The organism is Flavobacterium sp. EDS (assembly GCF_020991525.1).
GTDB lineage: Bacteria > Bacteroidota > Bacteroidia > Flavobacteriales > Flavobacteriaceae > Flavobacterium.
Genome location: NZ_JAJMOZ010000001.1, coordinates 57,672 through 288,357 on the forward strand (window position 1 = coordinate 57,672; position 230,686 = coordinate 288,357).

Here is a 230,686-nt window from a genome sequence, read left to right on the forward strand (position 1 = left end):
ATGTAGTTTATTTACAATAATGTCAGGCTGAGCGGAGTCGAAGGATATACGGGGCTTCGACTCCGCTCAGCCTGACAAAATCGCGTAAACAAGTAGGATGTTTACGCTAACCCTAGAAATTAAACAAAAAAACCTCGATTTTTTAAAATCGAGGTTTAATAAAAATATGCGAATTAAAACTTATTCTACATTCAAATAAGGATTTAAAGCTTCGGCTAATTCATTGAGCCAATAAAAGCTGTTTTCGAAGTTGATCATTTCGTTCTGAAGGCATTGATTTTCCCTAATAGCACTTATAGCAAGAAGATAATTTGCTTGCCTAATTACCTTAGCCATATCTTTTGGTTCTATCATATGGCTGAAAAAATTCATAAGCCTTGTTTTGGCTTCTTCTGAAAGGTTGTTTGTGTTTGTAATCATAACTCTGTAATTTTAGGAAATATAAAACCCGTGTAGCTAAGGTGTCCTACACTTACAGAAGTGTTACGGTTGTTTCCAATACCGCCACCATACCGCACGGGCAAAAGTTTTTTAGATGTCATGATTCTGTAATTTAGGAAAAGCAAATATAGCAAAAAACCCTTGTAATCAAAGGACTTTCCCTTTCAATAAAAAAGTAGTTAATTTTGATTTTTCCTCAGTTAGCACGAGCGTCTCGCTCGTGAACACAAAGAATGGAACTTTATAATTTTATTAAAATGATTATTTTTTTTGAAGATTATAATTTAGATTGTATGCACGAGCGGGACGCTCGCGCCAGCAATAGGATTTTTTATCTTTTTACTATAATTTGTCCAGTTAGAAAGATTGAGTGCCAAGTTGCAAACGATAAAATGAACTTATCTGTCTGTAATTGATTTTTATTCCAGTCAAAACTTGTGTTCATTTCAATTTTATAAAGTTGATTAGAAGGAATTAAATTAGTTTTCCAGCCTTCAATAATTTTATGTGCAACTTCTCTTGGTTGTAAGTTTTTGTTGATGAGCTTACATTTTATCAATATCATACACTCTAAATTGCCTGTTATTTCAAACTCAATATTTTTAATTATTGATGTGTTAGTTAACCAACTTTCAAGGTCAGTACGAATCTTAAGAAAATCATTAGTATCAGAATATGGCTTAATGTTTTTATCAAGTGTCTTTAGAAAGGTAGAACCATTCCAGTAATTGAAGTCTGGTCTTATTATACGAGTGATTTTTCCTTTGCCAACTATTTTTGAACCTTCTCTGGTTTCAAATTCCTGTCCAACAAAAAAATGTCCAATATGAAAGTCAGGACTTAATGTTTGTAAATAAACTTTTACTGTCTCGCCTAGATTACAAGTTTCTTTGTCTATGAATTGCTGTGGAGCATCCCAGTCTTTCCCATTATAGTGAAATTGCCCGCGATAACCATTGTTAACAGCAGTTTTACGTCCTCCTTCTTGTTCAGTCAAGTAATAAATTTCAGCTTCGAGTTGAGGTTCTCTAAGTTTATATTTGTTTGAATTGCTCATTACATCGCCTTCAACTGCTCCAAATAATCTCTTTGGTTTGAAAGTCTAGGTATTTTATGCTGACCGCCTAATTTGTCTTTTTCTTTTAACCAATCATAAAATAAATTCTCTCTGGCAACATTAATCACCAAAGGATTTAGCGTCATATTATTATAACGTTTGGCTTCGTAATCGGAGTTTAGGGATTGTAGTGTTTCGTCAAGTGCTTTTTGGAAAAGTCCTACATCAGCAGGTTTTTTCTTAAACTCAATCATCCATTCGTGAGCACCTTTTTCTTTGTCTTGCATAAATATCGGAGCTACAGTGTAATCTATAACTTCAGTATTTGTTAACTGACATGCTTTGGCAATAGCCTGATCCGTATTTTCAACCATAAGCTCTTCACCAAAAACATTAATATGATGTTTTGTTCTTCCAGTAACTCGAATTCGGTATGGATTTAAAGAAGTAAAACGAACCGTATCACCAATTAAATAACGCCATAAACCAGAATTGGTAGTAATAACGATAGCATAATTTTTATTCAATTCCACATCTGCCAAACGGATTACTTTTTGTTCCGGTTTCCCGAAAGTCTCCATCGGAATAAATTCGTAGAAAATTCCGTAATCTAACATTAGTAATAGATCACTAGAATTATTTAAATCCTGAATGGCAAAGAAACCTTCAGAAGCATTGTATATTTCGTAGTATTTAAAATCTTTTTTAGGCAATATGTTTTTGTATTGTTCTCTGTAAGGAGAAAAACTCACGCCACCATGAAAATAAACTTCGAGGTTGGGCCATATTTCAAATAAATTCCCTTTTCCAGAATCTTCAAGAACACGATTCATTAAAACCAACATCCACGAAGGCACACCAGCAAAACTGGTTACATTTTCATTTTTTGTTTCATTTATAATAGCAGCAATTTTCGTTTCCCATTCGCTCATAAGCGAAGTTTTATTACTTGGCGTACTACTAAATTCAGCCCAGATAGGCATGTTTTCAATTAATATAGCCGATAAATCTCCGAAGAACGTATTGTTGTTTTCATAAATCTGAGAACTTCCGCCTAAGCGAAGGCTCTTACCCAGAAACAATTCTGAATCTTCATTATTATTCAGATACAAACACAATAAGTCTTTACTTCCTTTATAATGACAATCTTCTAAAGCTTCATTACTTACAGGAATAAATTTACTTTTAGCGTTGGTAGTTCCGCTAGATTTTGCAAACCATTTTATCGGAGTTTCCCAAAAAACATTTTGCTCGCCTTGGCGTGTACGCTCAATCAAAGGTTGCAATTCTTCGTAAGTAGCAATAGGTAATCTTTCAGAAAAAGTCTTATAAGAATTTATCGAGGCAAAATCGTATTGCTTTCCAACAATAGTATTTTCGGCAGCCAATATTAAATTATGAAGAAGCTCTTCCTGAACTTCATTTGGATATTTAAGAAAAAGCTCTATTTGATGAATTCTTTGTTTGAGAACCCAAGAGGCAAATGAATTGATTATTGATAGAGGCATGAATGAATTTAGATTTTAGATTACTGATTTTCTTACTAACATAAAAAGTCAGGAATTTAAGATTTGAATATCGATAGACAAATACTAACTTTGTCGTTGTATCAAAAATAGTGTTTTTTTATAAATGACAATTCTATTTATGGCAAAGATTCCAATTCAAAAATAGAGTTTTAACAGTATCGAGACTTAAAATCTTAAGAACGAATCTAAAATCTAAAAAAATAAAATCAGCTTCCGATAGCTATCGGGACTAAAAAATAAAATCTAATGCAATATCAAGGCGTACTTACAAAGATGCAAACCGAAATAGGGAATCCAATTCAATATTATTTGGTTTTTGAAGACAGTTTTATAAATGTCAATCAATTATTGAATAAAGAAATTGAGCTTAATTTTGTAGGGTATCAATGTTTGAATTGTGGTAAAAAGAAAAAAATATTCCGTCAGGGATTTTGCTATGATTGTTTTTACTCAAGTCCAGCTGTTGGAGATTGGATTATGAAACCAGAATTAAGTACGGCACATTTAGGAATTCAGGATCGAGATTTGGTATATGAAGAAAAAGTTCAATTACAACCACATATAGTATATCTGGCTTTATCCAGCGAAGTAAAAGTAGGGGTGACCAGAAAGACACAAGTACCTACACGTTGGATAGATCAAGGAGCAACACAAGCATTGGCAATCGTAGAAGTTCCGAATCGTTATTTGGCAGGAATTACCGAGGTGGCATTAAAGAGCCATTATGCTGACAAAACAAATTGGAGAAAAATGCTTCAGAATAATATCGAAAGTGTTGATTTGATTCTAGAGAAAGCTAAAGTCGAGAACTTGATTCCAGATGAAGTTCGTGATTATTTCTATCCTGAGAAAAATGATTTGTACGAACTGCATTATCCTGTTCTTGAATATCCAAAGAAAGTAGCAAGTTTAAGTCTAGATAAAACGCCAACTTTTCAAGGAAAGCTTACAGGAATAAAAGGACAGTATTTATTGTTCGAAGATGGAACAGTTTTTAATATCCGTGGTTCCGAAGGTTATGTAGTAACAATAAATGTATAAGAAATATTAATTTCTTATCGTTGATTCCCTTTCTATAATGAGTGTTGGGAGTTCGATAGTTTGATGAATAACCGGAAGATGTTCTTTAATTTGAGCAATTTCATTTATTAATATAGAAGCAGCACGTTGACCAATATCATAACCAGGTTGGTCAATCGTGGTAAGCTTTGGCGAAATTACGGTAGACATAAACCAATTGCTAAAACCAAAAACGGCAATTTGCTCTGGAATCTTAATATTCATATCGTTGAGGTATTTTATAATGCCAATAGCTACCAAATCGGTGATGGCAAAAACAGCATCAACGTCTTTATGCTCAGCAACTAGTTTTTGTGCATTGGCATAACCATCTTCAAAATCGGAGTTGTGATCACATAAATAAACCAGTGTAGGATCATAAGGAATATTATGATCTTCCAGCGCTTTTTTATATCCAAGAAAACGATCAATAGAATTTTGAGGAGTATAAGAACCTCTAAAATGAGCAATCTTTTTATATCCCTTATTTATTAAATACGTGACAGCATCATAAGCTGCTTTTCGGTCATTGATAACAACTTTAGAGCAATCTACCAATTTGGCAATTTTGTCAAACAATACTACAGGAGTATTCTTTTTTATGGCATCATTTATATGAGAGAAATCATCCGTTTCATTGGATAATGAAATCAAAATTCCATCTACTCTTTTTTGCTGTAACAAAGCAATCTGCTTTTTCTCCAGCTCATACTTTTCATTAGATTGCAAAATGATTACGAGGTACCCTCTATTTTCGGCTTCGTCTATAATTCCGTTTAAAACACTTGAAAAGAAGTGATGTACCATTGTGGGAATAACAACGCCAAGAGTTTTGGTTTCGTTAGTTCTTAGATTTACTGCATTGGCATTGGGTTTGTAATTCATAGTAGCGACCATTTCAAGAACTCTTGCTCTGGTAGTATCGCTAATATCAGTGTACCCTTTTAATGCTTTTGAAACTGTAGTAACAGAAATTCCTAAAGCAACGGCAATGTCTATAAGTCTGGTATCATTCATAGAATAAATGTAATAAAACTAATTGATAATTAATTAAATTTATTGAATCGAAAACGTTTTCGGTTAAATCGAAAACGTTTTCGATAAAATTCTTCATTGATATAAATAAATAGGCAATAGTTTTACCCTAACTAATAACCTAACCAAATAATAAATCATGAAAAAGTTTAATTCTAGCACAATAACCTCATTCTGGATGTTATTGCTATTCATTCTTCCAGCAATGGTTTTTTCACAAGAAAAAAGCAGTATTTCTGGACAAGTATTCGATGAAAACGGGCAAACAGCACCGGGAGCAAATATTGTTATTCAAGGAACTTCACAAGGAGTGAGCACAGATGCAGATGGAGGATATACATTTCTTAATCTTTCAGGAGGAACTTACATTATTCTAGTTACAAACGTAGGATATAAATCAACTCAAAAAAGTATTACGATTAAGGACGGAGAAAATTCAAAAAACGACTTTCATTTAGAAGCCGAATCACAAAGTTTGAAAGAGGTAGTTGTTACAGGATCGTCAAATCCAAGGTCAAAACTAGAATCGAGTATTGCAATTACGACATTAGGAGCAAAAGCAATCGAAAATAGAGCGCCAATAAGTACAGCAGATATTCTGCAGACTATTCCGGGATTTGTTGTAGAAACATCGGGAGGAGAAGTAGGGAATAACCTTTTTGCAAGAGGGATTCCGTCGGCAGGAGCCTATGAATATGTACAAATACAGGAAGATGGTTTAGCCGTTTTTGAAGATGGAGCTTTGCAATTTGCCAATGCAGATAACTGGTACAGACTAGATGAAACAGTAAGCAAAATGGAAGCCGTTCGAGGAGGTTCAGCATCGATTTTTGCATCGAATGCACCAGGAGGAATTGTCAATTTTATTTCGAAAACAGGACAAAATGAATTTCAGGGAAGAGCTAAACTCACTGTAGGAGATTATGGATTGTTTCGTACCGATCTTAATTTAGGAGGTGCATTGGTAAAAGATAAATTGTTTTTTAATGTTGGAGGGTTTTATAGAGCCGATGACGGAATAAGAAAAACGGGTTTTACTGCAAACAAAGGAGGACAAGTAAAAATGAACCTTACCTATAAGTTTGATGACGGAGGTTATTTGAGATTAAATTACAAAAAACTAGATGACAGAAATACGTTCTATTTACCAATTCCATTAAAAAGCAATAACGGAAAAGTAGAAGGTGTAGCTGGATTTAATCCAAATTATGGAACGTTGACTTCAGCAAATTTTTCACATTTAAGTGTACCGCAATATGGAGGAGGAACTTTTAAAGCTGATTTAGAAGATGGAGTTCATCCAGTTGTAGACGCTATTGGAGCGGAATTTAAAAAGAAAATAGCCGACAAAGTCACTTTAAAAAATGCATTCAGAAATACTAAAATCGATTTGAATTATAATGCGATTTATAGTAGTGGAGGGCCTTGGACACAGGATGGTTATGCAACAGATGTACAAAAATTAGCTTCAGCAAATACGGGAGATTTAAGTTATACATACGTAGATAATAATACAGCATTAGATCCAAATGCATTAATAATGAGAGCAGATCATTGGTATATTCACAAACAAATGGAAAATTTCGCCAATAACCTGTCTTTTAATTTCGATTTAAAACCTGTTAATCTTACAGTTGGATATTATTATTCAAATTGGAAATCTAAGCAATACTGGAACTGGAGTAATTACCTAGTAGATGTTACTGATAACCCAAGATTGGTAAATGTAAATAATACTGGAAGCGGAATTGCGCATACCTGGAACGGAATTGAAAGAATTACTTGGCTTGAAAGAGATGCAGAAACAAAAGGAAAATTAAATGATTTTTATGTTGATGCCGAAATTCAAGCTACAGAGAACCTAACATTTAATGCTGGCGTGAGATACGATAAAAATGTATATTCTGGATATAGAGATAATGCACGTTTTGGAGCCGAAAACCTAGGAGTTTTGGATAATAATACAGCAGATGATGCAGTAACTACAATACAAGGCAATCCATATACGTATTGGAGATATGATGTGAGTGAGCTCTCTTATACAGCAGCAGGAAATTATAAGTTTAACGAAAACATGGCTTCTTATATAAGATACAGCCACGGTTTTAGATCACCAATCGAAGAGTCATTTTATGACAATGCCAAAGATTTGAGCAAACTAGAAAATACTTTTGTAAACCAATTAGAGTTGGGGTATAAATATGCGAATTCATTCCTTTCGGTAAACGCCAATTTATTTCATATGAATTTAAAAAACGTTGCCTTTACAGATATATTGGCTGACGGAACATCTGAAAATAAATTTGCTGATGTAAACAATTTAGGGTTAGAAGTAGAAACTAATCTAAGATATAGTATTGCTAGGTTGAATTTTAATTTTACAGTTCAAAATCCAGAATATGATAATTTTACTGGTAAAAATGCGGATGGAAGTACATTTAACTTTAACGGAAACACAGCTCGTAGAATCCCTAAATTTTTCTGTGTTATCAGACCAGAAGTAGATATAACTAAAAGATTATCAGGATATGTTCAGTATTCTTATTTTGATAAAAAATATACAAATCAGGATAACAAACAAGTTTTACCAGCCTTTAAAGAAGTTGGAGCTGGTTTAAGCTACACTGTTAATAATTTACGATTTGCTGTAGATGGAACTAATTTGTTCAATGAGATTGGTTTAACAGAAGGTAATCCTAGACAATCAACATCAGATACAGATGTGTTTTTGGCAAGACCGATTTTAGGACGCGCTTTCAGATTTTCTGTAGCAATTAACTTTTAGATTTTTATATTAATTAGTTCAGCCAAATGCTGTTTAAATAACGGCATTTGGTTTTTTGTTACATTCGTTAGTAAATCAATATGTTAAGATGAAAAAAGCAGGAATAACAGCAGTATTATATCTCAATTACTTTGTATTTGCAATATTACTGAACAGCGTTGGGATAGTAATTTTAAAAGCGCAAAAAAATTATGGCGTAAACGAATTACAAGCTAGTATTCTAGAAGCTTTTAAGGATTTACCAATCGCAATTGTTTCATTTTTAATAGCTTCATTTTTACCAAGAATAGGCTATAAAAAAGCAATGCTTATTGGATTAGGATTGGTAACTTTTGCCTGTATTGCGATGTATTATGGCAACTCTTTTAATTATGCCAAATTGCTTTTTGCAACCGTTGGAGTTTCTTTTGCCTTGATAAAAGTATCTGTTTACTCCCTTATTGGTACAGTAACTAATAATCAGAAAGAACACAATGCTTTGATGAGTAGTGTCGAAGGCGTTTTTATGATAGGAATTGCGCTGGCCTATTTTTTATTTCCAGCTTTTAATACTGATACTAATCCCGATTCATGGCTTAATGTATATTGGTTTTTAGCTTTATTGACCTTATTATCATTTGGGTTTTTGTTTTTTATAAAAATAGAAAAACCCGTAGAAATTCCGGGAGCCAACCTTGCTGATGATTTTGTGCAAATGATAAAACTGATGGGAAAGTTGCTTGTAATAGTTTTTGTAATAAGTGCCTTTTTGTTTGTAATGATTGAGCAAGGAATCATGTCTTGGTTACCAACATTTAATGATAAAGTACTTCATCTATCAGAAAACAATAGTATAATGATGGCAAGTATTCTGGCTGTTTCATTGGCAATAGGAAGAATTTTGGCGGGAGAAATTACCAAAAAGATAAACTGGATTTGGGTATTGAGTTGCTGTATTATATGCGCTATGCTTATTGTGATTTTTGTATTGCCAAAAGCAGTAGGGCTAGAGGTAAAAACGATCCATTCCTTTAGTGAAATTCCATTAATAGGTTTTGCATTCCCGCTAGTAGGATTATTTATTGCACCTATTTATCCGTTGCTCAATTCGGTTATATTAAGTGCTTTGCCTAAAAAACTGCATAGCTCCATGACAGGATTAATCGTAGTATTTTCGGCACTGGGAGGAACAATAGGCTCAAGAATAATTGGATGGTTATTCCAAAATCAAGGGCCACAAAATGCATTTTATTACACATTGATTCCGATGTCATTATTATTGGTGTCATTCTTTATATTAAAAAAAATAACGACTAAAAATGAAATTTAAACTAAACATAAATCAGACGCTACAACGGTTATTGGCACAAGAAGATACAGATGGAGATAAAAAAATTACGATAGACGATAAAGGGCCTAAAAGTTTTTTATTGGAAGACGAAAAAGGAAATTCTCTAAATGTTGAAGGAACTTATTATCTGTCTAATTTATTACAGGAATTGGCATTGTCTAAGAAAAGCAATTCAGAATTTGCAGAAATAAATAGTTCCGAAATAATAGAGAATCCTGTAAGCCGTATTTCGAGAAAAATAAAAGATTTGTATTGGAATGGATTAACGAGAACTATTGATGCAAAAGGCGTGGCAAAAATTGTAGAAGATGAAAAGATAGAAAACGCAATTTCGTATTTATATGTTCCCGCAACAGATGCTGTAGCTTTTGAATATTTTAAAGAGTTAGAGAAGACGATTCCTAAATTAAAAGTGGTTCAGCTAGCCGAGGATATTTCATCAGAATACGTATTGACTTTAAATAAAAAACCGGGGATCTTGGCTCTGGCATTGCAACAAGATAATAACGAGATAAAAGGGATTCCGTTTGTAGTTCCGGGCGGTAGGTTTAACGAGATGTACGGCTGGGATAGTTACTTTATCGCTATAGGACTTTTACTAGATAATAAACCAGAGCTTGCTGTAGGGATTGCAGAGAATTTTAAATATCAAATCGACCATTATGGCAAGATACTTAATGCAAACAGAAGTTATTATTTAACACGAACACAACCCCCATTATATACTTCTTTAATTGTTGCCATTACCGAAAATTCTAAGCCAGAAAAAGACTGGATTGCAAAACATCTTCATACGGCGATAAAAGAATATCAAACTGTTTGGATGCAAGAAGGGAAGAGGCTTACACCAAATGGACTAAACCGATATAAAGCAGAAGGAATTGGACTTCCGTTTGAAGTTGAGGTAGGGCATTTTGATGATGTTTTGGAGAAGTACGCGTTGTTGTATAATTTACCTTTAAGAGAATTTGAGAAAAAATATCTTGATAGAGAAATCACAGATGCTAGCCTAGACGCTTATTTTGTTCACGATCGCAGTATGCGAGAAAGTGGCCATGATACGACAAATCGATTTGTAGATGTTTGTGCCGATTTAAACACGATAGATTTAAATAGTTTGCTCTATAAGTATGAAATTGATATTGCTTTCTTGATTGAAACAGAGTTTGATAATCATTTTGTAGATGAAAAACACACAACATATTCTAGTGAATATTGGAAAGAAAAAGCAGCTTTAAGAAAAGAAAAAATTAATGAATTGCTTTGGGATAAGGATGCAGGGATTTATTACGATTATAATTTTATAAAGAATGAACCACACCAATTTGATGCAGCAGCAACATTTTATCCGCTTTGGGCAAAATTATGCAACAAAGAACAAGCAGAAGTTTTAGTTAAAAATGCATTGCCGAAATTTAAATTAAAAGGAGGAATTGCAGGAAGTACCAAAGAAGCAATAGATGATCTAGATGTAAACTCGCCGCAACGACAATGGGATTACCCTTTTGGATGGGCGCCACATCAAATGTTTTTATGGGAAGGATTACTGAACTATAATTATGTAAATGAAGCTCAGGAAATGATTTATCGATGGTTATGGCTTATTACTCGCAATGCAGTAGATTATAACGGGACTATTCCGGAGAAATTTAATTTAGAAACCAGTTCCCTAAAAATATTTGCTGAATACGGAAATGTAGGTACAGCATTCGATTATATTACTGAAGAAGGTTTTGGTTGGATGAATGCTTCCTACCAGGTTGGATTGAGTATTTTAAAAGCAGAACTAAAAGCAGAATTAGAAAAACTAACAGATCCTGATACATTGTTTTAGAAAGAAAAATTTAATAGCCATCAATAAAAAAGCCTAAGAATATTAATTCTTAGGCTTTTTTTAAACGTAATGGTGAAATTTTATGGAGTCGTTGCAGGCTCTTCTTTTTTCTTTTTCTTAAACAAACCGTTTAATAATTCATTCGCTTTATTAGTTACTTCCTGAGTGGTTTTTTCTTTATTTGCAGCACCTGCTTTAGTCGTATCTTTTGATTTGGTGTTTTTATTAATCAAATCGGTTAAAGCACTTGTTCCTTGTTTAGTAAGTTTATCTTTTTGCTGATTAACCAATTGTGTGGTTAAACTTGTAACAGCACTTTTCATATCTGTAGAAATTTTTGGGTTAGAGAAATTTCCAGTGATTAATGCATTAATCGGAATATTATCTAATTTGGCAGCATCTGCAGGAGATAATTTAGCAATAAAAGCATTGGCTTCAGATCCAAGATATTTAGCAGGAACATCAAGTTTTAGGTTGTAGTTCATCGTTTGGTCAAAACCATGTGTTCCGCCAACAGTAATTTTAATGTCTTGATATTTAATATCAAACGGTTTTACGTTAACCTTTCCGTTGTCAAAAGTTAAGGCTGCTTTAATATCGTTCAAATTTACTTTATTCATATCAATGAATTTAATGTTTGAAGTCAAAGCATTTAATACCGTCGAATTTTTAGCATTTACAGTAGTCGAAAGTAATTGCCCTATCAAATCTCCTGAAATTGATTTTAAATCAGGAGTTAGTTCAGTAGCATTTAGATTTCCGTTAAGTTTTATAGTCGAATTTAATTTACCATTGATGATTCCCGCAATAGGAGCAATTTTTTTCATCATGTCTAATTGCGTAAAAGTTTGCGCAATATCAACCTGATTAAAACCTAAATTCATATTAAAAGTAGGAACTTTTTCTTTTGTAGAAACAGCCCCATTTAGCCCAATAGTTCCACCAAAAATAGATGTTTTAAAGTTCTCTAAAGTTGCTTTTTCATCTTTTACAATTATCTTTCCAGCAACATTGGTTAGTTTTAAATTGTCATACAAAACTGTATTTGCTTTTGCAGTCAAAGTACAATTTAGGAAAGCAGGAATTTTCATTGCTTCAGCAGGTTTAGCTTTGGCTTTACTATCTGTTTCGGTTTTAGCAGGAGCAGGTTCTCCTGTAGTCATAAAGTCATCAACAGCCAATTGGTTTGAACTCATATTGAAATTACCTCTTAACTCTTGTTTTTTAAACATGAAACCGTAGAAGTTTTCAAGAACACCATTGATGCTAATATCACTTTTTCCGGTTGTAGCATCAAATTGTTTTAAGTTGATTGTACTTGGATTAAATTGAACCAAAGCAGTACTAATATTCATTGATTTATTGTTCTCATCTGTATATTTAAATCCAGATAAGCTCATTGTACCAGCATTTTTTATGTTTTGATATTGACTTTTTTCAACCGAAGCCATATCAAAATTAGTCGTTACATCTGCTTTTAAAATTCCTGCCAAGGGTTTGTCCATTTTTATTGGATATGCTTTAGAAAGATTAGCTAAGTTAATCGTTCCTTTTAAGGCTGCATCTATAATCGGGTTAACAGTAATGTTTTTGATATTTGCTTTAGCATTAAAAACATCTTGATCAATCTTGAACGAAAGTTTATCTAAATTTACATAAGTGTCATTTAAAATTCCAGTTTCGTTTATGATTTTAGTATCGATTACAATGTTCTGAACTGATTTAGGTAAGTTTGGATATTTAAATGAAGCATTGTTAGATGCAATTTCAATATTAAATTTAGGAACAGTAGTATCCGAAAATAAACCTTTGGCAAATCCAGCAACAGAAAAATCTCCTGTAGTTTTTACACCATCCAATCCAGAAGAATAGGCAGATGGAATTAATCCCAAAAAGTTAGTAAACGATGAGGTAGGTGTTTTAAACTTTAAATCATATTGTTGACCACCTTCAACCATTTGGATAAAACCATCAAATTCTAATGGCAACTGATTGATCAACGCTTTGTTTTCTTTAAAGGTGTATTTACTTTTTTCTAAATCAATACCTAAAACAGCATCAAGAGTTAGTGATACATTTTTCATGTAATTCATTTTGTCCATGTCCAAAGATACTTTGGCAGTCGATTTTGTAGTTAAGTCCAGCTTCGAAGCTGTAAAATCACCTTTTCCTTCATGGTTCAAGCTATCAATAACCATTTTTATTTTGGAACCTTGGTCAAAATATCTAAAAGTAAAATTTTCAATTTTGTACCCTTGGATTTTTAAAGAAAGTGGTTTGCTAGCAGTTTCGTCTTTTTTAGATTCGTCTTTTTTTAGTGCAATGTCAAAATTTCCAACACCATTTTTATCGAATATAATATTGATTAATCCATTTTTAGTATCAATTCCTTGAATGCTCAGAGGTTCATCTTTTCCTTTGAAAAGTTCTTTAATACTCATTTTTAAATTCAATTCTCCTAATGAAACTAAAGTATCACCTTCAAAAGGAGCTTTGTTTATAATCACTAGTTTTTCTATAGAAACATTGGCATTCGGGAAGTTTTTAAATAAACTCAAATCGGCATCGACAAAACTAACTTTGGCATCAACGCTCTCATTGATGGCTTCGGATATTTTGGTTTTAATTTGGTCTTTAAAAAAAAACGGAATGGCAAATAAAGAAGCAATCAGTAAAACGATTACTATTCCTGCGATTTTCAGAACTTTCTTTAGCATATGTATAGTTGTTTGAATTCAGTTATTACAAGCAATTTTTATGCCTGCTTATTGCAAAAATAAACTTTTATGAGTTATTCTTTTTGAATTTCCCTCATAAAAAGAAATTCAAGTATGCTCTTTTGTAAGTCTTGTATTAAGTTTAATCAAAAAAAAAATAGCCTACAACATATCGAGGGGATGATATGAGTAAGCTATCCAAAAAAATAAACAGGGTTATTATCGTTATGAATTCTACTAGCTTAAAATGTCTTAAATGCTTGTATAACCTCCCTTGTAATATTTTGCTAAAGTAGCTACAAGATGCACTTATATGTGTTATCGCTAAATTAAACCTGAGTTAACTTTAATGAATTTTATAAGTTAGGATTGTTGTTGGTATATGTTGAAAACTTTCCATCGCATATTTCGAATCTCAAAGCAGGGTTCATAAATTAATTAATGGGAATCCGCATAATTCGTGGTGAAAAAACTTCTATTGTTGCATAAAACAAAAAATCCGTTTAAGTCTGACTTAAACGGATTGTGATTGTAATGAAGTTATATTTATTGAATATTAATTTCGAATGGCATCATGGCTTGTACGCCTTTTTTATTTTGTAATCTTTTTACCTGTTCGATAATAAAATAATTTTCTTCACCTATTTCTTCTTTAATAAAATTCTCTTTTGATTTTGCAAAAGGCAAGTTTTGCAACATATCATTGAATTTCTTTTCGTATTCTGGATAGTTTTGTGTGCTGTAGTCTTTTATTTTGGCAAGAGTTGCAGCTTCAGCTATAGCGTCATTTAATCCACCAATTTTATCTACAAGACCAATTTTAAGGGCTTCAGAACCAGTCCAAACTCTTCCTTGTGCAATTGCATCAACTTGCTCAAAAGTCATTTTTCTTCCTTCGGCAACATGAGTTACAAAAGTTCTGTAAATATGTTCGACACTTTCTAAAGTTACAGCTTTGAAGTTCTCATCCAAAGGTACGAATGGACTATAGTTGGCAGCATTTGTATGAGTTTTTACTTGCTCAGTATTAATTCCTAGTTTGTTTGCTAAAGGAGTGAAATTTGGTAATACTCCAAAAACTCCAATAGAACCAGTTATTGTATTGCTTTCAGCAAATATTTTATTAGCATTACAAGCAATATAATATCCTCCAGATGCTGCATAATTCCCCATAGAAACAACAACAGGTTTTACTTTTTTAGTTAACTCTACTTCTCTCCAAATCAAATCTGAAGTTAAAGCACTTCCTCCAGGGCTATTAATTCGTAGTACAATTGCTTTTACATCTTTATTTTTGCGAGCTTCCTGTAAAGAACGACGCATAGATCCTTCACCAATAACTGTAACGTCACCTTCGCCACTTTGAATTTCTCCTTGAGCATAAATAATAGCTATTTGGTCACCCGAAGTGCTAGAACTAGTAGCAGTAGTAATGAAGTTTTGAGTGTAATCAGAAATAGAAATTTTATTATAGTCATCATCACCAGTTACCTTCAGGACTTTTTTAATAGCATCATGATATACATCTTCGTAAGCTATAACATCTACAAGGCGTTCTGCTTTTGCCATTTCAGGTGTTCTAGCTAAAAGACCGTTGGCGATTTCATTTAATCGATCAACAGGAATGTTACGACTTTTAGAAATGTCGGCAACAACAGTATTCCAGATTGAGCTTAATAAAGCGCCAGTTTGTTCTCTGTTGGCATCACTCATTTTGTTTTCAAGAAATGGTTCAACAGCACTTTTATATTTTCCATGACGGATTACTTCCATATGAATACCTGACTTATCTTGAAAATCTTTGAAAAACATAATTTCAGAAGACAATCCTTTAAAATCTAAATCACCGACAGGATTTAAGTAAATTGTATTTGCAACAGAATTTAAATAATATTCTTTTTGAGAATACCCATTAGAATACGCCATTACAAACTTTCCTGATTTTTTAAAACTTTCAAGAGCATTTCGTAAATCTTTACTTTGAGCCATTCCTAAAGAAGAGGCATCATTAAGAATAGAAATCCCTTTGATGTTATCATCAGTTTTTGCAACATCTATGGCATTAATGATATCTGTTAGCCCAATACCTTTTTGCTCAGAAAAAATAGTTACCCAAGGGTCTTTATATTTTCCAGCATAATCATTTTGTATTTTTCTTAAATCAAGTTCAATTACAGAGTCACTTTTTACGGTAACAGCATTACTATCGCCTCCAAAAAGCGCTGCTAATAACATCATTCCAAAAAAGGACAGCATGAAAAAAACAAAAATACCGATTACGGTAGCTATTACATTTCCTAAAAATTTCATAATTACATTTTTTTAATAAGTAGCTTAAAGTGCTGAATTGTTACAAATCTTAAGATGAAATAGCCAATAATTGCATAGCTCTAGCTTGATTAAGATGATTTATTGTTGTTTTGTTTTAAAAATAAAATAAGATCCTCTTTGTCTTTAAGACGGGATTCATATTGTTCTTTTACAAAGATAATTTTTTCTTTTAAAGTACTTACATGTTCTTTGAGTTCTAATACTAATTGTTCAGAATAATGTAGTGTCTGTGAAGATTGGATACTAATTTCTTCGTTGTAATCATTAAAAGTTAATGTTGTATTTTTATTTCTTAGTTGGTTTTTATCGACCTCTAATACTTTCGCAAGAATATCCCATTCATGCTCTTGTATTTTACTACTTCCTCTTTCTTTTCGATAATATTGAGGTTGAGAGATCTCCAAATATTCTGCCATTTGTTCTTGAGAGAAGCCTCTGCTTTCTCTAATCTGTCTTAATTTAATTCTCATACCCATTTTCTTTTAATATTAAATTTATTTATTATGCAGTTATTATGCGATTTTTAATAAGAAAGAATAAAATTATAAAATAAGTTTGAAAAATAGAACTATTCTTACTTTATTTTTAAAATCTTAACGTATAAGGATTATAATTAAGGAGGTGGTTTTTGTAGATTAGTTATTAATTAAAAATTTAAAACCAATTTTTAAGAATGTAGAAAATCAATTACCAGAAGGGTTTTTAGAAAAAGAAAACCAATTGCTTGAAAAATTTCAAGTTGAAGAATTAGAGAAGAGATACGAATTTGCTTGGATTGATGAAGTTGTTATAGGGCCATCAGAATCGGGAGCGACATTCTAGCATTTAGTGATTAATCACTTCAAATTTTGAAAGAAGCACATATTTTGAGTGCTTCTTTCTTTTTAGAATTTATAAAAAAGATTAAATATGAAGCAGATTTTTAAACTTTTATTTTTTTTATTCTTGCTATCTTTTCCATTGCAAGGCCAGGAAATAGTGCTTAACAAAGTTGTTGCAGATATCGATACAAAATTACCTTTGAAATCTGTAACTGTTTTTAATGACAAAGACAATTCGATAACAAACGAAGAAGGAGTGTTTGTTTTTGTTTCAAGTAAGAATGAAATAAATTTTAGTGCAATAGGGTATAATGATATAAAAACCACATTTGATTTGCTTATAAGTAAGGACACAGTTTTTATGGAAAGAAAAGCAATTGTGTTGGATGAAGTTATAGTGAACAATGCCAGTGCTTATATGAGAAAAGTGTATGATAATATCAATGTAAATTATCCTATAGAGCCTTATGGAGAGAATTTTTTTCTGAGATGTCTGTTAAAAAAGAATGAAGCAATTGTAAGATTACAGGATATTTCGGGGAAAGCATATAGAGAAAGACTGTTTAGAACTAAAGAAAAGAAGAATAGTGTTTATACGATTGAAATTGTAAATATGAGAAAAACAGGTATTTCGGAAACGAATGATGCTACGAATTTTCAATTCCAAAGTTTTAAACAAACACTCGATAGAACATCTGCGATATTGTTAAATGTAGAAGATAAATATTCTTTTACGGAAGTTATATCGACTGACTCAGACTATAGAAAAATTAATTTTATCGCAAAAGAGAAAACTGAAAAAGGACAGGTTGCTGATGGGTATTTCATTATAAATAGGAGAGACTATGCTATAAAAGAGGTATTTATAGATGAATATTCCGATGCAAATAGTGTTCCATATGTGGAGAAAGGTATTTATAAATGGAGAACTACATTTTTTCAATCCTTAGTGCAATATGCTAAAAATAATGAGAATAATAAATATTATGTAAGTAATGCTAAGATAAATGGGAATGTAGAGGTTTTAAAAAATAATTTAGAAGTAATAATTTATGATTTTACTACAGATTTATTTATCACGAATAGCTTTATAGCTGAAAAAGTAAAATCTAATTTTTCTGAAGATAAAGATATTTTTAAGGCAAAGTCTTCTTATTCCAAAGAATTTTGGGATAATCAAAATCAGTTGCCATTGACCAGTGAGTTAAATGCATTTTTAAAAAAAGTATCTGAGGATAAGAATAAGAAAGAATTTGAGGTTGTAGGGAATTTTTAAAATAGATACGAGATGAGATTAAAATTTAATAATTACATACAAAACTTGTCTATTTTAGACAATTTTAAATTGGTAATTTTGGACACTATTTCTTAGCAACCAACCCTGAATATTATCAAAAGTATCCAGAGCTTTTTGCAAAAGTATTTGTTATTGTTTTATGGTTTAGTTTGTTATGGCTTTATATTGTTTTTTTTATACTTTGTTTTAATCAAAAATCCAGATTCAATTCTATATTTCCCACAAAATTCCTGGAATTTTATCAGGACTCTTTTAAAAACTAATTCAGAATTTTCATTAGCTGAATTGGGGGAATTATTTATACCAATATTGTTTTTTTTCCTAGTTTTTAAGTGGTTTAAAATGATTTTAATTAAAAACAAATAAAGAAGAACAGTCCTAAAGATTCTTATTTTCTAAAATACTTTTAGTTAATTTGCATCTAATTATGAAATCACAATATCAGGTCGTTTTATCCCTAGGAAGTAACCAAGGAAATAGGTTAGGAAATATAGAAAACTGTATTAATTTGATACATCAGGAAATTGGTACTGTTGTTCAAGTTTCGAAGTTATATGAGACGCCAGCTTGGGGTTTTGAAAGTGATGCATTTTATAATTGTGCCTTGGTTTTGCATACCAATGCATCGGCACAAAAAATATTAAGTCAAGTTTTAAAAGTAGAAAAGCAATTAGGACGTATTCGTTCAGAACAACAAGGATATCAATCTCGACTTATAGATGTTGATGTGATTATTTATGAAGATGAAATTATCAATACCGATAAACTTCAGATTCCACATCCTTTGATGCAAAATCGAAATTTTGTCTTGATGCCCATTCAAGATCTAAATTTGAATTGGAAGCATCCAATTTTTCAAAAAACAATTCCAGAATTAATTGCAATAACACCCGACGATAGTATTTGTACGGTTGTTCAGGATTTGAAAAGTCCGTTGCAGGAAATTCCAATGCAACGATTTAATTATATTGCTTTTGAAGGAAATATTGGAGCTGGAAAAACAACTTTGGTTCATAAAATAGCCGATGATTTTAATGCTAAAACAGTATTAGAACGTTTTGCAGATAATCCTTTTTTACCTAAATTCTATAAAGATCAAAATCGATATGCTTTTCCGCTAGAAATGTCTTTTTTGGCAGATCGTTATCAGCAATTATCAGATGATTTAGCGCAATTTGATTTATTTAAAGATTTTATCGTAGCCGATTATCACATCTTTAAATCATTAATATTTGCCAAAATAACACTTGCTGAAGATGAATATCGCTTGTATCGAAACTTGTTCGATATTATCTATAAGGAAATGCCAAAGCCAGATTTGTATGTTTATTTATATCAAAATACAGAACGTTTATTACAGAACATAAAAAAGCGAGGCAGAAGCTACGAGCAGAACATTGAGGCTGAGTATTTGGATAAAATCAATAATGGATATTTAGAATACATTAAATCACAATCTGATCTGAATGTTCTAATTATTGATGTTTCAGATCGTGATTTTGTGAAAAAGCATGAAGACTATCTTTTTGTTTTAGAGGAAATTAAGAAAAAAATAGGATAACTATTCTTTTCTTAACCAGCCCAAAATTCGGTCATTGCCAATTATCCATTTGCCTTCTTTTTCAATTAAAGAAAAAACCTCTCTGGATTTGCTAAATGGACCAGGATTTTGCTGGATTATTTCAATCTCTTTATCAGTAACATTTGAAACAATGGCAACATGTCCAAATCGATTAAAAATAGTTCCACTATAAATTAAAAGATCATCAGCTTTTGGTTTGCTTTTGCTCGGATTCGTATATTGTACCAAATCTCTTTTTTCGTTTCTCTGGCCATCTTTAAGATTTGAGTTAAAAAAGTCTTTGGCGTGACCATAACTGTCAGGCATTTTATGATTAAAATGTTCATAATAATATCTCTTTACAAATTCTACACATTGGTATTTTAATCCAAGATTATAATTGTCTGCAGTAAGATTTCTATCGGTAACATTATTAACTCCGCCATTGTAATAAACACTAACCCCATTTAAACTGTCTAGCGGTTGTCCTATGGAGTGTTCAGTATTAAAATTGAATTTTTTAAAGGCCCATATTCCTGAGAAAAGAAATATTGATAAACCAATTAAGAGATAAGTCCAACGCTTGAATTTCATTATGATAGAGCTAAAGTTGTTTTATTTTGGCCAATTCATTTTTTGGAATAAATCCCAAACAACAATTCCAGCACTTACAGATATATTAAGAGAATGTTTGGTCCCTAATTGTGGAATTTCGATGCAACCATCGCAAATCGCAACAGCTTCCTGAGCAACACCATATACTTCATTTCCAAATACTAGAGCATATTTTTTGTCCTTCTCTACTTCAAAATCTTGTAGAAAAACAGCGCTTTCTACCTGTTCGATAGCTAGAGTTGTAATGTTTTCTTTTTTAAGATTTTCAATTACTTCTAATACGTTCTCGTGATGTTCCCAAGTAACAGTTTCAGTGGCACCAAGTGCGGTTTTATGAATCTCTTTGTTCGGTGGAGTAGCAGTGATACCGCATAAAATTATTTTTTCTATCAAAAAAGCATCTGCAGTTCGAAACACAGAGCCTATATTATGTAAGCTGCGAATGTCGTCTAAGACTAATATAAGAGGTGTTTTTTCTGATTTTTTAAAATCAGTAATAGATTTTCTTTCGAGTTCGCTGTTTTCGAGTTTTCTCATAAATATTTAAATTCTAGTAATAAAAAAAGCTTCCAAATAGTAAGGAAGCTTTTCGTTTATTTTTGTGGTTGTTTTACGATTTAGCTTTTTGGAGCTTCATTTGCCGCTAAAACAGTACCTTTAATAGTAAGTATTTTTGTAGGTTGTCCAGCTGCATTAGATGTAACTGTTACAGTTTTAGTAAAAGCACCTACTCTGTCAGTAGCGTATTTTACACCAATAATACCTTTTCCACCTGGAGCGATAGGCTCTTTTGGAGAAGTTGGTACTGTACATCCACAAGATCCTTGTGTGTTAGTAATGATTAATGGTTTGTTTCCGTTGTTAGTAAATACAAATTCACGTTTTCCATCTGCATTTTGTGCAATTGTTCCGTAATCGATAACTTCATTAACAAAAACCATCCCAGCACCATCAACTTTAGCAGTTTTAGCTTTAGCTTGTGCATTAGATGTAGCAACGCTTAATACTGTAAACATTACAAGTAGAATTATTTTTTTCATTTTCAGTTTAATTTTTAATTATTAACAAATTTATGGAAAATAATGAAAGTGTAACTTAAAATTGCCTTAAAAATATTTTAATTTTTTCAGAGATTCTTTATTCGCTTTAAAATTTATAAATTCGCTGTCATAATTTTTCATTTAAAAAACACAGTAATTTGGCAGCGAAAGAGAAAGTGGTGAAAGAAACACCGTTAATGAAACAGTACAATGAAATCAAGAGAAAATATCCAGATGCATGTTTGCTATTTAGAGTTGGTGATTTTTACGAAACCTTTGGAGAAGATGCTGTTAGGGCTTCTAAAATCCTTGGTATAACATTAACAAAACGTGGAGCAGGTTCAGAAACAGAAACGGCTTTGGCAGGATTTCCGCATCATTCTATTAATACGTATTTGCCAAAATTAGTAAAAGCGGGACTTCGTGTAGCAATCTGCGATCAGTTAGAAGACCCTAAAATGACTAAAACAATTGTTAAGAGAGGTGTTACTGAGCTGGTAACTCCAGGTGTTTCTCTTAATGATGAGGTGTTGCAGTCTAAAACCAATAATTTTCTTGCGTCAATCTATTTTGCTAATAAAAATATAGGAGTTTCATTTTTGGATGTTTCTACTGGAGAATTTCTACTGGCTCAAGGAAACGCTGAATACATTGATAAGTTATTACAGAATTTTAGGCCAAGTGAGGTTCTGGTTCCAAAACATAATAAAAATGATTTCAAAGAAGCTTTTGGAGAGGATTTCCATAGTTTTTATTTAGAAGATTGGATTTACAAAGAGGATTATGCTTTAGAGATTTTAACGAAGCATTTTCAAACTGCTTCTTTAAAAGGTTTTGGAGTAGAAGAATTAAAAGAAGGAATTATTGCTTCGGGGGCTATTTTATATTATCTGTCCGAAACACAACATAATAGAGTGCAGCATATAACAGCGATTCAGCGAATAGCCGAAGATGCTTATGTGTGGATGGATCGATTTACGATTCGAAATCTGGAATTGTATCACAGTTATAATCCAAATGCAGTTACACTTTTAGATGTTATAGATAGAACGCTTTCGCCAATGGGAGGACGTTTGTTAAAGCGTTGGCTGGCATTGCCTCTTAAAGATAGCGATAAGATTAAGAGTCGTCACGAAGTGGTGTCTTACTTAAAGGAAAATCAAGAGGTACTGCATGATATTCAGTATCAAATTAAGCAAATATCAGATTTAGAGCGTTTGATTTCTAAAATTGCTGCAGGTAAAGTTTCTCCACGTGAGATAGTTTATCTGAAAGAATCGCTAGATGCAATTATTCCTATAAAAGATCTTGCACTTAAAAGTTCACAAAAAGCAGTAAAAACAATAGGTGATAATTTACATAGTTGTGATTTATTGCGTGAAAAGATTAAAACAACTTTAAATCAAGATTCAGCACCAGTATCTATTAATAAAGGTAATGCTATTGCAAAAGGTATTAGCGAAGAGTTAGATGATTTACGAGCAATTTCTACTTCAGGGAAAGAATTTTTAGAGGGGATTGAAAAAAGAGAGTCGGAGCGAACTGGAATTACTTCTCTAAAAATTTCTTTTAATAATGTTTTTGGATATTATATCGAAGTTAGGAATACACATAAAGATAAAGTACCGTCAGAATGGATTCGTAAGCAAACTTTGGTAAATGCGGAACGTTATATTACCGAAGAGCTAAAAGAGTATGAAACTAAAATTTTAGGAGCCGAAGAAAAAATTCATAAAATAGAATTAGAGCTTTTCGAGGGATTGGTTTCTTGGATAACAACATATATTAAGCCAGTGCAAATGAATGCAAGCCTGGTAGCGCAACTAGATTGTTTGTGTTCGTTTACACAATTGGCAATCGAGAATAAATATGTTTGTCCGCAAATTGATGATACTTTCGAATTAGAAATTAAGAATGGAAGACATCCTGTTATCGAGAAACAATTACCAGTTGGTGTGCCGTATATTGCTAATGATGTTTTCTTGGATAGAGAAACGCAGCAGTTAATTATGATTACAGGACCCAACATGTCTGGTAAGTCGGCTATTTTGCGTCAAACTGCTTTAATAGTACTACTGGCTCAAATGGGAAGTTTTGTTCCTGCAGATAGTGTTAGAATGGGGATGGTAGATAAAATATTCACTAGAGTAGGTGCTTCAGATAATATTTCGATGGGAGAATCGACTTTTATGGTCGAGATGAACGAAACGGCTTCAATCTTGAATAATATTTCAGACAGAAGTTTGGTTTTACTAGATGAGATAGGAAGAGGGACTAGTACGTATGATGGAATATCGATTGCATGGGCTATTGCTGAATTCTTGCATGAACATCCGTCGAGACCAAAGACATTATTTGCTACGCATTATCACGAGTTAAATGAAATGACAGATTCGTTGCCTAGAATTCAGAATTATAATGTTGCAGTAAAAGAATTAAAGGATACGGTTCTTTTTGTTAGAAAGCTTGTAAAAGGAGGTAGTGCACATAGTTTTGGAATTCATGTTGCAAAAATGGCTGGAATGCCTCAGATTGTGATTTTGAAAGCACAAAAGCTTTTGAAGAAATTAGAGAAAGATCATTCAAGTGATGCGTTAAATGGGATAAAGTCGGATAGTGATGAAATGCAGATGAGTTTCTTTAATCTAGACGATCCATTGTTGGAAGAGATTAAAGAAGAGATTTTAAATCTTGATATTAATGCGATAACGCCAGTGGAGGCGCTTATGAAGCTTAATGAGATTAAAAGAATGATTACAAGAAAATAATTTCATATTTAAAGTTTAGGATATCAGTTGATTATAAAATAAGTGAAATTTTTTTTAAAAAAATGCTTGTGTAACTCAATAAATGTCTTAAATTTGCACTCGCAATACGGCACAATTCAAGTATTGTAGTTCTTAATTAGAATTTGAAAGGCGAAAATAGCTCAGTTGGTAGAGCGCGACCTTGCCAAGGTCGAGGTCGCGGGTTCGAGCCCCGTTTTTCGCTCAACACCATATAATGCTCGGATGGTGAAATTGGTAGACACGCTGGACTTAAAATCCAGTGAACAGCAATGTTCGTGCGGGTTCAAGTCCCGCTCTGAGTACAAGAAACCTCTTCTTTTTGAAGGGGTTTTTTTATTTTACAAAAGTCTGTAATTGTAGATGAGCTTGTAGTACTTGATCTTGGACTTTGAAAAAATCTTTAGTTGATTCTAGAATCGGCAATCTAAAAAAAAATCTAAAAAAATAAATGGGGGCTTTCGTAATAAGTAAGAGGTTTAATGATGAGTATAAATTTGTATTTACTTCCAGAAAGGGGAAGATCATCTTTACAAGTCTTAGTTATGAGCTTAAATTTGAGTGTGAAGAAGAGATTGAGAAATTTAAGGGTAGTATAGACTCGGCTAAATTTTTGAAGTTTAAATCGTCTGGAGGAAAGTATTTTTTTAAGTTGGTTTTTAATGATAATCATTTTGCAACAAGTAGAAAATATACGACCGAGTTGCTTCTTCAAAAAGGAATAAAAGAAATTGTTACTTATGGTTCTAAAGCTGAGGTTTTGGATTTCTCTGTAAATGATTTTGTTTTTGAAGATTAGGTGGTGGGGTTGAAATGAAAAAAAAAAAGAGAGCGCATTTTGACTTGTCAAAATGCGCTCTCTTTTTTTGCTTAAAATATAAGTTAGAGTTTGATTCAATAAAAAAGCCATCTCGCTATGCGGATGGCTTTAAAAATTTTAGAATTTAAGTTCTAATTATTTTTTTGCAGCTTCAGTTGCAGTTTTTGCAGCTTCAGTAGCAGTAGCAGCAGCAGAATCAACTACAACAGCAGCAGAATCAACTACAGCAGCAGCAGAATCAACAACAACAGCAGCAGAATCAACTACAGCAGCAGCGTCGTCAGCAGGTGCAGCGTCAGCTTTTTTACAAGATACAACAGTTAAAACAGCAACAACAGCTAAACTTAAAAATACTTTTTTCATCTTACTTTATTATAAAAGGTTAATTATTAATTCGTGGCAAAGATATAAATTTTTTAATATGTAAAATATTTTTTTATTTTTTTTTTAAAATATTCTTCAATGCCTACGTTTATCTTATTATCAATTAACGTGCCAAAAACGTTAAAAGGCTTTTTTGTGTGGTAAATTAATGTTTAATTAAATGTTTTTTTGAGAGGAGTGCTTGGTAATGCTAGTAAACACGGTGTTTTTGAATTTTTTTATTGAATCTACCGTATTAAAAAAGAGTTGGAGTTAGTTGTGTGAAATTAAAATTATAAATCGATTTTCATTGCTGAACAATAAAAAATTATGATTTGGATAACATATTTTATGGTAAATTAGGGAGTGAGATTAAATTGCACTCATAATTGTGTCTGTTGCTCCCTTTTTATTTTGGACATAAGACTTGCAAATTAAGCCTTTTTCATTGAGGTAATTTTGATTCGAAATGAGGCTGTTAAATGCAGTTTCTAATTCTGTTGCATTGGCAATAGAAATACAACCTCCTAATTGAACAAGTTCAGTAGCTTCGGCAAAATGAGAGTAATTTGGACCGATTACAATAGGAAGGCCAAAAGTTGCTGGTTCAAGAATATTGTGAACGCCAGGGTTTCCAAAACCACCACCTACATATGCAATTGTTGCATAACTGTATATCTTGGTTAATATTCCAACAGTATCAATGATGAATACGTCATAATCTGCTAAGTTTTTGCCTTCTTTTTCAGAAAATAAGATTGTTTTTTTAGTAATAGATTGCTGTAGCGTAGTAATTTGTTCTGGTTTGATATTATGAGGAGCAATAATAAATTTCACATGCTCTTGGGTGGTATTGATATATTCGGTTAATAAAACTTCATCCTTTGGCCATGAGCTACCAATAACAATAGTAGTCGAGCTGTTTTTAAATTCAGCGATAAAATCTAGAGTATTGTTGCGTTCTAAAATAGCAACCACACGGTCAAATCTAGTATCGCCTGAGATAATTACATTTTTGTAACCAATAGATTCGATTTTATTTTTGGAGCTTTCGTTTTGAACAAAAAAGAAAGTAAATGCATCAAGTGCTTTTTTGTAAAAACTACCGTACCATTTAAAGAATATTTGATTGTCTCTGAATATTCCAGAAACTAAATAGGTAGGCGTGTTGTTCTTTTTTAATTCGTTAAGGTAGTTTAGCCAGAATTCATATTTAATAAAGAAAACCATTTCTGGATGTGCTAATTTTAAAAACTGTTTGGCATTTTGTTTTGTATCTAATGGTAAATAAAGAGTTACATCAGCAACAGTATTGTTTTTTCGTACTTCAAAGCCAGAGGGAGAAAAAAAAGTAACAATGATTTTATGTGAAGGGTATTTTTCTTTAATTTTTTCAATAACAGGTAAGCCTTGTTCGTATTCGCCTAGTGAAGCAGCGTGAAACCAAATTGTTTTATCAGTGGGCTTTATCTTTTCATGTAGGGTTGTGAAAACGCTTTTTCTGCCATCTACAAAAAGTTTGATTTTACGGCTAAAAAGAGCTACTATTTTTAATAAAAAGCTTACAATAATTACGATTAGATTGTATAAGAAAAGCATAGTTGGATATTTGGGGCTAAAATACGTTTCTTTCAATTATTTTCATTGGTTTAAACTCATTAAATAACTATTTTTGTTCCTCGTTTTCGGAAGTATTATTTTGAAAGTCAATTAAAATTGAACTTTCTTTATTCGAGAATGCAAACTTTAAATTAGAATATCACAATGAAAAAAATTCAAATGGTTGACTTAAAAAGTCAATATGATAAAATAAAAGTAGCTGTAAATGCTTCAATTCAAGACGTTTTAGATACGAATACATATATTAATGGACCATTGGTTCATCAGTTTCAAAAAAATCTCGAAACGTATTTAGGAGTAAAACATGTTATTCCTTGTGCAAACGGTACTGATGCATTGCAAATTGCAATGATGGGATTAGATTTAAAACCAGGAGATGAGGTTATTACTGCCGACTTTACCTTTGCAGCTACTGTAGAAGTGATTGCTTTGTTGCAATTAACACCGGTTTTAGTAGATGTTGAAATGGATAGTATGAATATTTCTATCGATGCAATTAAAAAAGCTATAACTCCAAAAACTAAAGCAATTGTTCCGGTACATTTGTTTGGTCGTGCTGCTAATATGGATGCAATTATGGAACTTGCAGCAGCGCACAATTTGTATGTGATCGAAGATAATGCACAAGCAATAGGAGCTGATTATATTTCTAAATCTGGAGCAAAAACTAAAGTAGGAGTGATGGGGCATGTAGCTGCAACTTCATTTTTCCCATCTAAAAACTTAGGTTGTTATGGAGATGGTGGTGCTATTTTTACCAATGATGATGCTTTGGCACATACGATTCGTGGAATTGTAAATCACGGAATGTATGAGCGTTATCATCATGATGTTGTGGGGGTAAACTCACGTTTAGATAGTATTCAGGCAGGGGTTTTAAATGTGAAACTTCCGTTATTAAATGAGTATAATAAAGCACGTCGTGAAGCGGCGGCTAAATATAATGTTGCGTTAGCAGGACATGCTAATATTATTACACCTTCATTTAATCCTGACGAAAATGATCACGTTTTTCATCAATATACATTGCGAATTATAAATGCAGATAGAAACGGATTGTTACAACACTTACAGGACAAAGGAATTCCTTGTGCAATTTATTATCCAATTCCGTTGCATTCGCAAAAAGCATATGTTGATGTTCGTTATAAAGAAGAATATTTCCCAGTAACCAATCAATTGGTGCAGGAAGTGCTTTCATTGCCAATGCATACAGAGCTTGATGATGAGCAAATTAAATTTATTACGGATAGTGTAATTGAGTTTTTGAAATAAACCAAATCAAATAAATAGCCAAAAAACAACCAAGAAATGAAAGTATTAGTAACAGGAGGATTAGGATTTATCGGATCACATACCGTAGTCGAATTGCAAAATGAAGGCTTTGAAGTGGTGATAATCGATAACCTTTCTAATTCCTCAGAAGATGTTTTAAAAGGAATCGTAGCCATCACAGGTAAAACTCCATTATTCGAGAAATTAGATTTAAGAGAAAAAACGGCAGTACAAAATTTCTTTAAAAAATATAATGATGTTACTGGAGTAATTCATTTTGCGGCTTCAAAAGCTGTGGGTGAAAGTGTCGAAAATCCACTTCTGTACTACGAAAATAATATCAGCAGTTTGGTGTATCTTTTACAAGAACTACAGCAAAAACCAGAAGCTAGTTTTATATTTAGTTCTTCTTGTACAGTTTACGGTCAAGCCGAAAATATGCCAATTACAGAAGATGCTCCTGTGCAACAGCCGATGTCTCCATACGGGAATACCAAAAAAATAGGAGAAGAAATTATTAGAGATACTGCGAAAGCAACTAATATTAATGCTATTTTATTGCGTTATTTTAATCCAGTTGGAGCACATCCGTCAACAGAAATAGGAGAATTGCCAATTGGGGTTCCTCAAAATTTAGTTCCTTTTATTACACAAACTGGAATTGGATTGCGTAAGGAATTATCTGTTTATGGAGATGATTATCCTACAGCCGATGGAACTTGTGTACGGGATTATATTCATGTGGTCGATTTAGCAAAAGCGCATGTCGTAGCACTGCAAAGATTATTGAATAAAAAAAATCTGGAAAAAGTAGAAACATTTAATCTGGGTACAGGAAAAGGAAGTTCTGTTCTTGAGGTGATTACGAGTTTTGAAAAGGTAAGTGATAAAAAATTACCATATAAAATTGTAGCACGAAGAGAAGGTGATATTACCGAGGCCTATGCAAATACAACTAAAGCTAATGATGTGCTGGGGTGGAAAGCCCAATCAACGCTTGATGAAGCGATGAAGAGCGCTTGGAAATGGGAAGAAAAGATAAGAAACAAAGTTTCTTAGTTTAAAATAGATAGTATTTTAAAAATCCCAAATTATAGCATTATAATTTGGGATTTTTTTATTTAAAATGGATAGTATTAGCGATGCAACAAAAGCCAGATTATAAATTATACCTCTGCATGGCGACAGTAGGGATTGTGTGGGGAACGACTTTTTTAGGAATCAGGGTTGCGGTAGAAACTATTCCGCCGTGGTTTGTAACTTCTATTCGTCAGGGTTTAGCAGGATTAATAGCGATGACTATTTTACTGTTTAAAAAAGAATTAAAATGGATTGGTTGGGAGAATTTTAAACACCAATTAATTCCAGCTTTATTAATGATTGTTATTGCAAATGGTTTTACTACTGTCGCCGAACAAACTTTACCAAGTGGGTTAGCATCTATAATGAGTGCTTTGTCGCCTGTACTAATCTTTATAGGTAGTGTTTTGTTTGGATTGCAAAAACCAAGTTTAAAAGGTATTATAGGAGTTATAATTGGTTTCACAGGAGTTGTTTTTATTTTTAAAGATGGATTGGGTTCATTTTTAGATTCTAATTATCAACACGGACTTATATTTATGAGTTTAGCAATTTCAGGTTGGGCAGCAGGAACAATTTATACAAAGACCCATACTCATAAGTCGAATAATATTACACTGAATTTATTTTATCAGTTTACAATTGCTACTTTGGTTCAGTTGGTTTTAGCATTTATTTTTTCTCCAAATCCAGATGTAAGTTTATGGAGCGCGAGAAGTATTTTTGCGTCTTTATATTTATCTGTTTTTGGGTCGATACTTGCTTTTTTCTCTTATCATTATGCTTTAAAACGAGTAACGGCTATACAGGTTTCTATTTTGTCTTACTTCAACACTATAATTGCGGTTTTTCTGGGTTGGTTGCTGTTAGACGAAGTAATTACTGTCGATTTTATTATTGCAACAGCACTTATTATATCAGGAGTTTTTATTATCAATTATAAAAAGAAAGAAAAAAAGATTGCGTAAAATCTTATTTCTAATTGTATGGAAATCTCAAATTATCATCTTGATAGTTTGAGATTTTTTGTTTGCTGTAAAATGTTGTAAATTCGGTTGTTGAATAAATTCATCATGAATGCAAAAAAGAAAATCCTAAAATAAATAAAGTAGAAGAAACTTCGGTTACTTATGAAGCTTCCCCAGCTAAATTTAAGGGAATTGATAGGGCTACTTTTGATTTTGATGAAGAGATGAAAAAGGGATTTATGCCTGAAGAGGCAAAAGCCCAGTCTATTAAACGAATACGTCAATGGTGAGGAATAATTTTGAATATTTTGATAGTTTTTTTTAAGTAAAAAAGCATAACTGATGCTTAACTCAGTACTAATATAAATTGATGTAAAATTGTATTTATTTGCTAAAAATATAAACTATGAATTCATTTCAAATTTTTAAAAGTACAATTTTCTTAAGCGGTGTAATTTTGTTATTGGCTTGTAATATGAATGATGGTAATCAAATCCCCGAAAAAGGAAAATATCCTACTTTAATTGGAGCAAATCCCATTGTAATTGCTCATCGTGGTGCATCAGGTTATTTACCAGAACATACTATTGAGGGATATACTAAAGCTATTGAAATGGGAGCTGATTTTATAGAGCCAGATTTAGTAATGACGAAAGATGGGCAACTTGTAGTGCGCCATGAACCCATGTTGTCTGGAACAACAAACGTATCAGAAGTTCCGGCTTTTGCTTCTAAAAAAACGACTAAGAATATTGATGGCGCAATGATAACCGATTGGTTTGTTTCTGATTTTACTTTAGCAGAAATTAAACAATTAAAAGCAAAACAAGCTTTTGCGGAGCGTTCACAAGAATATAATAATAAATATGCGATTCCAACATTTGTAGAAGTAATTGCTTTGGCAAAACAAAAATCGAAACAACTAGGTCGTGTAGTCGGGATTTATCCAGAAACAAAACATCCTTCTTTTCATGAGGCTTTAGGTTTAAAAATTACCGATAAATTACTAGAAATGTTAGCTGTCGAGGGATGGAATAATGCTTCTTCTCCAGTTTATATTCAGTCATTTGAAGTTTCTAATTTGCAATACATAAGAACTAAATCAAGTGTGAAAACAATTCAGTTGTTAGGTTGTTACGATGTAGCTCTAAATGGAGATTTAGTTTTTGCAGTTCCGGACGGAGGAATGATTTCTGATGGGAAACCATATGATTGGCACTTAAAAGGCGATACTAGAGATTACGGATTTTTTAGAACTCAGGAAGGTTTAGATTTTGTTAAAACCTATGCAACAGGAATTGGTCCGTGGAAGCCATTTATTATTCCGTATAAAGGAGTAGATGCTAATAATGATGGAAAAGCAGACGATATTAATGGAGACGGAAAAGTTGATGATGCCGATAAAGTAGCGTTGCCACCAACGACTTTAATCTCAGACGCACATAAAAAAGGATTACAAGTGCATGCTTATACGTTCAGAAATGAAGGAAAGCGATTGTTGAGTGACTATAAAAATAATCCAACTTTAGAATATCAGGCTTTTTATAAATTAGGGCTGGATGGCGTGTTTTCCGATTTTACAGATACAGCGGTTCAAGCAAGATAATTTTGCTTTAAGTAATAGAAATCCCATACTATCAAATTTGATGGTTTGGGATTTTTTTTTGTTTTACAGCTTTTTTTACTGTGGATCGAAAGTTTGAGGGATTTTCCTGTCCTCTTTTTCTTTGTCAAAAGTCCAAGATGTAATCCACCATCTACCTTCGTTGTAATAAAGTTGTATGCTATTAATTCCTCTTCGGGCAACAGGACCATTTTTTGCTAATCTAGTTTCATAAGTGCTCCAAACGTGGGCGATATTCCCAAATACGCGAACTTCTCTATTTACTTCATTTTCATAAAAGGCAGTTTTTGCAACCATAGTATCGGTTTCTTTATGAAAATCTTTAAGAGACATTGTGGTTTGTTGCGTTTTGCCAGCAGTATTTTCTAGCGGAAAAGAATAAATCGCATTTGGGTCATGAAGTGAAAGGTCACGTTCCCATTGTCGTTTTTCTCCAGCTTCTCCCGAAACGGCTTCGTAAGTTGCTTTTATAATTCCGTTAATAGTAACTACATCTTCCTTTAAAGGATATTTTTGTGCATTTGAAATTTGTGTAGACATAATAATAGTTAATATGATTTTTAAAATTACTTTCATCATTACTGAATTGTTTAATATTCAGGCAAATGAAAACAAAGTATAAAGCACATGAAACTATTTTATACAAACGTGTGTAAATACTACACACACTGCTTGTTTTTTTATGTGGGCAGTTATAACATAAATTTATCCAGAGCGATAGTAAGGCATTCTTTGTAGGTTTTGCCAATGGTAATTTTATTTCCTTTGGCCATAATATGATTGTCTTCGATACTATCAATATTGGTTAAATTAACTATCGAAGAATTGTGAACTCTCATAAATTCATTGGGTAATACATCTATTAAATCTTTCAGGGATTTGTAATAAGTGTATTTTGTATTATCTACAGTTATTATTTGTACATAATTACCTAAACCAGTAATGACAGCAATAGTATCAAAGTATAATTTGATTATCTTTTTATCGGTTTTAATGAAGGTAAATTTTTCAGATGTCATTGTTAGTTTTTGGTTTTTACGGTTTTAAAATTTAAAACTGTTTAAACATGGACTTACATCGAAATAAAATCCTTTTATTTTATATTGATTCTCTTTTAAGGTAAGAAAATCATAATGTTCAATTAGACTTTGGTTTCCTCCATACTCAAAGCCCAATGCATTTAGTAGGGCGTATTCATTAGATGTGTTGATAACATAGAAAGCTGTTTCTTTAGTTACGCCGTCTCCAGAGCTTAAAATGGTTTCAAATATAATGTTAGTTTTTATGATGTTATTTTCAAGCTCTTTTTTACGTTCTAATTTGTCTAAGCAATAAGATTTATAATTTCTTGTTCTTATGTCAAATGGATTTTCTGATAAAATTAAATTACAAAGTTCAGTTGCTTTTTCGTATTCTTTTTGGGTAAGGTTCTCTTTTTTCTGAAAGTCTTCTAGTTTTTCGGAATGTTTAGACTTAGAATATGGAGCATATTCTTTTTGAAAAGTATAGCCATAATAGTAATGTCTTTTTTCTTCAAGGGTCATTGTCGAGTCTGCAGCTTCAAACTTTAATTGTAATTTTGGATAATATAAAGTTGATTTTTTGTCTTTAATAGTGTTCTCAATTTTTTTATAATCAGGAGCTTCAAATTTAAATTCTTGAGAAAAAATAGTAAAGCAATTAAAAAGTAGAACTAATAGAATTATTCTTTTCATCGGGAGAGGGTTCAATGTGTGAAACAAAAATATTAAAAAAATCCCCACAAGCATATGCTTGTGAGGATTCTATTTGTATTGACAATTTTTAGACTGAAAAATTGAAAAACTGTGATTGATCTTGAAAGCTATCAAGATAAAAAATTATGCATTTGCAGTAACAGCTTCTTTATCAATTTTACCGATTAATCCAGCTAAAACTTTTCCTGGGCCTACTTCTGTGAATAAAGTAGCGCCATCAGCAATCATTTGCTGTACAGATTGAGTCCATTTTACAGGAGCTGTAAGCTGAATGATTAAATTCTTTCTTATTTCGTTTGCATCAGAAACGGCACTTGCAGTTACGTTTTGATATACTGGACAAATAGGAGTAGAGAAAGTTGTTGCTTCAATCGCAGCGGCTAATTCCTCTCTTGCAGGCTCCATCATTGGTGAGTGAAAAGCACCACCAACAGGAAGTATTAAAGCACGTTTAGCGCCAGCGGCTTTCATTGCTTCACAAGCTTTTTCAACAGCAGTTGTTTCACCAGAAATGACTAATTGTCCAGGACAGTTATAATTTGCAGCAACTACAATTCCGTCTATTGAAGCGCAAACTTCTTCAACAACATTATCTGCTAATCCTAAAACTGCAGCCATTGTAGATGGAGTGATTTCGCATGCTTTTTGCATTGCCAAAGCACGTTGAGAAACTAATTTTAATCCATCTTCAAAAGATAGAGTTCCATTTGCAACCAAAGCAGAAAATTCTCCTAATGAGTGTCCTGCTACCATTTCTGGTTTGAAATCTTCTCCCAAAGTTTTAGCTAAAATAACCGAATGTAAAAACACTGCAGGTTGAGTTACTTTGGTTTCTTTTAGTTCCTCGGCAGTACCTTCGAACATGATATCTGTAATTCTAAAACCTAATATTTCGTTAGCTTTCTCGAATAATTCTTTGGCTAAAGCCGAATTCTCATATAAGTCTTTACCCATTCCTGTAAACTGTGCTCCTTGACCTGGAAATACGTATGCTTTCATTTGTTTTAATTTAAAAATTTAGTGATTCTAAAATTGAAAAATTAGTTTCAATTGAAACCCACATTAGAAAAATTTTTTCCGATAAAATAAAAAGTGGGTTCCTGACCGTCAAAATTAAAACACTTTTTTGGAAGAAAGGCAAAAATAGTATTTTTTTAGCTTGAATAATTCTTAAACATATAAATCCATAGCAATCTCGAAAGTCGGATATTAAAAAAAGAAAAAGCAATGATTACTACAGCAATAATTGGAATAATTCTTAAATCGAAATTTTTTTCAAAGAAAAACTGAGCAATGCAGTAAGTAGCAATACCTTGTGCAACGGTTAGTCCATAACTCATGTACATGGCGCCAAAAAAGAAACCAGGTTCTTTCTCGAATTTAAAGCCGCATTCACTACATTCTTTGTGCATTTTTGGAAATTTGAAGGTGAAAAATATATTTTTCTCATCAAGAATTTTTCCTTTGTGACAATTAGGACATTCATTTCGTAAAACATGGGTGATCATATATGACATAATTGATTCATTTTTTATTATATACAAAGATACTTTGCTAGTTTTCAATTCAATTTTTATATCTTCGCTTATTATAGCACAATAAAGACATTTGTAACCGTGAAAAAATACCCAATTTATAGTGTTGCCAATTTTAGTTGTAATGATACTAGAAGTGATTTTTATGTAAATTCTTTTACTGAACATTTAAAAACACATAGTTTTGTCGAAAAACCACATCGCCATGACTCTTATTTAATGGTTTTTTTTACAGCTGGTTCAGGAATTCATGAGATTGATTTTGATAGATTTGATATAAAAGAGGGAAGTTTGTTTTTGCTTCAGCCTGGGCAGATTCATTTTTGGAGTCTGTCACAAGACGTAGAAGGATTTGTGGTAATCTTTTCTCAGGAAATGTACAATCTGTATTTTGGTCAAAAGAAAATCAATGATTATGCTTTTTACAGTTCAATAAATAATAAGCCACAAGTTTATTTCGATATGAAAGCGGCAAAAGGAATTACGCCTTATTTTGAATTGTTAATGCGAGAAAGTAAGCAAAAAAATAAATATCAATTGGATAAGATGCTCAATCTATTAGACTCCATCCATATTGAAATCGCAAGAAAGTATAATGATTCTGAGATCCATGAGGTTCATTCGTATAATGTAAAAATAAAAAAGTTTGAAGCGCTTTTGGAATTGCATTACAAGACAAATAAATCGCCTTCATTTTATGCACAACAATTGTATATTACTTTAAAGCATCTCAATAGAATATGTAATGATATCTTGAAAAAAACTGCAACAGAAGTAATTACAGATCGTGTTGTTTTGGAAATAAAAAGAATGTTAATCGATAAGCAACTAGCTGTAAATGAAATTGCAGAAGAAGTTGGCTATGATGATTATTCTTATTTCTCTCGAGTTTTCAAAAAATACACTAATATGTCACCAACAGAGTTTAGGAATTTGAAGAAATGAGTTTTTGTGAGAGGTGAGAAGCAAGATGAGAGAAGTAAGATTGGAATTGAAAACTAATTGCCCGGCTGTGGTGAGTCGAAGCCTTGTAATAGGAGTAGCTGACCGAATTGCAATCGTAAATCTCATGGTAAATAGAACGCAGATTAAACAAATTGACAAAAGTAAAGACACAGATAAAAACAGATTTTTTAACAATAATAAGTAATGGTTGTTAGTGTCATGTTTGTAGAGGTGCACAGTAATGCGTCTTCATAATATAATTCCACAACTTTGGGAGGCAAAAAAAAACAAAACCCCATACTTCTTTCAAAGTACAGGGCTTCTAACCAAATTAAAAGCTAAATTTATGATAGGATAATTATTGTTTTGCAAATTGTAGTTCAATGTTCAAGCGAACATCATCGCTTACTAATACGCCACCAGCTTCTATAGCAGAATTCCAGTTTAATCCCCAATCTTTACGATTGATTTTTCCTGTAATATTCATACCGATTTTTGTGTTTCCCCAAGGATCAGTCATGATTCCACTAAATTCTACTGGAAATTTTACTTCTTTTTCAACACCTCTAATGTTTAATTTACCAGTAAGTTCATAGTTTCCATCATCTATTTTTGTAAAAGAACTTGATTTGAAAGTCATTTTTGGGCTGTTTTCAATGTCAAAGAAATCGGCACTTCTTAAGTGATTGTCTCTGTCTGTGTTTCCAGTATCGATAGATTTGATATCTGCAGAAAAATTAATCGTTGCATTCTCGAAGTTATTCTCGTCGCTAATAATAGTTGCTTCGTATTCGTTAAATTTACCTGAAACATTAGTAAACATCATGTGTTTAACTTTAAAACCAATTTCTGAGTGAGTTGGGTCAATTGACCATTTTGTAGTTGCCATAATTTTTTTGTTTTTATTTAAATAATAATAATTTCATTTTGATAGTACAAAGTTACTTCGGGAGTATCGTAATTGCACTTAACCTAGATTAAGAAATGACTTTTGTTATTTAGCTTTTGTTATTTAAGTAAAATGTCAAAGCTCCTGAAGGGCATTTTTTTACTGTCTCTATAATTTTGTCAGTATTCGAATTTTCAGGCTGTATCCATGGTTTTTCTTTGGGATGAAAGACATCAGGATTGTTTTTGACGCAATTTGCAGAATGAATGCATTTTCCAGATTGCCATACTATGGTTACTTCACCATTGGTATATTCTTTTATTAGGTCGTTTGGATTCATTATAGGAAGTTTTTGCGGTTTATTTTGTTTCTGATAGATCAATTAGCCCCATCGGGAAGATTTGTTTATTATGGTTTGAATTAATAATTCATCGGAATTTCCATTAATAGAAACTCAGTGTCTGTGTTTGCTTTGATACTTACAGTTTTAAAATCTGTAATTCCAATAGCATCACGAGTGTTTAATTCTTGATCATTTATTGTTACATTTCCTTTTAAGATAAATGCATACAAGCCATTTCCTTCTTTTTTGATTGAATACTCTGTTGTAGTACCTGCATCAAAATTCCCCATGTGAAACCAAGCATCCTGATGAATCCAAACACCAGCATCATCTGGATTTGGAGATAGTACTTGTTGTAATTTATTATGTCTATCTTCTGTGTTTAAAGAAATTTGCTGGTAGCGAGGGGTAACATTACGTTTGTTTGGAAACAACCAAATTTGTAATAATTTAGTTTGTTTATCTGCATTTGGATTAAATTCGCTATGTTGAATTCCTGTTCCTGCACTCATTACCTGAATATCTCCATGTTTGATGATTTCGGTATTCCCCATACTGTCCTTATGTGCTAAATCACCTTCAAGTGGGATGGTAATAATTTCCATATTATCGTGAGGATGTGTACCAAAGCCCATTCCTGCTGCAATAGTATCATCGTTTAAAACACGAAGAGCTCCAAATTGTATGCGTTCTGAATCGTAATAAGCAGCAAAACTAAAACTGTGGTAAGCATTTAGCCAGCCGTGATTAGCATTTCCTCTTGTTTCTGCTTTGTGAATTACTATATTTTCCATGATTGTGTGTTTTAATTGTTATTTGATAGTGCAAATTTACAACCAAAGGAAAGGGAAAGCACTTAACCTAGATTAAGAAGTGATTTTTTAAGGTTCTTGTTTTTTAGGTTAAAAGTTGCAAAGGTTAAAAGTTGCAAAGGTTAAAAGTTGCAAAGGTTCAGAGGAAAATAGGCTCTGAGTTGCTGAGGTTCTAAGTTACTAAGGTTGTGTTTGAGATAATTATAACGTAGCTATAATCTTGTCATCCTGAGCGGGGTCGAAGAATTATTGCTATTTAGAAATGTATTGTGTTCGTTTCTCGTGGAGGTTCTTCGTGCCTCAGAAAGACAAGATTGACTACAAAGCTTGTCTAATGATCTAAAATCTAACAATCTAGAAAACTAGCTATACTTTGCAATATATTGCTGTACAATTAAATCAGTGTTTTCATGGCGTTTTTTACTTTCTAATTGTTTAGGAGGTGAAGCTCGCTCCATGCAATTTTTAACAGCACAGGTTTCGCAAGTAACGCCAACAATTTGTTTTATGATTGGTTTAGCTTCTATAAACTTGAATTTCTTTTTCATGGTTGGAGTAATTAAAATTCCAACCGAAATACTTCGCATACAATTTTCTACAAAGGGGTCTTTGGTGGCCGATGAAAAAACCAAATATTCGTTTCCGCTATTTTCATAACTTGAAATTTGAGCGTCAAAAAAATGAGCTTTGTTTTGTTTGATAGCTTCGTCAATTGTCTTAATAGAAACCCATCGGCGGCAATAATGCTCATTCATCTCATTGGCATGAGGTTCTTGTTGATTGGTAATATGGAGTTCTTTTTTTATCTGATATGTGCCAGAGCCTATTTGGTGTGACATTCTCAGAAAGAATAAGTTCTTTAGATGAAAATCTTTTGGTAAAAGATTGGTTAATCTTTGGTAAAAAGATTCAGGAGAAACATTAAATTTTTCGATTAATGCAACAAACTCTTCCGGTTTTGGATTCTCTTTGGTTAAAAAAAGATTGATATCATCTATTAATAGTTTTCTTGGTAATAGAAGGGCACCGGCAAAATAAGAAGCGTAAAAATTATGCAAGACCTGATCAAAATTGTCAAATTTTATCCAGCTGAATGTTAATAATCTATCGGTTATTTCTAAATAGTTGTATGCTATTTCTTTGGCTAATATAAAGGCTCTTTGAGGATCATCTATTTCTTTGGAAAGTAATAGTGTTTTGCTTTTTGGAACATAAATAGATCGTAAATCACCCAAAGCTTCCTGGTCCTTAAAGAGAAGATCCTTAATAGTGTAGCCATATTCTTCTTTTAGGATGGCACTCAATTCTAGTGTCGAAATTTGATTTTCAAGATTAATCTGAAATGATTTAGAGAAAGCAATTACTTTATTTTCTAGATCTTCAAAGTAATTGATGTGTGCTTCCTGATAAGAACGCAATGATGCTAAGAAAAAACTCTCTCGGCTTAAATTATAATGTTGGGCAATTTCTATTATGGTACTAATAAAGGCATTGACTTTTGCAGGAGCATTAGCAATAATATCAATTAAATCATTTTCATGGATGCCAAAAAGTTCTAACGGAATTTCTTTTAGAATACCAGATTTTAAAATTTCGCCTATCGGTGCCAAGTTGTTATCTAGTTTCAAAGATACCATTTGATCGTAACTAATGTCAAGATTTTCGCACAAGAGTAAAATCTTATCAGTCTTTGGATATTTCTTTCCTTTTTCTATTTCGTTCAAATAGGATTTGGAAAGATTCGTGAGTTTGGCTAAGCCAAATAACGAAAGGTTTTTTTGAGTTCGGACTTGCTTGAGTTTTAGCCCAAAAATAAGCTTGATGTAGTCTTTTTCGATATCCATAATATCAAATGTAACCAATAAAAAAATAATCGCCAAAAAAATATTTTTAATATTTAGCGAACGTTCGCTTGTTTTGTGTTAAACTTTTTTATAACATTGTAGTGTAAAACGAATTAGCTATGAAAAATCAATTAGAAACTACAGAGTCGGCAATGGAATTTTTAGCCAAAAAAAACAATTCTTATGCTGCTATTTGGACAGATGAGGCGATTGCATTTATTACAGAATTGCATTTAAAATTTGATTCTGAACGAAAATTATTGTTGGCGCAAAGAGGACAACAACAAGTTTTATTTGATAAAGGTGTCATGCCAGTTTTTCCATCCGAAACGAAATTGGTCAGAGAAGATACTTGGACGGCTGGAGCAATTCCGAAAGATTTATTAGACAGAAGAGTAGAAATTACGGGACCAGTGGATAGAAAAATGATTATCAACGCCTTGAATTCTGGAGCAAAGACTTTTATGGCTGATTTTGAAGACAGTACATCACCAACTTGGGCTAATCTAATGAGTGGACAGGTGAATTTAATTGATGCTGTTAATAAAACAATCAGTTTAACAGATGCTGTCAAAAATAAGACGTATCAGTTAAATGAAAATATAGCAACCTTAATTGTTCGCCCAAGAGGATTACATCTTACAGAAAAGCATGTTTTGGTAGAAGGTCAGGTAGTTTCGGGATCATTGGTTGATTTTGGCTTATATGTTTTTCATAATCATAAAAAATTACTTGAAAACGGAACAGCTCCATATTTCTATATTCCAAAATTAGAGCATTATTTAGAAGCGCGCTGGTGGAACAATGTTATCGAGTTTACTCAGAATTATTTAAGAATACCTCAGGGAACGATTAAAGTTACCGTGCTCATTGAAACAATAACTGCAAGTTTTCAGTTGGATGAAATTATATTCGAACTAAAAGAGCACATCGTTGGATTGAATTGTGGCAGATGGGATTATATATTTTCATACATAAAAAAATTCCACAAACATCCTTCGTTTTTGGTTCCAGACAGAGATCAGGTAAATATGACTTCGCCTTTTATGAAAGCGTATTCTAATTTGGTAATTCAGAGATGTCACAAAAGAGGAATCCATGCGATTGGCGGAATGGCTGCACAAATTCCGATAAAGAATAATGATGAGGCTAATGCTATCGCTTTCGCGAAAGTAAAAACGGATAAAGAGCGTGAAGTACGTAATGGTCACGACGGAACTTGGGTAGCGCATCCAGATTTGGTTTCATTAGCAAAAGCTGTATTTGATGCAGCAATGCCAACACCAAACCAGATTCATGTAGCAAGACCGCATCTTACTATTACTGAACAAGATTTGCTTGAAGTACCGATTGGGACTATAACTGAAGAAGGAGTTCGAAAAAATATTAATGTAGGAGTTTTGTATTTAGCTTCATGGCTTAACGGGCAAGGTGCGGCGGCGATACATAATTTAATGGAAGATGCGGCTACAGCAGAGATATCGAGATCGCAATTGTGGCAATGGTTATATAATAAAGTGGTTTTGGATAATGGGAAACAGTTGAATCTGGCATATTATCACAAATTAGCTTTAGATGAATTCAGTAAAATTAAAAAGGAATTGGGCGAAGAAGATTATGAAAAACGCTGGTTTCCTTTGGCTGAAAAAGTACTGGAAAGATTAGTTGTAACGCTCGACTTTGAAAACTTTCTTACCATTCCGTGTTATAAATATTTATAAAAATTGCTTACTAACAACCCAAATAACGATACGATGAAAACAACAGAAGACAGAATTCAGGAATTGATCAACGATTGGTTAACAAACCCAAGATGGGCAGGAGTAGAACGACCTTACACAGCAACTGAAGTGGTTACTTTACAAGGTTCTTACGAAATAGAACATTCTATTGCCAAAATGGGAGCTCAAAAATTATGGAAAAAGCTTAAAAATCAGGATTTTGTAGCAGGATTAGGAGCCTTAACAGGTAATCAGGCAATACAAGAAGTTGATGCGGGTTTAGAAGCTATTTATTTGAGTGGATGGCAAGTCGCTGCTGATGCGAATTTGGCTGGCGAAATGTATCCTGATCAATCTCTTTATCCTGTAAATAGTGTGCCTATGGTGGTTAAGAAGATAAATAATGCTTTATTAAGAGCAGATCAGATTCAGGTTGTTAATGGAGTTGAAGATAAAAAAGATTATTTAGTACCTATTGTTGCCGATGCCGAAGCTGGTTTTGGAGGAAACCTAAATGCATTCGAACTAATGAAATCTATGATTGAGTCTGGAGCTTCTGGAGTTCATTTTGAAGATCAATTGAGTTCTGCTAAAAAGTGCGGACATCTTGGAGGGAAAGTTTTAGTGCCAACTCAAGAAGCTATTAATAAATTGGTAGCGGCAAGATTAGCAGCAGATGTTATGGGAACACCAACGCTTATTGTAGCAAGAACAGATGCTGATGCAGCAAATTTATTAACAAGTGATGTAGATCCTAGAGATGCGCCGTTTATTACAGGCGAAAAAACGAATGAAGGTTTCTTTTATGTAAATAGCGGTATCGATCAAGGAATTGCTAGGGGATTGAGTTATGCGCCTTATGCTGATTTAATCTGGATGGAAACTAGCAATCCAGATTTGGTATATGCTAAAAAGTTTGCTGATGCTATGCGTGAACAATTTCCCGATAAAATGTTGGCTTATAACTGTTCTCCATCATTTAATTGGGCAGCTAAATTATCTGTTGCTGAGATGGAAACTTTTAGGGAAGACCTAGCTGCAATGGGGTATAAATTCCAATTCATCACTTTAGCTGGTTTCCACGCTTTAAATACAAGTATGTTTGAGTTGTCTAAAGCATATAAAGAAAGAGGAATGGCTGGATATTCTGAATTGCAAGAGAAAGAATTTGCTTTGCAAAGTAGCGGATTTAGAGCTGTAAAACATCAGGCTTTTGTAGGAACTTCTTATTTCGATGCAGTACAAAATACAGTAACGATAGGAAAATCAACTACCACAGCAATGAAACATTCTACTGAAGTAGAACAGTTTTAATTCAGTAAAATCAGTTTAACATTGAACGGATTTTAAAATTTAAACCATTAAGATATTAAGAAAAATTAAGCTTTGGACTTAATAAAACTTAATGTCTTAATGGTTAAGTAAAAACTATTTCTTTAAAAGTCTTGCTTTCATTTTGCTAAAAAACTCGGGTGTAACTCCGATGAAAGAAGCTATTTGTTTTTGAGGTACTTTCTGGATTAGTGTTGGATATTTGGTACAGAATTTTTCAAAGCGTTCTTCGGCAGATAAACTTAAGTTATCCATTAAACGTTGCTGATTAGCAACTAATGAATTCTCGGTTAAAATCCTGAAAAAGCGTTCTAATTTTGGAATATCAAAATATAATTGTTCTTGGTTTTCTTTGCTAAGTACTACTACTTCAGAATCTTCTATAGTTTCGATAAATAGCTGACCTGGTTTTTGTGTAATCAAGCTATACATATCGCTAATCCACCAGCCTTCACACGAAAAACTTAGTACATGTTCAACAATATTGTCATTGATGTTAAAGCTTCGAATAATTCCTGAGTTTATAAAATAAGATTCTTTGCAAACATCTCCTGCATTCAGCAAAATAGTTTTGGCTTTATAAAAGCGAGTTTCTGTTTTTGATAAAAAATGTGCCTCTTCTTCAGGTGTTAGCGAAACGTGTTTGGCAATGTTCTCTAGAATTAAAGCCATTATTTTTCTTTTATCAATGTAAATGAAGTCACTTTGTAACGGTTGTTTTCTATTTTTCCAGTAACAGCTGCTTTACGGATTGCATTACAAAAACCATCTTTTGCATGAGCATCTCCATGTTCGTCAATTTTAGTTCCGTCTACAAAATAGGGTTTTCCATCAATACGAATAGCTAAATCACAACTGTTACCTTTCATTCCAAATTGGCATTCACCACAGGCTGCTTCTACAATTTGAGGTTTTTCGGTAGTTTTTTTGTCTTGTGCATTGATTGTAATGCTCATGAATAGAAATGCTAAGAATACTATTTTTTTCATCTTTATAAATTTACGGTTATTAATTGTGCAGTTTTTTTTGCTCTTTCTACCACTTCTTCAATAGGAGTTTCTAATAGGTCATGTGATAAAATGACTCCCATACGGCGATAAGGTCTTGAAGTTGGTTTCCCAAAGATACGGAAGTCGGTTTTAGGTAATGCAGCTACTTTTTCTATTCCGGTATAAGTTGGGCTGTTTGACTCTCCTGAGGCTAGAATTACAGCACTTGCAGCTGCTTTTTCTAATGTGATTTCAAAAATTGGTAAACTTAAGATCGCTCGTAAATGCAATTCAAATTCGTTGAAGTTTTGTGTTCCTGCTAAAGTTACCATTCCGGTATCGTGTGGACGAGGAGAAAGTTCGGAGAAATAAACACCTTCATTAGTTAGAAAAAATTCTACTCCAAAAAGACCTGCTCCTCCTAAAGCTTCTGTGATTTTTTCTGCCATGTCTTGAGCTTCGTACAAATCTTTATCAGAAATTCTAGCAGGTTGCCAGCTTTCTTGATAATCGCCACGTTCTTGGCGGTGGCCAATTGGAGCACAAAAAAGTGTTGGATTGTTATTTTGTGTAATCGTTAAAAGGGTAATTTCTGAATTGAAATTTACAAAAGCTTCCACAATTACTTCGATAACGTCTCCACGAGAGCCTGCTACAGCATAATCCCAAGATTTCAGGATGTCATCTTGATTTTTTATGGTTGATTGTCCTTTTCCAGAAGATGACATTAGTGGTTTTACTACACACGGCATTCCTACTTCCTGTACGGCTTTTTGTAGTTCTTCGGCTGAGGTTGCGTATTGGTATTTGGCGGTTTTAAGTCCGAGTTCTTTAGCAGCCAAATCTCGAATTGCTTTACGATTCATAGTGAAGTTTGCTGCTTTTGCAGAAGGAACAACCGTGATACCTTGTTTCTCGTAATCGTAAAAACGTTCGGTACGAATGGCTTCTATTTCGGGAACTATAAAATCTGGTTTGTGTTTTGCAACAATGCGATCAAGTGCTTCGCCATCGAGCATATTAATGACTTCAAAGCCATGAGCAACTTGCATTGCTGGTGCATTCTCGTAATTATCAACAGCAATTATGGTTTGTCCGATTCGTTGTGCAGCGATGGTAAATTCTTTGCCTAATTCGCCTGAACCTAGAAGTAGTATTTTCATTGTGTTTAATTTAATGTTTGAGGGTCTTGACTTAGTTTTACAATTATCAAACTACTAATAAAAGTCATTATCATTAATAAAAAGGATAAAAATAATATCATTAGTATCGAAAAAACAATTTGATCGTAGATCTGAGAATGTAATACAACTGAAATTCCATTAACAAATTGTCCGATTATATAAAGTGTAAAAAGTGCTATAATGATTTTTAAGCATACAGCAAATGAGAATTGTGAACAAGCCTGAAAGTATGTTATTTGATTTAATGAATGACTTATTTTTTTACCAGAACTCCAGAATAGAAAGATTAGGTATAATGGAAATAGTACGCCCCAAAAGATAGGATTCCAAAAAACACCAAAATCAGATATTTTGATGCAAAGGTCAACAAAATAGCTTTCTGAAAATATTAATAACGGAAATATAGCACACACACAAAAGCCAGCAATAATCGAATGTTTTGTTATGCTATTGTTTAATGCCATTTGGATTTAGTTTTGAGAGTAAAGATAAAAAAATGGAATTTATTCTCACGTAGATTTTGCAGATTCGATAGATTTAATTGTTGGCTGTAGGTGATACTGTGTAGAGATAGATTTGTTTTGTATGTGTTTTAATTATTGACAATCAATGAGTGTATAGGCGCACCGCAGAGCGTCTACGTAATCAGAATCTAATAATTTATTTTTGGGATTGTGTTGATTTGCCCGTAAAGATTTCATGTGGATTTTGTAGATTCGATTATTGGTTGTATTGATTTAACCGCAAAGTTCGCAAAGATTTACACGAAGGATATAAAATTTTTATGGTGTAATTTTTTGTTAATAATTATACTTATAACTGATTTAAAACTTGTTTTAAAGCGATACTATATTTATATATTTGCCAGCTTATAAATAAAACCCCCAAAAATGAAATTTAAATTTTTTTTAGTGATGAGTGTCTTACTCATTACAGCTGTTGCAAATTGTCAGATCGTTATTTATAGATTTGGACTGGGCCAGCAGAAAGCTGAAGCTGTAATTTTTAAAAAAGACAAGCAAACAGTTAGTGGTATACTTCATTTTCCTGATTTTGAAGATAAGAAAGTGAAAATTAAAGTAGGAGATACTAATGAAAAATATACGGCTAGTGAAATAGATTCAATTCAGATTTTTGATGCAGAGAAAAAGTTGTCGTATACTTTCTTATGGACGAAAACAAAAGAATATAAAAAGAAAGGTACAGATTTTAAGGTTATTAAAGAAAGATGGTTGTGTAAAACGATTAGTGGAAAAGTATCTTTGTATTTAGGTGGTGAAGAATATGGAATAAAAGAAGTTAAGGTAAAGGATGAAGAGACAAAAGAAAAGATAAAAGAATCTAAAATGGAAGTGGTTAGCAAACAGGTTAATCATTATATGAAAAGGAATAATGAGGATTATCCTATATTGGTTTCTGTAAGTTCGAATGGAGCTTCTATTGGTTATAATGCTTTTTTTAGGCAGTTTGGTGTTTATTATTTTAGTGATAATCCGGATATAGCTAAAAAAATCGAAGAGAAGGAATATAAATATGATGACATTGAAAAAGTTGTCAATTTGTATAATGCGAAACATGCGAAGAAACGTGAACCGAAAACAGAACAAAAAGCGGATCAAAAAAACACGAAACCAAAGGCGGTAACAAAGCCAGTACCAAAAAACACGAAGAAAAAATAAATAAAAAAAAGCGATACTTGGTAAAAGTATCGCTTTTTTTAGTTTTAATGAAAATGATCTTCTTCGATTTCAAATTCGGCATCTTTCTCCCAAATTTCCATTTCGCAAGGTTTGCAGTTGAATTTCAGTTTGTATTCAAGTTCACCTTGTTTTAATACCAATGGTTCTTTTACTTTAACACCCATTATGTCTTTTTGGTGTATTGGGCATTTTTTTAATTCGTATTTAATACAATATTTGGTTGTCATTACGCGTGATTTTCCTGGATCCCATTGCAATTCAAATGCTTTTTCGATTTCGGTTACACCATGACGTTCGTAAAATTTACGTGCCGTTTTGTTTGAAACATTGTACATAAAGTCCAATTTGGTTTCTGGGTATGGATGTGATGTTTTTACCAATTGGTGTTCTTCACGCTTATAATTTGCTAAACGAATTTCAGTTAATTGATCGTAAACTGTTCTTCTCATTTCGTTGATTTTTGAAATAGGAAGGAACCAGTTTTGGGTAAACATTACATTGATTTCATCGGCTGTATAAGGTGTAAAACCTGTTTTTGCCAATTGTGTTTTGATGTTTTCTTCTATTGATTCGCCAGTTTTAGTTTGTTCTTTTGAATGTTCTAAAGTAACAACGCTTACATTTCCGTCTTCGTCGGTTGCGATTAATTCAAAACCAGTTTCGTTTTCAGTAAGTAGTAAAGTGGTGCTTAGTTTACGAACAGCACTGTCTTCTCTTTCTACAATTTTGATGAAAGCAGCGTCGTTATTACGGTAAATAAAAGTTCCGTCTTTTACTTCTTTTAAAACGTTTGGATATATTTTTCCGTTTTCGGCTTTGTTTACATAAATTCCATCGGCTTCATTGTTTTCGTTGATGAAACAAAGTCCATCACCGTTGTTTAACAATTCGCCATTTTCGATTTCGTAAGCGTTTCCGACAGTTCGGATTAGTTTACCAATATATTGTCCTTTTGATTTTGGGCTTTCCCAAGATCCAATACTATGATTTCTATCGTTTACAAAATAATCGGTGTAACCACGATTAAACGTTCTGTTTAAAGAAGAATCAAAAGTATAGGTACACTTTCCTGAAGAAGCTTTGATGTATTTGTCATTTCCTTCTGCTTCTAGAAAACTGTCTAGTTTTTGACGTAAAAAAGACACATTGTTTTTTACGTAAACTACATCTTTTAATCTTCCTTCGATTTTAAAAGAAACGATTCCTGCTTCAATTAAGTTCGGAATTTGATCTGATATATCTAAATCTTTAATCGATAGTAAGTGACTATTTTTGATTAATGTTTCTCCGTTTCCGTCGATTAAGTTATAAGGCAAACGACAGTTTTGAGCGCAAGATCCACGATTGGCACTACGTTCTCCGTTTGCCACACTCATATAGCAGTTTCCGCTAAATGATACACATAGAGCTCCAGTTACGAAAAACTCTAGTTCAACATCAGCTTCGTCATATATCGTTTTGATTTGATGTAAGTTTAATTCGCGGGCTAATACCACACGTTTTATTCCTGCATCTTTTAAGAATTTAATTTTATCAGCATCACGATTGTTAGCTTGTGTACTAGCATGAAGTACGATAGGAGGTAGCTCCATCTCCATGATAGCCATATCCTGAATGATTAATGCATCTACACCAATATCGTATAACTCATAGATCATTTGGCGACAAGTCTCAAGTTCATTATCGTACAAAATGGTATTCATTACCACAAAAACCTGAGCGTTAAATAAGTGGGCGTATTTTACTAAAGCAGCAACATCTTCAAGAGAGTTATTTGCATTAGAACGTGCTCCAAATTGTGGTGCACCAATATAAACTGCATCGGCTCCACTATTTATAGCTGCCATTCCTCCAATTAAATCTTTAGCCGGAGCTAATATTTCGATTTTCTTCTTCATTTTTAAGACTTTAACATTCTATGGTATTCACGGAAAAAAGTTTGCAAATGTCTTATAAATTATTTGAGATTGCTAGTGCTGAGGTGACTTTTTTTCGAAATAGTTAAGTAATAGCGGTTGATGATGGTTTATGTTTTTAATTTATTGATGTAAATTCTTGAAAATGTCTCTTTCCTTTTCATAAAAATAAAATTTAACTCCAGTTTGTCTTACTTCTATGTCAAAATCTCGTTTGATTGAAAAACTTGGTTCAAAAGCTACTGCAAATAAAATTTCAATAGCTAATAATGCCCCTGTAATTATGTAAATGAATATTAGTAAACTTCTTTTTATTTTAATTTCAGATATAAATCTATTTATCAAAAATAATATTGCTGATAAGACGGTAAAATAAAAAAGAAAATCAATTAAAAATTCCATTATAAAATATTGTTCTGCTAAAGAAGTATGAAATGCAGGTGATTTATAGATTAAAGGGAATCCATACATAACAGCATCTGATCCATCGACAATATCAACTATCCACCATTTTGTAAAAAGAATAAATGTGATGATTGTTAATGGTAATGTTAGATTTAATATTGCTTTTTTGTTTACCATTTTTTTAATTCAAATTTTTATTTGAGATTATCTTTCTATTAATCTATTGGAAAAGTATATCCTACAGCAAATACCCCTGTAGATTGTTTAGCCGTTGGGTGAAAGTAGCCAGAAATACCGATTTCTAGACTTTTATGTCTGCCTACAGCTAATCCGATACTAAATGGGATATGTAATAAAACAGTACTTTTATTAAAATTAACGTTGGGTGTAAACGTTTCGAATTTACCTATTGAAGCTCCAATACCACCTTCAATGAATGGGGCTACCCAAGGTATAGGTGCACAAATACGGACTTTTCCTCCCATTAAAAAGGCATTCGTCGTAACTTTATATAGCGGTTGATTTTGCACGTTTTGATTTTTATCAACAGATTCAAAAATTGCACCCGCGTATGCTCGTAAACTATACCATGATTTTATTCCTACAACATATTCACCTTGAAGGTATAGTCCTCCTCCCATAACATCTAATTCATCTTGACTTCCATAGTTCTCGATGTAATAAGAGCTGCTTGATCCATAGCCGATTGACGCTTTGATGTAATTGCCAGTTGTTTGCGATTTTGCCCGATTTGATGAAAATGTTATAAAAATGATAATGATAAATGTTTTTCGGAATAGAGAGGTCATGATTGGATAATTTTTGGTTTGCAATGTTTTGTTAAGACTAATGTCTGTAACTAATTACTATTGAGTTTTTTTAAGTGCTATAAAAGCTTTTTTTTGGCTAAAATACTAATAAAATAATCTAAAAGGCAATGCTTGCTTGAAAAGGGATGTTAGAAATTTAGAATTCATGATTTTAGATATGTTATGTTTTATGCTTTTTGTTTTGTAACCTAATGAGTTATAATGTCGTCAGAATAAGCATCAATCATTAAATTAACAATCAAATGAAATTAGTTCTTAGAATTTTTACAGTGATATTTTTAATATCTCATTCTGTTGTTTTTTCTCAAACTTTAGAGAATCGAATAGATAAATTGTTGAACGAAAACTTTAAGTTAGAAGCGCCTGGTGGAGTTTTTTTAGTTGCGAAAGGGGGTAAAGCAATATATAGGAAAGCTTTTGGTATGGCTAACTTAGAATTGAATGTTAAAATGCAACCAGATTTTGTTTTTGAAATTGGTTCAATGACTAAGCAATTTACAGCTGTTTCAATTTTGATGTTAGTTGAAAAGGGTAAGCTTAAATTGGATGATGAAATCACAAAGTTTATTCCTGATTATCCAACTAACGGGAATGGTATTACAATACATCATTTACTAACACATACTTCAGGAATTAAGGATTTTACAAGTATGAAATCAATTAAAAATATCGCTCGAAGTGATTTATCACCTAAAGAATTAGTTGATTTTTTTAAGAATGAACCAGTAGATTTTAAACCTGGGGAACAATTTAAATATTGCAATTCAGGTTACGTTTTGTTAGGATATATTATTGAGATTGCATCGGGTCAGACGTATCAAGAGTTTGTTAATCATAATATCTTTGAGAAGTTAGGAATGACTGATACTTATTATGCAAGCCATGAGAGAATAATAAAAAACAGAGTTTTTGGTTATCGAGATAAAGAGGGGTATGTAAATGCTACTTATATCAGTTTTTCTATTCCTTATGCTTCAGGTTCGATAATGTCAAATGTAGATGATATGTTAAAATGGCAAAATGCCATTGATGCTAATGTGCTACTTAATCCTATTTCTACTAAAAAAGTGTTCACCAATTATAAATTAAATAATGGTGCTAATATTGATTACGGATATGGATGGCATATAAAAGAGTTGAATGGAAAACTTGTGCGTGAGCATGGAGGTAGTATTTTTGGTTTTAAAGCTATGGGAGTTTATGAGCCAACTGAGCAGATTTATGTAATAGGTTTGAGTAATTGTGATTGCAATTCCCCAACCGCATTTACAAGAAACATAGCATCCTTATTGATTAATTAGAAGAATAAAAAAAGCCTCAAGAAAATTTCCTTGAGGCTTTAATTTGTATAATTTGAATCTTGATTAAGCTGTTAAAGCTTCTTTGATTCTGCGTAAAGCTTCTTTTAATATGTCTTCGCTTGTTGCGTAAGAAAAACGTATGCAGTTTGGATTTCCAAAAGCGTCACCTGTTACAGTTGCTACGTTAGCTTCTCCTAAAAGATACATTGATAAATCGTTTGCATCTTTAATTTCTGTTCCTCTAAGAGTTTTTCCGAAGAAAGAAGAAACGTCTGGAAATACATAAAATGCTCCTTCTGGAACGTTGATTTTTACACCTGGAATTTCTTTTAATAATCCAACTACTAAATCTCTACGTGTATGGAAAGCTTGTACCATGTGGTTTAATACACTTGGGTCAGCATCTACAGCAGTAATTGTAGCGCGTTGTGCTACAGAATTTGCTCCAGAAGTAACTTGTCCTTGAATTTTGGTACATGCTTTTGCAATGAATTCAGGGGCTCCGATGTAACCAATTCTATATCCTGTCATAGCGAATGCTTTTGCAACTCCATTTACAGTGATTGTTTTTTCTAACATTCCAGGAATTGAACCGATGCTACAGAAAGTTCCAGAAAAATTAATGTGCTCATAAATTTCGTCAGCAACAACGTATATGTTTGGATATTTTTCTAAAACTTTTGCTAGAGCTGTTAATTCCTCTCTGCTATAAACCGATCCAGAAGGATTACAAGGAGAGCTGAACCACATCATTTTTGTTTTTGGTGTGATGGCAGCCTCTAATTGCTCAGGTGTAATTTTAAAATCAGTATCTACAGATGTTGGAACTTCAACAGGAACTCCTCCAGAAAGTTTTACGATTTCAAAATAAGAAACCCAGTAAGGTGCAGGTAAAATAACCTCGTCACCATCATTAAGCATTACTTGTGCAATATTGTATAAAGATTGTTTTGCTCCTGTAGAAACTACAATTTGTGAAGGTTTATAGTCTAATCCGTTATCTCTTTTGAATTTTTTGCAGATAGCTTCTCTCAATTCTAAGTATCCTTCTACTGGAGAGTATGTGCTATAATTTTCGTCAACAGCTTTTTTAACTGCTTCTTTAATGAAATCAGGTGTATTAAAATCAGGCTCCCCTAAACTTAAACTGATAATGTCTTTTCCTTGGGCTTTTAATTCGCGTGCCAAAGCAGCCATTGCTAAAGTTTGTGATGTCGCAAGGTTGTTGATTCTGTCTGAAAGAATATGGTTCATTATAAAATTTTTGAATGTCCTTAATTTTAACTTTAATTAAGGAGGGTTAATTATTAATAGTTTTTTTTAGTTTAAGCAGATAATCCAGGTTTCATTCCTAAGTCGCGTAAATGTTTAAAGTGAGCAACAATAGCACTTCCCATTGTTTTGTATTCGTAATAAGGTAAGTTGCACTCATTTGCAGTCTCTTTTACAATTTTTGCAATTTTCCCATAATGAATGTGACATATGTTTGGGAAAATATGATGCTCGATTTGGTGATTTAATCCACCAGTGTACCAATTTACAATAGCATTTTTAGGAGCAAAATTGGTTGTAGTAAATAATTGGTGTATTGCCCAAGTGTTGTCCATTTCTCCTAATTCATTTGGAGATGGATTTGTAGTTTCTTCCACAACGTGTGCCAATTGAAACACGATGCTTAAAATTAATCCAGCTGTATAATGCATTACAAAGAATCCGATAAGTACTTTCCACCATGTAATTCCAATCAAGATTGGTAAAACAATCCAAATTGATACATATATGATTTTAGTTATAATTAGTGTTGTCCAAAGAATTTTTGGGTTTTTTGGTTCACCATAAGATAATTTTCTTTTTAAGTAGTTACGCATTTGCTTAAAATCAGTCGTAATGGCCCAATTAAATGTCAATAAGCCATATAAGAAAACGGAATAATAATGTTGAAAACGGTGAAACTTATGCCATTCTGCGTGTTTTGTAAAACGTATAATTCTTCCAGCATCAAGATCCTCATCATGTCCAGGGATATTTGTATAAGTATGGTGTAAAACATTATGTTGTACTTGCCAGTTGTAAACGTTTCCTGCCAGAACATAAATTGTTCCTCCCATGAATTTATTAATCCAGTTTTTATTAGAAAAAGAACCATGATTTCCATCATGCATTACATTCATTCCAATACCTGCCATTCCGATACCAATTACAATTGATAAAAGGAGCATTACCCAAAACGGCATGTCAAGTGTAAGGATTAAAAAATAAGGAGTTAAAAAAACAGCAAAAAGAATAACAGCTTTTAAGTGTAATTTCCAGTTTCCAGTTTTCTGAATGTTATTCTCTTTAAAGTAATTGTTTACCCGAGAGTTAAGTGTTCTGAAAAACTTCAGATTGTCTTGTCTTGCAAATGTAGGAGCAGTGTTATTCATAATGAAATTAAATAGTTTTCAAAGATAATTATTATAAATTTTCAATTTACAAAATTGAGTTAAATATTTCAATCGTAAAGTAGTACTTTTGTTAAAAAAATAGAACAATGGATGAGATATTGAAATATTTTCCTGATTTGACCGATCTTCAAATCGAACAATTTCAAAAATTAGACTTTTTATATCACGATTGGAATGAAAAAATCAATGTTATTTCTAGGAAAGACATAGATTCATTATACACAAAACATATTTTACATTCGTTAGGGATTGCAAAAATCATGAAATTTGAACCAGGAACTTATGTTCTTGATGTGGGTACTGGTGGTGGATTTCCGGGAATTCCTTTAGCGATACTTTTTCCTGAAACTCGTTTTTATTTGATTGATGTTATCGCAAAAAAAATAAAAGTGGTTCAAGGAGTTGTTGATGCTCTAGATTTAAAGAATGTTAAAGCTGAACAGCTTCGTGCTGAAAATGTGAAAGGCGATTTCGATTTTATTGTAAGTCGTGCTGTAACTAACATGCCTGATTTTGTTTCTTGGATTAAAGATAAAATCAAGAAAAAACACAAACACGAACTTAAAAACGGAATTTTATACCTTAAAGGTGGAGATTTAACTGAAGAGTTGAAAGATTTTCCTAAAGCAACAGAATATAATTTAACCGATTTCTTTGAAGATGAATTCTTTGAAACAAAAAAAGTAGTTCACCTGCCTTTGAAGTTTACAGTTTAAGATTTATCAAAATGCGATTTATAAAACCCTGTCTAGATTAGATGGGGTTTTTGCTTTTTAGATTGTTTTACTAAGTTTTGAATACAAGTATAAAGTACAAACACGAATCATACCAATCTTAATAGGTTGACTTTGTTAGAGGAATTAATTTTACATATGAATTAGTGTGAATTGGCGTCATTCGTGTTTAAATGGATTTAGAAAATTTATGATTAGGCGACAAGTTCGGTATGATAACAGAAAGATAATTTTGTTAGTTGGTGTATTTTTTTATCTTTGAAATACTTACATAAACAAAGTAATGATGGATAGAAGGAAGTTTTTTAGAAATGGCTCTTTATTTACAATTGGAGCAGCAGTTATGAGTCCTTTTCAGGGTTCGGCTAATATTTTAGATTTAGAATCGGTTAATAAAAATAAGAAAGCAAAAAATATTATTCTCTTAGTTAGTGATGGGATGAGTACTGGGACATTAAATATGGCCGATTTGTATTTGAACAGAAAAACTGGAAAAGGATCCAATTGGATACAGTTATATAAAGACAATCGAGTTTCGAGAGCATTGATGGATACTGCTTCGGCTAGTTCTATTGTAACCGATTCATCGGCAGCCAGCTCTTCATGGGGTGGTGGTTTTAGAGTAAATAATGGAGTCCTTAATGTTAGCCCTCAAGGAGAACCACATTTGCCTATTTGGCAAAAGTTCAAGAAGGCAGGAAAAATGGCTGGTTGCGTAACTACAGTTCCAATAACTCATGCTACTCCTGCTGGTTTTTGTGTTAATAGTAAAAGCAGAAATGCTCAGGATGATATTGCAGAACAATATTTAGATCTTGGTTTTGATGTTATGATGGGTGGAGGTTCAAACTATTTTAACTCTAGTGTAAGAAAAGATAAAAAGGATATGTATGCTGCTTTTAGCGCAAAAGGATATCAGGTGGTAAAAACGCGTTCTGAAATGGAAGCAGCTTCTAACGCTAAGCCTATTTTAGGGGTGTTTTCAGAAGATGGTCTTCCGTATTATGTAGATAGAAATAGCGATAAAACCTTGAAAGAAACGGTTCCGAGTTTAGCCGAAATGGCTCAGAAAGCTATTAATAGAATGAAAGACCATAAAAATGGTTTTGTTTTGCAAATAGAAAGCGGAAAGGTTGATTGGGCTGCACACGGAAATGATATTGCAGGTTTGATTAATGATCAAATTGAATTTGATGAAGCAGTGAAAATTGCAATTGATTTTGCTGAAAAAGACAAGGAAACGTTGGTTATTATTACTACTGATCATGGGAATGCCAATCCGGGAATTATTTATGGCAAGTATGCCAATGAGAATTTTGATAGTATTCAGAAATACACTCAGACAAATGAATGGATTTTAAATCAGATTAAACCTGATTCTTCAATTTCACAAGTAAAAGAAATTATTGAAAAGGCAAATGGACATTCGGTATCAGATGATGATGCAAAAACGGTTTTGAGTTATTATGATGGCTTACATAAAGAAGACGGATTGTATAACTACAAAAAATTACCATATAAAGCTTTTGCAGAAATGCAGGGTAAAATAAACTCTGTTGGTTGGATTAGTATGGATCACTCTGCTGATTATGTTGAGTTGGCCATGTTTGGTCCAGGAAGTGAACTTTTAAAACCTTTTGTAAAAAATACGGATTTGCATTATTTAATGTTGCAAGCGGCAGAAGTAGAAAATAAGTTTTAATTCACTTCATAAAGAAACAAGCCCCACAAGTTTCAGGATTATCTGAAGTTTGTGGGGGTTTATATTATTTGATTGTTTTTAAATAAGTTAGCCAGTTTTCTTTATAACTGCTTCCTATTGGGATTTCTACATTATTTATTTCGACTTCATTTTTAGAATAAGCTGTTAGTTTTTTTGTTTGAATAATAAAAGAACGATGAACTCGGACAAAATTTGAATCTAATAATTTTTCGAAGGCAGAGATGTTCTGTTTAAGATGATGTGATTTATCGTTTTCAAGATGTATTGTGATATAATCTTTTAGACTTTCGATATATAAGATTTCTCCAAGAATTATTTTGATATTCTTACTTCCACTAGATACAAAAATATGATTTTCAGGAATTGATTTTTCTTCTTTTTTGGGCGTTTGTAATTGTTTGAATTTTTCTATTGAAACAAAAAAGCGATCAAAAGTTATTGGTTTTAAAAGATAATCTATAACATTGAGTTCGTATCCTTCGATAGCGTATTCTCGGTAAGCGGTTGTGAAAATTACTTTAGGTGGATTTTTTAGTTTCTTCAAAAAATCGTTCCCTTTTAATAAAGGCATTTCGATATCCAGAAATAGTAAATCGACTGTATTTGTTTCTAGAAAAGTATAGGCTTTTAATGCGTTTTCAAATGAATCGATTAGTTCGAAATTCTCAAAATTAGCTAGATGCGATGCGATTAACTCTCTGGCCAATGGTTCATCGTCGACGATAATGCATTTATATTTCATTTGAAAAAGTTTTTTTTGTTTTTCTTTATATGTTAAAACCGCAGTAAGATGTTCGTTTTTTATAAACGGTTAATTTTAGTTCACTTTTTGTGCAACCACTTCACTTCCCATATTTAATGTAAGACTATCAATTTCTCCGTTTGCATTTTTATTAAATGTAAATTGAGCTGTTATTATTTTACTGTAAAATCTATTTTCTGATATAGGAAATACTGTTGTTATAGCTTCTCCAGTTCCCTGAATAAACAGTTGTTCCTCTTTTGAAGTAACAGTGAAGAAATAATTTTTATTCAACTGATATTTGCCTTCATAAGTTTTAAGAATTCCTGACGGAACTGTGATTTCTCGAGTCAGTTTATCAGTAGCAATTCCTAATTTAGTTAGAACTTTAATGGCATTAGAATTATTTGGATCCAGTTCGGCTGATTTTTTATAATTTTCTACAGCTTTTATTGTATCGTTTATAGCCAGGTAAACTTCACCTAAACTATCGTACGTATTTGAAGATTTTGGATTTAATTCGAGATTAAATTTAAAAAGAGATAATGCATCGTTTGTTTTCTTCTCCCTTAAATATTTATATCCTAATTCATTAATACCATCACCGTTAAGAGCAAATTCATTTGGTTTTTCTTTTATAGCTTTTCTTGTGATTTCTATAGCTGTTTCGACAGAATTATTATCGATGGCTTCTTTAAGTTTAGAAAAAACTGGAATTTTTGGAAGCATATAGGGACTTGAAGATAGGATGTTATCGATAGCAAGATTTATTTCATTAAATGCAATCGCATCACCATAATTAGTTAGTAAAATATAAGAATTATTTTTAGTTAAATCTCTCTTTATAAAAGTACGGTATCCAAACTGCCTTCCTGAATGTTCTACTGATTTTTGTTGTTTGTCTTTGCTTATTCGCCATCCAAACCCATAATTTGATACAGAACCATTCTTTATAGTTGCTGGGGTAAAAGCCTCGTCTATTGTTTTCTTTGATACAAGCTTTTCAGTATACAGTGATTGTTCCCACAAAAATAAATCATCTACATTTGAAAATATACTAGTAGAACCTGTGTGCGAAATTTTATAATCATCTATTTCTCCAATCCTGTTATAACCAATGGCTCTATTTTTTATTTTAAATCCTGGATCATTACAGACAGATGTATTTTTCATCTTCAACGGATCAAAGATGTTTTTTTTCATAAATGCAGTTAATGATACACCTGAAACTTTTTCTATAATTAATGCCAATATTACATAACCTCCGTTATTGTAAGCATATTTTTCGCCTGGCTTAAAACTTAATTGATTTCTATTTATTAATATTTTAAATATCTCAAAATTTGTCAAATTGTCTTTGTCAGAGAACTCATAATAGTTTAGTAAACCCGATGTGTGATTTAATAAATTTCGTATAGTAATATCATTTGCATAAGCAGGAAATTCTGGAAAATACTTTATGAGTTTATCATCATAAGAAAGTTTGTTCTTCTCTTTTAAAATCATAATTCCCATTGCAGTAAATTGCTTAGAAACCGAAGCAAGATCAAAACATGACTCGGGTGTTAATAGCTGTTTGGTTTCATTATTTGCGTAACCAAAAGCGTTGCGATAAATTACTTTTCCGTTTTCAGAAACTAGAATAGTTCCGTTAAAAATACCATTTGCATGGTAATGTTTCATTAACTTGTCTAGTGCGTCCGATTTAGTTTGTGCACTACCATAGAAAGGGAGCACTTGTATAATAAAACTTAAAATGATTACTTTTAATAAAGAATGATTTGATTTTTTTTTCATGTTATTCTAATGTTGATTTTTTTAAGTAATCTAGTCTATTTCTTTTGCTAAACGTTCTAAAACTTCTTTTCCGTTTTTATTCTCAGGATTGAGAGCAATAGATTTTTTATACATTGCAATAGCTTCTTCTTTTTTGTTCATTTTCAACAAAGCTTCACCATAGCTATCATAAGCGTTTGAGCTTGTAGGATTCAATAATACATTAAGTTTAAATACTTCGGATGCTTTTTCATTTTCATTTTTGTGTAATAATTCATATCCCCAATTATTTAAATCATCTTCTGAATTATTGTATGCTAATTGCTCTTTCTTCCCTTCGTTAAAAGATTGAATTGCGTATTGTAAAGTGCGCTCTTGAATTTCAGTTTTTTGTTTAGAACCATTGGCATACATTTTAGCAATTGTAGTTATTACTAATTGAGGATTGTCTATCCAGATCGCGTGGCCACAACCATAAGCAGTTATACTGGTAACATTAGAATTCTTTGTTGCATATTTTTTATGACACTCTTTCCAACGTTCAATTTCTTCAGGTATCTTTAAGAAAGGAATTTCGTTGACAAAATCAATAACAGGGATGTTTTTAGGAATAGAGAACTTACTCATTGTCTTTACAGTTTCTACGATAGTTGCTGACATATAATAAATCCCTTTGTTGTTTTTTTTCCATTGAGGTATAAGCTTGTCTTGAGTAGCAAGTACTTTTTGAATGTAGCCATCTTCATAATAGTTGTGATTAACGTCAATTAAAACAACCCCTTTAACTAGTTTAGGATGTCTTGCTGCATAAAGAGTAGAGAGATAACCACCATATGAATGCGAGACCAACATGATTTCTTTGTCATAGCCAAGTTTTTTTAAGCCAATTTCTAAGTCTTCTACACTGCTTATAATTCCGTGTTTCAAATCATCGGTTTGTAGAGTATCAATAGTACTTGTACCAAAACCAGCTCTGTCATATGTTATTAAAGTTGCATCTGTTAATTCGGAAATAGGTTTTAGAATCGAATTCCAAACAGAACCATCGTTCCCGCCACCTGCATCAAAAAGAATAGGTGTACCTTTTCCTTTCACTATTTTAAAATGAATACGGTGCTTACCGACATCAACCAAAGTATCAATTGTTTTAGATTGGCTATTTGCAGTAATAAAATAGAGAATAAAAAAAAGACTAACAATGAAGGACTGTTTTTTCATAAAATTTGTAATGATTAGTTTTTGGTGATAAGTTGATTCAAGAATGTTAAAGAGTAAGAAAAAGTTTAACGGTATATATGTTTTGTGTTTCTTCTATTTCTAATTGATGTTTTTTTGGATACAATAAATCCAATTGTTTTCGAACGTTTTTTAATCCAATTTTTGATTTGTCTGAAATTACTGCAGTATCATTTTGAGGTTTTGTGTTCTCAATACTAAAAATTATTTGTCCTTTTTTACTCTCTAAATTCAGTTTAATATTAGCTTTTTCAGTCTCATTAATAACACCATGTTTAAATGCATTTTCTATAAATGTCAATATAATAAGTGGTGAAATTTTATTGCTTTCCTGGATGTATTTGGTAAACGAAATATTTAATCTGTTTTCGTTATAACGTAGTTTTTCTAAGGCAATATAGTTATCGATTAAAGCAATTTCTTTTTCAATAGAAACATAATCTTCGTTGCATCGATACAATACAAAGTCTAAAATTTCAGATAATTTAGCAATTACTTCGGGTGCTTTATCATCTTTTTTCAGCGTTAGTGTATATAAATTATTTAGGGTATTGAAAAGGAAATGAGGATTCAGTTGATTCTTCAATACTTTTAATTCCATTGATTTTTTTTCTTCCTCCAACTTTAAAAGGCGTTGCTGCTTGCGATTAAAACTTATAAAACCCAAAATAATAATAGGATAAGTGATGAAAGAAAATTCTCTAAAGATTAATTTAAAAGAAGTTAATCTTTCGGGAACCGACATTTTATGCCCAAGCCAATCATCAAAGAATCCAGGGAATTTAGGTTCTAAATAATAGTATTTAAAGATCATTAAAAGAGCAAAAACAAAATAGAGCCAACTTGTAGCAAAAAGTATAAAAAGTAAATATTTTTTTTTGTTAAGGGTTTGTGGGATAATCCAATAAATTAATCCGTAAGCAGCGGTTGCTTGTGCTATAACTTTCCAGATATAAATAAAAGTAAAGTCGTAAGTACTAGTATCATTAGACTTGCTGGAGAGATATAATAATAAGAAGGAAATCCAATAGATGCAATGGAAGAGAATTCTTTTTAGGTCGATATTTTTTAAAAAATGCATTATAATGTTTTAAGAGGGAACAAGATAATAAAATATAGAAGTTTGCTTTGTTCTTAGCTTTAAATAAAGCGTTATCACTCCTAAAAACAGTGTTTGAGCATACGAATGAGATATTTTTTCAGTATCGATTATTTGAATGCTAAAACTGGGTTTTCAATTGCGCACTAAATAACAAATTGGCGCTGTAATTATATTCGCTTTAAATATATAAATCATGATAAAACTGATTCTTTTATTCGCATTATTTTTAGTAAATGAGCTAAAAAGTATACTTTTTTAAACAATCCAAAAATACTTAAACTTAAACAAAATGAAGACAATGATTAAAAATGCAATTGGTATTCTGATTCTTATGAATGCCGTAAATTTATTTTCACAAGAAGACAAGCAAGAAATAACTTATAGCGAAGTTTCGAAAATGATTAAACCAACTTTGTTTGCCGATTTAGGTGAAACGTGTCAAACTCCCGATGGGATGGCTCTGGATAAAAAAGGTAATCTGTATTTATCTATTACTAATCCGGAAACTTTTGAAAAGCATGGAAGTAAAATTTTGACTTTTGATAAAAATGACAAACCTGTAACATGGTTTGATAAACTCCCCGTGCATCCTGTAACAAAGAAGGTACATCCTATGGGAATGGAATTTGGTCCCGATGGGAATTTATATATAATGGATAATCAGTTTTTTGCTGATAAAGAAAATTTCTCTAGATTGTTAAGGGTTGTAGTTGAGAATGGAAAACCTAAATATGCTGAGGTATTAGCAGAGGGTTTCAATTTTGGTGAAGCAGTAAGATGGTATAAAGATAGAGTTTATATAACCGATGCTCTTTTTGAGAATAGGAGAGAAAGTGGGATTTATAGCTTCTCTCTGAAAGAATTAAATTCGGGTAAAATAACTTTAGATAAAAATACAAAACCTAATTATTTAGTAACAACATTTACTCTTAAACCCGAAGTAACAAAACGAACCATTGGTATTGACGGTATTGCTTTTGATAAAAAAGGGAATCTGTATGCGGGAAATTTTGGAGATGGTGTAATTACGAAACTTGAATTTACAAAAGAGGGTAAGCTTAAATCTAAAAAAGTAGTTTTTGACTCGGATAAATTAAAATGTTGTGATGGATTTTTTTATGATGAAAAAAGGAATTCTATTTTTATTGCCAATTACGATAATAATAGCGTTCATCAGTTAGATTTAAATACAAATACAATTCATCTAATTTGGGAAAATGGTAATGCTGATGGTTCTGATGGACAATTAGATAACCCTTGTGAAACGATAATTTATAAAGGGAAATTGTTGGTTGTAAACTACGATACTTTTAAAGGAGAGAAGAATACTGAAATAGATTCTTTTCACACGATTTCTAGTTTTGAATTAGGAAAATAGACTTGATTCATTATCATAAGTAAAACACAAGTTTCAAATTATTAGAAACTTGTGTTTTCTTATATAAAATGTTGATTTTAGTTGTTTTCGCTTGGAAAACATAAGAAAGGATTTATTTCGTAATCCAGCCTTGCAACAAAAGTCTTAATTGCAATCTCTGAAGATTTTATGGTGTATTTGTAAAATGGATCAAAGAAAAAATCACGGCATATTACAGGTTCAGCAGAAGGATTATATACATCGTTATTACTATCCAAATCATCATAAGCATATCGACAAGGGAATAAAAGGTTTAGCTCTTTTAAGGTGCTTTTAAGCCATTTGTTAAATATTTTTTTCTTAGGTGAGATGTGACGAGCAAGTAGAGCTAGACCAACAATTTCACTTTGAAGGTAATACGATCCTTTGCGACGTAGTACATCTATCATTCTCACATTCATAAGTGCAACCCATAGCGGGCCGTCTATAGGTCCAGATGCAGGCACATTCATATTGAGGTCAAATACTAATGGCTTTGTGTATTCAGGATTTGATACTGCACACCACAGTGCTTCAATACGTTGTTTCATTTCTTGTGATGCTTCGGTGTGGTTTTTATAACGCCAGTATATCCATTCGAGTAAAGCAGCTGTTAGTCCTAAAGAAGCTTTATGACTAATGCCTGTTAAGGCGAGTTCTAGTTTGTCGTGATTTTCAGCAGGATCGATAAGTTTTTCCATTATTTTTCCATTCCATTTAAAATCAATTGGATGATTGATGCTTTTGGCTTCGCGAATTATTTTTGGCGCTTTTTCTATACTTTTCATAATTACTTTATTTAATTTTTACATACGAATATTTGTTTTTTATTTCTCAAGGCTATGTTACTTGATCAAGAATATTCAAATTTACATTTGTACTTAATTTTAACTATGTCATGATAAGTTTTAAAAATAGCATAATAGGGTATTTTATCGCTTGTATGTTTTTGAAAATCAATAAAAAGCGAAAAATATTACAAATAAAAATGAATTTGTGAAAAAAACTTTATAAAAGAAAGCCCCACAAGTTTCAAAAATATTTGAAGCTTGTGGGGTTTTATGTTCTTAAACTTTGGAGACTATTCTCCTAAAAAAGGATATCTATAATCTTCTGGAGTTACAAACGTTTCTTTTATTGTTCTTGGTGAAGCCCAACGCAATAAGTTTAATGCAGAACCTGCTTTGTCATTTGTTCCTGATGCTCTTGCACCACCAAATGGTTGCATTCCTACAACAGCTCCTGTTGGTTTGTCATTAATATAGAAGTTACCTGCTGCATTTTGTAATTTTGTAGTAGCTACTTCAATAGCGTAACGATCTTGACTAAATACAGCTCCAGTAAGAGCATATTCAGAAGTAGTATCAACTAATTCTAAAGTCTCTTCCCATTTTGCATCTTCATAAACATAAATAGTAATTACTGGTCCGAATAATTCGGTTTCCATTGTAGTATATTTAGGGTTTGTAGTTACAATAATAGTTGGTTCAATAAAGTATCCAACAGATTTGTCGTAATTTCCACCAACGATTATTTCTGCATCAGCGTCTTTTTTAGCTTGGTCAATAAAACTTGCTAACTTGTCAAAAGATCCTTCGTGAATAACAGCAGTAATAAAATTACCAAAATCTTCTGGTGAACCCATTTTCATAGATTTCACGTCAGTAATTAATTGTTCTTTTATTGTTGGCCATAAACTTTGTGGGATGTAAGCTCTTGAAGCTGCAGAACATTTTTGTCCTTGAAATTCAAATGCTCCACGTACAATTCCAGTTGATACTTGTTTAGCATTAGCACTTGGATGTGCAATGATAAAATCTTTACCACCTGTTTCACCTACGATTCTTGGGTAAGTTTTGTAATTGTGAATGTTTGCACCAATTTTTGCCCAAATATCTTTAAATACATGAGTTGAACCTGTAAAGTGAACTCCTGCAAAATCACGACTTGCTAATACTGTATCAGTAATCATTAATGCATCACCAAAAACAACATTTATTACACCGTCTGGAACTCCAGCTTCTTTAAATACGTCGATGATAATTTTAGTTGAGAACACTTGGCTATCACTTGGTTTCCAGATAACAACATTCCCCATCATTGCAGCACTTGCAGGAAGATTTGCAGCAATAGCAGTAAAGTTAAAAGGAGTAATTGCATATACAAAACCTTCTAGAGGTCTGTATTCAAGACGGTTCCAAGTTGTAGAATCAGATTTTGGCTGATCTGCATAAATTTGGGTCATGAACTCAACATTGTAACGTAAGAAATCAATTAATTCACATGAAGCATCAATTTCAGCTTGGTGAATGTTTTTTGATTGTCCGATCATTGTAGCAGCATTTATTCTAGCTCTGTAAGGGCCAGCAATAAGTTCAGCAGCTTTTAAGAAAATAGCAGCACGTTGTTCCCATGCCATATTAGCCCATGCGTCTTTTGCTTCAAGCGCATTAGCAATTGCTTTTTCGATATGTGTTTTTTCGGCTAAGTGGTAGGTACCTACTACATGTTTGTGATCATGAGGAGCCGTAATATTTCTAGTGTTTCCAGTTTTAATTTCTTCACTTCCAATATATAACGGAACATCAATTTTAGAGTTCCACATTGTAGTGTAAGCTGCTTGTACTGCTGCTTTTTCTGGTGAGTTTGGAGCATATCCTTTTACGGGTTCGTTTACCGCTTTAGGTACATGAAAAAATCCTTTTAGCATATTGTTTAAAATTAGATAATTAGACAAATTAACAGTTGGATAATTCATTTTATACGAATTATCTAACGCTCTACAAAAGTACGAAGGTTAAATTAATAATCTGATAATTTTGTTATAAGTTAACTATAAAATATTTAGATGCAATAAGAATTTAGTTCAAAGCAAAAGGAGCACACATTCTAAAATTAGGTACTATAACTTTGAAAATTTTTGTAGTAGTAAAATTTACCATATTAAAATATCCTTTCATCGCTCCATAAGGAGATGATAAAAGACATCCTGAACTATAGGTATGAAATTCACCAGGCTTTAAAACTGGTTTTTTTCCAATTACGCCTTCACCATCAACTATTTCGATATCGTTAAGCGAATCGAAAATTTCCCAATGGCGAGAAGTAAGTTGTACCGAATCTTTGCTATGGTTCTCAATAGTAACTACATAGCTAAAGGCAAAATGAATCTTGTAGTTCTTGAAGTAAGTACCTTCAAAACTAGTTAAAACGGATATTTTTATGCCTCTTGTTATTTGAGAAACCATACTAAAGTGTTATATATGTGCGTAATAGAAGCAAATTTACAAAAAAAAATGATTTAAAAGAATCATTTGCTAAATGTTTTTTAGTTAATGATATTCAGTGAGTTAGCGGATCCTTTTCCGATTACATGATCATAACGGTCACTATTCTCACGATAATAAACCAGTATGGTGTATTCATTCTCGGTTTGATAAAAATTACCATCAATTGCATTTTCAAAATCGATTACCCCTTTTTTATCAGCTATTTGATATTGATAATTAGTAAATCCTTGTTTTATCATTATTGCTTTTTCATAGACTCCTTTTTCTGTATTGTAGTCCATTTTATTCTCAGGAGTTAAGCTGTAATTATCAAACATTCCATTAACATAAATGTCTTTATTGAGTCGGAAAGCAGGTGCCGAAAGGGTGAAGTAAACCCAAGCATAATCAGCTTCGATCTCATTATTTGTTGCGTTTATATTTTTTACAAGAAAGTTACCATTTATGTCTGGATAGTTGGTGTAAGGAAAGTTTCCTCGCGCTTGGTTAGTATATAGATAAGAATTGTATATGTCTTTGCTTGAATCAACTCTTCCCACATTGTTACCTGCGTTGCGAATGTCTTTATTTTCAAAATATAGAAATTCGTTTCCTGCCCAAAATTGAGTTTCATCATTGTATTTATATATTAAGTCATTCCCGATGGTATATTGTGGCGGAATGTTTTTTATTGCAGTATTGAAATTGCCATTTTGCAATAAAAGAACTTTTACATTTTGTAAAGGTGTTTGAAAGTTAAGAGAGCTAGATTTTATAGAAAAATCTAAATTATGCTTATGTTCAATATTGTTTACTGTTCGGCTTCTTTTTACCTGAGCAGGAACTGTGACTAGATTTTCGTACACAATAAACTTTCTAGAAAAAACCACTTCTTTATCTTCATTCAGAATTTTGAGAATGTAATTACCTGTAATCAATATATGAGTGAATTGATTAGGGAAAGAGAGTTTATAGTGTGAGTATATTTGTAGTGTGTTGAATGAGTTAATGTAATTAGTGATCCTCTGGCCATCAAATCCTTGTAGATATTCTGTTTTTGGAATATTTGAAGGAATCCAATTATAGTCACAGTGCGTTATTTCGTAGTAATAATCGGCTTCATTACCAAAAAGGTCATCAAATTGCAATTGAATTTCACTTCCTAATTCGAATATTGGAACAATATTTTGTCCGCTTTGTACAAAAGAAACAGTCTTTATATTATAGGGAGGGGCAATTTCAGATTGTACTTGGGCTTTTGCCGAAGTAAAAATAAGAAGGAGAACTAATTTTCGGAAGATAGATTTTAGCATAATATATTACGTTGCAAAAATGTAAATATAGGAATTTTATATAACGAAAAATGGGCCTATTTGTTAAGAACCTAATATATATTCTAAATTAATTTCGATTTCGTCGTTAATATAGCTTTCTTCTAATAGTGAATCTGATAGTAGTTTTTTGTTTTCTTGCAGTTTAATTATTTTTTCTTCAACCGTATTTTTTGAAATAAATCGAATGACATTTACTTTATTTAATTGTCCAATTCTATGAGCTCTACCTACTCCTTGTTTTTCAGCAAAAGGATTCCACCATGGATCTAAGAATAAAACATAAGAAGCTTTGGTGATATTTAAACCAACGCCACCTGCTTTGAGTGAAATAAAAAATAACAAAGGATTTTCATTTTCCTGAAACAGATTTACTTGCTGTTCTCTTTTCTTAGCAGGAGTTTCACCTGTTATCTCGCAAAAATCTATTTTGTTCTCTTTACACCAAGTTGTATAAAAACTCAAATTGGTAACAAATGAACTAAAAATGATGGTTTTTTGTTTCCCTTTTACTAAAGTTTCTAGATAGTTTGTAACTGCATTATATTTCCCAGAATCAATTTCTGATTCCTGATCTACCATTTTAGGATGATTACTCAGTTGTCTTAACTTCATCAACGTATTGATGATGCTAATTTTGTCTGGACCGGAGCCATCTGTTTTTAGTAAAAAATTACGAGCTTTTGATTTTTCTTTTTCATATAATTTCTCCTGTTCAGGATCCATGTCGCAATAATAAATCTGCTCTGTTAATTCTGGTAAGTCTTTTAATACCTGTTCTTTGGTTCTTCTTAAAATGTAAGGTTGAATAAGATTTTTTAGCTCTGTTAAACTATCTTCATCTTGCTTTTTCTCAATCGGGATTTTGAAGTTTTCTGCAAAGAAATTATAACTACCCAAAATATCAGGATTTATAAATTGCATTTGCGACCATAAATCGTCTAATGAGTTTTCGATAGGAGTACCACTTAAAGCTATTTTATGTTCTGTGTTTATTTTATTAATCGCTTTAAAAATTTTAGAATTTTTATTTTTGATGTATTGACTTTCGTCCAAAATTAAATAGCGAAAATTATACTTTTCTAAAATTGCAATATCACGGTGAATGATGCTGTAGCTGGTAAAAATCAAATCGGATGATTCTAATCTACTCGCTAATAGTTTTCTGTCGTTACCAACATACTGCATTTTTGAAAAATGCGGTGTGAATTTCTGAGATTCATTATACCAGTTAAAAACCAATGAAGAAGGTAGAACAATCAAGGTTTTTAAAGGATCTCTTTCAATAACGGTTTCGTTTTGAAACAAATCAAAATTGGTGGTTTTGGTTGTAAATCCTAGCTGTTCCTGAACGGCAACTAATACAGCCAAAGTTTGTAACGTTTTTCCAAGTCCCATATCGTCAGCCAGACAAGCCCCTAAATTGGAGTTAAAATGACTCAAAAGCCATTTAACGCCATCAATTTGATAGGGTCTTAAAGTAGCTTTTAACAAATCAGAAGAGGCGTATTCAGCTTTAAGAATAGGGTTTACATCGTTTTTGATTTCCGGAATTGCATCCAAAGCCGCAAAATTACTTTTACGCAAAAGAAGATTTCCATTTTCTGTTCTGGCTAATTTTGCCAGCGAGCTATATTTACTGAGCCATTCTAATGGAATCAAAAAATAGTTTCCGTCAGGCAATAAAAAGAGCCTTTCTTTGCTTTTTATATTCGGAATAATTTCACTAAAATTGATAGTGAAATTTCCAATTGTAAGGATTATTTTGATGTCAAACCAATCTTCTTTTGTTTCTCCTTTTGAAGCCGAAATGGTATGACTTTCTGTGATGATTTCTTTGCTTTCCAGTTGAAGTTTTTCAATTGTAAAACCTAAACTTTCTAGCTCTTCTTTCCGATTAATAACCAATTGAATATTAGTATAAGGATCATGAGCTTCAGTGTCAGTGTTCCATCCAAACAATTCATTTTTAATTTTTATGAAACCAATTTCAAGTAGTTTTTCGGTATATAAAACTTCGTCAGGACTTCGTTTAAACTGAATTATTTTTGGTTCATTAGCAATGCTGAAATCAACAAATGTATGTGTGTTTTTAGTTTTATTGGCATCAAATAAATAGCCATTATAGTCGAAATAAAGGTTGAGATAGTAGCAGTTTTTAAAGAAATCATAAACGGGTTGAATCGTACAAGAAATAATTTTATCACGAAGTTCAATTTCAAAACCAGTTGCTCCAATGTCAGTTTTTTTAGCTATTTCAGGAATGAAATTTTTAAAATAATCATCAACTAATCTTGAAGGGATTTCGATTGATTTTTTCTTTAAAAAAGGGGTGAGCTTTTTAGAATTCAACTCCTTTAGTTGCCCTAGTTTTTTATCAATAATTAACCAGCTTGGTTCGTCTAATAGTATGTCGACACTACTATTCATGGGTGAAAAAGTAGTGTTGTTTTCTTTTAAAGATAGGGTATATGTAATTCCTTCTGAGTGTTTGTCAAATTGAATTTGAGGTTCAAAATCTAGAGGTTCGATACTAATTCGGGAGCGATAAAAATCCTTTTCAACTCCCATGTTAATTGATAAAGGAAATTGTTCTTTTACAATTAGCGTGTAAAAGGTGTTTAGATTTAGTTGTAAATGCTGGCGAATTGCAAAATCAATTTTGGAATCTTTTTGTAAATCCGTAATTATTTTTGCTGATTTGATTTTTGCACTAAATTTCTTGAAAATAAATTCAGGCTTTAATACTTCACAAGCAGTTAGTATTTTTTGTGTATTCGAGTCTAAATCTTCGAAAACAATTCCGAAACTTTCTAGAACGCCTGTTGTTGCTTTTTTGTTTAAATATCTAATTTCATTGGTGTTTTCAATGATATAAGCGGTTGGGATATAAGTATTCAGATTTTTTTCAAAACTGATGTCAAAACAAAATTGAAATAATTTAGAAGGTTGCAAGATTGTAGGTTTGGTTTGGTTGTAATTTGAGGACTTGTATAAAATTAAAAAGTTTTCAAATTATTGCTATTTTGAAAACTTTTTAAATGTGATTGTATCACTTGAAGAAAAGACTATTTAGTTTTCCTGTTTAAAGCAAAGCGGGATAATTTCTCCTTTGGCTAAACAATATTTTTCGACTAGCTCTGGAGCTATTTTATTGGTGTAATCCTCTTCGATTACGATAAAGCCAATGCTTCTTAATTTATCAAAATAATCACGGCCATAAATACGTACATGATCATATTGTCCGAATATCTTAGCACGTTCTTTTTGGTCTGTAATAGTGTCATCTGCAAAAGTAACTGCTCTAGATAAATCTTGTGGGATTTGTAAAACTGCCATTCCTCCAGGTTTTAAAACACGAAACAATTCCTGCATCGCTTTGGTGTCATCCGGAATGTGTTCTAAAACATGATTACATAAGATAACGTCATATTCATTATCCTTAAAAGGTAAATTGCATATATCTGCTTTAACATCTGCTAAAGGTGAAAATAAGTCAGTTGTTGTGTAATCAAGATTTTTTTGCTTGCGAAATAGTTTGTAAAAAGCTTGTTCGGGAGCAAAGTGCAATACTTTTTTTGGTGCTGTAAAGAAATCAGTTTGATCGTTCAGGTATAGCCATAACAAACGGTGTCTTTCTAAAGATAGAGTACTTGGTGAAAGTACATTGTTACGTTGTTTTCCGTATCCGTAAGGCAAAAAACTTTTAAAACTTCTCCCATCAATAGGATCAGTAAATTTATCTCCTTTTAATGAAAAGGCTAAAATAGGACGTGCCACATAACTCAAACGAATTAATAATGGACGTGGAATGGTATTAAGAACTAGTTTGAAAAGTTTCTTCATGGGTTGTTTCACAGAGATTCACGAAGGAGGCACAGAGCTTCACAAAGTGTTTATAAATCTTTTTATGTTGTTTTTTAAAATTTTTGAGTCAAAATTAATAAGTAATCCTAAAGGATAATTTCCTAGTTTTAGATAAGTAAGAATCTGCGCAAAATGTACATCAGTAAAAGCTTCAACAGTTTTTAATTCAATTACAATTTTATTTTCTATTAGCAAATCTATTCTATATCCGTGATCTAATTTTATGTCTTTATAAATTATCGGTAATGCTTTTTGTTTTTCAACAATTAAACCAGAATTGATAAGCTCATAATATAAACATTCCTGATAAGCTGATTCTAATAAACCAGGACCTAATTGTTTGTGAACTTCGATTGCTAAACCAATAATTTTATATGAAATTGCATTTAGTTCATCTTGCGAGACTAAGTTTTCTGAATGCATTTTAAATTATGATTTTTGTGAATCTTTGCGCATATCTTTGTGAATCTTTGTGTAATAACTATAATATCAAAGGCACTTTTCTAAATTCATCTTCTTCGTTGCTCTCGATTCCTAGTGCTTTATAGATGTACTGGAAAGTGGATAAGATTTCTGGTTTACCATCGATTAAAGCTACATCATGTTCAAAATGCGCACTTGGTTTACCGTCAGCTGTTGTAATTGTCCAGCCATCTTTATGTTGTTTTATGTTTCTTGTTCCCAGGTTAATCATTGGTTCAATAGCAACAACCATTCCTTCTACAAAAAGTTTTCCTCTTCCTTTTTTACCATAATTTGGCATTTCAGGATCTTCGTGCATTTTTTGCCCAAGTCCATGTCCAACAAGTTCACGAACAACTCCGTATCCATGTGCTTCGGTATATTTTTGTATTGCACTTCCAACATCTTCTACACGGTTTCCTGCTTTAAATTCACGGATTCCAACATATAAAGATTCTTTGGTAACTTGTAGTAATTTTTTAACTTCTGGAGCAACTTCTCCTATTTCAAAGCTATAGGCATGATCTCCATGATAGCCGTTTTTGTATGCACCACAGTCTACCGAGATAACATCACCGCTTTTTAAAGGAGTGTTATTTGGAATACCGTGAACAACTTGTGAATTTGGACTCATACAAAGTGAGTTTGGGAAGTCATATAAACCTAAAAAGCTTGGAACTGCACCGTGATCACGAATGAATTCTTCGGCTAGTTTATCAAGATATAATGTGGTAACTCCTTCTTTTATCTCAGAAGCAATCATTCCTAATGTTTTTGATACGATTAAGGCACTTTCGCGCATTAATTCTATTTCTTCACGTGATTTTACAATAATCATAATTTCGGATTTTCAGTTGGCAAAAGTACAATTTTAATATTATTTTCTTTAAATAGCTTTTGTATTTAATTATATCATTTATAATTAGATTTAATAGCAGCCTATAAATATATAGAAAGTTTGTAAAATTATCTTATTAAAATGAAAACAGTTGTTGAAACAATTGAATAAATTAGCTTATTAATTAATCCTTCCTATTATGAAAAGCATTAATAATCAAGATGGAATAAGCAAAGCGGTTGGTTTGATGAAGATGAAAAGATTTGCGTTGGGTGTATTGGGTCTAGCTGTAGTTCTTTTTCTAATTTCAATTTACTTTAAAATAGGATGGCTCAAAGCTTTTAGCGAAGCGGCTATGGTTGGTGGAATTGCAGATTGGTTTGCGATAGTAGCCTTATTCAGGCATCCTTTGGGTTTGCCAATTCCACATACGGCTTTGATACCTAATAATAAAGATACTATTGGTCAAAATTTAGGAACTTTTGTTTCTGATGAGTTTCTGATTAAAGAGAAATTAGAGGTTAAAATTGAACAGTTTAATTTTGCAGGAAAAGCTGCAAACTGGTTGTCTGATAAATCCAATGCAAATACAATTGCTTGTTTGATTATTGAAGATGTAATTCCTGGTATTTTAAAAACGATTGTAGATGAGGATGTTCAGAAGTTTATTCAAGTAAAATTTGAAGCTAAATTACAAGAAATAAATTTTGGAGAATGGATTGCGATTGGATTGGAGTCTTTGAGTAAAAGTGAAAAGCAAGAGCAATTAATTTCTAATGTGCTAAAAATACTTACTGAAGAATTGCAGAATAATAGAGATGTGATTCGTGAAAAAGTAAATGAATCTACACCTTGGTATACGCTCGGAGTAGCAGATAAAAAAATTGCAGACGGTATTTTTAATGGGCTCTATGAGTTTATAGATGAAGCAAAACATACGGACAGTGGTATTCGGAGAAAAATAAATACTTATGTTCTTAATTTTATTTCTGAATTGAATAATTCACCAGAGTTGCAACAAAAAGTAAATGATTTAGTGATTGAGTTTGCTCATAAAAAAGAAGTGATAGAATATATTAGCGCTATATGGAGTCAGATAAAAGATGCAATTGCTACCGATTTAGAAAAGAAAGATGATTCTAAAATAAAAAATAGGATTATTAGTATGATTCAGAATTTCGGAATCAGTATAAAAAGTGATCCGGTAATGTTGGGCAAAATAAATGATTTTGTAAAAATAGATTTGCTAGGTATTCTTCTGAAAAATAAACAGATGATTGGTGATCTGATAGCTTCGTCAGTAAAGAGCTGGGATAAGGAAGAAATTTCTAATAAGCTAGAATTAGAAATAGGCAAAGACCTTCAATTTATACGTATTAATGGAACTGTGGTAGGAGGGTTTGTAGGTCTTTTAATTTATTTTGTAGAGCATATTATTACTTAAAAAAAAAGAGACAAGTTGTAAGACTTGTCTCTTTTTAGAATATTTTGAGTTTTGTTTTAATCTGGGTTTGCCATGATTTTAAAGAGCTCCGAATTTGAGATGTAAAATCGATTTTCTAAAGCGATAGCGGCAAGCTTAGCACTCACTAAATTATTTTCTCGTGTATTAATCAAGAATAAAGAGCTCTCTCCAAATGAAAATAATCGTTCTTCTGAGTTGAGCATTGTAATGTTATTTTCGACCAAATCTTTGGCAAGTTTCTTCTGTTTTTGCAGTGAAGTGATTTCTACTTTTTGCGCATTTATTTTATTGGTCAATTGCACTTTTTCTAAAGCCAGAGCAAATTCATTTTCTTGAACTTTGTATTTGGCTAATTTCAAGCTCCCGCGTTCTTTTCTTAAAAACAGAGGAAAATAAAACTCCACACCAAATTTGTAATCTTGAAAACGATAATTGTCAATATAACTGGGTTCCGATAGATAGGAGTAACCCAAATTTATTTTTGGTAACAGCATATTTTGCTTTAGATCTTTCTCAACATTCAGGATATCTATTTTATTTTGTAGTGCATTTATTTTTGGATGTGCATCCAAGCTAAAGTCTTTCTGTAATAGATCATTAGTTTTTAGCGTTTCTTGTAAGGTGTTTTCTAGCGCTGTTTCTGGTATAAGATTTTCTGAAACCTCTAATGGGATATTGTTTTCTAGCCAAAGAAAATTAGATAGTTCCAATTTAGATTTGGTTAGTTTTAGTTTAGAATCCTCATAGCTTAATTGTCTGTTTTTTAAACTTATTCCTGCTTCAATACTGTCAATTGCTGGTTTATCTCCGCGACTTATTAAGGATTTAATTCCTGATAAGCGTATTTGTGCATTGTTATTGTACATCTCATATAACCTCATCTCGTCGAAATTCTTCTTCCAATTAAAATAAGCAATCGAAGCATCGTATAAAATACTAATGGCTTGTAGTTTTCTCTCAGACTCGCTTAGTTTCATTTGAATTTTGGCTTTTCGAACATCTGCCATTCTTTGATTAATGAATAACCCTTGCCCGATAGGCACATTGATTCGAAAAGAAGTTAGTCCTTGATTTGGAGTAGAATTTTCGGGATTGAGATAAATACCCTCGCTATTATCGAATCCTGCTTTTAACTCAATTCCATACCAAGTGGGAATTTTAAAACTGCTATTTAAAATAGAATAGTATTCTTTGTCTTTAAATTCTTTTTTACTAAAATCGACTTCAATTTTTGGGTCAAAACCACCTCGAGCCATCATTAAATTAGCTTGAGCCTTGCTAACTTCTAAATTAGCATTTTTAACCAAAGGATGGTATTTTTTTACATATCCAAGAAATTCATTATAGGTGAATTCTTTAGAGATTGGTTCTTGGCCAAAAAGCGTAAAACCAATAAATAGAAAGACTGAATATATCGGTTTCATTATTTTTTTTCTTTAGTGGTTTTTGTCTCGCTTTTATAATAATTTGGAGGGAATCCGTTTAGGGTTCTCCATATTTCAAACCAAATGGGTACAGTATCTAATAAAGCAAGCGTTTGAGCACCAGAGCCAATACTAAGTTGTTTTGGCCATTTTGCCTCAGATGGATCTGGAGCAATAAGGACTCTGTATTTGCCATTGGGGCTAATAAAGTTTTCAATAGCTACCACTTTTCCTCCAAATGTTCCATATGAAATATCTGGCCATCCAGAAAACACAATCGTCGGCCAGCCATCAAACCAAATACGTACTTTTTCGCCTTTTGACATCAGCGGTAAATCGATTGGACTTATGTAAGTTTCAACAGCAATATCGTACTCAGATGGCATTATGGTTACAATTGGTGTTCCTTCTTTTATGGTTTCTCCTATTCCAGCTAGCAATGCTCTATTGATGTACCCATTTTGAGCGGCTTTGATGTAATACATGCCATTTCGAACGCTATAATTTACGTATTGATTTTCTAATTTATTGACTTGTGCTTCCGTGTCGAATTTATTACTTAAAGTTGTAAATTGATCACTTTTTGCTTTAGCTGTCTTCTCAGAATATTCAGCAGTAATTCTATTGATTTCTACTTTAGAATTAATGTATTCATTTTTGCTTGTTAGATACTTGTTTTCCTGAGTTACAATCTTAGCATCAACATCCTGTAATTTTAAACGTTTTTCTTCTACATCGGTTAAGGGTTTTAATCCTTCTTTGTTTAGTTGTACGGAACGATCATATTGCGTGTTTGCGATTTTTAATTGCGTTTTAACAGCGATAAGATCGATGCTGTCGCTTTTTATTTTTAAAAGAGATTGTTTTGCTTTATTTTTTGCTTGTTCTAATTTTAATTTCTGTTCATTCTCTATGAATTCAATTTGCTTAGACAGCGTATTCACTTTTGAGTCATATGATTCTAGAGAATGCTTTTTTGCAGTTACTTGATTTTTAGTATTCTCTACCAAATTTGGATCCATGTAGTCTTCTTTTACTTCAGATATGTACATGATTGTATCTCCCTTTTTTACAAAATCACCTTCTTGAACATACCATTTTTCAATTCTTCCAGAAATAACACTCTGGATAGATTGCGGTCTTTGGTTAGGCTTTAGAGTCGTTACAGCTCCTGATCCAGAAATGTTTTGTGTCCAAGGAAAGAAAAGAGCAATTATACCAAAGATAGAAGTGCCTATAATGATTTTGTTCAGAATTCTGTAATGAGGCCTATTGCTTAGGTTTTTTACAGTTTCATACTTGTCAAGGGGCTGTATTTTTGTTTTGTTGTCAGAAATGTTTAGCATAACTCTTATTTTTTTTGATCAAGTATGATATGTCCTCTTTGCATCGTTATTTTTCGAGTAGATTTTGTTTCCCAATATGGATTTTTAGAAGAAACAATAATGGTCCATTTGTTTTTGTCTGAAGTTATAAAGTCAATAATTTCATTAGCAACATTATCATCCATAGTGTCAGTTGGATCTTCATAAAAAAGAATTTTTGGCCTATGAATAATACTTCTCGCCAATAGTAATTTTTGAGCATTTGATGAAGATAGTTGTTGCCCTTCGGGGAAAATATGTGTGTCTAAACCTTTTGGTAATTGTTTGATAAATGAGCCAAGTTGAACACCTTCGATAGCCCATTTTAAATCTTCAGAGCTTACAGTAGGGTCATTAAAGGTTAGGTTTTCTAGAATAGTCCCTTCAAATGGAGTTTCATTGTAATTTATGTAGCTAATTTGTGAGCGGTATTGTTTTATATTTATTTTTTTATAGGTGTCATCATTGATGTAAAGAGAACCTGAGTTCTGTTTTAGAACTCTTGATAATAATCGAATCAGTGTTGTTTTTCCAGAGCCGTTCGTGCCATCAATTACTACTTTTTCTCCTTGTTCTATTTTAAGATTAATATTTTCTAAAATAAAATTTTCTGAATCTGGAAATTTAAAATTCAAATTTTCAGTCTCTAACGTTATGTTATTGTAGTAATTATCGTCTTTAGAGTCTGTGTATTCTTCTAATTCTAAGTCATTTATTTGTCCTATTTTCTCAACAGAACTTAAAACATCATAGAAGGTTTGAAGTCCCAAGATAATTTTCTCAACAGAGTTTATCACTAGTAAGATTATGATTTCTGCGGCTACAAACTGGCCAATGTTCATTTCTTGACCTAGTACTAGAAATCCCCCAATAGATAATAGACCAGCGGTTATTATTATTTTAAAGATAATTAATTGAGTAAATTGTTTTTTAATGACGCTAAAATGCTTCTCGCGATAAGTAACATATTCGGTTACTAAAGTATCGTTTTTTTGAAGCGCAAAATCATGAGTGAGTTCATTGATAAAACTAAAACTGTTGCGTGCTATTTCTTGTAACCAGCTTACAACGCTGTATTTAGCTTTTGATTCTTTTAGGCTGGTTTCTATTCCAGGGCTATAAGAGAATTTGAAAATAAAGAATAAAAGCAAAAGAAGGAGAACCCCGAAAATAATAAAATAAGGATGATATAAGGATAATAAAATAATCCCAAAGATGATTTGAAGTAAGGCAGCTGAGAAGTCAATTAATAATTTAGAAGTTCCTTTTTGAATAGTTAGCGTATCAAAAAAACGATTTGTTAACTCTGGCAAATAATGTCCATATATCTGATTTGATGTGATTTTAGGTAAGCGTGCTGCAAACTCAAAGGAGAATCGGACAAATATTTTTTGTTGTAAATTTTCAGTAATACGCAGCTGCATCAAAGATAAAATACCTACTAACGCTACACCAATCACTACCAGTATGATAAGTACAATCCATGAAACACTTACTCTACCTGATTGTATAAAGTTTATTATCGCCTGAATGCCCAGTGGGAGTGATAAACTGACTAATCCTGCAAAAATAGCATAAAAGAAAATTTGATAAATGTCTTTTTTATCTAGTTCGAGTAGATTGTAAAATCGTTTTATTGGAGTCATATTTTTTTCTTTTTAGCGCAAAACGTTTTCTGCAAGGTTTAAATAAAATTGAGTGGTTGTAACAGTTTCATTGCAATCTGTGATAGTCTTTAAATGATCTGTTAGAAAATGTTGGTGTAAGCTACCTTCTACAATAGAAGATACTAAAGATTTTGCAAAAGGATATTCTGGATTTACTTCTTTTACTATAGCAACAATTCGGTTAATAACTCTTTTGTATATTAAAAAAAAACCCTCTTTGTTTTCTTGATCTACTTCTTTAGTATGAAGAGTTTTGGTGAATTCAGCAATAATGATTTTATTCAATACCGCTTCATTGATATGATCTGTATTTGTGTCGTCTGTTACTTTTTCGGTAACAATTGTTATAGCTTTATTAAGTTTTTCTTTTTTGTCCGTAATGTTAGTAGTGCTAAAAACAAGTTTGTATTCCATCCAACTCCAGTACCAAGAAGACAGATAGACTAATAATTTGTGTTTGTTTTCGAAATAACGATAAATAGAACTTTCGTTTGAACCTATTTTATCACCTAATTTTTTAAATGTAAAATTATCAAAACCAATAGCATCAATGAGAAGTATACTATGTTCAATGATTTTTTTTCCTAATACAGATGTTTCAGGATCTTTTACGTAGATCTTTTCATTGACTTGGATTTTTAAATTTGATAGTATAATTTCCATATAAGTTATTTTAAATGCAAATATAATAGTATTACTTTTAACTTTGATGATTTAACTTTTATTTGTGTAAAAAAAAAGCTGCTCTTATGGTTAAGAGCAGCTTTTAGTTTTTTGTTTCAAATTACTTTATAGTAATGAATGACAAGTCATTGCAGCAGGTTGTGGTATTCCCATTAATTCAAGTATAGTAGGAGCGATGTCTCCTAAAACACCATCATGAATTGTTTTTAATTCTTTGTCAACCAAAATAATTGGTACAGGATTAGTTGTGTGTGCTGTATTAGGGCTTCCGTCAGGATTAATCATAGTTTCGCAATTTCCGTGATCAGCAATTACAATAGTGGTGTAATCATTTGCTAGAGCAGCTTCGATAACTTCTTTTACACAAGCATCTACAGCTTCACAGGCTAATATAGCGGCACTCATAATTCCTGTATGACCTACCATGTCTCCATTGGCAAAATTTAAACATACAAAATCTACTTCACCTTTATTTAATTCAGGGACAAGTGCATCTTTTAATTCAAAGGCGCTCATTTCTGGTTTTAAATCATAAGTAGCTACTTTTGGAGAATTTCTTAAGATTCTAGTTTCTCCTTCAAAAGGGACTTCTCTTCCTCCTGAGAAGAAAAAGGTTACGTGAGGATATTTCTCAGTTTCGGCAATACGAATCTGTTTTTTATTTGCTTTTTCTAAAACTTCACCTAAGGTTTCTGTGATATTGTCTTTATTGTAAACAACTTTTACGTTTTTATACGTTTCGTCATAATTGGTAAGCGTAACGTAGTATAAGTTTAGTTTGTGCATGTTTTGCTCATGAAAATCTTCTTGCGAAAGGGCTTCAGTAAGCTCACGACCTCTATCAGTTCTAAAATTGAAGAAAATAACAACATCATCTTCTTCAATAGTTGCCAAAGGTTTGTCGTTTGCGTCAACCATAGTGATTGGAGCAATAAACTCATCAGTAACATCATTTTTATAACTTTCTTTAATAGAAGCTACAGCATCTTTAGAATGTGTACCTAACCCGTTTACAATCAAATCGTAAGCAAGTTTTACACGTTCCCAACGTTTGTCACGATCCATTGCGTAATAACGACCTATAACTGATGCTATTTTAACTGGAGTATTTGCAATGTGGTTCTCTAAGTCTTGAATATAAGTTGCTCCAGATTTTGGATCTACATCACGACCATCTGTAAAAGCGTGAATGAATACTTTGTCTAGGCCATATTCTTGAGTAGCATCTATTAATCCTCTTAGGTGAGAAGTGTGTGAGTGGACACCACCATCTGAAACCAAACCTAAAAAGTGAACTTTTTTGTTGTTTTCTTTTGCGTATGTAAAAGCATCTACAAGCACTTGCTCTTTTGCTAAAGTATTGTTAGCTACTGCAAGGTTGATTTTTGCTAAATCTTGGTAAACGATTCTTCCTGCACCAAGGTTCATATGACCAACTTCACTATTTCCCATTTGACCTTCAGGTAAACCTACATTTAAACCATCGGTACGAAGTTGTGCGCTTGGGTAGTTTTTGTAAAGACTATTTATAAAAGGAACATTTGCATTGTCTATTGCAGATACTTTAGGGTCAGGAGATTTTCCCCAACCATCTAAAATCATAAGGATTACTTTTTTGTTCATCAGAATTTATTTTGTACAAAGATAAGCCATTTATAAAATGTTTAAGAGCGACTCAGTTACAATTATGCTTTATAAAGGGAACCGTATCAAAAAATAATAATTTAATTATAGAAGCTTATTTTTTTTAAAATATATGCAGATTAGATTTATTTTTGATTGCGTCCTAGTTGATGAAATAGGAAATGTTTGTTAAAAAAATGGGCGTTTAAGTATAGTAAGGGTAAGTGAGCTGTTTTTCTATATCGGAAAGATCTTTTTTTAGTAATGCATTATAAACGTTTCAGGTTGTAATAAAAATTCATAGAATAAATTATTGAATTTAAAATCAAGTAGTTAGTTTGGTGTTTGTGGGTTGGTAATTAGTTTTTAAACCGTAAGGTTTTGTTTGTATTTTATTGTTTATCAGTACTTTTAATTGTGATTTTGTTAAGAGAATGCAATAATAATTAGGTTAGATTCGTTAAAAATTGATTAAAAAGCACTTTGTTTTCTTTTCAAAATTTTGAAAACTGTAATTTTTTTATACATTTGCGAACCCAGAAATAATTTATAACCTAAACATATTCAATGATTTATAAGATTTATCCCGCACTGCTTTTCTTGTTTTTGTCATTTACCACGGATACAAAAACAACAACGGAAGTTAAAAAAGTTGAAAAGAAAAACATTGCCAGTACAGTAATTACAAACTTAGATTTAAGAGTTAAGGCCGTTTATAGTACGCTTAACGCAAATAACTTTGAGTTACCAGATGTTAAAAGTTTTACAGAAGCCTTAAAAGGTTTTTATTTATTAAAAGATAAAGGAGTTATACAAAAAGATCTGTTGACTCTAATTGATTTTAGTTTGTCTTCTAATATAAAGCGTCTTTGGGTTATTGATCTTTCTACTAATACAATTTTGTTTCAATCTTTAGTTGCTCACGGAAAAAATACTGGGGATGAATTTGCATCTAATTTCTCAAATACAAATTCTTCTTTTAAAAGTAGTCTTGGATTTTATGCAACTGCAGAGGTATACAAAGGAAAACATGGAATTTCATTGCGCTTAGATGGTTTAGAAAAAGGAGTTAATGATAATGCTCGTGAAAGAGCAGTTGTAATTCATGGAGCCAATTATGTTTCTGAATCATTTATAAGAGGCAATAAGAGGTTGGGACGTAGTCTAGGTTGTCCTGCTATTCCAGTAGAATTAACAAATGCGATCATTGAAGCAATTAAAGATAAATCATGTTTGTATATCTATCATCCGTCAAGAACTTTTACGATGGAAGAAAGGCTAATTTCTTAATTTAGCATATAAATCAGCATCTAGATTGTAAATATCGTCTCTAAATTCTAAAGAGTTATCATTGCTCCAAGCAGTCCAGTACCATTGGTAGATAGCATATTTTTTAGCAATTCTTGCGTTGGTAGTCTTTTTGGTTACAATAATAGAATCTATTTTTTCTTTAGACCATTTGTTAGAGTCTAATATATGTTGTGCTAATTCCAGTGGATTTTCAACACGAATACAGCCAGAACTTAAAGAGCGGTTGCTTCTGCCAAATAAGCCACGATGATTCGTATCATGTAAATAAACACTATGGTTGTTTGGGAATAAAATCTTCATTAATCCTAAAGAATTGTGATTTCCTGGACTTTGTACATAGCGATACCTGCCAGGGGAATTTTCGTTCCAATCACTTGGATCTACAATTGAATTGTCTTTGTCGTAAATTGTGATGTTTTTATTCTTTAAATAATTTCGATTTCGTTTCATTGCAGGAACAATATCTTCTTTTAGGATAGTTGGAGGAACGGTCCATGTAGGGTTTAAAACTACAGTTGTAAGCGTTGAGGTAAGTATTGGTGTTTTTCGACTAATAGTTCCAACAACAATTTTTCGAACTATAGTAGTGTCTTTATTCTCAACAACATTTAAGCTGTAATCAGGAATGTTTATTATAAAATAGTTTTCTGCCAATGTATCTGCGTACCATCTCCAACGCTCAATGTTAGCGATAATTTGATTTTTTCTTTTGGTTTTGGAAAAATTTAAAGCATTAACTGTTCCTTTACCTATAACACCATCGGCAGCTAAGCCATGACGCATTTGGAATTTTTTAATAGCTTCAAATGTTTTACCATCGTATATAGAGGTTAAGCTATCTCTTCCGGTTAAGTCTTTCCAGTATAGAAGTCGTTTTTTTATCGTAATCATTGCGTTATTTGTATCGTGTAAGACAACTTTGTCTTTAACATCGATTGCCTTGATATTGTCATCTGGAAATTTACTTAGTAACACAAGTGCTTTTAAGAGTCTTTTATAGGTATATGTTTTTGGTTGACATTGTTCAATTGTGAGTGCTAAATCATTATCGTTAAAAGCTTTTATAAGAATTGTATTTACATCAAATGGTTTTTCGTTTAAATCCCAATCGTTATATAATTTCTTTGGATTTAGTTTTCCTTTATATAAATGTGTTAAGTATTTCTGGAAATTATAGGTAAGTAAAACATCATAAAGCGCTAAATCGGTATCGTTTAGTCTGCTTATTTTGTTTTCAAAGTTCTTTATTTTTTTTATATTATAATCATTTGGTTCTAAGCCAAGCGCTTCGGATTTTTTTAATTCATCAATTATAAAAGTTCTCTTTTCTAGATTTCCCCAAACAGTTTCATTGTTTGAGGCGATATAAAATTTTTGAAGGTTTTCACTTTTAAAAGAATTAATCAACGAAGTGTCTAGCTGAATTTTTCGTTCATCAGTTTGGATGATTGCGGGAAGAGGTTCTGTTTTCTTTATAGGAGTTACTTTTTCTTCCTTTTTGCAACTTATAACAATAGATAATAATATAAAAAGGTAAAGTTTATTCATTTTTAAGTTTTTTAAACATTAGTAGATGTTCTCCAACATCTTTTATTTCAAAAATAGCCCCAGTTTTCTGGTAGCCCATTTTTTCATAAAAACCGACAGCTTCGGTTCTGGCGTTAAACCATATTAACTCGCAATTATTGTTAATGCAGTATTCTTCGCAGTGATTTACTAGAGCTTCTCCTAATCCTTTTTTTCTGAAATCGTCTAAAATGGCCATTCCTCGAATTTGAGATTGGGAATTTTCTGCAAATGTAATGTTAGAATTTTTGAATAGCGAAATAATTCCTACTAAACTTTTGTCTTCAAATAAGCCAAAGTGATGTGTTGTTGCTAAATCATCACCATCAAATCGACAACTTTCTATTGGTTTACCTTTTCTTAGAACAGGATTGCGTACTAAATAAGTTTCTTGGGCGGGTATTTCTTGTATGTTTGTCATAGTTTTTATAAAAAAGTAAAATTATAACTTTTTAGTTTTAAATATCTTATAGAATTAGTTTAAAATTTTATGAAATTTTAATAAAAAAAACTTGTTTTTAACTGAAGTTATTATCTATATTTGCACCACAGTAATGCGAAAGTAGCTCAGTTGGTAGAGCTCCAGCCTTCCAAGCTGGTTGTCGCGAGTTCGAGCCTCGTCTTTCGCTCTAAGAAACCGAAATTGCAAATGTTTCGGTTTCTTTTAAAAGAAAAAAAAAATTGATTTTTATTTTTTAAAATGATTTAATTTTTTTACATTTGCACCCAGTTAATGCGAAAGTAGCTCAGTTGGTAGAGCTCCAGCCTTCCAAGCTGGTTGTCGCGAGTTCGAGCCTCGTCTTTCGCTCTTTAAAAAGCCGAAACTTAATAGTTTCGGCTTTTTTATTGCACATAACTCAAATCTGTTTGAGGTTCTAATTCTTCAGGCTCTTGGTTTTGTCTAAAAAGACGAGCAGATAAATTCCCTTTCAAAATAATTTGATCTCCTTTTACATCTAACCAGCTTCCTTCACGCAATCCTAGAACAGGAAGAGTATTAAAAGCGTGGAATTCTTTTATTCTTGTTTCGCGAGTTTCGCCCATATGTTTAGATTGAGAATCTGGATCTAAATAATGAGGATTTAAATTAAACGGAATTAATCCTAAAGTTTGAAAACTTGGCGGGTAAATGATAGGCATGTCATTAGTAGTTTGCATTGACAAACCGCAAATATTACTTCCAGCGCTTGTTCCTAAATAAGGTGTTCCGTTTTTAACCGCTTCGGCAAGGGTGGTCATGATGTTGTTTTTGTACAGTTGAGTTACTAGTAAAAAAGTATTTCCGCCACCAGTAAAAATCCCTTGGGCATTGTTAATTGCGGCTGTTGTATCTTCAAATTCATGAATTCCTTTTATGTTAATGTTTATCTTTTTGAATGCTTCAGAAACAGTTTTAGTATATTGCTCGTGCGAGATTCCTCCAGGTCTTGCAAAAGGGATAAAAAGAATAGATTCGCAGTTTTTAAAATGCACTTCTAATTCGGGTAATAAATAGTCTAAATAACTGCCTCCGTGTAGTGTAGAGGTGCTGGCAATGATAATGCTTTTCATAAGTGTTTATGTTGTTTTTAATAAAGTTAAAGATATTAAATTGTAGATTTTAAAGCTGTAAAATAAAGCTTTAATTAACATATTTTTACCAAGTCATTAGTATTAAATTTAGAAGACATTAAGATACTTTTACAACTTATCCTTATAATGATTTGATGAACAAAGCGGTATGTGTTTTTTTTATTTTACTAGCTAATAATCTTTTGGCGCAGGTAGAGATGTCTACTGTTTTGAAAGGAAAAGTAGATGCTAATATAATGGATTTAGAGGGGATTTATGTTGTGAATTTTAGGACAGAAGCCTCCGTACTTACAAATTCAGATGGATCATTTTCAATACCGGCCCAAATAGGAGATACACTTATTTTTTCATCAGTACAGCTTAAGGAACGACGAATTGTTTTAGGCGGGGAGGATTTTGCTTCAACAAATTTTGTGGTTAGGGTAGAGGTAGGGATGAATCAACTGCGAGAAGTTATTATAAAAAAATACGATAATATAAATGCAGTTGCCTTAGGGATAATTCCAGCAGGGCAACGTTCGTATTCTCCTGCAGAGCGAAAACTAAAAGGAGCGACAGATTTAGATGCGTCAGTAGGCTTGGGGGCATCGGTGGCTTTAGATCCCTTACTGAATATGTTTTCAGGAAGGTCAAAAATGCTTGAAAAAGAATTAGCAGTAGAGAAAAAAGAAATTTTCATGCAACTTTTAGAAAAAATGTTTACTATAGATCATTTTGTTCGAACACTAAGCATACCTTTGGATTACGTAAAAGGATTTGAGTATTTTGCTGTAGAAAATGAAAGCTTTACGAAGATTTTGAATACCAAAAACAAAACTACAACGGAGTTTTTATTAGGAGAACTTGCAGTTAAATATAAAGAAATCATAGCTTGTGAAAATAATTAATATTTTACTTTTATTTATTTTATCTTTATTCTTCCAGGTAAGTTTCGGGCAGACTATTGTCACAAAAGAAATTTTAGGAAAAGTTACTGCCGATTCAAGTTCGGTTGAAGCCATAACAATTGTAAACAATACAACTCAGGAAACAACAATTTCAGATAATAAAGGGCAATTTTCTATACATATAAAGGAAGGAGATGTATTGGTTTTTTCAGCAGTAAATTTAGAGCCACTTCGAAAACGAATTACACCCAATGATTTAAAATTAGATTTGTTGTTGATTAAAATGACAGCTAAAAACATAGAGCTAAAAGAGGTTGTTATAAATGAGTTTTCGAATATAAATGCAGAAAATTTAGGGATTATACCTTATGGGCAAAAAAAATATACACCCGCCGAACGAAAATTATACACAGCTAAGTCTTCTATGACAGAATCTCTTTTGAATAAAATATCTGGTAGGACTGCTATGTTAAAAAAAGAAGCAGTTGTTGAGAAAAAAGAGATTTTGTATTCAAAAATTGAATATCTTTTCGAAGAAAATTATTACACTCAAAGATTAAAAATTCCACTTGAACATATAAAAGGGTTCCAACTTTATTGCATAGATGATCCAGAGTTTGTAAATTCGTTGAACGCTAAGAATAAAACAGTTTGTATGTTTTTGATTACAGGGCTGGCACAGAAATATTTAACAATTATATCGAATGAAAAATAGAATAGGAATACTCGTTTTAGGTTTATTATGTCAGCTTTGTTTCGCACAATCTATGGTAAGAAAGCCATTACATGGACGAGTAATAAATGATATTATCGCCATAGAAAATGGTTATGTAGTCAATATTAATGCAAATGTGAGAACATTTATTAATGCAAATGGATTGTTTGATATAATGGCACAACCAAAAGATACTTTGTTGTTTTCAGGTTTGGCTTTTCAGTCTAAGAAAATTGTTTTAACAGAGAAAGATTGTTCTCAAGTGTTATTCATGGTCAAATTAGATTTGGTAAATAATCAGTTAAAAGAGGTTGTTATTCCAAAAGATCTAAAAGTAAAAGTACTGCAATTAGGTTCGCAACAATATGTTGATATGCAATTTGAGGATGATAAACAATCTACAGCTAAAAATTCTGCAATGTATTCTGATCAGACTATAAAATATGGAACTGATTTTGTTCGAATATTCAAAGATGTTTCTAAATTGTTGAAGAAGAAGAAAGATAATGTTCAAGAAGATCATGTTAGTGATATCGCTTTTTCTGAATATGTAAAACTTCATTTTAGTCCAAAGTTTTTTGCAAAAGATTTAGATCTTAAGGAAGATGAGGTTGAATTATTTTTGTTGTATTGCTCTAATGATGCTCATTCTAAAGAGTATTTAAAACCACAAGATCAATTTCTGTTGATGGACTTTTTGGTTAATAAGAGTAAAGAATTTAAAAAGTTAAATGACAAATAGATGAAGAAAAGAATAGTTTTTCCTGTTCTTTTTATATTGTTTGTCTTGAGTACTGCTTTTTCTTTTCATAAATTTTATGTTGGAGTTTATCAGGTAAATTATGCTCCCGAAAAAAAAATGTTACAAATTACCTCCCGTATTTTTATAGATGATTTAAATAATGGAGTTGAGAAAAAATACAAAACGAAAACCAATATTGGCACAGGAAAAGAAACTGAAGCTGACGTTGCTCTTTTGAAAAAATACTTAGCAGAGAATTTTATTGTAAAAGTAAACGGTCAGTCAAAGCCAATTGTTTTTTTGTCAAAAGAAGTAGAGGCAAATGATGTTTTGGTTTGTTACTCCAGAATAAGCGATGTGAGTAAAATTAAAACACTAGAGATTTCAAATACAATTTTGGTAGATTGGAATTCTGATCAGCAAAATATTACACATGTTTCAGTGTTTGGAATCAAGAAAAGTGTGCTTTTTACTGCATCTTCAAGGAAAGAATTGTTAAAATATGATTAAATCGGTATAAATATTCTTTTAATTGCTATTTTCACAGCTTGACAAAACTCCAAAAACCAGTTATGAGAAGAATTTCATTTTTATTGTTTTTTCCTGCCATCCTTTTTGCACAGGAAAAAAGTACCACAAATGTAAGACAACAAGGAAAGTACGATACCAATAAATTTAGTCAGATGTACGATTTATTGGCTACTCCTAATATGTTTCGTACAGCATCAGGGGCACCAGGTCCAGCGTATTATCAGCAACAAGCCGATTATAAGATAGATGTTGAGTTGGATGATAAAAATTCAAAATTAACCGGTTCAGAAACAATTACTTATTTTAATAATTCGCCAGATACTCTAGAGTATTTATGGGTGCAATTAGATCAGAATCAAGCGAAAAAAAACACACAAACTACATTAGCCGAGAGCGAAAAAATTAGCCAGGTATTGCCAGTATCTGGTTTCTCTAATAAATATTTAAAAGAAGGATTAGAGCGAGGATTTAATATCGATTATGTTAAAGACGCTAAGGGAAATCCAATGTCATACACAGTTAATGAAACTATGATGAGGATTAATTTGGCTTCACCTTTAAAAGCGGGTGAAAAAATTTCATTCTCGATTAAGTGGTGGTACAATATCAATAATTACAGACAAGACGGCGGACGTTCTGGATATGAATTGTTCGAAAAAGATGGAAACAAATTATATGTAATTGCACAATTCTACCCAAGAATGGCAGTTTATAATGATGTAGAAGGTTGGCAGAATATGCAGTTTTGGGGAGGCGGAGAGTTTGCTTTGCCTTTTGGTAACTTCGATGTAAATATTACTGTTCCTGCAGATCACGTGATGGAAGCTACAGGAGAATTAATGAATAGAAGCGAAGTTTTTACTCCAGAGCAGGTAAAAAGATATGAGCTAGCTCAAAAATCATACGATAAACCAGTTATCATTGTTACGCAAGCAGAAGCAGAAGTGGCAGAAAAAGGATTCTCTGAAAAGAAAAAAACATGGAAATTTAGTGCTAAAAATGTACGTGATTTCGGAATTGCAACATCAAGAAAATTCATCTACGATGCAATGGCTGTAAAACTTGGAGCTAAAACTGTTATGGCAGCTTCAGTGTATCCAAAAGAAGCAAATCCGCTTTGGGAAGAAACATCAACAAGAGTAGTGGCACATACATTAAAAAGTTACTCTTCACATACATTCGATTATCCTTATCCAAAAGCAGTTTCGGTTTCGGCAGAGGATCAAGGAATGGAATACCCTATGATTTGTTGGAATTATGGACGTCCTGATGAAAATGGGGTTACGAGCAAAGAGATGAAAAACGGAATGATTGGAGTAGTGATTCACGAAGTTGGGCACAACTTTTTTCCAATGATTGTAAATTCCGATGAGCGTCAGTGGAGTTGGATGGATGAAGGTTTGAACTCTTTTTTAGAATACTTGGCAGAGCAAGAGTTAGATCCTAATTTCCCTTCAAGAAGAGGTCCAGCAAAAAACATTGTACCTTATATGAGTGGAGATCAAAAGTTTTTAGAGCCAATTATGTCAAACTCTGAAACGATTCACCAATTTGGAAATAACGCATATGGAAAACCAGCAACTGGTCTTAATATTTTAAGAGAAGTAGTTATGGGAAGAGAATTGTTTGATTATGCATTTAAGACATACGCAAACAGATGGAAGTTTAAACACCCAACACCAGAAGATTTCTTTAGAACAATGGAAGATGCTTCGGCAGTCGATTTAGATTGGTTTTTTAGAGGATGGTTTTATTCAACAGATTTTGTGGATATCGGAATTAAAGATGTAAAGCAATATTATGTAAGTGAAACGGCGACTCCTGAGTTAAAAAATGCTAAGATTAAAAAAGGACGTTTTGGTTTTGAAAAAGGGCCTTTTGTATATTTAATTGAAGGTGAAAATAAAGAAATAAAGAAATCTGATAAAAAGGCGTTGAAAATAGATGAAGTAAAATTATTATCAGATTACGTAGCAGACACATTTACGGCAGAAGAAAAAGCAAATTTAAAAGCTCCAAAATATTTCTATGAAGTTGAGTTTAATAAGCCAGGCGGAATGATTATGCCTATTCTTGTTGAAATTACATACGAAGATGAAACAAAAGAGGAGTTTAAATATCCAGCACAAATTTGGAGAAAAAATAACGATACTGCCAAAAAGGTATATGCAACAGAAAAAGCTATAAAAAGCATTCAGATTGATCCAAAATTACTTACTGCAGATATAGATGTAACTAATAATGCATGGCCAAAAGTAGAGGTAAAATCAAAATTTGACTAAATAAAAAAGGAAAAGAGACTCGTATGAGTCTTTTTTTTTAAGTAAATTTTAAAGCGGTAGGCTACAAAATTTAATATCTTTGTGGCACATAAAATAAAAAAGATATGTTTGGTATAGGAGGAGGAGAATTAGTTTTCATATTATTTGTAGTACTTATGCTTTTTGGTTCAGATAAAGTGCCAGAAATAGCTCGTACAATGGGTAAAGCAATGGCGCAACTTAAAAATGCGACTAATGATATTAAAAGCGAAATTCAAAAAGGAGCAGAGGCTAATGGCTTTGATGCAAAAACCTTGGATGATATGACAGGTAACATTAATTCTGAAATAGAGAAGGCTAAAACTAATTTATTAGGAGATGCTACCACGCAATTTGAAAAAACAAAAGAAGATATTGACTCCATTACAGGACCTATAAAACGTCAGTTATAATGCTTGAAAAATTACAAGAATTCGATGTAAATCTATTTGTATTCCTTAACGGATTAGGTTCAGAATCTTACGATAAACTTTGGTTGGTAATTACCAATCAATTGAATTGGGCTCCACTCTTTTTACTATTACTTTATCTTATCTATAAAAAAATAGGGACAAAACAAACCTTGTTTTTGCTCTTGTTTATAGCAATTCTAATAGCTTGTACTGATCAATTAACTAATGCAGTTAAATATAGCGTACAACGTTTAAGACCTTGCAACAATCCTGATATCAAATCGTTTATTCGAATTGTACAATCTCGACAATCATTCAGCTTTTTCTCAGGACATGCAGCCAATTCGATGGCGGCAGCAACCTTTTTATATTTAGCACTTAACAAGCACTTTAAATATTTTGGATTTCTATTCTTATGGCCATTAATTTTTGCTTACAGCCGTATTTACTTAGGCTTGCATTATCCATTAGATATTCTTTGTGGATATTCAGTAGGAGTAATAATGGGATTTTTAATCTATAAGATATACCAGAAAGCAAAAGTAAAGTATTTTCCGGTTTAAATTTTTGGAGCATTTTCCAGCTGTACACTTTATCTTTTCCTGACTAAAGAAGTCAGGAAAAGGATACCGTTTCCATCTGGGCTAGAAGTGCTAAGAATTATTGATGTGATTTCTAATTAATATTGGTTCTTTCGCTCCAATCTAATCCATTCGGAAGCTCAATGTTGCTGAATTCAATATGAATAACTCTTCTTCTTTCGTTATTTGTAGTCTTATTAGAAGCATGAAAAAGTAATGGTTTCATAATCATTATTCCCCCTTTTTCGACTTCACAAACTGTTTCTTTTTCATTTTTAAAGTCCATATTCTCGACTCTATAAATTCCTTTAGAATGTGAATTATTAATTACTTTTAAAGCACCATTATCTTTAGTCGTTTTGTCTATATGAATCCTTATCGTGAAATTTTTCTCAAGAATATCTTTCGGAGGTTGCACAGCAAACTGATCTTGTTTAGTAGTCCAGTTTTCAAAACTTTCTACATCTATTTTTTTATCTACCGAGATTGTTAAGTCTTGATGATACGCAACAAACCAATTTGATTTTTCGGGCTTGTCAAAATAGATTGATTTAGTTATAAAATAATCTTCGCCAAAGTTAGATTTGATGATGTTCTTTAAATTCTGATTAAAAATAGAGTCTAATGCTTCTGGGATTTCTTTATGAAATTGTCTTATAGCAAATAAATCTTCAGATTTTCTAAAGGTTGTTTTTCCTGCTTTATCTTCTGTAACGCTTTCAATTATTGAGGTCAGTTTTTCAATTTCATTTTCGTTATAGATAGCATCAATAATTATAAACCCTTCAGTGTCTATTTCGTTTATGTATTTCATTTTAAAATCAATTTCAATATGATTGCTTTATCAGATTTTTTAAAGAACTCTACTCACTGTTAATCCATCTCGAATAGGTAGTAAAACTGTTTCTACTCTTGGATCATTTTTTAAAAGCAGGTTGTACTCTAAAAGGATTTTTGTGCTAATATCATTTGGATGTAGTGGTTCTAAGACCTTACCACTCCATAAAACATTATCAGATAAAATGATACCCCCTTTATTCATTTTTGGAACTATCATTTCATAGTAATTAAGATAGTTCTCTTTATCAGCATCAATAAATACTAAATCAAATTTTACATCAATTGTAGGGATGATAGTTGTTGCCTCTCCTAGGTGCTGAAAAATTTGTTTTCCCCAAGGAGATTGGTCAAAATATTTTCGTTGAAAATCGATTAATTCTTCTTTGATGTCAATTGTATGTAGTTGTCCATTTACTTGCATTCCTTCGCATAAGCACAAGGCAGCATAACCGGTATAAGTGCCAATTTCAAGAATATTTACTGGTCGGATTAATTTAGATAACATGCTTAAAACGCGACCTTGAAAATGACCACTTAACATACGTGGTAATAGAATTTTTTGGTAGGTTTCTTTGTTTAAACGAGCTAGTAATTCTGGTTCTTTTTCAGAGTGCTGTTCTATGTAGTCTTCTAGTTCTTGTGATATAAAATGCATTGTTGTATAGTCTAAAAATGAAATACAAAAATACAAAATATCTGCTTTACTTATTTGCATAAAAAAACCATTCGCGTTGGCGAATGGTTTTAATTTTCATGTAAAATGAAAACTATTTTTTTAAAGCATCATTAACTTCTTTTGCTGTTTTCACAGTTCCGTCTTTTGCAACTTTTGCAGCTTCTTCTACTTTTTTGGCTCCTTTTTCTGTAGCATTTTTTACATCTTCAGCAGCTTTTTTAGTAGCGTCTTTTACATCTTTAGCAGCATCTTCTATTTTAGTTACTGCCGTGTCTTTTACTTCATCTATATCAGTAGCTAATGAGTCTACTTTGTTTCCAAGTGTTAATTCGTCTTCAGTAGGTTTTGGCTCTTTCTTTTCGCAAGATTGTACTCCGAATGCTAATAAAGCGATAACTGCTAAGCTTAAAATTTGTTTTTTCATAATTAATTTTTTTTGGGTTGATACAATGTTAATATATGTTTCTAAGAAAGAACAATTTACATAAAAAAAACGTGACATTTTGTTTTTTTGTAGGACTATCTTTCTTTTGAGTGTAATTACAATTCTTGTACCAAACTTTTCAAATTTCGGATTATTATATGAAAAGTTTTTTAAGCTATATGACTAGTTTTTATATAAACTAAAATCTATTATTATTTGATCTTTTACCTTTATAAGCCCAGCCATCTTTACAGGAGGTTCAAGACCAATATCAGAAAAATTCAAATTAAAGGTTCCTTGGATTTTGTTACCAGTGGTATTTAATATAAAATCTTTGTATTTAAGCGTTTTGTCTGTTATTAAAAAAGTAAGATTGCATTTGTAGTTTTTACCACAAGGTCTAATTTCAGATAAGGTTACATAGCTATTAGGGTATATTTTTGTTTTTACCGTAGTTTGTAAATCCTTGGTCATTATTTTGTTTTTACAATCAAATTTAGACATAGGAATTTCTGCTGAAATACTATTTTTTTTATTTAAGTTTAAAAAGATACTGTCTTTTTTAATTAATGAGTTACCACAGTTATAATCACCAACAGTTGATTTTCCGCTAATTTTAATTTCAATTTTATTAATAATTAAAATTGAATCGTCAGGGGAAAAAGTGGGCTTAGCACTTCCTAAACAGAGGAATAATGCTAAACCCAACAATCCAATTGTAAATAAATTTTTCATTGTTTAAATTAGAATGTAATAACAGCTTCAAACATTACACCGTTAAATTTTCCTTTATATAAATCATTTGGGTTTCCAGCGGCATTAAATTGGCTATAATTTTTGTAGCGCTGATCTACATAACCAACTTTTGCTAAAATGTTTTTAGTCATAAACCAACCAGCACTAGTTTCAAATCTTGTTATGTTAACGGCTTCAGCGTCTGAGTTTCTTAATTTACCATCAACTAAATTATATTTAGCTCCAATAAATAAATTTTCGTTAGTACCAAATCGGTATACTAAATCTCCTGCATATTGGTTTACTGAGCGTGAAGTTTCAACTCCTTTCGCATCTCCACCTGAAGTAAATTCTAAAGTACCAAAGAATTCAAATCCTTTATATTTTACAAATGGGTTAATCATGTATGATGTCGCCCAGTTTCCGTATCCAGGATTAAAACGCCCAGTATCTTTATTAGCAGTTGGGTCAAAGTTGTCAGCAACAGGAGCCCCATTGGCGCCAGTATAATCACTGTGACTCATTACACCATAAAAACGGCTTCCTGCTCTATCAGATGCGTATAAGTTTCCACTTGAATTTGCAGTGTGGTATAAAGATCCTGTTAATCTTATTCTCAAATCTGGATCAAGTTGTTTATCGAAACCAATTTTTGCCAAGATAGTAGGGCTAACAGTTGTATTATGCGTAGGACTAGCTTGTTTTACTTCTTTAACATCTTGGTCTAGTTTAGAGTTTGTAACTCCAATCATACCTACAAAACCACTTCGGTTATAGTAAAGTTCGGCACCCATTTCTGTAATAAAGGCATCCATAATATTATTCCCAATAAAAGGATTCATTAGTGCATTACCATTGTCAGATCTTCTAAAGTGAGCATCACCGTAGTTGTTCTCCATTTGACCAATTTTAATAGTAGCATATTTCATGAAATCTGCTAAGAAATCTTTCTTAATGAAATCTAATTTGTCAATTTGTAAATATCCTCCTTTTACCCAAGTTTCATGATGGTGTCTAGAAGCAAGATAAACATCTAGATTTACACGTACTCCATCAAATAATTGTGCACCAATTGTAAAGTTAGCAGTAGGTAGGTTAAAATTGTTTTCAAGATTATTTAACCTGTAGCCAGAAATTGGAGCGGGTAGATTTTCTTGTCCGTTAAAAGAATTTACTCCTTGGAATTGTAATGCAAATGCCGCTCCAATATCTATACTTAGCCCTTTGTACTGAACTGTATCTTTTTTTACGTCAAATTGATTAATTCCGTTTTTGTCTCGTGAAATTTGGTTCTGAATCTGCCCAAATCCAACTTGAGCTGTTGCTGTAGCCATTCCTAATAAAACTGTAGCTATGAGATAGATTTTTTTCATGTGGTATTTATTTTAATATGATATTGAAATTTAATGTAAGGTCTTTTCCTGTTTTGATGGTTCCAAGTAATGCTTTTGGAGGAGTCATTCCGAAATCAGCAAACGTTATTTTATTAGATCCTTGAAGAGTTACAACTCCATTGTTAACAGTAGTTTTTACCTGAGTTTTAAAATCTTTACTAACTCCTGCTATTGTGTACGTTCCTGTTAAGTTCCAAGTCGTTTCATTTACTTTTTCGGCAGATTTTAAAACGTACTTAATGTTTTTGTGAGTTTTAGTATTTAAAGTTTCGTAAGCTACCTTATCCATACTTGTTTTGTGACTTTTTATGCTTTCTGCCAAAAGAGTAATGGTTAGGTTGTTAATGTCTGTTAGTTTAGCATCTGTAACAGTTAAATTTGCTGTACCAGTTCCAGAGTTAGATTTCATTTCCCAATCGTGCATTGTAGATGTTCCTGTTACCAAAAAAGTCGATTTTGTATCTACAGTATAGTTTCTTTGTGCACTCATGTATGTTGACATTGCTAAACAAGCTACTGTTAAAAAAATTGATTTAAGTGTTTTCATTTTTATTGATTTATTCGTTACTCATTAATAAGATACTGTTTGAGAGTCGTCGTGGAAGCTGGACTTACAAGCAATTCTTAATTTCTTTTCATCAAATTTAATATGCATGCATAGTAAAAAGCATGATAATAATCATTGTTAAAACTTTATTAAAGTGTTATATTAATAGTGAGTAGGATAGCTTATTAAAATAAGGCGCAATTAGTAATAAAATGTCGTTTTGTAAAATAGTGTTTGTTAGTTCGTTGTGGTTTAATTGTAAGAACTGTCTGTTTATTTTTTATTCGAAATTTTAAATGTGAATTTCAGTTAAAAAATATTTTTTAGTTTAAATGACAAAAAGTGAGTGTTTATAGGCTTTTGCACGGTATATAACGATTGAAATTTTCATAAAAAAAATTTCATGAAATTGTACTTTTTAGCAAGAATGCATTTAAAAAACATTAAAAAACAACAAAAGTCATTAAATTTGCAGCATGCAAATGGAGAAAAAAGACATACGAGCCTTATCAAAAGAAGAATTACGCGAATTTTTTGTCACAAATAATGACAAAGCATTTCGTGGTAATCAAGTTTATGAATGGTTATGGAGTAAAGGAGCACATAGTTTTGATGATATGACGAATGTTGCAAAAGCAACACGTTCTATGCTTGAGGATAATTTTGTTATCAATCATATTAAGGTTGATACAATGCAACGCAGTAGTGATGGTACAGTAAAGAATGCCGTTCGATTACATGACGGATTAGTTGTAGAGTCGGTTTTAATTCCTACTCAAACAAGAACTACGGCTTGTGTATCTAGTCAAGTAGGATGTAGCTTGGATTGTAATTTTTGTGCAACGGCAAGATTAAAAAGAATGCGTAATCTAGAACCTGCTGAAATTTACGATCAAGTAATTGCTATAGATAAAGAGAGTCGTTTGTATTATAATCATCCGTTGTCGAATATTGTTTTTATGGGTATGGGAGAACCGCTTATGAACTATAACAATGTTATGAAGGCTATTGATATGATAACTTCTACAGAAGGTTTAGGAATGTCGCCAAAACGTATTATGGTATCAACATCGGGGATACCAAAAATGATTAAAAAAATGGCAGATGATGATGTTAAATTCAAATTAGCAGTTTCATTACATTCGGCAATCGATGAAATTCGTTCACGAATTATGCCTTTTAGCAAAAATTTTCCTTTAGCTGATTTACGTGAGTCATTAGAGTATTGGTACAGAAAGACTAAATGTAAAGTTTCGTACGAGTATGTAGTATGGAAAGGAATTAACGATGACAAAGCATCGGTTGATGCTTTGGTGAAGTTTTGTAAATACGTGCCATGTAAAGTTAATTTAATCGAATATAATCCAATTGATGACGGAGAGTTTCAACAAGCTTCAGAAGAATCAATTAATGCATACATAAAAGCACTTGAAAATATTGGAGTTGTAGTAAAAGTACGTCGAAGCAGAGGAAAGGATATTGATGCAGCATGTGGGCAATTAGCAAATAAAGAAGCTGAAGCTTAAATAAATTTAAATATAAAATTAAAAGCATTAAAGACGGGATTATTACTCGTTTTTAATGCTTTTCTTTTGATAAAAAGAGTTGTTATTTTTTTAAATGAATTTCTTCTGAAACACCATCTCTTGTAACAATTGCAAGGTCATCGCATGTACCATTTCCAAAATCAATTAAAGCCTTAGCTTCATTTTTGGTAATAGAGATAGAGCCTTTTAGAGGGAATGTTTTTTTGCAAGCCATAGAAAACTCTAATGGGAGTATGATTTCGGTCGAAATTTTATCGCCATTAGGGAATGTAGTTTCTCCAGTTCCAGTAATAATAAAAATATTATCATCCCAATTAGACCAGGTATCAAAACCAGCAGTCATTTCTTTTGTTAAAGTACCAGTTCTTTTGTAAATTTTTCCATCTCCAAATGTAATTGTCATATCTATAGTTGAAGTAGATACAGGATGGACAGTTGCTAATAAATCAGTTGCTTTTTGTGTGAGGATTATACTTTTGCTACCATCGATTTTATTGCTATTATGGTAAAAATTTTCAAAACTGTACGCAATAGTATGTTCAGAACTAGAGAAATCATTTGTAAACGAAATGATAATTTTTCCTTTCAGTATATTTCCGTTAGATAACGCACAACCTTCAGTACCAAAATCGATAGTTCTTGTCCATGTATTATTTGTTAATACAGTTGTGATGATGGCACATTCGGGTAAAAAGCTTTTAATAGTACCAGTTGCTTTTCTTGAACTATTTTGTTGTGCACCAAATTGGTCTTCTGCAATATTTGAAACATCATCAATTGATGCATCAATTTTTGAATTTGTAGCTATTTCATCGTTTGAAATAGTTTTCGAAGAAACATCTTGTCTTGTTTCATCTGAATTACAACTAATAAAAAACGAAAAAGTTGCAATGACTCCCAATAATAAAATCTTTGTTTTCATAATAAGTAATTTAGATTTCTTGTAATTAATGAATTAAATTAGAGTGGAGATTATATTGTAGATTATTGAGTTAATGCTATTTTATGAAGGGGAGAATAAAATAGTAACGAGACAATTAGACTTAAGCTAATATTGAGCTTTCGAGTAAATAAGGTTCACTTGAATGTAGATAGTGTATAAAAAGTTCTAAATGTTGATATACTTCTATAAAATACACAACGTTTTTTTATTTAAAATAGTATATTTGGAATCGAAATGAATATTACTTCTCAAATAAAACAGCCCATCTTTAGCGAGATGGAACTTTTTGAAAAAAAGTTCCATGAATCGATGACTTCAAAGGTGGCTTTGCTCAACAGAATTACCTATTATATTGTAAATAGAAAAGGAAAACAAATGCGTCCTATGTTTGTTTTCTTGACAGCAAAAATGGTGTCAGAGGGAATTGTGAACGAGCGTACTTATCGAGGAGCATCAGTTATAGAATTAATTCATACTGCAACTTTGGTTCATGATGATGTTGTTGATGATAGTAACCGCCGTCGTGGGTTTTTCTCGATCAATGCACTTTGGAAAAATAAAATAGCAGTTTTGGTTGGAGATTATTTACTCTCTAAAGGATTATTACTTTCTATAGATAATGGTGATTTTGATTTACTTAAAATAATATCTGTTGCCGTTCGTGAAATGAGCGAAGGCGAATTACTTCAAATAGAAAAAGCCAGAAGGCTTGATATTACTGAGGATGTTTATTACGAAATCATCCGAAAAAAGACAGCAACACTTATTGCAGCTTGTTGTGCACTTGGCGCAAAATCGGTTATTGAAGATGAAGTTCAAGTAGAGAACATGCGAAAATTTGGAGAGCTTATAGGAATGGCTTTTCAGATAAAAGATGACTTATTCGATTATAGCGAAGAAGCTATTGGTAAACCTACAGGAATAGATATTAAAGAACAAAAAATGACTTTGCCTTTAATTCATGTTCTGAACAATTGTACTTCAAAAGAAAAAAGCTGGCTTATAAATTCTATCAAAAACCATAATAAAGACAAAAAGCGAGTAAAAGAAGTTATTGCTTTTGTAAAAGATAACAATGGTTTGGCTTACGCCGAAAATAAAATGGTAGAATTTCAGCAAGAAGCACTCGCTTTACTTAATAATTATTCAGATTCAGATTTCAAAGCAGCCTTGACTTTGATGGTGAACTACGTTATCGAAAGAAAAAAATAATAAATAATTTGCATACTTTTTTGTGTTTTAAATAGCTGTATTTTAGTTGTTTAATTGTGTTTTTTTGATTGCTGAATATTTTAAGCGTTATTTTTTTTCGTCCTCATGCAACCTTTTTTAATCGTAAAGCGTCTATGCTAATAGAAGTCGGTTTGATTTTAAGCAGACATTTATAATAGTATTATTTGAGTTAATTTTTACCGAATCATTTTTTTTGAAATTTCTATTACGTTTTTATGAAAGTAATCCATTTACATCAAGAAGAAACTGAAATTATTCAGTTGGCAATCGATAATAATCGACAGGCACAACAGCTTATATACAGTAAGTTTTCTTCAAAAATGCTAAGTGTTTGCCGACAGTATATTAAAGATGTTCAATTAGCCGAAGATGTAATGATTACCTCATTTATGAAAGTTTTTACGAATCTTAAAAAATTTGAAAATAAAGGAAGTTTTGAAGGATGGATTCGAAGAATAATGGTTAATGAATGTATTTCGTATTTACGAGTTCAAAAAAAAATAAAGTTTGTAGAAGATGAGAATTATACCGAAGAAAGCTTTAATGGTATTGAAAGTCAATTATCAACAGATCAAATTCAGTTTTTAATAGATGGGTTGCCAGATGGCTATAAGATGGTTTTTAATTTATATGCTATCGAAGGGTATAAGCATAACGAAATTGCGACAATGTTAGGCATTAATGAAGGAACATCAAAATCACAATTATCGCATGCCCGTAAAATGCTGCAAAAGCAAATAATTACATTAAAAAGACAAGAAAATGGAACCGAATAAGTTAGAAAAAGAGTTTCGTGAAAAACTAAATGCAAGAGAGATTAATCCAAGTGATAAGGCTTGGGATCGATTGGATGCGATGTTGAATGTTGCTGAAGAAGCTAAACCAAAGCAAAAATATAGTTGGATGTATGTTGCTGCAGGTTTTATAGGTTTTTTATTGATAGGTACGGTTTATTTGAGTCAAAAAGAGATCTCTAATAAAGATTTAAACAATACTGTAGTTACTAAAGAGGAGCAACCAATAGATTCTGTAGCGACAGTTAATAGTAATCACGACAAAATAATTTTAAAATCTTTAAATACTGAGGCAGTTGTGCTAAAAGAAACAGAGAAAGTATTTGAAGAAAAAAAAGAAAAGTATAATAAAGCAAATCACAATCAAGTAGCGGAGTATTCAATCATCAAAGAATCCAATAAAGAGAATTGGAAAAACAATCAAAAAACAGAATCAAAAATCAATCAAACAGCAATCGCAGATAATTCAAAAAATGCAACAGTTGATCAATTGTTAATTTCAGCAGAAAAAACATTAGCAATGGATAAAGGAGTTCAGCAAAAAAACAAAGTGAAGATAAATGCTAACGATTTACTCTCACAAGTCGATGGGGAGTTAGAACTTTCATTTAGAGAAAAAGTAATTAATAAAGTTAATAAAAATTACCAAACTGTTAAAGTAGCTTTAGCAAACAGAAATGTGGAAGAATAAGCTTCGGTATGTATTAAAATCATTTAAATTAAAAATCATCATCAATCAATCTTAAAAAAAATCATCATGAGAAATTTTACCATTTACTTAGTCCTAATCTTATTTTTGTTTGTTAGTAAAATGATAGGTCAGGAAACATTCGAATCGAGAGCGAAACTGATTGCTAATAATATAGAGAAAGTAACTAAGGAAGAAAAAGCAGCTCTTAAGGAAGAAGTTGAAGTTGTGAATGTGCAACTTTCAGAAGGGAAAATTACAAAAGAAGAGGCAGATAAAAAGAAAAAGCAATTAGCAGAAGCAAGAGCAATTATAATCGAACAAAAAGTTACAGTTGCTCAAAATGAATTAAATGATTTAGTACAACAAAAAGTAGATGGAAAAATAAAAGAAAAAGATTCTACAAAAACGTATAAGATTAGTTTTAAATTCAATAGATGTGGAAAAGAGAAAGATTCGATTTGTAGAGAAAAAAGAACTACATCGCAATTTGTTTTTGCAACCGGATTAAATAATTTGGTAACAGATGGTAGCTTAAAAAACTCAGATTATAAATTTATGGGATCGCATTTTTACGAATGGGGTTTTACATTTAATTCAAGAATCTTGAAAGATCATAATTTATTGCATGCTAAATATGGATTGTCATTGATGTATAATAATCTTCGACCTACTGAGAATCGTAATTTTGTGGTAGATGGAAAGCAAACAGTTTTAGAAGTTAATCCGGTAAATTTAGATGAATCTCGTTTTAGAAATGTTTATTTAGTGGTGCCACTACATTTAGAATTTGATTTTTCTGGAAGTAAGACAGATAACGGGAAAACCTATTTTAGAACACATAAAAGCTTCCGTTTTGGAATTGGAGGTTATGCAGGAATCAATGTTAAGTCAAAACAAATTCTGAAATACGATCAAGACGATATAAAGGATAAAGTAATTTCTAAAGGCGATTATAACGTAAATAATTTCATTTACGGATTAAGTACATATGTGGGGTATAGAGAGATGAGTTTGTATTTAAAATATGATTTGAATCCTTTATTTGCTGATAATGAAATTAAGCAAAACAATGTTTCATTAGGATTGCGTTTTGATTTAAATTAATAAATTGAGTTAGTTTTTTAGTAATGAAGCACTTCGGAAGGAGTGCTTTTTTTGTTTCATATAATTCAAATATGAAGTTTGATTTGTGTAATTTTACAGGCTTCAATCTTTAAAAAATAAATACGTTTTGATTTCACAAAATACCATAGACACCGTTTTTGAAACTGCTCGAGTAGAGGAGGTAATTGGCGATTTTGTTAATTTAAAACGAGCAGGAAGTAATTTTAAGGGTTTGAGTCCATTCTCAGATGAGCGATCTCCGTCGTTTATGGTATCGCCAGTAAAAGGAATTTGGAAAGATTTTAGTACTGGAAAAGGAGGGAATTCAGTTAAGTTTCTTATGGAACATTCCCAATTTACTTATCCTGAAGCCATTCGTTATTTGGCTAGAAAATATAATATTGAGATTGAAGAAACAGAGCAATCAGAGGCAGAAAAAGCCATAACTGATGTTCGTGAGAGCATGTATCTAGTATCAGAATTTGCCAAAAAATATTTTCATAATGTTCTTTTAAATACAGATGAAGGCCAGGCAATAGGGTATTCATATTTTAAAGAAAGAGGTTTTACTAACGAGACAATTAAAAAATTCGAATTAGGATATTCTCCTGAAACTTGGGACGCTTTTACTAAAGAAGCACTTGGGCAAGGGTATAAATTAGAGTTCTTGCAAAGTACCGGATTGACAATTCCAAAAGAGGATCGTCCATTTGATAGATTTAAAGGAAGGGTTATGTTTCCGATACAAAGTATGTCGGGACGTGTTTTAGGTTTTGGAGGTAGAATCCTTACGAATGATAAAAAAGCAGCAAAATATTTAAACTCACCCGAGAGTGATCTTTACCATAAGAGTAAAGTATTATATGGTATTTTTCAAGCTAAGCAATCTATTGCAAAACAAGATAACTGTTTTTTAGTGGAAGGATATACCGATGTAATCCAGTTTAATCAAGCAGGAATAGAAAATGTTGTTGCTTCTTCGGGAACGGCATTGACACCTGATCAAATTCGATTGGTAAACAGGTTGACAAAAAATATCACTGTGCTTTTTGATGGAGATGCTGCAGGATTACGAGCTTCTATTCGAGGAATCGATTTGATTCTTGAAGAAGGGATGAATGTAAGAGTGTGTACTTTTCCTGATGGTGATGATCCAGACAGTTTTGCTAGAAAAACTTCATATGAAGATTTAGTTAAATACTTAGAGGAGAATGCTAAAGACTTCATTCAGTTTAAGGCTTCGTTATTAATGGATGAGGCTAAAAATGACCCTATAAAGAAAGCCGATTTGATTCGGGATATGGTTACGAGTATTTCTAAAATTCCAGATAGAATTCAGCGTGAGGTTTATGTTCAGGAATGTGCACGAATTATGGATATTTCAGAGCAGGTGCTTGTGAGTACTTTGGCACAGCTGATTCAGAAAGATATTGCAGAGGTTAGTAAAAAGCAAAAGCAGGAACATAAACCTTTTGAAGTTTATAGAAACCAAAAACCTCAAAATACAGGGTATTCAGGAGGAGATCCAGAAGATCCAAGAAACGGACCACCTGAGGATTATCCAGGAGAACCAGGGTATTTTGAACCACAACAGGCAGAAAAAGTTGATATTTTATATGATTTAGAACGAAAAGTTATTGAGATCTTATTGCTTTATGGAGATAAAGTAGAAGTGTTTGAAGACGTCTTCATGAAAACAAATGATGAAGGAGAGATTGAACTTGTTACTGAAAAAAAAGAATATAAAGTATATCAAAGAATCTACTTGAGTTTGCAAGAGGATGAGGTAGAATTATCGAATGAATTGTTTAGAGCTATTTTTAAAAATCTAACTGACTTTTATCTTCAGAATGAAAAGTTTAATCTAGAGCAATATTTGATGCGTTTAGAGCCTGATTTTGCTCAGGAGGTAACAGATATTTTAATGGAAGATGAAAAAGTGAGTCTTCATGATTGGGAAGGACAGAATATTTTTACCAAAGGGAAATCAGAAACAATAAGCCAATATGTTACTGAAACCATTATGTCAATGCGTTGGTTTTTGGTGGATAAGATCATTGAAGAACTAAAAAGCTCCATAGTATCAGACCCTAAGGAAGATAATATGGAGCTTTTGATGATGGTTATGGACTACTCAAAATTAATTAATTCTTTTTCAAGAAAATTAGGAAGAGTGATGTCTCGTTACCATACTTAAATAATTTCTAATGTCTTAGCTTTATTAACTAAGTCAACTAAATTAGTAACGTTTAATTTCGTTAGTAACCTTAATTTGTAAGTACTAATTGTTTTTTCGTTAAGATTTAAAATTTTAGAAATCTCATTGTTTTTCTTACCATCGCTTAAGTAGCGTAATACCTCAATTTCTCTGTTTGATAGTTTTCGGTATAAACGTTCACTTTTGCTTTGTTTTGCAATCAATGCCATGTTTTTACGTACGGTTTCATTGATGATAATTTTCCCTTCGTGTACTTTGATAATCGAAATCCCCAGAGTTTCCAATTTTTCTGTTTTGTGAATGTAACCAGAAACACCAGCTTTTATGGCATTTGGAGCATACATTTGTTCAGAAAGATTACTGAAGATGATAATTTTCGTTTTAGGAAAATTTTTAAGAATAGACTTCACTTCAAAAATACTTGCAAGACCTTCTAATTCTAAATCTAGGATAAGAATATCAATGTCTTTAGTTTGAAGAATGTCTTTTACCATCGTAAAGTTACCTACATTTGCCACGATTGAAATATCATCATGGTCTTTAAAATACGACTTAACGCCAAAGTGCGTCACAGGGTGGTTGTCTGCTAAACATACTTTAATCATAGTTTTACCTTTTTAAGAATTGTTCATTTTTTTTTGGAATTGTAAAATTAATAAATAAATTCTGTAATTTATTGCAAATCAACATAAAAATGATTATTTTAACTTTTTAGGTAAAGAACACACGGGTATAGGGTTCATTTTGTGCTGGTTGGCTGTGTTTAATTTCTTGTATATTTCGAAAACAATTTTTTCTCTTCCTGTGAAGTCAGTAGCTGATTTTCCTAGCTCATCTGCTAACATTGCCCATTCTAATTCATCGTAACTTGCACCCAATTGATCTTCATCAGTTCTGTCATCTCCAAATAAACCATCAGTAGGGGCAGCTGTTAAAATTGAGTCCGGAATTTTAAGAAATTCCCCTAAAGCGTACACATCAGATTTCATTAAATCGGCAATTGGACTCAAATCTACGCCACCATCTCCGTATTTTGTATAAAAACCTACTCCAAAATCTTCAACTTTGTTTCCTGTTCCAACAACTAATAAACCGTAAATGCCTGCTAAATAGTATAGGCTAGTCATGCGCAAGCGAGCACGAGTGTTGGCTAATGATAGATTAACCTTTGCAATATCGGCATCATCAGGAGTTGCCGCTTTAAAAGCTTCAAATGTACTTGTTAAATCCGTTTCTATATTGGAAACATTTGGGAAGCGTTTTTTTAATTGATCAATATGTTCTTTTCCTCTGGAAACTTGATTTGGAGCTTGGTGTATAGGCATTTCTACACATAAAAGTTTTAATCCAGTTTGAGCACATAATGTTGAGGTTACAGCAGAGTCGACACCACCAGAAATTCCTATAATAAAACCATTCACTTTAGCATTGGTGGCATAATCTTTTAACCACTCTACAATGTAGGTATTTACTTTTTCTGTTTGAATAGTGCTTTTTTTAGCCATAATAGTTTAAGTTTTAAAATACAGGAATGTATATTTGCACAATTATATTTAAGTAGTCATTACTTAATAGAATTTGCAACACAAACTTAATTAAAATAAAATGAAAATATATCGGTTTGCTATCGCTCTATGTGTCTTTTTTTTGTCATGTGATAAAAAAAGCAAAATTGAAAAAGCAGTAGAAGAAATTCCAGTAGATATTAAAGTGGAGCGTTTTGATAAAGTGTTTTTTGAGACCCAGCCCAAAGATTTAGCTAAAATAAAAAAAGAATACCCTTTTTTCTTTCCAGCAGGTAATGATGACTCGGTATGGTTAGAAAAAATGCAAAACCCGCTTTGGAGAGAGTTGTATGCTGAAGTTCAGAAGAAGTATGGAGACTTTGAGCCAGTTCGTAAAGAATTCAATAGTTTGTTTCAGCATATAGAGTATTATTTTCCTAAAACAAAAACACCGAAAGTAATTACTATAATATCCGAAATGGATTATAATAATAAAGCGATTTATGCGGATAGTTTGGTTATTGTTGCACTTGAATTGTATTTAGGGAAAGAACATAAGTTTTATCAATTTCCGAATTATATAAAGGAGAATTTTGAAGAGAAGCAAATTATGCCAGATGTAGTTTCTAGTTTCTCGCTAAAGAAAATTTCGCCAATCACAGATAAGAATTTGATAAGCAAAATGGTGTATTATGGAAAGCAATTGTATTTAAAAGATTTACTTTTGCCTGATTATACCGATGCGGATAAAATAGGATATACACCAGAACATATTAAATGGTGTGAGGAAAATGAAGGCTATATGTGGCGCTATTTTATAGAAAAAGAGATGTTGTATAGTGATGATGCAAAACTTACATCACGATTTATAAATACAGCACCATTTTCTAAGTTTTACCTCGAAATAGATAACGAATCACCAGGACGCGTTGGAACCTGGATTGGATGGCAAATTGTACGTTCGTATATGAAGAACAACGATGTGTCAATAGAAGAATTGTTAAAAACCAACGCAAAAGAAATTTTTGAAAAGTCAAAATATAAACCTAAGAAGTAATGTCAGATAATAAACAAACCTCAGAAATTAAATTCCTTATAGAGTTAGATGAGAATCGAGTACCAGAAAAATTAAAATGGTCTGCAAAAGATGGAGGAGTCGAAGCTCAAGATGCAAAAGCAATTATGCTTTCTATTTGGGATAGTAAAGTGCAGGAAACTATGCGTATTGATTTATGGACAAAAGATATGCCGGTAGATGAAATGAAAATTTTCTTTCATCAAACTTTAGTAGCAATGGCAGATACGTTTAAGCGCGCTACAGACGATGAGAAAATGTCAGATACAATGAAAGATTTCTGTGATTATTTTGCAGAGAAATTAGAATTGAAAAAGTCATAAGTAGTACAAACAAAAAAATCCCGAAATTTTTAATTTTGGGATTTTTTTTATCTCTGAAAAGAGAATATTTAAAATTGGCTATTGTTTTTAAATACCTCTTGGTTTACTCCGTCAATGTAATCTAGAACAGCATCTTTACCAATAGATTCCGTTGCTGATGTTACAAAATAATGAGGCATTTCGGCCCAGTTATTGGCAAACATTTTCTTTTTGTAAGCAGCGATATGAGAATCAATTTTTGTTTTACTTATTTTATCGGCTTTCGTAAAAATAATGCAAAACGGAATTTCGCTTTCACCCATATATGACATAAATTCAATATCGATAGCTTGGGCTTCATGACGAATATCGATTAATACAAAGGCACAAACTAATTGTTCGCGCGTTTCAAAGTAATCGGTGATGAATTGTTGGAAAACAGATTTTGTTTTTTTAGAAACTTTAGCATAACCATACCCTGGTAAGTCGACAAGGAACCAATTGTTGTTAATCAGGAAATGATTTATCAATTGTGTTTTTCCAGGACGACCAGAAGTTTTTGCTAAGTTTTTATGATTGGTCAACATGTTGATCAAAGAAGACTTTCCTACGTTTGATCTTCCTATAAAAGCATATTCAGGCAAGAAGTCCTTAGGACATTTGCTAACATCTGAATTACTGATTATAAATTCGGCGGTATTTATTTTCATATCTATACTATTTCTAAAACCTCCTCAAATTCGAAAGTGTTTATTATAAATTGGTTTTTTTCAACCATTCTTCAAGGATTTTATTAAACTCTTCTGGGTGTTCCATCATGGCAGCATGTCCACATTTGTCAATCCAATATAAAGAAGAGTTGGGAAGTAATTTGTTAAACTCTTCGGCTACGTCCGGTGGAGTTACTTTATCATTTTTACCCCAGATGATACAAGTTTCAACTTGCATTTTTGGTAAATCTTTTGCCATGTTATGACGAATGGCGCTTTTTGCAATGGTAAGTGTCTTTATTAATTTTATGCGATCATTTACAGAAGCATAAACTTCATCAATAAGCTCCGGAGTTGCAATCTTTGGATCATAAAATACATCTTCAGCTTTTCTTCTTATGTATTCGTAATCTCCTCTTTTAGGATAACTATCACCCATTGCGCTTTCATAGAGTCCTGAACTACCTGTTATTACAAGTCCAATTACTTTCTCTGGATATAATTTTGTGTGATATAGTGCAATATGGCCACCTAACGAATTTCCTAGTAAAATGACTTTATCAAATCCTTTGAATGTGATAAAGTCTTTAACGTATTTGGCAAAGCTTTTTACGTTAGTTTTTAAGATGCTTTGTGTGTATATCGGTAAATCGGGGATTACTATTTTGTACCCTCTATTTGAAAAATATTCGGCTACGGCATCGAAGTTACTAAGTCCTCCCATGAGGCCATGTAATATAACAATAGGTGTCCCTTCTCCAGCTTCATAATAGCTGTATCTGCCTTCTTTTTTGTAATGTTTATCCATCTAACTAAATACCGATTTCAATTTGGACAAATATAGGGTTTAATACATAAATATGGATTCTTGAAAACATTTTTTAACTAGATAATTTTAGTAGATGAAATAAATAGCTAAAAATCAGTTGCTAGATGTTTTAATTTTTTTCTTTTTTCTCATCAAAATTGCCAAAAAAAGGCTGAAATTTTTCAATATGCTTATTTCATTTTTTGTTATGTAGAATCATTCTTACAGCTAATTTTTCAAATAGCTAACGATCTGACTGTGCATAATTTAAGAGTTTTTGGGTAAAAGTGGTTAAACTTATCAACAAAGTGGTATATAGTGGTAAATTGTGGTAATATTTTTTATATTTTTGCTGTATAACATAACCATACTTTTTTTTGAACACAATTGTAGGAACATATGAGTGTAAGGTTGATGCTAAAGGGAGGCTGCTAATGCCTGCTCCCTTGAAAAAGCAGTTGGCTACCTCACTTCAAAACGGATTTGTTTTGAAGCGTTCCGTATTTCAGACATGTCTGGAGTTGTATCCGATGGAAGAATGGGATTTGATGATGCAGAAAATTAATAAACTGAATCGTTTTGTAAAGAAAAACAATGATTTTATCAGAAGGTTTACCGCTGGAGTTAAGATTGTTGAGATTGATACATTAGGACGTTTATTAGTTCCGAAGGATCTGATGGTATTTTCTGGTATTTCGAAAGACGTAGTGTTTTCATCTGCGGTGAATATTGTTGAAATATGGGATAAAGAGTTATACGAAAAATCAATTAGCGGCGAAGATATGGATTTTGCAGATTTAGCCGAAGAAGTAATGGGAAATATAAATGACGACGACAATGGAATATCATAATCCGGTTTTGCTTCATCCAACAGTAGATGGCTTGAATATTAAGCCTGACGGCATTTATGTAGATGTGACGTTTGGTGGTGGGGGACATTCAAAAGAGATTTTAAACAGGCTAGGACCAAACGGAAAATTATTTGCTTTTGATCAAGATGAAGATGCTTTGGCAAATGCTTTGCCAGATGAGAGGTTTACTTTGATAAATGAAAATTTTAGGTTTATTAAAAGATTCTTGCGTTTTCATGGTGTAAGAGGAGTAGATGGAATTTTGGCAGATTTAGGTGTTTCATCGCATCAGTTTGATGTTGCCGAAAGAGGTTTCTCTACCCGTTTTGATGCCGAGCTGGATATGCGAATGAGTCAGAAGAATGATTTGAATGCGTATCGTGTAGTAAATGAATACGACGAACAAGATTTGAGAAGAGTTTTTCTAGATTATGGAGAATTGAAAAATGCTCCTGTTTTGGCAAGAACAATTGTAGAGGCTAGAGAAAATAAGATTATCAAGACTACCGATGAATTGAAAGAAGTTTTGGCAAAATATTTACCTGAAAGAGTTCGTAATAAAATACTAGCTCAGATTTATCAGGCAATACGCATCGAGGTAAATCAAGAAATGGATGTATTGAAAGAATTTATCGAGCAATCGTTAGAGATATTAAACCCAGGCGGAAGATTAAGTGTTATTTCATACCACTCATTAGAAGATAGATTGGTAAAACGTTTTATCAAAAACGGAATGTTTGAAGGAGAGCCAGAACGTGATTTTTATGGAAATTTTTCAGTTCCATTTAAAACTATCGGAAAGCTAATAGTTCCGGATGACGCAGAGATTAAAATAAATAACAGAGCTAGAAGTGCCAAGCTAAGAATTGCTGAAAAAATATAGTACTATAATAAGGTATAATGAAAAACGGAGTATTTGACATATTAAAAGCAAGATTTCTTATTAATGATGACGCTGTGAAGAATTGGCGTTTTATCGTTTTTATAATTCTGCTGGCAATAATTATGATTGCAAATACACAACGATACGAACAAAAAGTTTTTGAAATTGCAAAATTGAATAATGAAGTAAAGGAATTGCGATCAGAGTTTGTAGACAGGAGATCGGAATTGATGAAGTTAAAAATGGAGTCGACAGTATCGGAAAAAATGCTTGCCAAAGAAATTTATCCATCGACAGTTCCTCCAATTAAAATTGAAGTAAAGAAAGAAAAAGAAAAAAGCTTTTTTAAACGCATATGGCAGTAGACGACAAAAATATATCCTACAGAGTTTATCTGGTAGCAGCCTTCATTTTCTTGATGGCAATTGGTATTGTCGTAAAGTTAACTAATATTCAGTGGGTTGAAGGAGATTATTATCGAAAATTAGCGAAGCAACGTACGGTAAAAAACTTTGTTATTCCCGCAAATAAAGGGAATATTTATTCGGCAGACGGAAGCCTTTTGGCAACCTCTATTCCTAATTACGAAATTCGATTTGATGCTGTAGCTCCTAAAACAGAAGCCTTTGAAAAGAATGTAAAATTACTTGCAGATTCACTGTCGATAGTCTTAGGAAGACCTAGTGGTTATTATCAAAATGAATTAAGAAAAGCAAGAGCCAATAAAAACAGGTATTTCTTAATAGCTCGTAAATTGAGTTATACGGATTACATGAAAATAAAAGGGTTTCCGTTGTTTAAATTAGGACCTTATAAAGGAGGTATTATCATTGAGCAGGAAACGGTGAGAGAACATCCTATCGGAAAAATTGCTGAACGTACTATCGGTTATGACAAAGGTGGTGTTAATGGAGAGTCAACGGGGAAAGGAATCGAATGGGCGTTTAGAAATTATTTGAACGGGAAAGATGGTAAAATCCTAAAACAAAAAATTGCAAAAGGCCAATGGAAACCTATTCGTGATGTAAATGAAGTAGATCCTCAAGACGGATATGATGTAATATCGACTATAGATGTTTTTATTCAAGATATTGCACATCATGCCTTGCTCAAGCAATTAGAAGATTATGAGGCAGATCATGGTTGTGTAGTGGTAATGGAAACAAAAACGGGACATATTAAAGCAATCTCTAATTTAGGGAGAGCTGATGATGGTTCTTATTATGAAACAACAAATTATGCTATAGCCGAATCGCATGAGCCGGGGTCAACTTTTAAATTGGTTGATTTAATGACGCTTTTAGAAGATAAAGTAGCTGATACCAGTACAGTTTTCGATAGTAATGGTGGAGAAGTTCGTTATTACGGAAGAGTAGTTCGTGACTCTCGTAAAGGTGGTTACGGTAAAGTATCATTGGCAAGAGGTTTTGAATTGTCATCTAATACTGTTATGGTTCAGGCGGTGTATAATAATTATAAAAACAACCCGTCTAGATATGTAAATCATATTAATGGGTATGGATTAAATAAGACTTTGGGATTGCCTTTTGAAGGAGAAGGAAAGCCTTATATTCCACAGCCTGGAGATAAACATTGGTCGGGAGTTACTTTACCATGGATGGCTTTTGGATATAATGTTTTAGTAACGCCATTACAAACTTTGACTTATTATAATTCGGTTGCGAATAATGGTGTAATGGTTAAGCCACAGTTTGTTTCGGAAATAAAAGAATGGAACAGAACTATTAAGAAATTCGATGTTGAAGTTTTAAATCCTAAAATATGTTCGCCAGCAACGATTAATAAGCTAAAAGCAGTTTTAGAAAATGTAGTAAAAAGGGGGACTGGATCTAAGTTATATTCTAAAGATTTTTCTATGGCAGGAAAAACAGGGACGGCTATGGTAAATTATGGAAATGCAGGTAGAGCAGGGATGTATTATGCTTCCTCTTTTGTTGGGTATTTTCCGGCCGATCATCCTAAGTATTCGTGTATTGTAGTAGTACATAAGCCAAACACCTCACGTAATAATTATTATGGAGCCGATGTTGCTGGTCCAGTTTTTAAAAGAATCGCTCAAAAGATTTTTACTGATGCACCATCTACAAATGAAATAAAAACATTGGATGCTAAGATTTCTAAACAAGAAAATAATTATAACGCTTACTATACTCAGGTGCAGAAAAAGCAATCTATCCCAGATGTAAAAGGGATGTCGGGTATGGATGCAATTGCCTTACTCGAAAATTTAGGGCTTAAAGTGAAAGCTGTTGGAATAGGAAAAGTGAAAAAACAATCGCTTCAGGCGGGAGAAAATATAGCTAAAAACACAACTATAGTATTAGAATTATCGTGAATATATTAAAAGACATATTATACAAAGTAGCTATTGAATCGGTGACGGGTTCAACGGATATTGCTATTCATAAAATAGATTTTGATTCTAGAAAAATAGAAGCAAATGATGTTTTTGTTGCCATTCGTGGTACACTATCAGATGGTCATGATTATATTCAGAAAGCTATTGAACTTGGAGCAACTGCTGTTATTTGTGACACATTGCCAGAAGTTTTAGTAAAAGAAGTTACTTATATTAAAGTTAAAGACACTAATTCGGCTTTGGCTTTTATGGCTGCTAATTACTTTGATAATCCATCAGAGAAAATAAAATTAGTAGGTATTACAGGAACAAATGGTAAAACCACAATTGCTTCATTGTTGTACCAATTATTTAAAAAAGCAGGATTTAAAGTAGGATTGTTATCTACTGTAAAGATATTAGTCGACGAGACAGAATATAAAGCAACGCATACAACACCAGATTCTATTACAATTAATCATTATTTAAATGAAATGATTGAAGCTGGAGTTACGTATTGTTTTATGGAAGTTAGTTCACACGGAATTCATCAAAAACGTACTGAAGCCTTGCATTTTGTAGGTGGAATTTTTACAAATTTATCTCATGATCATTTGGATTATCATCCAACTTTTGCTGAGTACAGAGATGTGAAAAAATCTTTTTTTGATTCATTACCAAAAACAGCATTTGCATTATCAAATATCGATGATAAAAATGGGCCAGTAATGTTGCAAAATACAGTTGCTAGAAAACGTACTTATGCTTTAAAATCGTATGCTGATTATAAAGCGCAAATTTTAGAAAATCAATTATCAGGATTATTATTAAAAATTAATGATAATGAAGTTTGGGTAAAATTAATAGGAACATTTAATGCCTACAATCTATTAGCTATCTACGGAACGGCTATTGAGTTAGGGATTGATAGTCTTGAAGCGTTACGTTTATTATCAGATTTAGAAAGTGTTTCTGGGCGTTTTCAATTTATTGTATCAGATTCTAATATCACAGCAATTGTAGATTATGCACATACGCCAGATGCGTTAGAAAACGTATTGAAAACCATAAATGATATTCGTACTAAAAATGAGCAATTAATTACAGTTGTAGGTTGTGGTGGAAATAGAGATAAAACCAAGCGCCCTATTATGGCACAAATTGGATCAGAGTTAAGCGATAAAGCAATATTTACATCTGATAATCCTAGAAATGAAGATCCTGAAACTATAATTAGTGAGATGGAAAAAGGTGTTGAACCACAAAATTATAAAAAAACATTGGCAATTACAGATAGAAAACAAGCAATAAAAACAGCTTGTCAATTGGCACAGCCCAACGATATTATTTTAATAGCAGGTAAAGGACATGAAACGTATCAAGAAGTAAATGGCGTACGTCATGATTTTGATGATATGCAGATTGTAAAGGAAATTTTAGCACAACTAAACAAATAAAACCAGATATATGCTATACTATTTATTTGAATATTTAGACAAAACATTAGATGTGCCAGGAACAGGAGTTTTTCAGTACATTACTTTTAGATCAGCTTTAGCTTTCTTGCTTTCGTTGCTTTTATCAACAATCTACGGAAAGAGAATTATCAATTTCCTAAGAAATCAACAAGTTGGTGAAACCGTTCGTGAGCTTGGACTTGCAGGTCAAAATGAAAAAGCCGGTACACCAACAATGGGAGGTTTAATTATCATATTTGCTACCCTTGTGCCTGTTTTGTTGTTTGCTAAACTGCAAAATATTTATATCGTATTGCTAATTGTGACCACGCTTTGGATGGGGGTAATTGGTTTTGTTGATGATTATATTAAGATTTTCAAAAAAGATAAACAAGGACTTAAAGGAATTTTTAAGGTTATAGGTCAAGTAGGTTTGGGTTTAATTGTAGGCTCAGTGCTTTATTTTAGTCCAAATGTTACAGTAAGAACAGACATTGGGACTAGTGAAGTATATAGAGTACAATCGACAACTAGTGTTATTGTTCCGGCATTAGTAGAAGAAAAATCTACTGTAACAACAATTCCCTTTTTTAAAAATAATGAGTTTGATTATGCCGAGTTACTAGCTTGGACAGGTGAAGGGTATGAAAAATGGGCATGGTTAATTTTTATACCAGTTGTGATTTTTATTATTACAGCAGTTTCTAATGGAGCTAATTTAACCGATGGAATCGATGGTCTTGCTGCAGGAACTTCGGCAGTGTCTGTCCTTGCGCTGGGGATATTTACGTTTCTATCTGGAAATATTATTTTCTCGAATTACCTCAATATAATGTATATACCCAATTCGGGTGAGATGACCGTTTTTATCTCCGCCTTTGTAGGAGCATTAATTGGATTTCTCTGGTATAATTCTTATCCAGCATCTGTTTTTATGGGAGATACGGGAAGTTTAACAATAGGAGGAATCATAGCTGTTTTGGCAATTGCAGTTCGTAAAGAAATGCTGATTGTTTTATTCTGTGGTATTTTCTTAGCAGAAAGTGCTTCGGTAATTATTCAGGTGGCTTATTTTAAGTATACAAAAAAACGATTTGGTGAAGGACGAAGGGTTTTCCTGATGTCACCACTTCATCATCATTACCAGAAAAAAGGGTATCATGAAAGTAAAATTGTAACACGATTTTGGATTGTTGCAATCATGTTAGCCATATTGTCTATTGTAACATTAAAACTAAGATAATATGAGGTTAGTTGTTTTAGGTGGGGGAGAAAGTGGTGTTGGTACTGCTATTCTTGGGAAAAAGAAAGGATATGATGTTTTTGTTTCTGATTACGGAAAGATAAACGAGAGTTATAAAGAAGTTCTTATTATTAACGGAATTGCCTGGGAAGAAGGTAAGCATACTGAAGACTTGATCTTAAATGCCGATGTAGTAATGAAGAGTCCTGGTATTCCTGAAAAGTCACCAATAGTAAAGAAGCTTATAGAAAAGAAAATTAAAGTAATCTCCGAAATTGAGTTTGCGAAGCCTTTCACCGAAGCCTTAACAGTTGGTATTACAGGAAGTAATGGTAAGACAACGACAACAATGTTAACCTATCATTTGCTAAAGTCAGCAGGATTAAACGTAGGGCTTGGAGGAAATATCGGAAAGAGTTTTGCATGGCAGGTAGCCGAAAATAAATTCGATTTTTATGTATTAGAATTGAGCAGTTTTCAATTGGATGGGATCATAGATTACAGGCCAGATATTGCTATCATAACCAATATTAGTCCAGACCATTTAGATAGATATGATTATAAGTATGAGAATTACATTAACTCGAAGTTTCGAGTAACAATGAATCAAACAGAAAGTGATTATTTAATTTATGATGGCGATGATGAAGCATCAGCCGAATGGCTTAAAAATAATACAACAAAAGCAAAACTAATTCCTTTTTCATTGACGAAAGAATTCGATGAAGGAGCATTTATAAAAAACAACAAAATGGAAATTAAGATTAACCAAGAAGAGTTTACAATGGATACTGAGTACATTGCTTTAGAAGGAAAACATAATTTGAAAAACGCAATGGCAGCAAGTTCAGTAGCTAAATTGATGCAAATAAGAAATGCAACAATTCGTGAGAGTTTATCTAATTTTCAAGGTGTTGAGCACCGCTTAGAAAAAGTTCTGAAAATTCAGAACGTACAATATATCAATGATTCAAAAGCAACAAATGTAAATGCTACATTTTTTGCATTAGATAGTATGAATGCACCAACAGTTTGGATAGTTGGTGGAGTTGATAAAGGAAATGATTACAACGAATTGATGTCATTGGTTCGTGAAAAAGTAAAAGCTATTATTTGTCTTGGTGTTGATAACCGAAAAATAATCGATGCTTTTGGTAATGTAGTTGATATTATGGTTGAAGTTAATAATATGGCTGATGCTGTTAAAACAGCGCAACGTTTAACTGAGAAAGGTGATGCAGTTTTATTGTCTCCAGCTTGTGCAAGTTTTGATTTATTTGAAAACTACGAAGACAGAGGAAAACAATTTAAACAAGCAGTACATAATTTATAGTTAACGGGCTAAGGTTTAAGCTTTAATCAAAAAATATTTTTATAGAGATGACGACAGACGGAATGAAAGTAAGAACAAAGAAGTTTTCTTTGATGGTGATAAATTTGGCAGAGAAATTACCAAATTTTGGTTCAAGTGAAATAATTGCAAGTCAAATTATTAAAAGCGGTACTTCGGTAGGAGCAGATTATAGAGCGGTTTGTAGATCAAAAAGCGATGAAGAATTTGCATCAAAAATGGAGATTGTTTTAGAGAAAGCTGATGAAACTTTATTTTGGATCGAAATTATAGCAGAAAAAAAATGGATTGGCATATCTGAATTAGAAACAATTTGGAAGGAAGGAAATGAGTTAACTGCTATTTTAGTGAATAGTTTAAAGGCAGTGAATAATAGAATTAGTGTAATGAGCTAGAATTAAGAATTTATAAAAATCTAAATTCATAAATCTAAAATTAAAATGAAAGAACTAGTAAACAAATTAAAAGGAGATAGAGTAATATGGTCATTCGTGGCTTTATTGGCTTTGTTTTCGTTTATGCCTGTTTTTAGTGCGAGTAGTAATTTGGCCTACATAGGTCATGGAACTGGGAATACGTTGGGATATTTGGTAAAACATTTAGCTCATATTTGTATAGGGTTCGTAATTATTTACTGTGTACACAAGGTGCCGTACCATTATTTTAGAGCAATCTCAAAAGTTGCTTTACCGGTGGTTTGGATATTATTAGCGTACACGCTTTTAAAAGGAACTGTTATTGCTGGAGCGAATGCAAGTCGTTGGATCCAGGTTCCGTTTATCGGAATCACATTCCAGACATCTACATTGGCATCGATGGTGTTATTTATTTTTGTGGCTCGATATTTATCAAAGACCAGAGATGAAGACGAACCTTTCCAAACTTCGTTAATGCAGCTTTGGATGCCTGTTTTTATTACGTTGATGCTTATTTTGCCAGCGAATTTTTCGACAACAGCGCTAATCTTTTCGATGGTATTGATGCTAACTTTTATAGGTAAATATCCTTTAAAATATATCGGATTAATTATTGGTTCAGGGGTAGTTATGTTTTTGTTTTTTCTTCTCTTGGCTAAAGCTTTTCCAGAATCTCGCTTTTTTAGCAGGGTAGGAACATGGGGAAGTCGAATCGAGAATTTTACAACCGATAAACCAGATGAAGATGATTATCAGATAGAAAAAGCAAAAATTGCTATTGCTTCTGGAAAATTAGGGGGTTTAGGACCAGGAAAAAGTGTTCAGAAGAACTTTTTGCCACAATCATCTTCCGATTTTATTTACGCAATTATTGTTGAAGAATACGGGTTGATTGGTGGACTTACAATATTAGGCTTGTATTTATTGCTGATGTTTAGATTTGTAATCGCATCACATAAAGCCAATACGCTATTTGGGAAGTTAGTCGTCGTCGGGCTCGGTTTTCCGATGATATTTCAGGCGATGATTAATATGGCTGTAGCAGTCGAATTGTTGCCAGTAACAGGACAAACCTTGCCGCTTATTAGTAGTGGAGGTAGTTCAATTTGGATGACTTGTTTTGCGCTTGGAATCATTATTAGTGTTACTAAAAAAGACGAAGAAATAGAAGAAGAGCTAAAAGAGAAGGAGAAAAGAGAAGAAGTGCTTCAGCGATTAATCGATAGACGATTAGAAGAAGAGAGTGAATTAGAGCATGAAGAAGCTGGAGGATATTCAATCGAGGACAATGCTAAGAATCCAATGGATGCGGTGATGAAATGATTGGAGTTAAAAAGAGAAAATATAATAATTTTTAAAGTGTAGTAACATTTAAAAATATGACAAAATATAAATTCATATTAAGCGGTGGAGGAACAGGAGGGCATATTTATCCTGCAATTGCAATTGCCAATGAATTAAAAATACAATATCCCGATGCTGAATTTCTTTTTGTTGGTGCTAAAGACAAAATGGAAATGCAGAAAGTACCACAAGCAGGATATGAAATAAAAGGACTTTGGATTGCTGGATTACAACGAAAAATTACGTTCCAGAATGCTATGTTTCCTTTTAAGTTGTTAAGTAGTTTATTGCAATCACGAAAAATAATTAAAGCATTTAAGCCAAACGTAGTTATTGGTACAGGAGGTTTTGCTAGTGGTCCCTTGTTACAAATGGCAGGATCAGCAGGAATTCCAACAGTGATTCAAGAACAAAATTCATTTCCAGGTATCACTAATAAATTGCTTAGTAGTAAAGCGAGCGCAATTTGTGTAGCGTATGAAAATCTGGAACGTTTTTTTCCTGCGGATAAAATTGTTTTAACAGGTAATCCAGTTCGCCAGGATTTAATAGATATCGATAGCAAAAGAGATGAAGCAATCGTATTTTATAATCTAGATGTAAATAAAAAAACTTTATTGGTGCTTGGAGGGAGTCTTGGCGCTCGAAGAGTAAACCAATTAATAGAAAAAGAATTACCTAATATGCTTTCTCAAAATGTTCAGATTATCTGGCAATGTGGAAAGTTGTATTTTGAAGATTATAAAAAACACAATCAGCCAAATGTAAAGGTGGTTGATTTTATAGAGCGAATGGATTTTGTTTATGCTGCTGCAGATATTATCATTTCAAGAGCAGGAGCATCGTCGGTTTCGGAATTATGTATCGTTGGGAAACCAGTTATTTTTATTCCATCGCCAAATGTGGCTGAAGATCATCAAACAAAAAATGCGCAAGCAATTGTAGATCAGAAGGGTGCAGTTTTATTGAAAGAATCTGAGCTAGAGAGCGAGTTTAGCATTGTTTTTGAAGCATTGCTGAAGGATGAAGGAAAGCAAAAACAGCTTAGTGAAAATATAAAGCGATTAGCAAGACCAGGTGCAACAAAGGCAATTGTTGCAGAAATTATAAAGTTGATTAAATAAAAAAAATAGTCCAGAGTCGGAAGATATAAAGACAATAAGAATTAATTATGAATTTAAACCAAATACAGAACGTCTATTTTATAGGAATTGGAGGCATCGGAATGAGTGCTCTGGCTCGTTATTTCAAGAATATTGGAAAACAAGTTTCAGGTTACGACAAAACGCCTTCAACGCTTACGAATGAGCTAATTGAAAGTGGAATTAAGATTCATTTTGAAGATAATATTAGTTTAATTCCAAGTGATTTTTTTGTCGAGAATACATTGGTTATAATCACGCCAGCAGTTCCAAATACACATTCGGAGTGGAATTATTTTTTAGAAAGAAGTTATGTAGTAAAGAAAAGAGCCGAGGTCTTAGGAATTATTACAAAAGACACCTTCTCATTTGCTGTAGCAGGTACGCATGGTAAAACAACGACATCTAGTATTTTAGGGCATATCCTTTACGAAAGTGAAGCAGATGTTACTGCTTTTGTAGGTGGAATTGTTGAGAATTATAATTCGAATTTAATAGGAAGCGGGAAAACAGTTACTGTTGTTGAAGCAGATGAGTTTGATCGTTCATTCTTGCATTTACATCCAAATATAGCTTGTATTACATCAATGGATGCAGACCACTTGGATATTTATGGAACAAGCGAAGCGATAGAAGAATCTTTTGTAGAATTTGCTTCAAAAGTGGAGGATAAAAATAATCTGTTTATTACCAAAGAATTGCCTTTGTCAGGTGTTCAATGTGCTATCAATGAAGATGCTCCGTTTAAGGCTTTCAATGTTAGAATTGCAAATGGAAGTTATGTTTTTGATGTACAAACACCGTCAGAAATCATGAAAGATTTGCATTTTGGATTACCAGGTAAACATAATTTAATGAATGCGCTTATGGCTATTGCTATGGCAAAAACATACGGAACCTCGACTGATGCAATTGTAAAAGCTTTGGCTTCATTTAAAGGAATAAGAAGACGTTTTTCATATCAAATAAAAAAAGATAATATTGTTTATATAGATGATTATGCACATCATCCAACAGAAATAAATGCAGTAAATCAAGCGGTTAGGGAGTTGTATCCAGGGAAAAAAGTACTAGCTATTTTTCAGCCACATTTGTTTAGCAGAACGAGAGATTTTGTTGATGGATTTGCTAAAAGCTTATCTGCTTTTGATGAAGTAATTTTATTGGATATTTATCCAGCAAGAGAATTGCCGATGGAAGGAATTACATCGCAATGGCTAATGGATAAAATGAGTAATTCTAATAAGAAAATAGTTGCTAAAAATGATTTAATAGCCTCAATTAAAGCGAGTGATGCTAGGATAATTGTAACTATTGGAGCTGGTGATTTAGGAGAATTAGTGCCATCAATTAAAAATGCTTTAAATGAAATTAATTAATTGGACAAATATTCGATTAATCCTCATGTTTGGGGTAGTTATCGTTTTATTTTCGTTTACTTCACATAGAAATGGAGAACGAAAATTAAAGAAATCTACTGTTGTTTTTGTAGGGGAAAACGCTATTTTTGTCAAGCCAGAATCGGTTAATAAATTGTTAATAGAAAATAAAAGAGATGCTTCTAGCATTAAAAAAGAAGGGTTAGATTTGAATAAGATAGAGAAAGCCCTTAATACGCAAGAGATGATTGAAGAATCGGATGTATTTGTGAGTATTGATGGTGTTCTAAAAGCAGTAGTAAAACAAAAAACGCCAATAGCCCGCATTATGAACGGGAATGAGTCGTTTTATATTGATTATGAGGGAGGTAAAATGCCTTTGTCTGACAATTTTACAGCTAGAGTTCCTCTTGTTTCAGGGGATTTAAATAAAGAAAATAACGAAGAAATAGCTAAGTTATTCCGCATTATTTATGACGATGCTTTTTTGAAAAAAAACATCATTGCGATTGAAATTATGCCCAATGGTAGCTTAAAAATGCTGAACAGAAATTTTAATTACGAGATAGATTTCGGAAGAATGATAAATGTTGAGCGAAAATTTAATAATTATAAAGCCTTTTTTCAAAAGGCAGTTTTAGATAGTTCGTTATATAAATACAAAAAAATAGATCTTAGGTTTACGGAACAAGTAGTTTGCACAAAATAATAGATAATGGGAAAAGATAATATTGCAGTAGGTCTAGATATTGGTACTACCAAAATTGTTGCCATGATAGGCAAGAAGAATGAATACGGTAAGCTTGAGATCCTAGGAATAGGAAAATCAAAAAGCTTAGGTGTAGCGAGAGGAGTTGTGAACAATATTACTCAAACAATACAGTCTATTCAGCAAGCGATACATGAAGCTGAGAATAATTCGGGTTACAAGATTAAAGACGTAGTAGTAGGTATTGCAGGACAGCACATTCGTAGCATTCAGCATACAGATTATATTAGCAGAAGCAATCCTGAGGAAGTGATTGGTGAAGGGGATATTCAACTTTTAATAGACCAGGTTAATAAATTGGCGATGTTACCAGGTGAAGAAATTATTCATGTTTTACCACAGGAATTTAAAATTGATGGACAATCGGAGATTAAAGAACCGATTGGAATGTACGGTGGAAGATTAGAATCTAGTTTTCATGTTGTAGTTGGACAAGCTTCATCTATTAGAAACGTAGGAAGATGTATTCAAAGTTCAGGAATTGAATTATCAGGCTTAACATTAGAGCCATTGGCTTCGGCAGATGCAGTATTAAGTCAAGAAGAAAAAGAAGCAGGAGTAGCACTTATAGATATAGGTGGCGGTACAACAGATTTAGCAATTTTTAAAGACGGAATCATTCGTCATACAGCTGTAATTCCTTTTGGAGGAAACGTAATTACAGATGATATAAAAGAAGGTTGTTCGATTATCGAAAAGCAAGCTGAATTAATGAAGATTAAATTCGGATCGGCATGGCCAGGAGAAAACAAGGATAATGAAATTGTTTCGATTCCAGGATTAAGAGGAAGAGAGCCAAAAGAAATTTCTTTGAAGAATTTATCAAAAATAATTCATGCACGTGTAGTCGAAATTGTTGATCAGGTTTTTACAGAAGTAAAAGCATATGGACATGAAGATCCTCGTAAAAAATTAATTGCAGGAATCGTTCTTACAGGTGGTGGAGCTCAACTAAAGCACATTAAGCAATTGGTAGAGTACATTACAGGAATGGATACCAGAATTGGATATCCTAATGAGCATTTAGCAGGTAATTCAGACGAAGAAATATCTAGCCCATTATATGCGACTGCTGTAGGTTTAGTAATGAATAGTATTGAGAACAGTACTCAAAGCGCCGTAAGAATGGATGTTGTAGAACAACCAAAGGCACCAATTTATAGAGCCCCGGTACAACAGCAACAACATGTGGTTGAAGAAACTTATGTAGAAACTGTTGAAGAAGTGAAGAAAGCAGTTAAAGAAGAATCGACTGAAACAAAAATAAGAAGATCATTTTTTGACCGCTACGTCGATAAAATCAAAGATTTTCTAGACAACGCTGAGTAAGCGATTATAAAACAAGACAAGAATTAATATTTAATATCAAAAAACCAAAAATATGATGGGCAACTCAGAATTTGGAAGTATTTCATTTGATTTACCAAAAAATCAATCAAATGTAATAAAAGTTATCGGTGTAGGAGGTGGAGGTAGTAATGCTATTAACCACATGTTTAAACAAGGAATTAAAGGAGTAGACTTTATCGTTTGTAATACCGATTCGCAAGCACTACAAAATAGTTCTGTGCCTAATAAAATTCAGTTAGGTGTTAATCTAACAGAAGGTTTAGGAGCAGGTGCTAACCCAGATGTAGGACAACAGTCGGCTATCGAAAGTATTGCAGACATCGAAAAGATGTTGGATCGCAATACAAAGATGGTATTTATTACTGCAGGTATGGGGGGAGGTACTGGAACAGGTGCTGCACCAGTTATTGCTCAATTATCTAAGGAAAGAGAGATTCTTACAGTTGGAATCGTTACTATTCCGTTTCTTTTCGAAGGAAAAGTACGTCAGGAGCAAGCGCTTTTGGGTATCGAAAAGTTACGTAAGCAAGTCGATTCATTAATTGTAATCAACAATAATAAATTAAGAGAAGTATACGGAAATCTTGGATTTAAAGCAGGATTCTCTAAAGCAGATGAAGTTTTAGCAACAGCCTCAAGAGGTATTGCTGAAGTAATTACGCATCACTATACTCAAAATATCGATTTACGTGATGCTAAAACGGTATTGTCAAATAGTGGAACTGCTATAATGGGATCATCTACTGCATCTGGTGAAAGCAGAGCAAAAGAGGCTATTATTTCTGCATTGGATTCTCCATTGTTAAATGATAATAAAATTACTGGAGCTAAAAACGTATTGTTGCTTATCGTTTCAGGTTCTAATGAGATTACACTTGATGAAATAGGTGAAATCAATGATCATATTCAGGTAGAAGCTGGTTTTAATGCCAACATCATTATGGGGGTTGGTGAAGACGAAACCCTAGGTGATGCTATTGCAGTTACAATTATTGCAACTGGTTTTGATGTTGAACAACAAAACGAAATAGTAAATACTGAGCCTAAAAAAATTATACATACGTTAGAAGATGAGCAAAGAAGCGTTCATAATTTGACGAATAAAACGCTTACTTCTTTTGATTTAAATGCTGAAACACCATCAACACCAAAAGCAGAAGAAAAAGTAATTTTTGAATTAATTGACGATACTCCTGAACCTACAGCAGTGGCGCCAATAGTTCAATCACCAGTAATTAACGAAGATGAATTAGTGGTAATGTCTGAATTTATTAAAAATTTGGATGTGACTTTTGAAATCGTTTCTCCAATTACAGATATTGATTTTACTATCTCAGCTCCAGAAGTTGCCCCTGTAAGAGCTGTTCAACATAAAATCGTAGAAAAAGAGGAACAAACTACTTTTTCTTTTGACTTACCTATTTTTAGAACTGAGCCAGAAGTAAAAGCAGAACCAGTAGTAGAAGATACTAGAGTTTTATTTGAATTATCAAATGAAACACGTGAAATGAAAGTTAATCAACCAGTTCAATTTGTACCAGTTACTGAACTTTCTGATAACGGAATCATCAAGTATTCTCTAGAAGAGTATATGGAACTTGAAAATGATTTAACATCATCAAAACCTGCTGCAAAAGTAGTTGAAGAAGTTATTCCAGAAGAGCTAAATATTACGGTTCACCAAAGAGCAGTAGTGCAAGAAACTAATTTTTCTGAAGAAGTTTCTCCGATGGAGTTAACTATTGAAGAAACATTACGCATGAGAGCTGATGAAAGAAGAAAAAAATTAAAAGAATTTAATTATAAGTTCCATAATAATGTTTCTAGAGTTGAAGAACTAGAGAAAGAACCAGCCTACAAAAGATTAGGTATTGATCTTTCAAACAGTTCACAAAACAATACAAATTCTAGAATCTCTGTAGGAACAGATAGTAATAATGATTTACAGTTGCGTTCTAATAATTCATTTTTGCACGACAACGTAGATTAATTCGCTAAAATCAAAATGAGGTAACCCGAAAATTGAATTTAATTTTCGGGTTATTTTTTTTATCTTCGCACAGAATTTAGAAATTTGACTTTCTTTTGGAGTTTTAAAAGAATTTTTAATTTCATGGAGATGTAAAGTGCCCTATAATAAAATGTCAATCAATAAGCCTAGCTTATTTAAAAATAGAACTAAGATGAGTTTACAAACAACAATCATGGACGAAATTAAAAACGCCATGAGAGCAAAAGATACTGTAGCGTTAGAAGCTTTAAGAGCTATTAAATCAGAAATGTTATTGGCAGCTACAGCTTCTGGAACAAAAGAAGAATTAACAGAAGACGACGAAATTAAGTTACTTCAAAGACTCGTGAAAACTCGTAAAGAAAGCGCTAGAATTTTTACAGAACAAAACCGTCCTGATTTAGCTGAGCCAGAATTAGCACAAGTAGCTGTAATCGAAAAATTCTTACCAGCTCAATTGAGCGAAGAAGAAATTGAAGCTGTAATTGCTAAAATTATTGCTGAAACTGGAGCTTCTGGAATTGCATCAATGGGGAAAGTTATGGGGTTAGCTTCTGCACAATTAGGCGGAACTGCTGAAGGAAAAACTATCTCTGCAATCGTAAAAAAATTATTAGTATAAAAAATAGATTGTAGCATTTTGATTTTAGGTTTAAAATCGGAATGCTATAATTAAAATGACTGCGTAGTTCAACTGGATAGAATATCAGATTTCGACTCTGAGGGTTGTAGGTTCGAACCCTACCGTGGTCACTTAATGGGACAAAGAAGAATTTTTCTTCTTTGTCCCATTTTTATTTACCTTTATGATTCTGTTTATGAGGTGAATAAAATTAATTCTGTTTAGCAATTACAATGAAATTATCTAAAGAAGAAAAAAAGTTTTGGCAACGCCATTTTCGTATTGACAAAGCAGAAAATATCCCTTCAAAATTGAATATCTTTAAAGAGGTTGATTCTGATTGTGATGATGAGTTTTTCTATTTTTTAAGTTTAAGAATTGCATCCATAACAGAAATTCATCTCAAAGAATCTCAGATTACTGATCAAGGAGTGAAATACATTAGTATTTTTAAAGGGCTAACGACTCTTTATTTAAGAAAACATGATGAAATTACTAAGACAAGTATTTCTTATTTTAATCAAATGATGGATTTGAGAAGTTTGAATATTACTAAAACAAAAATCACCCTATCTGATTTATGTGAAAATTTGAATAATCAAACTCTTAGAGAAATCTTTTTAAGTTCAGAAGATACAAAAGAGAACATACTCGAAAAAGGTTTTATTATGAAAGAACGTATGCCAGAATGTAACATTTATTTGAATACTTCTTTTACTACTGATGTATTTGATAATCCTATTAAACCTATTTTTTGATTAAAGAAATACTACTAACTGTTCTATTTTATAAAATGTAATTTAATATAGACTTCCATTCGAAAGGGGGAGATTATAAAAAAAACGTATTTATAACTTAAATATTAAAGGGAAAGCTTCTTCATATCCTATCTGACTACTGGGATTTTGCTTAAACGGTATTCTACATCATCAACACTATTAATCCAATCTAGTTCATCTTTTTTATCTAAGGAAATATAAAGTATTTTTTTGTTTCTAATGCAATTAGCAGATTGATGATTTTAAATGTAGATGCTGGTAACGTTTCTTTTCTTGTGTTAATTGTATCAGATAGAATCCATGTGTGGTTGTTATTGTCGTAGATAGCAATCGCCCCTTCTACATTTCAATTGTCAAAGTATTTTTTAAAATCCTTCCGTATCAAAACCTTTTCATTGCTTGATGTAATTAAAGAGTTGTTTCTTTTCTTGTTTGAGGAACAGGAAAAAAGAAGTCCGATAAATACAAATGCAAAGAATAATTGTTTTAATTTCATTTTGTAGCTGTTGTAAGTTATAATCAAACGCTTCAGCGGAGCGAAATGTGTCATTATGCTCTATGCCACCCCGATGGGGTTTCTTTTCAAAAAAACAAAAATTCTACAAATTAGGATGTCCCGCTGGGACTGATTTTATTTGTATGACTTAAAAAGGTTTGCCACAAATTACGCGGTTCTACACTAATTTTTATGTCAATTGAATATAGTGAATATTCTGATTTGTGAAAATCTGTGCAATTACTTCGTCTGTTCCCTTCGGTCGGGTCATGGCGTTCCAAAAAAATAAAAAACTTTTTGTTGGTTTTATACTTTAAAAATTAGTTTCTTTTTATAGAAAACCCAAAGTATAAGAGACCAAAAAATGGCATATGATATGGCATAAGCTAATGACGAATTTAACGGATTTTCAAAACAAGGTACAATTCCAAATTTATAAATTAAGGTTTGAAGATTGATTTGTTCTGTAGTTATTTCTGGGTTTTGTACTTTAATTGAGCTTAAAACTCTTGGAATTATTCCTGAAAAGAAAAATACAATCATTGGATTTACTCCCCATATTAAAAACAGCTTCGTCCATTTTTTGTAGTTTGCCACATCTATAATGTAGTACAATATTGTTAAACATACAGTTGCTATACCAGCGGTATATAAAACGTAAGAGCTAGACCACAATGATTTGTTTATTGGAAATATAATGTTACAAAGTAAACCAGTTATCACTAGAAGAATTCCTGTAATTGCTAATTTTTTTACAATTTCAATTTTAGGGATTTGTAGGTTTAGTATTTGTCCTATAAACATTCCTAGAATTCCTGTACCTATGGCTGGTAAAGTACTCAAAATCCCTTCAGGATCCCAAGTTTTAGAGGCACTCCATAAATGTCCATTTAGTACTAAATTGTCTAACCAAGCAGCTAGATTTGTTCCTTTTTCAAAATTAGGAGCACCAAATCCTGGAACTGGTACAAAAGCCATTAGGATCCAATAGCCTAATAATATTGTAGCTACAACTAGAAGTTGTGTTTTTAGATTTGTTTTTAAATATAATAGGGATGTAAAGAAATATACAATTCCTATTCGTTGTAAAACACCAGGGATTCTTACGTCCTGATAGGCCTCGATTTGGCTGTATGCTAAGAATAGTAATATGGCAAAGATTCCTAATACAAGATAGGTTTTAATCTTTAAAGTGAAATTTCCTAAGAGGGCATAAGCTACTCCAAAGGTTATTGCTAGTCTAAGTAGTAATAACGGAATTCCTTCTAATCCAAACAATTGAATTCTGCTGAAATAAGCCAAAAATAATCCTAAACAGAAAATTCGTAATGAACGAACCAAGATTTTATTAAAAACATTAAAGTCTAAATGCTTTGTAGGCATTGCAAATGGTATTGCTGTTCCCATTATAAAAACAAAAAAAGGAAAAACTAAATCGGTAGGGGTACAACCATTCCATTCAGCGTGTTCTAATGGCGGATATATAGAGGCCCAGCTTCCTGGATTGTTAACTATTGTCATTAATAAAATAGTAAATCCTCTAAATACATCTAGCGATATTAAACGTTCTTTTGTCATTGGTTTGTTTTTTTGGTTTCGTTATTTATTTAAATAAGGAATTTTTAAATGGTTTTCTTTAGCTAGGAAAAGAGATTTTGCCCATCGATACAGATGGAATTCCTTTGCGTGTTCCAAAATCTGAAGTGCCTCCTGAAACAGTTTCATTTGCTAAAATGGCAAATAGTATGGCTTCTTTTGCATCTCCTGAAATTCCTAAAGTATCAGTGTTAGAAAAAGTACATGGCAGTAGTTCTTTCAGCCAACTTACTAATAATGGATTGTGTGCACCTCCGCCTGACATATAAATAGTAAAATTGACGATAGGATACGTTGTATTGTTTATAGCTAAATGTATTGCTTCGGCAATAGTTTCAGCACTAAAGCGCGTTAATGTTGCCAGTAGGTCTTCAGTTGTAATAGCTGAAGTGTTACTTTTAGTTTGTGCTTTTCTAACATATTCTATATTGAAAAGTTCAGGTCCTGTTGTTTTTGGAAATGATGCAAGGAAGAATTCATCTTCTTTTAAAGCTCCTAAAAGAGCATTATTTACGGTGCCTTGTTTTGCAATTTCGGCATCTTTATCATAGGCTTTATCAGGAAACGAAAGTCTGGTAAAAGTATCAATTAGGGTGTTTCCTGTTCCTGTATCAGTAACAAAAACTTCCTCCGGATTACAACTTGATGGCAAGTAAGTAAAATTTGCAATACCTCCCATATTAAGCATAATACGATTTTCGCCTTTTTTCCCAAAAAGGAAATAATCACCATAAACAGCAAGTGGAGCACCTTCACCACCTGCAGCTAGGTGTTTTTGTCGAAAGTCAGACAGCGTTATAATTCCGGTTTTTACTGCAATATGATCTCCGTCACCAATTTGTAAAGTAGCATTTGGAAATTTTTCTTGCTGATGTAAAATCTTCGGAGCATGAAAAACAGTTTGTCCATGAGACGCTATTAAATCGACTTGCTCTGTTGGGACTCCCCAACGTTTTAAACATTCTAAAATCATATTGGCATGAAGAACTCCAATCCATTCATTTAGTAATGCTAGTTTCTGAAATTCGATTGTTTGCTTTGCAAATATGTTTCTGATTTCTGATTTTATTTCTTCTGAATAATCTACAGTATCAAATTGAATTAATTGAACTTCTGTGTTTTCTCCTGAACCTGAGATTTTACATAAAGCTACATCTAGACCGTCTAAAGAAGTACCTGACATTAATCCGATAATAGTTCGGGATGGTTTTTGAGCAATTTGATATAGTGATTCCAGATTTGCGTTCATGATTTTGTTTTTAAAAGTTCATCTTAATATACTTTCAAACCATATAAAAAATATAAGTTCATTGAAGCAGTATTTTGAGAAGACCCTAATATGGACTTATATTTTTTATTTTATAATAGCATCCTGAATTATTTGCTGAATATCTTCTCGGATTTTTCCTCGAGATAATTTATTCTCTTCGTTAATAACTTCGGGGTAGCTTCTATTGGATAAAAATACATAAACAATTTCTGTTTCTGGATCAACCCAAGCGATGTTTCCTGTAAATCCAGTATGCCCAAAACTAGATGGAGAAACACAAACACAAGTTGGACCTCCTTTTTCTATTCTTTTATCAAAACCTAAACCTCTTTGAACTCCTTTATCAGCATAATAACAAGTATTGAATGCATCAAATGTTTGCCCAGAAAAATATTGCTTATTACCATAATTCCCTTTTTGTAAAAATAGTTGCATCATTTTGGCAACATCCATAGCATTAGAGAAAATCCCTGCATGCCCAGCTACGCCGCCTTCCATTGCAGCTGCCATGTCATGAACATATCCTTGAATAACCTGATGTCTAAAATAATTATCTATTTCGGTAGGAGCAATGTTACTTCTGTCAAATTTGTCTAAAGGATTGTAAAGGGTATTATTCATTCCGAGTGTGCTGTAAAAATTTTGTTGACTCAGCTCTTCTAATTTTTTGTGGGTTTTTCTCTCTAAGTATTCTTTCAGGATGATAAAGGTAAAATCACTATATCTGTACTCTTTTTTTAAGGATAGTGGACTATCTGCAATGATTTTCATGATGGTATCATGATAGTCATTTCTAATAAAAAGACCATCTGCAACTTTAGTCGAAAAGTCAGATTCGGCTACTCTACGATAATATTTCGCAGAAGGCTTTCCTTCGCTGTCTAGCGTTGCTTTGTAGAACGGAATCCATGCTTGTAGCCCTGCATAATGAGTTAGTAAATCCTTGAAGCTGATATTCTCTTTGTTTGTTTTTGCAAAAAGGGGTACCATATCTTTTAATTTGGTATCCAGATTTACTTTTTCATTATCATACAACTGCATTACATTAGGCAGGGTCGATATCATTTTTGAAATCGAGGCAACATCGTACAAATCTGAATTAGTAACTTTTCGGGTAGTATCATAAGTTTGACTGCCGTATGATTTCTGGAAAATAACACTTCCTTTTCGTGCTACAAGGACTTGCATTCCAGGAGTCATTTTACCATCAATTGCTTTTTGGGCTATAGCATCGATTTTAGATAAAATTTGTGGATTCATACCTACATTTTCTGGTGTTGTAAAACCCAAACGATTTATTTTTTCAGTCGATAATCCATCATTTATATTAAACGAAGTATTAATAGATACAGGTAGTTTTCCTTTGGCAGAAATGGCTCCAAACAGTAATTCTGCCGAAACGATCTGGCTAATATCTGAGTTTTGATAAGATACTACTAATCCTTCGATATCATCAAAGTTAGTGATTGGTAATAAAGAATAAGGTTTTGTGAAAATATCTAAAATCACTTTGTTGTGTTTTGCAATTTCTTGCAACCAAACCAATTCTGTATCAGTGAAATTTTGCTTTTCCCAAGTTTTGTTTACTTTATGAAAACCTATGATAACAATATCATATTTTTTTAATTCTTTGTTTAGGCTGTCAATATTAGTGTTTGCTACTTCTGTAATGTTTGTATATTTTTTTAATGTGGTTACAAAATCACTGTTTACATCTTCTCCTAGTTTTACATAGGCAATCTTTTGATTTAAATCTTTGATAGGAAGTATTTCCTTTTCATTTTTTAAAACTGTAATAGCATTTTCATATAATTTATAGTGCAAAGCATCATTTTGTGATGGATTAAGATCATTGTAGATGTTTGACATATTTATTGGCTTGTAATTATTTAGCCCAATTTTAAATTTATAATGCAATATTTTTTTTACCGAATGTGCTAAGCGTTCCTCAGTAATAATACCTTCGTTATAAGCTACTTCTAGTTTTTGTACTGCTACGGGTACATTTTCTGGGCAAAGTAAAATGTCATTTCCAGCAAGAATCACAGCTATTTCCAGATCACCAGGACCCTTGAAATTGCTAGCCCCTTTCATTGCTAAACCATCTGTAAATATCAAACCCTCGAAACCTAATTCTTTTTGAAGCAAGTTAGTTACTACATTATATGATGCCGAAGAAGGAACATTTGGCGTAGGCTCTAAACTCGGAATATTAAGGTGGGCAACCATAACAGAAGCTAAGCCTTCATTGAAGATTCGTTTGTATGGATATAGTTCGACTAACTCAAGTCTATCTTTTGAGAAATTAACCAGAGGCAAAGCATAGTGAGAATCAGTTGATGTGTCTCCATGTCCTGGGAAATGTTTTCCGGTACTAAAAACACCTTGACTTTGTACTCCTTTCATTAATGCAATAGCTTTGTCGCTAACATTAACTTTATCTTCACCAAATGAGCGGTTTCCAATAATAGGGTTTTTAGGATTGGTATTGATATCAAGTACAGGAGCAAAATTAAAATGAATCCCGATTCGCTTGTTTTCATTGGCCATGTTTCTTCCAACATTCTCAATTAAACTCAAATCTTTAATAGCTCCCAAAGTCATATTCCAAGGGTAACGATACGTTGAATCTAATCGCATACCTAATCCCCATTCGCCATCAATAGCGATGAATAAAGGTACTTTTGCTTTCGATTGGTATTGATTAGTCAATTTTGCTTGACGAACTGGCCCCCCTTGAAAGAATATTACTCCACCTACTTTATAGTCTTGAACTAATGCATTAACTTGATTTGTATGAATTGAATCTTTATTAGAATAGGCAGAAATCATAAACAGTTGTCCTATTTTTTCTCGAAGTGACATTTTGTTGTAAATGCTATCAACCCAATTGGTTTCTTTGTCTGAATCCTTGAAAAAAGTTTTCTTTTTCGATTTATTGGGAGTAATACTAGCTACTGTATCTTTTGTAAAAGAGTCTTTACTTGTATCTAGAATTGTATTGTTTTTTTTGCTAGCACAATTGATAATTAAAAATAAAAAAATGGCGTATAGGCTAATTTTTATGAAGGATTTTTTCATATAATTATTTTTAGAATCAATTAGAAACTACTCATAGTAGTTTCTAATTGACTTGTCGATTAGTTATGTTTTAACGTGGTTTAAAAACTTATTTTTTCACTGCTACGAGAGCTCGTTAGGTATAATCCAAGGTAAGTTATTAATCCATTTAATACTATTAATTCATTATCAAAAACGTACCCTGCAAATAACACTTTTGAATTTTCATTTATCAAATAGGTAAAGAAAGGGGATAGCAGGCATATAAAAGGAACTAGTTTATCATTTACATTTCTTGATTTCTGAAATAGTCCAAAAGCATACAATCCTAGCAAGGGGCCATAAGTATATGACGCAACCTTAAAGATCATTCCGACAACAGAACTATCATTGATAGAATTAAATATGAGTATTACAAAGAAAATTAATGCTGAAAAACTAATATGAACTAAATGTCTGATGCGTACCGTATTTTTTTTGTTGTTTTCGGCTTTGTCCATACCTAAGAAATCAACACAAAAAGAAGTTGTTAAAGCAGTTAATGCCGAGTCGGTAGTAGCAAAAGTTGCTGCAATAATTCCTAGTAAAAATACAATTGCAGGAATTGTAGCCAAATGATTTAAAGCAATTTCAGGGAAAAGCAAATCAGTTCTAGGTTTACCTGTAATTAAATCAGTAGGGATTGCAATTCCGTTTTTGTTTGCATAAATGTATAGTAAAGCCCCAACGCTTAAAAAGAAAATATTAATAATAACGAAGATCCCTGTAAAGGTGAACATGTTTTTTTGTGCTTCGCCAATGTTTTTACAGCTCAGATTTTTTTGCATTAAATCTTGATCTAATCCGGTCATTGCAATAGTTACAAACATTCCTCCTAATATTTGTTTTATAAAATGGAACTTACTTCCTAGAAAATCTTCAAAGAAAAATATTTTAGAATAGTTGCTGTTCTTTACTTCTTCAAAAGCGCCAATTGCGCTTAAATCCATTCGATCGCAAATAAAATAGATAGTAAGAAATACCGAAGTAACTAAGAAAAAAGTCTGTAAAGTATCCGTTATAATAATTGTTTTTAAACCGCCTCTATAAGTATAAGAAAAGATAAGAAGTAAAGAAATCAATACAGTAAACGCAAAAGGGATATTGTAATAATCAAATACAAAACGCTGCAATACTATTACGACTAAGTAGAGTCGGAATGCAGAGCTTACGGTTCTACTAATCAAGAAAATAGAAGCTGCCGTTTTATAGCTATAAAACCCCATTCTTTGTTCTATATATCCATAAATAGAGGTTAAGTTCATTCGGTAATATAAGGGTAATAACAATTTTGTAATTATTATAAATCCGATAGCATTACCTAATACAAACTGAAAATATTTAAATTGTTCTCCACTTGCAGCACCTACTTCTCCAGGAACAGATATAAAAGTTACTCCCGAAAGAGCCGTTCCGATCATCCCAAAGGCTACTAAATACCATTTTGAGTTTTTATTAGCGGTAAAAAAAGCTTCGTTTCCGTCATCTTTCCTGCTGACTCTGTGCGAGATATAGAATAAGGTTCCGAAATAAACGATGATTAGGATTAGGATTGTACTTGGTGTCATTTTATAACTTTTGTGGTTTAGTATTTTATAAATCTATAAAAGATTTTGATTAGTTAGGTTGTTAAATTTCCAGATTTTTATTTTCTGCTAATAAAACAGCTCTTACGCTTTTGTGTTTTTTTAATAATTCAGAAGCTAGTTTTTCATCAATCTTAAGTTCTTCTACAATCATTTCAATCCCTCTTTGTACTAATTTCTTGTTAGACAATTGCATGTCTATCATTTTGTTGCCGTAAATTCTTCCTAGTTTTATCATGACAGATGTCGAAATCATGTTTAAGACTAGTTTTTGAGATGTTCCAGCTTTCATTCTTGTGCTTCCAGTAAGGAATTCCGGGCCTACAATCAATTCAATAGGGTGGTCTGCTTGTTTTGATATCAGACTCGCGCTATTGCATGATATGCTACCCGTAACGATATTGTTTTCTCTTGCTTTTTTTAGTCCACCAATAACATAAGGAGTATTTCCTGAAGCGGCAATTCCTAGAACTACATCTAAGCTCGAAATATCATAAGCAGATAAATCTCTCCAGGCTTGATTAATGTCGTCTTCAGCATTTTCTACTGCTTTTCTAATAGCCGAATCTCCACCAGCTATAATACCAATAATCCAATTGTCAGGAACTCCAAAAGTCGGAGGACATTCAGAAGCGTCAAGAATACCGATTCTTCCAGAAGTTCCAGCTCCTATGTAAAATAATCTTCCACCAAGTTTCATTTTAGAAACAATAGTATCTACTAATTTTTCAATATTAGGAATTTGTTTTTCAATTATAGCTGCTATTTTTTTATCTTCATTATTTATGTTTGTGAGCAATTCATTAGTACTCATTTTATCTAAATTCGAGTAAAGAGATTCTCTTTCTGTATCTGGATTTACCTTTGCCATTTTTATTTTTTTAACTGATTTTTTTAATTTTTAATTTTTTGTAGACCTACTCAATGTTTGAATTTTGTTTGATTTCAGTCTGATTTTATTCGATAATAAATAGGGCAATGATTTAATAGATTAAATATGTCATGCGCATTTTTTTAAATGATTCTAAATCCTTCTGCCATGTTTTTCTAATTTTACTTTCGGAAATTCCGCTTTCAATTTGCTGTTGTAATTTTTTTGTTCCAGCAAGTTTTGTAAAAAAAGGATTGAAGAATTTAGTTTTATCACTCGTATTTTGATAGGCTTTAATTAGCCATTTTAGTTCTAATTTTGTGAGCTTAGGATAAGCTGTTAAATCTTCTCCAAAACATTCTTTTCCATTATATAATGGATCTTTGGCTCCAAAATTTGGTTTAGGTGTAAAACTAAAATTTGTTTTTGCTAAAAAAGGAGAACCATAAATTTGGAATTGTTTTTCAGTTCCGCGTCCCATACTCACATTAGTTCCTTCAAAAAGACACAAACTTGCATATAGATTTATAGATTGGTCATTTGGCAAATTAGGAGATGGTTTTGCAAGTAAGCTATATTCCATTTTTCGATTATAGTCTAGACAAGGAATAACGGTTAATTTGCATTGAATTTCGTTTTTAAGCCATTTTTCTCCATTTATCATCTGAGCATATTCACCGATGGTCATTCCGTGAAGAAGAGGGATAGGGTGCATGCCTACAAAACTTGTGTATTCTTTTTCTAAAAGAGGCCCATCTATAATGGCTCCATTAGGATTAGGTCTGTCAAGTATCATAAGTGGAATTCCATTTTCTGCACAAGCTTCCATAACATAGTGTAAAGAAGAGATGTAGGTGTAAAAACGTGCTCCAACATCTTGCAGGTCAAATATCATAACATCGATTCCGGCTAATTGTGTTGCTTTTGGTTTTTTATTGTCTCCATAAAGAGAGATAATTGGTAGTCCTGTTTTAGGATCTTTTGCATCTACTACATGTTCGCCAGCATCGGCCGTTCCTCTAAATCCGTGCTCAGGGGCAAAAATGGTTTGAACAGCAATTTTTTTCTCTAATAAGAAATCTACCAAGTGCATTTTGTTAGATAAAATTCCTGTTTGATTCGTAACGATTCCTACTTTTTTATCTTTTAATAAAGGCAGGTATTTTTCATAATTATCAGCTCCAGTTTTAATAATAGGATTATTGATTTCTATCGTATTGTTTTTTACAACGGGCTGAAATGAATTTGAATAGGATGGAATATAAAATACAGTTGCTATAAAAAGAGCACTTTTTGCTATGAATTTTATCATTTTAATTTGCTGTTTAAAAGTTAGAAGGCTGAAATTGACTAAATAAAATTTTTAATTATTGTTTGATTAGTATTCAGTATTTTTTGATTGTTGTTGTTGGTTGTAGTTAATTAAAGATAGTGTTTATCTGAGATTTCAGATTACGATTTTATTTTAGTCAGCTTAATTCATTTATATTTTCGATGTACGAATATATAATTTTTAAAACACTACCTCTGGATATTTATGTCCAGAGGTAGTTTGTTATTTTATCAGATTTTGTAATTACGAATTACCAACCTGGGTTTTGTTTTAATTCTACACCTTGAGCTTTGTATAAATCAATATCATTAGTAGGGATATTCATTAAGTAGTGTTTTGCTTCAAAGTTTCTTGTACTTGTTGGGTATATTTTTACATATCCGTTTGCATCTACAGTTGTTTGTGTTCCTGTAGGAGTACCAATTCTCGCTCCAAGATTTACATCTAAATTTTTATTAGTATCTAGATAATCTCCTTTTTTCCAACGGTAAATATCCATTTGTCTTAGCGTCGTCCAGCTCATGAATTCAATTTGGCGTTCACGACGAACTTCCCAGATTAGTGGATTAACAGCTCCGGAAATTTGCTCTAAGGTAGCGGTTCTTCTTGGATCGTTAATTTGTATTCCTCCAGCAGAAGCATTAGTTCCATCGGTAGTTAAAAGAGCAATTCCAGCACGAGCACGTACTTTATTGATAGACATATCGAGATCTGTATTTGTAGCAGTACCAAGTTCAGCACAAGCTTCAGCATAATTTAAATATACTTCACTTAATGTAAATATAGGTGCATCAGTATAATTTCTTCCACCTGTTGTAACGTCTGGACCAGTTGTCGCAGGGTTGTTGTATAACTCAAACACATATCCAGACATAGAGGCCAATGCAGCTGTACTATAAGGTTTTCCTCTATATCCATAATTGGCAGGGTTAACCGTTTTTCCAAAGCGAGGATCTCTATTTGCAAAAGTTTTAGTAACATCATCATCACCAGTGTACTGGGTGTTTCCAGCTTGTTGTATAGGTAATCCATTTGTGGTTACATAACTTTCTGCGGCCCATTTTGTTAAACCATATTGAGTAGTTGATGTATTCGTATAATTTTGAAGAGAGTGCATTAATACGTTTGTTAAATAACGTTTTGTAAGTATCACCTCAGTATTACCAGCTAGTTCAACAGAATTATAAAGCGATTTCCAATCTGTGTTTAATTTATACCCTCCATTATTCATTATAACTAATGATGCAGTTTTGGCTTTGTTAAGGTAAGCGCTTCCGTCTTGACCTAAATGGTATTTTCTGTAAGTTCCTTCATAAATATAAAGGTTACTTAAAGCTGCGTAAGCAGTGTATTTGTTAACTGTAGTGTTTTTATCATCTACAGGAAGTAACAATTCTGCCGCTTCTTCTAAATCTTTAATGGCTTTATCGATAACTTCTGCTCTTGGCATAGCAGGCGAATATACAGCTGGATCATTTTGAGCTAAATATTTATCGATATATGGAACATTTCCCATTTTTTGTACTAAACGAAAGTAAGTGTATCCTCTGAAAAATTTTGCAACTCCGATATAATGATTCTTTTTTACCTCAGGCATAGAAATACTAGGTATTTTTTCCAGTAATAAGTTACAACGACGAATAAGCGTGTAATATTCATTCCAAGAGGTCGTATTAGTTGGAGATGTGGTAACTGGCATTTGAAAGAAATTATAAGCAGTTAAGTTATCATCTACTTTGCTATCACTACCGTGAAAATAGAACGAAGAAAGTCCGATTCCTGTACCGTTTCCATATCCATAAAAGGTATCGTAATTAACCCATGAGAATGTCTTTACGTTGTCTTCTGATTGCCAAAAGTTCTCGTTTGTAAATTTATCTGCTGGTTCGTCTGTTAAGTAATCGTCGCAACTAACTGAAGTTGTTGCTACAAAAGCGGTAGCGAACATCAGTAGTAATTTAGATTTTATATTTGAATTTTTCATTTTAATTTTTTTGAATAGTTAATATTAGAAAGATAGCTCAATACCAAAAGACCATGTTTTAGTAAAAGGATAAGATCTTCCCCAGAAAATTTCTGATTCGTCGATTTCTGGATCAACAGGAAGGCGACTATCTGCCCAGGTCACTAAGTTTTCACCCGAAGTGTATATTCTTAGTTTTTCTAAACCAGCTTTTTTGATAAAATCTTTTGGCAAGCTGTATCCTAAACTAAAGTTTTTAAGACGTAGGTAAGACATATCAAGTAAATATCTTGATTGCGTAATAAAGTTATTCATACCGTTAGTACCACCTCCAAAAGCAACTGATTCGCTACCAGCATGTGGATTTGGCCAATACGCATCTGTGTTTTCTGGTGTCCAATAGTCAGCTTGGTTGGCATACATTTGTTGTGGATGACGATAGAAAGGTAATACAGCATCAGAAGCAGCCCAATAGTCACGTTTAGCGACTCCTTGGAAGAATGCCGACACATCAAACCCATGAAACTTTCCACCTAAAGTTATTCCGTATTTGTAACGAGGTGTTGAATTCCCAATTTTACTTAAATCCCCATGATCATCTGCAGTTCCTGCTCCACGTGAAATAACACCGTCACCATTAGTGTCTACATAATGCACATCTCCAGGGCCGTATTTAAAATTACCAAGCATTGTTTTAGAATAGTCTACTCCATTTACCGTTTTACCATTATTAGTAAATACGTCAGTAGATTGTAGCAATCTGTCACTTGTTAAGCCCCAAATCTGACCAACTTCGTATCCATCATAATAAGGATGTGTACCAGCTGAAACTAAACCTAGTAGTTTAGAAGTATTATTCCATTTTGTAATTACAGATTTGTAATCTGATAAAGCCACATCAACAAATACAGAAGCGTTTTCGTTTATTTGTTTGTTAAAATTTAAAGCCAATTCCCATCCTCTTGTTCTCATGTTTCCTGAGTTGGTTTGAGCTGCATTCTGGCCAAACGACCCCGGAAGTGTTATACCAGGAGCTAGCATTCCTTTGGTGTCACGTTGGTACCAGTCAAATGAAGCACCAAACATATTAAATATTCTAATATCGATACCAATATCTTTTGTATATACTTTTTCCCAAGTTAATGATGGGTCAACATTAGTTGGTAAATCAGTAGAAGGAGGTAAAACAGCCCCACCATTAATCCAAGAAGGATTTTTAGAGTTTAATACTGCTAAGAAAGCGTTGTTTCCAATATTCTGGTTTCCAATAGCCCCCATAGAAGCACGTAATTTAAGGTCATTTAACCAATCACGTGTATTTTCCATGAATTTTTCATTGCTAATTCTGTATCCTACAGAAGCTGATGGGAAGAATCCCCATTGTTGATCTGTTGGGAATTTAGAAGAACCATCATAACGACCATTTAATTCTAATAAATAAATTCCCTTATAATCATAATTTACACGAGCAAAGAAACCTGCAATTGAATAGTCTGTTTCTGCTGGATTTAAATCTTTATTAGCAGCTCCAGAAACAAATTGTTCGCCTACTGCAAGATTAAATTCTGGTTTAGATTTGTCTAAAAGGGTATTTCTTCTTGCATAAGTACGAGAGAAATTTTGCCACTCTGAGTTAAAACCTCCTAAGAATTTTAAATTATGATTGTTAAATTGTTTCTTGTAGTTAGCATAGATGTTTACGACATTTGTTTTTGATTGTGATTTTGATTGCGCTACAAAATCATTTCCTGCTTCAAGAGTAGCAGGAATAGCTGTTTGTATAGTTGTAGCATCATAAGGCATAGCTGACCAGTTATCCCATGCTTGAAATTTCCCTCCGTTTTGTTTTCTTGTATAATAATCAGTAACACTGCTTATTTCTGTTATTAAATTAAGGTCTTTTGCAATTTGCGCAGTAAATTTAGCACTTAATCTGTTGTTGTTTTTTTCATCTTCATTCACAGAAGCATTAGATAAATATCCTCCCGCAGTACGGAAATTATATCCTCTGTACGTACCAAAATTAGGTGTGTATTGTCCCCAACGAAGTGCATAGCCAAGATAATTTGTATAGGTTGTATCATCTGTGCCAGCACCACCATAATAATTAAATGGATATTCGTAAGTACTACTAATATTCATTACTCTGAAATCAGCAGTAAGCCAATCGGCTAATTTTGTTGTAAAACCTAAATTTATATTTGTTCTTTTTCTAGTCTCTTGATTTACTCTTAGCATTCCTTTTTGATCAGAAAGCGCAAATGAAGCGAAGAAAGAACTGTTGTCGCCTAAGTTACCTTGTGCAGAAAAATTGTGGGTAGTTTGTATCGCATTTTTTGCGTACAATTCTTTATTAGTATCCCATACTCTGTAGAAATAAGGATTTCCTCCTATAATTTCCCAGTCTTCACCATAAATCATTTCATTACTAGTACGGTTATTTGCGTATTTTTCTTTCCATTCTACAATTTTTGGAAGTAAGATATTGTAATTTGCACCAAAAAATTCAGGAGAAAGCGCAGTACGGTCTGCTGCAGCAATTAAGCCTGGAATTTCTTCTGTTGGATCTAAGAATTTTAAAGTAGAAATAGGATTACTTATAGCAGTGTTTCCGCTATAAGAAAATCTAACTTTTCCTTCACCTGTTTTGCCTCCTTTTGTGGTAATAAGGATTACACCAAAGGCTGCACGAGCTCCATAGATAGAAGCCGAAGCAGCATCTTTTAGTACAGATATTGATTCTACATCATTTGGATTAATAAGAGACATATCAGTTGGAACACCATCTACTAAAACAAGAGGAGCATCAGAAGCATTAGTATTGACAGTTCCAGCACCACGGATGTTTATGTTTGCTGGACGATTAAGGTTTCCTGAGTTAAAATTGATGTTTACACCTGGAGTAGTACCTTGTAGTGCTTTGGTAACATCTGTTAAAGGTCGGGTTCCTAGTGTTTTACTAACATCGATGGAGGCAACAGCGCCAGTTAAGTTGGCTTTTTTCTGAGAAGAAAACCCTACGACGACTACTTCATCTAATTTGGAAATACTTTCTGAAAGGTCAACATTGAGCTTTTGTTGTCCCTCAAATTTGATCACTTTAGTTTCAAATCCCATATAGCTAAAGCTAAGGCTTTGTCCCGGTGATACAGCAATACTGTAGTTTCCATCAAAATCTGTTGAGCTACCATTTGCAGTTCCTTGAATAAGGACGCTAACTCCAGGTATAGGAATCCCATCCGCTTTGTTTTTTACAGTTCCGGTAATTGTTTTTGTTTGCCCAAATGTTACTTGAATGAACAAAACCAACAATGAAATAAGGAATAATTTTTTCATGATTATTTGGTTTTTTTAATGGTTGTTGAGCAAATATATTTATTTATTGCATATAAATGCGGTATATTGTAATTATTTTCAAAAATAAATTAAAATAATGCAAAATAACGCATATTTTTATTGTACTAGCCCTAGTTTTGGTTTTTTGAAATAAAATACGCAAACTATTGCATTTGTTGAGGTGTTCTCCAATTTTGAATTGAATTATTTGATATATTTGTGCTAAATCTTATTAATTTATAAAAAATGCTAAAAGCCGAAAGACATAAATATATAATGACTAGACTCTTTGAAGATCAAAAAGTCGTTACAACAGACTTGGCTTTGGCTTTAGATTTGTCTGAGGACACGATAAGAAGAGATTTGAACGAACTGGACAGTAAGAATCTTCTTGAGAAAGTTTATGGTGGAGCAATACTGCCTACAGAAAAGCCTGCTAATGTTTTTGATATTGCTATAACAGCAGAAGAAGAGAAGAAAGAAATCGTAACAAAGGCATTGTCATTATTGCACGATGGACAAGTTATTATAATGAGTGGAGGAAGCACTAATTTAGTTTTTGCAAAGCTAATTCCCTCGGATTTGAAGGCTACTATTTATACGTATAGTTTGCCAATAGCTATGCAGCTATCACAACACCCAAACATTGATTTGATATTCATAGGTGGAAAAATGCAGAAAAATGCAATGGTTACCATAGGTATGGATGTGATACAGGTTTTGTCTAAGATTAAAGCAGATATTTGTTTTATTGGCGCCAGTAGTATCAATGTTAAACAAGGCTTAACAGAGGTAGGTTATGAAATCTCTATTGTTAAAAAAGCAATGATAGAATCCTCAGATAGAGTTGTTTCTATGTTTTCTTCAAATAAATTAAATACAAAAATGCCGCATGTTGTTTGCGAATTAAGCCAGTTAGATACTATTGTTACTAATTTAGATCCAGAAGATTTAAGGCTGGAAGAATATAGAAAATCTGGAGTTTTTGTGTTGTAATTTGAAATTCAATCAATAAATTATGCGTTATTTTACGGTATTTGAATTTATTTTTGTTAAATAATGTAAAATAACGCATCCGTTTTGTTTTTTGTATATATTTGTTAAACTAATTTTTTAACTAAGAGATATATTATGAAAACCAATACTTCTTTGGCTTACGACATACCAGGTAAATTTGAAGAAACCCGATTTGAGAAAAACCATAATGTGATTTTTGATAACTCAATTGTAGGTTCTAAAGCAGTTGCCCAGGAAATGGCCGAATTAATACGTTCAAAACAAGCTAAAAACAAAACGTGTGTACTTGGTCTGGCAACAGGCTCATCACCTATAAAAGTATACGAAGAGTTAGTTCGAATGCACAAAGAAGAAGGACTTAGTTTTTACAATGTAATATCTTTTAATTTGGATGAATATTATCCAATGACCAAAGAAAATCGTCAGAGTTACCATTATTTCATGCATCAGTATCTGTTTAATCATATAGATATTAAACCTGAAAATGTAAATATTCCAGACGGAACAGTTGTTTTAGAAGAACTTAATCAATATTGTGTTGATTATGAAATGAAAATAAAAGAAGCTGGAGGGCTTGATTTTCAGTTATTAGGAATTGGACGTACAGGACATGTAGGTTTTAATGAACCTGGTTCTCATATTAATTCAGGAACTAGAATTATAACATTAGATCATATCACTAGAGTCGACGCTTCATCAGATTTTAATGGTATTGATAACGTTCCAAAAAGAGCGATTACAATGGGAGTTTCAACAATTCTTAGATCAAAAAGAATTGTTTTGATGGCTTGGGGGCAAAATAAAGCCGCAATTATCAAGAGAACTATCCAAGGAGATATAAGTTCAGAAGTTCCTGCCACATTTCTACAAAATCATTCCAATGCGACTTTTGTGTTAGATCAGTCTTCGGCATCTGAATTAACTCGTTTTGAAACGCCATGGCTAGTTGGTGGATGTACTTGGACACAAGAATTAAAAAGCAAAGCAATCGTTTGGCTTTGTAAAGAAACCAAACAATCGATATTAAAACTTACCGATAGAGACTATAATAATAATGGAATGTCAGACCTTTTAGCTCAAGAAGGTTCTGCCTATGATTTGAATATTAATATGTTCAATGTTTTGCAACACACCATTACAGGTTGGCCAGGAGGGAAACCTAATACTTCAGATTCGCATAGACCTGAAAGAGCTAATCCAGCAAAGAAAAGAGTAATCCTTTTTAGTCCACATCCAGATGATGATGTGATTTCTATGGGAGGAACATTCTCAAAATTAATAAAACAAGGACATGATGTACATGTGGTGTATCAAACTTCAGGAAATATAGCAGTTACAGATGATGAAGCATTAAAATTTGCAGAAGTATGTAACGATTTTATTGGAAAAGATATCGATGGAGTAAACTTCTCATCAGTTATTGATTTTCTAAATAATAAGACTGAGAATCAGGTAGATTCATTAGAAGTTCGAAAGTTGAAAGGGTTGATAAGAAGACGCGAATCGTATGCAGCTACAAGATATATTGGTTTAAAAGATGAGAATACGCATTTTTTAGATCTGCCTTTTTATGAAACGGGTCAAATAAAGAAAAATCCTTTAGGATTAGAAGATATTGCAATTGTTAAAGATATTATAGCAAAAATAAAACCACATCAGGTATTTGCAGCAGGAGACTTGGCAGATCCGCATGGAACTCATGAAGTATGCCTGAATGCTATATTTGCAGCAATGAAGGAATTAAAAACAGAAGCGTATATGTACGATTGTTGGCTATGGTTGTACAGAGGCGCTTGGCATGAGTGGGATATTCATGAGATAGACATGGCTGTGCCGTTGAGTCCAGACGAAGTAACTATTAAAAGACATGCTATTTTGTATCATCAATCTCAAAAAGACAGAGTAATGTTTCAAGGAAATGACTCAAGAGAATTTTGGGTACGAGCAGAAGAACGTAATAAAAATACAGCAAGGTTATACGATGATTTAGGTCTTGCAGAATATGAAGCTATCGAAGCCTTTAAACGTTTTTATTACTAATTACCCGATTTCGATTAACAAAAACTAATTTCCAAAATAAAGTCCTAATCCCGCAAGATTTATTACCGCGAACCTAACAAGTTTTAAAGACGAGTTAGGTTTAATCTTGCAAATTTTTAAGATCAAAAAAAGACCTTGAAAGACGATAATAGAGATTAATTATTTTGTATTTTTAAAAAAACAATAGCACCAATTAAATGTCCGATTCTCTTCAATTACAACACTTATCCGATTCATTAGAAGGAACTCTTTTTTATGATGAGCTTCATAAAAAAATATATGCTACTGATGCTTCTGCTTATAGAATAATGCCAGTAGCAGTAGCAGTTCCAAAGACAGAAGAAGATATTGTTAAAATTATTCGCTTTGCAGCAAAAAATAAAATTTCAATAACCCCTAGGACAGCAGGAACTTCTTTGGCTGGACAAACGGTGGGTAACGGAATAATTGTAGATGTTTCTAAGCATTTTACCAAAATTGTAGCATTTGATCCTATAAAAAAAACGGTAACAGTTCAACCTGGAGTAATTCGAGATGAACTGAATTTGTATTTAAAGCCGCATGGTTTATTTTTTGGCCCCAACACATCGACAACAAATCGATGCATGATTGGAGGAATGGTAGGAAATAATTCATCTGGAACGACATCTATACGATATGGAGTTACCCGAGATAAAATAATCGAGATAAAGGCTATTTTAAGTGATGGCAGTACTGTTGTATTCAAAGAAATGTCTTCAGCAGAATTTATAGAGAAGACAAAAGGGGATTCGCTTGAAAGTAAAATTTACAAAGCAATTTATGAGGAACTTTCAAATAAAGAAAATCAGGAAGAGATTGTAAAAGAATTTCCAAAGCCAGAAATTCACCGAAGAAATACAGGCTATGCGATTGATTTATTATTAAAATCGGAGCTCTTCTCAGGGACAGAAAACAAAATAAATTTAGGGAAATTACTTTGTGGAAGCGAAGGAACTTTAGCATTTACCACAGAAATTACACTTAAAGTAGATGATTTGCCACCAACAAATAATGTTATGGTTGTGGCACATTTTCATACTATTCAAGAAAGTTTAGAAGCTGTAGTTACTGCTATGAAGCATCATTTGTACACCTGTGAAATGATGGATGATACGATATTAGATTGTACCAAAACAAATAGAGAACAAGCAAAAAATAGGTTTTTTATTGTAGGAGAACCTAAGGCAGTTATCATGCTCGAAGTAGGATCGCATCATAGTATGGAAGATGCCGAATTACAGGCAGATGCCTTGATAAAAGACCTTGAGGAAAATAATTTTGGGTACGCTTTGCCTAAAATTTATGGAGCCGATATTTATAAAATAAACGAATTACGAAAAGCAGGACTTGGACTTTTAGGAAGTATTGTAGGTGATGATAAAGCAGCCGACTCTATTGAAGATACTGCAGTAGAACTAAGTGATTTGCCTAATTATATCGCTGATTTCTCTGCCATGATGGAAAGTCATGGACAAAGTGCTATTTATTATGCACATGCAGGTGCAGGAGAAATTCACTTGCGTCCAGTTTTAAATTTAAAAACAAAAGAAGGATTACACCAATTTAGAAACATTGCTACCGAAGTGGCTATTTTGGTAAAAAAATATAGAGGTTCATTGAGTGGAGAGCATGGAGACGGAATAGTTCGTGGAGAGTTTTTACCTTTTATGATAGGAGAAAAAAATTATGAATTATTAAAACGAATCAAAAGCGCTTTTGATCCAGATACAATTTTGAATGTTGGAAAAATTGTGAACGCTTTTAAGATGGATGAAAACCTTCGTGTAGAAGCGGGTAGAGTAGAGCCAGATATAAAAACAATTCAGGATTTCTCGGATAGCATGGGGATTTTGCGTGCTGCCGAAAAATGCAATGGTTCAGGTGATTGTAGAAAATTACCTTCAGCGGGAGGAACTTTATGTCCGAGTTATCGAGCTACTAGAAATGAAAAAGATACTACTCGTGCCAGAGCCAATGCGTTGAGAGAATATCTAACTCATTCAGAGAAAGATAATAAATTTGATCACGAAGAATTATATAAGGTATTTGAGTTGTGTGTGAGCTGTAAAGCCTGTGCAAGCGAGTGTCCAAGTAACGTAGATGTAGCGACTTTAAAATCGGAGTTTTTATACCAATATCAAAAAGCAAATGGATTTTCTGTTCGAAATAAAATATTCGCTTTCAATTCAAAACTTAATAAACTCGGGAGTATAGCACCGTCTATGACTAATTTTGTAGCTAATCTAGCTTTGGTTAAAAAAAGTATGGGAATTGCATCCCAAAGACAGGTTCCATTATTAGCACCAACGACTTTTAGAAAGTGGTACGAAAAAAATAAAAAAACAGCAGGAAGTAATTCTTTTACAAACGGAAAAGTCTATCTTTTTTGCGATGAGTTTACCAATTATTATGATGTTTCTGTTGGGATAGATGCTTATGAATTACTGACAGGATTAGGTTATGAAGTGATTGTAATAGATCACGAGGAAAGCGGAAGAGCTTTTATATCAAAAGGATTCTTGGAAGAAGCACAAGATATAGCCAATAAAAACGTGGGTATCTTCAAGGATTTAATTTCAGAAAATACACCGTTAATAGGAATTGAACCCTCTGCAATATTAACTTTTAGAGACGAATACATTCGATTGGCAAAAGATAAAGAAAGTGCTGAAAAATTATCGAAAAATACATTTACTATCGAAGAGTTCTTTAAGAGAGAAATTGCAACAGGAAAAATCCATTCTGGACAATTTTCGGATGTAGAGAAAACAATTAAAATTCACGGACATTGTCACCAAAAATCATTGAGTACTGTTGAAGCTTCATTTGCAATGCTAAACGTGCCTAAAAATAGTTCAGTTACCATTTATAATTCAGGCTGTTGTGGTATGGCAGGTTCTTTTGGATATGAAAAAGAGCATTACGAAATCAGTATGCAAATGGGTGAAGATACTTTGTTCCCAAAGATACGTTCAACCGAAGCAACAACTGCAATTGCAGCTGCAGGAACGAGTTGTCGCCATCAGATTTTTGACGGAACCAATAGAAAAGCAATGCATCCAGTGACGATTTTGAGGGATTGTTTGAAATAAATTTCTCGAATATAAATTTTATATTTTTTGTCAAAAGGTATCAGAAATAAAAAATCTCATACATTTTGAAGAAAAGTTATTGCCTCTTTTTAACCAAAAGAAACTATAATTCTATGAAAAAAACAATCTATATAGCCCTCTTAGTTTTCGCATTTTTTTCTGCCAAAGCAGCCAAGATTGATACTATACAAGTGTTTAGTACTTCGATGAATAAAAATATAAAGACGTGTGTAATAGTTCCTGATAATTATAAAAAAAGCAAGAAGAAATTACCAGTAGTTTATCTGCTTCATGGGTATAGCGGAAATTATGCAACTTGGGTAAAAAGCTTTAAAGAGGTTGGGCAACAGGTTGATAAATATGAATTTATAGTAATAGGCGTTGATGGAAATTTTTCAAGCTGGTATTTTGATAGTCCGATTGACACAACTTTTAAATATGAAACTTATGTCATTGATGAGCTAGTTCCTTTCATAGACAAAAATTACAAAACGATTGCAAGTCGTGAAGGCCGTGCTATATCAGGTCTTAGCATGGGAGGACATGGAGCATTGTATCTTTCGTTTAAGCATCAAGAAGTGTTTGGAGCTGCAGGGAGTATGAGCGGAGGAGTAGATTTTCGTCCATTTCCTGAAAAATGGGATATAAAAAAACGGTTGGGTTCTATAACAGAATTTCCTGAAAATTGGGAAAAGAACACAGTGGTAAATATGCTGGAATTAGTAGAAAGTAATAAGCTAAATCTTATTATTGATTGTGGTGTTGATGATTTTTTTATTGACGTAAACAGAGAACTTCATACAAAGATGCTCAGTCTAAAAATAAATCATGACTATATAGAACGTCCAGGGAAACATAATATTGAATATTGGGAAAACTCCTTAAAATTTCAATTACTGTTTTTTAATAATTTTTTCAATAGCATAAAGTAGGTCCAAAGGTCCTGAGAAACAAAGGTTCAAAGGTTTCCTATTGATATGCATATAAACGCATCGCAGTACGTCTAACATAAAGGATTAAAAGATTTTTTTTTACCACGAATTCAATCTGCTAAATCTGCTGAATCTGCGTGAGAAAAAGGTTCAAGGGTTTCCTATAGATACACATATTAGGTGGACAGCGTAGATACCCACCGCAGTGCGTCTAACACAATAATAACAACCAATAGATTTAATAATTGCTTATGAAACATTCACTTTCCATAATATTATTGCTTTTTATAATTGCATCAGGGTTTTCTCAAAAGACAGAAAAATCAGAAAATATTAAGTTTGTACAGCTTACAGATTTGCATGTTTCAGTAGGGAACGAAAATGATTTTTTACTGCAAAATATTATAAAAGAAATTAATAATTCGGATAATGAATTTGTTGTAGTAACGGGGGATTTAACAAATCGTGGTGCAGATGATGAACTAAAACAAGTACATTCTATTTTGGGCAATTTAAAAATTCCGTATTATGTAATTTCTGGAAATCATGAAACAAATTGGAGCGAAAGTGCTGGTTTGACTCATAAAAAAATATGGGGCGACGATCGATTTGTTTTCTCAAAAGGAGATTACCTTTTTATAGGATTTCCATGTGGACCATATATGAAAATGGGAGATGGTTTTGTAAAACACGAAGATGTTCTTTGGTTAGATAAAACACTAAAAGACAGTCTTAAAAATAGCAATAAAAAAGTTCTGAATTTCGCTCATTATCCACTAGATAATAGTGTTAGTAATTATAAAGAAGTTCTTTCAGTTTTAGAAAAATACCCAACAGTTGCAAGTTTCTGTGGTCATGGACATACCTTAAAAAAATATGATTTTTCAGGATTGAGTGGTATCATGGGAGCATCGATTACTTCTCGCGATGGTAAAACAAGAAGTTATAACGAGGTAATCATCAGTAGTGATAGTATTAGTATTTATCAGAAAGAGATAGCAAAACAAGGTGTTTTTAAATTTTCAGTTCCTACTAAGCCTTCAAAAATTGAAATTCCAAAAGATAATTTAGAAACTAATTTCTCTCCATTCATAAAAGATATTGCATCAGTTTATAGTGTTCCATGTTTTGATAAAAAAAGCCTTTATTTTACTAATTCTATTGGTGAGATACAATCGATTAATTTGAAAAATAAAGTGCTGAATTGGAAAACAGAAACAGGAAACGCAATCTATTTCTCACCAATTATTGTAAAAAATATTCTTGTTATTGGTACGATAGAAGGAAACTTGTTAGGATTTGATGCAGCGTCTGGTAAACAAAAATGGAACATACCAGTTGGCGGAGTATTGGTAGGTTCACCAATTGTAGAAAACAATAAAATTTATACAGCAAGTTCAACAGCTTTTATTTGCATAGATGCTGTTAGTGGTAAGGTAATTTGGAAGAATAACTTGCCACAATCGTATTCGCAAGGAACTCCTTTAATACAAGATGATAAAATTATTTTTGGAGCATGGGATACTAATCTTTATTGTCTAAATAAAATTACAGGAGAACTTATTTGGAAATGGAATAATGGAAATGAAAAGCAAGTTTTGTATTCAGCAGGAAACGTAAATGTAGTCTCATCAAAAAATAGACTTTATTTTGTTACACCCGAACGATTCTTAACAATTCTAGAACTGCAAACAGGCAAAACACTTTTAAGAACCTCCAAATGGAAAGTTAGAGAATCGATGGGGAAAAGTCAAGATGGAAAGTGGTTTTATGCAAAAACAATGAATGGGGAACTTTTGAGATTGCCCCTTAATGATAATTTAGAATTAACGGAAGAAAATTTGATTAATCAAAGTAAAGTTTTGGACTTAAAGCTTGGATATGAACACAATCCTGCACCAATATTTGAAAACAACAATAAGATATACATAGGAAGCCGAAAGGGAGAAGTTGTTATTGTAGATGCAGGGAAATTTGAGATTCTAAAACAAATTAATTTAGGAAGCTCCAGCATAAATGGATTTTCAATTGATGATCAAGGAAGAGTATGGACATCGCTTATAGAAGGAGGAATATATTTATTAGAGTAAGTTGTTTCGTCGAAATGACAATATTGGGGAAAAACTTTCGAAAGTTGCGGTTGTTTTTTTATCATGACCCGAGTGAAAGCAAACAGGATAAGCAATTACATGAATTAAATCTGCTTAATCTGCCAAATCTGCGAGAGAGAAAATAAAAGATTATATAGATTAAATGAAACCTTTGCGAGCTCTGCGGTTAATTTTTTGCCACAGATTAAAGGATTAAATAGATTAAAAGTCTTTGCGAGCTTTGCGGTTAAATCCTCCGCTAAAGAAATATATATTAACAAACCAAAAATAGAATTTATGAAAACCTTAAAAATTTTAATTCTAGTATTGCTGATTCAAGCCAATCTTTTTGGACAACAACCAGCAAAAAGAGAAATGCGGGCCGCTTGGATATCTACCGTCGATAATATAGATTGGCCATCAAAACCAGGGCTTTCAGATAAAGAAATGAAAGCTGAAATGATAACAATTTTAGATAATTTACGATCATATAATCTAAATACAGTAGTTTTTCAAATTCGTCCTACGGCCGATGCTTATTATAAATCTACAAAAGAGCCAGCGTCACATTGGATAACTGGAACGCAAGGAGTGGCACCCGGGTTTGATCCGTTACAGTTAATGATAGATGAAGCAGGAAAAAGAGGGATGAGTGTTCACGTTTGGCTAAATCCGTATCGTGTGCAAAAAGACACTACCAAGGATGTACTTGCAAAAACACATTTGTATTTTAAGAAGCCAGAGCTATTTCTTACCTACGGAAAAACTAGATATTTTAATCCCGGTTACAAAGAAACCAGAGATTTTGTAGCTTCAGTAGTGGGCGAAATAGTTCGGAATTATGATATTCAGGCAATACATATGGATGATTATTTTTATCCATATAAAATTGCTGGACAAGAATTTCCTGATCAAGTTGCATTTGCTAAAGAACCTAGACAATTTAAAGATAAAGACGACTGGAGAAGAGACAACGTAGATTTGATAATTAAGCAAATCAGAGATACCATAATTGCAAATAAACCCGAAGTTGAATTTGGAATTTCACCTTTTGGAGTATGGCGAAATAAAGCAAAAGATTCAGAAGGATCAAATACAATGGCAGGAGCTACAAATTATGATGATTTATATGCTAATATTTTAAAATGGCAGAAAGAAAACTGGATTGATTATGTAACACCTCAACTATATTGGCATATTGGTTTTGATAGAGCAAATTTTGAAGTTTTAGCAAAATGGTGGGCAGAACACAAATATGGAGCAAATGTGTATATCGGTCATGGAGAGTATAAGATTTCCAAAACATCAAAAGAAGTAGAATGGAGAAGTCCTAATCAAATTGTAAAACAAATAGAAATGATTAGAGCCTTACCATTGATAGATGGTTCTATGCATTTTACGGCAAATGTATTTAAAAGGATGGGAGATACACTTAGAAAACCTATTATCGAAAAACAATATAAATATATCGCATTAACACCCGAAGCAAATAGAATCACTAGAATAAAACCAGAACCGCCAATAAGTGCTTCGATTACTCAAAGAGGAGAAAAAGGACAGCTTACTTGGAAGGCAGGATTAAACAATAAAAAGTTTGTGATTTATAGATTTCCAAAAGGGAAAATAACCGATTTCTCTAATCCAGAGAATATTTACTACGTAACCACAGCTACAAAATTAGAAATACCAAATGCTAATTTTGAAAACTATATCTATGCTATTACCGCTTTGAGTACCACACAAACGGAAAGCATTCCAATACAATTTTAACAAAACAAAAAACCAGAAAAGATGAAAAAAAACATGCTACTAATTGCCGTTTTCTTGAGTTCCTTGAATGTATTACAAGCTCAGAAACTGGATATAATTCCGCAGCCAGTAAAAATAGAACAGAAAGAAGGAACATTTGTAATTCCATCATCGGTACAAATTGTTGTAGATAAAAAAATACAAAAGAGTGCAGATTATATAGGAAGTAATTTTCTTAAAAATACAGGAATTAAACCGATTGTTTCTATTGGGAAAGGTAATAAAAGAGACGGAATATCATTTTTAGTAGATGAAAAAATAAATCTTCCTAATGACGGTTATGAATTGAGCGTAACTAAAAAAGGAGTTCTTATAAAAGGAAAATCCACAAATGGAGTCTTAAATGGTCTTCAAACTTTATTGCAGATTTGTTCAGCCAAAGAGGTAAAAAAAGGAACAATACCATTTGTGAAAATAGAAGATTATCCTCGTTTTGAATGGCGCGGAATGATGCTTGATGTATCAAGACAGTTTTTTGATAAGGAAACAGTTAAGAACTACATTGACTGGTTGGCAGCACATAAGATGAATGTTTTTCATTGGCATCTTACTGATGATAATGGTTGGAGAGCCGAAATTAAATCAATGCCAGATTTAACTTTAAAAGGAGCTTGGAGAGGGCCAGGCGAAGTATTGTTGCCATCGTACGGTTCAGGAAACAAACGTTATGGCGGTTATTATACCCAAGCCGATATGAAAGAAGTTGTGGCGTATGCAGCAACTCGTGGAATCTCAATTATGCCAGAAATTGAAATCCCTGGACATTCTCGTGCAGTAACAGCAGCGTATCCAGAAATAGGATGTGTTACAACTCAGGAAACAAAAAGTGTTCAGGGAGAAGTAAAAAATGTATGGTGTGTAGGACGCGAAGAAAACTATCAAATTTTAGATTCTATTATTAGGGAGGTCTCAGAAATATTTCCTTTTGATTATATTCATGTTGCAGGAGATGAGGTAAACAGAGCCAATTGGGAACATTGCCCAAAATGCCAGGCTTTGATGACGAAAGAAGGATTTACAGATAGTTTTCAGCTTCAGAATTATTTCTTTAGAAGAGTTCAAACCATTGTCGATAAATATCATAAAAAAACAAATGGCTGGAATGAAATTTTAAAAGGTGGAGAGATAAATCCAAATACTTTAATTAGTGCTTGGCAAGGAATAAACTACGGAATCGAATCGGCTAAAAGAGGTTATGAAACCATTATGATGCCCGGACAATATTTATATTTTGATATGGCACAATCGGAAAACGAGCGAGGTCATCGCTGGGCCGCAATCACAGATACAAAAAGAGCTTATTCATTCGAGCCAATTCCTGATAGCGATTTAACTCCCGATCAGCAAAAATTGATAAAAGGAGTACAAGGAGCTTTGTGGAGTGAATATCTTGATCGCCCAACACGATTTGTAGAATACCAAAGTTATCCTAGGATTAGTGCGTTGTCAGAAATTGGATGGTCTAAAAAAGAAGATAAAAATTGGGATAATTTTTACGGAAGACTAACTAATAGCCATTTACAACGATTGGCTAATATGGGAATTGCTTTTAGAGATTTTCCCCCAACAGCAATTTATAAAAATGGAATCATTACTGTAACGCCACCTTATGAAGGGGCAGTTGTACGATATGATGCGCAAGGTAATGAACCAACAAGACAATCGCCTTTATATACAAATCCAATTCAGACAAAAGATTATGAGCAATACCAATTTCGTACTTTTTTTAATGAAGATTCAGCAAGTCCAGCAGTAAAAGTAGAGAAGTTACCAGTCGCAAATTGGAATACATCGAAAGTTGAAACTTTAACTATTTCAGAGGATATTTCAGAGCATGTTGATAAAAGTGGAATTTGGTATCTAACTTTTAACCCAATAGCTGATGGAACAGCAAACGGGACAGTAAAATCAGTTTCTCTTTTTGAAAATGATAAATTAATACAAACTTATTCAGAGGAAAAGATGTTGAAGTCTAAACCTCGTTTACGATTTGTGATTGAAAATTACAATGATAAAAATAAGTATCGTTTAGATTTTACTGTTGAAAACAAAGAAGCAAAAGAATCTGCAGCGAAAGTAAATTTCAATTGTTCGCCTTATATGGAACCAGAGGTAAAAGTGACCTCATCGATGGTCGAAAATCCAAAATTTCCATTCTCAAGACTCGAAGATTATAATATAGAAACCTATTTGCGTACCGATGCTCCATGTGCAAATGGAGACTGGATTTTATATACGTTTACCAATCCTGTTGTTTCTTCAAAAATTGATGTACTGACAGGAATTCCGCATCATCCAAGATTTATTGTTAATGATGGTTATGTCGAGTATTCATATAACGGAGTTGATTTTGAAAAAGGAGATAGTTTTGATTATGGGAATGCCTCAATCTACCCTAAAAAGCCTGTTAAGGCAGTCAGAATTATGATTACAGGAACAAACAACGAGCCTATTATGGCTGGGCAGGATTTAAGAATTATCCCTTAAAAAAATGAAAAAAATAGGAGTTAGAATCGTACTTGTTTTTTTGATCCTTTTAGGGATTAGTTGCCATTCCCTAAAAAATTCAAAAAAGTCTTTCGATACAAAGCAAAATGAAATTTATATCGATTCGATGGTAAATAATGCGCTCGAAAAAGAATTTTTTCCGGGAGCACAAATTGTTGTGGGGAGTAAAGACTCTATTTTAATATTAAAAAATTATGGATATCATGATTATTCAAAAACTGAATTAGTAAAAATAGAGGACGTGTACGATCTAGCTTCTATGTCTAAAGTTTTAGGCGCAACTCTAGTAGCAATGCATTTGGTAGGAGAAGATAAAATAAAGTTAGAAGATAAATTGGGAGATGTCGTTTCCGTGTACAAAAATACAGCCATTTCCGATTTAACCCTTTTTGAATTACTGACACATACTACGGGATTAAAATCAGGGATTGTTTTTTATCAAAGCTTACTTTCTACTTCAGATGGATTACCGCTATTAAGTAATCAAAAATCAGATAATTATCCTGATTTATTTGATAATATGTATGTAAACAAGAATATAGTTTATGATACAAAATACCTTTCTTTCAAACCAAAAGACAATTATGTGCAAGTCTATAAAAATATGTGGTTGAATCCTGAATTTTATAAAACAGTATATGAGAAAATAGCTGTTGCCAATACGAATCCTAGAGGTAAGTATCTATATAGCGATTTAAACTTAATTCTTGTACAGCAAATGATGGAAACAAAGACAGGATTAAAACTCGATCAACTGGCAAAAGCAATTTATGATGAATTAGGTATTTCAAAAATTGGATATAATCCTTTAAAATGGACTTCAGAACAAAATGTGATACCAACAGAAATTGATAATTTTTTTAGAAAAGATACGATTAAAGGGTATGTGCATGATGAAGCAGCAACCATTTTAGGAGGGATTTCTGGAAATGCAGGATTATTTGCCAATGCACAATCTATTTCGGTAATATGCCAAATGTTGCTTAATAAAGGAAAGTATCAGGGAAAGCAAATTTTAAAAGCAAAGGTAGTTGCCACGTTTACAAAATCACCTCTTGCTAAAAAGGGAATTTATCGAGGACTTGGTTTTGATAAACGAAAACCAGATGAGTTTTATGAGAAAAACAATTTTGGGCATACAGGATTTACAGGAACGTTTTTCTTTTTAAATCCCAATAATGATAGGTTTTTGATTATCCTTACCAATCGCGTAAATCCTACCAGAACCAATAAATTAATGTATAAAGATGATTTTAGCCCGAAGATCTGGAAACAAATAAATAATTAAGAAAGATTAGCCACAGATTATAAAATTTAAATTAAATCTGCCAGAATCTGTAAAATTTGCATGATACAATTTATTATAATGTAAATCTCCAAAATCTGCGAGAGGCAAAAATTAGTGATAAAAAATAATCCTTTACTCTCGATAGCTATCGGGAGTAGCAAAAAAATAAATAAACTCTATGAAAAAACTAACCATAATATGCGTACTAATTACAACTGTTTCTTTTGCGCAAAAAATAAAGACAGGAGCAGAAAATTATACTGAATATTTGCCTTTACTAAAAGGGAAGACTATCGGTATAGTAACCAATCAAACAGGAATTATTGACAAGAAAACCCATCTTGTTGATTTTTTGGTTGAGAAAAAAGTAAAGATAAAAACCATTTTTGCACCAGAGCACGGCTTTCGAGGGACAGCCGATGCAGGCGAACACGTATCTGATGAAATCGATTCAAAAACAGGTTTGTCGATTGTTTCCCTTTACGGAAAAAACAACAAACCAAGTGGAGAACAATTAAAAGGAATTGATGTCATGATTTTTGATTTACAGGATGTGGGGACAAGGTTATACACATACGTTTCTACAATGCACAGAATAATGGAAGCATGTGCAGAGAATAATGTCCCGTTGATAGTAATGGATCGGCCAAATCCAAATATTGGTATTGTAGATGGACCAGTTTTGGATATTGTTTTTAAAAGTGGGATTGGGATGCATCCAACACCTTTGCTTCACGGAATGACTCTGGGTGAAGAAGCCAAAATGATTAATGGAGAAAAATGGTTAAAAGATGGGATTCAATGTGAACTTACGGTTATTCCGTGCTTAAATTATGACAGAAGTATGAGTTATAGTTTGCCTGTACGACCTTCTCCAAACTTGCCTAACGACCAATCGATTAATTTATATGTTAGTTTGTGTCTTTTTGAAGGAACTAATGTGAGTATGGGACGCGGAACCGAAAAGCAATTTCAGATTTATGGATCTCCATACTTGCCCAAAAGTGACTTTGCATTTACTCCCAAGCCTAATTTTGGGGATAAAGACCCTCTATATAATGGAGTAGAGTGTAATGGAGAGGATTTATCGGCAATACCTAAAATAGATAAACTAGAAATCAAATGGTTGATTAAAGCATACCAAATAACATCGGATAAATCTAAATTTTTTGATAAAAGAAAGTTCTCAATACGAGCAGGAAATGAAAAATTACAACAGCAGATAGAAGCAGGAACCTCCGAAGAAGAGATAAGAAATAGTTGGAAAGAAGGTTTACAAGCCTTTAAAAAAATGAGAAAGCAGTACTTAATTTATAAATAAAAATAATAAAGCCTATAAAAAATGTTTTTTAGTTTTTAATTTTTTGTTGGTAAATAAATACCGCCTCTAACCATGAGGCGGTATTTTGCTTTTAATCAAATCTTTATTTATCTATTCGGATAAAATTTCCTTCAAGATCAAATACAAGTTCCAGATTATTAGAAAGTTCTATTTCGATATGAGTTTTTTCGTTGTCTATAGCTGTTACAGATTGATTAGGATAATTTTCCTTTACATAAGTATTGATTTTTTCAGGAATTAATTCAACAGGAATTGCTTGGTTATTTCCATCGATATCAACCCATTTTCCGTTTATATCAAAATCAATTTCAAAATTATTACTCAATAAAACATCATATACAGAACCATCAGAATCAGGAATGTTTTGCTTTTTTATTAGTTTATAAGTAGCAGTAGGGAAATATGAGGTAACAAATGTTGTTGCTGGTTGAGGTAAGTCTTTAGCGCTAATTACAGATTCGTAGTCATTATCATTATCATCATCACTACTACAAGATGTTGCTGAGAATAAAAGCGTTAAAGCAATAAAGCCTGATAAGATTATTTTTTTCATGATTAAAGTATTAAATTATTGATTCTTAATTATCGATTCTTATAAAATTACCTTTAGAGTTAAATTCTAGCTCTAAACCGTTACTTAAGTTTACTTCGTAACCCCAAGTACCTTTGTCAATTTTGGTTATTGTTGTATTGGCAAAATTGGTATTTATGTAAGATACAATTTTTTTTGGAATTACAGATATAGGAATAGCCTGATGATTTCCATCTACTTCTTCCCAATTTCCTTTTCCATCAAATTCAACTTCTAAATTATTAGCAAACTGAACTTTGTAGTCTTTAGAGAACATTTCTTTGTCCTCAATTATATAAGTAGGCTCTTGTCCTGCAAAATGGGTTTTTAAAAAAGATTGAGCATTTGCAGGTAGTGCAGTTTTAGTGATTACTGTTTTTTGTGCATTTGCAGAAAGTCCAAATGCTAATCCTGCTATTAGGCACATAGCCAAGTTTAATTTAGTTTTCATAATTATTTATTTTTAATTCTAATGCAAGTGTACAACTAGAATTTGGAAACAATTAGGAAAAACATAGAAAAAAGACTACTTTTTAGGAAAGTTGATTTTGAATTGATGATTTCCCGTAAATGAATATTCTATAGTAATCGAATAGTTATTTATGATTGATTTTACAATAGATAAACCTAAACCAGTAGATTCATTTGTTGTGGTATGGCGATAGAATCTTCCGAAAATTAATTCAGAATTTAAAGGAGGATTATTTCCAGTGTTCGAAATTATGATGTCATTCTTATTTATTATGAAATTCACAAAACCATCTGGATGATTATGTATTATGGCATTTTTTAATAAATTACTAATCAATGCAATTGCCAATCCTTTGTTCATCATAAAATATAACGAATCATTTTCTACGACTGTTATTTTTACTTTTTTGAAATCAGCCAAATCTGTGTAGTCGTCAATTAGTAATAAAATGAGTTCATTAAAGTTAACATTTTCTTCTTCCGAATACTGTTGATTCTCTATTTTGGATAACATTAATAACGATTTATTCAACCTTGTTAAGCGAGTTAAGGTATCGGTTATTTTTCCTATTTCCATCATTTGTTCATCAGGAAGAACGGTATTTTCGGCAAATAACTCGAGTTTGTTAATGCTAATTGCTAGTGGTGTTTGTAGTTCATGAGAAGCATTCTCTATAAATTGTTTTTGACTAGAATAAATTGTTTCATTGCGATTTAGCATTTTTTCTACTTCTTTTGCTAAGATATTGAATTCATCGATAGGAGAATTTATAGGTTTTAATCGGCTGCCAGTTCCTAATTTAATTTCTTTAAGATTATCTAAAATGATATGAAACGATTTCCATATTTTTTTTAACAACAAGTGGTTTACTGCCAATATACTAATTACGAGCATAACATATAAACCAATTAAAGCAAGCAGTAAATCTTCTAGTAATTCATCTTCTTCAACGATTGATGCTTTTATAATTAGTTCATGAGGATTGCCTTTATCATCATTAAATATAGTTTTTAATGTCCTGATAGGTTCGTTATCATTATCATATTCCATGAATTCCTTAGAAGTAGAAAACTCATCTTTTCGAGAATAATTACCTTTTGGTAATGGTTTTATAGTAAACTTGTTGATACCAAATTCTGGAGAATTTAATAATTTTTTGTCGGCAAAAGTGTGACGGATAATAATAATCTTAGAGTTTTTTAAATCATCATCGATATTATCATGTACTTCATCTAAAATCAGCATATAAAAAATCCCTGCCCAGATTGGGATTACAATAAGAAGCGTAAGTGCCAGATAACGAAGGGTATAATTTTGTAATTTCATTAATTCATTTTGTATCCAATTCCGTAAACTGCTTGAATATCAATTTCGGCATTACTGTCTTTTAGTTTTTTTCGCAAATTTTTAATTTGTGAATATACAAAATCTAAATTGTCTGCCTGATCGGTGTGGTCGCCCCAAACATATTCGGCTATCGCAGTTTTATTAATTAATCGGTTTGGATTTATTATAAAATAGTAGAGTAAGTCAAATTCTTTTCTGTTTAAGATTAGTTCATTATTATCTATGGTAACGGTTCGTTGTTCAGGGCAAAGAGTTACGTTCTTCCAAGTAATAAAATTATCTCCATTATAATTATTTCTGCGAATAGCTGATTTTATTCGTGCATGTAATTCTGACAAATGAAAAGGCTTACTTAAATAATCATCAGCTCCTAAGTTTAAACCTTTTACTTTATCATCAACAGCATCTTTTGCTGAAATAATAATAACTGCACTTTGTTTTTTTTGTCTTTTTACTTCCAGAAGTAAGTCAAGGCCATTCCCGTTTGGTAGCATGATATCAATTAGAATACAATCGTAATCATATGCGCCTAGTTTGTCTAATCCAGAAATATAATCATATGCCGTTTCGACAATATATTTTTCTTTTTCAAGTGATTGTTGTACCACTTCACGTAAACCAGCCTCATCTTCTATTATTAAAATTTTCATGTTCTCTCTGTTTTATGTAATTCAAAAGTATGAATACCAATCAAAATAAAACTGGATTTCTGGAAACATTTAGGAATAAATAGTTTTGTTAACTTCCTTTTTTAAAATAATGCAAGACATAATAATACTGATTTATACTTTTATAGAAGTGTGTAATTTATTAATTAATATCTATGTCGACTCGATGTTTGTGTAAAAAACCATGTTTGTTGTCTTTTAAGAGTTTTTTTACAGACTCTGGAGTTTTATAAATAGTTTTGACATCTTTAGTGTCGAATTCAATATTATATACTGAATTTGCAAATTCTTCAATTACAGGATCTGACCAAACTCCAACTCCAAAAAATATTCCGATAGTATTATTTTGTTTTAAATTAAATACAATGGAATCTCCATTTGATTTGTCTTTTATAACACTCGAAGTGTAACTTTTAGCTTCTGGATTTAGATTGATTTTAATTTTAACATCTGAATCGGTTTTGTTTATGAAATTAAGATTTCTTATTGGATCACAACTGGTTAATAGAAGACAAAAAAATAATAGAATTATTGATTTAATCATAATGTAAGTATTTAAGATGCTAATTTAATTGTAATATGAAAATAAAACGAGTTCAATAAATTATAAAAGTATAATGATAAGCTGTTTTTTGAGTAAAGTTGAATTCATTTATTAAATTATTGCAGTGTTTAATTCGCAGAAATCACATATTTAAAGTATGTATAAAAGATATATGATTTAATTAAGAGGTGTAGTTTTTATATTTTCTAAAGAATACTTTTGCGTAATAATAAGGGGCAATAAATTCCGTTTTATAGCATAATGAAAACATATTTTTATTTTTTACTTTTATTTATTCTTCCTTATTTTAGTCAAGCTCAGGTTAAGGTTGATACTTCTTATATTAAACCATTTGAAAATCATCTTTCTATTCGAATATATCAGTCGATGAAGTTTATTTCTATGGAACAAAACATAGGAGGCGAGACAAAGAAATTTATGCCAAATACACCAATGAATTTAGGTTTTGGAGTGTCTGTAAATAACACTATAATTAATTTAAGTTATGGATACGGCTTAAATTTTATGAAGGATAAAGATAAAGGGAAAACGAAAGCATTAGATTTTCAAATTCATAATTATGGGCGAAAGTTTATAATTGACCTTTTTGTTCAAAAGTATCGTGGATTTTATACTGCTGATGATAATGATAAAAACATACAGCTATACCCAGATTTAAAAATTCAGCAATATGGAGCATTTGGGCAGTATGTTTTTAATAACAAGAAATTCTCTTATAAAGCAGCTTTTAATCAAAATGAAAGGCAATTAAAAACCGCAGGAAGTTTTCTCCTTGGAGGTGGAATTTATTTTACAAAAATAGATTCAGATAGTTCTTTTGTACACAAGGATAAGAACTCATTACGGAATTTTCAGTTTGGTGTAAGTGGAGGTTATGCTTATACTTGGGCGATTAATGAAAAGTGGTTTGCTAGTGGTTCAGCAACAATGGGAGTTAATTTTGGGACTGAAAAAATAAATGATTTTGGTAAAAAAAAGATAGAAGTCTATCCTACATTCTTTCCAAGAGTTGCAATAGGATATAATAAAGAAAAATGGTCGCTAGGCTTATCCTATGTTAATAATCTTATCTTTTCTTCATTTTCTGATAATAATACTAGTAACATAGGATTGTCCTCTGGAAATTTTCAGATTGCCTACATATGGAGGCTTGATTCTAATCCTTTTTGGGGTAACAAAAAGGCAGATTAAGTTATCTGTCACTATTCCTAGGATTGAAAAGTTTATAACTCATTAATGCTAAAATCCATACACCAAAACCTCCATATAATAAGACTAGGTCAAAGCCATGAGCAAGAGCGTCATGTACAATTTTCCCTGAAGAATCTAAGGTTGCAAGCTCAGGAAAATCTTGATTGAGAGAAGAAAAATTTCCTACTAATTCACAACGCCAAGTAAATTCATACAAAAGCCGAAGAGATTTTATCTTCGGCTTTTGTATTTTTATTTGTTTTTGAAAATTTAAAAAGAAGTCAGTGCTTTTAAATCGGCAATTGTTGCAGTTGGATTTTCTGCTTTAAAAACAAAACTTCCAGCTACTAGAACATCAGCTCCAGCTTCTACCAATTGTTTTGCATTTTTATTGGTTACACCACCATCGATTTCTATAATAGTTGATGCTTTTTTTCTAGTAATTAAATCTTTTAGTTTTTTTACTTTAGCGTAGGTATTTTCGATAAATGATTGTCCACCAAAACCAGGATTTACACTCATGATGCAAACCAAATCAATGTCGTTTATAATATCTTCTAATAAGTCAATGTTTGTATGTGGATTTATCGCTACTCCAGCTTTCATGCCTTCAGCTTTTATGGCTTGTAAGGTTCTGTGAAGATGTGTACAAGCTTCATAATGCACGCTTAATATATTAGCTCCTAAGTCTGCAAAAGTTTTAATGTATCGATCAGGATCAATGATCATTAAGTGAACATCGATGGTTTTTTTAGCATGTTTGTTAATTGCTTCTAAAACTGGCATTCCAAAAGAAATGTTTGGAACAAAAACGCCATCCATAATGTCAATATGAAACCAGTCGGCTTGACTGTTGTTAATCATTTCGATATCACGTTGTAAGTTTGCAAAATCGGCTGCAAGAACTGATGGTGCTATTAGTGTATTTTTCATTGTGTAGTTGTGTTGTTTTTGCAAAAGTAAAATTTTAACCGCAAAGTTCACAAGCTTTTATACTAAGTTAGTGAAGAAAATTATTTTTTGAAGATAGAAGGTGTTTTGCGTGAAGGATTGAGTATTTGTTTGAGCTCTTTTTTTAATGATGTAACGCAGTGTAATTATTTAAAAAAAGCGAGTACGAAAGCCTGACCTGTAGTTTTTACGGAAGGGCACTCCCAATTATAAAATGCAGTAGGGCTAGTACAAAAAAAATAAAACTCCGGTAATCAGCCGGAGTTTCAATCATCAATCAAAAAACGAACAGTCAATCAAACTGTTGTTTGCGTTAAAAACATTTCAAGTTTAAACTTTCAGGTTACTCAAAGCAACTTGAAATCTTAAATCTGAAAATATATATTATTATCCTAAGTAAGTTTTAAGAATTTTACTTCTTGAAGTATGTTTTAATCTACGGATTGCTTTTTCTTTAATCTGACGTACACGCTCACGAGTTAAGTCGAAAGTTTCTCCAATTTCTTCTAGAGTCATTGGGTGTTGGTCTCCAAGACCAAAGTATAAACGAACTACATCTGCCTCTCTTGGAGTTAATGTTTCTAATGAACGTTCGATTTCTGTACGTAATGATTCGTGAATTAACTCTCTGTCTGGGTTTGGTGACTCACCTGAACGTAATACATCGTAAAGGTTTGAATCTTCTCCTTCTACAAGAGGTGCATCCATTGATAAGTGACGACCAGAGTTTTTCATAGACTCTTTTACGTCATTAACAGTCATGTCTAGTTCTTTTGCAATTTCTTCAGCAGACGGTGGGCGCTCATTAGATTGCTCTAATAATGCATACATCTTGTTGATTTTATTGATAGAACCAATTTTATTTAACGGTAAACGAACGATACGTGATTGTTCTGCAAGTGCTTGAAGAATCGATTGACGAATCCACCAAACTGCGTATGATATAAATTTGAAACCACGTGTTTCATCAAAACGTTGTGCTGCTTTGATCAAACCTAAATTTCCTTCGTTTATTAAATCAGGAAGTGTTAACCCTTGATTTTGATATTGTTTTGCCACTGATACTACGAAACGTAAATTGGCTTTTGTTAATTTCTCTAATGCTCTTTGATCACCGGCTTTAATCTTCTGTGCTAACTCTACTTCTTCGTCAGCGGTAATTAGGTCAACTTTTCCAATTTCTTGTAAATATTTGTCTAATGAAGCAGTCTCACGATTGGTTACCTGCTTGGTGATTTTAAGTTGTCTCATGTTTTTGTCTCCTCAATTTTTAAGTGTACAGTTGTTATACGTATAGAGTTGCAAAAAAGTTACAATTAAATTAAAAATATTTTAGAATAATTAATCTACGGGTTAAATTAGTTCTAAAAAAAAAGAATAAAACTCCAGTAATCAGCCGGAGTTTCAATCATCAATCAAAAAACGAATAGTCAGTCAAACTGTTGTTTGAGTTAAAAAAAGTTTCAGGTTACTCCAAACAACATGAAACTTTAAACTAAATTGTATTACCCCAAATAAGTTTTAAGAATTTTACATCTTGAAGAATGTTTTAATCTACGGATTGCTTTTTCTCTAATCTGGCGTACACGCTCACGGGTTAAATCAAAGGTTCCTCCAATTTCTTCTAATGTCATTGGGTTTTGATTTCCAAGACCAAAGTACAAACGAACAACATCTGCCTCTCTTGGAGTTAGAGTGTCTAATGAGCGTTCTATTTCGGTGCTCAATGATTCGTGGATTAATTTTTTATCTGGATTTGGAGATTCATCAGAACGTAATACGTCGTAAAGATTGGAATCTTCTCCATCAACAAGAGGAGCGTCCATTGACAAGTGACGGCCCGAGTTTTTCATAGAGTCCTTTACGTCATGTATTGTCATATCTAGTTCTTTTGCAATTTCTTCGACAGACGGTGCACGCTCATTAGTTTGTTCTAATATTGCATACATTTTGTTGATTTTATTGATAGAACCAATTTTATTTAGTGGCAAACGAACAATACGAGATTGTTCCGCTAATGCTTGAAGAATTGCTTGTCGAATCCACCAAACTGCATAGGATATAAATTTGAAACCGCGTGTTTCATCAAAACGCTGTCCTGCTTTGATTAAACCTAAATTTCCTTCGTTTATTAAATCAGGAAGTGTTAAGCCTTGATTTTGATACTGTTTTGCTACCGAAACGACAAAACGCAAGTTGGCTTTTGTTAATTTTTCTAATGCATGATGATCACCGGTTTTAATCCTCTGTGCTAATTCTACTTCTTCTTCAGCGGTAATTAGGTTAACTTTTCCAATTTCCTGTAAATATTTGTCTAATGAAGCAGTCTCTCGATTGGTTACTTGCTTGGTAATTTTAAGTTGTCTCATATTTTCTCTTCTCAATTTTTAAAAGTGTACATAATGCTATGCATATGGAGTTGTAAAAAAATTACAATAATTTAGATTGCAAAAAAGTTGTTACCGCAATGAAAACCGCAGTAATTGAATATAATTGTAATCGTTAAATAATGGGATAAAAGACTTGTGTCTGTAGTTTTTTGTTTTAATAAGTAAGGGGGATTACTCTAAATTAACAAAAAACAATTTATGCAGAATTAGAATTTATTCTGAGAAAATGAGACCAAAGTTTTTTAAAAACAGCTGTTATAGAATTATATTCTATTGATGGCTATAACCCAAATATACTAATAAAAGGAGGGTGTTCCTAATGGATCGTGTAATCTGGGGTTTTAAATGGTTAAAAATCAAGTGAGTGAAAAATGATTGTGACAATGAAGTAACAAGGTTTTTTAGGAAACCATAAGATAGCAGCTTAAATCATTCGGAAAGCTTAGTAATTACATATATAATTATGTTTTTGATAAAAGAGCCAATTATGTAAAAGGGTATGAGGATATTATGCTTATTATTAGTTTTGTACTAGCAGTTTTAGTTTTATTTATCTAAAATCGAGTCCCTTATTTAAGTATAATTTGCTTTTTTTACACGAAAAACCCCAATTCAAATAAATGAATTGGGGTTTACTAGACACTTAAATCTGATAAGAATCTCTTTTTCTATCGTATTTAAATTAGAATACTAAATGCGGTTATAAAGAATTTTTTACTTCAATGATTTCTTTTAATGAAATTGGAGTTCCAGTTTTAGTAAAACCTTCAAGTCTTACTTCAAACGTTCCAGAAATGTCAGATGTATAAAATGAATTATTACTATCAGTATTTAGTTTCACATCAGGATTCCAAAACAATTGATTTCTGAAGTCTGGGATACGTTCGTTATCTGCTGAATCAGCATAAGTTATGTTGTTGTATGTTTTTTTGGGCTGTGGTCTCAAAACTGAGGCTTTTACAATATAACTTCCTGTTTGGTTGCTTTTGAAATCTTTATCGAATGTTGTAAAATTAATTAATCCATTAAAAGATTTTGGGCCCATATAATATCTTCCAATAACGACATCAATTTTATAAATATTTTTCATGTTGTATGTCATCAGTTCATTTTGATTCTCTAAGTATAAACCATCAACTAGAACTAAAGCAGATTCAGGTAACTGTGGGAAATAAAGTGGATCAGAAACATATAGATAGGTTTTGTCTCCTTTTTGTTTATGATATATTTCTGTAGCAATTTCAGTCATTGTTTCTTTTAGTGTTCTGAATCTAGTAAAATCATCTAATACATATTCTTTTGCAAGAGGGAAATAAAAAGGTTCTAATGTTGGCGTTTTTATTATGTTGTCTAACTTTTTATGATAATATGCATTTTCAATCTGGGCAGAAATAGATCTGTCCAAAAGACTTTCTTTTATGGAATATGATAAAGTAGCATTTGGATTAAAAGATAAATTTGAATAATCTATTTCTGGAGCATTGTTTATTTTTAGATCGTAATTACTAGCTTTATCATCAATGATCTGAATAATAACGTCTGGTGTATAATACGTTTTGTTTACATAGAAAATAAAATTACCATTAGAATCTGTTTTTACAATTTTAAATGCAAAAGATTTTCCAGGTATTGATAATCCAACTGCTATGTTATTGGTGTTGTCAGTGCTGTTTTTTGCTAAAATTTTTCCAGAAATGATTTCTCCTCTAATTTCAGGTAGGATTATTTTTTTATCTTGATTTTGTAAATCAAAAACTAGTGGGTATGATTGTTTAGAAGAAAAATCTACAGCAGAAATTTGATCGTTTGCTGGTATATTGTCAAGTTTTCGAACTGATAAAGAGTACTCACCATCTTTGAGAATGGTATTTTCAGATTCGATTTTCAAATCTACTAATTCACGATTTGTAAACGTTTTTTTATTGAATTTAAAGGCAATGTTTTCATTTGTAATACTAGTCGATGAATCTTCAGTATTATTTTTTGATGAAGCTATTAGGCTATTCTCAGTTGTTTTCTTATCTACAACTTTGTACGGATTAACAATGTTAATGTCTAATTGGAATAGCTCTGAAATAGGTTTGTTTAACATCCAATTTGTGTAGCCAATTAGTTTGTAATTTCCAGTTTTTAAAGTGGTAGGGATAAAATAATCCCCTTGTCCAGTTGCATTTTCTAATGCAATTTTTGTTTTAAAAACGGATTTCTTATCATTATCTACTAACTCAACATAAGCAATTTTGCTTATGTTGCTAGGAATCTTGTCAGTCGATTTTAGGCAGTAAATTTTATACTGTAAGGTTTCTCCAGACACAAACGATGAACCATTTGTGTGAATAAAAATGGTTTCATCTAAATTGATGATTTGTGGCGCTTGTGCTGTTATTATTTGTATTTTAATAAATACTAATAATAAAATGATTTTTTTTAATTTGTCCAAAACGAAGGTATTACGTTAGATGAAAATGATGTGCAGTCTCCACATTCTATGTTTGTGGCATAATAAAGAATCCTGTCTGTGTTGTATAAATAAGATATTTTGTTTGCACTAATACGATCTATTAAAACATCGCCTCGACAAGGGATAGGGGCGCTTATACCAAAACAAAATTTATATTCCTCGATATCGCAATCTGTGATATAAGGGGGTAATAGTTCACCAGGGAATAAATCAGAATAATTAAAAAATATCCTTTTTGAAGAAACAGATGACACTTCAAAAAAGCCGATTGCTTTTTCATCGATATTAGATGTACATTTGATATTTCCATTAATAAAACCAGGTTGTTTTGGGGACAAAATACTAGAAGAACTTGATATGTCTTTCATTGTTTTTCGAAATGTATAAGATTGTAAGTTTTGAACATACTGTCTTACAAGTATACTGTAACGATGGCTAATAATATAGTTTTGATCACTAATAAAGCGAATTTGATAATTCACACGGTCTTCTTGTAAATTTGCAGTCGATGTTAAAATAATGTCATTAGATGTTTTTGTACTATAACATATTCTAGTGTCTGTTGAATTTTTGACGACATCTATAGATTCAGGACCTGTAAGTATAAGCTTACTGCCCGTCCAACGTGGAGCAATAATCTTGTATGTTTCTTCGTATTCGTATCTGTAATATTTTGAGGTATTAGCAGGGTCGTAGCTGTGTACTTTTATTTGAACTCCTCTACCTTCTTTGCTGTCGGTTACAACAGTAGGTATTATGTTTTCAATTTCATTCTCGGTAGTTAAAACTTCATTTGAAGATTTATATTTCTTCCCGTTAGAGGTGGTAATCTCAAGTGTGTATTCTGTTTTTGGATCAGCTTTAAATTCAGTTTCAGAAATGTATTTTCCTGATTCTTCCTTGAATTGAAATGTATTTCCTTTATTGTCAAATACAGTGACATTTGCACCAGTTTCAATCTTTAATCCATCTTCTTCTAATCGTGAAGTCTTTGTGAGTTTTATTTCTTGTTTTTTTAATTCATTTGTAATAGTTGCTTCAACTACTAAAGCTTCTTCGTAAGTATCGCTTTGAAGGTTAAACGACTCTGTGCAACTACTTATAATTAAGCTTAGTAGTAGAATAAAGCATATTTTATTTTGATAGATGGTTTTCATGACTTTTGAATCCATTTAGATTGATATTTAAAATTTAAAATTATAAGTGATGCTAGGAACAGGTATTGAAAAAATCGATGATTTATACCCTTTTACTGATCCATTTTTATCAGTAACAAAATAAATAGAATAAGGATTGTTTCTGCCTAAAACGTTATAAATAGAAATATTCCAGAAGCTATGAGCTAGTTTTTTTATTTTATGGTTTCCTTCAATGTTGATTCCGATATCTAAACGGATATAATCTGGTATTCTATATGCATTTCTGTCGCTATAAAGTGTGTATTCAGCATTTCCATAGTTAAAAGTTCCAATTGGATAAGTAATTGGTCTTCCAGTTTGGTATAAGAAATTGGTTGATAAGCTATAACGTTTTGTGAATTTGTAATTTAAGATCGCACTTAAATCATGTGGTTTGTCAAAATTTGAAGGGAAAAAGTTTCCGTTGTTTACCGTTTCAGAACTAAATTTGCTATCAAGTTTAATAAGCGATTTAGAATAAGTATAGCCAACCCATCCGTTTAATCTTCCTGTCGTTTTCTTTAGTAATAACTCTATTCCATAGGCTTTTCCTTCTCCTTGCAATAATTCAGTTTCAACTTTTTGATTTAATAAAAGCTGTGCTCCAACCTTATAATCAAGAATGTTTTTAGATGTTTTATAATACCCTTCAAGGCTTATTTCATATTCTTCATCTTTTAAAGTTTTGAAAAGACCTAAAGAAACTTGCTGTGCGCTTTGAGGTGCTACATTTGAGTCGGATAATTTCCAAGTATCAGTTGGTGATTGTGTTACATTACTAGATAAAAGATGAATATATTGCCTAGTAAAATCGTATCCAGCCTTTACTGATAAATCTTCAGTAATAAAATAACGTGCTGCTAAACGAGGTTCTAGGCCTCCGTAAGTTTTTATAACTTCGTTATTCGAATATTTTTCTGTCCCAATAAGTGTTTCATCGCTTAAAGGTAATCCAGGCTGATATTTGTTTACATCTGAGGGGCCTAGTGAAGCATAAAACGAGTATCGCAATCCTAAATCAATCAATAGTTTGTCGCTTAATTTATAGCTGTCTGCTAAATAAATTGCTGACTCTAGCGCTCTTTCTTTTGCAATTTCTATAGGTACTAGAGTTGCTTCTGGATTTGTAGGATGTTGATATCCGGGTGAAATATTGTACAGTTTACTAGCAACACCATATGATAAATTGTGCTTTTTATTAAGTTGATAGTTCATTTTTAACTGTAACTGAGATTCATTTACTTTGTAGCCAAAATCAAATGAATTGATGTTTTCTGTGTTATAGTCAATATTAAATTTGTATTCGCTATTGGTAAATATTAATGCTCCTTTACTTTTTTCGTTGAAAGTATGATCCCATTTTACCGAAGCGAGTCTGTTACTGTATTTGTAAATAGAGTCAGAGCTTAAGCTAAAACGGTCATGACTATAGTACAAAGTAGCTTCAATCGAGTTGTTTTTGTTTATGTTGTTATTGTATTTTAGAATACCATCGTAAAAACCTGCTTGGCTGTTTTTTAGATTTTCATCATCTAAAGACTTCAAAATCCAATCAGAATATGTTGCACGAACTCCAAAAATGATACTGGATTTGTTTTTTTTAATTGGAGTGCTAATGGTAAGATTTGATGTGATAGGGCCTACAGCTCCTTCTCCAGAAAATTTCTCTAGATTACCATTCTTTGTTGTAATGTCAAATACAGATGACAAACGGCCTCCAAAATCAGCAGGAATACTTCCTTTGTAAATATCTGCTTTTTTTGCTGTGTAAGGATTTATCGCTGAGAAAAAGCCTAAAAAGTGTTGTGGATTATATAAGACAGCATTGTCTAAAAGAATTAAATTTTGGTCATCTTTTCCTCCTCTAACGTTAAACCCTGCAGATCCTTCTCCTGTAGTTTTAACGCCCGGAAATGTAGTTGCAACTTTTAAGATGTCTCGTTCTCCAAGAATTAAAGGAACATTTTTTATTCCTTCAATGTCAATAGAAACTAAACCAGAAACAGTTGTTTCAATTGTCTTTTTACCTTTCTTCTTAATAACGATTTCATCTAGTTGGTTTGATTTTTCATTGATATTAACATCAAATACACCATCCTCATAAACCATTAAAGTTTTTACAATTTCTTTGTGGCTTAATGATTTTATTTCAATAATATTTATCCCTCTTGGAAGTTGTAAGCTATAGTATCCGTCTGGATTGCTTGAGGTACTAATGTTTTTATTTTTTACTTTGATAAAAATATTTGCTTCAGGTTTACCAGTCTCTTCATTCTTTATAGTACCTGATACAACAAAGTTTTTTTTCGTTACCTCTTTGTTTTCCTTTCCTATAAAAACGATTGATGCTTTTTTTGTAACACTATAATTATTTAAGGTGTCATATTGTTGATAAAATACGGGATTATTGGAGTTGTTTTCACCATTGTTCCTGTCGTTAGTTACTGGAGTATCTGCAAAATAATTAGCTGGTAAATCATCGTGAATAGTATTGTTAAGTGTTAGTATCACTTTGTTTTTTATAACAATAAAATTTAACTCAGTTTTATTTAATAGTTTCTCTAATAAATCATCGATTTTTATATCGGTATACGTTCCGGTTATAAGCTTATTATTAGATCTAATCCAAGTTGGATCAAAATAAAATTTGTAAGGGGTAGATGATTCTATAGATTTTAAAGCATTTTCTAAAGTTTCGTCATTGAAATTAATAGATAGTTTTTCATTAGAATTTTGTGCTATAGATAATTGAAATGAAAATAAAATAAATAAGGCGAGTATAATTCTTTTCATTTGTCTTATATAGTTTGAATTGTAAGAGAGTTGTTAATGTATTTCATCAAGTTTCTCATGAATAGATTTGAGTTTGTTTTTTTAAGTTCTCTGTTCATTAAATAAAATTCGCTAATCTGTTTCTTTTGTTCAGGAAATAGTTTGATTAAGTCATTTTTGGATTTTATATGGTATACTGTGTTCTTGAGGTCAATGAAATAAGAAGGACTTTCTTTGTATAAATAAAATATCCCTTCGTCATTAGTAATCTTTTTTTGATCTTTATAATGTTTAATGTAAAATGTAAAATAAGGATGATGTTTATTCTCCTCATAATACCCGTTTGATAATTTTAAATCTTTATTGTTTTGATTGTTGATATTAACAAAGTTTATATCTTTTATTGAGAATGATTTGACTTTATTTTTGATAATGTTAATTCCTATATTTTGTGCTTGGTCGGAAGGGCTAAGTACTAGAATGTCTCTAAATATGTCGTATTTTAAATTTACATTGTAATAAATTTGTCCGTCATAAGTAAGGTTACCTAATTCGTACGTGTTTATGTAATATAAATTGATGGACTCTTTAGCTGTTTTGTAAGGATTTGTGTGAGGGACACCATTGATTATGTCTAAATTTTCTTTGCCAATTGTATTGTCAAACCAGTTGTATGTATTGACGTCGTTGACTTGGCTTCTAATTATATGAATGTTTAGTATTAATCCAAATAAAATAAAGAATGATTTTTTTTTATGATAATTTTTCAAAGGATTGTTTGTTTTAGCGTTTTTTTGTTGATGTTTCAGCAAATATTAAAAAAAAATATGTTAAAAAAAAATATTTATTGTGAAATATATCATAGTAGCATAAAAACGAAAAAGCCCCAATTCATTTATTTGAATTGTGGCTTTTTCTATAAATAAACCTTTAGTAGGCTAAAATCTGTTTACTCTTTTAAAATAGTAAATCGACTTGAGAGTTGATTTTTTCGATATAATAATCTATTTTTCGAATGGCTCGATTATAAAATAAATTTTGCTCTTTGATTCCAGAGGCACCCAAAGCCTTTGAGTTGATTATTTGTTGCTTGAAGAATTGATGTACATTTTTACAACTGTCTATGTTATCAGTAATAAAATAACCGAGTAACGTATAAGGAACAAACATCGTTAGTTTTTCTTCTGTTTCTATGAGCATATTATTGTTTAACAATATTAACTCATTGTAGTATATGGTGAAATTAGAATTTGGTCTATTGCCTTTTTCTTGGATGGAATTGATGATCCTTTTTAAGTCTTTACAAAGTGCATTTGCATTTTTTAGGTTAAGTAAACCGGCCTCATAAAAATATAAAATCTGTTGTAAGCTACTGTTTATTGTAGTGTCATTCCATACCTCATTTACAATAGCATTATCATAAACATTTTTCAATTTTTGCATGTATTCTGTAAAGGATTCTTCGATTACAAAATTTTCAAAAGCAACTTTTTTTTGGTCCGTATTTAAAAGATTAAGCCATACAAAAGCTTTGAATTTTGATAAAATAGTTCCATCCATAAAATAGAATAACGGAATATCCTTGGCAGAATAAAAAAGGGTCGTTTTTGGATTTTTAGTTAAAAGCTCAATTTGTTCTGAAGAAGTTTTAAAATATTGAAGCATATCTTTTAATGTCTCTATTTCAATTGTTTTCTCGACAATAACTTTTTCTTTTTTTGAGAATAAATTATCTAATGAAATATTAAAATGATCTGCGAGTTTGATAGTTTCATCTATGGAAAATTTACTTTTTTCAGATATTCTCCGATGTGATGCATCGTAGCTAATTTCTAATACAGAAGCTACTTCATCTATTAAAGAAATTGATTTTGAAACTTTACTTCGAATGGCTTTTAAAAATGATTCTTGATATTTCATAATTTGCGATAATCGCAAATATAAGAAATAGTTTTATTCATTTAAGCAAATATACGTGTGATAATTGCAATAGGTTTGCCTTGTAATTTTAAAATAATGATTTATGAAAACGTCAATTTTAGTATTCCTGTTTTTAACATTTGGATTTATTCATGCTCAGGACGTAATCCAGATTCATACAGTTGATTCTGTAAAAACACATTCGCAGATTTTTAGTCTTTCGCCAATTTCTAAAAAAGTTGACCAAGTAAATGGACTTGTGTTTGGTCTTGGACATATCAATAATAAAAATATAGAGCATCAAACAATTAATGGGATAAATATAGAAGTAAATCCAGCACCTGCTGCTGGAGCATTATATGCTTTTATGTCATTAGTATATCTACCAGAAATCATTAAGAATAATAAAAAGAACAATCTTGCCAAAGAGCCGAATGAGGTTTGTAAAATTAAGAATATGAGTTATGCTCCTTATTTAAAATTGAATGGTTTAAATCTTAGTTCTGGGTGCTTTTTTACCACAACAAGTATGAATGGCTTAAATATTTCGGCTGGAAACAAGTTCAACGATTTTAATGGCCTTTCAGTAACTGTTTTGGGAACAATTGCAGGTCATCAAAATGGATTTTCAATAGGTGTTTATAATGCTAATAATGATTTAATTGGTTCGACAATTGGAGTTTATAATCAATCTTATGAGTTGAAGGGATTGCATTTGGGAGTTTTCAATCAAGTACAAATTAATAAAGGATTGCAGATTGGGATTTTTAATAAATCAAATTCAAGAGGTTTTCAGTTAGGACTTTGGAATGTGAATAATAAAAGGTCAATGCCTTTTTTAAATTGGTGATTATGAGAAGTTTTTTATATCTATTAATTCTTTTGTTTTCGGAATTTGCATTTTGTCAAAATGAATCTCAAGATACGTCTGATGATTATGAAAGAATTTATGTTGAAGCTGGCTTTGTTCAGCCAATCGGGAAACTTTCGGGTAAGTTTGATTTATCGCCATCATTTGGTTTTTGGTTTAGAAATAAATTGAATCGGGAAGATTTTATAGATTTTGGTTTTAATTTTTTTATACCTAAAAAACCCGTAGGGCCTAATTTTGAATATAGAGATACTATAGTTCAATATAAATCAAGTCATTTTGCAATAAATATCGGAACTCGTTTTGCAAAAGTTGTTCCTTTATCTTTGCGAAAAAAAGATTTTAATTTAGAATGGAATTCTGGAATTGGTTTGGCTCTAGATTTTTATAAAGCTCCAGACGAATTAGAATTTGAAGATGGAGAGCATACAAAAGAAGTTTTGACCTCATTTTATCTGTCGCAAGGAATTAAGCTCAATTATAAAAATGTTGGTTTACAATGTCATTATCAATGGTCTCCTTATGGATTATTTAATGATAAGGTCGAGAAAGATTTTGGATCACAGAGTTTGATGTTCGGAATTGTTTATCGACAATAGCTAAAAACGAAAAACCCCAATTCAAATAAATGAATTGGGGTTTTTTCTATAAATAAACCTTTAGTAAACTAAGATCTGATTACTCTTTTTTCTCCTCACGTGGAGGTCTTGGAAGAAGTGCTTTTCTTGACACTTTTTCTTTTCTAGTTTTAGGATCAAGTCCAAGATATTTAACTTGAAAAACATCTCCCATGTTTACTACGTCAGTAACGTTTTCAGTACGTTCCCAAGCTAGCTCAGATACGTGAAGTAAAACTTCATTTCCTGGTGCAGCAGTATATTCTACTACAGCTCCAAAATCAAGCAATTTAATTACTTTAACTTCATAAGCTTCGCCCATTTGAGGTTTGAAAGTAATAGATTGAATTTTAGCTAAAACAGCTTCAATTCCTGCAGGATCTGTACCTAATATTTCGATAACACCTTGTTCATCAACTTCATTGATTACAATAGTTGTTCCAGTAGCTTTTTGTAATTCTTGAATTACTTTTCCTCCAGGTCCAATTAATGCTCCAATAAAGTTTCCAGGGATAGTTCTAGTGATGATTTTTGGAGAGTGTGCTTTAACGTCTGCTCTTGGAGCAGCAATAGTCTCAGTTAATTTTCCTAAAATGTGTAAACGTCCTTCACGTGCTTGCCCTAAAGCTTGCTCCATGATGTCGTAACGTAAACCATCAATTTTGATATCCATCTGACAAGCTGTGATACCATCAGCAGTTCCAGTTACTTTAAAGTCCATATCTCCTAAGTGATCTTCATCACCTAAAATATCAGATAATACAGCAAACTTTTCACCGTCAGTAATTAATCCCATAGCAATTCCAGAAACTGGTTTTACCATTTGAACCCCAGCATCCATCAAAGCCATTGTACCAGCACAAACTGTAGCCATAGAAGAAGAACCGTTAGATTCTAAAACCTCAGATACAATACGGATAGTGTAAGGACAATCAGCAGGAATCATGTTTTTCAACGCTCTTTGAGCTAAGTTACCGTGACCAACTTCTCTTCTTGAAGTTCCTCTTAGAGGTTTTGCTTCACCAGTAGAGAAAGGAGGGAAGTTATAGTGTAAGTAGAATTTCTCTTCACCTTGTTCAGATGGAGAATCAATTTGGTTAGCTTCTCTAGATGTTCCTAAAGTTACTGTAGCCAATGCTTGAGTTTCTCCACGTGTAAATAAAGAAGAACCGTGTACTCTTGGTAAATAATCAGTTTCACACCAGATTGGTCTGATGTCTGTTGTTTTTCTACCATCTAAACGAACGCCTAATTCTAATACTACATTACGAACAGCTTCTTTGTTTGTTTTGTAGAAATATTTAGAAACTAAATCTCCATCAGCAGCTAATTCTTCTTCAGTAAATAAAGCTTTTACTTCTTCTTTTACTTCGGCAAATGCAGCAGTTCTTTCGTGTTTAGCTGAACCAACTTTTGCAATAGCATATATTTTATCGTATGCAGCAGCTTTTACTTTTTTGTAAATTTCTTCGTTTTCTTTCTCACCTTCGTAAGTACGAATTTCTTTTTTACCAAAAGCAGCTTGTAAGCGCAATTGAGCCTGAATTTGAACTTTAATAGCTTCGTGAGCAAATTTGATAGCTTCTACCATTTCAGCTTCTGAAATTTCTTTCATTTCTCCTTCAACCATTGCAACTGAATCCATAGAAGCTCCAATCATCATGTCGATGTCAGATTTTGCTAAGTCTTCTCTACTTGGGTTGATTACAAATTTTCCATCGATACGTGCTACACGTACTTCAGAAATTAAGTTGTAAAAAGGAATGTCTGAAACTGCTAATGCTGCAGATGCAGCTAAACCAGCTAATGCATCAGGCATTACTTCTTCGTCATGAGACATTAATTGAATCATAACTTGCGTTTCAGCATGGTAATCATCTGGGAAAAGCGGACGTAAAACACGGTCTACTAATCTCATTGTTAATACTTCGCTATCGCTAGGACGAGCTTCTCTCTTGAAGAAACCTCCTGGAAAACGACCAGCTGCCGCAAATTTTTCGCGATAATCTACCGTTAATGGTAAGAAATCAACATTTGGGTTAGCGGTACGAGCTGAAACTGCTGTTGCAAGTATCATCGTGTCGCCCATTCTTACTACTACAGAACCATCAGCTTGTTTAGCTAAACGTCCTGTCTCGATTGTGATGCTTCTGCCATCACCTAAATCGATTTTTTCTACAAATAATTGTGGAATCATAAATTTTTTTCCTTATTGATTATACAATGGGTTTTAGTTGTGTTGTAGTTGTTGTTGTGCGTAGTTAATGCCTAAAACCCAATGAAAAACCAAACTTTTTTCTTTGTTTGTTTAAAAAACAAAAAGAGGCACTCTCGCACCTCTTTTTTATATTGATTATTTTCTGATATTCAATACTTTGATAATCTCACGATATCTGTTGATTTCTTTTTTCTTCAAGTAATCTAACAATGATCTTCTTTTTCCTACTAGTAGTACTAATGAACGTTCTGTGTTATAATCGTGACGATTTTTTTTCAAGTGCTCAGTTAAGTGTGAAATTCTGTAAGTGAACAATGCAATTTGAGCTTCTGCTTTTCCAGTGTTTGTTGCTTCACCGTGTTTTGCGAAAATCTCTTCTTTAATTTCTTTAGTTAAATACATTCCAATATTATTTAATGATTTTTATGTATGTCATACATCTCTTGTAAGACGGGTGCAAAAATAGTATTTTTTTTCTCTAAAAATAAATTTTATTGAGTCTTTTTTGCAATTGTTATGGGTAATGAATAAATAAACCTTGTCGGAATGCCTCTTTCTAATCCTGGGTTCCATTTTTTACACCCTTTAATTACGCTAATTGCGCTCTCGTCTAATCCGTAACCAATCCCTTTTACTATTTTTGGTTCAATTAGATTTCCTTCCTTATCCACAACAAAAGTCATGTATATTTTTCCAAAAACTTTATTTCTAACGTCTATCGGAATAAACATTTCTCGTGCTATATATCTATAAAATGTCTCTATTCCGTTTTTAGGACTTGGTTTTTCAGATACAACTTTGTAAGGGTGTTCAATGTTTAAGGAATCGATGCTTATGCCAGAGATTAATTTGCCGTTTTTATAGCTCTCGGTAAAAGTATAATTAGCTTTTAGGTTTTTCCCTTTCCAGATACCGTCAGGAAAGCCATTCTTTATTTTACCGCTTCCTTCATAGTTTTCGTCTTCTACTTTACAGTCACCATTTCCTGATGTTACTTTTTGCTCGTTTTGCTTGTTCCAATAATTATTAACTTTAAAAATAACCTCTCTGTTTTTGTCTTTAAAATATTCAAGCTCCGATTTTAAATAGCCATTGTCGTACCAGTTAAATTCTTTGCCGTCCTTTTTTGTATCGATATAACTAACTGCTGACTTTTTTTTACCGTTTTCATGGTAGTAAACAAATTGTCCGTCTCTTCTTAAAAAATCTCTATCTTTTGATGTTCCAATCATTTTGAGAGTCTTAGACTTGTAGTAATCTTTAAAAACATAAGATGTTCTGTTTTGATAATATCCCTCGACAATCCTAATGTATTTATAGTTTTCTGCTGTGGTTTCTGTATATGTAGAATCCATGTAAATCATTTTGTTAAGGTCTAAGGAGCCTTGTGAGAATAATTTTGTCGTTACTAATAGAAAAAAGGCAATTGTAAAATAAGAAGGAAAGCTAAATTTCATGTTTTTACATTTTTAAAACTGAAGAGATGTAATTGTGTTTCTAATACAGTTTGGCAACTTCTTGATTAACAAATTCTAAAAACTTTTCATCAGCTTCAGTAAATGGGTCAAGTACGTGACTATCAATATCAATTTGACCAATATTTACTCCATCAACAAATAAAGGAACAACAATTTCTGATTTTACAGTAAAGCTACAAGCAATATAATTATCCTGAGCAGCTACATCTGGGACTACAAAGTTTTCGTTAGAAACGGCAACTTGTCCGCAAATTCCTTTGCCAAAAGGAATAACAGTATGATCCGTTTCGGCTCCTACATAAGGGCCTAAATGCAATGTTTTGTTTTCATGATTAGCAAAATAAAAGCCAACCCAGTTGTAGTAATCTATATTGTCACTTAATAATTGACAAATGTTTAATAGTTTCTCATCTCTTGAGTGATTTGTGTCTGCTACAATCGCAGTTATTTTTGGTTGTAATTCTTGAAATGTCATCTTATTTTGTTTTTATACAAAAGTATTTAAAGCCAAATCAAAAAATACATAAATTTGTTAAAAATTTGTCTTGAAAAAATATTTAATTGAGTATAAGCCCTTTCTTCTTTTTATAGGTGCATTTTTTGCAACTTATATTATATTGACATTGGTTTATCAATTTTATTTGAGCAGTTTTGGAACTACAGGTAAGTTAGACGGAATAACAAATTTAGTTGCGTATCATACGGAGCAATTATTGCGATTGTTTAAAGATGATGTTGAATTCGTGAAAATCCCTTCAGAGCCGTATGTAAGGATATTGTATAATCAAAAAACAGTTGCTTCAATTGTGGAAGGTTGTAATGCAATTAGTGTTATTATTTTATTTGTATCTTTTATAGTTGCCTTTTCAGGGAAATTAAAACCAACGTTACTTTATATTTTAGGAGGTTGTCTTTTTATTTATGTCCTTAATATTTTTAGAATAGCATCATTGTGCACATTGTTATATTATTTTCCAGAGAAATCACATATTTTGCATGGGGTTCTTTTTCCATTGGTGATTTATGGATTGGTTTTTATTCTGTGGATTATTTGGGTAAGTAAATTTTCTAAATATGCTAAATAATATTCTTGAAAATAAGTTGAGAATTTTTCTCCTAATTGTTTTTGTGCTTCTTTTAGTAGGTGTAAGGGCTTTTGAAAGTCAGTTGTTTTATGATCCTTTTCTAGTTTATTTTGAAAGAGATTATGAAGTGCTTCCTTTGCCTGAATTTGATTCGCTTCGTTTATTTTTCGGATTGCTGTTTCGATACACATTAAATACGATTCTATCATTGGGAATTATTTATGTGCTTTTTGAAGAAATTGAAATGATGAAATTCGCTTCGATTTTATATGTTGTTTTTTTTCTGGTTTTAATTATTATTTTTTCTGGTGTTATTTATTTCTACGCTAATCATAATAATTTGATGCTTTTTTATGTGCGTCGATTTTTAATCCAACCTATTTTTATGCTGTTGTTTATTCCGGGATTTTATTATCAAAAGCTAAGTAAATAGCTCTTTTTTTTCGTATCTTTATTAGTCGGTTTGTTTTTGTTTTAATGATCAAGTTAAGGAACGGATGAAAGTTGTAAAAAAATCAGGAGATTTTGTTGTTTTTGACAGGAAGAAATTAGAGAAGTCTCTGTTGAATTCGGGTGCAAACCAATTAATTGTTCAAGAAGTTTTACAAACAATAGAAAAAGAAATTTACGAAGGTATTTCTACCAAGAGAATTTATAAGATGGCCTTTAATCTGCTGCGAAAAAAATCTCATTCTCATGCTGCACGTTATAACTTAAAAGAAGCCATTCAGTTATTAGGACCTGCAGGTTTTTACTTCGAAAAATACATCGCTAGACTTTTCTCCATTGAAAATTATGAAACGAGAACTAATTTAACGCTACAAGGAAAGTGTGTTTCGCACGAAGTAGATGTCTTGGTAAAGAAAAATAATGTTATTGGAATGATTGAGTGTAAATTTCATATGGGAAAAGAAGCATCTACAGATGTAAAAGTACCGATGTATATTTTGTCTAGATTTAATGATCTTAAAGAAAGAAAACATCTTGTTTTTGCAGAGAAAGATGTTATTTCAGAATGCTGGATAGTTACCAATAATAGATTTACATTAGATGCAATGACTTTTGGAACATGTTCTGGATTGAATTTATTAAGTTGGGATTATCCTGCAAATAATAATTTGAGAACAAAAAATGAGAATAATAATTTGTATCCTATAACTTGTTTGACCACCCTGACACTTGCCGAAAAAGATAAGTTATTGGCTTTGGATGTGATTTTGGTTAGAGAGTTGTTAAATAATCGCTATTGCTTAGAAGAAATAGGATTGAGTTCTCAAAGAATAAAAGGTATTATAAAAGAAGCATCGGAGTTGTGTAGGTATTCTTAAAAGTATAGTTTTTTATTTTATGTAATTTAAATTTGAATCAAATGAAAGTTAAATTCATTGGTGGTGCGGGAACTGTTACGGGCTCTAAAACATTAATTGAGAGTAATGGTGTTAGGATTTTAATTGATTGCGGACAGTTTCAAGGGATAAAACCTTTACGAGAACTTAATTGGGAGCCTTTGTCGGTTGAGCCTTCAACTATAGATTTTGTATTACTTACCCATGGGCACTTAGATCATTGTGGTTTGTTACCAAGATTGGTGTATCAGGGGTTTAAAGGAAAGATATATTGTTCAGGTCCAACAAAAGAAATAGCTAAACTTATTCTTTTAGACAGTGCAAAGATTCAGGAAGAAGAGGCAAATAAGGCCAACGAAGAGCAATATTCAAGTCATGAAATTGCAGAACCGCTTTATACGGTAGATCAGGCTAAGAAAGTTTTTCCACTTTTTAGAGTAGTCAAAATTAATGAACCCTTTCTTCTAGAAACAGATATTTCAGCAGTTTTTTCTACTGCAGGACATATTGTGGGAGCGTGTAGTATTGCGTTGACAGTTGAGAAAAAAACGTTAGTTTTTTCAGGAGATATTGGTCGAGATGATGATGTATTATTGTTTCCTCCTGAAAAACCCAAAAAAGGAGATTATATATTTTTAGAAAGTACGTACGGAAACCGATTGCATCCTGATACAGATCCAAAAGAAGAGCTTGAGAAGCATATTAATACTACTTTCCAGAAAAAAGGAACGGTAATTATCCCCAGTTTTGCTGTAGAACGAGCACAGAGTATCATGTTTTTATTATGGCAACTAAAGAAGGAAAATCGGATTCCGAATATCCCATATATTATAGATACCCCTATGGGAATTAGTGCTCTGGAAATATTTATTAATAATAAAGAATGGCATAAACTTACGATGGAGGAATGCATAGGAATGTCTAAAATGTTTTCTTTAGTTTCGGATTATCAGGAAACAATGGATGTTATTTATAACAAAAGTCCAAAAGTTATTATTGCGGCGAGCGGAATGGCTACAGGAGGAAGAGTTTTGAATTATTTTGAGCATTATATAGGAATGCGAGAAACTACAGTAATTATTGTAGGTTACCAAGCCGAAGGGACTCGTGGTAGGAAATTATTAGAAGGTGCGGATGAGATTAAAATACGTGGAAAATATTTTCCAGTTAAAGCAAAAATTTTAGAAATAGGAGGGCTTTCGGCTCATGGAGATCAGGATGATTTACTTGCATGGCTTTCTGTATTAGATAATAAACCTAAAAAAGTTTTTTTGGTTCATGGAGAAAATGTTCCAGCAGATGCTCTTCGTATAAAAATTAAAGAGAAATATGGTTTCAATTGTGTTATTCCTTTGATGGGGCAGGAGTTTGAATTATAAAAAAAGTAATTTTTAATTTTTTAACAAGAATTTCATTTGTGTAATTGATTATAATGCTAATTTTACAAACGATATGAATATAAAAAGATGTACTAGTTTGTTTTTAGCATTTCTACTATTGGTCTCCAATGTAGGATTAGCTTTTGATGTACATTATTGTGGAGGTAAGCTAGCCTCGATTTCATTGAATAAAACTTTAGAAGCACCTCCAGTTAAGAAATGTTGTGAGATTGCTACCAAAAAGAAAGCATCATGCTGTAAGGATAAAGTAGTTCATTTTGAGAAAAAATCAGATACAGCTACTATTAAAACATTTTTATTTCAGCTTGATTTTCCTTTTACCTTTCAAGAATTTAAAGCAGTTGTTTTTTTATTTATTCCAAAATTTAAGAGCAAACAGTTAAACACTTATTATAGCGATGCTCATGCACCTCCGCTATTTAAGCTCTATCAACAATATATATTTTACGCCTGATTTTAATGTTTTTTAAAGTCAAATCATTTGTTATGGTTTGAATCTATTTATTTAAATATTAAAATTATACTCATGAAAAAAAATATAGCATTTTTCGCTATACTTTTACTTTGTATTCCTGCTCTTGCTCAAGAGAATTTGGACGAAGTAAAAATTGTAAAGAAGCAAAAAGGAATTAAAAAATCATATACTCTTACAGGAAATACGTCACTTATAACAAGTAAAGAATTGCTTAAAGCTGCTTGTTGTAATCTGGCCGAAAGTTTCGAAACAAATCCATCTATTGATGTAAGCTTTTCGGATGCGTTAACTGGAACAAAACAAATTAAAATGCTGGGGCTTACGAGTCCGTATTTGATGATTACCGAAGAAAATGTTCCTTCTGTTCGAGGGGCTTCTCAAGCCTATGGATTATCATTTACCCCTGGAACTTGGGTTGAAAGTATCCAGATTACCAAAGGAGCAGGTAGTGTTGTAAATGGGTATGAAAGTATCTCGGGACAAATAAATACTGAGTTGTTAAAACCAATGAATGATATTCCATTTTTCTTAAATGCATATGGTTCTACTGATTCTCGTTTCGAATTAAACACTCATTTTACTAAACAGCTTTCTGATAAATGGGCAACAAGTTTATTAGTTCATGGTAATGCACGAGTTGCAAAAACAGATATGAACGATGATGGGTTTTTGGATAATCCATTAGGGAAACAAATCAATATTTTGAACCGTTATCAATATACGAATGCTGAGAAAGGCTGGGTTGGTTTTGTTAATCTTAGATACATGAATGATAAAAAGCAAACCGGCGAGCTAGATTTTGATAAGGATCGTGATAAAGGGACAATGAATTATTGGGGGTCAGAAATTAACACGGAACGAATTGATGTAGCTACTAAAATTGGTTATGTTTTTCCAGATATGCCTTATCAGAGTATTGGTTTTCAGAATGCGTTTAATAGTCACAATCAGAGATCTTATTTTGGTTTAAATCAATATGATATCAAACAGAATAGTTACTATTCTAATTTGATTTTTAATTCAATTATTGATAACACTAAGAATAAATTTGCTGCAGGGTTAAATTTTACATACGATCAATATCAGGAGTTTGTAAATGTAAATGATTATAGCCGAATCGATAATTCTGTTGGAGCTTTCTTTGAATATACATATGATAATACGGATAATTTTAGTGTTATTTTAGGAGGGAGAATTGATAATCATAATCGTTTAGGGACTTTTGTAACTCCACGTTTACATGTACGATATAATCCTTGGGAGAAAGCAGTTTTGAGATTTTCAGCAGGAAGAGGGAAGCGTTCTGCTAATGTTTTTGCCGAAAATCAACAGTTGTTTGCTCGTTCAAGAGTGTTTTCTATTTTGGATAATAACGGAAAAATTTATGGAATGAATCCGGAAATTGCTTGGAATTACGGATTGAGTTTTTCGCAAAAGTTTTCTCTTTTTAATAAGCATGCCGAAGTGGTTTTTGATTTATACAGAACTGATTTCCAGAATCAGGTTGTTGTAGATGTAATGCAAAGCCCGCAAGAAGTTCTATTTTATAATTTAAATGGGAAATCATATGCTAATAGTTTACAAGTTGAATTTAACTATGAATTACTAAAGAATTTTAATTTCCGTTCAGCTTATAAATATTATGATATTCGAACCGATTATTTATCTGGAAATTTTGAAAGACCATTACAAGCAAAACATCGTTTTTTTGGTAATCTAGAATACGAAACTAATCTTGTTGATGGAAAACAATGGAAAATAGATTATACTTTTAATTGGATTGGAGAGCAACAATTGCCAAATACAGCTTCAAATCCAGAGAAAGATAGATTGCCTGAGTTTTCACCTTCGTATTCTTTAATGAATGCACAAGTAACAAGAGTCTTCTCTGATGTTTTTGAAGTGTATGTAGGAGGGGAGAATATTGGGAATTACCGACAAAACAAAGCGATTTTAGGTAGTGACAATCCGTTTGGACCAAATTTTGACGCATCGATTGTATATGCTCCAGTTTTTGGACAAATGTATTACGCGGGATTACGTTTTAAAATAAAATAAAAAACTTAAATAAATTTAATAAACCTTTAAAATAAAGCAAAATGAAACCGAAGACTCACGAATTCCAAAAAAAGAATAGAAAAATGATGAATAAGAATGTAATAATAGTTCTACTGCTTACTTTTTTCTCATTTGCTGCTCAGGCACAAGATAAAAAGAATAAAAATGCAAAGTATGATACAGAGGTAAATGGTAATTGCGAGGATTGTAAAAAACGAATAGAAAAAGCAGCTTTTAGTGTTTCGGGAGTGAAATCGGCAACATGGGATATTGGTACGCATAAACTAAATTTAATCCTGAATGAAGAGAAAACTTCTCTTGTAGATGTAAAAAATGCTATTGCTAAAGTAGGTCATGATACTGATGCTGCGAAGACTACACAAGATGTTTATGATGGACTTCCTGCGTGCTGTCAATATGAAAGAAAATAATATTGATGCTTAACTGAGGGTTGGGGCTTTTTTTAGCGTTAATAAAACTTTAAAATATCCCAATTTATTGTGGTTAAACTAATTTATTATTACTTTCACCAACTTATAAATTTAACGAATAAATCGCTTATATGAATAATTTTGATTGGACTCAATTAATTAATCCAGAGTTTTATATTACCCTTACCTTAGGTGGAGTTCAAATTGGTTTATACATTGTTATATTTATAGTTTTTGCCGAAACAGGACTTTTTGCAGGTTTCTTTTTACCTGGTGATAGCTTACTTTTTTTAGCTGGAATTTATAGCCGTGAATTAATTCAGAACATGGTTTATATAGAAAATGATTTTATAAATGTTTTTCTTCTTTCTTTAATGGTAGCTATTTCAGGAATTTTAGGTAATATGACTGGATATTGGTTTGGAGCCAAAAGCGGTTATTATTTATTTAAAAAAGAAGATACTTTTTGGTTTAAGAAGAAATACTTATTGCAGTCAAAAGATTTCTTTGAAAAATATGGAGGTAAAGCTATAATCTATGCACGTTTTTTACCAATTTTTAGAACATTTGCACCTATAGTTGCAGGAATTGTGTCTATGGATAAAAAGAAATTTATGTTTTATAATATATTAAGTTCATTTTTATGGGCTTTTATCTTAATCTTTTCAGGACATTACCTTTATGGGATATTTTTGAAACAAGGAGTTGATTTAAAACAACATATCGAATACATTATTATAATTATTGTTATCATAACGACTTTTCCAGTTTTAATGAAGTTACTAAAGAAAAGACCGGCAGATAAAATAGAGTAGTAGATGTTTAAATAAAAAATCCGAAGTGTATAACTTCGGATTTTTTATTTCTATATTTTGTCAGGGACAAGATTGGGTTCTTCATTATATGGTAATCTGTTTGATTGCTACTTAGATTATCTTTCTTGACAGTATAAAAAGATTGCATTACAACAGGCTATTTAGTTGTGTTTTGAGCTAAATAGTTGTTTTTAAAATATAGAAATAAAAGGGAAATAGATTTTCAAATCAAAGCAAAAAAAATCCGAAGCTATAAAAAAACTTCGGATTTTATTTTTAGACTTAAGTCTGGAATAGTATTACATCATTCCTGGCATACCTCCACCCATTGGGTTTCCGCCTGCATTGTCTTCTTTAATATCAATCAAAGCGCATTCAGTAGTTAAGATCATACCTGCTACAGAAGCGGCATTTTCTAAAGCTACACGAGTTACTTTTTTAGGATCGATAATACCTGCTTTAAGCATATCTACATACTCGTCAGTTTTTGCATTGTATCCAAAATCACCAGTACCTTCAGCAACTTTAGCAACAACTACAGAACCTTCAAGACCAGCGTTTTCAACGATAGTTCTTAATGGAGCTTCTACTGCGCGAGAAACGATTTGAATTCCAGTTGCTTCATCAGCATTGTCAGCTTTTATTTCGCTTAAAGCGTTTTTAGCTCTTAACAATGCAACTCCACCACCTGCAACAATTCCTTCTTCAACTGCAGCACGAGTAGCATGTAATGCATCATCAACTCTGTCTTTTTTCTCTTTCATTTCTACTTCAGATGCAGCACCAACATAAAGTACAGCAACACCACCAGCTAATTTAGCCAAACGTTCCTGTAATTTTTCTTTGTCATAATCAGAAGTTGTAGCTTCCATTTGACCTTTAATTTGGTTTACACGATTTTTAATCATGTCTGCTTCACCAGCGCCACTTACAATTGTAGTGTTGTCTTTATCGATAGTTACTTTTTTAGAAGTACCTAACATTTCGATTGTAGTGTTTTCTAATGTATAACCTCTTTCTTCAGAGATTACGGTTCCACCAGTTAAGATAGCAATATCTTCAAGCATTGCTTTTCTTCTATCACCAAAACCTGGTGCTTTTACAGCAGCAATTTTTAATGCTCCACGTAATTTATTTACTACTAGAGTTGATAAAGCTTCTCCATCAACATCTTCAGCAATAATTAATAATGGTTTTCCTGATTGAGCTACTGGCTCTAGAACTGGTAAAAGTTCTTTTAAAGAAGAAACTTTTTTGTCATACAAAAGGATGTATGGGCTCTCTAGTTCTACTTCCATTTTTTCAGGATTTGTAACGAAATATGGAGATAAGTATCCTCTGTCAAACTGCATTCCTTCAACAACATCTACGAATGTATCTGTTCCTTTTGCTTCTTCAACAGTAATAACACCTTCTTTTCCAACTTTTGCGAAAGCAGTAGCGATTAATTCACCAATTACTTCGTCGTTATTTGCAGAGATAGATGCAATTTGTTTTATTTTTTCTGAATCACTTCCAACAACTTTAGCTTGTTTAGCTAAGTCTGCAACGATAGTTTCAACAGCTTTATCAATTCCACGTTTTAAATCCATTGGATTAGCTCCTGCAGCTACGTTTTTCAAACCTTCTTTTACGATTGCTTGTGCTAAAACCGTAGCAGTTGTAGTACCGTCTCCAGCTAAATCATTAGTTTTTGAAGCTACTTCTTTAACCATTTGAGCTCCCATATTTTCTAATGGGTCTTTTAATTCGATTTCTTTTGCAACTGTAACACCATCTTTAGTTACGTTTGGTCCACCAAAAGATTTTCCAATGATTACGTTACGTCCTTTTGGTCCTAAAGTTACTTTTACTGCATTTGCCAATGCATCAACACCACGCTTTAATCCGTCACGTGCTTCAATATCAAATTTTATATCTTTTGCCATTTCTTTTAATTTAGTTTAAGGTTTGAGTTGTTTCAGGTTTTACCTGATACTTAATTCTAGAGACTTATGCTTTTTAGATTATCGCTAAGATATCGTCTTCACGCATAATCAAATAATCAGTTCCTTCATGTTTTAATTCAGTCCCTGCATATTTACCATAAAGTACTGTATCTCCAATTTTAACAGTCATAGTATGGTCTTTAGTACCATTTCCTACAGCTACAACAGTCCCTTTTTGCGGTTTTTCTTTGGCAGTATCTGGAATAAAAATCCCTGACGCAGTTTTAGTCTCTGCTGCAACTGGCTCAATAAGTACGCGATCTGAAAGCGGTTTAATGTTTAAAGTCATGATTTTATAATTATGTTATGTTTATAATTTTTGTTTGTTTATAAACTTTCAGAAACTGTGCCACCTTGAATAAACTGACATTATTTCTTATAAAAAATGCCAGCTTTGACAGGCTGGCATTTTTGTATTCTATAAAGAATGTATTATTTTGCTGGGTTAGTCGCAGCAGGTGTTTCTTGAACTGGAGCAGCAGGCGTTGTGCTTGGAGCTGTAGTAGCAGATTTCTCGATAAGTTTAGATTCTACATCACTTAAAGATCCTGTGAAACTTAAACTAGAAAGCAAGATTAATGCAATTAAGATTGTTGCTAATGTCCAAGTACTTTTGTCTAAAAAGTCAGTTGTTTTTTGTACACCACCTAACATTTGAGATCCACTAATTGTTGAAGATAATCCTCCACCTTTAGGGTTTTGAACCATGATTACTACGATCAATAGAAAACAAACTATTGTGATTAAAACTAAAAAAATTGAAAATGTGCTCATTGTTTAATTATTATTGTTATTTTGTTGTAATGTCTTAATATCCGATATACGGTCTGCAAAGAAACTAATTTTTTCTGGATATTTCAAAATTAATATTTCATATGCTTGTATTGCTTTAGTGTATTTTTTTTGTTCTAAATATACCTTAGCTAAAGTCTCAGTCATTAAGTAAGAATTGTCATCTCTATTGATGTCTATCTGAATGTTAGCTGCAACTGTTGTAGTAGATTTTACAGGAGAAATTTTTGGACTAGTTTCGATGAATTTATCGATTAATTCCGCTTTTTTCTTTTTTTCTTCGTTGATTTCGATTAAAGAATTGTCTATTTCAATAGGAGGAACTTCTTGTTTTTCTTCTTTGTTTTCTTTCTTCTTTTCCTCTTTTCGTTCAATAGGTTCTGTTCTAGAAAGTTGAAGCCATTCTTGGAAGGAATGTTTTTCTTTTGCAGTAAAATCCAGAGGTTTCCCTAATTCTAGATTTTGTTCTGCAATTTCTATGGCCTGTTCAGTACTTTCTAAATTTACTTCGATAGTAGGAATTGAAGCTTCTTTTATAGAAGTAAGGATAGATTGTTCGATAGGATCTATAATTTTTATAGGTTCTACTTTTTCTATCACTTCTATTGTTTCGTCTTCAATTAGAACTTCAGGTAAAAGATGTTCGCTATCAATAACATTTATATCCAAAAGAGCTAAAGCTTTCTTGTCGTAATATTCTTTTTGAATGGTTGAAAAAGTTTCAGATGTTATAAAGTCAAATAAAATAGCTCTATCTGTTGTATGTGCAGCAGTAACTTTTAAGGCATAATTATACTTAAAACTGTTTTGACTATAAAGTCCTTTTAATCGCAATGCTCTTGCACTTTGGAAATAAGGAAATTCATTCAATACATTACCTAATTCATCCGTTTGCTTTTCGGAAATAGCATCGGGTCTATTTATTAGGTAAGTATAATCGTTAACATTCATTATATTCTGTTATTTAATCGTTTAAATTGTTTATTTGTATACTCGTCTTTTTTTGAATCGAATTAACGATTAACCAATTAAACGAATTAACCTTTTTACCATTTTGCTAATGACTCATTAAATATATCTTGGGTAATACGGTCAAGAATTTCTTTTATAGCTGTATCTTTTATTGGCCCTATAAGTTGATCTCGTGCCGGGTAGTCATAATAAAATTCGAATGATTTTTCAAAATCATCTGTTTCTTTCTTTCTATTAGTGAATCGTACGTTTACACGAATTTTTAATCTGTTTTGTGATGCCTGTTGATCTGCAGTTGCAGTCATCGGACTAATTCTGTAATCTGTAATCTCTCCTTCGTACATTAAATCCGCACCTGAACTCACTAAGTTTAAGTTGGTTTGGTTTTGGATTAAATCTTGTAATTGTAAAGTAAAAGTACGATCTAATCCTGGTTCAATTAAATCAGCGTTGTTCTGGAAGTAATTTACTTGAAATGTTTTTGCATCTATTTTACCCGTTCCTGTAAAGTTGTAAACGGAACAGCTACTAAAAGTAAAAACAATTACAATTATAATTAGGTACTGTATATTTCTCATTTTATTTTTTAAAAGCCCCAAAGGTATTTATTTTAGTTGTCAATTTTTACACAATTTGAATGTGTTATTTTACAAATCAAATTGTTTTATTTTTCTATACAAAGTTCGTTCCGAAATCCCTAGTTCGTCTGCTGCGGCTTTTCGTTTTCCTTTGTTTTTTTCTAATGATTTTTTAATCATTTCGATTTCTTTTTGCTCCAATCGTAAAACCTCTTCTTCTTCGATTGTTTCTGCAAATAAATAATTATCTTCATTAGAAGACTGGTATTGTTCCTCCCGACTAGGAGTGGTCATAACAGCAGTTCTTGGTTCTTCTTCAAAATCAATTTCACTATCATTTTCTTGTGAACCATATATTTTTTTGATTAAGTTTTTATTGGCTTCTTGTACATTTGCATTACCATTTTGCATTAACTCAAGTGTAAGTTTTTTTAAGTCATGCAAATCACTTTTCATGTCAAAAAGAACTTTGTATAAAATCTCTCTTTCGGTATTAAAGTCGCTATCATTTTTCTTCTCATTAATTACGGAAGGTAAATTTGGACCTTCTGTTGGTAGATAAGATTGTAATGTTGCAAGAGTGATATCCCGATTCGTTTCTAGAACTGAAATTTGCTCGGCTACATTTCGTAATTGACGAACGTTACCGTTCCATCTAAATTTTTGTAATAGTTGAACTGCATCATCATCCAGTTTTAATGGAGGCATTTTGTATTTATGAGCAAAATCAGATACGAATTTTCTAAACAATAAGTGAATGTCCTCTTTACGCTCACGTAATGGAGGTAAAGTGATTTCAACTGTACTCAGACGGTAGTATAAATCCTCACGGAATTTACCTTTTTCGATAGCGTTGAATAGGTTTACGTTAGTTGCGGCTACAATTCTTACATTAGTTTTTTGTACTTGTGATGAACCTACTTTTATAAATTCACCATTTTCAAGCACACGAAGTAATCTTACTTGTGTTGTTAGTGGTAATTCTCCAACTTCATCCAGGAATATAGTTCCACCATCAGCAACTTCAAAATAACCTTCACGTGTACTTGTAGCACCAGTAAAAGCTCCTTTTTCGTGGCCAAATAATTCACTATCAATAGTTCCTTCGGGAATTGCACCACAGTTTACAGCGATATATTTTCCGTGTTTTCTATGTGAAAGTGAATGTATAATTTTTGGAATACTTTCTTTACCAACACCACTTTCTCCAGTTACCATTACCGAAATATCGGTTGGTGCTACCTGAATTGCTTTTTCTATGGCGCGATTAAGCTTAGGATCATTTCCAATAATTTCAAAACGTTGTTTTATAGCTTGAACTGTCTCCATTTATATTTTTGTTTTTTTGCCACAGATTAAAATGATTTTCACAGATTTTTTAAGTGTTTTATGAAATATATCTTTTGTATTGAAGGGATTTTGTTTGGAAATTAACAAGTAATCCTATTTCTGAGCTAGATAACTTCATGTAATTTATAATCTGAGCTATATGTTCATTTGAAAATTCCTTTATTGCTTTTACCTCTAAAACGATATCTTCATTAATAATAAAATCTGCATAAAATTTATGAGGCAAAACTTTGCCTTTGTATTCAATTGAATATTCCTTTTCTCTTTCAAAAGGAATATTATTTTCTTTAAATTCTATTTCTAAAGCGTCTTTGTAAACTATTTCTAATAAGCCTGGTCCAAGATTTCGGTGTACTTCCATACAAATGCCAATAATTTTATAAGTCTCACTTTCTTTATAATGTCGCATAAATTAATTTGTTCTCCATGATTAAATGTAGGTAAAATAATATAAAAATCATTTAAAATCCTATTAATCTGTGGCAAAAAAAGTAATCAATTCATGTTGCTCAATCCTACCGCTTCACCTTTTAATGTACCACTGGTGCAACTTGTGATTTTGACATTTACAAAATCACCAATTTTATAATCTTCTTTAGGAAAAACTACAGTAATACTTTGTGAATTTCTTCCAGAGAATTCTTCTTTAGATTTTTTAGAAACTTTTTCAACTAAAACTTCTACAGTTTGACCGATAAATTCTTCAGAACGAAACCAAGCGTGTTTTTGTTGTAAATCAACAATTTCTTGTAATCTTCTAGCTTTAGTTTCTTCGGTAACATCATCTTCCATTTTTCTTCCGGCCAAAGTTCCAGGACGTTCAGAATACGAATACATATAACCAAAATTATACTTTACATATTCCATTAAGCTCATTGTATCTTGGTGATCTTGCTCTGTTTCTGTTGGGAAACCAGCAATCATATCTTGTGATATTGAACTATTTGGAATTATTGTTTTGATTTTGTCAATCAAAGTCATGTATTCTTCACGTGTATGCAGTCGGTTCATCTCTTTTAGGATTCTGTTACTTCCAGACTGAACCGGTAAATGGATGTGTTTACAAATGTTAGGATATTTTGCAATAATATGTAAAACACTTTCGTGCATATCTTGTGGATTCGAGGTCGAGAAACGAATACGCATTTTAGGATAAGTCACGGCTACCATTTCTAATAATTGGTCGAAATTTACTGCCGTTGCCTTTTGCATATCTGATGCACTAACAAAGTCTTTTTTTAATCCACCACCGTACCATAAGTAACTATCTACGTTCTGGCCTAATAGTGTAATTTCTTTAAAGCCTTTGTTCCATAGATCTTGAATTTCATTCATAATACTCTGAGGTTCACGGCTACGCTCGCGTCCGCGGGTAAAAGGTACCACGCAAAAGGTGCACATATTATCACAGCCACGGGTTATCGAAACTAATGCTGTGATTCCGTTGCTCATTAATCGAACAGGCGAAATATCACCATAAGTTTCATCTTTGGATAAAATTACGTTTATAGCATCGCGTCCTTCTTCGACTTCGCTTAATAAATTAGGTAAATCTTTGTAAGCATCAGGGCCAACAACAAGATCTACTATTTTTTCTTCTTCTAGAAACTGACTTTTTAAACGTTCAGCCATACATCCCAAAACTCCAACTTTCATTTTTGGGTTAATACGTTTTACAGCATTGTATTTTTCCAAACGTTTACGAATAGTTTGCTCAGCTTTGTCACGAATAGAACAGGTGTTTACTAGAACCAAATCAGCTTCTTCAAGAACCGAAGTTGTGTTGTAGCCACCATCAGATAAAATTGAAGCTACAATTTCGCTATCTGAAAAATTCATCGCGCAACCATAACTTTCTATAAAGAGTTTTTTAGTATTCTCAGGTTTATTTTCTAAAACAAGACTTTCGCCTTGTTTGCTTTCTTCAATAATCTTTTCCATAAGTCACTTTCAAAAGTGTATTTTAATAAGGACACAAATGTACGATTATTTGAGTGATTATGACAAGATGTCAGATGAAGATTTAACATTGTTTTTGTATTTTTACTTAACATGAAAAAACTCTCTTTGTTTTAAAGAGAGTTTTAACAAACAAATTAAAAACCTAAAATGAGTTTAGAACAGATTGACTTCTAGTTGCAATCTGGCAATTTTGTTTTCAGGATTCCACATTGCGGTTGCTGAAACAGGTAATTTATAATTAAAAACAGAAATTTCTTTGGTTGCCTTTATTCCCGTATTTACAATACCGAAACTGCTTTCTGTTTTATTTGAGTATAGAAAAGTATCTCCATTAAGCGCATAGCCTGCTCCTAAGAAAACGTCTAAATTTACTTTTTGGTTTCTGATAGCGGGATAACTGAATTCGGTATAAGTTGTGTATTTACTTTTGTAGCTGTTATTGTTATTAAGTTGTCTGTCCTTTAAACCGCTGTAAAGTATTATATCAACTTCTACTCGCAATGGAAAAGATTTCGGGAAACGATACGAAGTTCTTAAGTCTATAAGATGCGTCGATGTGAGTTTGTTGTAATTAAATACTTCAGGGTTTTCTATACCAGTAGTATTAAACAAATCCCATAATCCAATTGAAAAATTATTTTTTTGATATTGAATGTAGTAGTTTATTTCACGGTATTTCCCGTCAAATCCTGCACCACCCCATATTCCGACTGTAAAATTTCTTTTTTTATCAAATGTGTAATGAATATTTCCAGTAGCAGTCATACCGTCATTAATGACAAGTCCTCTCCATAGGTGGCTTGTTTTTAAGTCAACATTAAAGTCTAAACGGGATGGTTCTGTGTTTTCTGTTGAAACGAAACTACTATCCGAATCCGCTGTTTTTTGAGCGTATCCAGTTAGCCCTATAATTGAGATTATAGAGAAAAATAGTGTTTTTTTCATGATTTCTTATTTTATAAAAGAGATATTTAAAGTAATGTCATATATAAGAGTGCTGCTAAACCTGATCCTATGATTGGTCCTATAATCGGAATCCATGCATAGTCCCAATTGCTACTTCCTTTAAAAAGAAGGGCGTGTGTGATACGAGGGCCCAAATCTCTCGCAGGATTAATAGCGTAACCTGTAGTACCACCTAAAGAGAGTCCAATTGCCCATACTAAAATAGCAACTGGTAAAGCTCCAATAGAGCCTAGACCTATTTTGACATCTGTGGCTGAGTTAAAGCTAAGCTCTGGACCCGCAATGTAGAATATTACGAAAATAAGAACGAAAGCTCCGATTATTTCGCTAATTAAATTTGATACGTTGTTTCTAATTGCTGGTATAGTACTAAAACAGGCTAATTTCGAGCCTTCATCCTCGGTGATAGAGAAGTGATCTTTATGGAATAGCCAAACTAAGAATGCGCCGAGCATAGCTCCTAGTAATTGTGCGATGATGTAGGAAGCAACTTGACTCCAAGCAAATTTTCCTATAATGGCTAATCCAAGTGTTACTGCAGGGTTTAGATGCGCGCCACTAATTGGTCCTGAAACGGTTACGCCTACAAAGACTGCAAATGCCCATCCGGTAGTAATTACTATCCATCCAGAGTTGTTTCCTTTTGTTCCTTTAAGAACCACGTTTGCTACAACTCCGTTACCTAATAAGATAACGAGCATTGTGCCGATAATTTCTGCGATAAATGGTGACATCTTCTTGTTTTTTAATGGTTTGTTTCCTAGTCTTCAATCCAGTTTGTAGTGCGACCTACAGCTTTGTTCCAGTTGTGTACCAATTTGTCTACTTCGGCTTTTGGCATTTCTGGAGAGAATTCGCGGTCAATTGACCATTGCTCTTGAAGTTCGTCTATGCTTTTCCAGTATCCTACAGCTAATCCTGCTAAGTATGCAGCTCCTAATGCAGTTGTTTCTAAAGTTTTAGGTCTGATTACTTTAAATCCGAATAAATCTGATTGAAATTGCAACATTAAATTATTGACAACAGCTCCGCCATCAACTCTTAGTTCTTTTCCTTCGTTACCAAAGTCGGCCTCCATTGATTTTGCTAGATCAAATACTTGATATGCAATTCCTTCTATAGTAGCACGTGCTATGTGTGCATTTGTTGTTCCTCTGGTAATACCAAAAATTGCTCCTCTTGCATATTGATCCCAATGAGGTGCGCCTAATCCTGTTAAAGCAGGGACAAAATATACACCACCATTATCAGGTACGCTTGCTGCTAAACTTTCGATTTCATCAGATGAATCGATCATTTTCGCACCATCTCTTAGCCATTGTACTGCTGCGCCACCAACAAATACACTTCCTTCTAGTGCATAAGTTGTTTTGCCGTTTATTTTCCAAGCAACTGTTGTAAGTAAATTGTTTTTAGAATAAACAGGCTTGTCGCCAGTATTCATTAGCATAAAACAACCAGTACCATATGTGTTTTTTACCATTCCTGGTTCTGTGCATAGTTGTCCAAAAAGAGCAGCTTGTTGGTCACCAGCTACACCAGCAATTGGAATTTTTGTAGAAAATAATGTTGTACAAGTTTCACCATATATTTCGCTACTTTGTTTTATTTCAGGTAGCATTGCTTTTGGAATATTAAATAATTCCAATAATTCGTTATCCCATTCTAATGTGTGAATGTTCATTAGTAAGGTTCTACTTGCGTTAGAAACATCTGTCATAAACATCTTGCCTCTGGTTAGTTTCCAGATTAGCCATGTGTCTACAGTTCCAAAGCATAGTTTTCCTTGTTCTGCTTTTTCGCGTGCACCTTTAACGTTATCTAAGATCCATTTTAACTTAGTTCCAGAAAAATAAGCATCTAGTTTTAATCCAGTTTTTTCTTGGATCATGTCTGTAAGGCCTTGTGCTTTTAATTCGTCACAATATTTTGCTGTTCGACGATCTTGCCAAACAATAGCGTTGTATAATGGTTCGCTAGTTTCTCTGTCCCAGACAATTGTTGTTTCACGTTGGTTAGTAATTCCGATTGCAGCAATTTCTTTTCCTGAAATCCCCATCTTTGCAATAACTTCGGCAGCAACGCTAATTTGTGAATACCAGATTTCATTAGGATCATGTTCAACCCATCCCGGTTTTGGGAAGATTTGTTCATAAGGTTTTTGTGAAATACTTGCTATTTTGCCATCATGGTTGAATATGATGGCTCGAGAGGAGGTGGTACCTTGATCTAGTGTTAGGATAAATTTGTTTTCCATAATGGTGTATTTTTAATGGTGTTTTTCTTGAAAATCTGACAAAATAAATCCGTTTGCAAGATGTTTAAATTCTGATATTTGTCTTTGAGCCCATGTCTCGTCGTGGCCTAGTTCTTTAGCTAATAAATGAGCTACTTTTTCGCATGAAGCAATTGCAGCTCGTGCATCTAAAAATAACAAACGAACCCTTCTAGCTAATACGTCATCAATGGTTCTAGCCATTTCATAGCGAATTGCCCAAGCTACTTCTGCCATCGTATATTCGTAATCTGGATGTAGCTTTTCTTTTAATTCAGGCTCTTTTTCTTGTAATTCTAATATTTTAGGAATATCAGTTCCGTATATATATAAATGATTTTCTCTAGCTTTTGCATCGGTTTGTTTGTTTCCGTGAATTGCAATATGCTCAGTTTTACATTTTAATTTTGGTAAATGATGTACAGTAATTGCTTTGTCTATAATGTCTTCTGCAATTTTTCTGTAGGTAGTCCATTTTCCTCCAGTAATGGTTATTAATCCAGTTTCAGAAACAATGATTTTGTGACTTCTAGAAACTTCTTTGGTGCTTTTTCCTTCTTTTTCTGGTGCAGCCAAAGGTCTTAACCCAGCAAAAACAGATAAAACATCAGCGCGAGTAGGTTTTTTTACTAAGAATCTTTGTGCAGTTTCTAATACGAATTCAATTTCTGTTTCTAATGCAATTGGCTCTAAGCTATGTTTTTTAATTAAAGTATCAGTTGTTCCAACTACTACTTTATTATGCCATGGCACAGCAAATAGCACTCTTCCATCACTTGTTTTAGGAATCATTAATGCTTGGTCGCTAGGTAAAAATGATTTGTCGAATACAAGATGAATTCCTTGGCTCGGAACAATATATTTTTTGTACACAGTGTCGTTTAGTTTCATTATTGCATTAGTGAAAACTCCAGTTGCATTTATGACAGCTTTACCTTTTATTTCGTGTTTTTCTCCAGATTCATGATCTATTATCTCAACACCTGTAACTTGGTTTTTGTCATTTTTTAATAAGCCAATAACTTTGGCGTAGTTTAAAAGGCAAGCGCCATTTTCTACTGCAGTTTGTGCAATGTTTATAGCTAGACGAGAATCATCAAATTGACCATCTTGGTAAACAACTCCGCTTACTAGACCTTTTGGTTCTACAGTAGGAAGTAATTCAATAGTTTTTTTCTTTGAAATATATTTAGATCGCCCTAAACTTAGTCTTCCTGCTAGCAAGTCGTAAATTGTAAGGCCTATAGTGTAGAAGTAGCCTCCCCACCAATTATAATTAGGTATAACGAAAGATTGATTTTTAACTAGGTGACCTGCATTTTGAGCCATTAGTCCTCTTTCTTTTAAAGCTTCTGTTACTAGAGAAATATCACCTTGCTCTAGATAACGAACACCTCCATGAACTAATTTAGTACTTCTGCTAGAAGTTCCTTTGGCAAAATCTACTGCTTCAATTAAAACAGTTTTGTATCCTCTGCTTGCGGCATCAAGAGCTGTCCCTAGTCCGCTAGCACCTCCTCCAATAATGATTACATCCCATTCGGAGGTTTGTTTTAGTTTTGCTAATTGTTCTATTCGTTTCATTGTTCAGTTTTATTTGTTTCGTATTTCTTTAAAATGCTTTCGAATAACAAACTTAATGAAATTAAACGAAACTAAATAAAATAAAGTGAAATTTATTTTATTATTTAATTTTTGTATCTTTCGCCATGAAGAATCTTAATATTAAAGCGACATTATGACCATTATCAACAGAAGACAAGAGGATATACTTAAAGAATTAGATCAAAAAGGATATGTAAATGTGGTTGATTTGTGTGAATTGTTTAATGTTTCAACCGTAACTATACGAAAGGACCTGAATTTTTTAGAAAATGAAAAGTTACTGCATCGTACACATGGAGGTGCGAGCAAAAAGCCAATTTATGCTTTTGAAAGAGATGTTAGTGATAAGGAAACGTTACAGGTCGAGCAAAAAAAGCAAATAGCTAAAGAAGCCTTAAAATATATTAGTGAACATGATTACATTATATTGGGGTCAGGTTCGAATATTCATTATTTGTCTCGAATAATTACAGGATTCCAAAAACTAACAGTGCTTACTCCTTCATTAAAAGTATCTTTAGAGCTTAGTAAAGAAATTAATATTGATACGATACAATTAGGTGGAGATATTCGAAATAGTTCTACTTCTGCGGTTGGTCCAATTGCTGAAGCGACTTTGAGTCAATTTTCATGTAATAAATTATTTCTGGGTACAGACGGAGTTCATTTAGAATTCGGACTTAGCACATCTAATGCTTTAGAAGCACATTTAAATCAAGCTATGATCGAAGTAGCTGAAAAGGTTATAGTATTAGCGGATTCTACGAAAATGAATATTAGAGGTTTTGGTAAAATTTGTAATTTAAATAAAATAGATGTGTTAATTACTGATGAAGGTATCGATCCAGAGTTGAAAATAAAATTGGAAGAAATTGGAATAGACGTGGTTATCGCTAGTAAACTTTAGTTTAGAGGGGGCACATATAAATTCGATTATTTTATAAGATAAATGGGTGGGTATATTTGAATTTTATATTGTAGGAAAATTATATTATTTTACATTTGTGTTTGTATACTTATAAGTAGTATAAAATATTTTTAAAATTTAGTAAAGTGCAATATTTAAAAAAAATAGATACTTTTGTTCCAGAAAAATAGAGTAATGGCAAAGAATTTAGTGATAGTTGAGTCACCTGCAAAGGCAAAAACGATAGAGAAATTTTTAGGAAGTGATTTTCAAGTAGAGTCAAGTTATGGGCATATTGCCGACTTGCCTTCAAAAGAAATCGGTGTAGATGTAGAGAATGGTTTTAAACCTAAATATGAAGTTTCTCCGGATAAAAAAGCTTTGGTGAGCAAGCTAAAAACATTATCTAAGAATGCCGAAATGGTTTGGTTGGCGAGTGATGAGGATCGCGAGGGTGAGGCTATTTCATGGCATCTTGCTGAGGAATTGAAGTTAGATAGAAAGAAAACCAAACGAATTGTTTTTCATGAGATTACTAAAACTGCAATCTTAAAAGCAATTGAAAATCCAAGAGAGATAGATTATAACTTAGTTAATGCGCAACAGGCACGTCGTGTATTAGATAGATTAGTTGGTTATGAATTATCTCCAGTTTTATGGAGAAAAATAAAAGGAGGTTTATCAGCAGGACGTGTGCAATCAGTTTCTGTGCGTTTAATTGTTGAAAGAGAACGTGAGATTCAGAATTTTAAAGCTGTTGCGACATATTCTGTTGTTGCAGAGTTTACTAATGAAAGTGGTAAAACATTCAAGGCTAAATTGCCTAAAAATTTTAATACAAAAAAAGAAGCCGAAGATTTTTTAAATAAAAATATAGGTTCTTCGTATAAGGTTTCAGACTTAGAAACGAAACCTACTAAAAAATCACCAACAGCACCGTTTACAACTTCTACCTTGCAACAAGAGGCAGCGAGAAAATTGTATTTGCCAGTTGGAATCACAATGCAGTTAGCACAACGTTTATACGAAGCGGGACTTATTACTTATATGAGAACCGATAGTGTTAATCTTTCTAAAGATGCAATGGATGCTGCTCAGGCAGAAATTATCAAATCATACGGGAAAGAATTCTCAAAACCGAGAACCTTTACAAATAAAAGCAAAGGAGCTCAGGAAGCGCATGAGGCGATTCGACCTACTGATATGTCGCGTCATACCGTAAATATCGACAGAGATCAAGCGCGTTTGTATGATTTGATTTGGAAAAGAACATTGGCTTCACAAATGAGTGATGCACAATTGGAAAGAACCAATGTGAAAATTGAAGCTAATAATCATAGCGAAATATTTACTGCATCTGGTGAGGTTTTGCTTTTTGAAGGATTCTTAAAGGTATATCTTGAAGGTCATGACGATGATGAAGAGGAGCAAGAAGGAATGTTGCCTGCAATGAAAGTGAATGAGAAATTAATAAATAACTACATCACGGCAACAGAAAGATATTCAAGACCACCAGCGCGTTATACAGAAGCATCTTTGGTTAAGAAATTAGAGGAACTTGGTATTGGACGTCCTTCTACTTATGCGCCAACAATTTCTACAATCATTAATAGAAATTATGTTGAGAAAGGTAATCTTGATGGGCAAGAACGTAATTATACACAACTTACGCTACAATCTAACAAGGTAGGAGAGAAGTTGCTTAAAGAAAATACAGGTTCGGATAAAGGGAAGTTGGTTCCGACTGATATCGGAACAATTGTTACTGATTTCTTGGTTAAGAATTTTGGGACGATATTAGATTATAACTTTACGGCAAAAGTAGAGCAAGATTTTGATGAAATTGCTGAAGGAAATATTGATTGGGCACAAATGATGCAGGAGTTTTATGATAAATTTCATCCAAATGTAAAAGATGTTGAGGCAAATGCTGAAAGAGAAAGTGGAGAAAGAATATTAGGTAAAGATCCAGTTTCAGGAAGACCAGTGTCAGTTCGTTTAGGGAAATTTGGTCCAATGGCGCAAATTGGAGAGCCGGATGACGAAGATAAAAAGTTTGCTAGTTTAATGGCAGACCAAAATATTGGGAATATAACTTTAGAGGAAGCTTTAAATTTGTTTTTATTGCCTAAAAAATTAGGTGAATATAAAGGAGAAGAAGTTGAAGTAAGTAATGGACGTTACGGACCTTATGTTCGTCATGGAAGCGTGTTTATTTCGTTGCCAAAAGGAGAAGATCCTTTGGATGTGACAATTACTAGGGCTCAAGAATTAATAGATGAAAAAGCACTTGCTGATGCGCCTATCGCTGTTTATAAAGGTGAAGGTGTACAAAAAGGAGTAGGGCGTTTTGGTCCGTTCATTAAGTGGAATGGATTGTTTATTAATGTAAGTAAGAAATACGATTTTGATAATTTGTCACAATCAGATATAGAGGCGTTAATTGAAGATAAGCTTCAGAAAAATATTGATAAAGTACTTCATAACTGGGAAGAAGAAGGAATCTTGGTTGAAAAAGCACGTTGGGGGCGTTCAGTTATCACAAAAGGTAAAATTAAAATTGAACTAAGTAAAGATGTTGATGCTACAAAATTAACATTGGCCGAAGTTCAAGAAATGATTGCGAAGAAAACCCCAGTTAAAAAGACAGCTGCTAAAAAAGCGCCAGCAACCAAAAAAGCTGTTGCGAAAAAAACAGTAGTAAAAAAGAAATAAAAAATGGAATTTGATTTTCTACAACCAGTTAACGAAGAAATTCTAAACTACGTTGATACATTGTCTTCTCAAGAATTGGGAAGTAAGATAGTTTTACATACTAAAGAACAATTTCCTGATATAACTAAAATTAATATTGCTATAATAGGAGTTTTGGATAATCGTGGAGATACAACTGCGATTAATGATGTAAATCTAAATCCATTTCGTAAAAAACTATATGGTATGTTTCCTGGAAATTGGGATATGTCTATCGCTGATTTAGGAGATGTTGTACAAGGGGATTCAGTAGATGATACTTACTATCTTTTAAAGAAAATAACAGCCGCTTTAATAAAAAATAGAATAGTGCCTATAGTAATAGGTGGTTCTCAAGATTTGACTTATGCTTTGTATCGTGCTTACGATGATTTAGAGCAGATGGTTAATTTAGTTGCGGTCGATAATAAATTTGATTTTGGAAAAGAGAGTGAAGATTCTTCAGCAACTTCATATTTGACTAAAATTATAGTAGATGCTCCTAATAACTTATTCAATTATTGTAATATAGGGTATCAGACCTATTATAATTCTCAAGAAGAAATAGATTTAATCGAAAAATTATTTTTTGATGCATATCGTTTAGGAGAGATTTCAAATAAAATTGCGCTTGCTGAGCCAGTTTTTAGAGATGCTGATTTAGTGAGTTTTGATTTGAATTCAGTTAAATCTGCTGATTCAGGAAATACTATTGCTTTTGAGCCTAATGGTTTTGATGGTAAAGAGATTTGTTCGTTGGCAAGGTATGCTGGAATTAGTGATAAAGTGTCTGCTTTTGGTTTGTTTAATCAGAATAGTACATTGCAAGAAGCTCCTTTAATGGCGCAAATAGTTTGGTATTTTATTGAGGGGTATCATTACCGTTCAAATGAGTATCCTTATGGTAGTCGAAAAAACTATCTAAAATATATAGTTCCGTTAGAAGAAGAAGAATTAGTTTTTTATAAAAGTGACAAAACAGATCGTTGGTGGATAGAGATACCTTTTATTTCAAATGGGAATAATAAATTGAAGAGAAATACGTTGTTATCTTGTTCTTACGATGAATATTTGATAGCGTGTAATCAGGAATTACCTGAAAGATGGTGGAAGGCACAGCGGAAAAACACGGTGTAATCGTTTTCGTAATAAGATGTTAATGATTGAGGGTTTTTTTTAAATGATTGATTTTGTTTTCATTAATAAGGTTATACTTATAGATATTAAAATTTAACGTTTTTAAGCGGTATTTTGTGGCAGTTTATCGACTAAATATTTTTTTTTTATTTTTTTTAACTTTAATTTTGGACCGTGAAAGAAATTACACAAAAAGCTATTGTTTTTTAGAAAAATAATAAATAGGTTTACGGACTTATAATAATGAATAGATAATCCAAATATATATGAAGAAGTTTATTGCATTTGCGGCATTTTTAACACTAATAGTTAGTTGTGGTAGGTCAAGTGACAAAGGAGAATTAGTAGGTGTTAAAGGCGGGAAATGGTATCCAGAAAAACCTTACGGAATGACTTTGATTCCAGGAGGGTCTTTTATCATGGGTAAGTCAGATGATGACTTGGCACAAGTAGAGGATGCACCAACAAAAACAGTTACAGTTCGTTCTTTTTATATGGATGAAACAGAGATAACAAATAGTGAATACCGTCAATTTGTAGAATGGGTTAAGGATTCTACAATGAGAGTTCGTTTGGCAATTATGGCTGATGAAATGGGTCAAAAACCTGGTGGTGGAGCTGATGCTAAAGGTAAAAAAAGTGGAAGCATAGGCGATTATGCTTTTAATGATTCTGATCCTGAAAAAATGACTGCTTACGATAAGTACATGTATGATAATTACTACAGTATTGGTACCGCTGATGATCCTTATGCAGGAAGAAAATTAAACAGAAAAGTTAAGTTAGCAAAAGGAACACAAGCCTATCCAGATGAGTATTACGCTGAGGTTATGGATTCTATGTATATCCCTGTTGAAGAGTCTTACAATGGATTAAGAACTATAGATGTAAATAAATTAAAATTCAGATATTCTTGGATGGATATTCAAGCTGCAGCTAAAGCTAAAGTAGGAAAAAGAAAAGAATTTGTTAAGACAGAAGAAGTTAAGGTTTATCCTGATACAACAGTTTGGATTAAAGACTTTACATACTCGTATAATGAGCCAATGCACAATGATTATTTCTGGCATAAAGCGTATGGAGATTATCCAGTTGTAGGGGTAAAATGGACTCAGGCAAAAGCATTCTGTGCTTGGAGAACTTTAAATAAAAATACTTACATAAAAGCTAAAAAGAAAGGACATGATTTAGTAAACTCTTTCAGATTGCCTACAGAGGCAGAATGGGAGTATGCTGCTAGAGGAGGTCTAGAGTCAGGAACTTATCCATGGGGAGGTCCTTATATTAGAAACGATAGAGGTTGTTTTATGGCAAACTTTAAACCAAATAGAGGAGATTATGCTGCAGATAATGCTTTGTACACTGTAGAAGCAAAATCATATGACCCAAATGGTTATAATTTGTATAATATGGCTGGTAACGTTGCTGAGTGGACAGATTCTTCATATAGTCCAAATGCTTACGAATATGTGTCTACAATGAATCCTAATGTGCAAGATGGCTCTAATAAGCGTAAGGTAGTACGTGGAGGTTCGTGGAAAGATGTTGCTTATTTCTTACAAGTAAGTACTAGAGATTTTGAATATGCAGATTCTGCAAGAAGTTTTATCGGTTTTAGAACTGTTCAAGATTATATGGGAACACAATCAACTGGAAATAAGAAATAATCAAAATATTAAAAAGAAAGAAAATTAAATTCAATAACCAAATCCTTATTTTAAAACCTAAAACAAAACAAACAGAATTATGGCATTATTAAGTAAAAAAGCGATGAATTTCGCTTACGGTATGGGAGCAGCAGTAGTAATCATTGGAGCTTTATTCAAAATTACTCACTTTGAAATTGGACCGTTAACAGGAACCTTGATGCTTTCAATCGGATTAGTAACAGAAGCATTAATCTTTGCTTTATCTGCTTTTGAACCAGTTGACGAAGAATTAGACTGGACATTAGTATACCCAGAATTGGCTAACGGACAGGCAAAAGCAAAAGTTGCAAAAGCTGAAAAAACTTCAGATGCGCAAGGTTTACTTTCTCAAAAATTAGACGTTATGCTTAAAGAAGCTAAAATTGATGGAGAGTTAATGTCAAGCTTAGGTAATAGTATTAAAAACTTTGAGTCTGCTGCTAAAGGTATTGCTCCAACTGTTGATTCAATCGCTTCTACTAAAAAATACAGCGAAGAGTTATCTACTGCCGCTGCACAAATGGAATCATTAAATAGTTTATACAAAGTTCAATTAGAAAGTGCTTCTAGAAATGCAGAAGCTAATAAAGAGATTGCTGAAAATGCAACTAAATTAAAAGAACAAATGCAATCAATGACTGCAAATATTGCTTCTTTAAACAATGTATATGGTGGTATGCTTTCAGCTATGAATAATAAAGGATAATTAGTTAAAGACAATTATTATTAATAAAAAACTAATTATTTAGAAAATATGGCAGGAGGAAAATTAACCCCTAGACAGAAGATGATAAACCTGATGTATCTGGTTTTTATCGCAATGTTAGCAATGAATATGTCAAAAGAAGTTTTGTCTGCTTTTGGCTTAATGAATGAAAAATTTGAAAGTGCAAATGAGTCAGCTAAAATGACAAATGAGCAATTATTGTCTTCGTTAGATCAGAAAGCTGCTGAGGCTAAAGGAGAATTTGAAACAGCTGCTCAAACAGCTCACAAAGTAGAAGCAATATCAAAAGATTTTTATAGCTATATCGAAACTTTAAAAGGAGATGTTTTAAAAGGATTCGAAAAAGACAAAGAGACTGGAAAATTACCTTATGAGTCTATGGACAAAGGTGATAATATCGACAACTGGTTTACAGGTGAAGGTTATACTGCAAAAGGTAACGAAATCGTTGCTAAAATCGATAAGTACAAAGCTGATATGAAAGCTGTATTGGGTGATAAAAAGTATAGTGCAATTGTAGCTGAGATTGATAATAAATTTAATACTTCTGACGTTAAAAACAAAGAAGGTTTAAAAGATAAGTTTTTAGCTTACCATTTTAAAGGTTTTCCAGCTGTAGCTTCAGTTGCAAAATTATCAGCTTGGCAAAGTGATGTTAAAAAAGCAGAATCAGATGTTTATAGTTCAGCTTTAGGAAAAGCGGCAGTAGCAGCAGCTTCTTATAGTAATTATAAAGCAATTGTAGTTCTTGATAAAAACGCATATTTCCAAGGAGAAACTGTTACAGGTAAAGTAGTTTTAGGTCGTTATGACGAAAACACAAAACCTACTTCATTCTCAGGACCAGGTAAAATTGTTAACGGGCAAGCTGTTATCTCGATGACTGCTGGTGGAATTGGAGAACAAAGTATTAACGGACAATTTACATTCTTAGAAGACGGAAAAACTATTCCGCTTAAATTTGAAGGTAAATATGTTGTAGTACCAAAACCAAATTCGGCTACTATCTCTGCAGATAAAATGAATGTAGTTTATAGAGGTGTTGTTAACCCTATCTCAGTTTCATTCGCTGGAGTTGCTGATAATAAAGTTGTAGCAAGTGCTCCAGGATTGTCTTCAGCAGGTAAGCCAGGAAAATATAATATGAGTCCAGGTACAGGTACAGAAACTACAATTTCTGTTACAGGTACATTACCAAATGGTACTACAGTTTCTGATAAGAAAACTTTCAGAATTAAAGGTATCCCTGGGCCAAGTGGAACTATTAGAGGAGAAATGGGTATCGTAAAAGGACCTAAATCAAACCTTGAAGTAGCTACAATTGGAGCTAAATTAGTTGATTTTGATTTTGAAGTTGGATTAGATGTTGTTGGATTTAATTTAAAAGTTACTGGACAACCTACAGTTGTAGTTTCTGGTAATAAATTAAATGCACAATGTAAATCAGTTCTTTCAAAAGCAGGTAGAGGTGACCAAGTCACTATTTCTGAGATTAAAACTAAACTTGTTGGAGCAGGAAGTTATTTATTACCTAGAACTTCTCCAGTAATTTTTGAAATACAATAATAAGTAGTTCTATAAAGTAAACTACTTCAATATCTTATACTGATAGATACCATGATGAATGTAAGAAATTTTTTAATAGCTATTGTCTCTGTTGCAGGGAGTTTTACCACATTTGCACAGTCGAATTTGCTTAATGCAAAAACACCAGCAGAAATTGGTTTAAAAACACCAGCTCAACTTATTTCAGACAATGACAAACCATTAGCTTATGGTTATGTACACGATAGAGATGTTTTGATGGGGAAAACTGTTTGGGAAATCATTGATTTGAATGAAAAAATCAACTTCTCATTGTATTTTCCTATTGACACTGCCAATATTGGTTCAGACAGACGTTCTATGTACGATGTTTTGACAAAAGCAATTAAAAATGGTAAAATTACTGAAGTTTATACTGATAGTTATTTCAATACCAAAAAGTCTATGAAAGATATTCAGGCTTCTTTATCACGCATTGATACAACTGATGCAGGTAGAGAGCAATTGAATCAAGATCCAGGTGCATATGTTGCGCAAACGATCCAAAAAAAGAAGACTACAGGTAAAGGGAAAAACAAAGTAACTACAACTGAAACAGTAGACGTTCCTGCATCTAAAACTATATCTTCTGAGTATATCTTGAAAACTGATTTAACAGCTCAAGATGTTACAGAATATAAAATTAAAGGGTATTGGTATTTTGATAAACGTCAAAGTGAATTAAAGTATCGTCTATTAGGGATTTGTCCTGTAACTCCAGATGTTTACACTATTAATAGTGAAGAGAAGGACTATATAGAATTGTTCTGGGTATTCTTCCCAGATGCTAGAAATGTTTTGCATGAAGCTAAAGCTTTTAATGACAAAAACTCTGCAATGCCAATTTCTTTTGATCAAATCTTGAACTCTAGACGTTTTAACAGCACAATCTATAAAGAAGAAAATGTTTATGGAGATAGAGCTATCGATGAATACATGAAGGATAATGCTCAGAATCAATTATTAGAATCTGAGAGAGTGAAAGAAAAAATTAGAAATTTCGAATCAGATATGTGGAATTACTAATAAAATAATTTACTTCTTTAATATAAACTCTTACCATTAATGGTAAGAGTTTTTTTTTATTTAAGTTTGATGACTGTAACAGTTTAATTTATTTTTTCATGATTGACTATTTAATTATTGGCTCAGGTTTGGCTGGGATTTCTTTTTCAGAAAAAGCGTTGACGCACAATAAATCTATATTGGTGGTAGATGATAAATCACAAAACTCATCAAAAATTGCTGGCGGATTATATAATCCAGTAATTTTAAAAAGATTTAGTGAAGTGTGGCAAGCACAAGCGCAGTTAGTTTTAATGGATTCGTTTTATGGAGAAATTGAAGCTAAGCTAGCTACAAAATTCAACTATCAGCTTCCGATTTTGAGAAAATTTTTCTCGATTGAAGAACAGAACAATTGGTTTAGTGCTTCTGATAAAAAGAACTTAGCTCCTTTTTTGTCTACTAAGTTAGTTTCTAAAAAATACAATAGCATAGATTCCCCATACGATTATGGAGAAGTTTTACACACTGGTTATGTTGATACCGCTTTATTGTTAGAAAAGTATAGAGAATATTTACTAGCTAATAATTTGTTGCTACAAGAATCGTTTGATTATGATCAAATAGAGTTTTTAGATTCAGGTATTCAATATAAAAATATCCAAGCACGTCATGTGATTTTTGCAGAGGGGTTTGGGTTACATAAGAACCCGTTTTTTAATGATTTGCCTTTAGATGGAACAAAAGGAGAATTATTTATTATAAAAGCAGTTGGTTTAAATATAGATGTGATTGTGAATACAAGTGTGTTTATACTGCCTTTAGGAGATGATTTGTTTAAAGTAGGAGCTACTTATAATTGGAAGGATAAAACCGATTTGCCTACTGAGGAAGCTAAACAAGAGCTTCTAGAGCGTATCCGTGAAATTATCACTTGTGATTTTGAAATAGTTGAACATTTTGCTGGGGTTCGTCCTACAGTAAAAGATAGAAGACCATTGGTAGGGACACATCATGCTCACAAGTCACTTCATGTTCTTAACGGATTAGGAACACGAGGGGTCATGCTCGGACCAGCAATGGCAAAAGCTTTATTTGAAAATATTGAAAATGACATCCCTCTGGATAGTGAGATAAATATCCAGCGATTTTATAAAAAGAATAAAAAGTAATTTATTTTATATTGTTGTTAGGGTCGTAAGAAACAAACATATTGATGTATATATTTCTCGACCATCTTAATACAAAAGGAAATAATAAAACTAGAGTTATTACAATTGCTATAAAAGAAGTTTCAATACTTGAATTAAATAAAACATAAGATATAATAAAGGCAGCAATTCCTAAAGCAACATTTAGTCCGTAGCTTACATACATTGCTCCATAAAAAAACGAAGGTTCAATTTGGTACACAAATCCACAATGACTGCAAGATTCATTCATTTTTAGAACCTTACTTAAATGGAATGGATTCTTGTCTTCGTACATACTTTCGTTTTGGCACTTAGGACAAGTTCCTTTTAAAATACTATTTAGTTTAGATCCCTTTTTGAACATTTTGAGTAGGTTTTTGTGAAATGTAAAATAGCTACCTGTTATTTTGAGTTAAGACAGAGTAATTATTTTAAATAATAAGATATGATTTTAATTCAAAGATAATCATTGATTGCCACATTCACAATTTTCCTATTCTTAATAACCGAAAAGATGTAAAAAAGAAGCTTTTAGTACGCTGTAATTAGGTTTTTTAACTTTATAGTATAATACATTCCTTTTCACTACCTTTGCATTTTTAAAATCATAAGCAAAATGCAATATTTATTGCTTTATATTTTAGAAAATCAAGAATTAAAAATACGGATTAGAGGTTAGTTAAGCACATAAATAAAGTTTTTGTAAGCTCAATAAATGTTTAATTACTTAGAGAAAAGTATTTCAATGTCTACAAAAATTGATTTTCATTAATTTGAAGCTATCAATTTACACAATCAATTAGTTAAAAATAACAATAATAAATGCTTAATATACATAATTTATCTGTTTCGTTTGGGGGGTCTTATTTATTTGAGGAAGTTACTTTTCGTTTAGGTGCTGGAGATCGAGTAGGTCTTGTTGGGAAAAATGGTGCTGGAAAATCAACAATGTTAAAAATTCTTGCAGGAGATTTTAAACCAGATTCTGGTCAGATTGCAACAGAGAAAGAAGTAAGAATGGGATTCCTACGTCAGGATATCGATTTCGAACAAGGAAGAACAGTACTCGAAGAGGCCTACGAAGCTTTTACAGATATAAAAGTTGTAGAGAAAAAATTAGAGCAAATCAATCATCAATTGGTAACCAGAACCGATTATGAAAGTGAAGAATACAGTCAGATTATCGAAGATTTATCTGATTATACACACCGTTTTGATTTATTAGGTGGATATAATTATGTAGGAGACACTGAAAAAATCCTTATAGGTTTAGGTTTTAAAAGAGAAGTTTTTAATAACCAAACCGAAACTTTTTCGGGAGGATGGAGAATGCGTATCGAGTTGGCAAAATTATTATTACAGTCTAATGATATTTTGTTGCTGGATGAGCCTACGAATCACTTGGATATTGAGAGTATCATTTGGTTAGAAAGTTTTTTACGTAATTATCCTGGTGTTGTGGTAATTGTTTCCCACGATAAAATGTTCTTGGATAATGTAACCAACAGAACAATCGAAATTTCATTAGGTAAGGCATACGATTTTAATAAGCCATATTCAGAATACTTATTGTTACGTCATGAAATTCGTGAAAAACAATTGGCTACACAAAAAAATCAAGCTAAGAAAATTGAAGAAACAGAGAAGCTAATTGAGAAATTCCGTGCCAAAGCTTCAAAAGCATCTATGGCGCAATCGCTTATCAAAAAATTAGATAAAGTAGAACGTATCGAGGTTGACGAAGATGATAATTCGGTAATGAATATTTCCTTCCCAGTTTCTAAAGAACCTGGTAGAGTAGTAGTCGAAGCTGATCATGTTACAAAAGCTTATGGAGATAAAGTTATACTTAAAGATATCAATCTGTTGGTAGAACGTGGAAGCAAAATTGCTTTTGTGGGACAGAATGGGCAAGGAAAATCAACTTTTATTAAAGCGATTGTTGATGAATTTGAATATCAAGGAAGTATAAAATTAGGACATAATGTTCAGTTGGGTTATTTTGCACAAAATCAAGCAGAATATCTAGATGGTGAAATTACATTGTTACAAACAATGGAAGATGCTGCAATGGATACCAACCGATCTAAGGTTCGTGACATGTTGGGGTCATTTTTGTTTCGTGGAGATGATGTAGAGAAAAAGGTAAAAGTTCTTTCGGGAGGAGAAAGAAACCGTTTAGCATTATGTAAGTTGTTGTTACAGCCTATAAATGTTTTGCTAATGGATGAGCCTACGAATCACTTGGACATTAAATCTAAGAATGTACTGAAAGCAGCACTTCAAAAATTTGGAGGAACATTGTTACTAGTTTCTCACGATAGAGATTTTCTTCAGGGAATGTCTAATTTAGTATATGAATTCAAGGATCAAAAGATAAAAGAATATTTAGGAGACATCAATTATTTCTTAGAACAGCGTAATTTAGAAAATATGCGTGAAGTTGAGAAAAAAGATGCTACAAAAGCGGGAGCTCCTAAAGAAAGTAATAAAGCTTCATACGAAGATCAAAAGAAAAATAAAGCATTGCAGAATCGCTTGAGTAAAGTAGAAAGTCAAATCAAGCAATTAGAAAAAGACATTCAGCATGACGATAAAATGTTAGCTTCAAATTATGACAAGCATATCGAAGATGCGTCATTCTTTATGGCTTACAATAAAAAGAAAGCCGAATTAGATAAATTACTTTCAGAATGGGAAGTAGTTCAGGAAGAAATAGATAATCTATAACTCAATAGTTAGGAGCTAATCCAGCTTTCGCTACAAGTCCTCATAAAAAATCTACATTTCTAATGTTATAAAAAGAGCTTCTAAAGTCGCTTTTTTAAAACAGGAAATGCAGATTTTTTTATTCCGGGCTTTTTGCTCTATCTGGGCTATTTTTTAGTATTCAGTATTTAGTATTCAATATTTAGTATCAGTCGAATGTTATACTGAGCGGAGACGAAGGGCAATCTCAGTCAAAGAGTTAGTCTTGGTTTTTTGCTTTTCATCTTGCATCTAACACATTTTACAGCCCGCATTTCACAGATCACATTATAATACCAATCCTTTTAGAATGTTCAATAGCCTCGCTGCTATGCTTGAAATAACAAACAGAAACTTCAAGGTTTTCTAAATTTTTCAGAATAGTTTCTGTTGCTACTTTTTTATACTTGCCAGTTTGCCTTATATAAACTGCTTTTACTGTTACAGGAAATATTTTGCAAATTCTTTCATATAATATTGGATCATGTTGAGAGTCATCGCCTAGTAAAACATATTTTAGGTTTGGATAAAACTCCAAAACATGCTTTATTTTTTCAAACTTATGGTCATGATTTCCTCTGCCACTCATAAAAAAGTCAGACATTCCAGTTTTAATATCTTTTAATAATATTACAGCCCTTGGTAAATCATGGATTTTTGTAAACTGAATAATAAATCGATATAAATTCCATTCGCTGCTTGAAATATAGAAAAAAGCATTTTTTTCATTTTTATTGTTTCTCCCAGCTGAGCTTAGTGCTTGATAATGAGGTACGACATCATCAAATATTTTGCGATCATTTACGTTTCTAAAGAGTAGAATGTATAATTTTCTAAAAAAGTTCTTTGTGTGCGAGATTAGGAAAGTATCATCAATATCTGATATAATTCCTAAATTTCCTTCATGTGGTCTAATGAAAGATGCCGAAGAAGTTATTGTTTCACTTTTATGAGTAATACTAACTTCATAGTCCATCCATCCAAAACCAGTTTCTTGTTTTAGAGGGATACAAAATTTAAAAAAACCATCATCAAGGGTTTTTGTGTGGATTTGTCTATCACCATGTTTTAAATAAACATCGTAGTTGGGAATCGTTTTTATTTGAAAAAGTTTAAGAACCGAAGTAGCATTTTTGAAATTTTTCTTTTGAAAATCATAATCATTAGCCGTTGATGGTTTAAAAATGTGTCCCATCACAATTAGTTCCTGATCATTAGCATATCCGCGATATAATTTTAAAATAGGTTTCATTAATTGTGTACTTTTGGAATAACTAGTGTAAATTACTTTTGAATAAATATAAAGATAAAATTTTGAAACGAAATATCTTATTTGTTGTAAACCCTATTTCGGGTGATTTGGATAAGTCTGAGCTTATCGAAACAGTAAAATCCTATGCAGTAACCTGTCATATTAATTTAAAAGTTTATGAAACGACAGGAAAGAATGATGTTACTAAAATACAAGCGCTCTATAAAGAGCACTTGCCTAATCGGGTTATTGTTGCAGGCGGAGATGGTACTGTAAAGATGGTTGCCGAAGCAATGGAGCAATATGATGTTGTTATTGGAATATTACCTGCAGGATCAGCCAATGGCTTGTCTGTTGATTTAAATTTGCCAAAAACACTTGAAGAGAATTTAAGTATAGCTTTTCATAGTAATTATATCGAGATGGATATGATTTCTATTAATGGTAAAAAAAGTATTCATTTAAGCGATATTGGACTGAATGCCGATTTAATTAAGAACTATGAAGAAAGTAATATAAGAGGATTTTGGGGTTATGCATCACAAGCTTACACGACTATAAAAGAATCAGGAGATCCGTTTGTTGTAGCCATTACAGCAAATAACCAAACGGTAGAACATGAAGCAAGAATGGTTGTAATTGCTAATTCTCAAAAATATGGAACAGGGGTTGTAATTAATCCAAAAGGAACGGTTAATGATGGTAAATTTGAATTGGTAGTTTTAAAAAATTTAGATTTGATAATTCTTGGAAAAATAATCACAGGAAACATGCCTATTGACTCAGATGATATTGTTATTATTTCGACAGATAAAGCAGTAATGAAAACAAATTATCCAGTAAGTTTTCAGATTGATGGAGAGTATTGTGGAGCACAAACAGAACTTGATATTCATATTTTGCATAAGCAAATGAAAATTGCCATTCCTTAAGAATTTTAGATTGGTTTTGTCTTTTTATTAAAGAAGAAATATGTTTATTTAAACGGATTTCGTTCCTTCCAATCACTTTTTGGTTCTAGATAATTAAAAAGTTTGGCAATATTATGATTGATTAAAGCGTTGCTGTGTGTGATAAGTCCGTACATTTTAACAGGTTTTGCACCCACAGAACTTTTTATTTCCAGAGCAGTTCTGGCGAAAATAATTTCTTTAAAATCTTTGTTTATAGAAAATGCTATCATATCGTAAAGCATGTTTAAGTACAGCATTTTTTCGCGCTGGATGCTTTCGTCGTAACCTAAAAAATATGTATCCATGAGGGTTCCATTCATGATTAAGGTGTTGAAACCAATTAATTTTCCGTCGATAAAATAGCCGTAAAAAAGAAACTTATCTTGTAATGTTTCTTTAAAAACTCTAAAGTGATTTTTTGCTAAGAAAAAGGTGTTGAATGGAGCATTTTTGGCAACATGGTAATACAAGTCATAAATAGTATCTTCAAAAGCTATGATGTCATTTAGATCCATTTTCTTTTTCTCGATTCCCAAGGCTTTTTTACGAGTACGTTTGTATTGGTCACGATATTTTTTAGACAAAGCATCAATATAATCGGTTTCAGTTTTCCAGTTTTCATTGATCTTAAAAATCATGTTTGGCTGAATAGAAAATGTGTATCCTTTTTTAAATTCGGTAGAGAGGATCTCAATTTCTTTTGCCGAAAAATCTTTAATAGTTGTAATATGAATCTTCTTTCCTTTGGATTTAAAATCTTTTTTTAATGCATTAATAGCTTTGTGTATTAATTTAATTGCTTTTGGCTGGCTTATTTTCTCAGAAAAAGAAAATGCATTTTGTCCAGTAAGCATATTATTTCCAACAAATAAAACATGCGAAGCAAATTTTTTAAAAGCAAAATTACGAACTGTAGTTTTTACACATTGATCACGTTCTCCAAACGATTCTAATTTATTAGAATCTAAAAATTGCGTGAGAGCAATACCAACTAATTCAGAGTCTTTAAAAAGTCCAATATAATGGCACAGCATATTAGTTGGGGCAGATTTTTCTAATACCTCTAAATATTCTTTGGATAAAAAAATATTATGGTTAGCTAAATCATTCCATGATATAGGAAGTGACGCAGTGTTGTTGTAAATCTGGAAGGAATAAGATGCATTCAAGGTATGGGTACTATATTTTTCAAATTTACTTAATAATAACAGAATATTATAATTTATAGCTTATTTAGCTACAGTATACTTAAAAAAGAAATCCGTTTGATTTTTTATCTTTCAAACGGATTTTTATATTTCTATTTTATGCCCAAGCGCAAATAATTCCACCCATTATGGTTAAGGTAAGAATCCAGTATCCGGCATGAACGAAAATATATTTCCAAGATTTTCTTTCAAATAAACCGTTAATAGCAAGCATTGGAAAAGCAAAAAAGACTCCAGTTAGAAACCCATGAAGCGAACCGTGTTTAAAAGTGCGATAAGCAGTTCCATAATCGGCCATAAAAGCTGCAAAAGATGGTTTAGCACTTTCTAGCATCGGAGGACCTCCTACCATTCCTAGTGCTCCCGATTGATGAATAGTTAATGCCGAAACAATTATTGAGATCATTAAGGAAAAGATATAAGTTAATCCGAAAATTTTCAGCATGCTTCCTTTTTTAAGATCATCTGGAGTTATTCTGGCTTCTCTCATCCAGATTGTTCCAAAGACTTTAGGATTATACCAGATAAAACCAGTAACAAGAGTGGTTAGTGCTGAAGCAAAAAATGCTAAGATATTCATTTCCATAAAATTAGGTTTTAAGGTTAGTTGTTCAAATTTAATAAAATATTAAATACTAATTACATCGATTGAAATCATCTTAAAAAATTAGGTTTTTTGTGTTTAATATGTGTTTTTTGTGAAGTATTGATAATTAGGTGTTAAGGAAGTTTTGAATAAAGCAGTAATGAACTAACTGTAGTTATGCTTTTAAAATTTCAGAATTAATTATGAATGTAAAAGATTTTTATTAGTAAATTTATATTTCAAAAGGCTAGGGAAGCCTTATAAATGAAATTATACTTAATTTAAATTGATAAACTATGAGAGTACAATATCAGGGAGAACATAACGGAAAACCTACAACATTCGAAATAAGAATAATAGGTAATAATCTTTCAAAATCTAGTTCTAATTATCAAATTGATTTATTGGTAGGAGATAATAAATTGCCAATAACTTCATCAATGATTCATCAGAGTTTATCAAATTGTTTAAAAGATATTTACTTATTCCGAAAAGCAAATAATATTAAGTTTGATGCCACTTCAGAAAAAGTTTTACCAAATATAGTACCATATGATTTAGTACTCTATAACTATAATAAGAATATGCTGTTTATGGCATGAGGAAGGCGCTAAGGCTTTTAGAGGTAAAGGTTTAAAGTTTTAGTTTGAACATGATATTGTCATTCTGAGCGGAGTCGAAGAATCCCACGAATAGCTCCTCAAACTGTGTTGAGCTACTTGCGGTTCTTTTACTCTACTTAGGATGAAAGCATTAAGAAGCAGTTTTGTGTTTTTATGATTAAACTAAACTTTGTTTCTTTGGAACTTTAGCCCTTTCATTTCAATAAATATCAAAGAGACTATAATAATTATTTCAAGGATAAAATAAGTTAATCCCAATATTGTTAGCGTTTGAAAGTGATAGAATATAAGCCCAGTTGTGAGGCAACAATATAGGATATTAGCGACTACAATTACGCTAAGAAAGTTATTCCATTTGCTAGAAATAAAGTAATAACAGCATAAAGAATATAGTGCGAAAGCCAATGCTAAAGCAGATAAAAAGTAAAGAGTTTTTTGCGGCATGCCAAAAGCATTTTGAAATCGTATCAAGATAAATCCCAATAAGAAAGCAGTTAGAAATGCACCAATACTATCTAAAATAAAAATATTTTTTGGTTTAGAAATCAGTTTGGTTATTATTAATTGGATGCTGTTAATCATGTGTTTATAGTTTTTTTTACCTGTTCTTGGTGTTTATGAACTTCTGAAAAAAATATAGTATTGTTTTTAGGAAGATTTTACCATAATGACTTCGCTAAGAATACATGTATAGCTTTGTATCTTTGTTGCTCAGAATTTTTTAGAATCTTTAATTTCTTCAATAATTCGTTTATTAATATCAGTTTTTGCATCAGTAAATACAAAAATAGTTGTTTTGTACTCTCTGGCATTTTTGTTAGTGATAGAGCCAGCTATTTTAGATGTATTAAAATAGGGGCTAGTTTCTGCAAGTTCATTGTCTTTTTCATGGTATTCTTTCACGCGTATTAAGTTGGTATATTGTATGTCAAGCTTAAACCAATTTATATAATCGGCATTAAAAGAAACCGCTTTAATTCCTTTTTTTGTATAATAATTTATAGCACCAGCCTGACCATAATTATCACAAAGAATCAATGTTTTTTCGGGATTAGCAATGGTTGCATAAGCCGAATCGGTTTTACTGGCGAGTTCTTTCCATCCCAACATGTCGGCATAATCTTGTGGTAAATTATGGTCTTTTCCGTCTTCCCATCTAAGCATACCTAGTTTTTTATAGCCCTCAGGGTGTTTTATTATATATTCGGGACTTTTATTTGGGAATGATAAATTGTACATAGGGACAAAAAATAATAGCGGAATAGCGATGAATACTGGTTGCAGATAACGTTTCCAGCCTGATTTTAAAATTTCAGAAAGATATACACTACCAAAAGCGATATAAATAGGATATAGGCCTATGGCGTAATAAGCTTTGGCTTTGAAGTATAAGAAAACAAGTAGTGTGAAAATTATAGAAGCGAAAAAGAATCTATATTTTTTAAAAGGTTTATAAAACAATAGTGCATATAAAGATGAAAGAAGCACAAAGAAGGAGCCTATGAAATAAAGCAATTGCTTTTTTAAAAAGTCAAAACGATCCATATTAACTAATTGTGTCTCGGCTAGTTCTTTCATATGGTGAATAACTGGGAAATGGTTATTGTATTGCCATAAAAGATTGGGTAGTATCAGTACTAATCCTATAGCCAAGGCGATGTAAAGTTTTTTTTCTGTTAGCATTCGCCTTTGTTTAGACAATAAAAGAGCGGGAAGCAAACCTATAAGCAGGAAAAGTATATTGTATTTGTTAAGGAAGCCAAGGGCAAATACGATTGCTCCTATAAAGAGCCATTTTGTTTTTTCGGTATTGATGTATTGAATTATAATGTAATAAAAAGTAGTCCAGCATAATACATCTAATGAGTTGGGTTGATAAAGTATGTTTATTCGCAACAATGACGAAAATAGAATACAAGTTGCACCAAGAATCAAAGCGTACAAATTTCCGTTGAGTTTTTCAATAGTTTTCCAAACAATTAAGAGTGTCAAAACGCCAAAAAGGGCAGGGAAGAATTTAACCCAGAAAACAGAATTGCCTAATAATAGTATGATATAAGAAATCCAGGAGGTAGCAGGTGGTACTGATAAATAGCCCCAAGCCAAGTGATGCGCCTGATCGAGATGCAGGTATTCGTCACGTTGCAAATCATATTCAGGACTTATAAGTGAATATTGTAAGATAAATTTTAAAAGGATAAATCCGAGTAAGATTATAGTTTTTTTAGACATAGGTTTTGGGGGCTAAAAAAGGTTCTGTTAATTCTTTAGCTAATATATAATTTATTTAAATTTATAATATAGAGCTGTAAATTAATAAGTTATGGCTTATGTATTTATGCGTTTTGCTTTAATTCGTATTCGATATGATTATCCGCTAAATCGGCAATTTTGATAAAGTTAAGACGCTCCAAAAGTTTTATTGCATTCCTATTATCTTGAGATGTTTCGGCCCATATGCGGTTTAAACCAATTTGGCTGATACCGAATTCTATGGCCAAAGTCATTGCTAAAGACATATAGCCTTGACCGCGGTATCTAGGTAACAAAACACAGCCAAGTTCGCCAGCTCCACTGTCAAGACCGCGATAATAACCACAAGTTCCGACAATTTTATTTGTACTATTTTCTACAATGCCCCAATGAATTGAATTACCATCGCTGTAGTCTTTGTTAATTTTAGCCTGCATTTCTGCTGCTTGTTCCGCTGTTGTTGCTTGAACGGCATCATAATATGAAATTTCGATAATGTCTTTAATGTCTGTGGGAATGATTTGTCGCAACGAAATTGTAACGTCAGCAATATTTGGAAAACTAGAGTAGGGAGGTAAATTCATTATTTTTGGTTTTAACAGTTTGGTTCTTATAGTGTTTAGCTAATATATGATTTATTTTAATTTAGTTTTATATAGGAATGGTATGAAATAAGAAAGCTTCAGATTTCTCTGAAGCTTTCTTATTCTAGGACGTACTGTGAAGGAAAGAGATTAACTCTTAAATGTATTGTTATGTGACTTTAATTTAATGTGTAGCATTTATTCTAATAGATGCTTTAACCAGGGCTAGTTCTTTAATATTTGTAAAAAGAACTTCTTTAGGTTGGTGTTGCGTATTTTCGCTTACTAATTTTATCCAATCATCCCCTTTATCAGATTTCTGTATCCATTTAATCATTACTAATTCTTCAAGATCATCGGTTATTAGATAAACCAAATACATTTCGCCCCAAAAGATGTTCTGGATAACATTTTTCATTCTTTTATACATAATAATATCTCCGCTCTTTAAAAGAGGGTACATGCTGTCACCATTTACATGAATGGCGCCATCACATTTAGGTAAATAAGGTATTGATATAAAGTCTATTGGATCTTGATTTGCATCTTGAAATATTGAAGCAATTCCTGCAGGAGTTTGTATGTTATATAAAGGAACTTGTTGGTTTTGAATAGCCTCTTTATTTTCAGGATTGTAAGAATTAGTACCGGGTTCGTGAACGGAACCATTTTTTATATTGGATCGGTCTCCAAACTTATGAGATTTTAATATCATATCCCCATTACCAGTTAAAAGCCATTCCATGCTAACCTCAGGATAGGCGTTGAGTATATGCTCTATTTTTGATACGCCAATGTCTTTTACCTTATCTAAAAAACCATTAGAAAGCCCAGTTTCGATATAAAATTTTCTTCTGCTAATTCGTTTGTATTTAATAAGTTGTAGTATTCTATCGGTTATCATTTTATTTTTTTTGTAGATTATTTACTCAATTAGTTGTGATATGTAGGATATACTCTATATATTTGTAATATTATAAGAAAAGTATTAGGTAAATAACAAACGTACAAAAAAAAAGTACAAATATGATTAAGAAGCAGGGACATTAATACTTTGATTGACAAAAAGGATTGACAAACTTTTAAGTTTCGCAGTATTTAGAAGATCAAAAAAAATAATATTAGGTAGACATTAGAAAATGAGTTGTTTTAACATGTAAAAATGAATTATGGAATATCCGATTAAAATAGCAAAAAGTACCCCCCATTATGAACAATTAGTAAAAGCAATTTCAGACTTGCTTCAGTTTATTGAAGCAGGAGCAGTTTATGTGTCATATAAAGGCAATAATGATGCAGTTATAGTAACATTTATACTCAAAGAAAATTGCCGTCAGGACGGAGATGTATTGGGGGAAACTGCATTTAAGATTATTAAGTTATATCCCGATTTTGTTTTTAAATTCATTAATTCTAAATGGGCCGATTACGGATTTAGAAAAGGAAAACTATTTTTTATTCAGCATTGTACTTATAAGGAATTGGTTTATTTTGAGCCAGATTCAAAAGTGTTCTATCCAAGGTTAGCTATTTCAAAACATATAACTAAAAAAGCCAAAAGACGATTTGAGTTAGATATTGAATCAGCAGTGGTGATATTTCGGAATGTGTCGATTTATAGAAGAAGTAATAAGAGTATAGATACAGCCTTTGCAATGCATCAAACGTTGCGTTATATCTTTATATGTGCTTCAGAGTTTCTTATGCCAGAGTTTATTAGTTCGACCTGTTTATTAGTACACTACGATTATATTATTGATTTTGCACCCACATTTAAAGCCATATTAAATAAAGATATTCAAGAAGATAAAGAAATCTTAATTATGCTAAATACTGCATATAATAGTGTACAGCAAAATCTTGATATGGTAGCTATAGATCTTACACTGATAGATGTAGCAAAAGCCAAAATCGAATTAATGCATAGAGAGATTAACAGGCTCTTTTATGAATATATAAAAACGTGTAAGCAAAAAGTAAGAGCGTTAAATAATCAGGACTTTTTAGGAAGATCTATTTTTAATATTAAGATTCAGTCTAATTACATTATGAACGATGCTCTCTCCGGAATAAGTGATGTAATTACAGGATCCTTTAAGAAAGTAAGAGCAATATATTGTTTTGGATACACTACAATTCATGGGGATAATGGAGACAGAAGTGCAAATTATAGCAAGCAACTCCCTAGTTATCATTTTTATTTACTGGTACTTAATTTAGAACATATCGAAAATGGTGTAACACCATTGGAAACTCTGATACAAGAAAAATTTGGGGATAAGTACAAAGTGACTATTCTTAATCATAGTGTTAATTATTTGCGCAAGAAAAATCATAATCAGAAATATTTTTTTAATGCAATTATATCAAATGGACTTTTGATATATAACAATCCTTTATTTCTTATTTATTCTAAAACTTTTGAATTAGAAAGGGAGATTGATTTTGTTAAAAAATTTTATGATAGTAAAATGGTACTGGCGCAACAATTTCTTAGTCTTGGAAAAGATTGTCTTAGTGATGATGCGACAACTATGGAAAATGAATTTTTGCATAAAGCGATGAAGCAAATTGCAATTGCACATATTCATTTGTTTTTAGGATATCATACAGGTAGGTTTTCAATGAGTACTTTATTTCATTTGTTGAAATATATACAAGAAATTGAGCTTCCTTTTGCTTATGCAGATAATGAAGAGAATTTAATATTTCAATTCCTGTCTTTTAATTCAGAAAGGGTAAAGTATAAAGAAGTACTAAGGAACGCTACAGAATATAATAACTTTCTCAAAGAGATTTGTGTTGGTTTTTTTGAGCAGGCAGAGTTAATGGCCAAAAAGGAATTTATAAGACTAGAGAATGAAAGCAAGTAATACTTTTAGATTTGAGTTTTTTGTCTAGATGATAAGATTTAAAATAATTATGTCTCAAAAAAAAACAAAAGCTTCAGGTTTCCCTGAAGCTTTTGTTTAGTATAGTTTAACGTGTTTTGTTAAAATATTGTGTATCCTATAATTACAGAAAATGAATTATAGTCTGCTTGCCAAAAAGAATACTTAGATAGTAGTTGTCTGTTTGTTTGTAGTCTTACTTCTAAGCTGTATTTATTCATAAATTTATAACCAGCTCCAATTCCGAAATTACCTCTAGATCGATCTTCTGCAGAGCCAAATCTTGCTCCGTCTGCTCGGGTGTACTCAAAAGATTTATTTAAGGTAATATTAAAAACGTATGAAAGATTAGCAAAAAGTTTCGATTTGTCATTAAGGAATAAATAATGTCTTAAACTTAACGGAACCTCAATCGAAGAGTATTCAATTTTTCCATATAACTTGCCTCCATATATTTGGGTGACATCAATCGAATTTTCACTGCTGAAACTCTGATAAGTTGGCTCAATTGCAATAGCCCATTTGTTTCTATTATAAGGCAATATGAATTCAGCCTCAAGTCCAATACCAAAGCCTAATTTATTTCCGAAATCAATTTTTTTTGGGTTAGAAATATAATTTTGTGAAGATGCAGAAGTGTTGTTCAAACGAGGTCTGATAGATAAATTGAATAGATCTTGTTTTGTCTTTTTTTCATAATTAATATAACTTGAATTGTTACATTTATTATATTCAGTAAAAAATTTAACTAAATCCTTTTCTCTATATTGTAAATTTCTAACATCAGTTATTTCAATTGAAGAACATTGTAAATCATTCCATAGTTGTTGTCTAAAATGATTATTTTGAGCTATTTTATCGATTGAACTTAGGTATTTTTTATAAACTAGTTGTTCCAGATTAGCGTTGTCTACACTGTAAAAGAACTTGAGAGCGTTACCGTTGTCATATAAATATAAATTAGCTTTTCCTTCAACTAATACGTTTAAAAAAAGTTGTTCTTCAACAAAAACTGGATTTTTGTCAGTATTCAAGTCATCAAGTTTTGTGCTTGATTTGTCTATTTTTACAGTTCTACGGATGTATTTTATATTATTGTATATCGAAAATTCTTTAATCGAATTAATAGACGCAATTTCTAGCTCACCATCTTCAGATAATTTATATTCAAATGTAGTTGGGTTGCTTCTCCAATCTACGTTTTTAATTAAACAATCGATTTTTTGTCCTGAATTATCTACATAGTACCCTTTTTCGAAAATAATTTGAGAGTAGGCATTGAAGCCTAAGAACATGATTAAGAGTAATAAAAGGTGTTTTTTCATTTTTGTTTTTAGTTAATTGTTAAAGTGGTTTGGTTTTTTAAATGATGTTAATGTAAAAGGGTTTTAGGTTAAAAAAAGTACAACTACTGATCCATATAATTAAGCCTCTAATAGTGAGATTAAACTTAGTTTTATTAGAAGTTGTATCTATATTAAGGTGTCTCTTAAAACGATGGCGAATATATAATTTTAGTTGTAAATTCTTATGTTTTAAAAGATTATTTGCAAATAAAAAACTTACTTAGTTATATATTTAAGAATTGTTAGTTGCTTACGAAGCATGCTCATGTTTACGTACACAAGTACATATCTAAGTTTTTTATGATGCAGTATTAGGGTAGCTTTGATAGTATTAAATTGACTACATTTTGCGGTTCAGACGCTTTATTCTTAATCTTATAACTTGAGGTACAAAGCAAACGAAAAGCTGAGCACGTCTCCATCGATAGCATTTCTGGAAAAAGAACATGGCTACAAATAGAAATACGCCTGTTCCAATAGCTACCTGAAAAGGATAGGAAAGTATATTTTCTTGGGGAATAATCATCGGGACAAGAGCAATTGCGCAGGCAGGAGCAAAAGGTTTACCGACAATTTCAAAAAGTATAAAAAGGCATGAAAATAGTAATAATACCGTATGTACTAGAGGTAAACCCAATTTTGAATGAAGGTAATATTGAAAAAGAGTTCCTAAAACAGCAGAAATTACCATTATTGAATAAACCTGAACTGGACGATTACGAAAACCAGCTTTAGATGAACTAAATTCTATAAACATCACCACCAACGGAGGTACTATAAGATATATTTGACCAGTAGATACTGGAATTACAGCTATAAGCAGTAACCAAAAAAATAACTTGATCCAGTGTTTCGGATTATGGATGTACTGTTTTTTGTTGTGTAAAAGGGGAGTTTGGCGTAATTTATTTTTCTCTAGAAACCACTGCCCTGTAACCACTAAGATACTCATGATAAAAACAGAAATAGGGTACACCAATGAATGAGTTCCCATTAACACAGGTAACATTGCTGCAGATGTTATAGGAATTAGCGTGGTACGTGAAGTAATAAGACATAGCGAAGTGAAGACAAAGGAAATGGCAATATTAGCCAGTAACGGAAACGGAGAATAACGAACAAGCAGGATTCCGAAAACGGCACAAACAGTCATTAGTACAATTAGCATGGGTCTGCTTACAGTCCATATTTTTTTATCTATAACCCATAAACCAAGAACTAATGCGGCCATTTCGGGAAATAGAATTTCTTTTTCATCTAGCCATTCCGAAACTCCTATCATTAAGCCAATCATGATGAGTGCAAATAGGTATCGGATTAATTTATGTTTGTCCATTTGAGTTGCTATAATAAAAAAAAGTCTTGTTTGTATGCAAAATTAAGATGTTCAGCATACAGAAGCAATGGACAAATATGGATATTACCTAGACAAATCTGCTATTGAGGATGACTTTTATTTGTATTATAGTCTTTCTCAAAAGAGTCATTTCGAAAAACCAAGAATTTAGTTAAGTAGCTATAAAGTAGTATGTAATTTTTATTTTACTTTCTGTATTCAGTAGGAGTCATATTTGTGTATCTTTTAAAGTAACGGCAAAATAGTGAAATATCAGGAAAGTTAAGTAAGTCGGTAATTTCTTGAATGCTTGTATCTGTTGTTTTAAGAATAGATTTAGCATGAGTAATAACAGCTTCAGTTATCCATTCTGAAATCGTTTTTTTTGTTTGTTTACGTATCGCAGTCGTTAGATATTTAGGAGTCAAATTCATTTTATCTGCATAGAAAGTAATGCTTCTTTCTTTTTTGTAGTATTTCAGCAGACATTGAAAAAACTCGTTGGTTAATTGTTCAGGTCTGCTTATCTTTTTTGTAGTATAATTTCTTTCGGTATATAAAGTTCTTATATCTATAATTAAGGCACAAAGCAGATAGCTAAGAACATCTTCTTTTCCTTTTTCTTGTTTTCTATAATAATGTGTAGCAATAGAACTATGATGAGCTTGAAACAGGTTGAGGTATTCATCGCCTAGTAACTGGCATGGATTACTATTTATTTTCTCTAAAAGATTGAAATCGTTAGCAAATTCAATTTTTGAAATAAGATCATATGAAAAAAAGATAGTGTCAATATGTAAATCGTTAGAAATCTCAATTGGATCCATCATCGAATCGGGTAAAACAACCATAAGAGTGCCTGGCTTTAATTCTTTTTCCTGAAAGTTGATTTTTAGTTTAGCATATCCTTTTACACATATCGCACAAATAATTCCATCTACTAGATGAGGATGATCTGTTAGGCCTATTCGTACTGCATCTGAGGATCTGTTTACTGCAATTCCTTTTATCTCTTGTAAACCAACTTCTTTGGCTACAGCAGCAACATCATAAGATCTTATTTTTTCTTTCATAATAAGGTGTATTTGCACTTTATAAGTCTAAATATAAACTATTAATGTTAAAATAAAGAACATATTGCACAATTTATCTCCGTTTTTGTTAAGAGTATTTGGTTCAGCTTGCTTTTACTTTGTAATAGTTAAATTAAAAGATTACAGTTATGAAAACAAAATTGAATATTCCGGCACCTTTGACATTGAAGGAACGTGATCGTCGTTGGCAAATAGCTCGCACTATTATGGCAAATAATGGCTTAGATACCCTTATTATTTATGGAGATCGTGAGTCGGCAGCACCAGCCCCGTTTTGTATCGATCATTATTTTACAAATGACAGACTTGGTTCTGTGGTTGTGTTTTATAAAGATAAAAGTCCTGTTGTTATTACTTTTGCTCCAATGATGATTGCCGACCATATGCAAGCCGAATTACGCGGCGATCAGCAGTGGATCGCACCAGAGCAAATTTATGTCGGGAAAACAGGGGAGAACATTGGGCGAATGCTTAAAGAAATAGGATTGCCTGAAAATCCCAAAATCGGAATCATAGGATTAGAGCCATATCCACCGTTTTATTTTGATGGTGCACTTCCACATCGTACATGGAAAGGAATAATGGAAGCATTCCCTAAAGCAGAACTCAAGCCAGTATTTTTAGATTTCTTTAAACTTGCAGCACCCAAAAGTGAAGAAGAATTAGCATTAGTGAAATATGCAGCTATGATTGGAGAAGCGATGAGTGAAGCCATGCGAATGACTGTAAAACCGGGAGTAAGTGAAGCAGAAATTGCAGCCGCAATAACTTCTACTTGTATTTCTATGGGGGGATTTACTGCAGAAATATTGATGGGATCAGGACCTGAATATATGGGATGGGGGCCACCAGCATGGCAATATCGCTCACAAGCTCCTCGTATTATTCAAGAAGGGGATATTGTATTATCAGAAATATTTGCCCTTTATGGAATGTATGAAACGCAACATCAAGCAGCAGTTGCTGTTGGAGAAATTCATCCCGATTTAGAATGTGCAGCACAAGTGGCTCGTGAATGCTACGAATTAGGCGTTGCTAGCTTAAAGGCAGGGACTACTTTTGGAGAAGTGGTTGATTGTATGGAGAAACCGCTGTTAGACTCTAAAGGATGGCATGTACATCCGCTTATTCATAGTATTAATCCGTATGGGCCAATCGGATTTGGTACAGCTCCAGGTATTGAGATTTTGCCTCAAGCTAAAAGATATGGTAATGTAGGAAGACTGCCTAATCCGGGAAGAGACATTGTTTTGCAGTCTGGAATGACCTTTGCTTTTGAGCCTAATTGTGCTTTTGGAAAACATCTAGTAAATTTAGGAGGAACAGTCGTTGTCGGAGAAAATGGAGGGATAGAATTGAATCATAATGCTACACATTTGATGCGTGCCGAATATTAAAAGTAGATTTTTACTTATAAGCGCAGGTTAAGATAAAACCTATTGCATAAAAAAGCTTCAGATTTCTCTGAAGCTTTGTTTTTAGTAGCCCGTAGCGGAATCGAACCGCTCTTACATGGATGAAAACCATGCGTCCTAACCGATAGACGAACGGGCCTGCTTTTGTATTGCGAGTGCAAAATTAGAACTAATTTTAAGATATACAAGTAAGATCTAAAAAAAACTTTTTTAATTATTTTGGAAATATTGCATTTAGAGATAATCAATCGAAAATAAATTTAATTAATCAAGATGTATTTATTTGATTAATAATGGTTTGTTTTGGATGGAAAAAAGGGTAAGGAGTATTTATCTCTTCTTAATATCAAATGAAATTTTTTTTATAAAATTGAAATTTATTTATTTTGAAAGAATAATCTTGTGGTTTTTGCATTGTGTTTTTTTAAGATGTTCACTATCTAAAGGGATTTAATGAGAGGTTACACTACTATTTCCCGACTTCGTTTCAGTAATCTATCATGTAAATAAAATTTATATTTTCTAAACTGAGTAGTAAAGCAGTCTAAAAAAACAAGAAAGCTTCAGAGAAATCTGAAGCTTTGTTTTAGTAGTTATAACGGAACACTACTTTATTTTATCCTGCTTACTTTATCCTCCCAACCGCTTTCGGCTAAAAATTTTCTATAATCTTGAATATTTAGTATTTCAGAAATGGCTTTCTTTTTGTCTTTTGCATTTTCGTAATATGCTTTACAAATTTGGTAACCGATCCAATAACCTTGGTCTGGTGGATTGTTTTTTGAAGATTGTTTTGAATTTGCAATCCAATTATTGTATCTGTTAAAATACATGTCTTTTGTGAACTTTTCCCAAATTGCCTTTTCTTTTCCTTTTGCCCAATTCATTAAATCTGGATTTGCAGTGTCTCCACTTATCAATTCACCAATAAAATCTGCCGCTCCCTCAACTATTACATAACCTAAGGTAATGGTGTCTCTCTTTGTTTCTTGTTGAAAGTGAATAAGCTCATGTGCAATTAAGTTGGGTAAATATTTAATTTTGTTTAATCTTGTTTTTAGCCCTTCACTTAATTCATCTGTTGGTATTTCGTCACTTTGACTTGTTTGATTTAAGCCAATTAATAAGCCATTTTTTGAAATGGTTCCGCCACTTGTAAAAGCACCAATTACAAAATAAATATCTGGATATTTAGCAGTAGGATAGATATCTTTTAAATTTTGAAATGA

The 230,686-nt window shown here is 32.3% G+C and carries 197 protein-coding genes and 6 tRNA genes (2 of these 203 only partly in view); 92 read left to right on the forward strand and 111 right to left on the reverse strand.

Annotated elements, in window-relative coordinates; genetic code table 11:
* Positions 1-6 carry the end of a phosphoserine phosphatase SerB gene (serB, locus tag LPB87_RS00265; protein ID WP_129540871.1) on the forward strand. Its footprint begins 1,224 nt before the window's first position, so the window shows 6 of its 1,230 coding nt (coding positions 1,225-1,230); the start codon falls outside the window, past its left edge; its stop codon occupies positions 4-6.
* Between the two features lie 174 nt (positions 7-180).
* On the opposite strand, the gene LPB87_RS00270 is transcribed toward serB, so the two are convergent.
* The 3 genes from LPB87_RS00270 to LPB87_RS00280 all read right to left on the reverse strand — a co-directional run bounded on the left by LPB87_RS00270 (position 181) and on the right by LPB87_RS00280 (position 3,006).
* Positions 181-420, reverse strand: coding sequence for a hypothetical protein (locus LPB87_RS00270; protein ID WP_230604309.1), 240 nt, complete (start codon positions 418-420; stop codon positions 181-183).
* Between the two features lie 352 nt (positions 421-772).
* A complete protein-coding gene (locus LPB87_RS00275) occupies positions 773-1,498 on the reverse strand; it encodes a hypothetical protein (protein ID WP_230604311.1) in 726 nt (241 codons plus the stop codon).
* The gene (locus LPB87_RS00280; RefSeq protein ID WP_230604313.1) at positions 1,498-3,006 is read right to left on the reverse strand and encodes a GH3 auxin-responsive promoter family protein; all 1,509 of its coding nucleotides are present in this window, start codon (positions 3,004-3,006) and stop codon (positions 1,498-1,500) included. Before LPB87_RS00280 ends, LPB87_RS00275 begins: the two co-directional genes overlap by 1 nt.
* Before the next feature lie 267 nt (positions 3,007-3,273).
* Between LPB87_RS00280 and LPB87_RS00285 the strand changes: the two genes are divergently transcribed.
* The gene (locus LPB87_RS00285) at positions 3,274-4,068 is read left to right on the forward strand and encodes a DUF2797 domain-containing protein (protein WP_230604315.1); all 795 of its coding nucleotides are present in this window, start codon (positions 3,274-3,276) and stop codon (positions 4,066-4,068) included.
* A gap of 6 nt (positions 4,069-4,074) precedes the next feature.
* Here LPB87_RS00285 and LPB87_RS00290 read toward each other — a convergent pair whose 3' ends face one another.
* Positions 4,075-5,103 carry a LacI family DNA-binding transcriptional regulator gene (locus tag LPB87_RS00290; protein WP_129540875.1) on the reverse strand — a complete coding sequence of 343 codons (1,029 nt, stop codon included), beginning with the start codon at positions 5,101-5,103 and terminating at the stop codon, positions 4,075-4,077.
* Positions 5,104-5,260: 157 nt separating this feature from the next.
* On the opposite strand from LPB87_RS00290, the gene LPB87_RS00295 reads away from it, so the two are divergent.
* From LPB87_RS00295 to LPB87_RS00305, 3 genes are all read left to right on the forward strand, one after another.
* Positions 5,261-7,906: a TonB-dependent receptor gene (locus LPB87_RS00295; protein WP_230604317.1), complete on the forward strand. Its 2,646-nt coding sequence runs from the start codon at positions 5,261-5,263 to the stop codon at positions 7,904-7,906.
* An 88-nt stretch (positions 7,907-7,994) separates the two neighbouring features.
* Complete coding sequence (locus tag LPB87_RS00300) at positions 7,995-9,215, forward strand: MFS transporter (protein WP_230604319.1); 1,221 nt, start codon at positions 7,995-7,997, stop codon at positions 9,213-9,215.
* Positions 9,205-11,070, forward strand: coding sequence for an alpha,alpha-trehalase (locus tag LPB87_RS00305; protein WP_230604321.1), 1,866 nt, complete (start codon positions 9,205-9,207; stop codon positions 11,068-11,070). The genes LPB87_RS00300 and LPB87_RS00305 overlap by 11 nt, the downstream gene beginning before the upstream one ends.
* An 80-nt stretch (positions 11,071-11,150) precedes the next feature.
* Here LPB87_RS00305 and LPB87_RS00310 read toward each other — a convergent pair whose 3' ends face one another.
* The 3 genes from LPB87_RS00310 to LPB87_RS00320 form a co-directional block, all read right to left on the reverse strand.
* Positions 11,151-13,787: an AsmA-like C-terminal region-containing protein gene (locus LPB87_RS00310; RefSeq protein WP_230604323.1), complete on the reverse strand. Its 2,637-nt coding sequence runs from the start codon at positions 13,785-13,787 to the stop codon at positions 11,151-11,153.
* Positions 13,788-14,333: 546 nt separating this feature from the next.
* A complete protein-coding gene (gene sppA / locus LPB87_RS00315; RefSeq protein WP_129540879.1) occupies positions 14,334-16,097 on the reverse strand; it encodes a signal peptide peptidase SppA in 1,764 nt (587 codons plus the stop codon).
* Positions 16,098-16,186: 89 nt separating this feature from the next.
* Positions 16,187-16,588: a helix-turn-helix transcriptional regulator gene (locus tag LPB87_RS00320; RefSeq protein ID WP_164998744.1), complete on the reverse strand. Its 402-nt coding sequence runs from the start codon at positions 16,586-16,588 to the stop codon at positions 16,187-16,189.
* A gap of 439 nt (positions 16,589-17,027) precedes the next feature.
* Between LPB87_RS00320 and LPB87_RS00325 the strand changes: the two genes are divergently transcribed.
* On the forward strand, positions 17,028-18,215 hold the full coding sequence (locus LPB87_RS00325; protein WP_129540881.1) for a hypothetical protein: 1,188 nt from the start codon (positions 17,028-17,030) through the stop codon (positions 18,213-18,215).
* A gap of 448 nt (positions 18,216-18,663) precedes the next feature.
* Positions 18,664-19,797, forward strand: a complete 1,134-nt coding sequence (gene folK / locus LPB87_RS00330) for a 2-amino-4-hydroxy-6-hydroxymethyldihydropteridine diphosphokinase (protein ID WP_230604325.1) — start codon at positions 18,664-18,666, stop codon at positions 19,795-19,797.
* On the opposite strand, the gene LPB87_RS00335 is transcribed toward folK, so the two are convergent.
* The 3 genes from LPB87_RS00335 to LPB87_RS00345 form a co-directional block, all read right to left on the reverse strand.
* Entirely contained in the window at positions 19,798-20,391 is a 594-nt protein-coding gene (locus LPB87_RS00335; protein WP_129540882.1) for a CHAP domain-containing protein, read from the reverse strand.
* Between the two features lie 21 nt (positions 20,392-20,412).
* Positions 20,413-20,949 (reverse strand): RNA methyltransferase, encoded by a 537-nt coding sequence (locus LPB87_RS00340; protein ID WP_129540883.1) that lies wholly within the window; start codon positions 20,947-20,949, stop codon positions 20,413-20,415.
* Between the two features lie 80 nt (positions 20,950-21,029).
* Positions 21,030-21,452 (reverse strand): DUF1573 domain-containing protein, encoded by a 423-nt coding sequence (locus tag LPB87_RS00345; RefSeq protein ID WP_129540884.1) that lies wholly within the window; start codon positions 21,450-21,452, stop codon positions 21,030-21,032.
* 158 nt (positions 21,453-21,610) lie between these two features.
* Between LPB87_RS00345 and mutS the strand changes: the two genes are divergently transcribed.
* The 4 genes from mutS to LPB87_RS00365 all read left to right on the forward strand — a co-directional run bounded on the left by mutS (position 21,611) and on the right by LPB87_RS00365 (position 25,037).
* Positions 21,611-24,220, forward strand: coding sequence for a DNA mismatch repair protein MutS (mutS, locus tag LPB87_RS00350; protein ID WP_164998745.1), 2,610 nt, complete (start codon positions 21,611-21,613; stop codon positions 24,218-24,220).
* 150 nt (positions 24,221-24,370) lie between these two features.
* Positions 24,371-24,443 (forward strand) — tRNA-Gly (locus LPB87_RS00355).
* A 14-nt stretch (positions 24,444-24,457) separates the two neighbouring features.
* Positions 24,458-24,543, forward strand: a tRNA-Leu gene (locus tag LPB87_RS00360).
* Positions 24,544-24,689: 146 nt separating this feature from the next.
* Complete coding sequence (locus tag LPB87_RS00365) at positions 24,690-25,037, forward strand: DUF1508 domain-containing protein (RefSeq protein ID WP_230604327.1); 348 nt, start codon at positions 24,690-24,692, stop codon at positions 25,035-25,037.
* A gap of 156 nt (positions 25,038-25,193) precedes the next feature.
* Here LPB87_RS00365 and LPB87_RS00370 read toward each other — a convergent pair whose 3' ends face one another.
* The gene (locus LPB87_RS00370; RefSeq protein ID WP_129540885.1) at positions 25,194-25,421 is read right to left on the reverse strand and encodes a hypothetical protein; all 228 of its coding nucleotides are present in this window, start codon (positions 25,419-25,421) and stop codon (positions 25,194-25,196) included.
* A 372-nt stretch (positions 25,422-25,793) separates the two neighbouring features.
* Positions 25,794-27,020: a glycosyltransferase N-terminal domain-containing protein gene (locus LPB87_RS00375; RefSeq protein ID WP_230604915.1), complete on the reverse strand. Its 1,227-nt coding sequence runs from the start codon at positions 27,018-27,020 to the stop codon at positions 25,794-25,796.
* A gap of 165 nt (positions 27,021-27,185) precedes the next feature.
* On the opposite strand from LPB87_RS00375, the gene LPB87_RS00380 reads away from it, so the two are divergent.
* From LPB87_RS00380 to LPB87_RS00395, 4 genes are all read left to right on the forward strand, one after another.
* Positions 27,186-28,316 (forward strand): DegT/DnrJ/EryC1/StrS family aminotransferase, encoded by a 1,131-nt coding sequence (locus LPB87_RS00380; RefSeq protein ID WP_230604328.1) that lies wholly within the window; start codon positions 27,186-27,188, stop codon positions 28,314-28,316.
* A gap of 36 nt (positions 28,317-28,352) precedes the next feature.
* Entirely contained in the window at positions 28,353-29,375 is a 1,023-nt protein-coding gene (gene galE / locus LPB87_RS00385; RefSeq protein ID WP_230604330.1) for a UDP-glucose 4-epimerase GalE, read from the forward strand.
* A gap of 83 nt (positions 29,376-29,458) precedes the next feature.
* Entirely contained in the window at positions 29,459-30,364 is a 906-nt protein-coding gene (locus LPB87_RS00390; RefSeq protein ID WP_129540889.1) for an EamA family transporter, read from the forward strand.
* A 406-nt stretch (positions 30,365-30,770) separates the two neighbouring features.
* Positions 30,771-31,970 carry a glycerophosphodiester phosphodiesterase gene (locus tag LPB87_RS00395; protein WP_230604331.1) on the forward strand — a complete coding sequence of 400 codons (1,200 nt, stop codon included), beginning with the start codon at positions 30,771-30,773 and terminating at the stop codon, positions 31,968-31,970.
* Between the two features lie 75 nt (positions 31,971-32,045).
* Here the strand turns inward: LPB87_RS00395 and LPB87_RS00400 are convergent, their stop codons facing one another.
* From LPB87_RS00400 to LPB87_RS00420, 5 genes are all read right to left on the reverse strand, one after another.
* Complete coding sequence (locus tag LPB87_RS00400) at positions 32,046-32,567, reverse strand: hypothetical protein (protein WP_230604333.1); 522 nt, start codon at positions 32,565-32,567, stop codon at positions 32,046-32,048.
* A gap of 113 nt (positions 32,568-32,680) precedes the next feature.
* A complete protein-coding gene (locus LPB87_RS00405; RefSeq protein ID WP_230604335.1) occupies positions 32,681-33,007 on the reverse strand; it encodes a LytTR family DNA-binding domain-containing protein in 327 nt (108 codons plus the stop codon).
* Positions 33,008-33,031: 24 nt separating this feature from the next.
* On the reverse strand, positions 33,032-33,703 hold the full coding sequence (locus LPB87_RS00410; RefSeq protein ID WP_230604337.1) for a DUF4919 domain-containing protein: 672 nt from the start codon (positions 33,701-33,703) through the stop codon (positions 33,032-33,034).
* A 144-nt stretch (positions 33,704-33,847) separates the two neighbouring features.
* A complete protein-coding gene (gene fabD / locus LPB87_RS00415) occupies positions 33,848-34,723 on the reverse strand; it encodes an ACP S-malonyltransferase (RefSeq protein WP_230604340.1) in 876 nt (291 codons plus the stop codon).
* A 155-nt stretch (positions 34,724-34,878) separates the two neighbouring features.
* Positions 34,879-35,241 (reverse strand): DUF983 domain-containing protein, encoded by a 363-nt coding sequence (locus LPB87_RS00420; RefSeq protein ID WP_129540894.1) that lies wholly within the window; start codon positions 35,239-35,241, stop codon positions 34,879-34,881.
* 99 nt (positions 35,242-35,340) lie between these two features.
* Here LPB87_RS00420 and LPB87_RS20770 point away from each other — a divergent pair, with 99 nt between their 5' ends.
* A complete protein-coding gene (locus LPB87_RS20770; protein ID WP_230604342.1) occupies positions 35,341-36,204 on the forward strand; it encodes an AraC family transcriptional regulator in 864 nt (287 codons plus the stop codon).
* Positions 36,205-36,562: 358 nt separating this feature from the next.
* On the opposite strand, the gene LPB87_RS00430 is transcribed toward LPB87_RS20770, so the two are convergent.
* The 4 genes from LPB87_RS00430 to LPB87_RS00445 form a co-directional block, all read right to left on the reverse strand.
* On the reverse strand, positions 36,563-37,093 hold the full coding sequence (locus LPB87_RS00430) for a YceI family protein (RefSeq protein WP_230604343.1): 531 nt from the start codon (positions 37,091-37,093) through the stop codon (positions 36,563-36,565).
* Positions 37,094-37,202: 109 nt separating this feature from the next.
* Complete coding sequence (locus LPB87_RS00435) at positions 37,203-37,433, reverse strand: (4Fe-4S)-binding protein (protein ID WP_129540897.1); 231 nt, start codon at positions 37,431-37,433, stop codon at positions 37,203-37,205.
* Between the two features lie 80 nt (positions 37,434-37,513).
* Entirely contained in the window at positions 37,514-38,230 is a 717-nt protein-coding gene (locus LPB87_RS00440) for a pirin family protein (RefSeq protein WP_230604345.1), read from the reverse strand.
* Between the two features lie 380 nt (positions 38,231-38,610).
* The gene (locus LPB87_RS00445) at positions 38,611-40,092 is read right to left on the reverse strand and encodes an XRE family transcriptional regulator (protein WP_230604916.1); all 1,482 of its coding nucleotides are present in this window, start codon (positions 40,090-40,092) and stop codon (positions 38,611-38,613) included.
* Positions 40,093-40,211: 119 nt separating this feature from the next.
* On the opposite strand from LPB87_RS00445, the gene aceB reads away from it, so the two are divergent.
* A complete protein-coding gene (gene aceB / locus LPB87_RS00450) occupies positions 40,212-41,813 on the forward strand; it encodes a malate synthase A (protein WP_230604347.1) in 1,602 nt (533 codons plus the stop codon).
* A 33-nt stretch (positions 41,814-41,846) separates the two neighbouring features.
* Positions 41,847-43,127, forward strand: coding sequence for an isocitrate lyase (gene aceA, locus LPB87_RS00455; protein ID WP_230604349.1), 1,281 nt, complete (start codon positions 41,847-41,849; stop codon positions 43,125-43,127).
* Between the two features lie 114 nt (positions 43,128-43,241).
* Here the strand turns inward: aceA and LPB87_RS00460 are convergent, their stop codons facing one another.
* Genes LPB87_RS00460 through LPB87_RS00475 form a run of 4 tightly spaced genes read right to left on the reverse strand, consistent with a single transcriptional unit; the run spans position 43,242 to position 45,782 of the window.
* Positions 43,242-43,817, reverse strand: a complete 576-nt coding sequence (locus LPB87_RS00460; RefSeq protein WP_129540901.1) for a Crp/Fnr family transcriptional regulator — start codon at positions 43,815-43,817, stop codon at positions 43,242-43,244.
* Positions 43,817-44,134 carry a DUF6370 family protein gene (locus LPB87_RS00465; protein ID WP_129540902.1) on the reverse strand — a complete coding sequence of 106 codons (318 nt, stop codon included), beginning with the start codon at positions 44,132-44,134 and terminating at the stop codon, positions 43,817-43,819. The genes LPB87_RS00460 and LPB87_RS00465 overlap by 1 nt, the downstream gene beginning before the upstream one ends.
* Before the next feature lie 2 nt (positions 44,135-44,136).
* Positions 44,137-45,297 carry a formate-dependent phosphoribosylglycinamide formyltransferase gene (purT, locus tag LPB87_RS00470; protein ID WP_129540903.1) on the reverse strand — a complete coding sequence of 387 codons (1,161 nt, stop codon included), beginning with the start codon at positions 45,295-45,297 and terminating at the stop codon, positions 44,137-44,139.
* 5 nt (positions 45,298-45,302) lie between these two features.
* Positions 45,303-45,782, reverse strand: a complete 480-nt coding sequence (locus LPB87_RS00475; RefSeq protein WP_129540904.1) for a hypothetical protein — start codon at positions 45,780-45,782, stop codon at positions 45,303-45,305.
* 426 nt (positions 45,783-46,208) lie between these two features.
* Between LPB87_RS00475 and LPB87_RS00480 the strand changes: the two genes are divergently transcribed.
* The gene (locus LPB87_RS00480) at positions 46,209-46,997 is read left to right on the forward strand and encodes a hypothetical protein (protein WP_129540905.1); all 789 of its coding nucleotides are present in this window, start codon (positions 46,209-46,211) and stop codon (positions 46,995-46,997) included.
* Positions 46,998-47,041: 44 nt separating this feature from the next.
* Here LPB87_RS00480 and LPB87_RS00485 read toward each other — a convergent pair whose 3' ends face one another.
* From LPB87_RS00485 to LPB87_RS00495, 3 genes are all read right to left on the reverse strand, one after another.
* Positions 47,042-48,916 (reverse strand): U32 family peptidase, encoded by a 1,875-nt coding sequence (locus tag LPB87_RS00485; protein WP_230604351.1) that lies wholly within the window; start codon positions 48,914-48,916, stop codon positions 47,042-47,044.
* 141 nt (positions 48,917-49,057) lie between these two features.
* Positions 49,058-49,516 carry a hypothetical protein gene (locus LPB87_RS00490; protein ID WP_230604353.1) on the reverse strand — a complete coding sequence of 153 codons (459 nt, stop codon included), beginning with the start codon at positions 49,514-49,516 and terminating at the stop codon, positions 49,058-49,060.
* A gap of 38 nt (positions 49,517-49,554) precedes the next feature.
* Positions 49,555-50,148 carry a hypothetical protein gene (locus LPB87_RS00495; protein ID WP_230604355.1) on the reverse strand — a complete coding sequence of 198 codons (594 nt, stop codon included), beginning with the start codon at positions 50,146-50,148 and terminating at the stop codon, positions 49,555-49,557.
* 263 nt (positions 50,149-50,411) lie between these two features.
* Between LPB87_RS00495 and LPB87_RS00500 the strand changes: the two genes are divergently transcribed.
* Positions 50,412-51,470 (forward strand): serine hydrolase domain-containing protein, encoded by a 1,059-nt coding sequence (locus LPB87_RS00500; RefSeq protein ID WP_230604356.1) that lies wholly within the window; start codon positions 50,412-50,414, stop codon positions 51,468-51,470.
* Positions 51,471-51,533: 63 nt separating this feature from the next.
* On the opposite strand, the gene LPB87_RS00505 is transcribed toward LPB87_RS00500, so the two are convergent.
* The gene (locus tag LPB87_RS00505) at positions 51,534-52,724 is read right to left on the reverse strand and encodes a pyridoxal phosphate-dependent aminotransferase (protein ID WP_129540910.1); all 1,191 of its coding nucleotides are present in this window, start codon (positions 52,722-52,724) and stop codon (positions 51,534-51,536) included.
* A 71-nt stretch (positions 52,725-52,795) separates the two neighbouring features.
* Positions 52,796-53,893: an acyl-CoA desaturase gene (locus LPB87_RS00510; protein WP_129540911.1), complete on the reverse strand. Its 1,098-nt coding sequence runs from the start codon at positions 53,891-53,893 to the stop codon at positions 52,796-52,798.
* 107 nt (positions 53,894-54,000) lie between these two features.
* On the opposite strand from LPB87_RS00510, the gene rsmG reads away from it, so the two are divergent.
* Positions 54,001-54,630: a 16S rRNA (guanine(527)-N(7))-methyltransferase RsmG gene (gene rsmG, locus LPB87_RS00515; protein ID WP_129540912.1), complete on the forward strand. Its 630-nt coding sequence runs from the start codon at positions 54,001-54,003 to the stop codon at positions 54,628-54,630.
* 304 nt (positions 54,631-54,934) lie between these two features.
* Complete coding sequence (locus tag LPB87_RS00520; protein WP_230604917.1) at positions 54,935-56,350, forward strand: alkaline phosphatase; 1,416 nt, start codon at positions 54,935-54,937, stop codon at positions 56,348-56,350.
* A 64-nt stretch (positions 56,351-56,414) separates the two neighbouring features.
* Here LPB87_RS00520 and LPB87_RS00525 read toward each other — a convergent pair whose 3' ends face one another.
* The 4 genes from LPB87_RS00525 to LPB87_RS00540 form a co-directional block, all read right to left on the reverse strand.
* Positions 56,415-57,113: a response regulator transcription factor gene (locus tag LPB87_RS00525; protein WP_230604358.1), complete on the reverse strand. Its 699-nt coding sequence runs from the start codon at positions 57,111-57,113 to the stop codon at positions 56,415-56,417.
* A 75-nt stretch (positions 57,114-57,188) separates the two neighbouring features.
* Complete coding sequence (locus tag LPB87_RS00530; RefSeq protein WP_230604359.1) at positions 57,189-58,910, reverse strand: serine hydrolase; 1,722 nt, start codon at positions 58,908-58,910, stop codon at positions 57,189-57,191.
* Positions 58,911-58,940: 30 nt separating this feature from the next.
* Positions 58,941-60,107: an alpha/beta fold hydrolase gene (locus LPB87_RS00535; protein WP_129540915.1), complete on the reverse strand. Its 1,167-nt coding sequence runs from the start codon at positions 60,105-60,107 to the stop codon at positions 58,941-58,943.
* 46 nt (positions 60,108-60,153) lie between these two features.
* A complete protein-coding gene (locus LPB87_RS00540; protein ID WP_230604361.1) occupies positions 60,154-61,206 on the reverse strand; it encodes a sensor histidine kinase in 1,053 nt (350 codons plus the stop codon).
* Positions 61,207-61,516: 310 nt separating this feature from the next.
* Between LPB87_RS00540 and LPB87_RS00545 the strand changes: the two genes are divergently transcribed.
* On the forward strand, positions 61,517-62,605 hold the full coding sequence (locus tag LPB87_RS00545) for a hypothetical protein (RefSeq protein WP_230604363.1): 1,089 nt from the start codon (positions 61,517-61,519) through the stop codon (positions 62,603-62,605).
* A gap of 77 nt (positions 62,606-62,682) precedes the next feature.
* Here LPB87_RS00545 and LPB87_RS00550 read toward each other — a convergent pair whose 3' ends face one another.
* The 8 genes from LPB87_RS00550 to map form a co-directional block, all read right to left on the reverse strand.
* On the reverse strand, positions 62,683-63,411 hold the full coding sequence (locus LPB87_RS00550) for a hypothetical protein (RefSeq protein ID WP_129540918.1): 729 nt from the start codon (positions 63,409-63,411) through the stop codon (positions 62,683-62,685).
* 293 nt (positions 63,412-63,704) lie between these two features.
* The gene (gene pruA, locus LPB87_RS00555; protein ID WP_035618140.1) at positions 63,705-65,333 is read right to left on the reverse strand and encodes an L-glutamate gamma-semialdehyde dehydrogenase; all 1,629 of its coding nucleotides are present in this window, start codon (positions 65,331-65,333) and stop codon (positions 63,705-63,707) included.
* 151 nt (positions 65,334-65,484) lie between these two features.
* A complete protein-coding gene (gene apaG, locus LPB87_RS00560) occupies positions 65,485-65,871 on the reverse strand; it encodes a Co2+/Mg2+ efflux protein ApaG (RefSeq protein ID WP_129540919.1) in 387 nt (128 codons plus the stop codon).
* Between the two features lie 80 nt (positions 65,872-65,951).
* Complete coding sequence (locus tag LPB87_RS00565; RefSeq protein WP_129540920.1) at positions 65,952-67,205, reverse strand: DUF5103 domain-containing protein; 1,254 nt, start codon at positions 67,203-67,205, stop codon at positions 65,952-65,954.
* Positions 67,206-67,268: 63 nt separating this feature from the next.
* Complete coding sequence (locus LPB87_RS00570) at positions 67,269-70,178, reverse strand: DEAD/DEAH box helicase (protein WP_230604365.1); 2,910 nt, start codon at positions 70,176-70,178, stop codon at positions 67,269-67,271.
* A 117-nt stretch (positions 70,179-70,295) separates the two neighbouring features.
* Positions 70,296-71,069: a class I SAM-dependent methyltransferase gene (locus tag LPB87_RS00575; RefSeq protein ID WP_129540922.1), complete on the reverse strand. Its 774-nt coding sequence runs from the start codon at positions 71,067-71,069 to the stop codon at positions 70,296-70,298.
* A gap of 39 nt (positions 71,070-71,108) precedes the next feature.
* The gene (locus LPB87_RS00580; RefSeq protein ID WP_230604367.1) at positions 71,109-71,513 is read right to left on the reverse strand and encodes a GxxExxY protein; all 405 of its coding nucleotides are present in this window, start codon (positions 71,511-71,513) and stop codon (positions 71,109-71,111) included.
* 58 nt (positions 71,514-71,571) lie between these two features.
* On the reverse strand, positions 71,572-72,390 hold the full coding sequence (map, locus tag LPB87_RS00585; RefSeq protein WP_129540923.1) for a type I methionyl aminopeptidase: 819 nt from the start codon (positions 72,388-72,390) through the stop codon (positions 71,572-71,574).
* A 199-nt stretch (positions 72,391-72,589) separates the two neighbouring features.
* Here map and LPB87_RS00590 point away from each other — a divergent pair, with 199 nt between their 5' ends.
* A complete protein-coding gene (locus LPB87_RS00590) occupies positions 72,590-73,834 on the forward strand; it encodes a DUF445 domain-containing protein (protein ID WP_230604369.1) in 1,245 nt (414 codons plus the stop codon).
* 56 nt (positions 73,835-73,890) lie between these two features.
* On the opposite strand, the gene LPB87_RS00595 is transcribed toward LPB87_RS00590, so the two are convergent.
* From LPB87_RS00595 to gpmI, 5 genes are all read right to left on the reverse strand, one after another.
* Positions 73,891-75,279 carry a TolC family protein gene (locus tag LPB87_RS00595; RefSeq protein ID WP_230604372.1) on the reverse strand — a complete coding sequence of 463 codons (1,389 nt, stop codon included), beginning with the start codon at positions 75,277-75,279 and terminating at the stop codon, positions 73,891-73,893.
* On the reverse strand, positions 75,279-76,625 hold the full coding sequence (locus tag LPB87_RS00600; RefSeq protein ID WP_230604374.1) for a biotin/lipoyl-binding protein: 1,347 nt from the start codon (positions 76,623-76,625) through the stop codon (positions 75,279-75,281). The genes LPB87_RS00595 and LPB87_RS00600 overlap by 1 nt, the downstream gene beginning before the upstream one ends.
* Before the next feature lie 5 nt (positions 76,626-76,630).
* The gene (locus tag LPB87_RS00605) at positions 76,631-78,289 is read right to left on the reverse strand and encodes an ATP-binding cassette domain-containing protein (protein WP_230604379.1); all 1,659 of its coding nucleotides are present in this window, start codon (positions 78,287-78,289) and stop codon (positions 76,631-76,633) included.
* A 12-nt stretch (positions 78,290-78,301) separates the two neighbouring features.
* Entirely contained in the window at positions 78,302-78,973 is a 672-nt protein-coding gene (locus LPB87_RS00610; protein ID WP_129540929.1) for a TetR/AcrR family transcriptional regulator, read from the reverse strand.
* Between the two features lie 126 nt (positions 78,974-79,099).
* Positions 79,100-80,617 (reverse strand): 2,3-bisphosphoglycerate-independent phosphoglycerate mutase, encoded by a 1,518-nt coding sequence (gene gpmI / locus LPB87_RS00615; protein ID WP_230604381.1) that lies wholly within the window; start codon positions 80,615-80,617, stop codon positions 79,100-79,102.
* 567 nt (positions 80,618-81,184) lie between these two features.
* Here gpmI and LPB87_RS00620 point away from each other — a divergent pair.
* Positions 81,185-81,907 carry a murein L,D-transpeptidase catalytic domain family protein gene (locus LPB87_RS00620; RefSeq protein WP_230604383.1) on the forward strand — a complete coding sequence of 241 codons (723 nt, stop codon included), beginning with the start codon at positions 81,185-81,187 and terminating at the stop codon, positions 81,905-81,907.
* On the opposite strand, the gene LPB87_RS00625 is transcribed toward LPB87_RS00620, so the two are convergent.
* A complete protein-coding gene (locus tag LPB87_RS00625) occupies positions 81,896-83,476 on the reverse strand; it encodes a L,D-transpeptidase family protein (protein ID WP_230604385.1) in 1,581 nt (526 codons plus the stop codon). The genes LPB87_RS00620 and LPB87_RS00625 overlap by 12 nt on opposite strands.
* On the reverse strand, positions 83,469-83,915 hold the full coding sequence (locus tag LPB87_RS00630) for a GNAT family N-acetyltransferase (RefSeq protein ID WP_230604387.1): 447 nt from the start codon (positions 83,913-83,915) through the stop codon (positions 83,469-83,471). The genes LPB87_RS00625 and LPB87_RS00630 overlap by 8 nt, the downstream gene beginning before the upstream one ends.
* 135 nt (positions 83,916-84,050) lie before the next feature.
* Here LPB87_RS00630 and LPB87_RS00635 point away from each other — a divergent pair.
* Positions 84,051-84,123, forward strand: a tRNA-Gly gene (locus LPB87_RS00635).
* A gap of 106 nt (positions 84,124-84,229) precedes the next feature.
* A tRNA-Gly gene (locus tag LPB87_RS00640) sits at positions 84,230-84,302 on the forward strand.
* Between the two features lie 35 nt (positions 84,303-84,337).
* Here LPB87_RS00640 and pepE read toward each other — a convergent pair.
* A complete protein-coding gene (gene pepE / locus LPB87_RS00645; RefSeq protein ID WP_230604388.1) occupies positions 84,338-85,045 on the reverse strand; it encodes a dipeptidase PepE in 708 nt (235 codons plus the stop codon).
* 155 nt (positions 85,046-85,200) lie between these two features.
* Here pepE and LPB87_RS00650 point away from each other — a divergent pair, with 155 nt between their 5' ends.
* From LPB87_RS00650 to LPB87_RS00680, 7 genes are all read left to right on the forward strand, one after another.
* Entirely contained in the window at positions 85,201-85,953 is a 753-nt protein-coding gene (locus tag LPB87_RS00650; protein ID WP_230604390.1) for a hypothetical protein, read from the forward strand.
* Entirely contained in the window at positions 85,940-86,668 is a 729-nt protein-coding gene (locus tag LPB87_RS00655; RefSeq protein WP_129540935.1) for a carboxypeptidase-like regulatory domain-containing protein, read from the forward strand. Before LPB87_RS00650 ends, LPB87_RS00655 begins: the two co-directional genes overlap by 14 nt.
* Positions 86,658-87,410, forward strand: a complete 753-nt coding sequence (locus LPB87_RS00660) for a hypothetical protein (RefSeq protein ID WP_230604391.1) — start codon at positions 86,658-86,660, stop codon at positions 87,408-87,410. Before LPB87_RS00655 ends, LPB87_RS00660 begins: the two co-directional genes overlap by 11 nt.
* Positions 87,411-87,920 carry a DUF6702 family protein gene (locus LPB87_RS00665; RefSeq protein ID WP_230604392.1) on the forward strand — a complete coding sequence of 170 codons (510 nt, stop codon included), beginning with the start codon at positions 87,411-87,413 and terminating at the stop codon, positions 87,918-87,920.
* Positions 87,921-87,982: 62 nt separating this feature from the next.
* On the forward strand, positions 87,983-90,223 hold the full coding sequence (locus LPB87_RS00670; RefSeq protein ID WP_230604393.1) for a M1 family metallopeptidase: 2,241 nt from the start codon (positions 87,983-87,985) through the stop codon (positions 90,221-90,223).
* A gap of 104 nt (positions 90,224-90,327) precedes the next feature.
* Positions 90,328-90,654 (forward strand): twin-arginine translocase TatA/TatE family subunit, encoded by a 327-nt coding sequence (locus LPB87_RS00675; RefSeq protein ID WP_129540941.1) that lies wholly within the window; start codon positions 90,328-90,330, stop codon positions 90,652-90,654.
* The gene (locus LPB87_RS00680; RefSeq protein WP_129540942.1) at positions 90,654-91,217 is read left to right on the forward strand and encodes a phosphatase PAP2 family protein; all 564 of its coding nucleotides are present in this window, start codon (positions 90,654-90,656) and stop codon (positions 91,215-91,217) included. The genes LPB87_RS00675 and LPB87_RS00680 overlap by 1 nt, the downstream gene beginning before the upstream one ends.
* 112 nt (positions 91,218-91,329) lie before the next feature.
* Here LPB87_RS00680 and LPB87_RS00685 read toward each other — a convergent pair whose 3' ends face one another.
* The 6 genes from LPB87_RS00685 to LPB87_RS00710 form a co-directional block, all read right to left on the reverse strand.
* Positions 91,330-92,049 (reverse strand): phytanoyl-CoA dioxygenase family protein, encoded by a 720-nt coding sequence (locus LPB87_RS00685; protein WP_230604397.1) that lies wholly within the window; start codon positions 92,047-92,049, stop codon positions 91,330-91,332.
* A gap of 39 nt (positions 92,050-92,088) precedes the next feature.
* Complete coding sequence (locus LPB87_RS00690; RefSeq protein ID WP_129540943.1) at positions 92,089-92,730, reverse strand: O-methyltransferase; 642 nt, start codon at positions 92,728-92,730, stop codon at positions 92,089-92,091.
* Positions 92,731-92,842: 112 nt separating this feature from the next.
* A complete protein-coding gene (locus LPB87_RS00695) occupies positions 92,843-93,175 on the reverse strand; it encodes a hypothetical protein (RefSeq protein WP_230604399.1) in 333 nt (110 codons plus the stop codon).
* Between the two features lie 183 nt (positions 93,176-93,358).
* A complete protein-coding gene (locus LPB87_RS00700; RefSeq protein ID WP_230604401.1) occupies positions 93,359-93,910 on the reverse strand; it encodes a hypothetical protein in 552 nt (183 codons plus the stop codon).
* A gap of 8 nt (positions 93,911-93,918) precedes the next feature.
* Positions 93,919-95,283, reverse strand: a complete 1,365-nt coding sequence (locus LPB87_RS00705; protein WP_230604403.1) for a hypothetical protein — start codon at positions 95,281-95,283, stop codon at positions 93,919-93,921.
* 7 nt (positions 95,284-95,290) lie between these two features.
* A complete protein-coding gene (locus tag LPB87_RS00710; protein WP_230604405.1) occupies positions 95,291-95,851 on the reverse strand; it encodes a YceI family protein in 561 nt (186 codons plus the stop codon).
* Between the two features lie 476 nt (positions 95,852-96,327).
* Between LPB87_RS00710 and rlmN the strand changes: the two genes are divergently transcribed.
* Positions 96,328-97,377 carry a 23S rRNA (adenine(2503)-C(2))-methyltransferase RlmN gene (gene rlmN / locus LPB87_RS00715; protein WP_230604407.1) on the forward strand — a complete coding sequence of 350 codons (1,050 nt, stop codon included), beginning with the start codon at positions 96,328-96,330 and terminating at the stop codon, positions 97,375-97,377.
* An 82-nt stretch (positions 97,378-97,459) separates the two neighbouring features.
* On the opposite strand, the gene LPB87_RS00720 is transcribed toward rlmN, so the two are convergent.
* Positions 97,460-98,320, reverse strand: coding sequence for a hypothetical protein (locus tag LPB87_RS00720; RefSeq protein WP_230604409.1), 861 nt, complete (start codon positions 98,318-98,320; stop codon positions 97,460-97,462).
* A 255-nt stretch (positions 98,321-98,575) separates the two neighbouring features.
* Between LPB87_RS00720 and LPB87_RS00725 the strand changes: the two genes are divergently transcribed.
* From LPB87_RS00725 to dnaG, 5 genes are all read left to right on the forward strand, one after another.
* Complete coding sequence (locus LPB87_RS00725; protein WP_129540950.1) at positions 98,576-99,553, forward strand: polyprenyl synthetase family protein; 978 nt, start codon at positions 98,576-98,578, stop codon at positions 99,551-99,553.
* Between the two features lie 236 nt (positions 99,554-99,789).
* The gene (locus tag LPB87_RS00730; protein WP_230604411.1) at positions 99,790-100,350 is read left to right on the forward strand and encodes an RNA polymerase sigma factor; all 561 of its coding nucleotides are present in this window, start codon (positions 99,790-99,792) and stop codon (positions 100,348-100,350) included.
* A complete protein-coding gene (locus LPB87_RS00735) occupies positions 100,337-101,059 on the forward strand; it encodes a hypothetical protein (RefSeq protein WP_230604413.1) in 723 nt (240 codons plus the stop codon). The genes LPB87_RS00730 and LPB87_RS00735 overlap by 14 nt, the downstream gene beginning before the upstream one ends.
* Before the next feature lie 66 nt (positions 101,060-101,125).
* Positions 101,126-102,163 (forward strand): hypothetical protein, encoded by a 1,038-nt coding sequence (locus tag LPB87_RS00740; protein WP_129540953.1) that lies wholly within the window; start codon positions 101,126-101,128, stop codon positions 102,161-102,163.
* Positions 102,164-102,290: 127 nt separating this feature from the next.
* Positions 102,291-104,360, forward strand: coding sequence for a DNA primase (dnaG, locus tag LPB87_RS00745; protein ID WP_230604415.1), 2,070 nt, complete (start codon positions 102,291-102,293; stop codon positions 104,358-104,360).
* On the opposite strand, the gene LPB87_RS00750 is transcribed toward dnaG, so the two are convergent.
* The gene (locus tag LPB87_RS00750) at positions 104,357-104,986 is read right to left on the reverse strand and encodes a response regulator transcription factor (RefSeq protein ID WP_035618090.1); all 630 of its coding nucleotides are present in this window, start codon (positions 104,984-104,986) and stop codon (positions 104,357-104,359) included. The genes dnaG and LPB87_RS00750 overlap by 4 nt on opposite strands.
* Before the next feature lie 93 nt (positions 104,987-105,079).
* Positions 105,080-105,886: an NAD(+) synthase gene (nadE, locus tag LPB87_RS00755; RefSeq protein ID WP_129540954.1), complete on the reverse strand. Its 807-nt coding sequence runs from the start codon at positions 105,884-105,886 to the stop codon at positions 105,080-105,082.
* 100 nt (positions 105,887-105,986) lie between these two features.
* Here nadE and gldB point away from each other — a divergent pair, with 100 nt between their 5' ends.
* Together gldB and gldC are read left to right on the forward strand one after the other, a co-directional pair.
* Positions 105,987-106,943 (forward strand): gliding motility lipoprotein GldB, encoded by a 957-nt coding sequence (gene gldB, locus LPB87_RS00760; RefSeq protein ID WP_129540955.1) that lies wholly within the window; start codon positions 105,987-105,989, stop codon positions 106,941-106,943.
* Positions 106,943-107,284: a gliding motility protein GldC gene (gene gldC / locus LPB87_RS00765; RefSeq protein WP_129540956.1), complete on the forward strand. Its 342-nt coding sequence runs from the start codon at positions 106,943-106,945 to the stop codon at positions 107,282-107,284. The genes gldB and gldC overlap by 1 nt, the downstream gene beginning before the upstream one ends.
* A 68-nt stretch (positions 107,285-107,352) precedes the next feature.
* On the opposite strand, the gene yihA is transcribed toward gldC, so the two are convergent.
* A complete protein-coding gene (gene yihA, locus LPB87_RS00770) occupies positions 107,353-107,973 on the reverse strand; it encodes a ribosome biogenesis GTP-binding protein YihA/YsxC (RefSeq protein WP_129540957.1) in 621 nt (206 codons plus the stop codon).
* A 43-nt stretch (positions 107,974-108,016) separates the two neighbouring features.
* The gene (locus LPB87_RS00775; RefSeq protein WP_129540958.1) at positions 108,017-108,781 is read right to left on the reverse strand and encodes an alpha/beta hydrolase; all 765 of its coding nucleotides are present in this window, start codon (positions 108,779-108,781) and stop codon (positions 108,017-108,019) included.
* A 377-nt stretch (positions 108,782-109,158) separates the two neighbouring features.
* On the opposite strand from LPB87_RS00775, the gene LPB87_RS00780 reads away from it, so the two are divergent.
* The 17 genes from LPB87_RS00780 (at position 109,159) to LPB87_RS00860 (ending at position 126,716) form a co-directional block, all read left to right on the forward strand.
* Positions 109,159-109,632, forward strand: a complete 474-nt coding sequence (locus LPB87_RS00780) for a division/cell wall cluster transcriptional repressor MraZ (protein ID WP_230604417.1) — start codon at positions 109,159-109,161, stop codon at positions 109,630-109,632.
* Positions 109,607-110,515 (forward strand): 16S rRNA (cytosine(1402)-N(4))-methyltransferase RsmH, encoded by a 909-nt coding sequence (gene rsmH, locus LPB87_RS00785; RefSeq protein ID WP_207209612.1) that lies wholly within the window; start codon positions 109,607-109,609, stop codon positions 110,513-110,515. Before LPB87_RS00780 ends, rsmH begins: the two co-directional genes overlap by 26 nt.
* Positions 110,516-110,532: 17 nt before the next feature.
* Complete coding sequence (locus LPB87_RS00790; protein ID WP_129540961.1) at positions 110,533-110,880, forward strand: FtsL-like putative cell division protein; 348 nt, start codon at positions 110,533-110,535, stop codon at positions 110,878-110,880.
* The gene (locus LPB87_RS00795) at positions 110,871-112,871 is read left to right on the forward strand and encodes a penicillin-binding protein (protein WP_129540962.1); all 2,001 of its coding nucleotides are present in this window, start codon (positions 110,871-110,873) and stop codon (positions 112,869-112,871) included. The genes LPB87_RS00790 and LPB87_RS00795 overlap by 10 nt, the downstream gene beginning before the upstream one ends.
* The gene (locus LPB87_RS00800; protein ID WP_230604419.1) at positions 112,868-114,331 is read left to right on the forward strand and encodes a UDP-N-acetylmuramoyl-L-alanyl-D-glutamate--2,6-diaminopimelate ligase; all 1,464 of its coding nucleotides are present in this window, start codon (positions 112,868-112,870) and stop codon (positions 114,329-114,331) included. Before LPB87_RS00795 ends, LPB87_RS00800 begins: the two co-directional genes overlap by 4 nt.
* Positions 114,332-114,341: 10 nt before the next feature.
* The gene (gene mraY, locus LPB87_RS00805) at positions 114,342-115,574 is read left to right on the forward strand and encodes a phospho-N-acetylmuramoyl-pentapeptide-transferase (RefSeq protein ID WP_129540964.1); all 1,233 of its coding nucleotides are present in this window, start codon (positions 114,342-114,344) and stop codon (positions 115,572-115,574) included.
* A gap of 1 nt (position 115,575) precedes the next feature.
* Entirely contained in the window at positions 115,576-116,907 is a 1,332-nt protein-coding gene (gene murD / locus LPB87_RS00810) for a UDP-N-acetylmuramoyl-L-alanine--D-glutamate ligase (RefSeq protein ID WP_129540965.1), read from the forward strand.
* A 47-nt stretch (positions 116,908-116,954) separates the two neighbouring features.
* The gene (locus LPB87_RS00815) at positions 116,955-117,320 is read left to right on the forward strand and encodes a four helix bundle protein (protein WP_129540966.1); all 366 of its coding nucleotides are present in this window, start codon (positions 116,955-116,957) and stop codon (positions 117,318-117,320) included.
* Positions 117,321-117,365: 45 nt separating this feature from the next.
* The gene (locus LPB87_RS00820) at positions 117,366-118,664 is read left to right on the forward strand and encodes an FtsW/RodA/SpoVE family cell cycle protein (protein WP_129540967.1); all 1,299 of its coding nucleotides are present in this window, start codon (positions 117,366-117,368) and stop codon (positions 118,662-118,664) included.
* 56 nt (positions 118,665-118,720) lie between these two features.
* The gene (gene murG / locus LPB87_RS00825; protein ID WP_230604421.1) at positions 118,721-119,809 is read left to right on the forward strand and encodes an undecaprenyldiphospho-muramoylpentapeptide beta-N-acetylglucosaminyltransferase; all 1,089 of its coding nucleotides are present in this window, start codon (positions 118,721-118,723) and stop codon (positions 119,807-119,809) included.
* Between the two features lie 47 nt (positions 119,810-119,856).
* Positions 119,857-121,206, forward strand: a complete 1,350-nt coding sequence (murC, locus tag LPB87_RS00830; RefSeq protein ID WP_230604423.1) for a UDP-N-acetylmuramate--L-alanine ligase — start codon at positions 119,857-119,859, stop codon at positions 121,204-121,206.
* Complete coding sequence (locus tag LPB87_RS00835; RefSeq protein WP_230604425.1) at positions 121,193-121,915, forward strand: cell division protein FtsQ; 723 nt, start codon at positions 121,193-121,195, stop codon at positions 121,913-121,915. The genes murC and LPB87_RS00835 overlap by 14 nt, the downstream gene beginning before the upstream one ends.
* Before the next feature lie 6 nt (positions 121,916-121,921).
* Positions 121,922-123,304 (forward strand): cell division protein FtsA, encoded by a 1,383-nt coding sequence (gene ftsA, locus LPB87_RS00840; RefSeq protein WP_230604427.1) that lies wholly within the window; start codon positions 121,922-121,924, stop codon positions 123,302-123,304.
* Positions 123,305-123,356: 52 nt separating this feature from the next.
* Positions 123,357-125,315 carry a cell division protein FtsZ gene (ftsZ, locus tag LPB87_RS00845; RefSeq protein ID WP_129540970.1) on the forward strand — a complete coding sequence of 653 codons (1,959 nt, stop codon included), beginning with the start codon at positions 123,357-123,359 and terminating at the stop codon, positions 125,313-125,315.
* Positions 125,316-125,508: 193 nt separating this feature from the next.
* The gene (locus LPB87_RS00850; protein WP_129540971.1) at positions 125,509-125,958 is read left to right on the forward strand and encodes a GatB/YqeY domain-containing protein; all 450 of its coding nucleotides are present in this window, start codon (positions 125,509-125,511) and stop codon (positions 125,956-125,958) included.
* Between the two features lie 57 nt (positions 125,959-126,015).
* Positions 126,016-126,089: transfer RNA gene (locus LPB87_RS00855), tRNA-Arg, on the forward strand.
* Positions 126,090-126,191: 102 nt separating this feature from the next.
* Complete coding sequence (locus LPB87_RS00860) at positions 126,192-126,716, forward strand: hypothetical protein (RefSeq protein ID WP_230604428.1); 525 nt, start codon at positions 126,192-126,194, stop codon at positions 126,714-126,716.
* Positions 126,717-127,539: 823 nt separating this feature from the next.
* On the opposite strand, the gene LPB87_RS00865 is transcribed toward LPB87_RS00860, so the two are convergent.
* From LPB87_RS00865 to LPB87_RS00900, 8 genes are all read right to left on the reverse strand, one after another.
* Entirely contained in the window at positions 127,540-128,811 is a 1,272-nt protein-coding gene (locus LPB87_RS00865; protein WP_129540977.1) for a DUF5009 domain-containing protein, read from the reverse strand.
* 58 nt (positions 128,812-128,869) lie between these two features.
* Positions 128,870-130,078 (reverse strand): anhydro-N-acetylmuramic acid kinase, encoded by a 1,209-nt coding sequence (locus tag LPB87_RS00870; RefSeq protein ID WP_230604429.1) that lies wholly within the window; start codon positions 130,076-130,078, stop codon positions 128,870-128,872.
* A gap of 105 nt (positions 130,079-130,183) precedes the next feature.
* Positions 130,184-133,180, reverse strand: a complete 2,997-nt coding sequence (locus tag LPB87_RS00875) for a glycoside hydrolase family 3 N-terminal domain-containing protein (protein WP_230604431.1) — start codon at positions 133,178-133,180, stop codon at positions 130,184-130,186.
* An 80-nt stretch (positions 133,181-133,260) separates the two neighbouring features.
* On the reverse strand, positions 133,261-134,766 hold the full coding sequence (locus LPB87_RS00880) for a sodium:solute symporter (protein WP_129540980.1): 1,506 nt from the start codon (positions 134,764-134,766) through the stop codon (positions 133,261-133,263).
* 61 nt (positions 134,767-134,827) lie between these two features.
* Positions 134,828-135,655, reverse strand: coding sequence for an N-acetylmuramic acid 6-phosphate etherase (murQ, locus tag LPB87_RS00885; RefSeq protein WP_129540981.1), 828 nt, complete (start codon positions 135,653-135,655; stop codon positions 134,828-134,830).
* 112 nt (positions 135,656-135,767) lie between these two features.
* Positions 135,768-136,967: a DUF1343 domain-containing protein gene (locus tag LPB87_RS00890; protein WP_129540982.1), complete on the reverse strand. Its 1,200-nt coding sequence runs from the start codon at positions 136,965-136,967 to the stop codon at positions 135,768-135,770.
* A 271-nt stretch (positions 136,968-137,238) separates the two neighbouring features.
* The gene (locus LPB87_RS00895; RefSeq protein WP_129540983.1) at positions 137,239-138,972 is read right to left on the reverse strand and encodes a RagB/SusD family nutrient uptake outer membrane protein; all 1,734 of its coding nucleotides are present in this window, start codon (positions 138,970-138,972) and stop codon (positions 137,239-137,241) included.
* A gap of 24 nt (positions 138,973-138,996) precedes the next feature.
* A complete protein-coding gene (locus LPB87_RS00900; RefSeq protein ID WP_230604433.1) occupies positions 138,997-142,287 on the reverse strand; it encodes a TonB-dependent receptor in 3,291 nt (1,096 codons plus the stop codon).
* Positions 142,288-142,533: 246 nt separating this feature from the next.
* Here LPB87_RS00900 and LPB87_RS00905 point away from each other — a divergent pair, with 246 nt between their 5' ends.
* From LPB87_RS00905 to LPB87_RS00945, 9 genes are all read left to right on the forward strand, one after another.
* The gene (locus LPB87_RS00905) at positions 142,534-143,283 is read left to right on the forward strand and encodes a DeoR/GlpR family DNA-binding transcription regulator (RefSeq protein WP_129540985.1); all 750 of its coding nucleotides are present in this window, start codon (positions 142,534-142,536) and stop codon (positions 143,281-143,283) included.
* Positions 143,284-143,418: 135 nt separating this feature from the next.
* Entirely contained in the window at positions 143,419-145,344 is a 1,926-nt protein-coding gene (gene nagB, locus LPB87_RS00910; protein ID WP_129540986.1) for a glucosamine-6-phosphate deaminase, read from the forward strand.
* 197 nt (positions 145,345-145,541) lie between these two features.
* Positions 145,542-148,457 carry an FAD-binding and (Fe-S)-binding domain-containing protein gene (locus LPB87_RS00915; protein WP_230604435.1) on the forward strand — a complete coding sequence of 972 codons (2,916 nt, stop codon included), beginning with the start codon at positions 145,542-145,544 and terminating at the stop codon, positions 148,455-148,457.
* A gap of 113 nt (positions 148,458-148,570) precedes the next feature.
* On the forward strand, positions 148,571-149,389 hold the full coding sequence (locus LPB87_RS00920; RefSeq protein ID WP_230604436.1) for an alpha/beta hydrolase family protein: 819 nt from the start codon (positions 148,571-148,573) through the stop codon (positions 149,387-149,389).
* 251 nt (positions 149,390-149,640) lie between these two features.
* Entirely contained in the window at positions 149,641-151,479 is a 1,839-nt protein-coding gene (locus LPB87_RS00925) for a PQQ-binding-like beta-propeller repeat protein (RefSeq protein ID WP_230604438.1), read from the forward strand.
* Between the two features lie 297 nt (positions 151,480-151,776).
* Positions 151,777-153,249 carry a family 10 glycosylhydrolase gene (locus LPB87_RS00930; RefSeq protein ID WP_230604441.1) on the forward strand — a complete coding sequence of 491 codons (1,473 nt, stop codon included), beginning with the start codon at positions 151,777-151,779 and terminating at the stop codon, positions 153,247-153,249.
* Positions 153,250-153,270: 21 nt separating this feature from the next.
* The gene (locus tag LPB87_RS00935) at positions 153,271-155,775 is read left to right on the forward strand and encodes a family 20 glycosylhydrolase (protein WP_230604443.1); all 2,505 of its coding nucleotides are present in this window, start codon (positions 153,271-153,273) and stop codon (positions 155,773-155,775) included.
* A gap of 4 nt (positions 155,776-155,779) precedes the next feature.
* A complete protein-coding gene (locus LPB87_RS00940) occupies positions 155,780-157,084 on the forward strand; it encodes a serine hydrolase (RefSeq protein ID WP_230604445.1) in 1,305 nt (434 codons plus the stop codon).
* A gap of 178 nt (positions 157,085-157,262) precedes the next feature.
* Positions 157,263-158,405, forward strand: coding sequence for a DUF1343 domain-containing protein (locus tag LPB87_RS00945; protein ID WP_129540993.1), 1,143 nt, complete (start codon positions 157,263-157,265; stop codon positions 158,403-158,405).
* Positions 158,406-158,508: 103 nt separating this feature from the next.
* Here the strand turns inward: LPB87_RS00945 and LPB87_RS00950 are convergent, their stop codons facing one another.
* From LPB87_RS00950 to LPB87_RS00970, 5 genes are all read right to left on the reverse strand, one after another.
* Positions 158,509-158,979, reverse strand: coding sequence for a PepSY-like domain-containing protein (locus LPB87_RS00950; protein WP_129540994.1), 471 nt, complete (start codon positions 158,977-158,979; stop codon positions 158,509-158,511).
* A gap of 25 nt (positions 158,980-159,004) precedes the next feature.
* Complete coding sequence (locus tag LPB87_RS00955; protein ID WP_129540995.1) at positions 159,005-159,448, reverse strand: PepSY-like domain-containing protein; 444 nt, start codon at positions 159,446-159,448, stop codon at positions 159,005-159,007.
* A gap of 75 nt (positions 159,449-159,523) precedes the next feature.
* A complete protein-coding gene (locus LPB87_RS00960; RefSeq protein ID WP_129540996.1) occupies positions 159,524-160,795 on the reverse strand; it encodes a HAMP domain-containing sensor histidine kinase in 1,272 nt (423 codons plus the stop codon).
* On the reverse strand, positions 160,795-161,466 hold the full coding sequence (locus tag LPB87_RS00965; RefSeq protein ID WP_129537325.1) for a response regulator transcription factor: 672 nt from the start codon (positions 161,464-161,466) through the stop codon (positions 160,795-160,797). The genes LPB87_RS00960 and LPB87_RS00965 overlap by 1 nt, the downstream gene beginning before the upstream one ends.
* 160 nt (positions 161,467-161,626) lie before the next feature.
* Positions 161,627-162,028, reverse strand: coding sequence for a hypothetical protein (locus tag LPB87_RS00970; protein WP_230604447.1), 402 nt, complete (start codon positions 162,026-162,028; stop codon positions 161,627-161,629).
* Between the two features lie 261 nt (positions 162,029-162,289).
* Between LPB87_RS00970 and LPB87_RS00975 the strand changes: the two genes are divergently transcribed.
* Positions 162,290-163,240 carry a DUF4421 family protein gene (locus LPB87_RS00975; protein WP_129537327.1) on the forward strand — a complete coding sequence of 317 codons (951 nt, stop codon included), beginning with the start codon at positions 162,290-162,292 and terminating at the stop codon, positions 163,238-163,240.
* Position 163,241: 1 nt separating this feature from the next.
* Here LPB87_RS00975 and LPB87_RS00980 read toward each other — a convergent pair whose 3' ends face one another.
* The 9 genes from LPB87_RS00980 to LPB87_RS01020 form a co-directional block, all read right to left on the reverse strand.
* On the reverse strand, positions 163,242-163,457 hold the full coding sequence (locus LPB87_RS00980) for a hypothetical protein (protein ID WP_230604448.1): 216 nt from the start codon (positions 163,455-163,457) through the stop codon (positions 163,242-163,244).
* A 53-nt stretch (positions 163,458-163,510) separates the two neighbouring features.
* Positions 163,511-164,173 carry a ribulose-phosphate 3-epimerase gene (gene rpe / locus LPB87_RS00985; RefSeq protein ID WP_230604450.1) on the reverse strand — a complete coding sequence of 221 codons (663 nt, stop codon included), beginning with the start codon at positions 164,171-164,173 and terminating at the stop codon, positions 163,511-163,513.
* A gap of 405 nt (positions 164,174-164,578) precedes the next feature.
* Positions 164,579-165,442: a sigma-70 family RNA polymerase sigma factor gene (locus tag LPB87_RS00990; RefSeq protein WP_026707723.1), complete on the reverse strand. Its 864-nt coding sequence runs from the start codon at positions 165,440-165,442 to the stop codon at positions 164,579-164,581.
* A gap of 254 nt (positions 165,443-165,696) precedes the next feature.
* Positions 165,697-166,560, reverse strand: coding sequence for a sigma-70 family RNA polymerase sigma factor (locus LPB87_RS00995; RefSeq protein WP_129537332.1), 864 nt, complete (start codon positions 166,558-166,560; stop codon positions 165,697-165,699).
* 721 nt (positions 166,561-167,281) lie between these two features.
* Positions 167,282-169,021, reverse strand: a complete 1,740-nt coding sequence (locus tag LPB87_RS01000; protein ID WP_129537333.1) for a hypothetical protein — start codon at positions 169,019-169,021, stop codon at positions 167,282-167,284.
* Positions 169,009-170,214: a DUF4249 domain-containing protein gene (locus tag LPB87_RS01005; RefSeq protein WP_129537334.1), complete on the reverse strand. Its 1,206-nt coding sequence runs from the start codon at positions 170,212-170,214 to the stop codon at positions 169,009-169,011. Before LPB87_RS01005 ends, LPB87_RS01000 begins: the two co-directional genes overlap by 13 nt.
* Positions 170,215-170,226: 12 nt before the next feature.
* The gene (locus LPB87_RS01010) at positions 170,227-173,013 is read right to left on the reverse strand and encodes a TonB-dependent receptor (protein WP_129537335.1); all 2,787 of its coding nucleotides are present in this window, start codon (positions 173,011-173,013) and stop codon (positions 170,227-170,229) included.
* Between the two features lie 5 nt (positions 173,014-173,018).
* Entirely contained in the window at positions 173,019-173,762 is a 744-nt protein-coding gene (locus LPB87_RS01015; protein WP_230604451.1) for a hypothetical protein, read from the reverse strand.
* A gap of 187 nt (positions 173,763-173,949) precedes the next feature.
* Positions 173,950-174,912 (reverse strand): hypothetical protein, encoded by a 963-nt coding sequence (locus LPB87_RS01020; protein ID WP_230604452.1) that lies wholly within the window; start codon positions 174,910-174,912, stop codon positions 173,950-173,952.
* Positions 174,913-175,015: 103 nt separating this feature from the next.
* Between LPB87_RS01020 and LPB87_RS01025 the strand changes: the two genes are divergently transcribed.
* Together LPB87_RS01025 and LPB87_RS01030 are read left to right on the forward strand one after the other, a co-directional pair.
* Positions 175,016-175,762, forward strand: coding sequence for a hypothetical protein (locus LPB87_RS01025; protein ID WP_230604454.1), 747 nt, complete (start codon positions 175,016-175,018; stop codon positions 175,760-175,762).
* Between the two features lie 2 nt (positions 175,763-175,764).
* A complete protein-coding gene (locus tag LPB87_RS01030; RefSeq protein ID WP_230604456.1) occupies positions 175,765-176,382 on the forward strand; it encodes a hypothetical protein in 618 nt (205 codons plus the stop codon).
* A 79-nt stretch (positions 176,383-176,461) separates the two neighbouring features.
* Here the strand turns inward: LPB87_RS01030 and LPB87_RS01035 are convergent, their stop codons facing one another.
* The 4 genes from LPB87_RS01035 to LPB87_RS01050 all read right to left on the reverse strand — a co-directional run bounded on the left by LPB87_RS01035 (position 176,462) and on the right by LPB87_RS01050 (position 180,571).
* Positions 176,462-178,597: a polyribonucleotide nucleotidyltransferase gene (locus LPB87_RS01035; RefSeq protein ID WP_230604458.1), complete on the reverse strand. Its 2,136-nt coding sequence runs from the start codon at positions 178,595-178,597 to the stop codon at positions 176,462-176,464.
* Between the two features lie 156 nt (positions 178,598-178,753).
* Positions 178,754-179,020 (reverse strand): 30S ribosomal protein S15, encoded by a 267-nt coding sequence (rpsO, locus tag LPB87_RS01040; RefSeq protein ID WP_129537341.1) that lies wholly within the window; start codon positions 179,018-179,020, stop codon positions 178,754-178,756.
* A gap of 89 nt (positions 179,021-179,109) precedes the next feature.
* Positions 179,110-180,075: an energy transducer TonB gene (locus tag LPB87_RS01045; RefSeq protein ID WP_230604463.1), complete on the reverse strand. Its 966-nt coding sequence runs from the start codon at positions 180,073-180,075 to the stop codon at positions 179,110-179,112.
* A 40-nt stretch (positions 180,076-180,115) separates the two neighbouring features.
* Entirely contained in the window at positions 180,116-180,571 is a 456-nt protein-coding gene (locus tag LPB87_RS01050; RefSeq protein WP_129537343.1) for a GAF domain-containing protein, read from the reverse strand.
* Positions 180,572-180,641: 70 nt separating this feature from the next.
* On the opposite strand from LPB87_RS01050, the gene xrtF reads away from it, so the two are divergent.
* The 8 genes from xrtF (at position 180,642) to LPB87_RS01090 (ending at position 187,706) form a co-directional block, all read left to right on the forward strand.
* The gene (xrtF, locus tag LPB87_RS01055) at positions 180,642-181,181 is read left to right on the forward strand and encodes an exosortase family protein XrtF (RefSeq protein ID WP_129537344.1); all 540 of its coding nucleotides are present in this window, start codon (positions 180,642-180,644) and stop codon (positions 181,179-181,181) included.
* Positions 181,171-181,614, forward strand: coding sequence for an exosortase F system-associated protein (locus LPB87_RS01060; protein ID WP_230604465.1), 444 nt, complete (start codon positions 181,171-181,173; stop codon positions 181,612-181,614). The genes xrtF and LPB87_RS01060 overlap by 11 nt, the downstream gene beginning before the upstream one ends.
* A 64-nt stretch (positions 181,615-181,678) precedes the next feature.
* A complete protein-coding gene (locus tag LPB87_RS01065) occupies positions 181,679-182,509 on the forward strand; it encodes an ATP cone domain-containing protein (protein ID WP_230604467.1) in 831 nt (276 codons plus the stop codon).
* A gap of 41 nt (positions 182,510-182,550) precedes the next feature.
* Positions 182,551-183,906: an MBL fold metallo-hydrolase gene (locus LPB87_RS01070; RefSeq protein ID WP_230604469.1), complete on the forward strand. Its 1,356-nt coding sequence runs from the start codon at positions 182,551-182,553 to the stop codon at positions 183,904-183,906.
* Between the two features lie 73 nt (positions 183,907-183,979).
* Positions 183,980-184,381: a hypothetical protein gene (locus LPB87_RS01075; RefSeq protein ID WP_129537346.1), complete on the forward strand. Its 402-nt coding sequence runs from the start codon at positions 183,980-183,982 to the stop codon at positions 184,379-184,381.
* Positions 184,382-184,453: 72 nt separating this feature from the next.
* Complete coding sequence (locus LPB87_RS01080; RefSeq protein ID WP_230604471.1) at positions 184,454-186,460, forward strand: TonB-dependent receptor plug domain-containing protein; 2,007 nt, start codon at positions 184,454-184,456, stop codon at positions 186,458-186,460.
* A 41-nt stretch (positions 186,461-186,501) separates the two neighbouring features.
* Positions 186,502-186,891 (forward strand): heavy-metal-associated domain-containing protein, encoded by a 390-nt coding sequence (locus tag LPB87_RS01085; RefSeq protein WP_230604473.1) that lies wholly within the window; start codon positions 186,502-186,504, stop codon positions 186,889-186,891.
* Between the two features lie 131 nt (positions 186,892-187,022).
* On the forward strand, positions 187,023-187,706 hold the full coding sequence (locus LPB87_RS01090; RefSeq protein ID WP_230604475.1) for a VTT domain-containing protein: 684 nt from the start codon (positions 187,023-187,025) through the stop codon (positions 187,704-187,706).
* Between the two features lie 299 nt (positions 187,707-188,005).
* Here the strand turns inward: LPB87_RS01090 and groL are convergent, their stop codons facing one another.
* The 12 genes from groL to LPB87_RS01150 all read right to left on the reverse strand — a co-directional run bounded on the left by groL (position 188,006) and on the right by LPB87_RS01150 (position 200,173).
* Positions 188,006-189,634: a chaperonin GroEL gene (gene groL, locus LPB87_RS01095; RefSeq protein WP_229990132.1), complete on the reverse strand. Its 1,629-nt coding sequence runs from the start codon at positions 189,632-189,634 to the stop codon at positions 188,006-188,008.
* Between the two features lie 73 nt (positions 189,635-189,707).
* Positions 189,708-189,983 (reverse strand): co-chaperone GroES, encoded by a 276-nt coding sequence (locus LPB87_RS01100; protein WP_129537348.1) that lies wholly within the window; start codon positions 189,981-189,983, stop codon positions 189,708-189,710.
* Positions 189,984-190,126: 143 nt separating this feature from the next.
* Entirely contained in the window at positions 190,127-190,468 is a 342-nt protein-coding gene (gene secG / locus LPB87_RS01105) for a preprotein translocase subunit SecG (protein ID WP_129537349.1), read from the reverse strand.
* Between the two features lie 3 nt (positions 190,469-190,471).
* Entirely contained in the window at positions 190,472-191,437 is a 966-nt protein-coding gene (locus tag LPB87_RS01110; RefSeq protein WP_230604477.1) for a tetratricopeptide repeat protein, read from the reverse strand.
* Positions 191,438-191,532: 95 nt separating this feature from the next.
* Positions 191,533-192,036 carry an LptE family protein gene (locus LPB87_RS01115; protein ID WP_129537350.1) on the reverse strand — a complete coding sequence of 168 codons (504 nt, stop codon included), beginning with the start codon at positions 192,034-192,036 and terminating at the stop codon, positions 191,533-191,535.
* A gap of 69 nt (positions 192,037-192,105) precedes the next feature.
* A complete protein-coding gene (locus LPB87_RS01120) occupies positions 192,106-193,365 on the reverse strand; it encodes a sigma-54 dependent transcriptional regulator (protein WP_129537351.1) in 1,260 nt (419 codons plus the stop codon).
* A gap of 58 nt (positions 193,366-193,423) precedes the next feature.
* Complete coding sequence (locus tag LPB87_RS01125; RefSeq protein ID WP_129537352.1) at positions 193,424-193,795, reverse strand: GxxExxY protein; 372 nt, start codon at positions 193,793-193,795, stop codon at positions 193,424-193,426.
* Positions 193,796-193,881: 86 nt separating this feature from the next.
* Positions 193,882-195,327: a tRNA (N6-isopentenyl adenosine(37)-C2)-methylthiotransferase MiaB gene (gene miaB, locus LPB87_RS01130; RefSeq protein WP_230604481.1), complete on the reverse strand. Its 1,446-nt coding sequence runs from the start codon at positions 195,325-195,327 to the stop codon at positions 193,882-193,884.
* 174 nt (positions 195,328-195,501) lie between these two features.
* Positions 195,502-196,293 (reverse strand): hypothetical protein, encoded by a 792-nt coding sequence (locus LPB87_RS01135; protein ID WP_230604483.1) that lies wholly within the window; start codon positions 196,291-196,293, stop codon positions 195,502-195,504.
* Positions 196,294-196,319: 26 nt separating this feature from the next.
* Positions 196,320-197,048 carry an MIP/aquaporin family protein gene (locus LPB87_RS01140; RefSeq protein ID WP_230604485.1) on the reverse strand — a complete coding sequence of 243 codons (729 nt, stop codon included), beginning with the start codon at positions 197,046-197,048 and terminating at the stop codon, positions 196,320-196,322.
* Between the two features lie 26 nt (positions 197,049-197,074).
* Complete coding sequence (gene glpK / locus LPB87_RS01145; RefSeq protein WP_129537356.1) at positions 197,075-198,571, reverse strand: glycerol kinase GlpK; 1,497 nt, start codon at positions 198,569-198,571, stop codon at positions 197,075-197,077.
* Between the two features lie 12 nt (positions 198,572-198,583).
* Positions 198,584-200,173 carry a glycerol-3-phosphate dehydrogenase/oxidase gene (locus tag LPB87_RS01150; protein ID WP_129537357.1) on the reverse strand — a complete coding sequence of 530 codons (1,590 nt, stop codon included), beginning with the start codon at positions 200,171-200,173 and terminating at the stop codon, positions 198,584-198,586.
* A 154-nt stretch (positions 200,174-200,327) separates the two neighbouring features.
* Between LPB87_RS01150 and LPB87_RS01155 the strand changes: the two genes are divergently transcribed.
* From LPB87_RS01155 to LPB87_RS01190, 8 genes are all read left to right on the forward strand, one after another.
* Positions 200,328-201,101 (forward strand): DeoR/GlpR family DNA-binding transcription regulator, encoded by a 774-nt coding sequence (locus LPB87_RS01155; protein WP_230604486.1) that lies wholly within the window; start codon positions 200,328-200,330, stop codon positions 201,099-201,101.
* A 195-nt stretch (positions 201,102-201,296) separates the two neighbouring features.
* Positions 201,297-203,816: a type I DNA topoisomerase gene (gene topA / locus LPB87_RS01160; protein WP_230604488.1), complete on the forward strand. Its 2,520-nt coding sequence runs from the start codon at positions 201,297-201,299 to the stop codon at positions 203,814-203,816.
* A gap of 3 nt (positions 203,817-203,819) precedes the next feature.
* Positions 203,820-204,971: a formimidoylglutamase gene (locus LPB87_RS01165; RefSeq protein ID WP_129537360.1), complete on the forward strand. Its 1,152-nt coding sequence runs from the start codon at positions 203,820-203,822 to the stop codon at positions 204,969-204,971.
* A 266-nt stretch (positions 204,972-205,237) separates the two neighbouring features.
* Positions 205,238-206,638: a gliding motility lipoprotein GldK gene (gene gldK, locus LPB87_RS01170; protein ID WP_129537361.1), complete on the forward strand. Its 1,401-nt coding sequence runs from the start codon at positions 205,238-205,240 to the stop codon at positions 206,636-206,638.
* Positions 206,639-206,717: 79 nt separating this feature from the next.
* Entirely contained in the window at positions 206,718-207,365 is a 648-nt protein-coding gene (gene gldL, locus LPB87_RS01175) for a gliding motility protein GldL (protein WP_129537362.1), read from the forward strand.
* Positions 207,366-207,413: 48 nt separating this feature from the next.
* Entirely contained in the window at positions 207,414-208,952 is a 1,539-nt protein-coding gene (gldM, locus tag LPB87_RS01180) for a gliding motility protein GldM (protein ID WP_129537363.1), read from the forward strand.
* A 54-nt stretch (positions 208,953-209,006) separates the two neighbouring features.
* Positions 209,007-209,996, forward strand: a complete 990-nt coding sequence (gene gldN, locus LPB87_RS01185) for a gliding motility protein GldN (protein WP_129541001.1) — start codon at positions 209,007-209,009, stop codon at positions 209,994-209,996.
* Positions 209,997-210,094: 98 nt separating this feature from the next.
* A complete protein-coding gene (locus LPB87_RS01190; RefSeq protein ID WP_230604490.1) occupies positions 210,095-211,147 on the forward strand; it encodes an FAD-binding oxidoreductase in 1,053 nt (350 codons plus the stop codon).
* Position 211,148: 1 nt separating this feature from the next.
* On the opposite strand, the gene LPB87_RS01195 is transcribed toward LPB87_RS01190, so the two are convergent.
* Positions 211,149-211,532, reverse strand: coding sequence for a DUF983 domain-containing protein (locus LPB87_RS01195; RefSeq protein ID WP_129537365.1), 384 nt, complete (start codon positions 211,530-211,532; stop codon positions 211,149-211,151).
* Between the two features lie 458 nt (positions 211,533-211,990).
* On the opposite strand from LPB87_RS01195, the gene LPB87_RS01200 reads away from it, so the two are divergent.
* A complete protein-coding gene (locus tag LPB87_RS01200; protein ID WP_129537366.1) occupies positions 211,991-213,898 on the forward strand; it encodes an ATP-binding cassette domain-containing protein in 1,908 nt (635 codons plus the stop codon).
* A 301-nt stretch (positions 213,899-214,199) separates the two neighbouring features.
* Here the strand turns inward: LPB87_RS01200 and LPB87_RS01205 are convergent, their stop codons facing one another.
* Positions 214,200-215,168 (reverse strand): App1 family protein, encoded by a 969-nt coding sequence (locus LPB87_RS01205; RefSeq protein ID WP_230604492.1) that lies wholly within the window; start codon positions 215,166-215,168, stop codon positions 214,200-214,202.
* Between the two features lie 62 nt (positions 215,169-215,230).
* On the opposite strand from LPB87_RS01205, the gene LPB87_RS01210 reads away from it, so the two are divergent.
* Entirely contained in the window at positions 215,231-216,100 is an 870-nt protein-coding gene (locus LPB87_RS01210; protein WP_129537368.1) for a diacylglycerol kinase family protein, read from the forward strand.
* Positions 216,101-216,144: 44 nt separating this feature from the next.
* On the opposite strand, the gene LPB87_RS01215 is transcribed toward LPB87_RS01210, so the two are convergent.
* Positions 216,145-217,290: a peptidogalycan biosysnthesis protein gene (locus tag LPB87_RS01215; protein ID WP_230604493.1), complete on the reverse strand. Its 1,146-nt coding sequence runs from the start codon at positions 217,288-217,290 to the stop codon at positions 216,145-216,147.
* Between the two features lie 136 nt (positions 217,291-217,426).
* Positions 217,427-217,915, reverse strand: a complete 489-nt coding sequence (locus tag LPB87_RS01220; RefSeq protein ID WP_230604494.1) for a DUF1761 domain-containing protein — start codon at positions 217,913-217,915, stop codon at positions 217,427-217,429.
* Positions 217,916-218,211: 296 nt separating this feature from the next.
* Here LPB87_RS01220 and LPB87_RS01225 point away from each other — a divergent pair, with 296 nt between their 5' ends.
* Positions 218,212-218,517 (forward strand): hypothetical protein, encoded by a 306-nt coding sequence (locus LPB87_RS01225; protein WP_129537371.1) that lies wholly within the window; start codon positions 218,212-218,214, stop codon positions 218,515-218,517.
* A gap of 732 nt (positions 218,518-219,249) precedes the next feature.
* On the opposite strand, the gene LPB87_RS01230 is transcribed toward LPB87_RS01225, so the two are convergent.
* The 3 genes from LPB87_RS01230 to LPB87_RS01240 all read right to left on the reverse strand — a co-directional run bounded on the left by LPB87_RS01230 (position 219,250) and on the right by LPB87_RS01240 (position 222,279).
* Positions 219,250-220,770: a glycosyltransferase family 39 protein gene (locus LPB87_RS01230; protein ID WP_230604495.1), complete on the reverse strand. Its 1,521-nt coding sequence runs from the start codon at positions 220,768-220,770 to the stop codon at positions 219,250-219,252.
* 104 nt (positions 220,771-220,874) lie between these two features.
* Positions 220,875-221,375 carry a GNAT family N-acetyltransferase gene (locus LPB87_RS01235; RefSeq protein ID WP_230604497.1) on the reverse strand — a complete coding sequence of 167 codons (501 nt, stop codon included), beginning with the start codon at positions 221,373-221,375 and terminating at the stop codon, positions 220,875-220,877.
* 184 nt (positions 221,376-221,559) lie between these two features.
* Positions 221,560-222,279, reverse strand: a complete 720-nt coding sequence (locus LPB87_RS01240; RefSeq protein ID WP_230604498.1) for a S24 family peptidase — start codon at positions 222,277-222,279, stop codon at positions 221,560-221,562.
* A gap of 265 nt (positions 222,280-222,544) precedes the next feature.
* Between LPB87_RS01240 and LPB87_RS01245 the strand changes: the two genes are divergently transcribed.
* Entirely contained in the window at positions 222,545-224,248 is a 1,704-nt protein-coding gene (locus tag LPB87_RS01245) for a hypothetical protein (protein WP_230604500.1), read from the forward strand.
* Positions 224,249-224,367: 119 nt separating this feature from the next.
* Here the strand turns inward: LPB87_RS01245 and LPB87_RS01250 are convergent, their stop codons facing one another.
* From LPB87_RS01250 to LPB87_RS01260, 3 genes are all read right to left on the reverse strand, one after another.
* Positions 224,368-225,591, reverse strand: a complete 1,224-nt coding sequence (locus LPB87_RS01250) for a PorT family protein (protein WP_230604502.1) — start codon at positions 225,589-225,591, stop codon at positions 224,368-224,370.
* Positions 225,592-225,952: 361 nt separating this feature from the next.
* On the reverse strand, positions 225,953-226,948 hold the full coding sequence (locus LPB87_RS01255; RefSeq protein ID WP_230604504.1) for a hypothetical protein: 996 nt from the start codon (positions 226,946-226,948) through the stop codon (positions 225,953-225,955).
* Positions 226,949-227,154: 206 nt separating this feature from the next.
* On the reverse strand, positions 227,155-228,021 hold the full coding sequence (locus LPB87_RS01260) for a helix-turn-helix transcriptional regulator (RefSeq protein ID WP_230604506.1): 867 nt from the start codon (positions 228,019-228,021) through the stop codon (positions 227,155-227,157).
* A gap of 149 nt (positions 228,022-228,170) precedes the next feature.
* On the opposite strand from LPB87_RS01260, the gene LPB87_RS01265 reads away from it, so the two are divergent.
* Positions 228,171-229,439 (forward strand): M24 family metallopeptidase, encoded by a 1,269-nt coding sequence (locus tag LPB87_RS01265; protein WP_230604509.1) that lies wholly within the window; start codon positions 228,171-228,173, stop codon positions 229,437-229,439.
* Positions 229,440-229,524: 85 nt separating this feature from the next.
* Here LPB87_RS01265 and LPB87_RS01270 read toward each other — a convergent pair.
* A tRNA-Glu gene (locus LPB87_RS01270) sits at positions 229,525-229,596 on the reverse strand.
* Between the two features lie 472 nt (positions 229,597-230,068).
* Positions 230,069-230,686, reverse strand: partial view of a DUF2268 domain-containing putative Zn-dependent protease gene (locus LPB87_RS01275; protein WP_129537380.1) — the 3' end only. The gene runs 651 nt beyond the window's last position; the window shows 618 of its 1,269 coding nt (coding positions 652-1,269); its start codon lies off the right edge, out of view; its stop codon occupies positions 230,069-230,071.

What these genes read in the sequence shown, in the direction of transcription:
- LPB87_RS00270 (WP_230604309.1), bottom strand. Translation starts at nt 420, where the DNA reads ATGATTACAAACACAAACAACCTTTCAGAAGAAGCCAAAACAAGGCTT.
- LPB87_RS00275 (WP_230604311.1), bottom strand. Translation starts at nt 1,498, where the DNA reads ATGAGCAATTCAAACAAATATAAACTTAGAGAACCTCAACTCGAAGCT.
- LPB87_RS00280 (WP_230604313.1), bottom strand. Translation starts at nt 3,006, where the DNA reads ATGCCTCTATCAATAATCAATTCATTTGCCTCTTGGGTTCTCAAACAA.
- LPB87_RS00285 (WP_230604315.1), top strand. Translation starts at nt 3,274, where the DNA reads ATGCAATATCAAGGCGTACTTACAAAGATGCAAACCGAAATAGGGAAT.
- LPB87_RS00290 (WP_129540875.1), bottom strand. Translation starts at nt 5,103, where the DNA reads ATGAATGATACCAGACTTATAGACATTGCCGTTGCTTTAGGAATTTCT.
- LPB87_RS00295 (WP_230604317.1), top strand. Translation starts at nt 5,261, where the DNA reads ATGAAAAAGTTTAATTCTAGCACAATAACCTCATTCTGGATGTTATTG.
- LPB87_RS00300 (WP_230604319.1), top strand. Translation starts at nt 7,995, where the DNA reads ATGAAAAAAGCAGGAATAACAGCAGTATTATATCTCAATTACTTTGTA.
- LPB87_RS00305 (WP_230604321.1), top strand. Translation starts at nt 9,205, where the DNA reads ATGAAATTTAAACTAAACATAAATCAGACGCTACAACGGTTATTGGCA.
- LPB87_RS00310 (WP_230604323.1), bottom strand. Translation starts at nt 13,787, where the DNA reads ATGCTAAAGAAAGTTCTGAAAATCGCAGGAATAGTAATCGTTTTACTG.
- sppA (WP_129540879.1), bottom strand. Translation starts at nt 16,097, where the DNA reads ATGAAATTTTTAGGAAATGTAATAGCTACCGTAATCGGTATTTTTGTT.
- LPB87_RS00320 (WP_164998744.1), bottom strand. Translation starts at nt 16,588, where the DNA reads ATGAGAATTAAATTAAGACAGATTAGAGAAAGCAGAGGCTTCTCTCAA.
- LPB87_RS00325 (WP_129540881.1), top strand. Translation starts at nt 17,028, where the DNA reads ATGAAGCAGATTTTTAAACTTTTATTTTTTTTATTCTTGCTATCTTTT.
- folK (WP_230604325.1), top strand. Translation starts at nt 18,664, where the DNA reads ATGAAATCACAATATCAGGTCGTTTTATCCCTAGGAAGTAACCAAGGA.
- LPB87_RS00335 (WP_129540882.1), bottom strand. Translation starts at nt 20,391, where the DNA reads ATGAAATTCAAGCGTTGGACTTATCTCTTAATTGGTTTATCAATATTT.
- LPB87_RS00340 (WP_129540883.1), bottom strand. Translation starts at nt 20,949, where the DNA reads ATGAGAAAACTCGAAAACAGCGAACTCGAAAGAAAATCTATTACTGAT.
- LPB87_RS00345 (WP_129540884.1), bottom strand. Translation starts at nt 21,452, where the DNA reads ATGAAAAAAATAATTCTACTTGTAATGTTTACAGTATTAAGCGTTGCT.
- LPB87_RS00365 (WP_230604327.1), top strand. Translation starts at nt 24,690, where the DNA reads ATGGGGGCTTTCGTAATAAGTAAGAGGTTTAATGATGAGTATAAATTT.
- LPB87_RS00370 (WP_129540885.1), bottom strand. Translation starts at nt 25,421, where the DNA reads ATGAAAAAAGTATTTTTAAGTTTAGCTGTTGTTGCTGTTTTAACTGTT.
- LPB87_RS00375 (WP_230604915.1), bottom strand. Translation starts at nt 27,020, where the DNA reads ATGCTTTTCTTATACAATCTAATCGTAATTATTGTAAGCTTTTTATTA.
- LPB87_RS00380 (WP_230604328.1), top strand. Translation starts at nt 27,186, where the DNA reads ATGAAAAAAATTCAAATGGTTGACTTAAAAAGTCAATATGATAAAATA.
- galE (WP_230604330.1), top strand. Translation starts at nt 28,353, where the DNA reads ATGAAAGTATTAGTAACAGGAGGATTAGGATTTATCGGATCACATACC.
- LPB87_RS00390 (WP_129540889.1), top strand. Translation starts at nt 29,459, where the DNA reads ATGCAACAAAAGCCAGATTATAAATTATACCTCTGCATGGCGACAGTA.
- LPB87_RS00395 (WP_230604331.1), top strand. Translation starts at nt 30,771, where the DNA reads ATGAATTCATTTCAAATTTTTAAAAGTACAATTTTCTTAAGCGGTGTA.
- LPB87_RS00400 (WP_230604333.1), bottom strand. Translation starts at nt 32,567, where the DNA reads ATGATGAAAGTAATTTTAAAAATCATATTAACTATTATTATGTCTACA.
- LPB87_RS00405 (WP_230604335.1), bottom strand. Translation starts at nt 33,007, where the DNA reads ATGACATCTGAAAAATTTACCTTCATTAAAACCGATAAAAAGATAATC.
- LPB87_RS00410 (WP_230604337.1), bottom strand. Translation starts at nt 33,703, where the DNA reads ATGAAAAGAATAATTCTATTAGTTCTACTTTTTAATTGCTTTACTATT.
- fabD (WP_230604340.1), bottom strand. Translation starts at nt 34,723, where the DNA reads ATGAAAGCATACGTATTTCCAGGTCAAGGAGCACAGTTTACAGGAATG.
- LPB87_RS00420 (WP_129540894.1), bottom strand. Translation starts at nt 35,241, where the DNA reads ATGTCATATATGATCACCCATGTTTTACGAAATGAATGTCCTAATTGT.
- LPB87_RS00430 (WP_230604343.1), bottom strand. Translation starts at nt 37,093, where the DNA reads ATGGCAACTACAAAATGGTCAATTGACCCAACTCACTCAGAAATTGGT.
- LPB87_RS00435 (WP_129540897.1), bottom strand. Translation starts at nt 37,433, where the DNA reads ATGAATCCAAACGACCTAATAAAAGAATATACCAATGGTGAAGTAACC.
- LPB87_RS00440 (WP_230604345.1), bottom strand. Translation starts at nt 38,230, where the DNA reads ATGGAAAATATAGTAATTCACAAAGCAGAAACAAGAGGAAATGCTAAT.
- LPB87_RS00445 (WP_230604916.1), bottom strand. Translation starts at nt 40,092, where the DNA reads ATGGATATCGAAAAAGACTACATCAAGCTTATTTTTGGGCTAAAACTC.
- aceB (WP_230604347.1), top strand. Translation starts at nt 40,212, where the DNA reads ATGAAAAATCAATTAGAAACTACAGAGTCGGCAATGGAATTTTTAGCC.
- aceA (WP_230604349.1), top strand. Translation starts at nt 41,847, where the DNA reads ATGAAAACAACAGAAGACAGAATTCAGGAATTGATCAACGATTGGTTA.
- LPB87_RS00460 (WP_129540901.1), bottom strand. Translation starts at nt 43,817, where the DNA reads ATGGCTTTAATTCTAGAGAACATTGCCAAACACGTTTCGCTAACACCT.
- LPB87_RS00465 (WP_129540902.1), bottom strand. Translation starts at nt 44,134, where the DNA reads ATGAAAAAAATAGTATTCTTAGCATTTCTATTCATGAGCATTACAATC.
- purT (WP_129540903.1), bottom strand. Translation starts at nt 45,297, where the DNA reads ATGAAAATACTACTTCTAGGTTCAGGCGAATTAGGCAAAGAATTTACC.
- LPB87_RS00475 (WP_129540904.1), bottom strand. Translation starts at nt 45,782, where the DNA reads ATGGCATTAAACAATAGCATAACAAAACATTCGATTATTGCTGGCTTT.
- LPB87_RS00480 (WP_129540905.1), top strand. Translation starts at nt 46,209, where the DNA reads ATGAAATTTAAATTTTTTTTAGTGATGAGTGTCTTACTCATTACAGCT.
- LPB87_RS00485 (WP_230604351.1), bottom strand. Translation starts at nt 48,916, where the DNA reads ATGAAGAAGAAAATCGAAATATTAGCTCCGGCTAAAGATTTAATTGGA.
- LPB87_RS00490 (WP_230604353.1), bottom strand. Translation starts at nt 49,516, where the DNA reads ATGGTAAACAAAAAAGCAATATTAAATCTAACATTACCATTAACAATC.
- LPB87_RS00495 (WP_230604355.1), bottom strand. Translation starts at nt 50,148, where the DNA reads ATGACCTCTCTATTCCGAAAAACATTTATCATTATCATTTTTATAACA.
- LPB87_RS00500 (WP_230604356.1), top strand. Translation starts at nt 50,412, where the DNA reads ATGAAATTAGTTCTTAGAATTTTTACAGTGATATTTTTAATATCTCAT.
- LPB87_RS00505 (WP_129540910.1), bottom strand. Translation starts at nt 52,724, where the DNA reads ATGAACCATATTCTTTCAGACAGAATCAACAACCTTGCGACATCACAA.
- LPB87_RS00510 (WP_129540911.1), bottom strand. Translation starts at nt 53,893, where the DNA reads ATGAATAACACTGCTCCTACATTTGCAAGACAAGACAATCTGAAGTTT.
- rsmG (WP_129540912.1), top strand. Translation starts at nt 54,001, where the DNA reads ATGGATGAGATATTGAAATATTTTCCTGATTTGACCGATCTTCAAATC.
- LPB87_RS00520 (WP_230604917.1), top strand. Translation starts at nt 54,935, where the DNA reads ATGGATAGAAGGAAGTTTTTTAGAAATGGCTCTTTATTTACAATTGGA.
- LPB87_RS00525 (WP_230604358.1), bottom strand. Translation starts at nt 57,113, where the DNA reads ATGAAATATAAATGCATTATCGTCGACGATGAACCATTGGCCAGAGAG.
- LPB87_RS00530 (WP_230604359.1), bottom strand. Translation starts at nt 58,910, where the DNA reads ATGAAAAAAAAATCAAATCATTCTTTATTAAAAGTAATCATTTTAAGT.
- LPB87_RS00535 (WP_129540915.1), bottom strand. Translation starts at nt 60,107, where the DNA reads ATGAAAAAACAGTCCTTCATTGTTAGTCTTTTTTTTATTCTCTATTTT.
- LPB87_RS00540 (WP_230604361.1), bottom strand. Translation starts at nt 61,206, where the DNA reads ATGCATTTTTTAAAAAATATCGACCTAAAAAGAATTCTCTTCCATTGC.
- LPB87_RS00545 (WP_230604363.1), top strand. Translation starts at nt 61,517, where the DNA reads ATGAAGACAATGATTAAAAATGCAATTGGTATTCTGATTCTTATGAAT.
- LPB87_RS00550 (WP_129540918.1), bottom strand. Translation starts at nt 63,411, where the DNA reads ATGAAAAGTATAGAAAAAGCGCCAAAAATAATTCGCGAAGCCAAAAGC.
- pruA (WP_035618140.1), bottom strand. Translation starts at nt 65,333, where the DNA reads ATGCTAAAAGGATTTTTTCATGTACCTAAAGCGGTAAACGAACCCGTA.
- apaG (WP_129540919.1), bottom strand. Translation starts at nt 65,871, where the DNA reads ATGGTTTCTCAAATAACAAGAGGCATAAAAATATCCGTTTTAACTAGT.
- LPB87_RS00565 (WP_129540920.1), bottom strand. Translation starts at nt 67,205, where the DNA reads ATGCTAAAATCTATCTTCCGAAAATTAGTTCTCCTTCTTATTTTTACT.
- LPB87_RS00575 (WP_129540922.1), bottom strand. Translation starts at nt 71,069, where the DNA reads ATGAAGAAACTTTTCAAACTAGTTCTTAATACCATTCCACGTCCATTA.
- LPB87_RS00580 (WP_230604367.1), bottom strand. Translation starts at nt 71,513, where the DNA reads ATGCATTCAGAAAACTTAGTCTCGCAAGATGAACTAAATGCAATTTCA.
- map (WP_129540923.1), bottom strand. Translation starts at nt 72,390, where the DNA reads ATGATTATTGTAAAATCACGTGAAGAAATAGAATTAATGCGCGAAAGT.
- LPB87_RS00590 (WP_230604369.1), top strand. Translation starts at nt 72,590, where the DNA reads ATGAAAAGCATTAATAATCAAGATGGAATAAGCAAAGCGGTTGGTTTG.
- LPB87_RS00595 (WP_230604372.1), bottom strand. Translation starts at nt 75,279, where the DNA reads ATGAAACCGATATATTCAGTCTTTCTATTTATTGGTTTTACGCTTTTT.
- LPB87_RS00600 (WP_230604374.1), bottom strand. Translation starts at nt 76,625, where the DNA reads ATGCTAAACATTTCTGACAACAAAACAAAAATACAGCCCCTTGACAAG.
- LPB87_RS00605 (WP_230604379.1), bottom strand. Translation starts at nt 78,289, where the DNA reads ATGACTCCAATAAAACGATTTTACAATCTACTCGAACTAGATAAAAAA.
- LPB87_RS00610 (WP_129540929.1), bottom strand. Translation starts at nt 78,973, where the DNA reads ATGGAAATTATACTATCAAATTTAAAAATCCAAGTCAATGAAAAGATC.
- gpmI (WP_230604381.1), bottom strand. Translation starts at nt 80,617, where the DNA reads ATGAACAAAAAAGTAATCCTTATGATTTTAGATGGTTGGGGAAAATCT.
- LPB87_RS00620 (WP_230604383.1), top strand. Translation starts at nt 81,185, where the DNA reads ATGATTTATAAGATTTATCCCGCACTGCTTTTCTTGTTTTTGTCATTT.
- LPB87_RS00625 (WP_230604385.1), bottom strand. Translation starts at nt 83,476, where the DNA reads ATGAATAAACTTTACCTTTTTATATTATTATCTATTGTTATAAGTTGC.
- LPB87_RS00630 (WP_230604387.1), bottom strand. Translation starts at nt 83,915, where the DNA reads ATGACAAACATACAAGAAATACCCGCCCAAGAAACTTATTTAGTACGC.
- pepE (WP_230604388.1), bottom strand. Translation starts at nt 85,045, where the DNA reads ATGAAAAGCATTATCATTGCCAGCACCTCTACACTACACGGAGGCAGT.
- LPB87_RS00650 (WP_230604390.1), top strand. Translation starts at nt 85,201, where the DNA reads ATGAACAAAGCGGTATGTGTTTTTTTTATTTTACTAGCTAATAATCTT.
- LPB87_RS00660 (WP_230604391.1), top strand. Translation starts at nt 86,658, where the DNA reads ATGAAAAATAGAATAGGAATACTCGTTTTAGGTTTATTATGTCAGCTT.
- LPB87_RS00665 (WP_230604392.1), top strand. Translation starts at nt 87,411, where the DNA reads ATGAAGAAAAGAATAGTTTTTCCTGTTCTTTTTATATTGTTTGTCTTG.
- LPB87_RS00670 (WP_230604393.1), top strand. Translation starts at nt 87,983, where the DNA reads ATGAGAAGAATTTCATTTTTATTGTTTTTTCCTGCCATCCTTTTTGCA.
- LPB87_RS00675 (WP_129540941.1), top strand. Translation starts at nt 90,328, where the DNA reads ATGTTTGGTATAGGAGGAGGAGAATTAGTTTTCATATTATTTGTAGTA.
- LPB87_RS00680 (WP_129540942.1), top strand. Translation starts at nt 90,654, where the DNA reads ATGCTTGAAAAATTACAAGAATTCGATGTAAATCTATTTGTATTCCTT.
- LPB87_RS00685 (WP_230604397.1), bottom strand. Translation starts at nt 92,049, where the DNA reads ATGAAATACATAAACGAAATAGACACTGAAGGGTTTATAATTATTGAT.
- LPB87_RS00690 (WP_129540943.1), bottom strand. Translation starts at nt 92,730, where the DNA reads ATGCATTTTATATCACAAGAACTAGAAGACTACATAGAACAGCACTCT.
- LPB87_RS00695 (WP_230604399.1), bottom strand. Translation starts at nt 93,175, where the DNA reads ATGAAAAAACAAATTTTAAGCTTAGCAGTTATCGCTTTATTAGCATTC.
- LPB87_RS00700 (WP_230604401.1), bottom strand. Translation starts at nt 93,910, where the DNA reads ATGAAAAATTTATTTACAATTGGATTGTTGGGTTTAGCATTATTCCTC.
- LPB87_RS00705 (WP_230604403.1), bottom strand. Translation starts at nt 95,283, where the DNA reads ATGAAAAAAATCTATCTCATAGCTACAGTTTTATTAGGAATGGCTACA.
- LPB87_RS00710 (WP_230604405.1), bottom strand. Translation starts at nt 95,851, where the DNA reads ATGAAAACACTTAAATCAATTTTTTTAACAGTAGCTTGTTTAGCAATG.
- rlmN (WP_230604407.1), top strand. Translation starts at nt 96,328, where the DNA reads ATGCAAATGGAGAAAAAAGACATACGAGCCTTATCAAAAGAAGAATTA.
- LPB87_RS00720 (WP_230604409.1), bottom strand. Translation starts at nt 98,320, where the DNA reads ATGAAAACAAAGATTTTATTATTGGGAGTCATTGCAACTTTTTCGTTT.
- LPB87_RS00725 (WP_129540950.1), top strand. Translation starts at nt 98,576, where the DNA reads ATGAATATTACTTCTCAAATAAAACAGCCCATCTTTAGCGAGATGGAA.
- LPB87_RS00730 (WP_230604411.1), top strand. Translation starts at nt 99,790, where the DNA reads ATGAAAGTAATCCATTTACATCAAGAAGAAACTGAAATTATTCAGTTG.
- LPB87_RS00735 (WP_230604413.1), top strand. Translation starts at nt 100,337, where the DNA reads ATGGAACCGAATAAGTTAGAAAAAGAGTTTCGTGAAAAACTAAATGCA.
- LPB87_RS00740 (WP_129540953.1), top strand. Translation starts at nt 101,126, where the DNA reads ATGAGAAATTTTACCATTTACTTAGTCCTAATCTTATTTTTGTTTGTT.
- LPB87_RS00750 (WP_035618090.1), bottom strand. Translation starts at nt 104,986, where the DNA reads ATGATTAAAGTATGTTTAGCAGACAACCACCCTGTGACGCACTTTGGC.
- nadE (WP_129540954.1), bottom strand. Translation starts at nt 105,886, where the DNA reads ATGGCTAAAAAAAGCACTATTCAAACAGAAAAAGTAAATACCTACATT.
- gldB (WP_129540955.1), top strand. Translation starts at nt 105,987, where the DNA reads ATGAAAATATATCGGTTTGCTATCGCTCTATGTGTCTTTTTTTTGTCA.
- gldC (WP_129540956.1), top strand. Translation starts at nt 106,943, where the DNA reads ATGTCAGATAATAAACAAACCTCAGAAATTAAATTCCTTATAGAGTTA.
- yihA (WP_129540957.1), bottom strand. Translation starts at nt 107,973, where the DNA reads ATGAAAATAAATACCGCCGAATTTATAATCAGTAATTCAGATGTTAGC.
- LPB87_RS00775 (WP_129540958.1), bottom strand. Translation starts at nt 108,781, where the DNA reads ATGGATAAACATTACAAAAAAGAAGGCAGATACAGCTATTATGAAGCT.
- rsmH (WP_207209612.1), top strand. Translation starts at nt 109,607, where the DNA reads ATGACGACGACAATGGAATATCATAATCCGGTTTTGCTTCATCCAACA.
- LPB87_RS00790 (WP_129540961.1), top strand. Translation starts at nt 110,533, where the DNA reads ATGAAAAACGGAGTATTTGACATATTAAAAGCAAGATTTCTTATTAAT.
- LPB87_RS00795 (WP_129540962.1), top strand. Translation starts at nt 110,871, where the DNA reads ATGGCAGTAGACGACAAAAATATATCCTACAGAGTTTATCTGGTAGCA.
- mraY (WP_129540964.1), top strand. Translation starts at nt 114,342, where the DNA reads ATGCTATACTATTTATTTGAATATTTAGACAAAACATTAGATGTGCCA.
- murD (WP_129540965.1), top strand. Translation starts at nt 115,576, where the DNA reads ATGAGGTTAGTTGTTTTAGGTGGGGGAGAAAGTGGTGTTGGTACTGCT.
- LPB87_RS00815 (WP_129540966.1), top strand. Translation starts at nt 116,955, where the DNA reads ATGACGACAGACGGAATGAAAGTAAGAACAAAGAAGTTTTCTTTGATG.
- LPB87_RS00820 (WP_129540967.1), top strand. Translation starts at nt 117,366, where the DNA reads ATGAAAGAACTAGTAAACAAATTAAAAGGAGATAGAGTAATATGGTCA.
- murG (WP_230604421.1), top strand. Translation starts at nt 118,721, where the DNA reads ATGACAAAATATAAATTCATATTAAGCGGTGGAGGAACAGGAGGGCAT.
- murC (WP_230604423.1), top strand. Translation starts at nt 119,857, where the DNA reads ATGAATTTAAACCAAATACAGAACGTCTATTTTATAGGAATTGGAGGC.
- LPB87_RS00835 (WP_230604425.1), top strand. Translation starts at nt 121,193, where the DNA reads ATGAAATTAATTAATTGGACAAATATTCGATTAATCCTCATGTTTGGG.
- ftsA (WP_230604427.1), top strand. Translation starts at nt 121,922, where the DNA reads ATGGGAAAAGATAATATTGCAGTAGGTCTAGATATTGGTACTACCAAA.
- ftsZ (WP_129540970.1), top strand. Translation starts at nt 123,357, where the DNA reads ATGATGGGCAACTCAGAATTTGGAAGTATTTCATTTGATTTACCAAAA.
- LPB87_RS00850 (WP_129540971.1), top strand. Translation starts at nt 125,509, where the DNA reads ATGAGTTTACAAACAACAATCATGGACGAAATTAAAAACGCCATGAGA.
- LPB87_RS00860 (WP_230604428.1), top strand. Translation starts at nt 126,192, where the DNA reads ATGAAATTATCTAAAGAAGAAAAAAAGTTTTGGCAACGCCATTTTCGT.
- LPB87_RS00865 (WP_129540977.1), bottom strand. Translation starts at nt 128,811, where the DNA reads ATGACAAAAGAACGTTTAATATCGCTAGATGTATTTAGAGGATTTACT.
- LPB87_RS00870 (WP_230604429.1), bottom strand. Translation starts at nt 130,078, where the DNA reads ATGAACGCAAATCTGGAATCACTATATCAAATTGCTCAAAAACCATCC.
- LPB87_RS00875 (WP_230604431.1), bottom strand. Translation starts at nt 133,180, where the DNA reads ATGAAAAAATCCTTCATAAAAATTAGCCTATACGCCATTTTTTTATTT.
- LPB87_RS00880 (WP_129540980.1), bottom strand. Translation starts at nt 134,766, where the DNA reads ATGACACCAAGTACAATCCTAATCCTAATCATCGTTTATTTCGGAACC.
- murQ (WP_129540981.1), bottom strand. Translation starts at nt 135,655, where the DNA reads ATGGCAAAGGTAAATCCAGATACAGAAAGAGAATCTCTTTACTCGAAT.
- LPB87_RS00890 (WP_129540982.1), bottom strand. Translation starts at nt 136,967, where the DNA reads ATGATAAAATTCATAGCAAAAAGTGCTCTTTTTATAGCAACTGTATTT.
- LPB87_RS00895 (WP_129540983.1), bottom strand. Translation starts at nt 138,972, where the DNA reads ATGAAAAATTCAAATATAAAATCTAAATTACTACTGATGTTCGCTACC.
- LPB87_RS00900 (WP_230604433.1), bottom strand. Translation starts at nt 142,287, where the DNA reads ATGAAAAAATTATTCCTTATTTCATTGTTGGTTTTGTTCATTCAAGTA.
- LPB87_RS00905 (WP_129540985.1), top strand. Translation starts at nt 142,534, where the DNA reads ATGCTAAAAGCCGAAAGACATAAATATATAATGACTAGACTCTTTGAA.
- nagB (WP_129540986.1), top strand. Translation starts at nt 143,419, where the DNA reads ATGAAAACCAATACTTCTTTGGCTTACGACATACCAGGTAAATTTGAA.
- LPB87_RS00915 (WP_230604435.1), top strand. Translation starts at nt 145,542, where the DNA reads ATGTCCGATTCTCTTCAATTACAACACTTATCCGATTCATTAGAAGGA.
- LPB87_RS00920 (WP_230604436.1), top strand. Translation starts at nt 148,571, where the DNA reads ATGAAAAAAACAATCTATATAGCCCTCTTAGTTTTCGCATTTTTTTCT.
- LPB87_RS00925 (WP_230604438.1), top strand. Translation starts at nt 149,641, where the DNA reads ATGAAACATTCACTTTCCATAATATTATTGCTTTTTATAATTGCATCA.
- LPB87_RS00930 (WP_230604441.1), top strand. Translation starts at nt 151,777, where the DNA reads ATGAAAACCTTAAAAATTTTAATTCTAGTATTGCTGATTCAAGCCAAT.
- LPB87_RS00935 (WP_230604443.1), top strand. Translation starts at nt 153,271, where the DNA reads ATGAAAAAAAACATGCTACTAATTGCCGTTTTCTTGAGTTCCTTGAAT.
- LPB87_RS00940 (WP_230604445.1), top strand. Translation starts at nt 155,780, where the DNA reads ATGAAAAAAATAGGAGTTAGAATCGTACTTGTTTTTTTGATCCTTTTA.
- LPB87_RS00945 (WP_129540993.1), top strand. Translation starts at nt 157,263, where the DNA reads ATGAAAAAACTAACCATAATATGCGTACTAATTACAACTGTTTCTTTT.
- LPB87_RS00950 (WP_129540994.1), bottom strand. Translation starts at nt 158,979, where the DNA reads ATGAAAAAAATAATCTTATCAGGCTTTATTGCTTTAACGCTTTTATTC.
- LPB87_RS00955 (WP_129540995.1), bottom strand. Translation starts at nt 159,448, where the DNA reads ATGAAAACTAAATTAAACTTGGCTATGTGCCTAATAGCAGGATTAGCA.
- LPB87_RS00960 (WP_129540996.1), bottom strand. Translation starts at nt 160,795, where the DNA reads ATGAAATTACAAAATTATACCCTTCGTTATCTGGCACTTACGCTTCTT.
- LPB87_RS00965 (WP_129537325.1), bottom strand. Translation starts at nt 161,466, where the DNA reads ATGAAAATTTTAATAATAGAAGATGAGGCTGGTTTACGTGAAGTGGTA.
- LPB87_RS00970 (WP_230604447.1), bottom strand. Translation starts at nt 162,028, where the DNA reads ATGATTAAATCAATAATTCTATTATTTTTTTGTCTTCTATTAACCAGT.
- LPB87_RS00975 (WP_129537327.1), top strand. Translation starts at nt 162,290, where the DNA reads ATGAAAACATATTTTTATTTTTTACTTTTATTTATTCTTCCTTATTTT.
- rpe (WP_230604450.1), bottom strand. Translation starts at nt 164,173, where the DNA reads ATGAAAAATACACTAATAGCACCATCAGTTCTTGCAGCCGATTTTGCA.
- LPB87_RS00990 (WP_026707723.1), bottom strand. Translation starts at nt 165,442, where the DNA reads ATGAGACAACTTAAAATCACCAAGCAGGTAACCAATCGTGAGACTGCT.
- LPB87_RS00995 (WP_129537332.1), bottom strand. Translation starts at nt 166,560, where the DNA reads ATGAGACAACTTAAAATTACCAAGCAAGTAACCAATCGAGAGACTGCT.
- LPB87_RS01005 (WP_129537334.1), bottom strand. Translation starts at nt 170,214, where the DNA reads ATGGATTCAAAAGTCATGAAAACCATCTATCAAAATAAAATATGCTTT.
- LPB87_RS01010 (WP_129537335.1), bottom strand. Translation starts at nt 173,013, where the DNA reads ATGAAAAGAATTATACTCGCCTTATTTATTTTATTTTCATTTCAATTA.
- LPB87_RS01020 (WP_230604452.1), bottom strand. Translation starts at nt 174,912, where the DNA reads ATGAAATATCAAGAATCATTTTTAAAAGCCATTCGAAGTAAAGTTTCA.
- LPB87_RS01025 (WP_230604454.1), top strand. Translation starts at nt 175,016, where the DNA reads ATGAAAACGTCAATTTTAGTATTCCTGTTTTTAACATTTGGATTTATT.
- LPB87_RS01030 (WP_230604456.1), top strand. Translation starts at nt 175,765, where the DNA reads ATGAGAAGTTTTTTATATCTATTAATTCTTTTGTTTTCGGAATTTGCA.
- LPB87_RS01035 (WP_230604458.1), bottom strand. Translation starts at nt 178,597, where the DNA reads ATGATTCCACAATTATTTGTAGAAAAAATCGATTTAGGTGATGGCAGA.
- rpsO (WP_129537341.1), bottom strand. Translation starts at nt 179,020, where the DNA reads ATGTATTTAACTAAAGAAATTAAAGAAGAGATTTTCGCAAAACACGGT.
- LPB87_RS01045 (WP_230604463.1), bottom strand. Translation starts at nt 180,075, where the DNA reads ATGAAATTTAGCTTTCCTTCTTATTTTACAATTGCCTTTTTTCTATTA.
- LPB87_RS01050 (WP_129537343.1), bottom strand. Translation starts at nt 180,571, where the DNA reads ATGACATTTCAAGAATTACAACCAAAAATAACTGCGATTGTAGCAGAC.
- LPB87_RS01060 (WP_230604465.1), top strand. Translation starts at nt 181,171, where the DNA reads ATGCTAAATAATATTCTTGAAAATAAGTTGAGAATTTTTCTCCTAATT.
- LPB87_RS01065 (WP_230604467.1), top strand. Translation starts at nt 181,679, where the DNA reads ATGAAAGTTGTAAAAAAATCAGGAGATTTTGTTGTTTTTGACAGGAAG.
- LPB87_RS01070 (WP_230604469.1), top strand. Translation starts at nt 182,551, where the DNA reads ATGAAAGTTAAATTCATTGGTGGTGCGGGAACTGTTACGGGCTCTAAA.
- LPB87_RS01075 (WP_129537346.1), top strand. Translation starts at nt 183,980, where the DNA reads ATGAATATAAAAAGATGTACTAGTTTGTTTTTAGCATTTCTACTATTG.
- LPB87_RS01080 (WP_230604471.1), top strand. Translation starts at nt 184,454, where the DNA reads ATGAAAAAAAATATAGCATTTTTCGCTATACTTTTACTTTGTATTCCT.
- LPB87_RS01085 (WP_230604473.1), top strand. Translation starts at nt 186,502, where the DNA reads ATGAAACCGAAGACTCACGAATTCCAAAAAAAGAATAGAAAAATGATG.
- LPB87_RS01090 (WP_230604475.1), top strand. Translation starts at nt 187,023, where the DNA reads ATGAATAATTTTGATTGGACTCAATTAATTAATCCAGAGTTTTATATT.
- groL (WP_229990132.1), bottom strand. Translation starts at nt 189,634, where the DNA reads ATGGCAAAAGATATAAAATTTGATATTGAAGCACGTGACGGATTAAAG.
- LPB87_RS01100 (WP_129537348.1), bottom strand. Translation starts at nt 189,983, where the DNA reads ATGACTTTAAACATTAAACCGCTTTCAGATCGCGTACTTATTGAGCCA.
- secG (WP_129537349.1), bottom strand. Translation starts at nt 190,468, where the DNA reads ATGAGCACATTTTCAATTTTTTTAGTTTTAATCACAATAGTTTGTTTT.
- LPB87_RS01110 (WP_230604477.1), bottom strand. Translation starts at nt 191,437, where the DNA reads ATGAATGTTAACGATTATACTTACCTAATAAATAGACCCGATGCTATT.
- LPB87_RS01115 (WP_129537350.1), bottom strand. Translation starts at nt 192,036, where the DNA reads ATGAGAAATATACAGTACCTAATTATAATTGTAATTGTTTTTACTTTT.
- LPB87_RS01120 (WP_129537351.1), bottom strand. Translation starts at nt 193,365, where the DNA reads ATGGAGACAGTTCAAGCTATAAAACAACGTTTTGAAATTATTGGAAAT.
- LPB87_RS01125 (WP_129537352.1), bottom strand. Translation starts at nt 193,795, where the DNA reads ATGCGACATTATAAAGAAAGTGAGACTTATAAAATTATTGGCATTTGT.
- miaB (WP_230604481.1), bottom strand. Translation starts at nt 195,327, where the DNA reads ATGGAAAAGATTATTGAAGAAAGCAAACAAGGCGAAAGTCTTGTTTTA.
- LPB87_RS01135 (WP_230604483.1), bottom strand. Translation starts at nt 196,293, where the DNA reads ATGAAAAAAACACTATTTTTCTCTATAATCTCAATTATAGGGCTAACT.
- LPB87_RS01140 (WP_230604485.1), bottom strand. Translation starts at nt 197,048, where the DNA reads ATGTCACCATTTATCGCAGAAATTATCGGCACAATGCTCGTTATCTTA.
- glpK (WP_129537356.1), bottom strand. Translation starts at nt 198,571, where the DNA reads ATGGAAAACAAATTTATCCTAACACTAGATCAAGGTACCACCTCCTCT.
- LPB87_RS01150 (WP_129537357.1), bottom strand. Translation starts at nt 200,173, where the DNA reads ATGAAACGAATAGAACAATTAGCAAAACTAAAACAAACCTCCGAATGG.
- LPB87_RS01155 (WP_230604486.1), top strand. Translation starts at nt 200,328, where the DNA reads ATGACCATTATCAACAGAAGACAAGAGGATATACTTAAAGAATTAGAT.
- topA (WP_230604488.1), top strand. Translation starts at nt 201,297, where the DNA reads ATGGCAAAGAATTTAGTGATAGTTGAGTCACCTGCAAAGGCAAAAACG.
- LPB87_RS01165 (WP_129537360.1), top strand. Translation starts at nt 203,820, where the DNA reads ATGGAATTTGATTTTCTACAACCAGTTAACGAAGAAATTCTAAACTAC.
- gldK (WP_129537361.1), top strand. Translation starts at nt 205,238, where the DNA reads ATGAAGAAGTTTATTGCATTTGCGGCATTTTTAACACTAATAGTTAGT.
- gldL (WP_129537362.1), top strand. Translation starts at nt 206,718, where the DNA reads ATGGCATTATTAAGTAAAAAAGCGATGAATTTCGCTTACGGTATGGGA.
- gldM (WP_129537363.1), top strand. Translation starts at nt 207,414, where the DNA reads ATGGCAGGAGGAAAATTAACCCCTAGACAGAAGATGATAAACCTGATG.
- gldN (WP_129541001.1), top strand. Translation starts at nt 209,007, where the DNA reads ATGAATGTAAGAAATTTTTTAATAGCTATTGTCTCTGTTGCAGGGAGT.
- LPB87_RS01190 (WP_230604490.1), top strand. Translation starts at nt 210,095, where the DNA reads ATGATTGACTATTTAATTATTGGCTCAGGTTTGGCTGGGATTTCTTTT.
- LPB87_RS01195 (WP_129537365.1), bottom strand. Translation starts at nt 211,532, where the DNA reads ATGTTCAAAAAGGGATCTAAACTAAATAGTATTTTAAAAGGAACTTGT.
- LPB87_RS01200 (WP_129537366.1), top strand. Translation starts at nt 211,991, where the DNA reads ATGCTTAATATACATAATTTATCTGTTTCGTTTGGGGGGTCTTATTTA.
- LPB87_RS01205 (WP_230604492.1), bottom strand. Translation starts at nt 215,168, where the DNA reads ATGAAACCTATTTTAAAATTATATCGCGGATATGCTAATGATCAGGAA.
- LPB87_RS01220 (WP_230604494.1), bottom strand. Translation starts at nt 217,915, where the DNA reads ATGGAAATGAATATCTTAGCATTTTTTGCTTCAGCACTAACCACTCTT.
- LPB87_RS01225 (WP_129537371.1), top strand. Translation starts at nt 218,212, where the DNA reads ATGAGAGTACAATATCAGGGAGAACATAACGGAAAACCTACAACATTC.
- LPB87_RS01230 (WP_230604495.1), bottom strand. Translation starts at nt 220,770, where the DNA reads ATGTCTAAAAAAACTATAATCTTACTCGGATTTATCCTTTTAAAATTT.
- LPB87_RS01235 (WP_230604497.1), bottom strand. Translation starts at nt 221,375, where the DNA reads ATGAATTTACCTCCCTACTCTAGTTTTCCAAATATTGCTGACGTTACA.
- LPB87_RS01240 (WP_230604498.1), bottom strand. Translation starts at nt 222,279, where the DNA reads ATGATAACCGATAGAATACTACAACTTATTAAATACAAACGAATTAGC.
- LPB87_RS01245 (WP_230604500.1), top strand. Translation starts at nt 222,545, where the DNA reads ATGGAATATCCGATTAAAATAGCAAAAAGTACCCCCCATTATGAACAA.
- LPB87_RS01250 (WP_230604502.1), bottom strand. Translation starts at nt 225,591, where the DNA reads ATGAAAAAACACCTTTTATTACTCTTAATCATGTTCTTAGGCTTCAAT.
- LPB87_RS01255 (WP_230604504.1), bottom strand. Translation starts at nt 226,948, where the DNA reads ATGGACAAACATAAATTAATCCGATACCTATTTGCACTCATCATGATT.
- LPB87_RS01260 (WP_230604506.1), bottom strand. Translation starts at nt 228,021, where the DNA reads ATGAAAGAAAAAATAAGATCTTATGATGTTGCTGCTGTAGCCAAAGAA.
- LPB87_RS01265 (WP_230604509.1), top strand. Translation starts at nt 228,171, where the DNA reads ATGAAAACAAAATTGAATATTCCGGCACCTTTGACATTGAAGGAACGT.